This is a genomic window from Candidatus Eisenbacteria bacterium (assembly GCA_016930695.1).
In the GTDB taxonomy this organism is placed as follows: Bacteria; Orphanbacterota; Orphanbacteria; order Orphanbacterales; family Orphanbacteraceae; genus JAFGGD01.
On the sequence record JAFGGD010000034.1, the window covers coordinates 57,672 to 288,357 of the forward strand.

192 protein-coding genes and 2 pseudogenes (2 of these 194 only partly in view) are annotated in these 230,686 nt (G+C 66.7%); 175 read left to right on the forward strand and 19 right to left on the reverse strand.

What is annotated here, in order from left to right:
* Window positions 1-898: the 3' portion of an apolipoprotein N-acyltransferase gene (lnt, locus tag JW958_07780; protein ID MBN1826149.1), read on the forward strand. 683 nt of this gene lie to the left of the window's left edge; 898 of the gene's 1,581 nt are visible here — the last part of the coding sequence; its start codon lies beyond the left edge, outside the window; its stop codon occupies window positions 896-898.
* Between the two features lie 64 nt (window positions 899-962).
* On the opposite strand, the gene JW958_07785 is transcribed toward lnt, so the two are convergent.
* Window positions 963-2,921 (reverse strand): TlpA family protein disulfide reductase, encoded by a 1,959-nt coding sequence (locus tag JW958_07785; GenBank protein ID MBN1826150.1) that lies wholly within the window; start codon window positions 2,919-2,921, stop codon window positions 963-965.
* 162 nt (window positions 2,922-3,083) lie between these two features.
* Between JW958_07785 and JW958_07790 the strand changes: the two genes are divergently transcribed.
* The 20 genes from JW958_07790 (at window position 3,084) to JW958_07885 (ending at window position 25,824) form a co-directional block, all read left to right on the forward strand.
* Window positions 3,084-5,429: a Na-K-Cl cotransporter gene (locus JW958_07790; GenBank protein ID MBN1826151.1), complete on the forward strand. Its 2,346-nt coding sequence runs from the start codon at window positions 3,084-3,086 to the stop codon at window positions 5,427-5,429.
* Between the two features lie 107 nt (window positions 5,430-5,536).
* Window positions 5,537-6,298, forward strand: coding sequence for a tRNA pseudouridine(38-40) synthase TruA (truA, locus tag JW958_07795; protein MBN1826152.1), 762 nt, complete (start codon window positions 5,537-5,539; stop codon window positions 6,296-6,298).
* 12 nt (window positions 6,299-6,310) lie between these two features.
* Window positions 6,311-6,964, forward strand: coding sequence for a fructose-6-phosphate aldolase (gene fsa / locus JW958_07800; GenBank protein MBN1826153.1), 654 nt, complete (start codon window positions 6,311-6,313; stop codon window positions 6,962-6,964).
* Window positions 6,957-8,213 (forward strand): trypsin-like peptidase domain-containing protein, encoded by a 1,257-nt coding sequence (locus JW958_07805; GenBank protein MBN1826154.1) that lies wholly within the window; start codon window positions 6,957-6,959, stop codon window positions 8,211-8,213. The genes fsa and JW958_07805 overlap by 8 nt, the downstream gene beginning before the upstream one ends.
* Window positions 8,210-9,508, forward strand: a complete 1,299-nt coding sequence (locus JW958_07810) for an adenylosuccinate lyase (protein MBN1826155.1) — start codon at window positions 8,210-8,212, stop codon at window positions 9,506-9,508. Before JW958_07805 ends, JW958_07810 begins: the two co-directional genes overlap by 4 nt.
* The gene (gene purL / locus JW958_07815) at window positions 9,505-11,811 is read left to right on the forward strand and encodes a phosphoribosylformylglycinamidine synthase subunit PurL (protein MBN1826156.1); all 2,307 of its coding nucleotides are present in this window, start codon (window positions 9,505-9,507) and stop codon (window positions 11,809-11,811) included. The genes JW958_07810 and purL overlap by 4 nt, the downstream gene beginning before the upstream one ends.
* A 2-nt stretch (window positions 11,812-11,813) precedes the next feature.
* Window positions 11,814-12,644, forward strand: a complete 831-nt coding sequence (gene purQ, locus JW958_07820; protein ID MBN1826157.1) for a phosphoribosylformylglycinamidine synthase I — start codon at window positions 11,814-11,816, stop codon at window positions 12,642-12,644.
* Window positions 12,641-13,180, forward strand: a complete 540-nt coding sequence (locus JW958_07825; protein MBN1826158.1) for a hypothetical protein — start codon at window positions 12,641-12,643, stop codon at window positions 13,178-13,180. Before purQ ends, JW958_07825 begins: the two co-directional genes overlap by 4 nt.
* Entirely contained in the window at window positions 13,177-14,571 is a 1,395-nt protein-coding gene (locus JW958_07830; GenBank protein ID MBN1826159.1) for an amidophosphoribosyltransferase, read from the forward strand. Before JW958_07825 ends, JW958_07830 begins: the two co-directional genes overlap by 4 nt.
* 180 nt (window positions 14,572-14,751) lie before the next feature.
* Window positions 14,752-15,723: an HD domain-containing protein gene (locus JW958_07835; protein MBN1826160.1), complete on the forward strand. Its 972-nt coding sequence runs from the start codon at window positions 14,752-14,754 to the stop codon at window positions 15,721-15,723.
* A 137-nt stretch (window positions 15,724-15,860) separates the two neighbouring features.
* Window positions 15,861-16,547, forward strand: coding sequence for a DNA repair protein RadC (gene radC / locus JW958_07840; GenBank protein MBN1826161.1), 687 nt, complete (start codon window positions 15,861-15,863; stop codon window positions 16,545-16,547).
* 20 nt (window positions 16,548-16,567) lie between these two features.
* Complete coding sequence (locus JW958_07845) at window positions 16,568-17,593, forward strand: rod shape-determining protein (GenBank protein ID MBN1826162.1); 1,026 nt, start codon at window positions 16,568-16,570, stop codon at window positions 17,591-17,593.
* A 6-nt stretch (window positions 17,594-17,599) separates the two neighbouring features.
* Window positions 17,600-18,511, forward strand: coding sequence for a rod shape-determining protein MreC (gene mreC / locus JW958_07850; GenBank protein ID MBN1826163.1), 912 nt, complete (start codon window positions 17,600-17,602; stop codon window positions 18,509-18,511).
* The gene (locus tag JW958_07855) at window positions 18,508-18,999 is read left to right on the forward strand and encodes a hypothetical protein (GenBank protein MBN1826164.1); all 492 of its coding nucleotides are present in this window, start codon (window positions 18,508-18,510) and stop codon (window positions 18,997-18,999) included. The genes mreC and JW958_07855 overlap by 4 nt, the downstream gene beginning before the upstream one ends.
* Complete coding sequence (gene mrdA / locus JW958_07860; protein ID MBN1826165.1) at window positions 18,996-20,765, forward strand: penicillin-binding protein 2; 1,770 nt, start codon at window positions 18,996-18,998, stop codon at window positions 20,763-20,765. Before JW958_07855 ends, mrdA begins: the two co-directional genes overlap by 4 nt.
* 1 nt (window position 20,766) lies before the next feature.
* The gene (gene rodA / locus JW958_07865) at window positions 20,767-21,987 is read left to right on the forward strand and encodes a rod shape-determining protein RodA (protein ID MBN1826166.1); all 1,221 of its coding nucleotides are present in this window, start codon (window positions 20,767-20,769) and stop codon (window positions 21,985-21,987) included.
* 18 nt (window positions 21,988-22,005) lie between these two features.
* Window positions 22,006-22,791: a prolipoprotein diacylglyceryl transferase gene (gene lgt, locus JW958_07870; GenBank protein MBN1826167.1), complete on the forward strand. Its 786-nt coding sequence runs from the start codon at window positions 22,006-22,008 to the stop codon at window positions 22,789-22,791.
* Window positions 22,778-23,617: a shikimate dehydrogenase gene (gene aroE, locus JW958_07875; protein ID MBN1826168.1), complete on the forward strand. Its 840-nt coding sequence runs from the start codon at window positions 22,778-22,780 to the stop codon at window positions 23,615-23,617. The genes lgt and aroE overlap by 14 nt, the downstream gene beginning before the upstream one ends.
* Before the next feature lie 33 nt (window positions 23,618-23,650).
* On the forward strand, window positions 23,651-24,457 hold the full coding sequence (locus tag JW958_07880; GenBank protein ID MBN1826169.1) for a ComF family protein: 807 nt from the start codon (window positions 23,651-23,653) through the stop codon (window positions 24,455-24,457).
* Window positions 24,445-25,824, forward strand: a complete 1,380-nt coding sequence (locus JW958_07885; GenBank protein ID MBN1826170.1) for a hypothetical protein — start codon at window positions 24,445-24,447, stop codon at window positions 25,822-25,824. Before JW958_07880 ends, JW958_07885 begins: the two co-directional genes overlap by 13 nt.
* 37 nt (window positions 25,825-25,861) lie before the next feature.
* Here JW958_07885 and JW958_07890 read toward each other — a convergent pair whose 3' ends face one another.
* The 4 genes from JW958_07890 to JW958_07905 form a co-directional block, all read right to left on the reverse strand.
* A complete protein-coding gene (locus JW958_07890; GenBank protein MBN1826171.1) occupies window positions 25,862-27,595 on the reverse strand; it encodes a LysM peptidoglycan-binding domain-containing protein in 1,734 nt (577 codons plus the stop codon).
* 38 nt (window positions 27,596-27,633) lie between these two features.
* Entirely contained in the window at window positions 27,634-29,514 is a 1,881-nt protein-coding gene (locus tag JW958_07895; GenBank protein MBN1826172.1) for a tetratricopeptide repeat protein, read from the reverse strand.
* Between the two features lie 171 nt (window positions 29,515-29,685).
* Entirely contained in the window at window positions 29,686-30,411 is a 726-nt protein-coding gene (locus JW958_07900; GenBank protein ID MBN1826173.1) for a hypothetical protein, read from the reverse strand.
* A gap of 727 nt (window positions 30,412-31,138) precedes the next feature.
* The gene (locus JW958_07905) at window positions 31,139-31,870 is read right to left on the reverse strand and encodes a hypothetical protein (protein ID MBN1826174.1); all 732 of its coding nucleotides are present in this window, start codon (window positions 31,868-31,870) and stop codon (window positions 31,139-31,141) included.
* Between the two features lie 373 nt (window positions 31,871-32,243).
* Between JW958_07905 and JW958_07910 the strand changes: the two genes are divergently transcribed.
* Window positions 32,244-34,247: a tetratricopeptide repeat protein gene (locus tag JW958_07910; protein ID MBN1826175.1), complete on the forward strand. Its 2,004-nt coding sequence runs from the start codon at window positions 32,244-32,246 to the stop codon at window positions 34,245-34,247.
* Between the two features lie 72 nt (window positions 34,248-34,319).
* A complete protein-coding gene (locus tag JW958_07915; protein MBN1826176.1) occupies window positions 34,320-35,288 on the forward strand; it encodes a right-handed parallel beta-helix repeat-containing protein in 969 nt (322 codons plus the stop codon).
* An 88-nt stretch (window positions 35,289-35,376) separates the two neighbouring features.
* Here the strand turns inward: JW958_07915 and JW958_07920 are convergent, their stop codons facing one another.
* On the reverse strand, window positions 35,377-37,866 hold the full coding sequence (locus tag JW958_07920) for a hypothetical protein (GenBank protein ID MBN1826177.1): 2,490 nt from the start codon (window positions 37,864-37,866) through the stop codon (window positions 35,377-35,379).
* A 482-nt stretch (window positions 37,867-38,348) separates the two neighbouring features.
* On the opposite strand from JW958_07920, the gene JW958_07925 reads away from it, so the two are divergent.
* From JW958_07925 to JW958_07935, 3 genes are read left to right on the forward strand one after another with little or no spacing between them, the layout of a single operon-like run.
* Window positions 38,349-39,716, forward strand: a complete 1,368-nt coding sequence (locus JW958_07925) for a sulfatase (protein ID MBN1826178.1) — start codon at window positions 38,349-38,351, stop codon at window positions 39,714-39,716.
* A gap of 1 nt (window position 39,717) precedes the next feature.
* Window positions 39,718-41,049: an alkaline phosphatase family protein gene (locus JW958_07930; GenBank protein ID MBN1826179.1), complete on the forward strand. Its 1,332-nt coding sequence runs from the start codon at window positions 39,718-39,720 to the stop codon at window positions 41,047-41,049.
* Window positions 41,033-43,630 (forward strand): DUF2723 domain-containing protein, encoded by a 2,598-nt coding sequence (locus tag JW958_07935; protein ID MBN1826180.1) that lies wholly within the window; start codon window positions 41,033-41,035, stop codon window positions 43,628-43,630. Before JW958_07930 ends, JW958_07935 begins: the two co-directional genes overlap by 17 nt.
* Before the next feature lie 33 nt (window positions 43,631-43,663).
* On the opposite strand, the gene JW958_07940 is transcribed toward JW958_07935, so the two are convergent.
* On the reverse strand, window positions 43,664-44,983 hold the full coding sequence (locus tag JW958_07940; protein MBN1826181.1) for a sensor domain-containing diguanylate cyclase: 1,320 nt from the start codon (window positions 44,981-44,983) through the stop codon (window positions 43,664-43,666).
* A gap of 107 nt (window positions 44,984-45,090) precedes the next feature.
* Between JW958_07940 and JW958_07945 the strand changes: the two genes are divergently transcribed.
* From JW958_07945 to JW958_07985, 9 genes are all read left to right on the forward strand, one after another.
* Complete coding sequence (locus JW958_07945) at window positions 45,091-46,626, forward strand: hypothetical protein (GenBank protein ID MBN1826182.1); 1,536 nt, start codon at window positions 45,091-45,093, stop codon at window positions 46,624-46,626.
* Complete coding sequence (locus tag JW958_07950) at window positions 46,627-49,011, forward strand: hypothetical protein (protein ID MBN1826183.1); 2,385 nt, start codon at window positions 46,627-46,629, stop codon at window positions 49,009-49,011.
* 224 nt (window positions 49,012-49,235) lie between these two features.
* Window positions 49,236-51,893, forward strand: a complete 2,658-nt coding sequence (locus JW958_07955; protein MBN1826184.1) for a valine--tRNA ligase — start codon at window positions 49,236-49,238, stop codon at window positions 51,891-51,893.
* Window positions 51,894-51,926: 33 nt separating this feature from the next.
* Window positions 51,927-53,294, forward strand: coding sequence for a DUF4139 domain-containing protein (locus JW958_07960; GenBank protein MBN1826185.1), 1,368 nt, complete (start codon window positions 51,927-51,929; stop codon window positions 53,292-53,294).
* 14 nt (window positions 53,295-53,308) lie between these two features.
* Window positions 53,309-53,680, forward strand: coding sequence for a helix-turn-helix domain-containing protein (locus tag JW958_07965; GenBank protein MBN1826186.1), 372 nt, complete (start codon window positions 53,309-53,311; stop codon window positions 53,678-53,680).
* A gap of 1 nt (window position 53,681) precedes the next feature.
* Complete coding sequence (gene uvrB / locus JW958_07970; GenBank protein ID MBN1826187.1) at window positions 53,682-55,664, forward strand: excinuclease ABC subunit UvrB; 1,983 nt, start codon at window positions 53,682-53,684, stop codon at window positions 55,662-55,664.
* Window positions 55,665-55,790: 126 nt separating this feature from the next.
* Window positions 55,791-56,612: a carboxylating nicotinate-nucleotide diphosphorylase gene (gene nadC, locus JW958_07975; GenBank protein MBN1826188.1), complete on the forward strand. Its 822-nt coding sequence runs from the start codon at window positions 55,791-55,793 to the stop codon at window positions 56,610-56,612.
* On the forward strand, window positions 56,609-57,583 hold the full coding sequence (locus JW958_07980) for a biotin--[acetyl-CoA-carboxylase] ligase (protein MBN1826189.1): 975 nt from the start codon (window positions 56,609-56,611) through the stop codon (window positions 57,581-57,583). Before nadC ends, JW958_07980 begins: the two co-directional genes overlap by 4 nt.
* A complete protein-coding gene (locus tag JW958_07985) occupies window positions 57,580-58,356 on the forward strand; it encodes a type III pantothenate kinase (protein ID MBN1826190.1) in 777 nt (258 codons plus the stop codon). The genes JW958_07980 and JW958_07985 overlap by 4 nt, the downstream gene beginning before the upstream one ends.
* Here the strand turns inward: JW958_07985 and JW958_07990 are convergent.
* Complete coding sequence (locus tag JW958_07990; GenBank protein ID MBN1826191.1) at window positions 58,319-58,888, reverse strand: 3D domain-containing protein; 570 nt, start codon at window positions 58,886-58,888, stop codon at window positions 58,319-58,321. The genes JW958_07985 and JW958_07990 overlap by 38 nt on opposite strands.
* 276 nt (window positions 58,889-59,164) lie before the next feature.
* Window positions 59,165-59,701: a bifunctional (p)ppGpp synthetase/guanosine-3',5'-bis(diphosphate) 3'-pyrophosphohydrolase gene (locus JW958_07995; GenBank protein MBN1826192.1), complete on the reverse strand. Its 537-nt coding sequence runs from the start codon at window positions 59,699-59,701 to the stop codon at window positions 59,165-59,167.
* A gap of 185 nt (window positions 59,702-59,886) precedes the next feature.
* On the opposite strand from JW958_07995, the gene JW958_08000 reads away from it, so the two are divergent.
* From JW958_08000 to JW958_08025, 6 genes are all read left to right on the forward strand, one after another.
* Complete coding sequence (locus JW958_08000; protein MBN1826193.1) at window positions 59,887-60,897, forward strand: sodium:calcium antiporter; 1,011 nt, start codon at window positions 59,887-59,889, stop codon at window positions 60,895-60,897.
* Window positions 60,898-60,907: 10 nt separating this feature from the next.
* Window positions 60,908-62,356 (forward strand): sulfatase, encoded by a 1,449-nt coding sequence (locus tag JW958_08005; GenBank protein ID MBN1826194.1) that lies wholly within the window; start codon window positions 60,908-60,910, stop codon window positions 62,354-62,356.
* 157 nt (window positions 62,357-62,513) lie between these two features.
* Complete coding sequence (locus JW958_08010; protein MBN1826195.1) at window positions 62,514-64,508, forward strand: 4Fe-4S binding protein; 1,995 nt, start codon at window positions 62,514-62,516, stop codon at window positions 64,506-64,508.
* A 136-nt stretch (window positions 64,509-64,644) separates the two neighbouring features.
* Window positions 64,645-65,484: an FAD binding domain-containing protein gene (locus JW958_08015; GenBank protein MBN1826196.1), complete on the forward strand. Its 840-nt coding sequence runs from the start codon at window positions 64,645-64,647 to the stop codon at window positions 65,482-65,484.
* Window positions 65,484-65,963, forward strand: coding sequence for a (2Fe-2S)-binding protein (locus tag JW958_08020; GenBank protein ID MBN1826197.1), 480 nt, complete (start codon window positions 65,484-65,486; stop codon window positions 65,961-65,963). Before JW958_08015 ends, JW958_08020 begins: the two co-directional genes overlap by 1 nt.
* The gene (locus JW958_08025; protein MBN1826198.1) at window positions 65,960-68,326 is read left to right on the forward strand and encodes a molybdopterin-dependent oxidoreductase; all 2,367 of its coding nucleotides are present in this window, start codon (window positions 65,960-65,962) and stop codon (window positions 68,324-68,326) included. The genes JW958_08020 and JW958_08025 overlap by 4 nt, the downstream gene beginning before the upstream one ends.
* Before the next feature lie 90 nt (window positions 68,327-68,416).
* Here the strand turns inward: JW958_08025 and JW958_08030 are convergent, their stop codons facing one another.
* Window positions 68,417-68,977, reverse strand: coding sequence for a flavin reductase family protein (locus tag JW958_08030; GenBank protein ID MBN1826199.1), 561 nt, complete (start codon window positions 68,975-68,977; stop codon window positions 68,417-68,419).
* Between the two features lie 224 nt (window positions 68,978-69,201).
* On the opposite strand from JW958_08030, the gene JW958_08035 reads away from it, so the two are divergent.
* The 9 genes from JW958_08035 to tatA are packed head-to-tail and all read left to right on the forward strand — an operon-like array spanning window position 69,202 to window position 75,327.
* Entirely contained in the window at window positions 69,202-70,437 is a 1,236-nt protein-coding gene (locus JW958_08035; protein MBN1826200.1) for an aminotransferase class I/II-fold pyridoxal phosphate-dependent enzyme, read from the forward strand.
* Window positions 70,434-70,931 (forward strand): 2-amino-4-hydroxy-6-hydroxymethyldihydropteridine diphosphokinase, encoded by a 498-nt coding sequence (gene folK / locus JW958_08040; GenBank protein MBN1826201.1) that lies wholly within the window; start codon window positions 70,434-70,436, stop codon window positions 70,929-70,931. Before JW958_08035 ends, folK begins: the two co-directional genes overlap by 4 nt.
* A 7-nt stretch (window positions 70,932-70,938) precedes the next feature.
* The gene (locus tag JW958_08045) at window positions 70,939-71,586 is read left to right on the forward strand and encodes a deoxynucleoside kinase (protein MBN1826202.1); all 648 of its coding nucleotides are present in this window, start codon (window positions 70,939-70,941) and stop codon (window positions 71,584-71,586) included.
* A complete protein-coding gene (panB, locus tag JW958_08050) occupies window positions 71,583-72,419 on the forward strand; it encodes a 3-methyl-2-oxobutanoate hydroxymethyltransferase (protein MBN1826203.1) in 837 nt (278 codons plus the stop codon). Before JW958_08045 ends, panB begins: the two co-directional genes overlap by 4 nt.
* Window positions 72,416-73,300 (forward strand): pantoate--beta-alanine ligase, encoded by an 885-nt coding sequence (locus tag JW958_08055; protein ID MBN1826204.1) that lies wholly within the window; start codon window positions 72,416-72,418, stop codon window positions 73,298-73,300. The genes panB and JW958_08055 overlap by 4 nt, the downstream gene beginning before the upstream one ends.
* Window positions 73,297-74,040: an NTP transferase domain-containing protein gene (locus JW958_08060; protein ID MBN1826205.1), complete on the forward strand. Its 744-nt coding sequence runs from the start codon at window positions 73,297-73,299 to the stop codon at window positions 74,038-74,040. Before JW958_08055 ends, JW958_08060 begins: the two co-directional genes overlap by 4 nt.
* Window positions 74,033-74,557 carry an HIT domain-containing protein gene (locus tag JW958_08065; GenBank protein MBN1826206.1) on the forward strand — a complete coding sequence of 175 codons (525 nt, stop codon included), beginning with the start codon at window positions 74,033-74,035 and terminating at the stop codon, window positions 74,555-74,557. Before JW958_08060 ends, JW958_08065 begins: the two co-directional genes overlap by 8 nt.
* A 10-nt stretch (window positions 74,558-74,567) precedes the next feature.
* A complete protein-coding gene (locus JW958_08070; protein ID MBN1826207.1) occupies window positions 74,568-75,095 on the forward strand; it encodes a LytR C-terminal domain-containing protein in 528 nt (175 codons plus the stop codon).
* A 4-nt stretch (window positions 75,096-75,099) separates the two neighbouring features.
* On the forward strand, window positions 75,100-75,327 hold the full coding sequence (tatA, locus tag JW958_08075) for a twin-arginine translocase TatA/TatE family subunit (GenBank protein MBN1826208.1): 228 nt from the start codon (window positions 75,100-75,102) through the stop codon (window positions 75,325-75,327).
* An 84-nt stretch (window positions 75,328-75,411) separates the two neighbouring features.
* Here tatA and JW958_08080 read toward each other — a convergent pair whose 3' ends face one another.
* Window positions 75,412-77,214: a peptidyl-prolyl cis-trans isomerase gene (locus tag JW958_08080; protein ID MBN1826209.1), complete on the reverse strand. Its 1,803-nt coding sequence runs from the start codon at window positions 77,212-77,214 to the stop codon at window positions 75,412-75,414.
* A 305-nt stretch (window positions 77,215-77,519) separates the two neighbouring features.
* Here JW958_08080 and JW958_08085 point away from each other — a divergent pair, with 305 nt between their 5' ends.
* From JW958_08085 to def, 5 genes are read left to right on the forward strand one after another with little or no spacing between them, the layout of a single operon-like run.
* The gene (locus JW958_08085) at window positions 77,520-79,883 is read left to right on the forward strand and encodes a peptidoglycan DD-metalloendopeptidase family protein (GenBank protein MBN1826210.1); all 2,364 of its coding nucleotides are present in this window, start codon (window positions 77,520-77,522) and stop codon (window positions 79,881-79,883) included.
* Window positions 79,880-83,329, forward strand: coding sequence for a DNA polymerase III subunit alpha (gene dnaE / locus JW958_08090; GenBank protein MBN1826211.1), 3,450 nt, complete (start codon window positions 79,880-79,882; stop codon window positions 83,327-83,329). Before JW958_08085 ends, dnaE begins: the two co-directional genes overlap by 4 nt.
* Window positions 83,326-84,114 carry a methyltransferase domain-containing protein gene (locus JW958_08095; GenBank protein MBN1826212.1) on the forward strand — a complete coding sequence of 263 codons (789 nt, stop codon included), beginning with the start codon at window positions 83,326-83,328 and terminating at the stop codon, window positions 84,112-84,114. Before dnaE ends, JW958_08095 begins: the two co-directional genes overlap by 4 nt.
* Window positions 84,111-85,058, forward strand: coding sequence for a tRNA epoxyqueuosine(34) reductase QueG (queG, locus tag JW958_08100; GenBank protein ID MBN1826213.1), 948 nt, complete (start codon window positions 84,111-84,113; stop codon window positions 85,056-85,058). The genes JW958_08095 and queG overlap by 4 nt, the downstream gene beginning before the upstream one ends.
* Window positions 85,055-85,594, forward strand: a complete 540-nt coding sequence (gene def / locus JW958_08105) for a peptide deformylase (GenBank protein ID MBN1826214.1) — start codon at window positions 85,055-85,057, stop codon at window positions 85,592-85,594. The genes queG and def overlap by 4 nt, the downstream gene beginning before the upstream one ends.
* Window positions 85,595-85,694: 100 nt before the next feature.
* Here def and JW958_08110 read toward each other — a convergent pair whose 3' ends face one another.
* The 3 genes from JW958_08110 to JW958_08120 all read right to left on the reverse strand — a co-directional run bounded on the left by JW958_08110 (window position 85,695) and on the right by JW958_08120 (window position 88,716).
* Window positions 85,695-87,437, reverse strand: coding sequence for a histone deacetylase family protein (locus JW958_08110; protein ID MBN1826215.1), 1,743 nt, complete (start codon window positions 87,435-87,437; stop codon window positions 85,695-85,697).
* 77 nt (window positions 87,438-87,514) lie between these two features.
* A complete protein-coding gene (locus tag JW958_08115; protein ID MBN1826216.1) occupies window positions 87,515-88,069 on the reverse strand; it encodes a hypothetical protein in 555 nt (184 codons plus the stop codon).
* A gap of 143 nt (window positions 88,070-88,212) precedes the next feature.
* Window positions 88,213-88,716, reverse strand: a complete 504-nt coding sequence (locus JW958_08120; GenBank protein ID MBN1826217.1) for a YbjN domain-containing protein — start codon at window positions 88,714-88,716, stop codon at window positions 88,213-88,215.
* A 336-nt stretch (window positions 88,717-89,052) separates the two neighbouring features.
* Here JW958_08120 and JW958_08125 point away from each other — a divergent pair, with 336 nt between their 5' ends.
* The 22 genes from JW958_08125 to JW958_08230 all read left to right on the forward strand — a co-directional run bounded on the left by JW958_08125 (window position 89,053) and on the right by JW958_08230 (window position 112,687).
* Window positions 89,053-90,222 carry an alcohol dehydrogenase catalytic domain-containing protein gene (locus JW958_08125; GenBank protein MBN1826218.1) on the forward strand — a complete coding sequence of 390 codons (1,170 nt, stop codon included), beginning with the start codon at window positions 89,053-89,055 and terminating at the stop codon, window positions 90,220-90,222.
* A gap of 142 nt (window positions 90,223-90,364) precedes the next feature.
* Window positions 90,365-91,396, forward strand: coding sequence for a hypothetical protein (locus tag JW958_08130; GenBank protein MBN1826219.1), 1,032 nt, complete (start codon window positions 90,365-90,367; stop codon window positions 91,394-91,396).
* A gap of 12 nt (window positions 91,397-91,408) precedes the next feature.
* Complete coding sequence (nadA, locus tag JW958_08135) at window positions 91,409-92,476, forward strand: quinolinate synthase NadA (GenBank protein MBN1826220.1); 1,068 nt, start codon at window positions 91,409-91,411, stop codon at window positions 92,474-92,476.
* A 132-nt stretch (window positions 92,477-92,608) separates the two neighbouring features.
* The gene (locus JW958_08140) at window positions 92,609-92,803 is read left to right on the forward strand and encodes a zinc ribbon domain-containing protein (protein ID MBN1826221.1); all 195 of its coding nucleotides are present in this window, start codon (window positions 92,609-92,611) and stop codon (window positions 92,801-92,803) included.
* Complete coding sequence (gene mtaB / locus JW958_08145) at window positions 92,779-94,146, forward strand: tRNA (N(6)-L-threonylcarbamoyladenosine(37)-C(2))-methylthiotransferase MtaB (GenBank protein MBN1826222.1); 1,368 nt, start codon at window positions 92,779-92,781, stop codon at window positions 94,144-94,146. The genes JW958_08140 and mtaB overlap by 25 nt, the downstream gene beginning before the upstream one ends.
* Window positions 94,143-95,453 (forward strand): tRNA (N6-isopentenyl adenosine(37)-C2)-methylthiotransferase MiaB, encoded by a 1,311-nt coding sequence (gene miaB, locus JW958_08150; protein MBN1826223.1) that lies wholly within the window; start codon window positions 94,143-94,145, stop codon window positions 95,451-95,453. The genes mtaB and miaB overlap by 4 nt, the downstream gene beginning before the upstream one ends.
* 168 nt (window positions 95,454-95,621) lie before the next feature.
* On the forward strand, window positions 95,622-95,816 hold the full coding sequence (locus tag JW958_08155; protein MBN1826224.1) for a hypothetical protein: 195 nt from the start codon (window positions 95,622-95,624) through the stop codon (window positions 95,814-95,816).
* A 709-nt stretch (window positions 95,817-96,525) separates the two neighbouring features.
* The gene (locus JW958_08160; protein ID MBN1826225.1) at window positions 96,526-96,879 is read left to right on the forward strand and encodes an NADH-quinone oxidoreductase subunit A; all 354 of its coding nucleotides are present in this window, start codon (window positions 96,526-96,528) and stop codon (window positions 96,877-96,879) included.
* Window positions 96,880-96,884: 5 nt separating this feature from the next.
* Window positions 96,885-97,397 carry an NADH-quinone oxidoreductase subunit NuoB gene (gene nuoB / locus JW958_08165; GenBank protein ID MBN1826226.1) on the forward strand — a complete coding sequence of 171 codons (513 nt, stop codon included), beginning with the start codon at window positions 96,885-96,887 and terminating at the stop codon, window positions 97,395-97,397.
* Between the two features lie 41 nt (window positions 97,398-97,438).
* Entirely contained in the window at window positions 97,439-99,097 is a 1,659-nt protein-coding gene (nuoD, locus tag JW958_08170; GenBank protein ID MBN1826227.1) for an NADH dehydrogenase (quinone) subunit D, read from the forward strand.
* Window positions 99,094-99,594: an NAD(P)H-dependent oxidoreductase subunit E gene (locus tag JW958_08175; GenBank protein MBN1826228.1), complete on the forward strand. Its 501-nt coding sequence runs from the start codon at window positions 99,094-99,096 to the stop codon at window positions 99,592-99,594. Before nuoD ends, JW958_08175 begins: the two co-directional genes overlap by 4 nt.
* A complete protein-coding gene (gene nuoF, locus JW958_08180; GenBank protein ID MBN1826229.1) occupies window positions 99,591-100,862 on the forward strand; it encodes an NADH-quinone oxidoreductase subunit NuoF in 1,272 nt (423 codons plus the stop codon). The genes JW958_08175 and nuoF overlap by 4 nt, the downstream gene beginning before the upstream one ends.
* Window positions 100,859-102,385 carry a (2Fe-2S)-binding protein gene (locus JW958_08185; protein ID MBN1826230.1) on the forward strand — a complete coding sequence of 509 codons (1,527 nt, stop codon included), beginning with the start codon at window positions 100,859-100,861 and terminating at the stop codon, window positions 102,383-102,385. The genes nuoF and JW958_08185 overlap by 4 nt, the downstream gene beginning before the upstream one ends.
* Entirely contained in the window at window positions 102,375-103,646 is a 1,272-nt protein-coding gene (locus JW958_08190) for an NADH-quinone oxidoreductase subunit H (GenBank protein ID MBN1826231.1), read from the forward strand. The genes JW958_08185 and JW958_08190 overlap by 11 nt, the downstream gene beginning before the upstream one ends.
* A gap of 40 nt (window positions 103,647-103,686) precedes the next feature.
* Window positions 103,687-104,130, forward strand: coding sequence for an NADH-quinone oxidoreductase subunit I (locus JW958_08195; protein MBN1826232.1), 444 nt, complete (start codon window positions 103,687-103,689; stop codon window positions 104,128-104,130).
* 10 nt (window positions 104,131-104,140) lie between these two features.
* On the forward strand, window positions 104,141-104,638 hold the full coding sequence (locus JW958_08200) for an NADH-quinone oxidoreductase subunit J (GenBank protein MBN1826233.1): 498 nt from the start codon (window positions 104,141-104,143) through the stop codon (window positions 104,636-104,638).
* Complete coding sequence (gene nuoK, locus JW958_08205; GenBank protein ID MBN1826234.1) at window positions 104,638-104,940, forward strand: NADH-quinone oxidoreductase subunit NuoK; 303 nt, start codon at window positions 104,638-104,640, stop codon at window positions 104,938-104,940. Before JW958_08200 ends, nuoK begins: the two co-directional genes overlap by 1 nt.
* Window positions 104,941-105,006: 66 nt before the next feature.
* Complete coding sequence (gene nuoL / locus JW958_08210; GenBank protein ID MBN1826235.1) at window positions 105,007-106,980, forward strand: NADH-quinone oxidoreductase subunit L; 1,974 nt, start codon at window positions 105,007-105,009, stop codon at window positions 106,978-106,980.
* A gap of 3 nt (window positions 106,981-106,983) precedes the next feature.
* Window positions 106,984-108,567, forward strand: coding sequence for an NADH-quinone oxidoreductase subunit M (locus JW958_08215; protein MBN1826236.1), 1,584 nt, complete (start codon window positions 106,984-106,986; stop codon window positions 108,565-108,567).
* Window positions 108,558-110,042 (forward strand): NADH-quinone oxidoreductase subunit N, encoded by a 1,485-nt coding sequence (locus JW958_08220; protein MBN1826237.1) that lies wholly within the window; start codon window positions 108,558-108,560, stop codon window positions 110,040-110,042. Before JW958_08215 ends, JW958_08220 begins: the two co-directional genes overlap by 10 nt.
* A 457-nt stretch (window positions 110,043-110,499) precedes the next feature.
* On the forward strand, window positions 110,500-111,471 hold the full coding sequence (locus JW958_08225; GenBank protein ID MBN1826238.1) for a hypothetical protein: 972 nt from the start codon (window positions 110,500-110,502) through the stop codon (window positions 111,469-111,471).
* Between the two features lie 253 nt (window positions 111,472-111,724).
* Window positions 111,725-112,687, forward strand: a complete 963-nt coding sequence (locus JW958_08230; protein ID MBN1826239.1) for a hypothetical protein — start codon at window positions 111,725-111,727, stop codon at window positions 112,685-112,687.
* 60 nt (window positions 112,688-112,747) lie between these two features.
* Here the strand turns inward: JW958_08230 and JW958_08235 are convergent, their stop codons facing one another.
* The gene (locus JW958_08235; protein MBN1826240.1) at window positions 112,748-114,439 is read right to left on the reverse strand and encodes a DNA polymerase/3'-5' exonuclease PolX; all 1,692 of its coding nucleotides are present in this window, start codon (window positions 114,437-114,439) and stop codon (window positions 112,748-112,750) included.
* A gap of 103 nt (window positions 114,440-114,542) precedes the next feature.
* Between JW958_08235 and JW958_08240 the strand changes: the two genes are divergently transcribed.
* The 58 genes and pseudogenes from JW958_08240 to JW958_08525 all read left to right on the forward strand — a co-directional run bounded on the left by JW958_08240 (window position 114,543) and on the right by JW958_08525 (window position 189,082).
* Window positions 114,543-115,238 carry a PHP domain-containing protein gene (locus JW958_08240; GenBank protein MBN1826241.1) on the forward strand — a complete coding sequence of 232 codons (696 nt, stop codon included), beginning with the start codon at window positions 114,543-114,545 and terminating at the stop codon, window positions 115,236-115,238.
* A gap of 119 nt (window positions 115,239-115,357) precedes the next feature.
* Window positions 115,358-116,137, forward strand: coding sequence for a hypothetical protein (locus JW958_08245; protein MBN1826242.1), 780 nt, complete (start codon window positions 115,358-115,360; stop codon window positions 116,135-116,137).
* Window positions 116,138-116,173: 36 nt separating this feature from the next.
* Complete coding sequence (locus JW958_08250; GenBank protein MBN1826243.1) at window positions 116,174-117,154, forward strand: acetyl-CoA carboxylase carboxyltransferase subunit alpha; 981 nt, start codon at window positions 116,174-116,176, stop codon at window positions 117,152-117,154.
* Window positions 117,155-117,356: 202 nt separating this feature from the next.
* Window positions 117,357-117,746 (forward strand): hypothetical protein, encoded by a 390-nt coding sequence (locus tag JW958_08255; GenBank protein ID MBN1826244.1) that lies wholly within the window; start codon window positions 117,357-117,359, stop codon window positions 117,744-117,746.
* A 5-nt stretch (window positions 117,747-117,751) separates the two neighbouring features.
* Window positions 117,752-121,945 (forward strand): type IX secretion system sortase PorU, encoded by a 4,194-nt coding sequence (porU, locus tag JW958_08260; GenBank protein MBN1826245.1) that lies wholly within the window; start codon window positions 117,752-117,754, stop codon window positions 121,943-121,945.
* 75 nt (window positions 121,946-122,020) lie between these two features.
* Window positions 122,021-123,004 carry a PorV/PorQ family protein gene (locus JW958_08265; GenBank protein MBN1826246.1) on the forward strand — a complete coding sequence of 328 codons (984 nt, stop codon included), beginning with the start codon at window positions 122,021-122,023 and terminating at the stop codon, window positions 123,002-123,004.
* A gap of 37 nt (window positions 123,005-123,041) precedes the next feature.
* Window positions 123,042-126,233 carry an immune inhibitor A gene (locus JW958_08270; protein ID MBN1826247.1) on the forward strand — a complete coding sequence of 1,064 codons (3,192 nt, stop codon included), beginning with the start codon at window positions 123,042-123,044 and terminating at the stop codon, window positions 126,231-126,233.
* Window positions 126,230-127,099, forward strand: coding sequence for a hypothetical protein (locus JW958_08275; protein ID MBN1826248.1), 870 nt, complete (start codon window positions 126,230-126,232; stop codon window positions 127,097-127,099). Before JW958_08270 ends, JW958_08275 begins: the two co-directional genes overlap by 4 nt.
* Window positions 127,100-127,879: a hypothetical protein gene (locus JW958_08280; protein MBN1826249.1), complete on the forward strand. Its 780-nt coding sequence runs from the start codon at window positions 127,100-127,102 to the stop codon at window positions 127,877-127,879.
* Window positions 127,880-127,901: 22 nt separating this feature from the next.
* A complete protein-coding gene (locus tag JW958_08285; GenBank protein ID MBN1826250.1) occupies window positions 127,902-128,828 on the forward strand; it encodes an NHL repeat-containing protein in 927 nt (308 codons plus the stop codon).
* On the forward strand, window positions 128,818-132,231 hold the full coding sequence (locus JW958_08290) for a hypothetical protein (protein MBN1826251.1): 3,414 nt from the start codon (window positions 128,818-128,820) through the stop codon (window positions 132,229-132,231). Before JW958_08285 ends, JW958_08290 begins: the two co-directional genes overlap by 11 nt.
* A gap of 80 nt (window positions 132,232-132,311) precedes the next feature.
* Window positions 132,312-134,075 (forward strand): BamA/TamA family outer membrane protein, encoded by a 1,764-nt coding sequence (locus JW958_08295; protein ID MBN1826252.1) that lies wholly within the window; start codon window positions 132,312-132,314, stop codon window positions 134,073-134,075.
* A 70-nt stretch (window positions 134,076-134,145) separates the two neighbouring features.
* Window positions 134,146-134,613 carry a hypothetical protein gene (locus JW958_08300; protein MBN1826253.1) on the forward strand — a complete coding sequence of 156 codons (468 nt, stop codon included), beginning with the start codon at window positions 134,146-134,148 and terminating at the stop codon, window positions 134,611-134,613.
* A 103-nt stretch (window positions 134,614-134,716) separates the two neighbouring features.
* Window positions 134,717-135,589, forward strand: a complete 873-nt coding sequence (locus JW958_08305; GenBank protein ID MBN1826254.1) for an SH3 domain-containing protein — start codon at window positions 134,717-134,719, stop codon at window positions 135,587-135,589.
* Window positions 135,586-136,083 carry a GNAT family N-acetyltransferase gene (locus tag JW958_08310; GenBank protein MBN1826255.1) on the forward strand — a complete coding sequence of 166 codons (498 nt, stop codon included), beginning with the start codon at window positions 135,586-135,588 and terminating at the stop codon, window positions 136,081-136,083. The genes JW958_08305 and JW958_08310 overlap by 4 nt, the downstream gene beginning before the upstream one ends.
* A gap of 111 nt (window positions 136,084-136,194) precedes the next feature.
* Entirely contained in the window at window positions 136,195-138,216 is a 2,022-nt protein-coding gene (gene ligA / locus JW958_08315; protein ID MBN1826256.1) for an NAD-dependent DNA ligase LigA, read from the forward strand.
* Window positions 138,213-139,754, forward strand: a complete 1,542-nt coding sequence (gene hutH, locus JW958_08320; GenBank protein ID MBN1826257.1) for a histidine ammonia-lyase — start codon at window positions 138,213-138,215, stop codon at window positions 139,752-139,754. Before ligA ends, hutH begins: the two co-directional genes overlap by 4 nt.
* Before the next feature lie 19 nt (window positions 139,755-139,773).
* Entirely contained in the window at window positions 139,774-141,069 is a 1,296-nt protein-coding gene (locus tag JW958_08325) for an imidazolonepropionase (GenBank protein ID MBN1826258.1), read from the forward strand.
* 75 nt (window positions 141,070-141,144) lie between these two features.
* Window positions 141,145-142,617, forward strand: a complete 1,473-nt coding sequence (locus JW958_08330) for a tetratricopeptide repeat protein (GenBank protein MBN1826259.1) — start codon at window positions 141,145-141,147, stop codon at window positions 142,615-142,617.
* A gap of 15 nt (window positions 142,618-142,632) precedes the next feature.
* Window positions 142,633-143,460: a PHP domain-containing protein gene (locus JW958_08335; protein ID MBN1826260.1), complete on the forward strand. Its 828-nt coding sequence runs from the start codon at window positions 142,633-142,635 to the stop codon at window positions 143,458-143,460.
* Between the two features lie 130 nt (window positions 143,461-143,590).
* Window positions 143,591-145,486 carry a hypothetical protein gene (locus tag JW958_08340; protein MBN1826261.1) on the forward strand — a complete coding sequence of 632 codons (1,896 nt, stop codon included), beginning with the start codon at window positions 143,591-143,593 and terminating at the stop codon, window positions 145,484-145,486.
* Between the two features lie 11 nt (window positions 145,487-145,497).
* Window positions 145,498-146,046, forward strand: coding sequence for a CvpA family protein (locus tag JW958_08345; GenBank protein MBN1826262.1), 549 nt, complete (start codon window positions 145,498-145,500; stop codon window positions 146,044-146,046).
* A 22-nt stretch (window positions 146,047-146,068) separates the two neighbouring features.
* Window positions 146,069-147,445: a phosphomannomutase/phosphoglucomutase gene (locus JW958_08350; GenBank protein ID MBN1826263.1), complete on the forward strand. Its 1,377-nt coding sequence runs from the start codon at window positions 146,069-146,071 to the stop codon at window positions 147,443-147,445.
* Window positions 147,446-148,516, forward strand: a complete 1,071-nt coding sequence (locus JW958_08355; protein ID MBN1826264.1) for a mannose-1-phosphate guanylyltransferase — start codon at window positions 147,446-147,448, stop codon at window positions 148,514-148,516.
* 334 nt (window positions 148,517-148,850) lie between these two features.
* On the forward strand, window positions 148,851-149,300 hold the full coding sequence (locus JW958_08360) for a helix-hairpin-helix domain-containing protein (protein ID MBN1826265.1): 450 nt from the start codon (window positions 148,851-148,853) through the stop codon (window positions 149,298-149,300).
* Window positions 149,301-149,339: 39 nt separating this feature from the next.
* Complete coding sequence (gene pilB, locus JW958_08365) at window positions 149,340-151,028, forward strand: type IV-A pilus assembly ATPase PilB (protein ID MBN1826266.1); 1,689 nt, start codon at window positions 149,340-149,342, stop codon at window positions 151,026-151,028.
* A 28-nt stretch (window positions 151,029-151,056) separates the two neighbouring features.
* Window positions 151,057-152,142 carry a type IV pilus twitching motility protein PilT gene (locus tag JW958_08370; GenBank protein MBN1826267.1) on the forward strand — a complete coding sequence of 362 codons (1,086 nt, stop codon included), beginning with the start codon at window positions 151,057-151,059 and terminating at the stop codon, window positions 152,140-152,142.
* A 15-nt stretch (window positions 152,143-152,157) separates the two neighbouring features.
* Window positions 152,158-153,366 carry a type II secretion system F family protein gene (locus JW958_08375; protein ID MBN1826268.1) on the forward strand — a complete coding sequence of 403 codons (1,209 nt, stop codon included), beginning with the start codon at window positions 152,158-152,160 and terminating at the stop codon, window positions 153,364-153,366.
* Between the two features lie 25 nt (window positions 153,367-153,391).
* A complete protein-coding gene (locus JW958_08380) occupies window positions 153,392-155,095 on the forward strand; it encodes a PAS domain S-box protein (GenBank protein ID MBN1826269.1) in 1,704 nt (567 codons plus the stop codon).
* Window positions 155,096-155,163: 68 nt separating this feature from the next.
* Window positions 155,164-156,516 (forward strand): sigma-54-dependent Fis family transcriptional regulator, encoded by a 1,353-nt coding sequence (locus JW958_08385; GenBank protein ID MBN1826270.1) that lies wholly within the window; start codon window positions 155,164-155,166, stop codon window positions 156,514-156,516.
* A 288-nt stretch (window positions 156,517-156,804) separates the two neighbouring features.
* A pseudogene (locus tag JW958_08390) lies at window positions 156,805-156,924 on the forward strand (prepilin-type N-terminal cleavage/methylation domain-containing protein).
* Window positions 156,925-157,424: 500 nt separating this feature from the next.
* On the forward strand, window positions 157,425-158,348 hold the full coding sequence (locus tag JW958_08395; protein MBN1826271.1) for an ABC transporter ATP-binding protein: 924 nt from the start codon (window positions 157,425-157,427) through the stop codon (window positions 158,346-158,348).
* A gap of 14 nt (window positions 158,349-158,362) precedes the next feature.
* Complete coding sequence (locus JW958_08400) at window positions 158,363-159,127, forward strand: ABC transporter permease subunit (GenBank protein MBN1826272.1); 765 nt, start codon at window positions 158,363-158,365, stop codon at window positions 159,125-159,127.
* On the forward strand, window positions 159,127-160,209 hold the full coding sequence (locus tag JW958_08405; protein MBN1826273.1) for a hypothetical protein: 1,083 nt from the start codon (window positions 159,127-159,129) through the stop codon (window positions 160,207-160,209). The genes JW958_08400 and JW958_08405 overlap by 1 nt, the downstream gene beginning before the upstream one ends.
* An 11-nt stretch (window positions 160,210-160,220) precedes the next feature.
* Window positions 160,221-161,564 carry a PAS domain-containing protein gene (locus JW958_08410; GenBank protein MBN1826274.1) on the forward strand — a complete coding sequence of 448 codons (1,344 nt, stop codon included), beginning with the start codon at window positions 160,221-160,223 and terminating at the stop codon, window positions 161,562-161,564.
* Between the two features lie 79 nt (window positions 161,565-161,643).
* Window positions 161,644-163,032, forward strand: a complete 1,389-nt coding sequence (locus JW958_08415) for a sigma-54-dependent Fis family transcriptional regulator (GenBank protein MBN1826275.1) — start codon at window positions 161,644-161,646, stop codon at window positions 163,030-163,032.
* Window positions 163,029-164,405 carry a VCBS repeat-containing protein gene (locus tag JW958_08420; GenBank protein ID MBN1826276.1) on the forward strand — a complete coding sequence of 459 codons (1,377 nt, stop codon included), beginning with the start codon at window positions 163,029-163,031 and terminating at the stop codon, window positions 164,403-164,405. Before JW958_08415 ends, JW958_08420 begins: the two co-directional genes overlap by 4 nt.
* A gap of 177 nt (window positions 164,406-164,582) precedes the next feature.
* Window positions 164,583-165,038, forward strand: coding sequence for a prepilin-type N-terminal cleavage/methylation domain-containing protein (locus JW958_08425; protein ID MBN1826277.1), 456 nt, complete (start codon window positions 164,583-164,585; stop codon window positions 165,036-165,038).
* A 5-nt stretch (window positions 165,039-165,043) separates the two neighbouring features.
* On the forward strand, window positions 165,044-166,600 hold the full coding sequence (locus JW958_08430; GenBank protein MBN1826278.1) for a hypothetical protein: 1,557 nt from the start codon (window positions 165,044-165,046) through the stop codon (window positions 166,598-166,600).
* A 4-nt stretch (window positions 166,601-166,604) separates the two neighbouring features.
* Window positions 166,605-167,093: a GspH/FimT family pseudopilin gene (locus JW958_08435; GenBank protein ID MBN1826279.1), complete on the forward strand. Its 489-nt coding sequence runs from the start codon at window positions 166,605-166,607 to the stop codon at window positions 167,091-167,093.
* Between the two features lie 3 nt (window positions 167,094-167,096).
* Complete coding sequence (locus JW958_08440) at window positions 167,097-169,964, forward strand: prepilin-type N-terminal cleavage/methylation domain-containing protein (protein MBN1826280.1); 2,868 nt, start codon at window positions 167,097-167,099, stop codon at window positions 169,962-169,964.
* A 110-nt stretch (window positions 169,965-170,074) separates the two neighbouring features.
* Complete coding sequence (gene pilM / locus JW958_08445; GenBank protein MBN1826281.1) at window positions 170,075-171,121, forward strand: type IV pilus assembly protein PilM; 1,047 nt, start codon at window positions 170,075-170,077, stop codon at window positions 171,119-171,121.
* Between the two features lie 13 nt (window positions 171,122-171,134).
* Window positions 171,135-171,752: a PilN domain-containing protein gene (locus tag JW958_08450; GenBank protein MBN1826282.1), complete on the forward strand. Its 618-nt coding sequence runs from the start codon at window positions 171,135-171,137 to the stop codon at window positions 171,750-171,752.
* Window positions 171,753-171,755: 3 nt separating this feature from the next.
* Window positions 171,756-172,433, forward strand: coding sequence for a type 4a pilus biogenesis protein PilO (gene pilO / locus JW958_08455; GenBank protein MBN1826283.1), 678 nt, complete (start codon window positions 171,756-171,758; stop codon window positions 172,431-172,433).
* Entirely contained in the window at window positions 172,393-173,154 is a 762-nt protein-coding gene (locus JW958_08460; protein MBN1826284.1) for a hypothetical protein, read from the forward strand. Before pilO ends, JW958_08460 begins: the two co-directional genes overlap by 41 nt.
* Window positions 173,154-174,497, forward strand: coding sequence for a hypothetical protein (locus JW958_08465; protein MBN1826285.1), 1,344 nt, complete (start codon window positions 173,154-173,156; stop codon window positions 174,495-174,497). Before JW958_08460 ends, JW958_08465 begins: the two co-directional genes overlap by 1 nt.
* Window positions 174,494-177,784, forward strand: coding sequence for an Ig-like domain-containing protein (locus JW958_08470; protein ID MBN1826286.1), 3,291 nt, complete (start codon window positions 174,494-174,496; stop codon window positions 177,782-177,784). Before JW958_08465 ends, JW958_08470 begins: the two co-directional genes overlap by 4 nt.
* A gap of 17 nt (window positions 177,785-177,801) precedes the next feature.
* On the forward strand, window positions 177,802-178,554 hold the full coding sequence (locus JW958_08475; protein ID MBN1826287.1) for a hypothetical protein: 753 nt from the start codon (window positions 177,802-177,804) through the stop codon (window positions 178,552-178,554).
* A gap of 69 nt (window positions 178,555-178,623) precedes the next feature.
* Complete coding sequence (locus JW958_08480) at window positions 178,624-179,163, forward strand: shikimate kinase (GenBank protein MBN1826288.1); 540 nt, start codon at window positions 178,624-178,626, stop codon at window positions 179,161-179,163.
* 81 nt (window positions 179,164-179,244) lie between these two features.
* A complete protein-coding gene (gene rsmD / locus JW958_08485) occupies window positions 179,245-179,814 on the forward strand; it encodes a 16S rRNA (guanine(966)-N(2))-methyltransferase RsmD (GenBank protein ID MBN1826289.1) in 570 nt (189 codons plus the stop codon).
* The gene (gene coaD / locus JW958_08490) at window positions 179,811-180,302 is read left to right on the forward strand and encodes a pantetheine-phosphate adenylyltransferase (protein ID MBN1826290.1); all 492 of its coding nucleotides are present in this window, start codon (window positions 179,811-179,813) and stop codon (window positions 180,300-180,302) included. Before rsmD ends, coaD begins: the two co-directional genes overlap by 4 nt.
* Window positions 180,299-180,859 carry an NUDIX hydrolase gene (locus JW958_08495; GenBank protein ID MBN1826291.1) on the forward strand — a complete coding sequence of 187 codons (561 nt, stop codon included), beginning with the start codon at window positions 180,299-180,301 and terminating at the stop codon, window positions 180,857-180,859. Before coaD ends, JW958_08495 begins: the two co-directional genes overlap by 4 nt.
* Before the next feature lie 7 nt (window positions 180,860-180,866).
* Window positions 180,867-181,166, forward strand: a complete 300-nt coding sequence (locus JW958_08500) for a zinc ribbon domain-containing protein (GenBank protein ID MBN1826292.1) — start codon at window positions 180,867-180,869, stop codon at window positions 181,164-181,166.
* Window positions 181,167-181,305: 139 nt separating this feature from the next.
* Window positions 181,306-182,553 carry an isocitrate dehydrogenase (NADP(+)) gene (gene icd, locus JW958_08505; protein MBN1826293.1) on the forward strand — a complete coding sequence of 416 codons (1,248 nt, stop codon included), beginning with the start codon at window positions 181,306-181,308 and terminating at the stop codon, window positions 182,551-182,553.
* Between the two features lie 995 nt (window positions 182,554-183,548).
* Window positions 183,549-184,634, forward strand: a complete 1,086-nt coding sequence (gene dprA, locus JW958_08510) for a DNA-processing protein DprA (protein ID MBN1826294.1) — start codon at window positions 183,549-183,551, stop codon at window positions 184,632-184,634.
* Complete coding sequence (locus JW958_08515; protein ID MBN1826295.1) at window positions 184,631-185,563, forward strand: lysophospholipid acyltransferase family protein; 933 nt, start codon at window positions 184,631-184,633, stop codon at window positions 185,561-185,563. Before dprA ends, JW958_08515 begins: the two co-directional genes overlap by 4 nt.
* Complete coding sequence (locus tag JW958_08520; protein MBN1826296.1) at window positions 185,560-186,519, forward strand: carbohydrate kinase family protein; 960 nt, start codon at window positions 185,560-185,562, stop codon at window positions 186,517-186,519. The genes JW958_08515 and JW958_08520 overlap by 4 nt, the downstream gene beginning before the upstream one ends.
* A gap of 277 nt (window positions 186,520-186,796) precedes the next feature.
* Complete coding sequence (locus tag JW958_08525) at window positions 186,797-189,082, forward strand: hypothetical protein (protein MBN1826297.1); 2,286 nt, start codon at window positions 186,797-186,799, stop codon at window positions 189,080-189,082.
* A gap of 67 nt (window positions 189,083-189,149) precedes the next feature.
* On the opposite strand, the gene JW958_08530 is transcribed toward JW958_08525, so the two are convergent.
* Together JW958_08530 and JW958_08535 are read right to left on the reverse strand one after the other, a co-directional pair.
* Window positions 189,150-189,452 (reverse strand): DUF3467 domain-containing protein, encoded by a 303-nt coding sequence (locus JW958_08530; protein ID MBN1826298.1) that lies wholly within the window; start codon window positions 189,450-189,452, stop codon window positions 189,150-189,152.
* Window positions 189,453-189,464: 12 nt separating this feature from the next.
* Window positions 189,465-191,366, reverse strand: a complete 1,902-nt coding sequence (locus JW958_08535; protein MBN1826299.1) for a M6 family metalloprotease domain-containing protein — start codon at window positions 191,364-191,366, stop codon at window positions 189,465-189,467.
* 213 nt (window positions 191,367-191,579) lie between these two features.
* Here JW958_08535 and rfaE1 point away from each other — a divergent pair, with 213 nt between their 5' ends.
* The 19 genes and pseudogenes from rfaE1 to JW958_08630 all read left to right on the forward strand — a co-directional run bounded on the left by rfaE1 (window position 191,580) and on the right by JW958_08630 (window position 209,480).
* Entirely contained in the window at window positions 191,580-192,575 is a 996-nt protein-coding gene (rfaE1, locus tag JW958_08540; protein ID MBN1826300.1) for a D-glycero-beta-D-manno-heptose-7-phosphate kinase, read from the forward strand.
* A gap of 17 nt (window positions 192,576-192,592) precedes the next feature.
* Entirely contained in the window at window positions 192,593-193,060 is a 468-nt protein-coding gene (gene rfaE2 / locus JW958_08545; GenBank protein ID MBN1826301.1) for a D-glycero-beta-D-manno-heptose 1-phosphate adenylyltransferase, read from the forward strand.
* 1 nt (window position 193,061) lies between these two features.
* The gene (locus JW958_08550; GenBank protein MBN1826302.1) at window positions 193,062-194,240 is read left to right on the forward strand and encodes a PHP domain-containing protein; all 1,179 of its coding nucleotides are present in this window, start codon (window positions 193,062-193,064) and stop codon (window positions 194,238-194,240) included.
* Between the two features lie 153 nt (window positions 194,241-194,393).
* Window positions 194,394-195,716, forward strand: a pseudogene (locus JW958_08555) (GTPase).
* Window positions 195,717-195,791: 75 nt separating this feature from the next.
* Complete coding sequence (sucC, locus tag JW958_08560; GenBank protein MBN1826303.1) at window positions 195,792-196,937, forward strand: ADP-forming succinate--CoA ligase subunit beta; 1,146 nt, start codon at window positions 195,792-195,794, stop codon at window positions 196,935-196,937.
* On the forward strand, window positions 196,934-197,815 hold the full coding sequence (gene sucD / locus JW958_08565) for a succinate--CoA ligase subunit alpha (GenBank protein ID MBN1826304.1): 882 nt from the start codon (window positions 196,934-196,936) through the stop codon (window positions 197,813-197,815). The genes sucC and sucD overlap by 4 nt, the downstream gene beginning before the upstream one ends.
* The gene (gene ndk, locus JW958_08570) at window positions 197,812-198,228 is read left to right on the forward strand and encodes a nucleoside-diphosphate kinase (protein MBN1826305.1); all 417 of its coding nucleotides are present in this window, start codon (window positions 197,812-197,814) and stop codon (window positions 198,226-198,228) included. Before sucD ends, ndk begins: the two co-directional genes overlap by 4 nt.
* 26 nt (window positions 198,229-198,254) lie before the next feature.
* A complete protein-coding gene (locus JW958_08575; GenBank protein ID MBN1826306.1) occupies window positions 198,255-199,586 on the forward strand; it encodes a glycosyltransferase in 1,332 nt (443 codons plus the stop codon).
* A 322-nt stretch (window positions 199,587-199,908) separates the two neighbouring features.
* Window positions 199,909-200,181 (forward strand): HU family DNA-binding protein, encoded by a 273-nt coding sequence (locus JW958_08580; GenBank protein MBN1826307.1) that lies wholly within the window; start codon window positions 199,909-199,911, stop codon window positions 200,179-200,181.
* Window positions 200,182-200,414: 233 nt separating this feature from the next.
* Window positions 200,415-201,095, forward strand: coding sequence for a MotA/TolQ/ExbB proton channel family protein (locus tag JW958_08585; protein MBN1826308.1), 681 nt, complete (start codon window positions 200,415-200,417; stop codon window positions 201,093-201,095).
* Window positions 201,082-201,495, forward strand: a complete 414-nt coding sequence (locus JW958_08590; protein ID MBN1826309.1) for an ExbD/TolR family protein — start codon at window positions 201,082-201,084, stop codon at window positions 201,493-201,495. The genes JW958_08585 and JW958_08590 overlap by 14 nt, the downstream gene beginning before the upstream one ends.
* Window positions 201,482-202,150 (forward strand): TonB C-terminal domain-containing protein, encoded by a 669-nt coding sequence (locus tag JW958_08595; GenBank protein ID MBN1826310.1) that lies wholly within the window; start codon window positions 201,482-201,484, stop codon window positions 202,148-202,150. Before JW958_08590 ends, JW958_08595 begins: the two co-directional genes overlap by 14 nt.
* A gap of 23 nt (window positions 202,151-202,173) precedes the next feature.
* On the forward strand, window positions 202,174-203,403 hold the full coding sequence (tolB, locus tag JW958_08600; GenBank protein ID MBN1826311.1) for a Tol-Pal system beta propeller repeat protein TolB: 1,230 nt from the start codon (window positions 202,174-202,176) through the stop codon (window positions 203,401-203,403).
* 36 nt (window positions 203,404-203,439) lie between these two features.
* The gene (pal, locus tag JW958_08605) at window positions 203,440-203,976 is read left to right on the forward strand and encodes a peptidoglycan-associated lipoprotein Pal (GenBank protein ID MBN1826312.1); all 537 of its coding nucleotides are present in this window, start codon (window positions 203,440-203,442) and stop codon (window positions 203,974-203,976) included.
* A gap of 4 nt (window positions 203,977-203,980) precedes the next feature.
* Window positions 203,981-204,754 (forward strand): tol-pal system protein YbgF, encoded by a 774-nt coding sequence (gene ybgF, locus JW958_08610; GenBank protein ID MBN1826313.1) that lies wholly within the window; start codon window positions 203,981-203,983, stop codon window positions 204,752-204,754.
* A 56-nt stretch (window positions 204,755-204,810) separates the two neighbouring features.
* Complete coding sequence (locus JW958_08615) at window positions 204,811-205,740, forward strand: ABC transporter ATP-binding protein (GenBank protein ID MBN1826314.1); 930 nt, start codon at window positions 204,811-204,813, stop codon at window positions 205,738-205,740.
* A gap of 1 nt (window position 205,741) precedes the next feature.
* Window positions 205,742-206,512 (forward strand): ABC transporter permease, encoded by a 771-nt coding sequence (locus JW958_08620; protein MBN1826315.1) that lies wholly within the window; start codon window positions 205,742-205,744, stop codon window positions 206,510-206,512.
* A gap of 2 nt (window positions 206,513-206,514) precedes the next feature.
* The gene (locus JW958_08625; protein MBN1826316.1) at window positions 206,515-207,834 is read left to right on the forward strand and encodes a Gldg family protein; all 1,320 of its coding nucleotides are present in this window, start codon (window positions 206,515-206,517) and stop codon (window positions 207,832-207,834) included.
* Window positions 207,831-209,480: a DUF4340 domain-containing protein gene (locus JW958_08630; GenBank protein ID MBN1826317.1), complete on the forward strand. Its 1,650-nt coding sequence runs from the start codon at window positions 207,831-207,833 to the stop codon at window positions 209,478-209,480. Before JW958_08625 ends, JW958_08630 begins: the two co-directional genes overlap by 4 nt.
* Before the next feature lie 66 nt (window positions 209,481-209,546).
* On the opposite strand, the gene JW958_08635 is transcribed toward JW958_08630, so the two are convergent.
* Entirely contained in the window at window positions 209,547-209,816 is a 270-nt protein-coding gene (locus tag JW958_08635) for an HU family DNA-binding protein (GenBank protein ID MBN1826318.1), read from the reverse strand.
* Window positions 209,817-210,037: 221 nt separating this feature from the next.
* A complete protein-coding gene (locus JW958_08640) occupies window positions 210,038-211,045 on the reverse strand; it encodes a tetratricopeptide repeat protein (GenBank protein ID MBN1826319.1) in 1,008 nt (335 codons plus the stop codon).
* Between the two features lie 249 nt (window positions 211,046-211,294).
* On the opposite strand from JW958_08640, the gene JW958_08645 reads away from it, so the two are divergent.
* From JW958_08645 to gcvPA, 21 genes are all read left to right on the forward strand, one after another.
* Complete coding sequence (locus JW958_08645) at window positions 211,295-212,257, forward strand: PorV/PorQ family protein (GenBank protein ID MBN1826320.1); 963 nt, start codon at window positions 211,295-211,297, stop codon at window positions 212,255-212,257.
* A gap of 42 nt (window positions 212,258-212,299) precedes the next feature.
* Window positions 212,300-213,568 (forward strand): phosphoribosylamine--glycine ligase, encoded by a 1,269-nt coding sequence (purD, locus tag JW958_08650; protein ID MBN1826321.1) that lies wholly within the window; start codon window positions 212,300-212,302, stop codon window positions 213,566-213,568.
* Entirely contained in the window at window positions 213,565-214,044 is a 480-nt protein-coding gene (purE, locus tag JW958_08655) for a 5-(carboxyamino)imidazole ribonucleotide mutase (protein ID MBN1826322.1), read from the forward strand. The genes purD and purE overlap by 4 nt, the downstream gene beginning before the upstream one ends.
* Entirely contained in the window at window positions 214,044-214,688 is a 645-nt protein-coding gene (locus JW958_08660) for an L-threonylcarbamoyladenylate synthase (GenBank protein MBN1826323.1), read from the forward strand. Before purE ends, JW958_08660 begins: the two co-directional genes overlap by 1 nt.
* A 120-nt stretch (window positions 214,689-214,808) precedes the next feature.
* Window positions 214,809-215,321, forward strand: a complete 513-nt coding sequence (locus JW958_08665) for a low molecular weight protein arginine phosphatase (GenBank protein MBN1826324.1) — start codon at window positions 214,809-214,811, stop codon at window positions 215,319-215,321.
* 102 nt (window positions 215,322-215,423) lie between these two features.
* Window positions 215,424-217,136, forward strand: coding sequence for a ribose 5-phosphate isomerase B (gene rpiB, locus JW958_08670; protein MBN1826325.1), 1,713 nt, complete (start codon window positions 215,424-215,426; stop codon window positions 217,134-217,136).
* Between the two features lie 12 nt (window positions 217,137-217,148).
* A complete protein-coding gene (nrdR, locus tag JW958_08675; GenBank protein MBN1826326.1) occupies window positions 217,149-217,598 on the forward strand; it encodes a transcriptional repressor NrdR in 450 nt (149 codons plus the stop codon).
* Window positions 217,599-217,656: 58 nt separating this feature from the next.
* A complete protein-coding gene (gene tatC, locus JW958_08680) occupies window positions 217,657-218,406 on the forward strand; it encodes a twin-arginine translocase subunit TatC (protein ID MBN1826327.1) in 750 nt (249 codons plus the stop codon).
* On the forward strand, window positions 218,403-219,209 hold the full coding sequence (locus JW958_08685) for an inositol monophosphatase (protein MBN1826328.1): 807 nt from the start codon (window positions 218,403-218,405) through the stop codon (window positions 219,207-219,209). The genes tatC and JW958_08685 overlap by 4 nt, the downstream gene beginning before the upstream one ends.
* On the forward strand, window positions 219,185-220,498 hold the full coding sequence (locus tag JW958_08690) for a DUF92 domain-containing protein (protein MBN1826329.1): 1,314 nt from the start codon (window positions 219,185-219,187) through the stop codon (window positions 220,496-220,498). The genes JW958_08685 and JW958_08690 overlap by 25 nt, the downstream gene beginning before the upstream one ends.
* Window positions 220,499-220,623: 125 nt before the next feature.
* Window positions 220,624-220,917: an integration host factor subunit beta gene (locus tag JW958_08695; protein ID MBN1826330.1), complete on the forward strand. Its 294-nt coding sequence runs from the start codon at window positions 220,624-220,626 to the stop codon at window positions 220,915-220,917.
* Window positions 220,918-220,999: 82 nt separating this feature from the next.
* Window positions 221,000-221,734, forward strand: a complete 735-nt coding sequence (gene tmk / locus JW958_08700) for a dTMP kinase (protein ID MBN1826331.1) — start codon at window positions 221,000-221,002, stop codon at window positions 221,732-221,734.
* Window positions 221,735-221,980, forward strand: coding sequence for a DNA-directed RNA polymerase subunit omega (locus JW958_08705; GenBank protein MBN1826332.1), 246 nt, complete (start codon window positions 221,735-221,737; stop codon window positions 221,978-221,980).
* Window positions 221,980-222,909, forward strand: a complete 930-nt coding sequence (locus tag JW958_08710; protein MBN1826333.1) for an ROK family protein — start codon at window positions 221,980-221,982, stop codon at window positions 222,907-222,909. The genes JW958_08705 and JW958_08710 overlap by 1 nt, the downstream gene beginning before the upstream one ends.
* Before the next feature lie 129 nt (window positions 222,910-223,038).
* Window positions 223,039-223,527, forward strand: coding sequence for a hypothetical protein (locus tag JW958_08715; GenBank protein MBN1826334.1), 489 nt, complete (start codon window positions 223,039-223,041; stop codon window positions 223,525-223,527).
* A gap of 330 nt (window positions 223,528-223,857) precedes the next feature.
* Entirely contained in the window at window positions 223,858-225,048 is a 1,191-nt protein-coding gene (locus JW958_08720; GenBank protein MBN1826335.1) for an acetyl-CoA C-acyltransferase, read from the forward strand.
* Window positions 225,049-225,062: 14 nt separating this feature from the next.
* Entirely contained in the window at window positions 225,063-225,917 is an 855-nt protein-coding gene (locus JW958_08725; protein MBN1826336.1) for an NAD-binding protein, read from the forward strand.
* A complete protein-coding gene (uvrA, locus tag JW958_08730; GenBank protein MBN1826337.1) occupies window positions 225,907-228,801 on the forward strand; it encodes an excinuclease ABC subunit UvrA in 2,895 nt (964 codons plus the stop codon). The genes JW958_08725 and uvrA overlap by 11 nt, the downstream gene beginning before the upstream one ends.
* Complete coding sequence (gene gcvT, locus JW958_08735) at window positions 228,791-229,921, forward strand: glycine cleavage system aminomethyltransferase GcvT (protein ID MBN1826338.1); 1,131 nt, start codon at window positions 228,791-228,793, stop codon at window positions 229,919-229,921. The genes uvrA and gcvT overlap by 11 nt, the downstream gene beginning before the upstream one ends.
* A complete protein-coding gene (gene gcvH, locus JW958_08740; GenBank protein ID MBN1826339.1) occupies window positions 229,918-230,298 on the forward strand; it encodes a glycine cleavage system protein GcvH in 381 nt (126 codons plus the stop codon). Before gcvT ends, gcvH begins: the two co-directional genes overlap by 4 nt.
* 40 nt (window positions 230,299-230,338) lie before the next feature.
* Window positions 230,339-230,686: the 5' portion of an aminomethyl-transferring glycine dehydrogenase subunit GcvPA gene (gcvPA, locus tag JW958_08745; protein MBN1826340.1), read on the forward strand. 1,035 nt of this gene lie beyond the right edge of the window; 348 of the gene's 1,383 nt are visible here — the first part of the coding sequence; the start codon lies at window positions 230,339-230,341; its stop codon lies beyond the right edge, outside the window.

Here is a 230,686-nt window from a genome sequence, read left to right on the forward strand (position 1 = left end):
AATCCGAGCCGAGGGGCGCCCTCTTCGGATCGCGGTGGTCCAGCCCGACATCTCCGCCGAGAAGAAATGGGACGAGGACTACAAGGAGAAATCGATCGAGATTCTGGGAGGACTCACCCGCGAGGCGGCGGAGAGGGAGGGCCCTCTCGACCTGGCGGTCTGGCCGGAGACGGGCGTGCCCGCTTACGTGCTTCACGAGCACCGCTACCTACGGATGATCCTGGAGGTGGTGGAGGAGACCGGCGTTCCGCTTCTCTTCGGCTTCCCCAACGCCGAGTACCGGGTCGAAACCGGCTACGAGTATTACAACTCGGCGATGCTCCTCGACCGGGAAGGCCGCTCGGTCGGAGAGTACAGGAAGATCCATCTAGTCCCCTTCGGGGAGAGGCTTCCCCTGCACGGGAAGGTGGGTTGGATCACCGATCTGAACTTCGGCGAGGCGGACTTCAATCCCGGTACGTCCTACACGGTCTTCCCCCTGGGCGGGACCTCCTTCTCCGCCAATATCTGTTTCGAGGCGATTTTCCCACCCCTGATCCGCCGTTTCGCGCGGGAGGGTTCCCGTTTTCTGGTGAACCTGACCAACGACGCCTGGTTCGGAACCACCGCCGCGCCGCACCAGCACGCAGCCATGGCCCGGATGCGCTCCGTCGAGACCGGCCTCTTCCTCGCCCGCTCCGCCAACACGGGCATCAGCCTGATCGCCGATCCCCGCGGGCGTGTGCTGAAGAGCATCGGTCTCTTCGAGAGAGGCGCGGTGACGGCGGAGATCCTACCGGTCCGGAGCCGCACCTTTTCGGTCCGGCACGGCGACTGGCTCCCCGCCGTCGAGGCGGCTCTGGCGGCGATTTTTCTGTTGCTCTCCCCGGCGTCTCGGCGGCGGACTCTTCTCTTCTGAACGGTTCGTGGGCGAAAAAAAAGGACCCCCGAGGGGGTCCTTTCCTACGCGTCCGGCGGCACGCTCAGCGGGCGAGGGCGTAATCGATCTTGAGGCGCATCTCCTCGTCCCCTTTCTCTTCGTCGAAACCGACGATCTTGAAGAGGATCGTTCCGTCCCGTCCGATGAGGCAGGTGGTGGGAATCGCCGGAACGGCGAAAAGCTCCGCCGCGGTTTTTACCCCTTCGCCGGGATCCAGGTCGAGGTAGTAGGGCATGGTGAGACCCAACTCCCCCCACTTTTCACGGACGCCGGCCAGGCGCTCTTCGTCGGCGGTTCTCTCCCAGACGTTGATCGGAAGAACAATCAGATCGTCGCCCGCCTCTTTTCTTGTCTCATAAATCGTTTCTACGTGCGGCAGGGAGCGGCGGCAAGGCCCGCACCAGGTGGCCCAGAAATCGATCAACACCGGGCGGCCGAGGAAACCGGCCAGGGTGAGGGTGTCGCCCCCCGTGTCCAGGAAGCGGATCTCCGGAACGGGCCAGCGGAGCGCCCTCCGGTCCAGGCGGGCCATCGCCTCGGCCCGGCCCTCCTCGCGGAGCCGGGCGGCGTGGGCGTCGAAGTCCCCTTCCCCCTCCGCCTCCCAGAGTGCGCGCCACTCTTCCGTCGCTTCCCCGGAGGGTCGGGCGGCGCGGGCGAGAAGGTCGTATGCCTCGAGGGCGCCCTCGGTGTCCCCCGTTCGAGAGCGGATCCGGGCGGCGCGCAGGAGCATGTCGGGCGTCGCCTGCTCCGGGAGATCCCGGAGAGCCCTGCCGAGCGCCTCCGCCGCCCCGGCGTCGTCGCCGCGCGTTTCCCGGACGCGGGCGAGCAGGTGGAGGAGAGAGGCGAGGGTCTCCCTCCGGTTTCTCTCCCACTCCGCGGGGGAAAGCCCCTCGCCGGCGGACGGCGATGCGCCTTCCTCTTCGCGGATCGCGCGGAGAAGCGTCTCCTCCGCTTCGTCCAAAAGCTCCCCTTCATCGAGGAGGGTTTCCGCGTAGAGGGAGAGGACGAAGCGTTCCACGGGCTTCCCCTCATGGATCAACGCTCGCGCGTTCTCTCTCTCGCCCAGGTAGCGCAGGTAGAGATAGATGGCGTAGGTGCGCGCCTCCTCCGCTTCCTTCGCGTCCGGGTGCTCCCGGGCGAAGCGCTCCATCTCCCGGGCGAAGCGCCCGCGGTCTTCCTCCTCCATCACGCGACGGTAGAGCACCGAGGAGGCGAACCGGGTCCGGGGGAAACGGGCGATCAGCGCGTCGGTGAGGCTGTCCCGGAGCGTCTCACCGCCGATCAGGGCGTAGAGGTCGAGCGCTCCCTCCGTTGCGGGCGGGGGCTCGGTCCAGTTCTCTTGATTCATGAAAAATTGGTCCGCCTCGGCGCGCGCCGCCGCGAGCAACGAGTCCGCGCGGGCTTTATCCGGTTCTTCCTTCTCAAGGACGCGGGCCCACCGGACGAAACGCGCCTCGGCCGACTCCGGGCGTTCCTCCACCGACTTCTCCAGTTCCTCGAGCGCCCGCGCGCGGTCCCGGGGGACGCGAACCACGTCGGTGAGCCTCTCCTCGCCGGCGAGGAGGCGGTAGTACTGGTAACGCGCGCCGGCGACGGGCGTCTCCCCTTCATGGAAGAGAAGCACCCACGGGTCTCCCCGGTTGTTGTCCACCACCTCCGGGTCGGTGGGATCGACGAAAGCGCACACCAGAAGGACGGGTTCCTTCGGGGTCAGTTCCACCGGCGCGAGCGCAGCCTCCCAGGCCGGGCCGCGGCGTTCCATCGGGACCTCTCCGGCGAGGAGACCGCCCTCCTTGTCGACCAGCGTGAAGCGGAAGACCGCCGACCCGGAGCGAAGAGGGGACGGGGAGAGGCCGGGGGTATAGCGGACGGTGATCCGGTCCGCCGGGGTCGGTCTCTCCGGCGTGAAAGCCACGGTTTTCTCCTCTCCCTTCCGCGCACAGGACGCGAGAAGAGCGAGGATGAGGATCGGGGGAAGGATGGCGCGCGTGATCCGGTTCATGTTCACCTCCCGTAGTCGAAGATCGCCCGCGAGGTTATCACAGAGGGCGAACGGGGTCGCCGGGAAAGGAGGGAGAGGGGCCGGGCGCGGCGACGATAGACCTTGCTGGGCGCTCGCCGCCGGGAATAGAATCGCCACGATTCAGGGGAGGGAAGAGGAGCGATGGAAAGGACGGAAGGAAAACTGGGGACTTTTCTGGGGGTGTACGCCCCCACGATCTTGACGATCCTCGGGGTGATCCTCTTTCTGCGGGTCGGCTGGCTCGTGGGGAGTCTGGGACCGGCGCGCCTCCTCGCCGTCGTCCTCCTCGCCAATAGCATCACGGCGATTACGGCTTTTTCCTTCTCGTCGGTGGCGACCAACACCCGCGTCGGGACCGGGGGGGCTTACTACATCATCTCCAGGAGCCTCGGCATTGAAGCGGGCGGGGCGATCGGCATTCCCCTCTTTCTCTCGCAGGCTCTATCGGTGACCCTGTACTCCTTCGGTTTGGCCGAGTCGCTCCGCTTTCTCTGGCCGGGCGTTCCCCTGCAAACCGCCGCGGTGATCATCATACTGGCCGTAGCGGGGATCGCCCTGCTCGGCGCGAAGCAGGCGCTCCGGACGCAGATTCCCCTGATGGTGCTCGTGGGCGCCTCGCTGGTCGCCCTCGTCGTGGGGGCGCTTCTCCGGCCCGCGGTCCCCGCCGCGCCGCCCCCCGGTCCGGGCGAGAGCATCGGTTTCTGGATCGGTTTCGCGATCTTCTTTCCGGCGGTGACCGGCGTGATGGCCGGGCTCGGTCTCTCCGGCGATTTGCGGAATCCGGGCCGCGCGATTCCGCTCGGCACTTTGGCGGCCGTCTTCACCGGATGGGTGATCTACCTCATCGTGCCCGTTCTTCTCCACCGGGCCGCCCCGGCGGATGCGCTTCGGAACGATTCCCTCGTCTGGACGCGGATCGCCCTTCTCGGCCCGTGGATCGTTTTCCCCGGCCTTTGGGCGGCGATCTTCTCGTCGGCGGTCGGGTCGATCCTGGGCGCCCCGCGGACGCTGCAGGCCCTCGCCAGGGATGGACTCGCGCCCCGCTTTCTCGGCGGGTCGGGCGAGGGGAGTAAGGCCCTCCTGCCGGGGCTCGCCGTCTCACTCGTCATCGCCCTCTCGGCGACGGCGCTCGGCGGGCTGAACGCGGTGGCCGCGCTGGTGACGATGTTCTTCCTCACCGTGTACGGGACGGCGAACCTGGTCGCCGCCTTCGAAACGCTGAGCGGTGACACCTCCTGGCGGCCCAAAATCCGAGTTCCCTGGCCGGTCGCGCTGGCCGGCGGCTTCGCCTGCGTGGCCGTGATCTTCCTGATCCGACCCCTGATGGGGGCCGTCGCCCTTCTCGCCGAGCTGGCTCTTTGGATAGTACTCTCCCGGCGCGAATACGCCGCCAACTGGGGGGACGTCCGCCGTGGGCTCTATGAGAGCGTGATCCGCTGGGCGTTGGTCCGCCTCGCCGACAGGCCGCCGAGCGCCCGGAACTGGCGCCCCCACGTTCTCGTTTTCACGAGCGATCCGTTGCGGGAACTCGATCTGGTCCGCTTCGGCGACTGGTTCAGCCAGGGGAGGGGAGTGGTCACGGTCTGTCGCCTGGTCGTCGGCGACCTGCTCAAGGACGATCTCGGTCTGGCGGAGAAGCGCCTCGAAATTCAGGAGATTCTGGACGCGGAAAAGCTCACCGCTTTCGCCGAAGTGGACGTGGTGCGGGAACTGGTGGATGGGGTCGTTCAGGTGGCGCAGGCGAACGGCATGGCGGGAATCGCGAGCAACACGGTCCTTCTCGGTTGGCCGGAGGAGGAGTCGCTCCAGGTGCAGTTCCTGAGGAGCATGCGCCGTCTGGAGGTCCTCAATAAGTCGCTGGTGCTGGCGCGGATCCGACCGAGCCGCGCCTACCGCCGCGAGGGGGTGAGGCGGACGATCCATATCTGGTGGGGCGGGCCTGCAGAGGAACGGCGACCTGATGCTCCTCCTGGCGCACCTGCTGGCCCGAAATCCTTCCTGGAGGGACGCGAGGGTCCGCGTGATGAGTGTCGCCTCCACCGAGACGGCCCGATCCCAAACCGAATCGTTTCTCGCCGGGCTGATCGCGGAAATCCGGATCCGGGCGGAGACGGAGGTGATCCTCAAGCCGAAGGATACGACCGTCACGGAATTGATTCAGGAGAGAAGCAAGGACGCCGAGGTCGTCTTCCTCGGGCTCGCCACGCCGGAGCGGGGCGAGGAGGCGGAATACGCCGGGCGTCTCGAAAAGCTCGCCGGGGATCTCCCGATGGTGTTTTTCGTCAAGAACGCGAGCCTCTTCATCGGCGAGTTGATGACCTGATCGGGCGACGCCGCCGGCCCTCGCCCCCCTTCCCGACGGAGGGCCGGTCCCCTTCGCCGGCGCTCCCGCCAGCGCCAAGATACGGTTCAAGGACGCGCCGCCCCTTCCGCCCGTGTCCTTTCTCTTTGACCGGGCTCGGCCGACGTGTTTCAATGCGTTTTTAGGGAGGAAGGCGCCTCCGCGGCGCCGAGAGACCGGCCGAGAACGCGCGCCGGGGAAGGTCGGCCCCCTCCCGGAAGAGCACCCCTTCTCCGATTCGTTCGGTTTACGCATGTATATCTTCGGCATCGAAGTCCGTTTCGAGGGCACCGACTTCGCCGGCTGGCAGGTCCAGCCCGGCCGTCGCACCGTACAGGGGGAGATCGAGTGCGCCCTCGCCCGGCTTTTCGGCGGGCCGGTCCGCCTGCACGGCGCGGGGAGGACCGATGCGGGCGTGCACGCCCTCCGCGCCGTCGCCGCCTTCCACGTCGAGACGGACCTGGACGCCGACACCATCGGCCGCGCCCTCCGCGCGATGCTCCCTCCGGATATCCTCCTCCTCCGGGCCGCCCCGGCGCGGGAGGGGTTCGACCCGAGGCGGCACGCCCTCTCCCGCACCTACCGCTATCGGATCCTCCGGGGCGCGGATCCCTTCCGGCGGCGTTTCGTGTGGGAACGACGGGGGGCGCTCCGGATCGAACCGATGGCCCGCGCCGTCTTCGACCTCCTCGGCGAGAGGGACCACACCTCCTTCGCCGCCTCCACGCGGAAGGGGCGGGAAAACACGGTCCGGGTCGACCATGCTTCTTGGGAAGAAGAGGGAGACGAGATCCGTTTCACCATTACGGCGAACCGCTTCCTTCATCACATGGTTCGTAATATAGTGGGGACTTTCGTGGAGATCGGGAGGGGAACGCGCCTGTCGGACGGCATCGCCGGTCTCCTCGAGGCGCGGGACAGACGCCTCGCGGGACCGACCGCGCCGGCCCGCGGCCTCTGCCTCGTGGAAATCGATTACGGCGAAGGATGGGCCGCCCGCGGACCCACCGCCTGAGGAGGAGATCGGATGAGGTTTTTCCTGGACACGGCCAACCTGGACGAGATCCGCGAGGCGGCTTCCCTCGGTGTTCTGGCCGGGGTGACCACCAACCCGACCCTTCTGGCGCGGGACGGCGGCGACCCGATGGAGAACCTGCGGGCGATCTGCGAGGTCGTGGACGGCCCGGTGAACGCCGAGGTGGTGGGAACCGACGCGGAGACGATCGTGCGGGAGGGGAAGAAGCTCCGTCTTCTCGGCGACAACATCTGCGTCAAGATCCCGATGAACAAGGAGGGGCTGAAGGCGGTGCACGCCCTCGACGCCGAGGGAATCGACACCACCGTCACCCTGATCTTCAATCCCCAGCAGGCGCTTCTGGCGGCGCGCGCCGGCGCCACCTACGTCTGCCCCTTCGTGGGGCGCCTCGACGACGTGGGCTACGACGGCCTCGACGTGATCCGGGACATCGTCGAGATCTTCGAAACCCACGACATCGCGACGGAGGTTCTTGTCGCGAGCGTCCGCAACCCGATCCACGTCCTCGAGGCGGCGATCGCGGGCGCCGGGATCGCCACGGTGCCGCTGAAAGTTCTCGATCAGATGATCCGTCATCCACTGACCGACCGGGGGATCGAGCAATTCCTTCAGGACTGGAGGAAACTGGGGGTGGACATTGCGTAACCGTCTCGCCGATCGAAGCGGATCGATCGCGCGCGCTCTCTTTCTGCTCCTGTTCAGCTTCGGTGTCGGCGCCGCCGTGGTTTTCCTGCTCCTACGGGGAACGGAGCAAGGACCGCCGCGCTCCGGCGATGAGGGGGAGGAGCCGGTCGTCGAAGCGCGGCCCGCTTCGGGGTTCCCCCCGGCCGTCGAAACGGGAGTGACCGACGCGATCGATACCTCCCGGAGAAACGCCATCGTGACCGCCGCCGAGAGGGTGAGCCCGTCGGTGGTGACCGTCTCGGTGAAGAGTTACCGCGTCGTCCGCCAGACTCCCTTCGGCGGCAGCGGCGAACTCTTCTCCCAGTTCTTCCGCGACTTCCTCCCTTACCGGGAATACGTCACGCCGGTGGCGAACATGGGTTCCGGCGTGATCATCAGTCCCCAGGGGTACGTGCTCAGCAACGCCCACGTGCTCGAGGGGGCGGAGCAGATCGAGGTCGTGCTCAGCGACGGCCGCGAGTTCGCGGCGGAACTGATCGGCACCGATCCATCCTACGATCTGTCGGTGATCCGGATCGAGGGAGAGGATCTCCCGGTGGCGCCCCTGGGCGACTCGGACGGCCTGGTGATCGGCGAGTGGGCCCTCGCCATCGGCAACCCTTTCGGTTACCTTCTGAACAACACGCAGCCCTCGGTCACCGTCGGAGTGATCAGCGCCGTGCACCGGGACGTGCGACCCGGCGACACGGGCCGCGGGATCTACAAGGACATGATCCAGACGGACGCCGCCATCAATCCGGGAAACAGCGGCGGACCGCTGGTGAACGCCCGGGGCGAGGTGGTGGGGATCAACACCTTCATCTTCACCAAGAGCGGCGGCTCCCTCGGCGTCGGCTTCGCCATTCCGATCAACACGGCGGGCCGGATCGTGGAGGAATTGATCCGATACGGCCAGGTGCGACAGGTCTGGGTCGGCGTGCGCGTGCAGGAGATCAACGCTCGCGCGGCGCGCATCCTCGGCCTCACGTCTCAGGACGGGGTCCTCGTCAGCTACGTGGACGAGGGGAGCCCGGCGCAGGAGACGGGAATCCAGGTGGGGGACGTGATCATCGCCGTGAACGGCGAGCGGGTCGTGGGGATCGAGGAGGCGCGTCGCGCGCTCTTCGGCGTGCAGGTGGGGGACACCCTCGACCTGGCGGTGGTCCGGAAGGGGGAGATGATGGGTTTCCGTCTCACCATGCGCGAACAGCCGAGGGGGCGGGAGCAGTGATCGCGCGGTACACCCGCCCCGAAATGGCGGCGGTCTGGAGCGACGAAAGGCGCTACGCCCTCTGGTTGCGGATCGAGATCGCCGTCGCCGAAGCGATGGAGAGGCGGGGATCGATCCCGCCGGGCGTGACGGAGGCCGTGCGGGCGCGCTCCCGTGTTTCCGCGGAGCGGATCGCCGAGATCGAGAGGGAGACGCGCCACGACGTGATCGCTTTTCTGGAGTGCGTCGAGGAGTCGGTCGGCGCGGAGGCGCGCTGGCTCCACCTGGGTCTCACTTCGTCGGACCTTCTCGATACCGCACTGGCGCTCCAGATCGCGGACGCGGCCGTCGTCGTCCGCCGGGAGGGCGCGGAACTCGCCGCCGCGCTCCGGGAGCGGGCGGTCCGCCACAAGCGGCTCGTCGCCGTCGGCCGCACCCACGGCATGTACGCCGAGCCGATCACTTATGGTCTAAAGTTCGCCCTCTGGTCCCTCGAGATCGAGCGGGGCATGGAGCGGCTCGAGCGTGCCTTGGAGGAGATTCGCCGCGGCAAGCTTTCCGGTGCCGTGGGGACCCTCGCCCACGTTCCGCCCGAACTGGAGGAGGAGGTGCTGGCGTCGCTCGGCCTTTCCCCCGAGCCGATCGCGAGCCAGGTGGTCCAGAGGGACCGCCACGCGGCGCTCCTCGCGGCGATCGCTCTCCTCGGAGCGTCGATCGAGAAGATGGCCACCGAGATCCGGAGCCTGCAGAAGAGCGACGTGGGGGAGGTGGAGGAGCCTTTTCGGGAGAAGCAGAAGGGTTCCTCGGCGATGCCCCACAAGAGGAACCCGATCCTCTGCGAGAACCTGGTCGGCCTGGCGCGGCTCCTCCGGAGCTACGTCGTTCCGGCGATGGAGAACGTGGCGCTCTGGCATGAACGGGACATCAGCCACAGCGCCGTGGAGAGGGTGATTCTCCCCGACGCCTTCACGCTTCTCGATTTCGCCTTGGCCCGCTTCACCGGCGTCGTTCGGGGCCTCCGGATCCGCGAGGAGCGGGTGCGGCGAAACCTGGAGGCGGCGAAGAGCGGCTGCGCCGCCGGGTCGGTCCTCCTCGCCCTCGCGCGGAAAGGGCTCGCCCGGCGCGACGCCTACCGCTTGGTCCAGAGTCTCGCCCATCGCGCCGAGGAAGAAGAACTCGATCTGGAGAGGCTCCTGTCGGAGGACGCCGAGGTCGCGGCCCGGCTCTCCGAGGAGGAGATCCGGGAAGCTTTTGATTGGAATCATCACGTCCGGCGCGTGGACGATCTCTTCCGGCGCGCGGGGATCGAGGGATGAGCGGGCGGGTTTGGCGGCAGGTCATCGCGCTGACCCCCGATGAGAGGCGGCGGGTTGCGGTACTCCTCGGCCGCGAACCCACGCCGGTCGAGCTGCAGATTTTCGATCTTCTCTGGAGCGAGCACTGTTCCTACAAGTCGAGCCGGAACGCGCTGAAGACGCTCCCCGTCGAGGGGCCCACGGTGCTCCTCGGTCCGGGCGAAGACGCGGGAATCCTCCGGTTCACGGAGTGGGAAGGGCGGCGCTACGGGATCGTGGTGGCCCATGAGAGCCACAACCACCCCTCCCAGGTGGTGCCGATGGAGGGGGCGGCGACGGGGATCGGGGGCGTGGTGCGGGACGTGATCTGCATGGGCGCCGAGGTGATCGGCGTGCTCGACCCGCTCCGTTTCGGCGATCCGGAGGGACGCCATTCCCACAGGAGCCGGGACATCGCCCGCGGCGTGGTGAAAGGGATCGCGGGATACGCCAATCCGCTCGGCGTGCCGAACCTGGGGGGCGATCTCTGCTTCGACGCCTGTTACGACGACAACTGTCTGGTCAACGTGGTCGCCGTGGGTCTCGTCGAGGAGGACCGGGTGCTGCCGAGCGCCGTTCCCGCCGCGGGAAGGAAGGGGGACTATCGATTCGTGCTCGTCGGCAAGCCGACCGACGGAAGCGGGTACGGCGGCGCCACACTCGCCTCGGCGGTCCTGGAGGAGGAGCCCGGCGAGGAGCAGAAGGGGGCGGTGCAGGTACCGGATCCTTTCCTGAAACGTGTGCTGAACGTCGCCCTCGGCGATCTCTTTCGGCGCGCCGCGGAGCGCGGAATCGCTTTAGGATGCAAGGATCTGGGGGCGGGCGGTCTCAGCTGCGTCGCCTCGGAAATGGCGGACAAGAGCGGGATGGGGGTGGAGATCGATCTGGACCGTCTTCCCCTCGCCGAGCCGGTGCCGGATTATGTGGCGGCGGTGGCGGAGACGCAGGAGCGCTACGGCCTCGCCGTCCCCGCCGGTTTCGTGGAGGAGACGCTCCGTCTCTTCAACGAGGAGTACGAGCTCCCGTCGATCTACCGCGGCGCGCGGGCGGCCGAGATCGGAAGGTTCACTGCTGAACGAGCCATGCGGATCCTCCGCGGCGAGAAGACGGTCTGCGACGCGCCGGTGGAGTCGATCACCTGCCCGGTCCTCCTCGACCGGGAGGCGCGCCCCGCGCCGGCGCCGCCGGAGGGTGTTTTCTCCTGGGACGGCGACGCGGCGGAGGCGCTCCTCGCAATGCTCGCCTCGCCGAACGGCGGCTCCGCCGAGCCCCTCTTCCGCTCCTACGACACGGAGGTGCAGGGGAGGGCGGTGATTCGCCCCGGCGAGGCGGACGCGTCGGTGATCCTCCCGATCCCCGGATGCCCCGTCGGGCTCGCCGCGACGGTGGACGGCAATCCGTGGTACGGCCGGCTCGACCCGCGCGCCGCCGGGGCGCTCGCGGTGGCCGAGGGGGCGCGCAATCTCGCCGCGGTCGGCGCCCGCCCTCTCGGCATGACCGACTGCCTCAACTACGGCAACCCCGAGGACCCCGAGGTGTACCACCAGTTCCTCGAGGGGGTGCGGGGGATCCGGGAGGGGGCGGAGGGGATCGGCCTCGCCGAGGATCCCGCCTCCCCCATCCCGATCGTGAGCGGGAACGTCAGCTTCTACAACGAATCGTCCCGGGGGAACGCGGTCGCGCCTTCGCCGATTCTCTGCATTCTCGGGATCGTGCATGACGCATCCCGGGCGGTGACGATGGGGCTGAAGCGCGGGGAGAGCCGCCTGATTCTCTTCGGTGAACGGTACGACGACCTCGGCGGCTCCCTTTTCGCGCGGGTCGTCGCCGGGAGCCTCGGCGGGCGCCCGCCCCTCTTCCGTTCGGACGAGGAGCGGCCGGCGATTCACTTGATGAGCGCCCTCGCCGGCGAGGGGAGGATCCGGGCGGCCCACGACATCGGCCAGGGCGGGTTTCTGGTCGCCCTCGCCGAGATGCTCTCCGCCGCGCGGGATTCCGAGATCGGCGCGCGGATCGACGCGGACCTCTTCGGGAGTGAAGTTTCTCTCGCGGCGCGTCTCTTCGGCGAGTCCGCCGGCTTCCTCCTCGAGGTCGACGCCGCCGAGGCGCCGGCGATCCTTGAGCGGGCGACGCGCGCCGGGATCCCCGCCTTCGGCATCGGCGGGACCGACCGGAGCGGACGGCTCCGGGTGGACCGGGCGGGGGCGGCGGCGGTGGATCTCCGGGCCGGGCGGATCCGCGAAACCCGTCGGGAGGCGCTCGCCTCCCTCTTCCCGGGGGTGTGACCGTGAGGAGAGTCCGGGTCGCCGTCGTCCAGTTCCCCGGCGTCAACTGTGAATTCGAAACGGCCCGCGCCCTGCGCGGCCTGAACGTGGACGCGGAGATTCTTCGATGGAATCGAACCGAAGACCTTACCGATCGCTACGCCGGATTCGTCTTGCCCGGCGGGTTCTCTTATCAGGACCGGGTGCGTGGGGGGGTGATCGCTTCCCGGGAGCCGGTCCTGGAACGTCTCGCCGGAGCGGCGGCGCGCGGACTGCCGATTCTGGGGATCTGCAACGGGGCGCAGATCCTGGTGGAAGCGGGCCTGGTCCCGGGGACGAACGTGGACCGGATTGAGGCGGCGCTCGCGCCGAACCGGATGCCCGGCCGCACCGGCTACCACTGCGACTGGATATTCCTGACCCATGCCGGCGGCCGTTCCTTCCTCTCCCGGGAACTGAAGGAAGGAGAGACGATCCCCCTCCCGATCGCCCACGGGGAGGGAAGGTTTGTGTCTGAAGATGCGGATTTCTTCGGGCGACTCCGCGCGGCGGGACAGATTCCGCTTCTCTATGCCACGCCGGAGGGAGAGCCTACGGGGGAGTTCCCCTTCTGTCCGAACGGATCGGCCGTCGGCGCGGCGGCGGTCTGCAACCCGGCGGGGAACGTGGTCGCCATGATGCCCCATCCGGAACGGGCTGCCTGGCTGCATCAGGTTCCCTCGCATCTCCCCTCCGTCTGGGTGGGGGAGAAGGAAGATCTGCCGGCCAGAGGGCCGGAGGCGCTTTTCACGCCCGGTCCCGGGCTGCGCGTGCTGGCCGCTTTCGCCGCGGCGGCGCGGGAGGTGGTGACGTGAGCGAAGCTCTCTTTCTTCTCGTTCGCCTGCGCGTCCCCGACGTGACGGCGCTCACGGCGGAGGAAACGATCCGTAAGCGCGTCGCCGGCGGCGGGCGCCTCGTCCGGCTCGATCGCCTCGACCTGTGGGAGTTCCGGCACCGGGACGGGGCCGCCTTCCGGGAAAAGCTCGACGCGCTCGTCCGCGACTCCAATCTCTTCGTCAACCCGAACAAGCACGCCTACCGGATCACCGGCGATTACCGGCGCGGTTGGCGGGAGGGGGGCTATCTCGTCCTCGTCCGTGGGCGAGAGGATCTGGAAGGGAAAGTGGCCGAGGAGACCCTGGCCCGGCGCTACGCCATCGACGGGCTCCATGGCGTGCGTTACGGCGTCCTCTGGCGGATGAAGCTGGAAGGGACCGGCGGCGCGGAGGGCTTGGCGCTCGCCGAATCGCTCGCCGTGACCCGCGCCCCCAAGGGGGGACTTCTGGTGAACCCGCACGTGCAGACCTGGTCCGTGGAGGCCGCCGTGGAGAGCGAGGAGGCCGAGGAGTGAACGCCGGCTGGGAAGACAAGTGCGGCGTCATCGGGGTTTCCGGCGTGGAGAAAGCGGCGGAACTCGCCTTCTTCGGTCTTTACGCGCTCCAGCACAGGGGACAGGAGGGAGCGGGGATCGTCAGCTTTCACGAAGAGCGGCATTACTCCGTGCGCGGTATGGGTCTCGTCTCGGACGTCTTTGATCGGGAGAGCCTGGCCGGTCTTCCGGGAAACATGGCGGTCGGCCACAACCGCTACTCCACCACCGGTTCCTGCCGCCCCGAAAACCAGCAGCCTCTGTTGGCGCACTTCCGGGGGGGCGTTCTCGCTCTCGCCCATAACGGCAACCTGGTGAACGCTTGGCAACTGCGTCAATCGCTGGAGGAAGAGGGGGCGATTTTTCAAACCTCAATGGACACCGAGGTGATCGTTCATCTCGTCGCCCGATCTCGGAGCGAGGCGTTCGTGGACCGTGTCCGGGAAGCGCTCCGAAGCGTCCGGGGCGCCTACTCGCTCGTGCTCTCCGATGGTCGCCGCCTGATCGCCGCGCGCGACCCGCACGGGTTCCGCCCCCTCTGTCTCGGCCGTCTCGACGGGGGGCTGGTCGTCGCCTCCGAGTCCTGCGCCCTCGATCTCATCGGCGCCGAATACGACCGGGAGATCGCCCCGGGCGAAATGCTCGTGATCGAGGACGGACGGGTCCGCTCCATCGACCTGAACGGCGATCCCGAGCCGCGGCATTGCATCTTCGAGTACATCTACTTCTCCCGTCCCGACTCGATCATCTTCGGGCACCCCGTCGACCCGGTTCGGCGACGCCTCGGCCATGTGCTCGCCGAAGAGCACCCCGCCGAGGCAGACATCGCGATCGGAGTCCCCGACTCCTCCAACATGGCCGCTCTCGGTTACGCCGAGCGCGCCGGGATCCGCTTCGAGATGGGATTGATCCGAAACCACTACGTGGGACGGACGTTTATCCAACCGACCCAGCATCTCCGGGATCTCCGCGTGCGGGTGAAGTTCAACACCGTGCGGGACGTGCTGGAGGGGAAACGCGTGGCGGTCGTGGACGACTCGATCGTGCGGGGGACCACCATGCGGAAGCTGGTGAAGATGATCCGCCGCGCCGGCGCGGCGGCGGTACATCTCCGGATCAGCTCCCCGCCGATCCGCTTCCCCTGCTTCTACGGCATCGACACCCCGACGCGAGGGGAACTGATCGCCGCCACCCACACGGTGGAGAAGATCGGCCGTTATCTCGCCGTGGACAGCGTCGGCTACCTCTCTCTCGAAGGGTTGCTCCGGGCCGTTCCCGAGGGGCTCGGCTACTGCGCCGCCTGCTTCGACGGCCGCTACCCGATTCCTTTCGACGAAAACCAGCGCAAGGAGATTCTGGAAAAATACTGCTGATCGAGAGGAGACCGGCTCGGCGGATATCGAAACGCGGCGTCGCCGGTTTTCTTTCCGCGGGTAAGCCCAACGCCCGGAAATCCTCCGGAAAAAACCTTGACACACCTTTCGGTCTTCCGTCAGTATGATTCTGCTAACGACTTCCATTCATTCAGATAAGGCGTTTTTCTTCGAAGTTACGTGAAAGGGCCCGTTTTGTCGACGATTCTGGCGGTCGAGTCGATCGGGGAAGTGGCGGACTGGTTGCGCGACCGCGGTGCGAGCCTGGGGCTCGACGTGGAAGTCCGCGGCGATTTGGGAGAGGCGAGGGAACGTCTCGGCACGGGTCCCCGCTATCTCGCCGGATACTTCGGAAGAGAAGTGGAACAGATTCCTCGCGACTCCGGCGGGAAAGGCACGGCGGTGATCCCCTTTACCCAGCTCTGGGGATCGCCGGAGGACCGGATTCGCCGATGGGATCTTTTCCTGCGCGGCGTCCGACGCCGGGTCGCCCCTTTCGGCGACAACATCGACTCCCTCGGCCGTTGGGTGGACGCCCGCTTCGAGGAGGATCTGCACGCCCGCCATCGCGAACTGATCGAAAGACTCGGCCCGGTCTTCTCCGATCTGGAGCGCCGCGACCCGACCGTGCCGGACCACTCTTTCCGAGTCGGCATTTACGCCGCGCGGATCGGCGAATCCCTCGGTCTACCCCCGCTTCAGATCCGCCTGCTCCAGTTGGGCGGATGGGTCCATGACGTGGGGAAGATCCGCATCCGCACCCGAACTCTCCGCAAGAGAGGCGCTCTCGATCCCGATGAAAAACGGTCGATGCGTTTCCATCCGGTCTGGGGATCGGAGATGGTCGAGGAACAGCCGGTGGAACGCGAGGTCTTTTGGATGGTCCGGCATCATCACGAGCGCTACGACGGCGATGGGTACCCCGAGTTTCTCCGGGGGGAGAATATCCCGATCCTGGCGCGGGTGCTCGCCGTCGCGGACAGTTACGACGCGATCACCAGCGACCGCCCCTACAGGTGTGCGTCGGACCACCGCGCCGCGGTGCGCGAAATCCTCTCCTCCGCCGGCGGTCAGTTCGACCCGGCGGTGGTTCAGAGCTTCCTGACCGCCCGCCTCGACCGGGTCCCCTTCCGCTCCACCTCCGCCGCCTGAACCGCTTTCTCCCTTTCCGCGCCCCGGTCCCGCGCCGGGGCCTTGCAGAAAAGCGTTTACAACGGTTTCCGGCATCTGCTAGATTCCAAGCCTGCGGTGGGAGACGTAAGTCTCCGTGGGAAGGGAGGTTCGGGATGATGGGAACACCGCGCACACTCTCCGGGCTGCCCGCGTCGGAGCGGCCGAGGGAGAGATTGATCGCCAAAGGGACCGGGGCGCTGGCCGACCGGGAACTGATCGCGATTCTGCTCGGGTCCGGAAGCCGGGGGAGGAGTTCGCTGGATGTGGCGGCGGAGCTTCTGGGCCGGCTCGGCAATGTGCGGGGACTCGCCGTCTGCTCGGCGGCGCAGCTCCTGGAGCTTGCCGGAGTAGGTCCCGGCAAGGCGGCCCGGTTGCTCGCGGCGGTGGAGCTGGGGCGGCGGGTGGTCCGCTATCAGGGCGAGGAACCCTACCCGATCCGGGCCCCCGGAGACGTGGCCCGGCTCCTCATGGACGATATGCGGAGCCTGGACCGGGAGGAATTCCGGGTCCTCCTCCTGGACGCGAAGAACCGTGTGATCGGCGTCGAGCTGGTATCGGTCGGCACGCTGACCGCCTCGCTGATTCATCCGCGCGAGGGACTCAAGGCGGCGGTGGTTCGAAGCGCCGCTTCCATCATCCTCGTGCATAACCACCCGACGGGGGTGCCCGAGCCGAGCCGGGAGGACATCGAGATGACGGAACGTTTCGCCGAGGCGGGGCGCGTGGTCGGCATCGAGGTCCTCGATCACGTCATCATCGGAGACGGCAGGTATCAGAGCCTGCGGGAGATGGGTTACCTGTAAATCGTCTTTTTGGGGGCGCCATGTTCCTCGATTCCCTGTTGGGCTACTTCACCAACGACATCTCCATCGATCTCGGCACCGCCAACACGCTGATTTACGTGAAGGGGCGGGGGATCGTGCTGAACGAACCCTCCGTGGCGGCGCTGGACCGGGCGACGGGCAAGATCATCGCCGTCGGGGCCGAGGCGAAGAGCATGCTCGGCCGCACCCCCGACGAGATCGTCGCGATCCGCCCGATGAAGGACGGCGTGATCGCCGACTTCGAGACCACCGAGGCGCTCCTCAGGGAGCTGATCAACAAGGTCCAGAAACGAAGACTCTTCATCCGGCCGCGGATCATGGTCTGCGTTCCCTCGGGGATCACCGAGGTGGAGAAGAGAGCGGTGCGCGACTCCGCCGCCGCCGCCGGCGCCCGGGAGGTCTACATGGTGGCGGAGCCGATCGCCGCGGCGATCGGCGTGGGGTTGCCGATCACCAAGCCGGCGGGGAACATGGTCATCGACATCGGCGGAGGGACGACGGAGATCGCCGTAATCGCTCTGTCGGGGATCGTCACGTCCACCTCCATCCGGACCGCCGGCGACAAGATGGACGAAGCGATCATTCAGTTCGTGAAGCGCTCCTACAACCTCCTCATCGGCGAGCAGACCGCCGAACGGGTGAAGATACGGATCGGGTCCGCCTACGACGTGGGAGGGGAAGAGGGGATGGAGATCAAGGGACGGGACCTCGTGTCCGGCGTGCCGAAAACGCTCTTCATCAAGTCGGCGGAGGTTCGCGAGGCGCTCCAGGAGCCGATCACCGCTATCGTGGAGGGGGTGAAACTCTCGCTGGAGAACACCCCTCCCGAGTTGGCGGCGGACATCGTGGACAGGGGAATCGTGATCACCGGCGGCGGCGCGCTGCTCCGCGGCCTGGACATCCTTCTCCGGGAGGAGACCAATCTCCCCATCAACCTGGTGGAAGACCCTCTCACCGCCGTCGTCCTCGGCACCGGTAAAATTCTCGACGAACCGGAGAACTACGAAAAAGTTCTCATGAAGTAAACGTGGATGCGCCTCCGCCCTCGTCATTCCGTTTGGGTCCTCTCGACCCTCGTGGTCCTGCTCGGGCTGCTCGCCGTCGGCCAGCGCTCGGCGGTCGCGCCGATCCGCGATGCCGCGGACCGCGCCCTGTCGCCGCTCGAGAGGGGCACTTCCTATCTCCGCTCTTTCGGGGCGCTGAAGGAGAAGAACGAGGAGCTTCGCTTTCTCGCCACCCAGCTCGCGGTCGAAAATTTCTATCTTAAAGACTACCGTTTCGAAAACCATCGGCTCCGCCGGCTGCTCGGCTTTCTGGAGGAGACGCGGTTCCGCCTGCTCCCGGTGCGCGTGGTGGCCCGGACCGGCGGTCGCGCGGCGGACACCTGGAAGATCAACAAGGGGACGCGGGACGGGATCCGGGCGGACATGGGCGTGGTGAACCACCGCGGCCTGGTGGGACGGATCGAAAGGGCGGAGGAGTCCTCCGCGTCGATCCGAACGCTTCGGAATGAGGACCTTCGCGTGAGCGCGGTGGACCAGAGGAGCCGCGTGGTGGGGATCTTCGCCTACCGTTTTCTCGGCGGATTCCGCCTCCTCGACGTGCCCGCCTCGGCGGATCTCAAGGAAGGGGATCGGATCGTCACCTCCGGACTGGGGGGCGTCTTCCCGCCGCGGATTCCGCTCGGCACGGTGAAGAAGGTGGAGCGGAAGAGAGGGCGCGTGTTTCAGGATGTGGAGGTGGAGCCGGTCGTCGACTTCTCTCTTCTCGAAGAGGTTTACGTGGTGCTTCGCGGCGAGCAGGAGGGGGAGGCGCCCGACTTGATCGATGCGCTTCCGGAGATGCGGGAAAGCGGCGCGCCGGCGGACGAGGGAGCGGTACCGCCGTCCCCCTCGCGGGCGGATGCGCGGGAGGCGGACGCCGCGGAAGGGGGGCGGCGTTGATCGGCTTCTTGCGGATCGCCGTGCCGGTGCTCGCCATTCACCTGTTGGAGACCTCCCTTCTTCACTGCGCCGGATCCATCTTCTCTCGGATCGATTTTCTGCTTCTCTTTCTCGCGTTCACCGCCTTTCCCCGGGGGGCGGCGGGCGGCGCGTTGATCGGCGCGGCGATCGGCGTCTTCCGCGCGTTCGCCTGGTCCGGCGGCTCCGGCGTGGAGCCCCTCGCCTTTCTCGCCGCCGGAGCCTTTGCCGGCTGGGCCTACCGGAAGCTGGTCGGCGAGAGCGGTCCGGGTCTTCTCCTCATCCTTTTCGGAACGGTTCTGGTTCACGACCTGGTCGCCCTCGCCGGTCTTCTCCGGTTCGGTTTCCTCCCCTTCTTTTCCCGCTTCGTGCTGGAGACGATTCCCGCGGGCGTGCTCACGGCGGGCGTCGGGGCGCTTCTCCGCTTGGGGCGGTCCCGGCTACGCCGAAGGGTGGAGGCGGCGGCGTGATCGAGCGGATGGACCCAGGCTCCCGGATCAAATCGGCGGCCCTCGGGCTCATCCTGGGGCTCGGCTTCGCCGTTCTTCTCGGCCGTCTTTTCCAGATGCAGGTGATCGGAACGGAAGAATACCGTACCCGGGCGGAAGAGAACCGGATCCGGCCCGAGAGGATCACCGCGCTCCGGGGGTCGATCTTCGACAGGAGCGGCGCGGTGCTCGCCGACAACCGGCCCTCCTTCTCCGTCTCCGTCATCCCCTACCAGGTGCGGCGGGACCGCCGAGTCCTCGAGGAACTCTCCCGGCTGACCGGCGCGCCGCAGGCGCTTCTCCAGGAGCGACTACAGGAAGGTTTCGCGCGTCCCTACGAGCCGTGGCCGGTGCTCCGGGACGTGGACATCGCCGTCGTCTCGCGCGTGGAGGAGCACCGGCATCTTCTCTCCGGCGTGCTGATCGAGAGCGAACCCGTCAGACGCTACCCCCACGGCGAGTTGGCGGCGCACGTGCTCGGCTATCTGGGCGAGGTGTCGGCCGAGGAACTGCAGGGAGGGAGGAGAAGCGTGTACGGCGCCGGCGGGCGGATCGGCCGAAACGGCGTGGAGAGGATCTTCGACGATCGGCTCCGCGGGAGGGACGGCGTCCGCTACGTGCAGGAGGACGCTCACGGGCGTCCGCTCGGCGTGGTGCGTGAAAACGAACCGACCCCCGGCGAGGATCTGCTTCTCTCGTTGGACGCGGACCTGCAGGCGCGAGCGGAGTCTCTCCTCTCCGCGGGCGGATCGGGGGCGATCGTGGCGCTTGATCCGCGAAGCGGCGACGTGCTCGTCCTCGCCTCCCGCCCCGGCTATGATCCCAATCTCTTCGCCGTCGCCATCCCGCCGGAGGTGTGGGACAGCCTCTCCGGCGATCCCTCTCACCCGCTGCTGAACCGCGCCATCCAATCCACCTATCCGCCCGGATCCACCTTCAAGCCGATCACCGCGATGGAGGGATTGCTCGAGGGGATCGTCGAACCGGAAACGCGCCTGCTCCCCTGCTTCGGGAGCTACCGTTTCGGACGGCGGGTGTTCCATTGTTGGCGGGAGGAAGGGCACGGATCGCTCCCGCTCCGCTTGGCGATCGAGCGGTCCTGCGACGTCTACTTCTACCAGATCGGCGCGGAGATGGACCTCGACCATTTTTCCGAGATCGCAGCCCGCTACGGATTCGGGCGGCGCACCGGAATCGCGCTGCCGGGCGAGCGGGAAGGGCTTCTGCCGACGACGGACTACATGAACAAGCGTTACGGGCGTTCCGGCTGGGGCCCCGGTTTTCTGCTGAACCACTCGATCGGGCAAGGGGAGATCCTGGTGACGCCCCTGCAGATCGCCTGTTTCTACGCCTCCCTCGGCACCGGCCGGTCGGTAAGTCCCCGCCTGCTCCTTCAGTCGGAGGACGTGAACGGGGTGGCCACCGCCTTTCCGCCGGAACCGGGGGAGTCGATCGACATCGCCGAGCGGGTTCTCCGCCCGGTCCTGGATGGGATCGCCTTGGCGGTGGAGGGGGAACACTCCACGGGGGGGGCGGCGCGCGTTCCGGGGATGCGCGTGTCGGGGAAGACGGGGACAGCCGAGAATCCTCACGGCGAAGATCACGCCTGGTTCGCCGCGTGGGCGCCGAGCGACGCGCCGCGGATCGTGGTGGCGGTGATCGTGGAAAACGCCGGACACGGCGGCGATGTGGCGGCGCCGTTGGTGGGCGAGCTGCTCCGTTACTTTTTCTCTCGGGAAGGGGTGTAAGATGCGTTTCGAAAGGCGCCTCTTCCTTCGCTACGTGGACTGGCCGATGCTGGCCGCGGCGCTCCTCATCCTCGGTTTCGGGATTCTGGTGCTGAACAGCACCGGCCAGACCACCGACGTCCGCGCCGACTACGACGCCCGGCAGTCGGTCTGGGCGCTGGTCGGAATCGCCGCGCTCCTCTTCGCCCTTCTCGTTCCTTTCCGTACGCTGGACGCCCTGTCGATCCCGATTTACGGCGCCGTATTCGCTTTCCTCGTCTATTTGGCGGTCACCCCGTCGTCGGGGGCGGGGCGGTGGCTGGGATTCGGCCCGATCCGCATCCAGCCGTCCGAAGCGGCGAAGATCGCTCTGGTTCTCGTGATGGCGCGGGTTCTCTCGGACCGGCCCCTCGGCAAAGCGACCTTGCGGAGTTATCTACTCCCCCTCACTCTGGCCGGCGCCTACTTCCTGCTCGTTCTCCGGCAACCGGATCTCGGAACGAGCCTCGTTTTCGGCGCCATCGTGGTCCCCATGCTCTACTGGGCCGGCCTGCCGGCGCGGGCGATCCTTCTCGCACTCTCGCCCTTGGTCGGCATGGTCGCCTCCACTCATCTCTTCGCCTGGATTCTCTTTCTCTTCCTGCTCTTCCTCGTGCTCCTCTTCCTGCGCGCGTCGCCCCTCTTCCTGGCGGTGGCGCTCGCGGTCAACATGCTCGTGGGGATCGCGGCGCCGATCCTCTGGAACGAACTTCAGGACTATCAGAAGACGCGGATCCTCACCTTCCTCGATCCGAACCACGACCCATTGGGCGCCGGATATCAGATCATCCAATCCGAGGTGGCGATCGGCTCCGGCGGGTTCGCCGGCAAGGGATATCTGCAGGGGACGCAGAAGGGGCTCTCTTTTCTCCCGGAGCAGCACACGGACTTCATCTTCTCCGTGGTGGGGGAGGAGTTCGGTTTCCTCGGTTGCGCTTTCCTGCTCTCCCTCTATCTCTTTCTTTTCTTCCGCATGCTGCTCATCGCGGCGCGGACGCGGAACCGCTTCGCCTCGCTCGTGGTGGTCGGATTTTTCGGCTATCTTTCCTTCCAAGTTGTGGTAAACGTCGGCATGACGCTTGGGCTGGTTCCGGTCACCGGCCTGCCGCTTCCGCTGATGAGCTACGGCGGCTCCTCCCTGATCACCTCGCTCTTCGCCGTCGGGGTGGTGCTCGGCGTGGGGCTGCGCCGCCGGAGATACTGACCGGGGAGGACGCGCGCTTTGCACCCGATCCTTTTCGAAATCGGACCGATCCCCATTCGCTTCTACGGCGTGCTGATCGCCGTCGCCTTCGCCATCGGCATCTGGCTCGCCGTGCGCCGGGCGGAAAGACGCGGTATCGACCCCCTCAAGATGACCGATCTCGGGATCTGGATCATGATCGCTTCGGTGGTCGGGTCCCGGTTGCTTTACGTGATCCCCTACTGGGACTATTTCGCCGCGGAGCCGGCGCGGATCTTCGCCGTCTGGGAGGGGGGGCTCACCATGTACGGCGGTCTCATCGCGGCGGTGGCCGTTTCCGCGGTTTTCACGCGAAGAGCGGGGATCTCTTTCCGGCGGACGGCGGACGTGACCGCCCCCTCCATCGCCCTCGGTCTCGGCATTACACGGATCGGCTGTTTCTTCAACGGTTGCTGTTTCGGCCACCCCACCGCCTGCGCGCTCGGAGTCCGTTTTCCGGCGCATTCCGCCGCCGGCGCCGAATTTCCCGGCGTGCCGATCCACCCGACCCAGCTCTACGCCGCCGCCTTCGGCTTCGCCCTCTTCGGATTTCTCCTTTTCATCGAGAAGAGGATCCGGGGGGACGGGCGGCTCTTCCTCGTCCTGATCGGGCTCTACGGCGCCGCCCGCATCGTGCTGGACCAGTTCCGTTTCTACGAGAACGTCTCTCCCGTCGCTCCGGGCGGCGTCCCTCTCTCGTGGAACACGCTGCTCAGCGCGGCGTTGATTGTCCTTTCTTTGGCGCTCTATCCGTTTCTCGGAGGATCCCGGGATGATCGACGGTGACACCCGCATTCTCGGCGTGATCGGCGACCCCATCGGACAGTCCCTGTCGCCGGCCATACAAAACGCCGCCCTAAAACATTATGGAATGAACTACCTCTACCTCGCCTTTCCCGTTTCCACGGACCAGGTCAAGGGGGTGATCCAATCGGTTCGCCTCTTCCAGATGCCCGGCCTGAACGTGACGGCGCCCCACAAGGAGCGTGTTCTCCCCTTGATGAACGAGCTGTCCGAGACGGCCCGCCGGCTCGGCGCGGTGAACACGGTGGTGCGACGGGAGGGGAAGCTGATCGGCGAGAACACCGATTACGACGGTTTCGCGCACGCCCTGCAGCGGATGCGGAATCGGAAGAGGATGCGCACGGCCATTCTCTTCGGCGCCGGGGGCGCCTCCCGGGCGGTCCTGGCGGTTCTCCTGGATCAGAAATTCGACGAGGTGATTCTCGCCTGCCGGAAACCGGCACGGGGGCGCAAAACGATCGCTCAGCTGAAGGCGGCCTCGGCCGTCCGGGTGGTCCCCTGGGATCAGAGGGAGCGCGTGCAGGCGGACCTGCTCGTCAACGCCACGCCGCTCGGACAGCGCGCGCGTGATCCGCTCCCGGCCACGGCCCGAGTGACGCGCCACGCCAAGGGTGTGATGGACCTGGTGGCGCGGCCGGGAGGGACGAGGTGGACGGCGCTGGCGAGGAGCTACGGCATACCGGCCCAGGAGGGCTCGGAGATGCTGATCGCTCAGGGGCGGGAGTCCTTTCGCCTCTGGTTCGGAAAGACGCCGCCCTTCGGGGTGATGCAGGAAGCGCTGGCGGCGGCCGCCGGCCGGTGCGCGTGAATCCGGCGACGCCGCGCCGGGGAGGGGGGATGTGTGGTGTGGGAGGCGCTTCTCGATTTTCTGTATCCGCCGCTCTGTCTGATCTGCGATCGCCGGCTCGGGGCCGCGGAGCGTCTCGTTTGTGAAAGCTGCTGGGATCGAGCGAGGCGTGAGGAAACCGCTCCTTTCTACGTCGGTCCCGGGGGGATCGGCGGAAGCCCGGGAGAGGGACTGTTCTACGCCAGGAGCGCGAATCGATGGAACGATACTCTGGGGCTGATCCTTCATCGTTTCAAGTACGGCGGATTTCCCTCCCTCGGCGAACGTCTCGCCCGATCGCTCCTGTCCGTGGTGCGGGAGGATCCTTTTCTGGCGGAAGCGGACCTCGTCGTGCCGGTTCCCCTGACGCGGGCGCGCCTCGCCGAGAGGGGCTTCAACCAGTCTCTTCTCCTCGCCCGCAGCCTCTCCGCGAGCTCCGGAGCGCCGATGGCGGAACGCGCGGTCCGAAGGGTCGGCCGCTCGCACTCGCAGACACGCCTGGGTCCGGAGGGACGCCGGCGGAACGTGCGACGCGCTTTCCTTCCCCGCGATCCGGAGGCGGTGCGCGGGGCGAAGGTGCTCGTCGTGGACGACGTGATCACCACCGGGTCGACGGCGTACGCGCTGGCGCGCGTGCTCGCCGGGGCGGGGGCTCGCTCCGTGAGCATCCTCTCGGTCGCCCGGGCCGGTGGCGCTTCTTCCTCGCGGCGGCGGCCTTCGTCGCGCTCCTCCTCCGCGCCGCTCCCGCCTCCGCCCTCGAAGAGGAGGACGTTCCTCTCGATCACTGGCTGGTTCTCTCCGCCGAGCGGTTGGGGTCTCTGACCTCCGGCGGCGCGCTCGATCTCTGGACGCGACCCCTCTCCCGCGGCGGGCTCGCCCGGGAGACGCTCCGCCTCCGACTCGGCTCGGCGTGGAGGAGCGATCCGGTTCTTCTCGGTTTTCTCGAGGAGATGGAGGAGGAACTCGATCCGGAGATCGCAGCGATCCGCCGCGGCGGCGATCCCGGCCGGGCTTGGACCTCACGGACGACCTTCCGCCTGGAGGCGCGGGACAGGGAGCGGGGGGCGGTCCGAGCGGTGTGGATCGGGGACCTGGCGGTTCGCCTGGGAAATCGTCTCGCGTGGCACCAGAGGATGGAAATCGCCTCGCGGGAGGGGGATGACCTTACTTTCGACGGAAAGGTTTGGAAGCGGGGGATCACCGGCCGCTTCACCCACGCCTACGCCGCCTTTCGAATCGACCCGGTGCGCGTGACCGCCGGCCGGCGGTCCGTCGCCTGGGGGAACGGGATCGGCGGGTCGCTTCTTCTGCAGGGGGGGAGCCCGCCCCTCGACGGATTCGGCGTGGAGGGGCGGATCGGTCCGGTCGATTTCAGCGCCTTCACCGCGGAGTTGGACGACCGGCCCGCCGACTCGACGGGTACGCCGGCGCGGCGTTTCCTCTCGGGGCACCGCGTCTCTCTCCGTCTGGGGAATCGCGCGCGGATCGCCCTCTCCGAAACGGTCCTGTACGGAGGGGTGGGGCGGGATCCGGAATGGGACTACGCCAACCCGCTCCTTTCGTATTACGCCGCGCAGTGGAACCGGAACAGGGACGACAACGTCTTCTGGAGCATGGACGGAACCTTCCGCGTGCGGGAGGAACTGGATGTCTACGGGGAGTTCCTGGTCGACGATTTTCAATACGATTTCGAGACCGAGCCGAACCAGATCGCTTTTCTGGCCGGCGCCCGCCTGAAGCGCCTCCCCGGCGCGCCCGGATTCTTTTTTGATCTGGAATATGTCCGGGTGAACAACTGGGTGTATGGTCACGAACACAACTGGAACCGTTACATGAACGGCGACGCGATGCTCGGCCACCCCATCGGGCCCGACGCGGACCGGACCACGGCGCGTCTCGCCTGGAGGAGGGGCGCGTGTTGGGACGTCACCGCGCGGTGGGATTTCCTGCGGGAAGGGGAGGGATCCATCGACGACCCGCGGGATTCGGCGGTCCCCTTCGGATCCACCTTCCTCGGCGGTGACGTGGTCCGCACGACGTTGCCGGCCCTCCGCGTCGACTGGCACCCGGAGGCGGGGCGCCGTTTCTCCATCGGCTGGGAAAGGAACGGCCGGAAACAGTGGGTCGTCTCTCTGGCGGCCGAGATCCGTTTCGCGAGGACCGCGCCGATCACCGACCTCGTGGATTAGTCCGGAGCCTTCGGAAAGCGCGCGTAGGATCCTCGGGCTACGACTCCCCGTCGCCGTAGATCACGAGACGGTCCCCGGGATGGATCGTTCCGCCGAGGGGGATGCCGTTCCAGTCGGCGATCTGCGAGCCGCTCACCCCGAAGCGTTTGCCGATTCCGTGAAGCGTGTCGCCGCGCCGGACGGTGTATGTGTGCATCCCTCCTCCGTCCGCCTCCAGGCCGAAATTCGAGGCGACCTTCTCCGGCAGAAAGAGAACCAGCTTCTCTCCCGCCCGGAGGCGATGGGGGGAGCTCACGTCGTTCCACGCACCGAGCGTTTCCACGCTTGTGCCGAAGCGGTGGGCCAGCGCGCTCAGCGTGTCCCCCGGCCGGAGGACGTAGGCGTATCGTCGGAGAGCGTCGTCCCCGCCGGAGGCGGGTCCGGCGTTTTCGGCGACGCGCATCCGGGTGAGCCGCGGCACGAGAAGCGTCTGTCCCTCCCGGATCCGATGCCTGCTTTGCAGGTTGTTCATCGAAACCAGGACATCCACGCTGGTGTCGAAACGCCGGGCGATTCCGGAGAGGATATCCCCTCGCCGCACCCGATATTGCTCCCAGGTCATCCTCTCCTCCACGGGGATGCGGAGCAGACATTGGCGGATCCGCTCCGCCGCTCCCTCGGGGACGCGGATGTCCACCCGCTCCCGGGTGGGGGGCGTGACGGAGCGACGGATGGCCGGGTTCAGCTCCTCGATCTCCGTGAGGGACGCGCAGGCGCACTGCGCCACCGCGTCGAGGCTGGTCGTCTCGTAAATCGAAAGCGTTTCATAGCGGATCGGTGGATCGGGTAGGACGTCGAATCCGTAGCGGGCCGGGTCCTTGGCGATGCGACGGGCGGCGAGGAACTTGGGGACGTAGTCGCGCGTTTCCCGGGGGAGTCGGCGCAGACTCCAATAGTCGTTGGTTCCGTGATAGCGCATCAGCCGCTGGATGCGCCCCTCGCCGTAGTTGAAGCCGGCGAGCGTCAGATACCAGTCGCCGAGGGATTCGTACATATCCTTGAGGTATCGCGCCGCGGCGCGGCAGGAGTACTCGGGGTCGCGGCGCTCGTCGTACCACCAGTCCGCCTGCAGGTCGTAAAGCCGGGCGGTGCCGGCGATGAACTGCCAGGGACCGACGGCGTGGGCCCGGGAATAGGCGTTCGGGTTCATCCCGCTTTCGATGAGGGCGAGGTAGAAAAGGTCCGGCGGAAGGTTCTCCTCGATCAGGATCGCCTTCATCAACTCCTCGTAGCGTCCCGACCGCTCCAGCCAGCGCGCGAAGGACGTCTTGCCCCGGCCGGTGAAGTAGCGAATCCAACGATCCACTTCGCTGTTGTCCGCGTCGGGGATCGAACCGGTCCCCGCCCGCGCCGTCTCCACCGGAGGGGGCTCGACCGGGGCGGCTTGTTTGCGGGAGCAACGGTCCTTGTAGTAGACCGTTTTCGCGCGGAGGAGAGCCGCCGAGCGCTGGGTCTCCGCTTCGCCGAAGAAACCGGAGTCCTTCTCGTCCAGCAGATCGATCACCTGCGTGAAGGAGCGGGCGCTCGCCTCCCAGCGGCCGGAACGGTAAAGGTCGAGGCCGTAGCGGTAGATCTCTTCGGCGCGCCGGAGAAGGAGCCTCTGCTCCGTCGCCTTGTCCGGCTTCGCCGCCGGGGCCGCGGGCGGCGGAGGGGGAACGCGGCTCGTGCAGGCGAGGGCAAGTCCGAGAAGGAGGGGTAGACCGATGGTGAGACCGAACCGTGATCGTTTCATGTCGTCTTTCCCGCGGGGTGCCGTCCCGGTCTTTTCCGTCAGTATCCTCTGCGGCTCTGCTCGATGGAGCGGAGCCAGATTCGAGCCTCCACGAAGGCGGGGTCGGCGCGGAGGGAGAGACGGAGTTCCCGAATCACCCCTTCCAGGTCGCCCCTTTCGTGGAGGATCATCGCTTTTCCATAGTGCGCCTTCGCTTGGCCGGGATCGACGCGCAGCGCGCGCGTGAAGTCGCGCCAGGCTTGCTCCGCCGCGCCGTCCTGAACGAGCAGAATCCCCCGGTTCACCCAAGCATCGGCAAAAGTGGAATCGATCTGAACGGCACGGTCGTAGCACGCGAGCGCGCCCTCCCGATCCCCGTCCATCTCGGTGAGAATACCCAGATTGTTCCAGGTGATGGCGTGATCCGGATCGATCTCTAGAATTCTCCTGTAGGTCCGCTCCTCGTCTTCCCGCTCTCCCAGCTTGTGGCGGCACTGGGCGAGACGGTTCAGCGCATCCACGTTCTCCGGATCGACCGCGAGCGCTTTCAGGAAGATCTCCGCCGCCTCGGCGGTTCGCTCCTCCATCGCCAGGTTCCTTCCGGCGAGGATCCACTCGTGGGCGAGAAAGCGGTCACGCGGGTCCGGCGCCCCCTCTTCGGCGTTCGCGGTGTGCGCGGGCGTCGTGTATCCCAACGCGAGGAGCGCCGCCTTCTGTTCCTCGGTGAGGGCGGGCTCTTCCCGGTCCTCCTTCGGCGCCGGCTGCGACGCGATCAATCGGTCCAACTCCTCCTCCAGGCGGTGCGCCCGTCCTCTCTCCGCGTCGAAGAGGTCCTCCTCCTCGCGTGGGTCCGGGTCGAGGTGGAAGAGTTCGCTCCGGGCGCCGCGCACCAGTTTCCAGCCCCCCTCACGCACGGCGTAAAGAGGCGACCAGCCGTAACCGATCGCGCCGTAGTAGGTCTCGGCGTAACGGACGCGGGCCGGGTCGCCAGCCCCGTCGCCGCCGGAGAGCGCGCTCCTCCCGGGCCAGGAACGGTCGGCGCGGAAGGAGAACAACTCCGCGAGAGTGGGGAGGAGGTCCGTCGATTCGACGGGAGAAGAGTCGATCTCGCCGATCGGGCCTCCCGGAATCCGCAGGATCCAAGGAACGGCGAGCGTGGTCTCATAGAGGAGAAGGCCGTGCTCCGACTCGTCGTGCTCTCCGAGTCCCTCGCCGTGGTCGGAGAGGGCGATGACGACCGTTTCGTCCAGGATTCCCGCCGACCGGATCGCGTCCATCACGCGTCCCACCTGGTTGTCCACGTAGGCGACCTCGCCGGCGTAGCCGTTCCCACCGGCGGCGAGAGTGAAAGGTTCCGGCGGATCATAGGGGGAGTGGGGATCGTAGTAATGGATCCACGCGAAGAAGGGGCGTTCCGGATCGCGCTTAGCGAACCAGTCGAGGAAGGAGCGGGTCACCCCTTCCGCGCGGCGCTCCCATAGACCGTGGAGCCCCATCTCCGATTCCTCCGTTTCCCACTCGTCCTCATAGACCTCGAACCCGCGCTCGAGTCCGTAAGCGCCGCTCAGCACCTGGCTCGCCAGGAAGGCGGCGGTGACGTAGCCCTTCTCTCCCAGAAGCTCCGCCAGGGTGGGGAAATCCACGCCTACCCGGAGGCCATTGTGCCTGGCGCCGTGGAATGCCGGATAGAGGCCGGTGAAGAGAGAGGCGTGGGAAGGGAGGGTGATCGGCACGGGGACCTGCGCGTCGGCGAAGAGAACTCCTTCCCGGGCGAGACGGTCCAGATTGGGCGTCCGAGCCGCCTCCGCTCCATAACAGCCGATCGCGTCCCGGCGGACCGTGTCGAGCGTGATAATCAGGAGATGGCGATGCCTCCCCTCGCCTCCGCCGCCGCAGGAGAGGAGGAGGAGGAGTCCGAGAATGATCCACCGCCGCAACATGCGGTGATTGTACCCGGTCGTCCCCGGATCGGCAACCGTCCCAAAGGTGCGGACGGGCCGGAACGGCTCACCCCGCGCCGGCGTCGACGGCTCCTCTCCCGCACACCAAAACCCCGGCCGTTCCCGACCGGGGTTCTGGCGCGAGTGGTGTGCCCGCTCAGGAGGCTGTTATTAACGGAACAGATCCTTCACGGCACCCCACGAAGTATTTTCGGTCGCGATGCCCGGCTGGCAATCGAAGCTGGCGTCGACGAAGCCCTCGGACGGGCCGAGACCGTCAGCCAGGTATTGCGGCGGGCAGTACTGGGTCACGGGACCACCCCAGTAGAAGGTGTGGCCCGGAACGGTCGGGACAACGAAGCCGGCGCAGGGATTCGGCGCCGCGATGTTGGCCACGTTGTTGGTCGAGCAGAAGCGCGGCAGGGTACCCTTGACCCAGGTCATGATGAGAGCCACATAGTCGGCGTCCACGCAGCCGAGGCCGTCGTAGTGGTTCCACCGTTCGAGCGGGTCGATCGGGGCCGCGCCGCCGACGTAGCTGGTCTTGCAGTAGGTAGCATCCAGCTCCCAAAGGTCGACCACAACGTAGTATTCGTAGGTCGGGAGCGTGTAGCGCCAGTACCACCAGCTGCCCAGGTTATCGCACCCCTCGCCCGCGAGCTTGCCGCAGTCGACGGGCAGGTCGAAATAGACACCCACCTCATCGCCCGGGCCCCAGCCGGTCCAGGTCCAGAGCCAGCCGGCGCAGAGGTTGTAGTAGATGATCGAGCAGAAACCGGTGGCCGCCCCGTCACCATGGGGGACGATCGCTTCCTGCATGGCTTCCCGCTGGAAGTCGGCGTTCGCCGCCGCGGCAAAGGCCACGGTCAGAAAGGCGATCAAAAGCAGCTTTCTCATGTTTTGAAACCTCCTCACGGTCTTCGGACCGTGCAAGACGGAATGACACGTGTTGTCGCTTATTCCTTTCTCGATCGAGATCGAAAGCGCGGCATCACCTCCTACGGGTCCTCGAGGTACATGTTGGGAAGCTATCGGCAAACAATCCTATAAACGAAACACGCCGACCGTTTCGGGATCGAGAAAGAAGGCATCGATGAAGCAAATTCGACCGGCAGAGCGAGGTGTGAGAGCCCGAACGGCCCTGCTCATCCAAACGCGAAAACGCCGACCGGATCGGGTCCGAAAGGGGGCGTCGATGGTGAAGCGACGAGATGCAGAACGGAGAGGCGCGGACCGTGCGGTCCATATTGCTTAGCGATTGACAGGATAACCGAAAAGGGAGACCGCGGTCAAGCGAGATTTTGAAGTTTCAAGGATGGATCGGATGGCACCTTGTAAATGATTGAAAATCCACGCGGTGTAAAAAAGGCAGGAAATATCATGTGTCTATCGATAATGCCGTTATTCATTAACCCGTGTTAATCAATTACATGGTCCATTGATCGGGAGCGGGGGCTCGGCCATTCATCGCGCTTTTCCCGGGCGCCTTTCCCCATGAGGTCGATCCGTTCTCCGGATGGGGGACGGCTGAATGAAAAGGCGTCTCGGCCGCGCTCATTTTAAGAAAAAAGAAAATCCCGGCCGGAGATCCGGCCGGGATTTTTGGTCGTTGAATCGTCCGGAACTACCGGAACAGACCCTTGACCTCGCCCCAGGAAGCGGGCTCGGTGGCGATGCCGGTCTGGCAATCGAAGCTGGCGTCGATGAAGCCCTCGGACGGTCCGAGGCCATCAGCCAGGTACTGCGGCGGGCAGTACTGGGTCACGGCGCCACCCCAGTAGAAGGTGTGACCCGGAATGGTCGGGACAACGAAGCCGGCGCAGGGATTCGGCGCCGCGATGTTGGCCACGTTGTTGGTCGAAGCGAAGCGCGGCAGGGTGCCGAGAACCCAGGTCATCATCAGACCGCAGTAGTCGCTGGACACGGTGCCGAGACCACCGAAGTTGTTCCAACGCTCGATCGGGTCGATGGTGGCCGAACCGCCGACGTAGCTGGTCTTGCAGAACGAAGCATCGAGCTCCCAAAGGTCGACGTGCACCTCATACCCGTAGGTCGGGAGGGTGTAGCGCCAGTACCACCAGGAACCGAGGTTCTCGCAGCACTCGCCCGCGAGCTTGCCACAGTCGGCCGGCAGATCGAAGTAGACGCCAACCTCATCGCCCGGGGCCCAGCCGGACCAGGTCCACAGCCAGCCAGCGCAGAGGTTGTAGTAAATGATGGAGCAGAAGCCGGTGGCGCCGCCGTCACCATGAGGCGCGATGGCTTCCTGAACGGCCTGGTGCGGACGGTTCACATCACCGAACGCCGTCGCCGCCAGGGCCAGAGCCAGGAAAGCAACCAGGAGTAGCTTCTTCATGAGTATGGAACCTCCTAAGAAATACGTTTGAGACACGACCACTCGCTAGGAATGTTTTGTCTCTCTCAGCCTTCACCTCCTTGGGGTCCTGAGGTTCGTGCCTGGGAAGCTATCAGGTCAAAAATCTGTCGGTCTAATCCAAGTGGACTAATTGTAGCATCCTCGATCTCAAAAAGTCAACCGGGAAATGCGGGGGTGGGGTCACTAACTCTCGTGACGGCAAAACTCTAACACAAGATCTCCCCGGGTGTCTACCCCCCGAACGGGGATTTGGTATCCACCCTCGGTTTTCTCTTGTGCCCCCGCGCCCGGATTGTTACAATCCAGATCGCATATCTATTTTTGTGGCAACAGGTTAAGGGGCTTGAGGCCGATGAAATACCCGTCCAGACGAACCTCGCTCCTGCTGCTCCTCCTCCTTATCGGCAGCGCCCTACGATTCTTTCACATTTTTGACATGCGCGAATCACCGGTTTTCGACCGTCCGGTGATGGATCCCGCCTACCACCATGAATGGGCGCTCTCTCTGGTCGACGGAGACCCGATCACCGATGGGGAGCCCTACTTCCGCGCGCCTCTCTATCCCTATTTTCTCGCCGCCCTCTATCGATCGGGGGGGGATCCTCTGATCCGCGCGCGCGCCGCCCAGGCGATTTTTGGGGTTTTTTCGCTCTATCTTATTTATTTGCTTGGGTTAAGGGTTTTCAGCCCGGCCGTGGCGTTTCTCGCCCTCGGCATGGCGCTTCTCTACCCTCTCTTCCCCTATTTCGAGGGGGAACTGCTGATCACGTCACTCGTGGTCTTCTTGGACCTGCTTCTCTTGTTGCAACTCCTGCGGGCGGAAAAACTCGACCGAAGACGGGAGTGGGTGGTCGCCGGGGCGGTTCTGGGGTTGTCGGCGATCGCCCGCCCCAACGTTCTTCTCTTTGCCCCCGCCATACCGATCTGGTTGGCTTTTCTGCGGCGATGGGGACCCCGGGGAATCGCCGGCAGGACGCTTCTCACGGCGGCCGGCGCCCTGCTCCTGATCCTTCCGATTACGGTCCGAAACGCCCGGCAGGGGGATCCCGTGCTGATCGCCAGCCAGGGGGGGATCAATTTTTACTTGGGAAACCATCCAGGCGCGGACGGTTGGAGCGCGACCGCGCCGGGGATCCGCAAGGACTGGTGGGGGGGAATCGAGGATGCCCGCATCCTCGCCGAAAGAAGCGCCGGGCGGCCGCTCCGCGCCTCGGAGGTATCGGATTATTGGTATGGGCGCGGCCTCTCCTTCTTCCGCGAGCGGCCCGGAGAAGCGTTCCGTCTCCTTTTCCGGAAGACCTATCTGCTGGTTCGAGGCGGGGAACTCTCCAACAACCAGATCATCCCCTTCGCCGCGCGTTACTCCCGGGTGTTTCGCCTTCTCCCTCTCGGTTTCGGCCTGATCGTTCCTCTCGCCCTTCTGGGTATGCTCGGCGGCATCCGGGAGAAGAGAAGACTCCTTCTGGTTCTCTTTCTAGGTTTCTACTCTCTCTCCATCGTGAGCTTCTTCATCTGTTCCCGCTATCGAATGCCGCTTCTGCCGCCCCTTCTCCTCTTCGCGGCCGCCGCGCTCCTCCGCCTCGGCGGGGACCTGAGGAGGCGCCCCGCCCGCGCGGGAGGCGCGTTTCTTTTCTTGGGCGGCGCTCTTTTTCTTCTCAATCACGACTTCGGCGTTCCGGGACCCGTCAATTGGGCGTTGGGGTACCAGGGGGAGGGTCTCTCCCTTATGGAGCGCGGGGACTTGGATGCGGCGGAGGAGCGTTACCGCGCGGCGATCCGGATCGATCCGGGCTCCAGCGTGGCCCATCACGATCTGGGCGTTCTTCTTCGCCGAAGGGGGGACCTGGAGGGGGCGGTCGCCTCGATACGACTTTCCCTGACCCTGGACTCCCTGAATGTCGAGGCGTGGAATAATTTGGGCATCACCCTCGCCGCCGAGGGGAAGGCCTCCGAGGCGATCGATGCCTACAGGCGGGGGATCGCCCTGGACGATCGCAATCCCAATCTTCACGCCAATCTCGCGTTTCTCCTCCAGCAGGAGGGGCGCTACGAGGAGGCGATCGACGAGTACCGGTTCTTTCTCCGATCCGGGATCGCGGATGGGAGGATCCACGCCAATCTGGGTATGGCGCTGATCCGCGCGGGGAAGACGGCCGAAGGGGAGGAGGAACTGCGGCGAGGCGTGCGCGTTTCCCCCGGGCTACCCGGTCCGGTGATTCTGCTCGCCGATCACCTGGCCGCGACGGGGAGGGCCGGTGAGGCGATCGCCCTGCTCCGGGAGGCGGCGGCGCGTATGCCGGGCGACCGAACGATCGAGCGGAGGCTCGTCGCGCTGGAAAACGGAGCGGCGCCGTGATACAAAGAGAGCGGAAAGCGGGGGCCCGACGGCGGGTCATACGGTCGATGTTTCGGAACGAAAGGTGATTCGATGAAAGAACTCGTAGCTGCTGTTTTACTCGCCGCTCTGATGCTCCCCTTCGGAGCGGCGGCGAAAGACATCGCGGTACCCGGTGACGCCGCCACCCTGGAGGATGCCGTTCAATCGCTCGCCGACGGAGACCGGATCGTACTCGGTCCGGGCGAATACGGAGCGGGGTTGGTGATCCCCGAGGGAATCGGTTTCTCGCTTATCGGCCGGGATGGAGCCGAATCGACGGTGATCCGCCCCTCCGATCCGGCCATGAACACGGTGGTCGCCTATGGCGGAGGCGCGGCGCGCATCGAGGGGATCACCTTCGACATGAGCGAGGCAAAAGGTCTGTTCGCCGTTCTGCTGGCCGATCGCGAGGTGGCACTCCGGGATTGCCGCTTTCTCGGCGGCGCCGGCGTACGGATCGATTCCTGCGAGGGGGTTCTGGAAGGGAACAGCTTCGAGGGTTGCTTCGACGGGATCCGGATCGCCAACTCCCCTCTTCGGATCGACGGCAACCACTTCTCCGATTCCGAGCAATATGACATCACCTGCCGCGCATCGACGGCGGAAATCGTTCGAAACCGTTTCGTGAACACGGGGAACGCCTGCATCGTGATCGTGGGGAAACGGTACCATCCGACGGTGGGCGGCGCCCCCGGCAAGGGGAACGTGTTTCTCGGTAGTCAGTACCTGGTCGTCGCGAACCAGTCCCGCAACGAGATCGACGCGCGGTACAATTTCTGGGGACCCGTGCTCACTTCGACCATGAACCGTCTCGGCTACCCGGCCAACCTGGACGAGATCCAGGATTATTGGGACTCGGACAATCTGGCCGCGGGCAAAGTGGATTACCGGAACTGGTTGCAATCGGAGGACGATCGGGGAGGTTTCCCGATCCTTCAGGCGGTCCTCCTGGCGGCGGTGCTCGCGGTGCTGCTCTTCCTGCTCTTCCGCCTGGTTCGGAGACGCCGCGCCGCCGCTTGAGCGGAGCGCTCCGATCGTTCGAATCGTTTCGCGAAAAAGCCCCCGGAGGCACGTGGCCGCCGGGGGCTTCTCTTTACCGTCGTTCGAATCAGGGGAGGAGAACCACCTTGCGGGTCTCCGTCACGTCATCCCCGGTCGACATGCGTACCAGATAGATGCCGGCCGGCAGCCTGCGCCCCGAATCGTCCTCGCCCATCCAGAGGAACTCCCTCGCTTGATCGTCGTAGATCCCCTCGTAAGAGTGGACGGTGGGGAAGTGACGGACCCGCCGCCCTGCGATGTTATAGATGTCCACATGGACGGCGAGTTGGGAGTATTTGCCCGACACCATGCTCCCGGCCGGCGCGTAAGAGGCCGTGGGAGGGGTCCAGATCTCGTTGTCGCCCGGCTTTCCCGACCCGCCGCTGTAACGCGCGTTGAGAGGGCCCTTGGGGACATGGAAGGAGATGATCGCTCCGTCCGGGTGTTTCCGCGGGGAGAAGGGATTGGGGGTGATCCGCGAGAGGTGCTCATTTTTCGCGATCGGCGCGGGAGCGTTCACCCCGGATGTCCAGTTCCAGGAAATCCCGAGCGCCGACCCTTCCAACCGGTAGACGTATCGTTCACCCGGCCGGGTGCCCTCGTCGACGATGGTTTTCCGCGAATCCGACTCGAGGGGGAACTGGTCGATCATCGTTTCGTTCCCCGCGCTGTCCCGCCGGTAGAGCTTCCCCTGGGCGCCGAAGGTTCCCCCGCGGATCCGATAGGAGATGGACACTTTCCCTTCGAAATCGGGTTCGGCGATGAAATCGTGCAGGGCGATCGCCTTGACGAAGATGGAGTCGCGATACTGGGCGCCGCCGATGGAAGGAAGTCCTTGCGAGTTGACCGCTCGGATGGTGAGCGTGTGCATCCCCCCGGTGAGGGAATCGGGGACGAAGTTGAAATGGACCCGCGTCGAATCCCCCCCCCAGCCGCCTTCGGGGTCGGCGTACATCCATAGTTCGTGGTAGACGATGTCGTCGCCGTCCCTCTCGGAGTAGAGCATGTCGTCCACCCGGTAGATGACGTGATGGATCGTGTTGAAGGTGATGTTGTTCCTGCCGAGCGTTTTCCCCAAGTCTCCCATGGGCAGGCCCGAAGCGTTGGCCTGGTTGACGCGCGGCGATACGGCGGCGATGCCGGTGATGTTCGGGAAGACCGTGGTGATCGTGTCCGGAATTCCATCGACGACGATCCGCGGGCGGGTGTCCAGAATATCCCATATCCCGTTGGTGTCCGCGTCCCACACGCCCATCTGGCCGAGTGTGTATTTGCAGGTGGCGTCGGTCGGCACGTTCATGCAGCAGGGGACGGGCGTGATGTTCATGCAGGTGTAATCTCGGTTGAGGCTGTTCAGGTTCATGACGCCGTGATAACCGGAGCGGACGTGGCAGGGGGTGCTCGTCCCGCCGGAGCGGTACTCGTCCAGCGCCCAGAAGGTGTGGGCCGATTCGTGGATGATCAGGTGCGCAAGGGAATAGGGGCGGTTGCTGATCGTCCCGTTGTATCCGGAGGGGACCACCAGGAAGGGACCACCGAGGTGGGCGTAGGCGGTGTAGCCGGGCCCGAGACCGTTCACCTCTTTGACGATGAAGAAGACGACGCCCCACTCGGACTGGAATTTCGTGCGGAGAGAATCGAGGAGTTCATAAACCCCGGCGTTGGGGATCGGAACGTTGAGGAACTTCCCCAACCCCTGGCCCGTATAGCCGAGGGCAAGCATCGCCTCTTCCACCCAGTCTTCTTCTTTGTACATCGGGTGGAGCTGATGGAAGTTCCGGGAAACGGGGACGTTGTTGTAAAACCGGTGGACGAAACGGACGCCGGGACCCGCGTAGGTGTGCGCCCAGAAATCGCAGGCGGCTCGGACGTTTTCATGGATCGGAATGATCTCGCCGTCCGAGAAGCTCCCCCCGTCCGAATCGAGGAGGATGGTGGCGACGGCGACCTTCTCCATCAGAATTTCCGAGGTTTGAAAGATGTTGGCCCCGAAGGCTCTGCCGTATACCTTGTCTCCCTGCACTTTCGACCACGCGGCGTGGGCCTCGGCGGGGATCTCAACCGGCGGAAGCAGGATGTCCTCGAATTCCTCGGCGCCCGCCTTGCCGGCGCCGGGATTCTCCCTCGGGAGAAGTTCCCTGTTCCACGATTCGATCACGTCCGCCCAGCGCCTCGCCTGTTTGCCCGGCGCGGGGCGCGCCGGCTTGCGATGGAGCGCCTCTACGCGCGGGTCGGCGCGCAGGTCGGACTCGATCAAGGCCGGAACGTCGCCGATCAGGAGATCGGGCGGATAGACGTTGGGGAACCAGGCTCCTTCCCGCTCCCACTCCTCCACGAATGACCAGAGTTCATCGATGGAATCGACGCGGAGGAGCAGCAGGGCGTCCCCCGTATCGCGGCCGAAATCGGTGGGGGCGTGTCCTTGCGGACCCTCGGCGTGGAGGGAGGGCGGAACGAGAAGGAGGAACAGCATCGAGAACAGGATCGCGCCGGTTCTCGCCGCGCGGTTCGGTAGCACACCGCCGCGCGCTTCGGGATCCAACCGATGGCGCTTCATGGGTCATCCCCCCTCGTTAGGCAGCGAACAACTGATTGTACACTCTCAATTTACAAACACTGCGCTTGATCGTCAACGCCGTCCGATCCCTTTCGGGATTCCGGGCTCCGATGTTCTCCTGAATAAAAGACGAGTAAATACCCCCGATTTGTTCGGTTCTTTCCTCGGCCCGATCAATCCTTTTTCGCCTTCCGGGGGGTGCGGGCCATATCCGTCATAATTCCAATGTGTTACGAGTTTTGCCGGATGGTCGTCCCTCACTTCCTCTCACTAGGCAGGATAGGGGATGATCGTCTCCCCGCCGTCTCTCGGACCCGAGGCCCGCAGTCTCTTTTACTTTTTCCGAAATCAAGGGGAACGGGCGACCCGCGGCCGGGTTCTTGTCGATAGGGACCGGGATCGGGAGGGGATCCCGCGGAGTAACGCTTTTGGGTGTGCGCCAAGCGGCCCGATCCGATAGTTTAGAGAGAGGGAGGAAACGGATGTCGCGGCGGCTCGGAATCGTTCTTCTTGTGGGGATCGCCCTCGCCTGCGCCGGCAAGCCCGGGGAGAAGGCGCGCGGCGTCCTGCTGGTCACCATCGACACCTGCCGGGCGGATCGGATCGGCGCCTACGGAAACGGCGCCGCCTGCACGCCCACGCTCGACCGGCTCGCCCGGGAGGGAGCGCAGTTCGCCGATTGTTTCGTCCAGGTTCCCACCACTCTTTCCTCACATGCGACGATCCTCACCTCCCTCTACCCGCGCACCCACGGCGTGCCGAGGAACGGTTTCACTCTCGGGGAGGATGTCCGCACGGTGACGCAGGTTTTCGCCGAGAGGGGCTTCCGGACCGCCGCCTTCGTCGGCGCTTTCCCCCTCAGCAGGAGCTTCGGGCTCGATCGGGGATTCGAGGTGTACGACGACGATACCGAGTCGCGGCCGGAGGGGGGGGAGTTGGAGAGGAGCGCGGACCGCGTGACGGAGCGCGCCGTGGAATGGCTCGCCGGAGTGGGGGACGAGCCCTTCTTTCTCTGGGTGCACTATTTCGATCCTCACTGGCCCTACGCGCCGCCCGAACCGTACGGGCGGGTGCGACGCCCGCCGTCCACCCCATACGACCCGGCGGATCTGGACGACGTGATGGCGATCCGCTTCGGCCGCGTCCCCTTCGGCGGTGACGATCTGGAGGCGTTCTTCGCCGCCTATGACGGGGAGATCGCCTTCGTGGACCGGAACCTGGATCGGCTTCTCGATGCGGTGCCGGAGAAGAGGCGGGGGGACCTGCTCACGGTGGTGACCGGCGACCACGGCGAGGGTTTCGGCGAGCATCGGTACTGGTTCGATCACGGCGATTTTCTTTGGGAGAGCTCGATCCACGTCCCGCTCATTTTACACGCGCCCCTGCTGATCGGGGGAGGGCGTCTGGTCGAGGGGCCGGTCCGCCTTCTCGATCTGGCGCCCACGATCCTCGAGGCGGCGGGGATCGGCGCGCCCGGTCATTACGAAGGGGAGAGCCTGATGCCCGCGCTCTCCGGGCGTCTCGATTCGCGGATCGTAATCAGCGAGGCGAGCAAGCCCTGGAACGTGGAGATGCGCGGCGAGTACCGGAACGCCTACAAGTCGAAATCGGTCCGCACGGACCGATGGAAATACATGGTCACCCCCTATCAGGGAAAGACCGAACTCTACGATCTGGAGGAGGATCCTCGGGAAGGCCGCAACCTGATTCACAGGGAGCAGGAGGAGGCGGAGCGGCTCTCGAAAACCCTGCTCGATTGGATCCATCAGAAAGACCCCCGCGTCGAGGCGGAGGACCTGACCGCGGACGACGAGATTCGGGAGAAACTGAAATCGCTCGGGTATTTTTGATATGAAACGAATTCTATCGGCCCTTCCGCTCCTTCTCGCGTTGGCGGGGTGCTCCGGCCGCGAAACGCCGCTGCCGGAACGGATCGTTCTGCTCGGCGTGGACGCCGCCGATCCGCGGATCCTCGAAGCGCTTCGTTCCCGAGGGGAACTTCCCCACTTCGACCGGCTCATGCGGGAAGGGGTGGTCATGGACCTGGCCGTCGATCCCCCCCTCTTCTCGCCCCGGGTATGGACGACCCTCTTGACCGGCTTCCATTCCGACCACCACGGCGTGGAGAGCTTCACCCTACCCGTCGGCGAGGAGGGGAAGCGGATTCCGGTCACCTCCAACCTGGTCCGCCGGCGCCGTGTGTGGGACATTTTCGGCGAGGCGGGGATCGACGTAGGCGTGGTCGGTCACTGGGTCACCTGGCCGGCGGAGCCGGTGAACGGCTTTCTCCTCTCCAACTACACATGGCCCCCGGCGCACGGCTTCGAGAAGGAGTGGGAGCCGGACGCGTCCTGGGACAGCATCGGCGCACGCACATGGCCGGAGGGGCTCGAGGAAACGGTCGGCGACGCGGTCGGGGAGGAACGCTACTTTCGGGAGGCGGACTTCCGGGGCGCGGATCGCCTCGACCCGGCGCTCCGCCACTTTCTCCGCAAGGACCTCGCATTCGCGAACGCCGGTTTCGCGCTCTGGGAAGAGCGACGCCCCCGCTTTTTTACGCTTTATCTGGAAAGCACCGATTTCTTTCCCCATAGACTTTGGATGTTTCACCGGTACTATGAGGCCACGCGCCACGGCGGCTCCATGGAGGGGCTGCCCGTTCCGGACCCGACCCCGCCGGATCGGATGACCGAGACGCTCGGCCCGATGGTGGGGGAGACCTACCGGCTCGCGGACCGGGTGCTCGGCGCCGTGCTGGAGAGGGTGGACCTCTCCCGCGATGTCGTCGTGGTCGTTTCCGATCACGGCTTCCGCACCTACGGTGAGGGGACGGAGGTCCATGTCGGGGACGAGCGGTGGATGGAGATCCCCTTCTGGCACGGCGAAACCGGTTTGCTGATCGCGGCCGGGCCCCCTTTCCGCCGGGGCGCGCGGGGCGGTGCGGTTCGGCCCGAGGATTTGACCCCGCTTCTCCTCGCCGCCGCCGGGCTTCCCGTGGGCAGGGACATGGACGGCCGCGTGCCGGAGGAGGCGCTGGACCGGCGTTTTTTACGGGACCACCCGGTTCTTCGCGTCGCGACCTACGAGAAGGATGAGGGGATGGGGAGCGAGGAGCGGCCGATCGAGTCCCCCTTCGACGACGAGGTGCGGGATAAGTTGAGGGCTCTTGGATACATCGATTGAAACACCCGCCGCGGCGCGGACCGCCCTGGTCGCTTTCCTCGCCGCCCTCGCGCTCTACGCGGCAACCGTCGCCCCGTCGATCGTTCCGGGGGACGGGCCGGAGTTGACCGTGGCGGCTTGGTCGCTCGGCGTGCCTCATCCCTCCGGGTATCCGACCTACACCCTTCTCGGCAGGCTGTTCTGTCTCCTCCCGATCGGGCCGGTCGCTTTGCGTATGAATCTATTCGCCGTCCTGGCCGGCGCCGGCGCCGTCGGGCTTCTCGCCGGGTGGCTTCGCGGGTGCGGCGCGGGGCGGGCGGCTGCCGGGATCGCCGCCGCGGCGGTCGGCACGGGTCTCACCTTCTGGCGGGAGTCGACCTCTGCGGAGGTCTACACCCTCTCCGCCCTCTTCCTCGCCCTTCTTCTGGTGCTGCTCCCCGAGCGCCCGAACGGGCGGCGGTGGCTTCTGGGGGGATACGTCTGGGGGCTGGCGCTCACGAATCACATCGCCCTCGCCCTTCTCGCCCCGGCCTGGCTGATCCAGGCGGCGCGCCGAGGCCGCCCGTCGCGGGGCACGCTCGCGGCGTCGGCGCTGCTCTTCCTCATGGGGCTCACTCCCTATCTCGTCCTCCCGGTTCGCGCGTCTCTCCATCCGCTCTGGAACTGGGGGAATCCCTCCACGGTGGATGGGCTTCTCGCCCACGTCACCGGCCAAGGATACTGGGATTATCTGGGTGGCGGGGGCCTCTCCCGGGTTTGGGCGTGGGCGTCCGGGCTCTCCTGGCAGATGAGCCCTCTCCTGTGGGTCGCTCTCCCTTTGGGGCTACTCCTCCTCCGGCGGGGGCGGCGGGACCTTCTTCTTCTCGTACTCGGCGGTTCCCTTCTCAGCCTCGGTTACACCTTTCACTTCGGAATCCACGATCCCGAGGCGTATTTTCTCCCGGTCTATCTGCTCTTCGCGCTTCCCTTCGCGCTCGCCGTCGACGGGGGGGCGCGGCGTTTCGGGCCGTGGGCGCTCGTCGCCGCCGCGCTGCTGGTCGGCGCGCAGGCGGTCCGGAACGCGCCGCTCGATAACCGCCGCGGGCCTGGGATTCTCGCCCGCTTCGTCGAGGACGCCCTCGCCGCCGTCGAGGAGGGGGGGGGCCTCGTGACCGAGGGGGACGCGGAAACCTTCGGATTAGTTTATAGTACGACGGTTGAGAAAAAAAGAACCGACGTCACCCTTTGGAATCCCGTTCTGGACATCCTGCCCGAGGGGCCTCTCTTTCGGGCGGTTCCCCCGCGGGGGCGCGGGCCCCTCTGGAAGGGGGAGACGCTCCGGCGCGCGATCGCCGGGGGGAGGCCGGTCTACACGATCATCGAGAGCGACCCACTCCGCCCGGCGGGGGCGCGCCTCGAGCCGTGGGGGATCCTCTACCGGTATCTGCCGACCGGGGTCCCGGTGCCGGATAGCCGGGACGCGCTCTGGGCGAGGATCGAGGCGGAAGGGTATCCCCGGATCGGGCGGGGGGACGGCTATCTGTCGAAAATCCTCGCCGCGACCTATCCTCTCCAGAGGGCCAGGCACCTTCTCCTTCGGGGCGCGCGTGAGGAAGCCCTCCTCCTGATCGGGGAGGCCGCGAGGATCGGTGATGGGATCGCGCCGGTTTTAAACAACGCCGCCCTCGCCTACCGCCGCGCCGGCGAGAACGACAGAGCCCGCTCCCTGCTCGCCCGGGCGGAGGAGACCGCCTCGGATCTCCTGCCGACGATCAACCTCGCCCGCATCGACCGGGAGGAGGGACTCGGGGATCGGGCGGAAGAGCGTTACCGGCGCGTCGCCGAAGCGGACCGGCGGCTACGCTACACGGCACTTCTGGAGCTGGGAGAACTGCTCCTCGAAACGGGACGTGCGGAGGAAGCGGATCTCCTCTTCCAGGACGCGGAGGTGGAGCGCCCGGGCGAGACGGCGCCGATCCTCGGCATGGCCCGCGCGCGGATCGAAAGGGGGGATCTGGCGGGGGCGGCCCCCCAGTTGGCCCGCGCCGACCACATCCGCCCCGGCATGATCCGGATCGGTGATTTCCTCGTCGCCGATTGGAGGGAGAGGAGCGGCGACCCGGACGAAGCGGAGAGGATCTACCGCGTCCTCGCCGGCGATCCCCCCCGGGACGCCGAAGCGCTCCGTCTCCTGGCGCTCCTCCGTTCCGAGAGGGGCGCCCCGGAGGAGGCGGACTCTCTCTTCGACGAGGCGCGGCGTCTGGATCCCGCCGATCCGGAGACGGACAACGCCGAGGCGTGGGCGCTCTATCGGAGAGGCGGCGACCCGGAGAGGGCGCTCCTTCTCGTCCGGCGCGCGCGGGAAAAAGACGGTTCGAACGCTTCCTACGCGGACACGGAGGGGGCGATTCTCCTCCGGCTCGGCCGGAACGAGGAGGCGGTCGACGTCCTCCGCGAGGCGTTTCGTCTCGGCCTCCGAAACGCCGCCCTCCGCTACCGACTCGGTGTCGCTCTCGCTCGGAGCGGACGTTCGGGAGAGGCGGCGCCTCACCTCCGCATCGCCCTTTCCCTCGACCCAAAATCGCCGCACGCCGCCGAAGCGCGGAAGATTCTTTCGAAGTAAAAAAAGGAGAAAAGCGGCGGGCGGTCGCGCCGGTCAGGTGCGGGCGTGGCTGTCGTTCCAGAAGACGACCCGGTTCTTGCCTAAGCGTTTCGCCTCATAGAGCGCCTGGTCCGATCTCTGCAGCAACTCGCGGCGAACCGTGTCCGGATCGGCCGTTTCGCCGGCGTGGTCGGGGTAGAGGGAAACGCCGAGGGATGTGGTGAGGCGGAACTCGGCGTGACCCGGTTCGGGGACGGGGAGATCCTCCACCAGGGAGCGGAGTCGTTCGCAGATCACCTTCGCCTGCTCCCGGGACGCGCCGGGGAGGAGAATGGCGAACTCTTCGCCGCCGTAGCGCGTCACCATGTCGATCTTCCGCACGTTTTCCTGAAGGATCCGGGCGACCCGAGTAAGCACCGTGTCCCCCACGAGGTGGCCGTAGCGGTCGTTTACCTGTTTGAAGTTGTCCAGATCCACCATGACCAGCGCCAGGAAGAGGCTCTCCCGGTTCGCCCGTTCCACCTCGCGCAGCACCTGTTGTTCGAAGAAACGGCGGGAGAAAACGCCGGTCAGGATGTCCACGTAGATCAGCTTTTCCAGATCCCGGGCGTTCCGAATCCGTCCGGCGGCGAGCATCGCGAGGAGGGAGAGGACGCCCAATTCCTCCTCGCCGAAGGGATGCACGGCGGCGTGGTGAACCTCGAGGACGCCGAATATCTCCTCGCCGGCGCGGAGCGGCAGGACCGCCGCCGAGCCGAGACCCTCCCGGCGGGCCCACTCGCGGAGGTCTTCGTCGGCGCCGAGATCGGGTATGTAAAGGGGTTCGCCTCCGGCGAGAAGATGATCCCGGAAATGCTCCGTGATCCGGGATGTGCGCCAGGAATCGAAGAGACCGGGTACCGGGTCCTCACCGTCGAGGGTGAGAAAACGAACCCGCTCCGGATCGAGGGCGCGGCGGAGGTACTCGGCGATTTTGCGGAGCGCGTCGCCCAGGTCTTCCTCGGAGGCGCGGGTGGCGACGCCGGTGAGGACCGATTCGAGCGACTCCCCCTTCCCCTCGGCGGCGTAGCTTGCGGTGAGAAGGGGCCGGAAGCGGAAGGCGTAGTCGGGCGCCGTCTTTTCCGGAGGCCGGAGCACGACCTTGAGGAGGCTGCGGCGGTCGTGGTAGACTACGCCATCCGAGTTCTCCCGTCCGCGCACGAAGAACCCCCGCGCCGCGAGTCTCTCGAGCACCAGGTTCGCGGTCTCCCAGAGCCGCCGCGGCGATTCGTCCCCGAGGGACTCCTCCACGAGCCGGCGGGCCCCCTCGCCCAGGAGATGGACGGGGAGAACCTCTTCCAGCAAGCGGCGGTAGTCGGTGTTCTTGTTCTTCATGTGACGCTCCAGCGTACGATATACCATAGCAATTGTATCATTATGTGCATAGAAGAGACAACCATCGGGATCGCGGCGGCCGGTGACGCCCCCTCCGGGACTGTGCTATGCTCGGGCGCGCCCGCGCGCGGAGGAGGTGGGGAACCATCGTAGAACGACGCTCCGAGCTGTTTTTTCTCGCGGTTTTCGCGCTCGCCTTTCTTTTGCACGTCCACCTGTTTCACTACACCGTGGACGACGCCTTCATCTCCTTCCGTTACGCCCGGAACCTGGCGGAGGGGACGGGTCTGGTGTTCAACCCGGGCGAGCGGGTGGAAGGATACACCAACTTCCTGTGGACCGTCCTTCTCGCCGCGGGGATGAAGTCGGGACTCGACCCGCTCCCACTCTCCCGCTGGCTCGGCACCCTTTCCGGGCTCGCCCTTATCGGCGCCGCCTGGCGTTTTCTCCGTCGCCGCCTTCCGGACGGTTCGCTCGCCCTACTCGCCCCCGTCCCCCTCGCGGCGAGCGGCGCTCTCGCCCTCTGGAGCGGCGCAGGCCTGGAAACGGTCCCCTACACGCTTCTGATCTTTACCGGCGCGGCGGCGGCGACCGGATCGGATCGCCGTTCCTGGCTCTTCCCTTCCGCCCTCTTCGCTCTCGCCGCGCTCACCCGACCCGAGGGGGCGCTCATCTACGCCGTGGTGACGGCGGACCGTATGGCGCAAAGGCGCCTCGGGTTCCGGCGCGCCCTCCCGGGCCTTCTCCTCTTCCTCGCCGCGGTGGGGGGGCACGAGGTTTGGAGGATCGCCTACTACGGCGATCCCCTTCCGAACACTTTTTACGCCAAGACCGGGGGGGGCGTCGACGCCGCCGGGCGCGGTCTGCGGTATCTTTGGCGTTACTTTTGCCCCGCCGGGGGATGGGCGCTCCTGGCGCCGCTCCCGCTTCTCCTCATCGGGACGAGGCGTTCCTGGGAGAGAACCTTCGCGGCGGTTCTTCTGTTCCAATTACTTTATGTGATTGCCGTCGGCGGCGACTCGCTCCCCTTCTTTCGTTTTCTCGTGCCGGCGCTCCCTTTCCTGGCGGCGCTCGCCGTGGCCGGGCTGGACCGGCTCTTCTCCTTCCGTGAGGGAAACGTCGGCGCGGTTCGACTGATCGCCCTCGCGGTCCTTCTCGCCCTTCCGCTTCATGCCTCCTTCCGCGGCGAAGCGGTCCGTTTTCTGGGCGAGGACCGGGACCGGGTGGAGCTCCATTGGAAGGTGATCGGCCGCTGGCTCGCCGCGAACGCCGACCCGGAGGCGACCATCGCCGTCACCACCGCCGGAGCGATCCCCTATTCTTCGGGCCTCAAGACCATCGACATGCTGGGGATCACGGACCGGCACATCGCCCGGCGGCGGATGCCGGAGATGGGGAAGGGCTACGCGGGACACGAAAAGCACGACATGGGATACGTTCTGGACCGCCGGCCCGATTACATCCTCCATTACACCTTCCTCCTCCCCGAGCCGGTTTTCACCACCGGGCAGTTTCGCACCCCCTGGAATCGGGGGTTGGAGGAACTCCTGACCGACGAACGGTTCGATCGGGAATACCGGGGGCGATCGGCGCCGATCGGCCGGATGTATTTCGTTTATTTCCAAAGAAAGGAGGAGGGTTAGGTGCGTGTTTCGGGCTCGCTCCGGAAGCCGGCGCTTTGGGCGCTACTTCCGCTCCTCCTGGTGACCGGTTCGCGGATCCTGTCGAGCCCCGATCTGGGGTGGCACATCCGCGCCGGCGAGAGGATCGTTTCGGAGCGCGCGATCCCGAGCACCGACGACTTCTCCTACACGCGGGAGGGGGAACGCTGGTGGGTGAATCAGCCGCTGGCGGAGGTCCTTTTTTACGGCGTCCACGAGCGGTTCGGCCCGGCGGGGCTCGTCGTTTTCCGCGCGGCGGTGATCCTGGCGATTTTCCTCTCGCTTCTCGCGACGGCGGGGACGCGAAACGAGACGGCCGCCGCCGCCGCTCTTCTCTTGGCGCTTCTGGCTTCGGTCTCCCATTTCCTGGTCCGCCCTTTCCTGCTGTCGGCGCTCTTTCTCGCCCTCACCGGCCTCGCGGTGGAGAGGCACCGCCGGCGCGGCGATCGCGGGATTTATCTGCTCGTCCCCCTCTTCGCGCTTTGGGCGCAGGTCCACCCCGGTTTCCTCTACGGCGCGGGTCTTCTCGGCGCCGCCATGACGGGGGAGTGGATCCGCCGCCGCGTCCCCTTCCTTCGCGGGGACCGAAAACCGTTGACGAACGAAGCGATTCGGCGGCTCTGGATCGGCGGCGGAGCGGCGGCCGGCGCGGCGCTCGCCTCGGGCGCGCTCCTGAACCCCTCCGGAGTGTCCGCCGTGATCCTCCCCCTGGGTTTGATGCGGACCGGTTACTTCTTCACCGTGCTGAACGAGTTCCAGCCCGCCGATCTCTGGCGGGACCGTTTCTTCTTCGCCCTCCTCTCGGCGGCGGTCTTGTCGGTGTTCCCCCGGCGTCGAAGGGACGCGACGGAGATTCTTTCGATCGCGATTTTCGCCCTCTTCGCCGTTCGGGCTGTGCGGGTCATCCTCCCCTTCGCGGTGGTGGCGGCGCCGATCGCCGCCCGCAACCTGGCCGGCCCGGCGGACCGCTTTTTCGCCGACCGGCGCGCCATGGGCCGCGTGTTGCGCTACGCCGCCTCCGCCGGGATCCTGATTCTCGCCGCGTGGTGGTGGCGGAGCGATCCGAACCGTTTCCCCCTCGGCGCGTCCGGCCCGGACTCGCTCTGGGCGCGGGTGAACTACCCGATCGAGACCTATCGCTTCCTCCGAGAGGAAGAACTCCCCGGCGAGGTGTTTCACCCGGACCGTTACGGCGGCTCTTTCATCTGGTACTTCTACCCGGAGCGGAAGTGCTTCGTCGACGGGCGTGTGGAGGTGTACGGAGAGGAGTTCTGGCGGGACGAGTATTTCCGCGTTCTCGCCTGCGGCCCCGGTTGGGAGGAGAGGCTCCGGCGTTACGGCGTGAACACGTTGCTGCTGCGAATCGGCACGCCCGCCGGAATGGATCGGATCGGCGCGGCGATCCCGGAGAGTCCCGCGTGGGCGCCGGTCGATTTTGATGATTACGTGATGGTGTATGTGCGAAGGGAATCGATCGATCCGGAACATCTCGCGCGTATCGAAATAGACGCGGTCGACCCGATGCGCGGCCCCCTCCCGCGGAGCGCCGCGGAGGAGCGGGCCGCCGCGGAGGACCTGGAGAGAATGCACCGCCGTTCCGGCGCGGCGAGGCCGCTCTTCTTCCTCGTCCGCCTCTGGGAGAGGCGGGAGGCGTGGGAGAGGATCGCGGACCTCCCCGACGAGGACTGGGAGACGCCGGGAAACCCGGCGATACGCGCGGCGCTCCGGAACGCCCGTGGAGAGGCCCGTTTCCGCCTCGGGAGGTTCGACGAGGCGGAGGCGGACTGGAAACGCGCCGCCGGCGATCCGTGGGCGTCGCGTAACCGGTCGCTTATCGGCGCCCTCCGGAGGGGGTCCCTCGATCGATACGCCGTGGAGACGCCGGGGCGCGCGGCGGAGCTGGGGCGTGCGGCGGGTCTCCTCCTCGACGCGGGGAGCGAGGAAGAGGCGGCGCGCCTCCTTCGCGAAGCGGCTCGTCTCGAACCGCTTTTTTCGGCGCATCGGAACGCCCTCGCCTGGGTACTCCTCGAGAGGGGAGCGGACGAGGCGGAAGCGCTTCGGGAGGCGCGCGAGGCGGTCCGACTCGATCCGCGCGACGGCTACGCTCGGGGGACGCTGGCGCGGGCCCTCGGCGCCGCGGGCGATCGCGCGGGGGCGGAGAGGGAGATGCGCCGGGCGATCGAGCTGCTCCCCCCCGAGGCGTACATCATGGCGGCGCGGGAACGGGGGAGGCTCGCCCTCTTTCTACGGGAGAACGGGGACGAGTCTTCCCTGGCCGAAGCGGCGCTGCTCGCCGCCGAGGCGCTCCGCCTCGATCCGGAGACGAAGGAAAGGGACCAACTGAGCGTTCTCGCCGGCGCCCTCTGACGGCACCCCGGGTCCCCGTCCCCCTGAAAGCAAGGTAGTGCGCGCCGGGAAGAGAAGAAACTCCCTCGGGAGAGGTCTTTCGATTCTCTCGCTGCCGGACACCTCTTCGCGCATTCCCGGCCCGGGAAAAGCCGAGGGGGCGAGCGGTCCGCTCGGAGAGCGCCTGGATCGAAAGCTCCGCTCGTCCTCGCCGTTGCCTCCCCTCCCGCGACTGTGCTAATCTCATGGCCGTTTCAACGGAGAAGGAGCTTATGGCCACGGAACTTCCGAAAATATACGATCCCTCCGCCGTCGAGAAGAGATGGCAGGAGTTTTGGGAGAAGAACGACGTTTTCCGGACCGACGAGGGGAGCGGGAAAGAGCCCTTCGTCATCCTGATCCCCCCGCCGAACGTTACCGGTGTCCTGCACATGGGGCACGTCCTCACCTACACGATCCAGGATATCGTCATCCGTTTCCGGCGCATGCAGGGGCGGGAGGCGCTCTGGCTTCCCGGCATGGACCACGCGGGGATCGCCACGCAGAACGTGGTGGAGAAGATGCTCCGCAAGGAGGGGAAGAGCCGCCACGATCTCGGACGGGACGCTTTCGTGAAGCATGTATGGGATTGGAAGGAACGGCACGGCGGCCGGATCTTCCAACAGTTCCGCCGTCTCGGCGCCTCTTTCGACATGAACCGTTTCGTCTTCACCCTCGACGAATCCTACTCCCGCGCCGTCGTCCGGGTTTTTGTCTCTCTTTATGAGAAGGGTCTCATCTATCGCGGCAACTACATCGCCGGTTGGTGCCCCCGCTGCCACACCGTTCTCTCCGACGAGGAGGTGGATCACCACGAACGGAAGGGGCGGCTCTGGTACGTGCGCTATCCCCTCGAAGGGGGGGGAGGGGACCTGACGGTCGCCACCACGCGACCGGAGACGATGCTCGGCGATTCCGGCATCGCGATTCATCCCGACAGCGAGCGAACCCGGCATCTCAAGGGAAAACGCGCCGTGCTTCCGCTGGTGGGGCGCTCTCTGCCGATCGTCGAGGACGAAAGGGTCGATCCGGAATTCGGCACCGGTTGCGTCAAGGTGACCCCCGCCCACGATCCGCTCGATTTCGAGTTGGGGAAGACCCACGGCCTCGAGGAGATCCGGATCCTAAAGGAGGACGCGACCGTCGTCGAGGGGTACGGGGCATACAGCGGCCTTTCCCGGGAGGAGGCGCGTAAGGCGATCGTCCGGGATCTGGAGGAGCAGGGGTATCTCGTGAAGACGGAGGACCATCGTCACGCCGTCGGCCGCTGTTACCGTTGCGACACCGACGTGGAGCCCTGGCTCTCGACCCAGTGGTTCGTCTCGATGAAGCGGCTCGCCGAGCCGGCGCTCGACGCGGTCCGCGACGGCCGGGTGGAGATCTTCCCCGACCGCTGGCGGAAGGTCTACTTCCATTGGATGGAAAACATTCGGGACTGGTGCGTGAGCCGCCAGCTTTGGTGGGGTCATCGGATCCCGGCGTACCACTGCGTCGACTGCGGACACGTGATGGTGCGGGAGGAGCGGCCGGAGCGCTGCTCCCAGTGCGCGTCGAGCAACCTGAACCAGGATCCGGACGTGCTCGACACCTGGTTCTCCTCCTGGCTTTGGCCCTTCGCCACCCTCGGCTGGCCGGACCGGGAGAAGCGCCTGGAGACCTTCTTCCCGAGCCATCTGATGGTGACCGGGAGCGAAATCCTCTTCTTCTGGGTCGCCAGGATGATCATGTCCTCCATCGAGTTCCTCGGCGAGCCCCCCTTCGCCAAGGTCTACCTGCATGGGATCGTCCGGGATAAGAAAGGGAGAAAACTGTCCAAATCGCTCGGCAACTCGCCCGACCCGATCGACGTGCTCGACCGCGTCGGCGCCGACGCGGTCCGATTCGCCACCATTTTGAACACGCCGCCGGGCCAGGACCAGATCTTCTCCGAAGAGAACCTCGAGACGGGCCGCCGCTTCGCCAACAAGATCTGGAACGCCGCCCGCTTCGCCCTTCCCCACCTGGAGGGGGTGAAGGATGCGAATCGGGATCCCGCCGGACTCGACCTGCCGGAGCGGTGGATTCGGAGCCGCCTGACCGCGGCGCAGCGCGCGGCCACGGAGCATCTCGAGGCGACCCGCCTGAACGAGGCGGCTTACGCCGTATACGATTTCTTCTGGCATGAACTGTGCGACTGGTACCTGGAGATGAGCAAGGGCGCTCTTTTCGGCGAGGGGGAGGATGCGCCGGTCCGCGAGACCCTTCTGCGTGTCCTTCGGGAAGGCGTGCTGCTTCTCGCCCCCTTCCTGCCGCACCTGGCGGAAGAACTGGGCGAGCGGCTCGGGATCGATGCGCCCTGCGTCTCCGTCGCCCGATGGAACGACGGCGCGGAGGGCTTCCGAGACGAAGCGGCGGAGAGGGAGATGGCCGCGGTGGCGGAGTTGGTCACGTCGGTCCGCACCCTCCGATCCGAGTCGAACATCCCGCCGAAGGAAGAGGTTCCCGTAGCGGTCCGCTTTCTGGACGAAAGCGTGCGCGACGCGGTGGAGCGCTACGGCGATCTCGCGCGCGGTCTCGCCCGGATCGGGTCGCTGGAACTGGGCGTGGCGGAGCGTCCCAAGGGATCCGTCGCCCACGTGACCGGCGCGCTGGAGGTCTTCCTCCCCCTCGCCGGCCTGGTGGACATCGACAAGGAGAGGCAGCGCCTCGCCAAAGAGGAGGAGCGCCTCGGCCGCGAGCTGGAAAAGACCGCCCGCAAGTTGATGAACAAAGAGTATCTTTCCAAGGCGCCCCCCGAGGTGGTCGAGAAGGACCGGGACCGGGAGCGCCGCTTCGCCGAGATGCGCGGCCGCGTGCGGGAGAACCTGCGCGGGCTTTCCGAGTAGAACGCAAGGACCCGTCGACGAGAGGAGGGGGTCATGAGGGCGATCCGTCTGTTCCGAGGGGCGGTCTGGGGGATTCTTTTGCTCGTGAACGCCGCGGCGGCTTCCGGCGAGTCGCCCCGCGTCGCCGTCACCGTCTACAATCGGGATTTGGGAGTGGTGCGGGAGAGGCGCGTCATCGAACTTCGCCGGGGGGATGTCCTTTACTCCTTCACCGACGTGGCCGCCGAGATCGATCCCACGTCGGTTCATTTCCGCGCCGTCGACGGCCGGGGCGATCTCGAGGTGCTGGAGCAGAACTACGAATACGACCTCGTCTCCAGCGACAAGCTCTTCGACAAATACGTCGGGAGCCCGGTGGACGTCTTCTTCTCCCGGAGCGGCGACGTTCTCTCCGGCACGCTGCTCGCGCGGCGGGGAGGGCTGATCCTCCAGGACGCCGGAGGAGAGAGGGTCTCGGTCGTGCTCGGCGATCTTCGGAACGTGGAGATCCACGGCGACGCCGCCGACTTCGTCACCAGGCCGACTCTGGTCTGGACCCTTCGAAACGAGAGCGCCGGCGCGAGGACCGTGGAGGTGGAGTACCTCACCGGCGGCATGAACTGGCACGCCGAGTATGTCGCCCTCGCGAACGAAGAAAACACGACGGTCGAATTCGCCGGCTGGGTCTCGGTGGACAACCGTTCCGGCGCGGACTACGAAGAGGCGCGGCTGAAACTGCTCGCCGGCGACGTGGGACGGGCGGATTACGTTCGGGGGGGACGCGCCGAGATGGACGGGGTTCAGTTCATGGCGAAGGCCCCTCAGGTGGAGGAGCGCGCCCTCTTCGAATACCACATCTATGAAGTGCAACGCCCCACCACGCTACGGGACAACCAGGTGAAGCAGATCCTCTTCGTGCCCAACAGCGCCGTGCCGGTGACGAAGGAGTACCTCTACCAGCCCACCTTCGGTCCGGACAAGATCGGCGTCTATCTCGAGTTCGAAAACCGCGAGGAGCGGGGACTCGGTCTGCCGCTCCCCGCCGGCCTGGTCCGCGTTTTTCAGGACGACGGCCGCGGCGGTTCGGAGTTCATCGGCGAGGATCGGATCGACCACACGGCGAGAAACGAGAAGGTTCGCCTACGGGTCGGTTACGCATTCGACCTGGTGGGAGAGCGGAAGGTGCTCGCCGAGCGGCGGATCGCCGATCGCGTGCGGGAGAGGGATGTGGAGATCCGCCTTAGGAACCGGAAAGAGGAACCGGTGGAGATCAAGGTGCGGGAGAGGGTCGAGGCGGAGTGGTCCATGGAGAAGGAGAGCCACCCGCACCGCCGCGAGGACGCCGGCACCGCCGAGTGGGTCGTCGCCGTCGGCGCCGACGAAGAGATGGTTCTTACCTATACCGTTCGGGTGCGCTACTGAGCCGGGGGGCGGCCATGGAATCGATCGGCGAAACGCTGCGCCGGGTGCGTGAGGAACGGGGTATCACGCTGGAACGGCTGGCGGCGGAAACGCGGGTTCGTGTCGAGTTCCTGGCGGCGCTCGAGGAGGACCGGCACGAGGTGTTTCCGGCGCGCACCTACGTGGTCGGTTTTCTACGTTCCCTTGCGCGCGCGCTCGGCATAGACGAGGACGAGCTTCTGCGCCGATATCGCGAAGACCGGGGGGAGGAAAAGGACGCGCCGGTCAGCCTCTGGGAGAATGAATCGGAGGAGCCGGGAGAAGAGAGGAACGCCCGGTGGATCTGGATCGCCGCCGCGGCGTTCATCGCCCTTCTGGCCGCGGCCTGGCTCTGGTTCGAGCGCTGACATGCCCTTCGTCCTGAAAGCCGAATACGAGCCGAGGGGGGATCAACCGGCGGCGATCCGCGAGCTGACCGAGGGAATGATCCGCGGCGAACGGCATCAGACACTGCTCGGCGTGACCGGATCGGGGAAGACCTTCACCATCGCCAACCTGGTCGCCCGGATCGATCGGCCCACGCTGGTCATCTCTCACAACAAGACATTGGCCGCCCAGCTCTACGGCGAGTTCCGCTCCTACTTTCCGGAGAGCGCCGTCGAGTACTTCGTCAGTTACTACGATTACTACCAGCCCGAGGCGTACATCCCCCAGACCGACACCTACATCGAGAAGGACGCCTCCATCAACGACGACATCGACCGGCTCCGGCTGCGCGCCACGGCGAGTCTTCTCGAACGCCGGGACACGCTGATCGTGGCGAGCGTTTCCTGCATCTACGGCCTCGGTTCGCCGGAGGACTTCGCCGCCCTCCTCCTCTATCTGAAACGGGGGGAAGAGGTCGGCCGGGACCGGATGCTCCGCCGGCTCGTGGAGATCCAGTATCGCCGAAACGACGCGGTGCTCGAGCGTGCCGCCTTCCGCGTGCGGGGGGACACGGTGGAGATCTGGCCCGCTTACGAGGAGACCGCTCTCCGGGTCTCCCTCTTCGGCGACGAGATCGAGTCGATTCGGGAGATCGACCCGATGAAAGGGAGCACCATCCGGGAGCTTCCATACGTGCCGGTTTATCCGGCGCGCCACTTCGTCACCACCGCCGACAAGATCGAGCGCGCCGTCGCCGGGATCGAGGAGGAGTTGGAGGCGCGCCTCGCCGAGCTCACGCGGGAGGGGAAGCTGCTCGAGGCGCAGCGGCTCGGCATGCGGACCCGCTTCGACATGGAGATGCTCCGCGAAACCGGCATATGCGCCGGCATCGAGAATTACTCCCGCCACCTCTCCGGGCGGGCGCCCGGAGAACGTCCGGTCTGCCTGCTCGACTACTTCCCCGAGGACTTTCTCCTGGTGATCGACGAGTCTCACGTCACCATCCCCCAGGTTCGGGCGATGTACAACGGCGATCGTTCACGCAAGGAGCGTCTCGTCGAGCACGGTTTCCGCCTCCCCTCGGCGATGGACAACCGCCCTCTTCGCTTCGAGGAGTTCGAGGCGATGATGCCCCGGACCGTGTTCGTCAGCGCCACGCCTGCGGAGTACGAGCTGCGCCTCTCCGGCGGCGCGCCGGTGGAGCAGCTGATTCGCCCCACGGGGCTCGTCGACCCGGAGATCGACGTGCGGCCCGTGGAGGGGCAGGTGGACGATCTCCTCGAGGAGACGCGGCGCGTCGCCGAGGCGGGTGAGAGGGCGCTGGTCACCACGCTCACCAAGAGGATGGCGGAAGACCTCACCGAGTACCTGACCAAGGCGGGGGTGCGGGTCCGTTATCTCCATTCCGACATCGCCGCGTTGGAGAGAGTGGAGATCATTCGCGAGCTGCGCACGGGCGCCTTCGACGTGCTGGTCGGCGTGAACCTCCTCCGGGAGGGGCTCGATCTGCCGGAGGTGAGGCTGGTGGCGATCCTCGACGCGGACCGGGAGGGGTTTCTGCGGAGCGAGACATCCCTGATCCAAACGGCCGGACGGGCGGCGCGGAACGTGAGCGGGAAGGTGATTCTCTACGCCGCCCAAAAGACCCGCTCCATCGAAGCGGCGGTGACGGAGACCGCCCGTCGCCGGGAGCTGCAGAGGCAGTACAACGAGGAACACGGGATCACCCCCCGCTCGATCCGGAAGAGCGTGGATGAGGTGATGCTCGCCACCTCCGTCGCGGACTCGCGCCGCTCCACCCGCAAGGAGGAGCCGGAGCCGCTCCGTATCCGCCCCGGCCTCTCCCGAGAGGAACTTCTCGCCGCGCTGGAGGCGGAGATGCTCGAGGCGGCGGCCGGCCTGGAGTTCGAGCGGGCCGCCTCTCTCCGGGACCGGATCTTCGAGATCCGCTCGGGGAGCGTCTGATCGTATCGGGGGATGGGGCGGGGGGGCGATCCGGAACGGATGGAACGGCGCGGGGGATCCCGCTAGACTGGGAGGATCATGAACGGATTTCCGAACGACGCTTATCGCGCTTGCGTGGAGGAGGGCGTGCGCCGCGCCCTGGAGGAGGACCGCGCGGAGGAGGACGTGACCACCGCTTCCGTGGTCCCACCGGACCGGGCGGCGTCGGGGCGGGTCCTCTTTCGCAAGGAAGGGGTCCTCGCCGGCGTTCTCCCCTTTGATGAGACCTTCCGGATCCTCGGCGGGGGGGTGGAAACCCTTTGGGTGAAAAGAGAGGGGGAGGTCGCGGCGGCGGGTGAAACGGTCTGCCGGTTCAAGGGTCCGGCGGCCGCCGTCCTTCGAGGGGAGAGGGTCGCCCTCAACTTCCTCATGCGCCTCTCCGGCGTCGCCACGCTTACCGCCTCCTTCGTCCGCGCCGTGGCGGGCACGGGGGTCGAGATCCTGGACACGCGCAAAACGACCCCCGGGCTCCGGCTCCTCGAGAAGGGGGCGGTCCGTGCGGGCGGAGGGGTGAACCATCGCATGGATCTCTCCGCTCTCGCCCTCATCAAAGAGAATCACATCCGGATCGCCGGCGGGATCGATGCGGCGGTGGAGCGCGTGCGCCGGAACGCCCCCGGCGTCGGGATAGAAGTCGAGGTGACGAACGAAAAGGAGCTCGAAGAGGCGCTCGCCCTCTCCGTCGATCGGGTGATGCTCGACAACTTCGACCTCGCCGACGTCGAGAAGTCGGTGAAGCGCGCGCGGCGGGAGAAAAACCCTCCCTACGTGGAGCTGTCTGGAGGGATGACCGTGGAGAAGGCGGCGAAGGCCGCGCTTCTCGGCGTGAACGGAATCAGCGTGGGCGCCCTCACCCACTCGGCGCCGGCGGCGGACCTTAGCCTTCTCTTCGAGGCGGAGGGGGGATGAGCGAAAAGGAGAGGATCGACGAGTCGGTGCTCGCCCTTTTCGACGGAGGGGAGTACCGGACCGCCGGCGAACTGGCGCGCGCGGCGGGGATCGGCCCGGGGGAGGTGAACGAATCGCTCCGCCGGCTCGAGGAGGCGGGCTATGTTTGGGAGAGACATCCGGTCCGCGGGATCGCTCTGCGGGAGCGCCCGGACCATCTGGTCCACTCCGAGGTGGCGCCGTACCTTTCCACCCGCTCCCTCGGGCGGTCGATCCGTTTCTTCCGGAGCGTGGAGTCGACCAACGACAGTCTCCTCTCCCCGCTCTTCTCCGGCGCGGAGCCGGGAACGGTGCTCGTCTCGGAGGAACAGACCCGCGGAAGGGGGAGGCTGGACCGCCGTTGGGAGACGCCCCCCTTCCGGGCGCTTCTCTTCTCGGTGCTGCTCGGCGCGGAGGGGGGACCGACCGCCGCCGGAAGGCTCACCCTCGTCTCAGGCGTCGCCGCGGCGGAAGCGGTGCGCGCCGCCGGCGGGCCATCCCTCGCGATCCGTTGGCCGAACGACCTTGTCGCCGAGAGGCGGAAGGTGTGCGGGATCCTCTGCGAGTACAAGCCCGAGAGCGCCCGTCTCGTGCTCGGCGTCGGCATGAACGTGAACCAGACGGTAGAGGAACTCCCCGCCGGCGCCGCCTCGCTTCGCACACTCTCCGGACGGACTTTCCGGCGCGGTCCCCTCTTGGCGGCTATTCTGAACCGGCTGGAGGTCTGGGTCGATCGGGCGGAGGCGGAGGGATTCGAGACGGTGCGCGCCGAAGCGGAGCGCCAAAGCGCCCTCGTCGGCCGTTCCGTCACCCTCGAAAGGGGGGAGGGGCGGGTCGAGGGGATCGCCGTGGGGATCGGTAGGGGCGGTGGTCTTCTGGTCCGGACGGAGGAGGGGACACGGGAGTACCGGAGCGGCGAGGTGATCCGCGTCCGTCCGGTGGGAGAGGAGTGAGAGGAACGATGCATCTCGCCGTGGACATGGGGAACTCGGAGGCGAAGATCGCCTTGTTCGACGACGACTCCCTCCGCCGGATCGCCGCGATCTCCACGGATCGTTTCCGGGACGCGGAATCGGCGGAGAGGGCGCTTCGGGGCGCGCTTTCCCAGGCCGGTGTTGCGGCGGAGTCGCTTCTGGGTTCCGCCGCCGCCGTGGTGGTGCCCGAGCGGGCCGCTCCTCTCCGCGAGGCGCTCGCCGCGATTCATGTCGGCCGTGATCCTCTCTTCGTCGACCGGACGATCCGCATGAACATCCGTCTCGGCTACGAGAGGCCCGAGGAACTGGGGGCGGACCGGATCGCCGACGCGGCGGCCGGCTACGATCGGGTGGGTGGGGCGGTGGTAGTGGTCGACCTCGGGACGGCGACCACCTTCAACGCGGTGGACGCGCGCGGGGTTTTCCTCGGCGGGGCGATCGCCGCGGGGGTCCGCACCGCGGTGGAACGGCTCGCCCGTCGGGCGGCGCGACTCTTCGAAGCGGAGCTGCGCTTTCCGGAGAGGGCGATCGGAAGGAGCACCGAAGAGGCGCTTCGCTCCGGCGCTCTCTACGGGGCGGCGGCGATGGTGGACGGCATGGTCGAGAGGATTCTGGAAGAGCTGGGCGGGGGCGCCGCCGTCGGAACCGGCGGGTTCGCGGCGATGATCTGCCCGCGCACGCGGCTCGTTCGGGAATGGGACGAGGATCTGACTCTTAAAGGGCTGAGGCTTCTCTCGCGACTGAACCGCTGATGTCGGCGATCCGCTTCTCCCGAGCGGGAGAGAGGGAAACGACCTTCTTCCCCCAACGGCGCGCCTCGTCCGTGCTGGAGAACCAAATGTCCGCCCGCCTCCGGTAGCGTTTGTTCATGGTGTCCTCCACCACGAACTCCCCGATCCCTTCCAAAATCACGCGGTCGCCGAAATCGAACGGTGCGGAAGGATTGTAGGTCCGGATCAGATCCCGGGAGAGGGCGATCACGCCGGGGCGGACGGAGGTCATCGACGCGGTCAGATAGGGGGTCGAATCGGTCTGGTCCGGCGTCGAGGAGTATCCGGTCACGATGACGTCGAGGGGAGGGAGGAGGGTGAATCGGCGCTCCCGGCCGAGGACGTAGTCTCCCGCGTCCGGGGAGTCGAAGCAGGTCGTTTTCACGGGTTCGCCGCCGGTCCGGGGGCTGGGGGCGTCCGCGGAAGCGAACACCAGAGGGGCGAGAAGGCACGCCAGAAGCGTCCCCGTCCCTCTCCGGTTCCCCATCTTTTGTATTTTCAACCAAATCCGCATCTTTCACCCTAAAACGCACGAAAACCAACCGATGGGTTGGTTTGTAGAAGTTACACGAAAGATTTTTCAAAACTAGTTGATATTAATGGACTTGCCCGGTCAAGGCCGGACCGTTCCTCCTTTGTCGTCTCCCGACGCTCCGTGAAAGATAGCCGTTCCTCGCGAGGTTGTCAAGCCGAAAAACCGCGTCCATTCAACCTCCGTGCCCTCTCTCTCCCCTGGTCGTTTTATATAAAAACCATTCGATTCCGGACGGAACGGATGGAAAGAAACGGCTCATTCCTTTCCGAAGACTCGGTCCACCTGGCGGGCGAGCGCCGCGAGGAGGGGGTGGCCGTCGCCCAGAATCCTGGAAGCCTCCCGGTGGTACCAAGCCTGTTTCTCCCTCCCCCGGTGGAAGCGATCCCAGACCTCCTCGCCGAGGCGCTCGCGATCCGACTCGATGGAGCGAAGGTTGTCCAGTTTGTCCGCCGCGAAGACCAGGCGGACCTCCTCTGAAGCGCCGGGGAGGGCTCGGAGGGTCCCCTCTTTCCTCTCCTCCCATGGGAGGCTCTTGTCCGGTTCGGAGGCTCCGGCCACGATCCGCGCGACCGTTTCGCCGAAGTGTTCCCGTAGGTGATCGACCGTCGCCGCCGTGTCCTCCAGCACGTCGTGCAGGATCCCCGCCGCGACCGTCTGCTCGCCGCACCCCTCCTCCGCCAGAAGGCGGCCGACGCCGAGGGGATGCCAGTAATAAGGGGTGGAGGAGCCTTTCCGGATCTGGCCCCCGTGCGCCTCGATCGCGAAGTGTATCGCCCGTTCGATCCCGTCCATGATTTCACTCCTTGCGCCCCGGGGTCGCGCCGGCGGCGCGCGCCGGTCATTCTACCAGCCGCGGGGGGTGCGCCGGAAGGCCGCCGGTCGCGGGCGCCTCGGGGGAATCGGCGTGCGGGCCGTGCTCTTTTCCGCTATACTCTCCGCCTATGGAATGGTTGATACCGGAGGCTTGGTTTACCGGTTTGGGAACCGGTCTCCTTCTTTTCTTGTCGGCCGGAGCGATCGCGGTGCTCGTCCGGGGGGCGGGCTGGGTCGTGGACGCCGCTTCCGTCCTCGCCCGCCGTCTGGGCGTCTCCGAGGTGGTGATCGGCGCCACGGTGGTCTCTCTCGGCACCACGAGCCCGGAGGCGGCCGTCTCGGTGATGGCCGCCTGGTCCGGCGAGCCGGGGCTCGCCCTCGGCAACGCCGTCGGTTCGGTGATCGCCGACACGGGGCTCATCTTCGGCCTCGGCTGCCTGCTCGCTTTTGTCCCCGCGGACCGCTTCATCCTCCGGCGCCAGGGATGGGTCCAGTTCGGTTCCGGGATTCTTCTCGCCGTCATCTGTTACGGCGCCCTCGCCCTTCGGGGGGACGAGGCGGCGATCGTCCGCCCGGTAGGGGTGTTCCTGCTGGCGCTTCTCGTCGTGTACATGATCGCGAGCGTCCGCTGGAGCCGTCGCCACCCGCTGACCGGGACCTTGGGCGACGCTTTACCGGATGGGGAAAGACTCCTCCGGATCCTCCCCCTCGGCGTTCTCGGCCTGCTCTTGGTGCTGCTGGCGAGCCGGTTGCTGATCTGCACCGTCAGCGAAGTCGCCGTTCGCTGGGGGGTCCCGCAGGTCGTGATCGCCGCCACCCTCGTCGCGATCGGCACCTCCCTTCCGGAACTGACCGTCGGCTTGACCAGCGTGGTGAAGGGGAGGACGGAGCTTCTCATCGGCAACGTGATCGGCGCGGACGTGTTGAATATCCTCTTCGTGATCGGTGCATCCGCCGTCGCGGCGCCGCTCCGCGTGGTCGACCCGACCGCGTCGATCCCGCGGATCTTCCTCTATCTGCATCTTCCGGCGATGATTCTGATCCTCGCCCTTTTCCGGGTCTTCATCCATACCGCCGTGCCGCGGGGACGGTTCCGCCGATGGAACGGGTTGCCCCTCGTCATTTTCTACGCGGTTTATGTGATCGCCCAGTACGCCCTTTCGGCGGGGCGGTGAGGAGGGGCTCTTGTTCGGCAGAAGGACCATCGGACGGACGAGAGGAATCGTGGCCGCCTCGCTTGCCCTCCCCCTGCTCGCCGGGTGCGGATCCGGCGACGAGAGGCCGCACGTGATCCTCGTCACCCTCGACACCACCCGAAAGGACCATCTCTCCCCCTACGGGAACGGATGGATCGCCACGCCGACCCTGGAGGCGGTCGCCGCGGAAGGGGCGCTCTTCGAGAACGCCTTCGCCCCGATCCCCATGACCCGCCCCTCCCACGCCTCGATGTTCACCGGGCTCTATCCCCGCTCCCACGGTGTGCGGAACAACACCCGGACCTTGTACGGGGACCGGCCCATGCTCGCCCCCCTCTTCTCCGGAGCCGGTTACGCGACCTATGGAGTGGTGAGCACCGGTCTCTTTCGGGAAGAATCCGGTTTCACCCGCGGCTTCGAGAATTTCACGGAGAAGTCGGATCCTCTGCAAGGGGCGGCGACCACCGTGGACCGCGCGATCGAGTTCCTGCGGGAAGGGGCGGAGGGGGGACGCCCCTTCTTCCTCTGGGTGCACCTCTTCGATCCCCATTTTCCGTACGGCCCGCCGGGAGGGTGGGCGGACCGCTACGGCCGGGACGCCTACCCGGGGATGATCGCGGCGACCCTGGAGGAGTTGGCGCGCGGCACCGCCGAGACGGGCGGGGACGTGACCGGGCCGATGCTCGAGAGGATCCGAGGCCTCTACGCCGGCGAGGTCTCCTATATGGACGAGGAACTGGGGCGGCTGATTCGGGAGATCGATCGCCTCGGCGTTCGGGAGAGAACCCTTCTCGCGATCCTCTCCGACCACGGCGAAGCCTTCGACCACGATTTTTACTTCAATCACGATCGCACCCTTTATGAGTCGACCGTTTCGATCGCCTGGATGCTGCGCTGGCCGGGGAGGATCCGGCCGGGGCGGATCACGGCGCCCGTGGAGGCGGTCGATCTCGCGCCGACCCTTCTCGAACTCGCCGGGCTCTCCGCGCCGGAGGCGATGCAGGGCCGCAGCCTCGTTCCTCTTCTCTCCGGCGGCTCCCTTCCGGAGAGACCGGTGATCCTCGCCACTCCCGATGAAGTGGACGACGCCTTCCTCGAGAAACCGCGCCGCCTTCGCCACCAGGAGGATCGGGATGCGGCCTACCGAACCGTGCTCGGCCGCGTTCCCCTCGACCGCCTTCCCTTCCCGCGCCGCGAGGCGATCGTCCTGGACGGTTGGAAGCTCATTCTCGACGGCGACGAACCGGTGGAGCTGTACCATCTCCCGGAAGACCCGGGGGAGGAGAGGAACCGGATCGCGGAGGAAGGGGGGCGTGTCCGGGATCTCCTGGATGAGTACGCGCGGCGGATCGCCGAAATCCCCCTGGAGGGGGGCGAGACGGAAGCTCCCTCGGAGGAGACCGTGGAGCGCCTGCGCGCCCTCGGATATGTCGACTGAGTAACCCTCTCCCCGCTTTTTCGTCTTACCCCCACCGATCGCTCCGCCGCCGCCGCGACCCGTTTCGGTCGGCTATCCCCTTCCGCCGCCGCGCCCTCCCGTGTTACGTTATGCGGATCGCGCCCCGCGACGGGGCGCCGCGGAGGTATACCGACCGATGAGTGTTTTCCATCCCATCCCCCCGTCGGTGCTGCTCCGACGGGCGGTTCTTCAGCACGCGCGCGAGAAGGCGGTTTTCGACCTGCCGGCGCGCCGTTTCTACACAGGCGCGGGCGACGCCGATTTTTCGGTCCGCTTTCACGGCGGCCGGGCGTCGACTCCGGTCGGTCCCGCCGCCGGCCCGCACACCCAACTGGCGCAGAACATCCTGCTCGCCTGGCTCGCGGGCTCGCGGATCCTCGAGCTGAAAACGGTGCAGGTGAACGACCGTATCCACGTCGCCCGCCCCTGCATCGACATGGAGACGATCGGATTCAACGTGGAGTGGTCGCAGGAGCTGCCGCTCCACCTTTCCCTGGCGGAGTACGTCAAGGCCTGGGTGTTGATCCACGCATTTCCCGAGGCGGGTATCCCCGAGTCGCTGCCGGAGGGGGAGCGGGAAACCGTGTTCGACGCCAGCGTCGGTTACGATCTGGCGGGGATTCGTTCCGCCAAGATGACCCGTTTTCTCGCGGGGCTCCGGGACGCCGGCGCGGAGATCGACGCGGTTCGGGCGGAGCTGCGCCGCGGTCTTCCCGGCGGGCTTCGCCGCCTCGCCGACGTGGACGTGCCCGCCCGGGTCGTCCGCACGGCGACGCTCTCCACGTTCCACGGCTGCCCGCCGGAGGAGATCGAGGCGATCGGCGCCCACCTGATGGAGCGTTTCGGATTTCATTTGGTCATCAAGATGAACCCGACGCTCTTGGGGCGGGAGAGGGTGAACGAGATTCTCGCCGGACGGCTCGGTTACGACGATCTCACCGTGCCGCGCTCCGCGTTCCAAGGCGATCCCGGTTTCGACGAGGCGGTGGGGATGCTCCGCCGCCTGCGGGAGCTGGGGAAGAAGACGGGGTGCGACGTGGGCGCCAAGTTCACCAACACGCTCGTGACGGAGAACCACAAGTCGGTGTTCGCGGATGACGTGATGTACCTCTCCGGACCGCCCCTCTTCCCGCTCGCCCTCGAGGCGGCTCTTCGGGTGCGCCGGGCGATCGAGGGGGACCTGCCGGTCTCCTTCTCCGGGGGGGTCACCGCCAAGAATTACGCGGACACGCTTGCCGCCGGCTTCACGCCGGTCACGGTCTGCACCGACCTCCTGAAGCCGGGGGGATACATGCGGCTCTTCGCCTACCACGACGCCCTCGCCTCCCGGATGCACGAGCTGGGCGCGAAGGACGTGGATTCCCTGATCGTCCTCGCGGCGGGAGGGGGCTCCGACGTCGGCGCGTCCTCTCTCCGGAACCACGCGTCTCTCCTGGAGCGGGCGCTCGGCGATCCCGCTTACGGGCGGGAGAAGAACCAGAATCCTCCGCGCAAGATCGGCGCCCGGCTCGCTCTTTTCGATTGCACCGGCTGCGAAACCTGCGTCCATGTCTGCCCGAACAACGCCCTCTTCTCCTACACCCTTCCCCGGCGATCGATCCTCTACCGCGATCTGAGGGTGAAAGGCGGTTCGTTGGTCCCGGACGGCGAGGAGAAAACCCACGAGACGGGGAGGGGGAAGCGGCCCGAATACCAGATCGCCGTCACGGCGGAGCTGTGCAACGACTGCGGCAACTGCGGCGTGTTCTGTCCCGAGGATGGGGGGCCGAACCGCGCGAAACCGCGCCTCTTCCTCCGGGAGGGCGCCTTCGAATCGGATCCCGGACCGGCTTTCCTCGTCGTTCGGGAGGGGACGACCACGACGCTCCGCGCCCGTTCGGGCGAGGAGCGCGCGGAGCTGCTTCTGCAGGGGGACGCCGCCGTCTATCGGGACCGTTTCGTGGAACTTGTCTTCCTCGGAGGGAAAGACGAACCGGCGGAGGCGCGGATCCTCGGCTCGCCCGCGGAAGGGGAGAGGATCCCCCTCGCCACCGCGCACACGCTCCGCCGTCTGGCGGAGGGGTGGCTCTCGCCGGAAGGCGCGTCCTATCTGTCGGCCTTGATGGAGGTTCCCCCGGAACCCTTAACGTGATACGCTGAACAACCCTTTCTTCCGGCCCGGCGTCCGGGCCCGAGGCGGATCGGAGTCGCCGGTGGAAGAAGGGTTCCTTTGAACGGAAAAGAATCCCCCAAGTCCCCGTTATGGGCGGACGAGCAAGGAGGGGCGGATGGCGATCGAGACATACCTGCGAGTCGATTCGGCGGAAGAAGCGATCCGCCGCATGACCGAGCACGCCGGGAGGGCCCGTTTCCTCGCCGGCGGAACCGACCTGCTCACCGGAAAGCCGCCGGACGTGGTTATCGATATACGCGGCCTATTGAGCGGCGTGCGGCGCGACGGAGAGGACATGGTGATCGGGGCGACCGCCACGATCACCGAGATCGGCGAGAGCGAGGAACTCGCCCGGGCGGACGGCGGTCTTCTCCGCTCCTGCACCCGGGTCTTCGCCCACTGGCAGATCCGGAACGCCGCCACCTTGGGCGGCAACATCGTGAACGCCGTGCCCTGCGCCGACCTGGTGCCGCCCCTTCTCGTCCTCGACGCACGCTGCGTTCTCGTCGGCCCCGAGGGTTCCCGCGAGGAGCCGCTCCGCAGCCTCTTTCTCGGGCCGAAGGAGAGCGCGGTCGGCGACCGCCTCCTGACGGAGGTTCGTTTTCGCGTCCCCTCGCCGGGAACGCGGAGCGCCTTCCTGAAGGTGGGCGTAAACGACGAGGGGCTCGCGGTGGTCAACGCCGCCGTTCTCCTGGAGATGGACGGTAAGACGTGCCGGCGCGCCCGGCTCTCCCTCAATTCCGTGGCTCCCACGCCGATCCGGGTCGACGAGGCGGAGAAGGAACTGGAGGGGGGACCGATCACCGAGGAACGGATCGAGCGGGCGGCGGAGATCGCCCGCGGCGTGGTTCGTCCGATCAGCGACCAGCGCGCCGGCGCGGAGTACCGGACCCACATGAGCGCGGTGTTGACGCGCCGCGTGATCCGGATGGCGCTGGAAGGAGGGGAGGCGTGATGAGCGGCATGGACCTGCACCTGACCGTGAACGGCGACCCCGTGGTCTTCCGGATCGAACCGGGCGACCGTCTCGCCGGCGTGCTCCGCCGCGAGGGATATTTGGGCGTCAAGATCGGCTGCGGCACCGGCGATTGCGGAAGCTGCACCGTTCTTCTGAACGGCGATCCGGTGGTGAGCTGCCTGTTCCTCGCCGCGCAGGCGGAAGGGGCGGAGGTGACCACCGTGGAGGGGCTCGCCCGGGACGGAGATCTGCACCCGCTCCAGGAGGCGTTCCTCAACGAAGGGGCGGCGCAGTGCGGTTTCTGCACCCCCGGGATCCTTCTCACCGCCAAGGCGCTTCTCGACCGGAACCCGGATCCCACCGAAGCGGAGGTCCGGGGGGCTCTCTCCGGCAACCTCTGTCGGTGCACCGGTTACGTGAACATCGTCCGCGCCGTGCTCGTGGCCGCGGAGAGGATGAGAGGGGGGACGGCATGAGCGACCGGAAAAACAGCGTGGTCGGCCGGAACCTGTGGAAGGTGGACGGCATCGACCTGGTCACCGGCGCGCCGGTGTACACGGACGATTTCTTCGAGGAGGGGATGCTCTACGGCAAGATCCTCCGCAGTCCCCACGCCCACGCGCGGATCCGTAGCATCGACGTAAGCGCCGCGCGGGAGATGGAGGGGGTCCACGCCGTTCTCTGCCACGAGAACGTGGTGGCGAATCCCGACCCGGACCGCCCGGACCTGTTCGAGAGGATCCCCTACACGTCGGCGGGGCAGGATTTCCCGGAGCCCTCGCCGCTGGACATCTTCCTCTTCGACCGAAAGGTGCGTTACGTGGGGGACCGCGTGGCCGCCGTGGCGGCCGAGAGCGAGGAGATCGCCGCCGAGGCGCTTCGCCGGATCCGGGTCGACTACGAGGTGCTCCCGCCGGTGTTCACCGTGGAGGACGCCCTCCGCGAGGGGGCGCCGGTGATCCACGACGAGAAAGATTCGACCGGCGCGGAGGACGCCTCCCGCAATCGAATCGGCAGCATCGACGTGCAACTCGGCGACACCGAGGCGGGCTTCGCCGAAGCGGACCTGGTCGTCGAGGGAACGTATCAGACCCAAAGGATGCAGCACGCCCAGATGGAGCTGCACGTGGCCATCGCCACTTTCGACGGCGACGGGCGGCTCGTGCTCATCAGCTCCAACCAGGTCCCCTTCCACGTGCGCCGTCATCTCGCCCGCGTGCTCGGCCTTTCCATCGGCCGGGTTCGGGTGATCAAGCCGCGGATCGGCGGCGGCTTCGGCGGCAAGCAGGGGATGATGGTCGAGGAGGTGGCGGGCGCCCTCGCCCTCGCCTCCGGCCAGCCGGTGCGGGTCATCACGAACCGGTTCGAGGACCTGAACATGGTCCGCGTGCGGCACCCGATGACGGTCACCGCCAAGGTGGGGATTCGGGGAAAGGAACGGATCACCGCCATGGAGATCGACGCCAAGGTGGACGGCGGGGCCTACGGCGCGCACAGCACCACCGTGCCGACCAACACCGGGAATAAGAACCTGCCCCGTTACCGCTGCGCGAACGTGCGATTCCGTTACGTCTCGGCCTACACGAACCTGGTGCCCGGCGGCGCGATGCGCGGCTACGGCACCACCCAGGGGGCTTTCGCCCTGGAGAGCGAGATGGACGAGGCGGCGGAGAAGCTGGGCATCGATCCGGTCGAGCTGCGTCTCCGCACCACCGTGCGGGAGGGGGACACCGACGAGGTCTCCCCGCACATGTACGAGGCGAAAATCGAAGCCGCCGAGCCGAAGGGATGGCCGATCCACAGCTGCGGGCTTCCGCAGTGCCTCGAGCGGGGCGCCGAACAGTTCCGCTGGAAAGAGCGGCGCGAGGCCTACGCGAAGCACAACGCCGCGAATCCCGTGGTGCGCAAGGGCGTGGGGATGTGCTGCCTCTCCCAAGGGAGCGGCGTGGCGAGCATCGACTCGGCGAACGCCACGGTGAAGATGAACGAGGACGGCTCGGTCACCCTCTTCACGGGCGCGGCGGACCTCGGCACCGGCGCCGACACGGTGATCGCCCAGATCGTGGCGGAAACCCTCGGCATCGACCTGGACGAGGTCACGGTTTACTCGGGCGACACGGACCTAGTTCCCTTCGATTCCGGCGCCTACGCCTCCAGCACGAGCTATATCAGCGGCGGCGCGGCGCTCAAGGCGGCCCAAATGGTGCGGGACGACCTGCTCGCCCTGTCGGCGGATCTGATCGGCGAGCCCGCTGAAGATTTGGAATTGAAGGACCACAAGATGGTTTCCCGCAAGACCGGCCGTTCCGTTCCCATCCGGGACGCGGCGACCCACGTGGTGTACAAGAAGAAGGTGATGATCAGCCGGACCGCGTCGCACACGTCGCCGGTCAGCCCGCCCCCCTTCGCCGCGGTCTTCGCCGATGTGGAGGTGGACACCGAGACCGGCGAGGTCCGCGTGAAGGAAATCCTCTCCGCGGTCGACGCGGGGACCATCCTGAACCCCAACCTGGCCCTCGGCCAGGTGCACGGCGCGATCCACATGGGGCTCGGCCTGACGATGAGCGAGGAGAATCTCTTCGACGCCGAGGGGAGACCGACGAAGAAGGGCCTGATGGATTACAAGACCTTCCGGGCGGGGAACATGCCGAAGCTGGAGACGATCCTGATCGAGACCTACGAGCCGACGGGACCCTACGGGGCGAAGGCGATCGCCGAGATCCCCGTGAACGGCCCGGCGCCGGCGATCGGCAACGCGCTCAAGTTCGCCCTGGGCGTCCGGATCCGGCGTATTCCCTTTACGCCCGAAAGGATCCTCCACGCCCTCGGCAAGATCTGATCGAGGAAATCCGGCCGTTCCCGGAGGAGCGGCGCGAGGAGAACGCAAGGGCCCCGGATCCGTTCCGGGGCCCTCTTTTTTCGCGGAGATTCAGCCCGCGTCGGGGCGGTCCATGAAGAAGAGGTCCCGGGTGCGGCAGTAACCGGCGCCGCCCATCCTCCCGATCGCCCGGAGCCGCTCCTGGTCGACGGCGCCCCGCCGCCACAGATCATCCCGCACGTGGAAGAGGAGGATCACGCCGAGGACGATCCCCACCGGTATCCGCGGGTCGCCCGCGCGGATCACCCGGTCGAGGCGGCACTCCATCCGGATCGGCGCTTCGGCGACGCCCGGCGGCTGCACCCTCTCCGAGGGGACCGGCGTCAGACCGGCCGCCTCGAACTCATCCACCTCGGGCGGAAAATCGCCGGAGGCGAGGTTCATCGCCTCGGCGATCGCTTCATCCACCGTGTTCACCACGAAGGCGCCCGTTTCTTCGATGTTCCGGAGCGTGTCCTTCGGGCCGCCGGGGCGGGAGGCGATGGAGACGGCCACCGTCGGCGGCGTGGCGGAGACGCCGCTGAAGAAGCTGAAGGGGGCGAGATTGCGGGCGCCGCCGGCGTCCACGGTGGAGAGAAACCCGATCGGCCGCGGCACGATACAACCGGTCATCAGACGGTAGCGCTCGTTTCTCCTCAGCGGTTCCGGATCGATGATCACGACGTTCTCCCCGGCGGCGGGCGCACCGCCTTTTCGACGTCAGCATAGCCGATCGGCACCCCTCGCCCAAGCCTTTCCGGCCCCTTTCCCTTGACACCGGAGCGAGCCGGTGGATACGCTGATCTTCGCCTCGAAACCGGATCGAACTCGCCCTCCCTTCGACAGAGGATGGACTGTTGTCCCGTTCCTCCGACAAGCCCGAGCGACCCCGACCCCTCCGTCGCCCCATGCTGATCGAAAAGGCGGATCGGATCCACAGGCTCGCCGTGGATCCGATGGAAGAGCTGGAAAGGGCGAGGCGGCGAGCCGAGCGGCGGGGCTTCACGGTGATCGACTTCACCGGCGCCGATCCGGACGTTCTCCTTCCGGAGGGAGCGCCGGAACCGGAAGGGGGAGGGACGCTCTCCTCCTCCGCGATCCGGCGGGCCGTGGCGGAACGCTTCCGGGCGGAGCGCGGGGTCCGTCTCGACCCGGAGAGGGAGATCCTACTCCTCCCGCACGCGCGGGACGCCTTCCGTCTTTTCGCCCTCGGTTTCGTCGATCACGGCGAGGTCGCGCTTCTTCCCGATCCCGGCGATCCGGCCTACCGGGCCGCCACGACGCTGGCCGGCGGGTGGCCGATCGGTTTCCCCCTTCACGAGAGCAGGCGCCACCTTCCCGGCCTGGACCGGATCGAGCCGGAGGCGGCGCGCCGCGCCCGGCTCCTCTTCATCGGCTACCCCGCACGCCCCCTCGGCGCCGCGCCGGAGCGCCCCTTCTACGACGAACTGGTCCGCTTCGCCCGCAGGAACAACATCGTGGTGGTTCAGGACGCCACCCTCGCCGGAGCGGTGGCGCCCGGGGAAACGCCGGCCGGCCTCCTCGATCATCCCGAGGGGCGCGAGCTCGGGGTGGAGGTGCACGACCTCGCCCCCCTCTTCGACTGCGGCGGCTGGCGGCCCGGTTTCGCCGCCGGCAACAGGGAGATGCTCTTCGCGGCGCGCACCCTTCTCGATCGTTTTCCCCACCCGCCCCTCCGCACGTCGCTTCCCCTTTTCCGCCGCGTTCTCGATCTGCCCGAGGAGGAACGGCGACGCGTGGAGGCGCTCTTCCGGTCCCGCGTCGACCGGGTGACGGAGGGGCTCGCCTCTCTCTCCTGGGAGGTGGAGCGGCCGAGGGCCGGGCATGACCTATGGGTGCGCGTCCCCCAGGGCACGCACTCGATGCGTTTCGCCTCGCTTCTCCTCCGGCGCGCCGGCGTGGCGGTGCTCCCCGGCGCCCTCTTCGGCGAGTTCGGACACGGCCACGTCTTGATCCGTCCCAACCGGGACGAGGCGTCGATCGATGAGGCGCTCGACCGCTTGCGCCGGATGCTCCCCGCGCGCCGACGCGTCTCGGAGTGGTTCCGCCGGAGGAGGGAGCTGCTCGGGTGAGCGTCGTCCACCTCGGCCTCGGCTCGAACCTCGGGGACCGCGCCGACCGCCTCCGCCGCGCCCTCGGCGAACTCGCCGCGGAGGGGTTCCGCCCCGACCGTCTCTCCTCTCTTTACGAAACGGAGCCGCGAGGGCCGGTGACGGACCAGCCCCTCTTCCTGAACGGCGCGGCGAGGGGCCTTTTCGACGGGGAGCCGAGGGAGCTGCTGGAGGCGGTCCGGCGCGTGGAGTCCCGTCTCGGCCGCCGCCGCCTCGTCGATCAGGGGCCTCGCGCCATCGACGTGGACATCCTCTACTTCGGGAACCGCGTGATCGACGAGCCGCCGGACCTGGTCGTTCCTCACCCGGAGATCGCGAATCGCCGATTCGTGCTCGTTCCCCTTGCGGAAATCGACCCGAACCTGTTACACCCGGTCTTGAAAAGGAGTCAGAGGGAGTTGCTCGCCTCCACCGAGGATCGCGGCGGCGTGCGCATGCTTCGAGGGGAGTGGTAGAACGACGATGGAGCACCGTTACATCGCGGTGGAGGGGCTGATCGGGGTCGGCAAGACCACGCTCGCCCGCTCGATCGCGGGAAGGCTGGGCGCCACCCTGAACCTGGAGGTCGTGGAGGAGAATCCTTTCCTTAAAAAGTTTTACGACGACATACGGTCCTACGCCTTCCAGACGCAGGTCTTTTTCCTCCTCTCCCGGTTCCGGCAGCAGCAGCAGCTTGCGCAGATGTCGTTGTTCTCGGAGCGCGTGGTGGGCGACTACATCTTCGCCAAGGACCGGATCTTCGCGAGCATCAATCTGACCGACGACGAGATGGTGCTCTACGAACGTCTGATGGAGGTGATGGAGAAGGAGATCCCCAAGCCGGACGTCGTGATCTATCTGCGGGCGGGCGTGCCGCTCCTGATGGAGCGGATCCGGAAGCGCGGGCGCGCCTTCGAATCGAGCCTGACACCGGACTATCTTCAGGTTCTCCAGGAGGCGTACAACTACTTCTTCAGCCATTACACGAGCACACCCTTGCTCACGGTCGACGCGAATCGAACCGATTTCCTCGGCGATCCTCGGTTGCTGGACGAGCTTCTCGACCAGCTCGCCCGGTTGAAGAGCGGGGTGGCCCATTTCGTACCCCGGCGGGAGGGCAAAGGGAGATGAGCGAAGCGGAACGAAAGAAGGTGACCGTCCGGACGTTGGCGCGCTTGAAGCGGCAGGGCCGGAAAATCACCATGCTCACCGCCTACGACTATCCGACCGCCGGCATCCTCGACCGGACGGGGGTGGACGTGATCCTGGTGGGGGACACCGTCGGCATGGTGGTGCTCGGCATGGAGACCACTCTGCCGGTCACCATGGACGAGATGATCCATCATTGCGCCGCCGTGGCCCGCGCGCGTCCCCGAGCGCTTCTCGTCGGGGACATGCCCTTCCTCTCTTTCACGGTGAGCGTGCGCGACACGGTCCGGAACGCCGGACGCATGGTGAAGGAGGGAGGCGTGGAGGCGGTCAAGTTGGAGGGAGGGCGGGCGATGATCCCGATGGTGCGCGCCATCGCCCGCGCCTCGATCCCGGTGATGGGGCACCTCGGCCTCACCCCCCAATCGATCCTCCGTTTCGGCGGCTATAAGGTGCAGGGAAAGCGGCGGGAGGAGGCGGAACGCCTGGTCGACGCGGCGCGCGGCCTGGAGGACGCGGGCTGTTTCGCCATCGTCCTCGAGGCGATCCCCGCCGACGTGGCCGCGCGGGTGACGGAGCGCGTTTCCGTTCCGACCATCGGCATCGGCGCCGGACCGCACTGCGACGGCCAGGTCTTGGTGACCCACGACCTGCTCGGCGTCTATGAGGAAAGACCACCCCGGTTCGTCAAACGCTACGCCGATCTGCGGGGCGAGATGACGCGCGCCTTCACGGAGTACGTCCGGGAGGTGCGGGAGGGTGTTTTCCCCGCGGCGGAGCACTGCTACGAATCGGAGGAGGAGAAGGAAGGTTGAGAGGCGAAGCGACTGCGGCGCGGACAGCGCGCGAGCTGCGGACTCTCCTCGATCCGATGCGCTCGCGGGGTGAGCGGATCGGTTTCGTTCCCACCATGGGCGCGCTCCACGAGGGGCATATGAGTCTGGTGCGGGGGTCGATGGAGGAGTGCGACCGGACGGTGGCGAGCATTTTCGTCAACCCCGCCCAGTTCGGCCCCGGCGAGGATTTCGATCGCTACCCGCGCGACGAGGAAACGGACCTGGAGAAGCTCCGCGGCGCCGGCGTCGACCTGGTCTTTCTTCCGTCGGAGGAGGAGATCTACGGCTGCGGTTTCCGCACCTTCATCGAGGTGGAGGGGATTTCGGAGCGGCTCTGCGGCGCGGTTCGGAAGGGTCATTTCCGGGGGGTGGCGACCGTGGTGTGGAAGCTGCTCGCCCTGACGAATCCGGAGCGGGTCTACTTCGGCGCCAAGGACGCGCAGCAGCTGGTGGTGATCCGGCGGATGGTCCAGGACCTGGGCGGGCCCTGGACCGTGCGCTCCCTGCCGACGGCGCGCGAGCCGGACGGCCTAGCGCTCAGCTCCCGCAATCGGTACCTCGGCGCCGCGGAGCGAGCCGCCGCGCCGGCGCTTCACCGCGCCCTCGCCGAGGCGAAGTGGCGGATCGAGGGAGGGGAGAGGGAGACGGCGGCGGTGGTCGCCGCGGCGACGGAGACGCTGGCGGCGGAGCCCCTCGTCCGAGTCGAGTACGTGGAGGCGGTCCGCCTCGCCGACCTCGAGCCGCCGGACCGGTTGGAGGGGGACCTGCTGCTCGCCGGCGCGATCCGGATCGGGAAGACGCGGCTCATCGACAATCTCTGCCTGCGCGTCGGGGAGAGCGTGGAGGAGATCCTGCCGTGACGGAACGCGCGGCGGTGGTCCTCGCCGCGGGCGAGGGGACCCGCATGAAGTCCAGCCTCCCCAAGGTGCTTCACGACCTGGAGGGGAAGCCCCTTCTGGCCTGGGTGCTCGACGCCGTCGTCGACGCCGGCTTCGAGAGGACGATCGTCGTGGTCGGCCACGGCGGTGATCGGGTGCGCGAGGAGATGGCGGGCCGGGATGTGGAGTTCGTCTGGCAGAGGGAGAGGAAGGGGACCGGCCACGCCGTGATGCAGGCAATGCCGTCGCTCGAGGGTTTCGAGGGAACGGTGGCGGTTCTCTCCGGCGACGTGCCTCTCGTGCGCGCGGCGACGATGCGGGCGATGGCGGAGCGGCACGAGGGGGAGGGGGCGGCGGCGACGCTGGTCACGGTCCGCGTGGAGGACCCGACCGGATACGGACGGATCGTCCGGGACGGGGCGGGGCGGGTGGCGCGGATCGTGGAACAGAAGGACGCCGACGAGGGGGAGCGGCGGATCGACGAGATCAACGCCGGAACCTACTGTTTTCGGGCCGCCCCTCTGTTCGAGACGCTCCCGAAACTCGGCGCCGACAACGCCGGCGGCGAGTACTACCTCACCGACACGATCGGCGCGTTCGTGGAGCGCGGCCTTCCGGTCCTCCCGTTTCCGGTGGAGGACGGTTGGGAATTTTTTGGAATCAACACGCGGGAACACCTTCGCCTGGCCGCCCTGCGGCTCCGGGAGAGTTCCGATGGATAGACTGTGGGCGACCTGGCGCATGCCTTACATCGACACGCTCAAGGAGGAGGAGAAACAGAAGAAGTGCGGCTGTTTTCTCTGCGAGAAGCCGAAGGAGAATAAGGACGAAGAGACCTGCATTCTTCTGCGGGGCGTGAAAACCTTTGTGATCCTCAATATGTTTCCCTATAATCCGGGCCACCTTTTGATCGCCCCTTATCGGCATGTCGGCACCTTCCATGGTCTGGATGATGAGGAGCGCCGGGAGATTCTGGAGCAGCTCGCGCTGATCGAGAGGGCGATGGGAGAGGTGTTCGCGCCCGACGGCATCAACATGGGCGTCAACATCGGTCGCGCCGCGGGCGCCGGCGTCCCCGGGCACATCCATTTTCACATGGTCCCCCGCTGGCAGGGAGACTGCAATTTCATGCCCGTGCTTTGCGACACGAAGGTGATCCCCCAGGGGATCCACGATGTCTGGCGCCGTCTCCGTGAGGCGCTGGTCCGGATGGGCGAAGAGGCGGAAAAGGAACGTTAGGGGGGAGAGGATGGCGCGCGGCGGTCGAAAGAAAAAGAAAGCGCCCCGGCGGAAAGCGAGCCCCGCGGAGCGGTTCGGAAGGGCGGCACAGCGGTTCTTCATCGCCGTAACCGCCCTCGGCATCGCCGTGTATCTGCTCCCTCTTTCGAGCAGGATGGTGGAGGAGAACGCCGACGATACCGCTTCCTCCGCTCCCGTTGCCGGCGAGATCAAGGTGCAGGTGCTGAACGGCTGCGGCGAGCCGGACATGGCGCTCCAGGTCGCCCGCTATCTGCGGACCAGGGGCTGCGATGTCGTGGAGATGGGGAACGCGAACCACTTTCACTACCGGAACACCCGGGTGGTGGCCAAGTCGGGCGTTCCGGAGATGGCGCGCCGGGTCCGGGACGCCCTCGGCGTGGGAGAGCTCGCGTCGGATCCGGACAGCACACTCCTGCTGGACGTGACGGTTTTAATCGGTGCGGACTGCGTCCCCTTCCCGCCGCTCGGCGCCGAGCGGGAAGAGGATCCCGAAAGCGACGACGGCGACCGGAGGTGAGGACATGGGTTTGGGCGGAATCGGATTCCAAGAACTCCTGATCATCTTTCTTCTGGTGCTCCTGCTTTTCGGCGCCAAACGGATTCCCGAAGTGGGGAAGGCGCTCGGCAAGGGGATCCGGGAGTTCAAGCGCGCCTCCAAGGAGATCCGGGCGGACGTGGAGGTGGAGTCCCGTGAGGAGGAGGACGGCGACGACCGTACGCCTCCCGATCGGGAGGCGCCCAAAGGCTGAGGAGGGGGCGTGAACCGGTGAGAAGGAAAAGGCCGTCCGCGTCGCCGCGGACGGCCTTTTCCTTCGTGATCGGAATCCGCGGGGCTAGCCCTGGTCCGACTCCTCCTTCGGTCGAAAGTCCTCCACCTTCGCCTGCTCGCGCTGCTTCGCCAGCCAGTCGTTGAAGACGGCTTCCTGGCGCTGCGCCAGCAGCGAGTGGAGGAGCATCGGCCGCTCCGCCTGGTACCGTTCCTCGTCCACGGGGTGGATTTCTTTTTGCTTCAGATAGAAACTGCCCGACTCGGTGTCGACCGGGCCGATCGTTTCCCCCGCCGGTCCGGCGAAGGCGGCGAGGATCAGTTTGAGGTCCGCGCCCACGCCGGGAACGGAGCCGGCGCGGGAGATCAGGCTCGCCTCGCGCACCTCCCGCCCGGCGCGCCGCGCGATGGTCTCCAAAGTGGCGCCGCGGCCAGGATCGCCGGCGTAGCGGGACGCTTCCTCCCGGGCGATCTTGAGTCGCTCGTTTCGTTTCACGGACTGGACCACCAGGTCCCTCGCCTCCTCGAAGTCGGGGACTCGCGAGGAATCGCGCCGGGCGAGTTCGAGCACGTAATAGGTCTCGTCATGGAAGAGGGGCTCGCTCACGTCGCCCGGCTCGCCCATGAAGGCGAACACGTTCCCCGCCTGGAAGACGCCGATGCCGGGGACGACGGTCCCCTCCTGGAAGAGGCCGGTCCTTTCCACCGGGAGATCCCGTTTGGAGGCGGCCTCGGCGATGCCGGTATCCTTCGCTTCATCATAGAGCGCCTGCGCGGTGGTGCGGATCGACTCCAGCGTCTCGCCTCCCGCCTCGAGGTTCAGGAAGATCTGCCGCAGGTGAACCTCCTCGTTCCGGCCCGAGCCGGTCCGTTCCACCAGCTGGACGATCTGATACCCCGCCTCGCCGGGGATCACGTCGCTCACGCCGCCCACCTCGAGACCGAAGGCCTGCTCCTCGAGTTCCGGCGTCATCTGCCCGCGGGAAAAGGAGCCGATGTCTCCCCCCTGTTTCGCCGTGGGTCCCTCGGAGTAGTAGCGCGCCAGGTCCTCGAAGGGCGTTCCCTCCCGGTGGCGTTCCAGGACCTCCTCCATCCGGCGCCGGAGAAACTCGCGGTCCGACTCGGTGGGAACGACTTCCAGCGCGACATAGGCGAGTTCCGCCCGCTCCGGCATGCGGTATTCGCTCTTGTGTTCGTCGTACCAGGCCCGGAGCGCGCCGTCGTCGATCTTCGGTTCCCGGTCCTCGTACTCCCCGGGGAGGAAGGCGACGAAGGAGAAGTCGACCGTTTCGCTGCTTCGCACATAAAGATCCCGAAGCTCGCCTTCGGTGACCCGCGCCGCCGCGGCGACGCGGGCTCGCAGGTGTTCCATCGGCAGCTGTTCCCGGAAATATTGCTCCAGCCCGCGCCAGTCCATGGTCGGATCGTCGATGGCTTCGCGGTATTTCTGGTAGTCGAAGCGCCCGTCGGTGAGGAAAGCGTCCGCCCGCCTCAGGAACTCGGGCGGGTTTGTGCGGATCGCGTACACGATTTCCTCGTCGGAGACCTGGTAGTTCTCTTTCTCCAGGCGCTCGTCGAGAATCGCCTGGTTCACGAGGCGATCCCAGGCCCTCTCCTCCAGGAGGCGGGACACGGCCGGCAACACCGGGATGTCGCTCTCCCCGCGGAAGGCGTTCATCTCCTCGGTGAAGACCTGCTGGTAGAGCCGGGCCGAAAGCTTGCGACCGTTCACCTTGCCGATCACTCCGGATTGCGCGCCCTTCTGGGGGGATTGCAGGTCCATTCCCCAGACGGCGAAGATCAGGCCGACGAAGGCGGCGATCACGATCCAGAGAACGATCTTCGTGTTCTCCCGCATCTGTTTAAGCATAAAAATCCCACTCCTTGTTTCCGAATCCCCGCGCCCGATTCGGGGCGGGCGAGACGTCTCGGGGTCCAAAAGAGAAACGATAGCACGGATCGGAACGGTCGACAACAGGGACGGTCCGATCCGCCGGTGGGACCCGCGCCGCCGGATGGGGGGAGGGATTCCATTCGGGTGGGCGACGGAACTCCCCGTCTCGTTTTCTGTTAGGCCGGGACGCCTCCCGCTTGACAGCCCGGAAAAGAGGGTGCTACTTTGCGAATGGGGTAGAAGGCCCCGGACAAGGACCTTTTGCGGGAGAGGCGGGCCGAATGCGTAGGGGAAGGAATGGAATGGGCGGATCGGGCGGCGCGGTCGGCCGGGCGCGTCTCCTCCTGCTTCTGGCGCTGATTCCCGCCTCCCTAGGCGCCGAGGAGAACCGCGAGAGGGAATACGTCTGGCCCCTCGCCTACCGCGGCTGCCTCACCTCCTCCTTCGCCGAGTACCGGCAGGGACATTTCCACGCCGGCATCGATCTCTCCACCAACGGGAAGACCGGATACAAGGTGCGGGCCGTCGCCGACGGCGAGGTGTACCGGATCCGCACCTCTCCCTACGGGTACGGCAAGTCGATATACCTCGCCTTTCCCGACGGCCGTATCGCGGTGTATGCGCACCTCTCCGACTTCGCCCCGCACCTGCGGGAGATGGTGGAGAGGGAGCAGGAGAGGATCGGTCGATACGAGGTCGAAATCCGTCTCCCCGCCGGGTCGGCGCCGGTCAGCGCCGGGGAAGTGATCGGTTACAGCGGGCAGACGGGGATCGGCGCCCCCCATCTTCATTTCGAGCTGAGGGACGGCGAGAACGTCCCGCTGAATCCGGTGCTCCACGGGTTCCCGATCAGCGACGAGGAGCCCCCCGTCATCCGATCAGTGCTTCTCTCTCCTCTCGAGAACGACGCACGCGTGGAGGGTTCGATCCGGCCGCTTCCGCTCGACATGGTTTGGTCCGACACGGAAGGATGCTACCGGACCGAGAGGGTCGTCCGGGTCGAGGGGCCCGTCGGCGTGATGATCAGCTGCGATGACGGACAGAGCGGTTGTTCGCGCCGGAAGCTCGGCGTCTACAGCTTCGACCTCCGCGTGGACGACGAACTCACCTACCGCTCCCGTTTCGACAGCTTCACCTACGACGTGGCCTCCCTGGTCGGCATCGAGTTCGATTTGGGGATGATCGAGCGGGGAGGCGGCCGTTTTCACAGGCTTTACTCGACGGCGCCCAACCTGCTCCCCTTCACGCTGATCGACCGGACCCACACGGGTGTGATCGTCGGCGCCGGCCGTAACGAATACGGCGACGGCGTCGTCCTCGCCGAGGGGCTCCACCACCTGGAGGCGTCCGTGGGGGACGCCAACGGCAACTACTCCCGCGCCGTGATCGCCGTGGTGGTGGGCGGGCCGCCGGAGATCCGCCGCGCCAGTTTCGCCGGCGACGACGAGGTGACCGTTTTCGTGGAGGGATCGCCGTCGCGGATCGGCGACTTCGTCGTTTCCCGTTCTCTGAACGGCGGGCGGCACTGGGAGAGCCGCCCCGCGACCTACGCGGCCGGCAAGGACGCCTGGGTGACGGAGGGCTTTACCCGCCTGCAGGAGGAGAGGAAACCGCTCCTCTACCGGATCGAGCTTTCCACGGTGGAGGGCGTGCAGCGCCGCCCGTATTTCGTCTTCCGCAACTACGAGGGGCTCCCGACGCCGGAGCCGGCGATGACCCTCGACATCGAGTACCACGCCGGCACGGCCCTCCTCAATCTCGGGGTGGATCGCGTCTTCCCCTACGAGGTGGAGGCACGGGTGATCCGCGACGGGAAGAGCCCCCTCCGCCCGCCGATGGTGCAGGCCGGGCCGAATCACTACGAAGGGATCCTTCCCCTCGACCAGCTCGATTCCGAGCCGGCTTGGGTGGAGGTGACCCTCTCGGGACGCGACGGGATGGAGTGGTCCACCCTGAAGGAGATCCGCACGATGCGGGTGTCCGCCGCCCGGGGAGGAGAGGTGACCGACAAGAGCGGCCGCGCCTCGATCCGCTTCGACCGGAGCGGGCTGGTGCGCGACACGCATTTCCGGATCGAAGAGGAGGAAGGACCGCCCCTGGAGCGGGGGCTCTCCTACGCCAGCCCCGTCTACCGCTTCGAGCCGGCCGACGCGCTTCTGCGCGGCGACGCGGTCATCTCGATCAAACCCTCCGCCGGCGCCGACGCGGGGAAGCGGGTCGCGCTCTACCGGCTCGATACGCACGGTCGCTGGCAGTTCGTCACCCGTCGTGTCGATCCGGCCGCGCCCACCGTCGACGTCTCCACTCATTCCCTCTCCCGGTACGCGCTGATCCGGGACGAAGCGGTCCCCGCCATCTTCGGCGTCTATCCGGCCGACGGCGCGACGGTGCGTACCCTCCGCCCCCGCCTGCAGGCGAAGGTGACCGACGTGGGCGCCGGCTTCGAGAGCGAAGACCTGCAGATTCACCTGGACGGAAAACGGATGATCGCCGAGTGGGATCCGGAGAGGGAGATCCTCACCTACTCGCTCCGCGCGCCGCTCCGTCCCGGTTCGCACAAGATGATCGTGTACGCCGTCGACCGAGCCGGAAACAGCGCCAAGAGCGAATCCGTCTTCTACGTCTCCGGCGAGGCGGGTCGATGACCGGAGCGCCCCCTTTCGTCCATCTCCACAATCACAGCGATCTCAGCCTGCTGGACGGCGCGCTGCGCGTCGAGGACCTGGTGCGCCGCGCCGTCGAGGAGGGGATGCCGGCGGTGGCGCTCACCGACCACGGCAACATGTTCGCGGCGATCCGTTTCTACGAAGAGGGATTGCGCGCGGGGGTGAAGCCGATCATCGGCTCGGAAATGTACCTCACCCTCGGGAGCCGTTTCGACCGGAAGAGCGCCCGCGCCGGCGGCGACCGCACCTACCACATGGTCCTTCTTGCCGAGAACGAGATCGGTTTTCGAAACCTGATCAAGCTCTCCACCGCTTCCTACCTGGAGGGTTTCTACTACAAGCCGCGGATCGATATGGAGCTGCTCCGGGAGAGGAGCGAGGGTCTGATCGCCCTCACCGCCTGCATGAGGGGACCGGTCACGGTGCCGGTGATCGCCGGCGACATGGAGAGGGCGGAGGAGAGGGCGCGCATGCTCCTCGACATCTTCGGGCCGGACCGTCTCTTTCTCGAGGTGCAAAACCACGGGATCGAAGAGGAGAGGATCGCCCTGGAGGGGCTTCGGAAACTGGGCCGGAAGATGGGGCTGGGGCTGGTGGCGACCAACGACTGCCACTATCTGACTCCGGATCACGCCGATTCGCATGACATCCTCCTCTGCATCGGCACCGGCAAGGACCTGAACGATCCGAACCGTCTTCGCTATACGACGAGCCGGAATCACTTCGCCTCCGCCGAGGAGATGGCGCGCCTCTTCCCCGACGACCCGGAGGCGCTCGCGAACACGGTCCGGATCGCGGACCGGATCGACCTCGCCATCGACCTGGAGACCCCCCACCTCCCCGAAGCGCCGATCCCGGAGGGTTTCGCGGACGCCGACGCCTACCTCGCCCATCTGGTCCGCGAGGCGATTCCGAAGCGCTACCCCGGCGCGGACGGAGGGATCGAAGAACGAGTCACATACGAGCTGGACGTGATCCGCAAGGTGGGCTACGCGGGGTACTTCATCATCGTCCGCGACTTCATCCGAGCGGCGCGGGAGAGGGGGATCCCGGTCGGGCCGGGCCGGGGCTCCGCGGCGGGGAGCATCGTCGCGTACCTCCTGCGGATCACCGACGTGGACCCGATGCGCTTCTCCCTTCTCTTCGAGCGCTTCCTCAACCCGGAGCGGGTCAGCTTCCCCGACATCGATATCGACTTCTGCTACAACCGCCGCGGCGAGGTGATCGAATACGTGATCGAGAAGTACGGCGAGAGGAGCGTCGCCCAGATCATCACCTTCGGCACGATGGCCGCCCGGGCGGTGATCCGGGACGTGGGCCGGGTGCTGCAGGTTCCCTACGCCGAGGTGGACAAGATCGCCAAACAGGTGCCGGCGGACGTGGGCATGACCCTCGCCCGAGCCGAGGAGCGCGTGCCGGAGTTGAAGGAGATCGCCGACGGCGAGGGAAGCTACGCCGATCTGTGGCGCCACGCCCGCAACCTGGAGGGTTTCGCCCGTCACGCCTCGACCCACGCGGCGGGTGTGCTGATCGCGCCCGGCGACATCACCGATTACGTCCCCCTCTATCGAGCGAGCACAGGCGACACCACGACGCAGTGGGACATGAAGGCGTGCGAGAAGGTGGGCCTCCTCAAGATGGACTTTCTCGGGCTCCGCACGCTGACCGTTCTGCACGACGCGGTCGCCCTGATTCGGGAGACGAGCGGCGTGGACGTGGACCTCTCCGCGCTGCCGCTCGACGACCCCGACACATTCCGGCTCCTCTCGGCGGGAGAGACGGTGGGCGTCTTCCAGCTCGAGTCCTCCGGAATGCGGGATCTCCTGGTCCGCCTCCAGCCGGGAGGCTTCGACGACATCATCGCCGTGAACGCCCTCTTCCGCCCCGGCCCGCTCGGCAGCGGCATGGTGGAGGACTTCATCGAACGGCGTCACGGCCGCAAGAAGATCCGTTACCTCGACCCCTGCCTGGAGCCGATCTTGAAGGACACCTACGGGGTGATCCTCTACCAGGAGCAGGTGATGCAGATCGCCAACTGCATGGGCGGTTTCACCTACGGAGAGGCGGACATCCTCCGCCGGGCGATGGGGAAGAAGAAGAAGGAGGAGATGGCGGAGCAGCGCGCCGTCTTCGTGGATCGCGCCGTCGGGAAGGGATTCGCGCGGGCGAAGGCGGAGAAGATGTTCGACCTGATGGCCTTTTTCGCCGGTTATGGGTTCAACAAGTCCCACTCCACCGCCTACGCGCTCCTCTCCTATCACACCGCCTGGTTGAAGGCGCACTACCCGAGGGAGTTCCTCGCCGCCACCCTCACCAGCGAGATGAGCGACACGGACCGGGTGGTGACGCTGATCGGCGAGCTGAACCGCCTCGGCATCCCTCTGCTGCCGCCGGACGTGAACCACTCCGGAGCGGTCTTTACGTGCGAGGGGGAAGGCGTGCGCTTCGGCCTCGCGGCGGTGAAGAACGTGGGGCGCTCGGCGGTGGAATCGGTTCTCCTCGCCCGAGAGGAGCACGGCCCCTTCCACAGCCTCTTCCATCTTTGCGAACAGCTCGACCTTCATCTCTTCAATAAAAGAACGCTCGAGTCGCTGATCCAGGCGGGGGCGCTCGACCGCTTCTCGCCGAACCGCGCCGCTCTTCTCGCCGCCGCGGAGACGGCGCTGGAACGGGCGAACCGGATACGGGTCGACCGGGACCGCGGCCAAACCCTCCTCTTCGACGGCGCCGGCGACGGCGCGGCGATCCCCGAGCCGCCCCTCCCCGACGCGCCCCCCTGGGCCCGCCGGGACACGCTGGAGAGGGAGAAGGCGGTGCTCGGTTTCTACGTGAGCGGCCACCCCCTCGCCGATTTCGCCGACGAACTCCGTTTCACCAACACCGATTCCGCCGGCCTGGAGAGGCTCGCCGACGGCGACCGGGTCGCCCTCGCCGGCATGGTGCTCGGCAGCCGCCGGATCCTCGACCGGAAAGGTGAGCCGATGGCTTTCGTGCAGGTGGAGGACTTCAAGGGAACCACCGAAGTGGTGCTCTTCTCCCGCGCGTTCAAGCCGGCGGAGCCCCTCCTGGGAGAAGGGGAGCCTCTCCTTTTCCGGGGGACGATCAGCGCCCGCCGCGACGAGGCTCCCAAGCTCCTCGTGGAGGACGTGACCCGTCTTGCCGAGGCGCGCGTCCGATTCGCCCGCCTTCTCCGCATCCGCGCCCCGCTGGATCGGCTCGGCGAGGACTCGCTCGCCGAGATGCGCTCCCTCTTCGAGGCGCACCCCGGCCCTTGCCCCGTGCAGATCCTGGTGGACACGGGGGAGGGGGACGTGGAGATCCGTTCGCGCCGCTTCCGCGTGGAGCCGGCGAAGGAACTTGTGGAGCGCCTCCGCCGGACCGTGGGAAAAGAAGCGGTTCAGCTGGTGGGCGACGCGGCGGGATGAGCGCGCCGGTGATCGATCTCCCGGAAGGCTCCTACGAGGCTTTCGCCCGGGTCTACGACGCCGCCGGTTTCGACCGCTTCGCCCTCTCCCTCGCCGGCCGCGTCGAAGAGATGATTCGCCGTACGGGCGCGCGCCGCCTCGTCGATCTCGCCTGCGGCACGGGGAGCCTCCTCATCCGCCTCGCCCCGCGGGTCCTCTTCGCCGCCGGCCTCGACCGCTCCCCCGCCATGATCGCCCGCGCCCGCGCCAAGGGAGCGGCGCGGACGGCGGTCGGTTCCATGGAGCGCGCTCCCTTCCGCCCGCGCCTCGACCTGGCGCTCTGCCTCTACGACAGCCTGAACTACTGCGCCGGGGAGGAGGATCTGCGGCGCGCTCTCGGTGGGATCCGCCGCGCGGTCCGCCCCGGCGGGTGTCTCCTCTTCGACCTGAACACCGAAGAGGCCTACCGCGCCGTGTGGGGGGGAGGCGATGCTTTCCGCGCGCGGACGCCTGAAGGGAATCTGGTGATCCGCTCTTCCTATGACCGTTTTGCCGGCATCGCCCGCGCGGAGGTGGACGTGGATACGCGGGATGGGGGAAAGAGGTCGATTCTCCGTTCGGTTCATCGACAGTATTTCCATCCCGAGGGGCGCGTGGAAGAAGCGCTCCGCCGGGCGGGATGGGAGGAGGAAGCGCGCGAGACGATCGATCCCTTCCCGGGGGGCGACGCGAGCCTTCCCGGCGGCAAGACGCTCTGGACGGCGCGCGCCGCCGCGCCGCCGGAGGGGGAAAGGGAAGAGGCGTGACGCCGGACGAGGAAAAGGCGCGGTTGCTGGCCGAGGCGCGGCGGATCGGCTTCGACGCCGCCGGCGTGGCTCCCGCCGAGCTTCCGGCGGTGGAGAACACAAGGCTTCTCCGGTGGATCGCCGAGGGGCGGCACGGGACGATGGCGTGGATGGCGCGCCTCGCCGAGGCGCGCGTCGACCCCGGCTTTCTCCTCCCCGGGGCCCGCTCGATGCTGATGGTCGCTCTCGGCTACTGGCCGGGGGAGCGGCCGGCCGCCCCGGCGGACGGTCTCGTTTCGGTCTACGCTCGAGGGCGAGACTACCACCGTGTGATGCGCCCGATGCTTCGCCGCCTCCTCGTGTCGGCGGAGAAGATCCTTCCGGGCGCGCGCGGGAGGCCTTTCGTCGATTCGGCGCCCGTCCTGGAGCGCGCCTACGCCGAAAGGGCGGGGCTCGGCTGGCGAGGGCGGAGCGCCAACCTGATCATTCCGGGAGCCGGTTCCTGGTTCTTTCTCGGCGGCCTGATCCTGGACCGGGATCTTCCGCCGGATGAGCCGGCCGAAAACCGGTGCGGGAGCTGCACCGCCTGCGTCGACGCCTGCCCGACCGGCGCCATCGGAAACGATTATCAGGTCGACGGATCGCGCTGTATTTCCTATCTTACAATCGAACATAAGGGCCCCGTGGCCGAAGAGAAGGAGGAAGGGTGCGGCGGATGGGTCTTCGGCTGCGACGTCTGCCAGAGCGTCTGCCCCTGGAACCGTTTCGCCCGCAAGACGGGCGCGGCGGACCTTCTCCCGCGCGGGGAGATCGAAGGGCTCGACCTGGATGAAGCGCTCCGCCTCGATGAGGAGCGTTACGAACGCCTTTTCGAGGGGACGGCGGTGCGGCGCGCCGGATGGGCGCGCTTCCGGGAAGGCGTGCTCCGGGCGGCCCGCAACAGAGAACGGGGAAGAGGACGATGAACCTTCCGATTCGCTGGTATGGAGACCCGGTCCTTCGCCGGAAGGCGGAGGAAGTGGATCCTTCGGACGGACGGCTGGACGGGCTGATCCGCGACATGATCGAGACGATGCACGAGGGGGACGGCATCGGCCTGGCGGCTCCGCAGGTCGGGCGCTCGGAGAGGCTGATCGTCATCGACGGAAGCGCTTTCGACGGCGATGAGCCCCGCGCTTTTCTGAACCCGAGAATCCTCGAGTCGTCGAAGGGCCGCGTGCTATACGAAGAGGGTTGCCTCTCGCTACCCGACCTCCGTGCGGACGTGGAGCGTCCCGAGGCGGTGCGGGTCCGCTACCGCACCGAGAGCGGGGAGGAGGTGGAGGAGGAGGCGGAGGGTCTCTACGCCCGCGTCCTCCAGCACGAGATCGACCACCTCGACGGTGTGCTCTTCGTCGACCGCCTCGGCGCGGCGCGGCGCGCCCTTCTCGCCAAACGCCTCCGCGAGATCCAGAGAAAAACGGAGATGCGCGTGCTGGAGGAGCCGCCGGACGGGCGGTGAAGATCTCCCCGCTTCGTGGAAGCTTCCCAGAAGAAAAACCCGCCCGGAGACTCTGAGTGGGCCGAGGGCGCGGTCTCTTTTCGCCGCCGGCTCACCCGCGTCACATCGTGAAGGATTCTTCCCAAACGCCGCGAAAGAAGGACCGGGCGTTCTTGCCGATCGTCCTCGTCTTGTATCCCCCTTCCTGCACGAAAAGGGTGGAGTAGGGGAGTTCGCCGATCATCCCGCCGATGGTGTGGAAATCCTCGGCGTCCAGCGACAACGATCCGGTGGGGTCACCGCGGGCGGTGTCGAGACCGAGGGCGACGACAAGAAATCCCGGCTCGAACCTGCGAATCACCTGGAGCGCTTTTTTCAGCATGGCGACGTACTTCTCGTTCGACAGATTCTCGGGGAGGGGGTAGTTCACGTTGAATCCTTCGCCCCCGCCCTCTCCTTTTTCCTCCTCGAATCCGCTGAAGAACGGATAGGCGTGCCGCGGATGTCCGTGCAAGGAGACCGTCAACACGTCGCTCCGGTTGTAGAAGATGCTCTGTTGGCCGTTGCCGTGGTGATAATCGATGTCGAGAATGGCGACTTTACCGTGACGGCTCAGGTAGTCGGCGGCGATCGCGGTGGAATTGAAATAGCAGAACCCGCCGAACACGTCGCGTTCCGCGTGATGGCCCGGCGGCCGCACCAGGGCGTAGGCGAGGTACGAACCGTCGAGGACCGCCTTGGCCGCCGTGAGGGCGCAGTCCACCGCCGCGCGCGCCGCGAGATAGGCGTTCTTGTTGAGCGGCGTGAAGGTGTCGATGCAGTAGTAGCCCGCACGCATGGGAAGCTCCTTGGGCGGACGGGTATTGTTTCGAATCGGAAACACGTAGGGGTAAACCGACTCTTTCTCCGGGATGGAGGCGCACACTTTTCGCAGATAGTCGTAGAACCCGCGGTCGTGCACGGCGGTGATGTTGTGCTCGGCGAAACGCCTGGGCGGAACGCTCCGGAAGAGACCGGTCTTGTCGAGGGACGACAGAATGGCGCGCACGCGGACGGGCGATTCCACGTAGCCCCTCTCCTGCACGTGATGGATGGCGTGCTGGTGATTGAACACCAGCACGATGAGCCTGTCGGCGGGGAGGGGCGGCTTCGCTTTCTCGGCGAGGGCGGGCGGGGCGTATTTCGACGGCCGGAAACGGACGGGGTCGTCGGTGATCGAACCGAGAACCATGCCGACATATTCCTCGTCGCAGACGTCGCGATACTTCCGCTCCAGAACGGCTTCGACGATCCGCCGCATCTCGTCTCTTTTGAATTTTCTCTCCTTGCCGAGACCGTCCACGACGAGATAGGGGGGGCCGTCATCCCCCTCGCCGATCGGGGTTTCGTACCGGGTGCCGATCATCGGCGTGGCGCCGTATTTCTCGTAGAACCTCAGCCGGGCCCGGTTCTGCTTCAACAGCACGGGGTCCTTGCAGAGAAGGGGATCGTCCGGAAGACATTCGAAGAAGAGACCCTTCGCTTTCAGAAGGACGGCTTCTTCGCGGACGCGCTCGTAGAGAGCGCCCCCGACCCCCCGGCCGGTCAGGTGCTTGGCGGCGGAAATGTAGTCGAGGAAACAGAAGTCCAGATCGGGCGCGTGCAGGAGAAGGGCGAAGCCGGTGATCTCCCCTTTACCGCTGTCCGCGATGAAGAGGATGGATCGGAAACGGTATTTCATGGGGTTCTTCAGCTGCTCGGGGAGCTTGTCCACGTCGTCGGGATGCAGCGTCGGAAATTGGTCGCGGAGGATCTGCTGGACCCGGTCGACCGCCTTCGCGTTCGTCGGGTTGTTGGCGTCGTAGATCCGTCGTATGCGGAACATGTAGTGTCCCTCGTGAGGAGATTACGCCATCGGGGCCCGGCGACTTCGCATCTCTCGGTGTTTTCCGGAACCGCCGCTCACTCCGGGCGGCCCCTCGCGGGTTTCAGCAGCCCGGCCACGGCGAGCCCGGCGACCGCCCAAGCGGCGATGTCGTGGATCGTGAGCGCCGCCGCGTCCCCGAAGGAGTAACCGCCTATGCCGAACCTCGCTTGGAAACCGATCAGGCCGATCACGACTCCGATGGTCGCGAAGAAGAGGAACCTGCTCCCGAAGCGCGCGAGAACCCCGTCGGACGCCCGGGAGAGCAGCCACGCGCCGAGGATCGGGGCGAGAAGGAAGACCGCCAGACCGACGAGACTCTCCCGCCCGGCGTCATCGTGGCCCAGCCCGCTGTAATGGACGCCGAACACCGGAGCATCCCCGATGAACCTCCGGTCTCCGGTAAGCTCGGGGTTGCAGGCGTACTTCCCCGGTTCCGGCACGTTTTCCCTCAGCACCTCATAGACCAGGCGTTCGTCGGGAAGGGGTTTCATGTCGATGCGGCCCTTGAATCCCAAGAGACCGTTGACGACGACGAACCACACAAGAAGAACCACTCCGCCCGCAAGCCCCGCGCTCAGCACCCTCTTCATTTTCGCATCCTCCGATTCCGTAACGGGAGGTTTGTTTCTGTCCGTCCCCCCGAGTGGCCGCTTGGATTCATGCCGTCCGCAAACGTCGGGTTTCGGACCGTGCCCGAAGGGAGGGCCGCAAGTGAAAGGGGAATAGCCCCGTCTCAGTCCGATCCGACGATGTTGTCCGTGTCCTTGGTGATGATGGCCCCCTTGACGACCTTCGCGAAAAGCCGGTAGTTGCTGATGATCGTGTAAGGCGTGATGCCCCCGTCGTAGAGCAGCTGATAATCGCACCAGAGAGTCGTCGATCGGGGCATGCAGAAGCGGGCCAGGACCAGGCCGTCATTCAGATCGTTGATGAACTCCAGTTTCTTGAGATCCGGGATGCTGGCCTTCATCGCCCACGGAGAAAAATAGGTGATCAGTTTCTTCTCCGCGTCGATCTTGATGTAAGAGATCAATCCCTCGTCATCGATCTTCAGATCTCCGTCCGAGTCGAACTCCGCCTTCAAGAACGCCGCGTCGAAAAACGTCTTGATCTTGTCCAGGGTGACCTCCTCCTCGCTCAAGGGGACGGAGGGATCCGAGGCTTCCGCCGCGTGGGCGGCCATGACGAGAAACGGCACGACGAGGAGCAGGCTCTTCGGGAAACTTCTTTTCCGCACGGTGGTCCCCTTTCCTGAAGAGAGGTTGCGGGCGGAGGACGGATTGTCGCTCGCGCGGACTATCCGCCGCGTCTCATACACGATTTCGCGCGCCGCGATCGGCCACAGGCGCCTTCCGCGAGTCACTCTTTTACAGCGTATCATAGGAAGGGGCGGACCTGTTTCGACTTTCCGGGAAGGGGGGGCGGTGGGGAAGGGGGAATCCGATTTCGATACCGATAAAGGCACCCTCACCCTCTCCCGCCATCCTCACCGCCGCCCCCCTTTCCCCCCGTCTTGACGCCGTCCGCGCGCGGGTCTACCATCAATTCCCAACCGAACCGGGGGAACGAATCGATGAAAAAGACCATGCGCGCTTTGGTTTTCGACAATGAGAGGGACGACTGGGAAGGATCCAAAGGGCTGCGTCTGGAAGACGTTCCCCGTCCCGTTTTACAAGAGCGAGAAGATCCCGCCGACGCCGAACAGGTCGTCGTTCGACCCATCTTCGCCGGTTTCTGCGGCTCCGACAGGAGCATCTGGCACCGCCGCGCCTTCGGCGAAAGCATCCTGCATTCCCTCGAAGCCGAGGGAAAGACCAAGCGCGTCATCGGCCACGAGATGCTCGGCGAGATCGTCGACGTCGGCACCCTGGCGGCCCGCAAATACGGTTACCGTCCCCGCGACATCGTCTCCACCGAATCCCACATCATCTGCGGCAAGTGCTTCCATTGCCGCACCGGCGAGACCCACATCTGCTCCGACGACATCATCATCGGCATCAGCCGCGACGGCTGCTTCGCCGAGCAGATCAAGCTCCCCGCCCAGACCCTCTGGCCCACGGACACCCGGCGTATCCGCCCCGAGGTGGGAGCCCTCCAGGAACCTTTCGGCAACGCCGTGCACGTCTCCACCAAGACCGACCTCAACGGCAAATCCGTCGCCGTCTTCGGCTGCGGCACCATCGGCCTCTTCACCATACTGATCGCCCACGCCCTCGGCGCGAGCCGCGTCATCGGCGTCGAGCCGGACAAGACCCACCGCGAGATGGCCCTCACGCTCGGCGCCGACGACGTCCTCTCCTTCGAGCCCGCCTCCGGGCCCGACTCCTGGAAGGCGGATCCGGAGGTGGTCGCCGAACTGAAAAGGATGTGTCCCCCCGAGGGCCCCGACGTCTGCATCGAGATGGCCGGCCCCAACGGTTCGGTGAACAACGCCCTCCGCTCCGTCCGGCGGGGCGGCGAAGTGATCCTCTTCGGCCTCAAGGCGGGTGACTTCACCATTCAGCGCCTCGACCGCACCATCATGGACGGCGTGACCATCCACACCGTCATCGGACGGCGCATCTTTCAGACCTGGTACATCACCAAGGGGCTCCTGGAGTCCAAGAACAACCGGATCCAGGAGAGGATCTGGGAGATCATCCTCCGCGAGGGGGACGGAACCGTCGTGGATCTGGCCGGCTTCGAGCCGGACGCCTTCGAGAAGAAGATCGACGGTAACCCGAAAATCTTACTTAAAATCTGAAGCGTCCGCCGCTCCGGGCGGCGAACCCCGCGTTCGTCGCGCGCCTTGACACGCCGGAGGCGCGCTTTGGTAGAATACCGGTCCATCCTTCGCCCCCCGGCGGAGCAGGATCGCCCCCGTACCGAACGGAAAGGAGCGCGTCGTGACGGAGTCGGCCCGCACACCCCGCGTAAACATCTGGTGGATGGCCTTCGGCTACTTCGCCTGTTACTGGCCGTACAGCGCCCTGGTCAAGGCGCTATCCAACGGGCTCCTCCCCGGCATGGACGGAGGCGTGGCCGGTCTCACTCTGCAGCCGCTCCAGGTGGCTTCGTCCCTGGTCGCCATGTTCATCTTCATCACCGCCATCGGATGGTGGAAATACCCGCACAAAAAAGAGGTTTTCGGCGGCGTTCGTATCCCCTTCCCGACGCTCTGGACCGCCCTCTCGGGAATCTGCACCGCCACGGTGATCGTCACCACCAACTTGGCTTACACCTTCAGCGGCGTCTCCATCGTCTTCGTCATGCTGCTCATGCGGGGCGGCGTGCTGATCCTCGGCCCCATCGTGGACACCATCACCGGCCGGAAGGTGCGTTGGTTTTCCGCCACCGGCATGCTGCTCAGCCTCGCGGCGCTGGTGGTCGCCTTCGCCGAGAAGGGGGGCTACGCGATCAGCGTTCTCTGCGCGATCGACATCGCCGCCTACCTGGCCGCCTATTTCGTCCGCTTCCAGTTCATGAGCCGGATCGCCAAGTCGGCGGACACCGCCACCAACATCCGCTACTTCGTGGAGGAGCAGATGGTGGCCACTCCCTTCCTAATGGTGGTCCTCACGCTCCTGGCGCTGGTCGGCCGCGGGGAGATGATGGATCTGATTCGGCAGGGCTTCCACAACGTCCCGAAGGGGATCGTCGGATGGGTGATCCTCGCCGGCGTCTTCTCCCAGGGTACAGGTATCTTCGGCACGCTGATCTACCTGGATCGCCGGGAGAACACCTTCTGCATTCCCGTGAACCGTTCCTCGAGCATCCTGGCCGGCGTGCTCGCCTCCTTCACGCTGGCGATCCTCTTCGGGCAGTCGCCGCCGAGCGCGTTCAAGCTGATCGGCGCGGGGCTGATCATCGTGGCGATTCTCGTTCTCAGCCTTCCGCCCCTCCTCGCAAGGGGCCGGAGGAGTGGGGCCAACGTCTGACGGAGGGGGAGGATGAGCGGGTCCGACCGAGAGACCTCCGCGGAGACGCTGGAGAGGATCGCCCGCGCCCGTGAGAGGCTCGGCGACCGGGTTCTCGTCTTGGGGCACCACTACGAACGGGATGACGTGCTCCGCTTCGCCGACCGGACCGGCGACAGCTTTCAGCTCGCCCGGGAGGCGGCCGAGGAGAAGGACCGCCCCTTCATCGTCTTCTGCGGCGTTCATTTCATGGCCGAGACGGCGGACATACTGACCGATGACGACCAGGCGGTGCTCCTCCCCGATTTGGAGGCGGGCTGTTCCCTCGCCGATTTCGCCGACGCGGAGCAGGTGGCTCTCTGTTGGGACGCGTTCGAGTCGGTCCGGCCGGCGCGCACCGTGCCGATCACCTACGTCAACTCCACCGCGGCGATCAAGGCGTTCTGCGGCGAGAGAGGCGGTCTCGCGTGCACCAGCGCCAACGCCCTCTCCGCCTTCCGTTGGGCGCTGGGGCGGGGGGAGAGGATCCTCTTCGTACCCGACGAGCACCTCGGCCGGAACACCGCCCGCTCCCTCGGAATCGGCGAAGAGGAGACGGCGGTATGGGATCCGGCGCGCACGGGGGGAGGGGTCGCCCCGGACCGCTTGGCCGGCGCGCGGGTGATCCTCTGGAAGGGGCGTTGCGACGTCCACACGCACTTCCGGCCGGAGCACGTCGACGCGGTTCGTCTCGCCCACCCCGGAATCCGTGTGATGGTCCATCCCGAATGCCCCGCCGAGGTGGTGGAGAGGGCGGACGCCTCCGGCTCGACGGGACAGATCATCCGCGCCGTTCGCGAAGGGGGGGCGGGGTTGACTTGGGCGATCGGAACGGAATGGCACCTGGTGAACCGCCTCGCCCACGCCTACGAGGACCGGAAGGTGATCAATCTCACGACGGAGCCCTCCGTCTGCCCCACCATGAACCGGATCACGCCGAAAAAACTGCTCCATGTTTTGGAGCGCCTCCTGGAGGGGGAGGCGGTGAACCGCATCGTCGTCCCGGCGGAAATCGCCCTCCCCGCCCGGAAGGCGCTGGACCGGATGCTCACCCTCGCCTGACGCCCGCCGGCCCACCATTCCGGCGGGATCCCGTTGCCCCTTCGCCGATCGCGCATTACAATAAAGGGTCGACGGCGGCGTGGACCGCGCCGTTTTTTTCGGTGCCGGCGATCGGCCGGACAGGGAGGAAGGATGCCCATCTTCGAGTACCAATGCGACGACTGCGGGCACGTTTTCGACGCCCTCGTTTGGAAAGATGAAGAGGTGCGCTGCGAGAAGTGCGACGGCGCGCGCGTGCACCGTCGGATCACAGGCTTTTCCGTCAGCGGGGGCGGCGGGCGGCGCTCCGGCGGCGACGGCGGTTGCGCCCCCTCCGGCGGCGGGTGAGGCTCCCCGATCCGATGACCGGAGTTTCCGGTCCCGGCGAGGCGGGGGGAGCCCGCGTATCGCTACACACCATCGGGTGCCGTCTCAACCAGGCGGAGACGGCCCTTCTCGCCGACCGTTTCCGCGCGCGCGGTTGGCGCGTCGTCGGCCGGAACGATCCGGCCGACCTTTTCGTGGTGAACACCTGCTCGGTCACCCTCGGCAGCGAGGGGAAGTGCCGCCGCCTGATCCGTTTTCTCCGGAAGCGGTGCCCGGAGGCGCGGGTCGCCGCCACCGGCTGTTACGCCGAACTCGATCCGGAAGCCCTTCTGGCGATCGACGGCGTGGTGGTGGCGGTGGGGACGGCGGATAAGGCGCGCCTCCCGGAGCTGGCCGAGCGCGCTCTCGCCGGCGCCCCGCCCGCGGCCGTGCGCTCCCCCATCGAACGGGAACCCTTCACCGAAGAGGGGGCCGGCCTCTCCCTCTCCACGAGGGCGAACCTGAAGATCCAGGACGGCTGCGACGTCTTCTGCTCCTTCTGCGTCATCCCCTACGCCCGCGGGCGCTCGCGCAGCCGCCGCGCCGGGGACTGCCTGCGCGAGGCGCGGGATCTCGCCGCGCGGGGGCACCGCGAGATCGTCCTCTCCGGCGTCAACCTGGGTCTCTACCGGGACGACGGCGCCGACCTCGCCGGTTTGATCGAACGCCTCGAGGAGATCCCGGGGCTGGAGAGGATCCGGATCAGCTCCATCGAACCGATGAGCGTCAGCCCCGCGCTGGTGGCGCGCATGTCGTGCTCCGAAAAGCTCTGCCCCTACGTGCATGTGGTTCTCCAGAGCGGCGACGACGGCGTGCTCCGCGCCATGAACCGCCCCTACGGCGCGGGCGACTTCCGGCGCCTCCTCGAGACCTTTCTCGCCCGCGTGCCGGACCTGGGAATCGGCACCGACGTGCTGGTCGGTTTCCCCGGCGAGACGGACGCCGCTTTCCGCCGGACCCTGGCGATTCTGGAGGACTACCCCTTCGTCAACGTACATGTCTTCGCCTACTCCGAGCACGCCCGCACGCGCTCGGCGCGGCTCGACGAAAAGGTTCATCCCGAAACGATTCGGCGGCGGAGCGAGGATGCGCGCGCTCTCGGGCGGGCGAAGCGGCGCGCCTTTCACGGACGCTACCGGGGGGAGAGGCTGGAGACGCTCTTCGAGACGCGGGACCGCGCCGGGCGGTGGATCGGCCACGCGCCCAACTACGCACGCGTCGCCGCCCGGGACGACCGGGACCTCGCGAACCGGATCGTCGCGGTGCGGATCGACTCCTCGGAGAGAGACGGCGCGATCGGAACGGCGGAGGGGGACCTTCGTTGAAGGTTTATATAGAAACCTACGGTTGCCAGATGAACGAGGCGGACTCGGAGGTGGTGGCCCGTATACTGGCGGAGGAGGGGATCGGCGCGGCATCTTCCGCGGAGGAAGCGGACGCGGTTCTGGTGAACACGTGCGCCGTCCGCGCCGGCGCCGAGAACCGGGTGCTCCAAAGGGTCGAGGACCTGAAGGCGATCCGCGCGCGGCGCCCCGGTTTCCTGGTCGGTGTTCTCGGCTGCGTCGCCCAGATTCGCAAGGACGCGCTCCTCCGCCCGCCTTGGGACGCGGACCTGGCCGCCGGGCCGGACGCCTACCGCTCCATCCCCCGTCTCCTCGCCGAGGCGCGCGGGGGGAGGCGGGTCCGGGAGACCCGCCTTCTCCGGGTCGACGACTACGACCGGATCGATCCGGTCCGCCGCCCCGGCGCGAACGCCTGGGTGACGGTGACCCGCGGGTGCGACAACTTCTGCGCCTACTGCGTCGTCCCATTCGCGCGCGGCCGGGAGAGAAGCCGCTCCCCCGAATCGATCCTTCGCGAGGTGCGCCGCGCCGCCGCGGAGGGATTTCGCCAGGTCACCCTCCTCGGACAGAACGTCAATTCCTACCGGAGCGGCGACGCCGACTTCGCCGCCGTTCTCCGCGCCGCCTGCCGCGTGCCGGGCATTCTACGGGTTCGTTTCACGTCGCCCCACCCGAAGGATTTCCCGGACGAGCTCCTCGCCGCCATCGCCGGGGAGCCGGCCGCATCTCCCCATGTCCACCTCCCCCTCCAATCGGGGAGCGATCCCGTGCTGGAGAGGATGGGCCGCGGCTACGGCCGCCGGGATTACCTGGCGCTGGTGGGGCGTATTCGGGCCGCCGTGCCGGAAGCGGCGCTCACCACCGACGTCATCGCCGGATTCCCGGGCGAGAGGGAGGAAGACTTCCAAGCCACTCTCGACGTGATGGAGGAGGTGCGCTTCCACTCCGCATTCACCTTCGCCTACTCCGTGCGCCGCCCCTCCATCGCCGCCCGCCGCTACGCAGACGACGTGCCGGAACCGGTCAAGAGGGAGAGGGTGGAACGTCTGGTGGAGGTGGAGCGCCGCATCTCCCGGGAGAGACTGGAGGAAGAGGTGGGGAACAGGGTAGAGGTGCTGGTGGAGAGGCGGAGCCGGAAATCGGCGCGGGACGCCTTCGGGCGCACGCCCGGCGGGAGCGGCGTCGTCTTCCCCGCCCCGGAGGCCGCTCCCGGGGACCTTGTCCGGGTACTCGTGGAGAGGGCCACCACGCACACTCTGATCGGTAAAATCGCCCCCGCCGACGGATAAGGTTGATTCCACGCTCCGATTGTGTTATGGTACATCAGATTGCGTCGAGGCCGCTCGACCCCGGCCCGGGCAGCGCTTTTCCCTCCCACGGGGCGGCCCCAGCGCGTTCGCACAATCCATCCCCTTGCGCGATCATTCTCCCCGTCGGAAAGTCGAGGAAGTGGAGAAGTGATTCAAAAAAATCATCCAGACGAGACCGTCATCAATCCGTCGCGGATTGAGGAGAAGTCGACGCCCAGCGGCGAATACCGCTGCGTCGTCTGCGGAATGCGCTATTCCGTGGAGGACTACGCCGACCTCTGCTGCAAGCCGATCGCCGGGATCGAAAACCTCGGTGGTCGGCGCCAGCATCGGTGGCGCTAGAGAAAGCGCCGCCCCAAGCCTCGCGCCCGCGGGGGAGGAGATCACGCCCGATCCCCTTCCCCGCTTTTTTTCTCGAGAATCGTCTTCCGAAGCTTCTTGATCGACGTACTCCGAATCTCTCACCTGCTTTTTCGAGGCCGCGGACCACCAAGCGCAACGCTCCCTCTCGATACCGGATTCTTTTCGAACACGGCAAGGAGGTATCGGGTACGAATAGTCATTTGACATCAAAACATTCGCTGTTTATATTCCTCAGGAAGTCCACCGCTGGATCGGGGATTCTGCCGCGCAGGATCTCTCGGGACACAAGGAGGTGAAGACCACCGCCGTTCTGTGCGTTTTCGCAATCGTGTTTTACAGCTTCCTTTGATCTGCATGGACATGGCGATTAACGGGCAGAATTCCCCGTCGGGCAAGTTGGTCGCGATCACCGTTCGGACGAAATCCGGTAAGACCGGGTTTGGGCCATCCGGTATGCATCGGGAGGGGTGCGTAGGCGTAGACAGAGGTACTCTTTCCTGTGCGGTCGTGGAAGAGGACGCGCCCCCCTTCCCCAGAATCCCCTAACCCCGGATCCCCGCCCCCTTTCCGCTTGACCCTTCGCGCGCCCCTCCCTATAGTCCAATCCGATCGGCGGGCATCGAATCGGAGGGTGCGGCGCGCCCCGGCGGCCGCGGTTCCGTCAAGTCGTGCGGGGAAACCTTTCTCAATGAATCCCTATATTCCCCTTCTCATCGTCGTCGCGCTGGCACTCGCCATACCGGCCGCGCTCCTGTTCGTCTCCTTCCTCGTCGGACCCCGGCGCCGGGAGAGGGAGAAGGCGGAGCCCTATGAATGCGGCATCCCCCAAACCGCACCGCCGCGCGATCCCGTTCCGGTCAAATACTACTTGGTCGCGGTGCTCTTCCTCCTCTTCGACGTGGAGGCGGTCTTCCTCTTCCCGTGGGCGGCGATCTACCGCCGGCTCGGCCTCTTCGGCCTGATCGAGATGTCGATCTTCCTGGGGATGCTCGTCCTCGGCCTGATCTACGTGTGGAAACGGGGGGCGCTCGAGTGGGACTGAACGGAATCGAGAAGGTCGCCGCCGGCGGAGCGCTGACCACCCGCGTCGACGCGCTCCTCGCCTGGGGGCGGAAGAACTCCCTCTGGCCGCTCCCCTACGGCACCGCCTGCTGCGCCATCGAGTTCATGGCGGTGGTCGCCTCCCCATTCGACCTCTCCCGCTACGGCGCCGAGGTGGTCCGCTTCTCTCCTCGTCAGAGCGATCTCCTGATCGTCTCCGGCACCATCGTGCACAAGCAGGCGGTGATTCTCCGCCGCATCTACCATCAGATGGCGGAGCCGAAGTGGGTGATCGCCATGGGGGCGTGCGCCAGCGCCGGCGCCTTCTACGACAACTATTGCACCCTGCAGGGGATCGACTCGGTGGTCCCCGTGGACCTGTACATACCCGGCTGTCCGCCCCGCCCCGAAGCGGTGATGCACGCCCTGGTGGAACTGCAGCGCCGAATCACCGAGGGGATCCCGAGCAAGGCGCAGGTGATCCGGATGGAGGAGGAAAAGAAGGGGGAGGGGGCGTGAAGGACCCGGGGAAAGGCTGGGAAGAACGCTTTCTCGCCTCGATGGAAGGGAAGGTTCGCGTCGAGGGAAACCCCTTCGGCGACTTGGTCTTCCGGACCGAGAGGGAACACCTTCCCGCCGCGCTCCGCGCCCTCCGGGACGATCACGGCTTCGACATGCTCCTGGACACGACCGTGGTGGACCGCCTCGAACTCCCCGACCGGGAGCCGCGCTTCGACCTCGTCTACAACATGCGGCCCTCGCTGGGGGGGCTGCGCGTCCGGGTCCAGGCGCGGATTCCCGCGGAGGACCCGGTCGCCGAGTCGGCGAGCGGGATTTGGCGGGCCGCCGAATGGGGGGAGAGGGAGGTCTTCGACCAGTACGGTGTCCGCTTCCGCGGCCACCCCAACTGCAAAAGGATCTTGAACCACAAAGATTTCGTCGGCCACCCGCTCCGGCGCGACTACGACATCAAGAAGCAGCAGTGGCTCTCCGAGCCGGACGACCTCCTGGACGAGATGGAGAAGAAGCGCGCCGCCGATCCGGAGCCCGGCGAGCGGGAGTCGATGCTGATCAACCTCGGCCCCTCCCATCCGGCGATGCACGGCGCGCTCCGCGTGCTCCTCGACCTGGACGGGGAGACGATCCGTCACGCCGTCCCCGAGATCGGCTACCTGCACCGGGGTTTCGAGAAGAGCGCCGAGAAGGGGAACTACACCCAGGTGATCCCCTACACGGACCGTCTGAACTACTGCAGTTCGGTGATGAACAACGTGGGCTATTGCCGGACGGTGGAGAAGATGCTCGGCGTGGAGATCACGCCGCGGGGCGCGGCGATTCGCGTGATCCTGCTCGAGCTGGGCCGGATCATGGACCACTGCGTGCAGCTCGCCGCCAACCTGGTCGACCTGGGCGCGCTCACCAACTACTGGTATCTCTTCAACGAGCGGGAGAAGATCTACAACGTGATCGAGGCGCTCTGCGGCGCCCGGCTCACCCACTGCTATTTCCGGATCGGCGGCTCCTCCCACGACCTGCACGAGGGATTCGCCGAGGGGGTGCGGGAAGTGCTCCGCTCGGTGCCGCGGGCTCTCGCCGACGTGGAAAAGATGGTGGCGCGCAACCGGATCTTCCTCGACCGGACCGTCGGCGTCGGGGCGATTTCCGCGGCCGACGCGATCTCTCACGGCTTCACAGGGCCCTGCCTCCGCGCCGCCGGCGTGCAGAACGATCTCCGCAAGGACGAGCCCTATTACGGGTATGAAACGTATGACTGGGACGTGGTGGTCGGCGAGAAGGGCGACACCTACGACCGGATCTGGGTCCGTTTCGAGGAGGTCCGCCAATCTCTCCGGATCGTGGAGCAGGCGCTCACGCGCCTCCCCGGAGGCCCGGCGAACATCGACGACCCCCGTGTGGTCCTGCCGCCGAAGCGGGAGGTTTACGAGAACATCGAAGCGCTGATGAACCACTTCATGCTCACCATGTACGGGATCCGGCCCCCCGCCGGCGAGTGCTACGGGGCGATCGAGGCGGCGAACGGCGAGCTGGGCTTTTTCACGGTGAGCGACGGGACGGGCCGCCCCTATAAGGTCAAGGTGCGCCCTCCCTGCTTCTATGTCTTCTCCGCCTTCGAGCGCCTCGTCGAGGGGGGGATGATCCAGGACGCCATCGCCGTGCTGGGGAGCCTGAACATCATCGCCGGGGAGTTGGACCGATGAGCGCCGCGGAGAAAAGCGCGCGGCCCGCGTGGAAGGAAGAGACGCGGCGGGAGATCGAGGAGCTGCGCGGGCGTTACCCGCACCCCCACGGGATGCTCCTGCCGGTCCTCTGGCTCGCCCAGAGGGACTTCGGCTGGATCTCGCCGGAGGCGATGGAACTGGTGGCGGAAACCTGCGGCGCCACGCCGGCCCACGTCTACTCTCTGGTCACCTTCTACACCATGTTCGAGACGGAGCGGCCGATCCGCTATCACATCCAGGTGTGCCAAGGGCTCTCCTGCACGCTCCGCGGCGCGGAGGAGATTCGCGCCCACATCGAGAAGAGGCTCGGGATACGCGCCGGGATGCGCACCGAAGACGGCCGTTTCCGGCTGAGCGTGGTGGAGTGCCTCGCTTCCTGCGCCACCGCGCCGGTGATGCAGGTGAACCGCACCTATTACGAGAACCTGACCGTCGAGAAGGTGGACGCCCTTCTCGAGGAGTGGATGAAGGAATGATCGCGGAGACCCGGGTGATCACCGCCCGGATGAACGACACCGACTCGCACACCCTGGAGGGGGCCCGCGCCGCCGGCGGGTACGACGCGGCGCGGAAGGCTTTCGCCATGGAGCCGGAGGCGGTGACGGCGCTCGTCAAGGAATCGGGCCTCCGCGGGCGGGGGGGCGCCGGTTTTCCTTGCGGTCTCAAGTGGAGCTTCCTCCGGAAGGAAAGGGACGTCACCTATCTCTGCGTGAACGCCGACGAGAGCGAGCCGGGCACCTTCAAGGACCGTCTGATCCTCGAGAGGGATCCGCACCTTCTCATCGAGGGGATCCTGATCGCCTGCCGCGCGATCCGGTGCGCCCACGCCTATCTGTACATCCGGGGGGAGTTCGATCTTCCCTACCGGCGGATCCGGGACGCGGCGGCGGAGGCGTATCGCGCGGGACTTCTCGGCCCCGACGCGGCGGGTTCGGGGCATCCGATCGACCTCACCATCCACCGCGGCGCCGGCGCCTACATCTGCGGCGAGGAGACGGGGCTTCTGAACTCGTTGGAGGGGCGAAAGGGACAGCCGCGGATCAAGCCCCCCTTCCCGACCGACGCGGGACTCTTCGGAAAGCCGACGGTGATCAACAACGTGGAGACCCTCGCCAACCTCCCCTTCATCCTGACGAGCGGCGCCGAGGCGTATCGCGCCCACGGCACGGAGAAGAGCCCCGGGACGCGGCTCTTCGGCGTATCCGGCCACGTGGAGCGTCCCGGTCTCTTCGAACTCGCCATGGGCGTTCCGATGCGCGCGTTGATCGAGGATCTCTGCGGCGGCGTGCGCGGGGGGAAACGGCTGAAGGCGGTGATCCCGGGCGGGTCGAGCACGCCGGTGCTGACCGCCGAAGAGGCGATGGCGGTCACTCTCGATTTTGAATCGGTCCAGGAGGCGGGCTCCATGCTCGGCAGCGCCGGCGTGATCGTGATGGACGAGACGACGGATATGGTGAAGGCGCTGGACGTGCTGATCCGCTTCTATGCCCACGAGTCGTGCGGGCAGTGCACCCCCTGCCGGGAGGGGGTCATCTGGATCGCGCGCACGCTCCATAAGATCGCCGAGGGGAGGGGCGGACGGGCGGACCTGGAAAAGCTGGAGGACCTGGCGCACGGAATCACGGGGAACACGATCTGCGTCTTCTCCGACGCCGCGGCGATGCCGGTGCTCAGCTTCCTCTCGAAGTTCCGCGGCGAGTTCGAGGCGCGTGTTTCCGGCGCGGGAAGGGAGGGGGCGGCGTGAGCGGCGGCGTGGAGACGGTCCGATTCACGTTGAACGGCGTGGAGCGAGAAGCGCCCAAAGGGATGCTGCTCATCGACGCGGCGCGTCTCCACGGCGTCGACATCCCCCGTTACTGTTCCCATCCGGGGTTGAAGCCGGAGGGGAACTGCCGCATGTGCGTGGTGGAGATCGAGAAGATGCCCAAGCTGCAAACCTCCTGCACCACGCCCGTCCAGGAGGGGATGGTGGTCCACACCGAGTCGGAGAGGGTCCTCGAGGAGAGACGCCGGGTGATGGAGTTTCTCCTCGTGAACCATCCCATCGATTGCCCCATCTGCGACCAGGCCGGCGAGTGCATGCTCCAGGAGTACTACATGCGCCACGACCTGCAACCCTCGCGCGTCGAGCTCGAGGAGAAGATCCACAAGCCGAAGAGGGTGGACCTGGGGCCGCTCGTGGTTCTCGACGCGGAGCGCTGCGTCCTCTGCTCCCGCTGCGTCCGCTTCTGCCGGGACGTGGCCGGCGTGGAGGAACTGGCGATCAAAAACCGGGGCGGTCACGCGGAGATCACCGCCTTTCCGGGACGGCGCCTCGAGAACCCCTATTCGGGGAACGTGATCGACATCTGCCCCGTCGGCGCCCTCACCAGCAGGGATTTCCGTTTCAAGGTGCGGGTCTGGTTCCTGAAGACCGCCGAGTCGGTCTGCCCGGGCTGCGAGCGGGGATGCTCGATCCATATCGAGCAGTACCAAAACGAAGTGCAGAGGATCCGCCCGCGGGAGAACCTCCGGGTCAACCGGTATTGGATCTGCGATTTCGGCCGGCTTGATTATCGATGGATCAATGAAAATCGTCTCCTTTCCGCCGAGGGTCCGTCGGGCCGGCTCCGTCCGGAGGAGGCGGACCGGGAGGCGGCGCGCCTGCTGCGGGAGGCGAAGGCGCCCCTTCTGGTCGCGTCGCCGCGCATGTCGAACGAGAGTCTCTTCGCGCTCCGTCTCTTTCGGGAGAAGGCGCTTCCCGAGGCGCGGATCGCCGGCGGCTCCTTCCGGGAGCCGTGGGAGGGGGACGCGATCCTGAAGCGGCCCGACCGGAATCCGAACCGGCGCGGCATGGAGACGCTCGGCCTCGCCGGCGGACCGGAGGAGGCGCTCCGCGCCGGGCCGGATCTGGTGCTCGTGATCGAGAACGATCTCCTGGGCGACCGGCCGGAGGCGAAGGAGCTTCTTACGGGGAAGAAAGTGATCGTGCTCGCGTCGAACCGGGACGCCACCGCCTCGGCGGCGGGACTCCGCGTTCCGGTGGCGACCTACGCGGAGACGGAGGGGAGCTGGACCAACTTCGAGGGGATCACCCAGACCTTCCATCCGGTGCTGCGGCCGGTGGGGGATTCCCGGAGCGTGGCCGAGGCGCTCGCGGGGATCGCCGCCGCGCTCGGCGCCGACCTCGGCCCGGTGGACGCGGGGACACTCCGCGCCGCGGTTCTTCGCGAGGCGCCGCAGCTCGATCCGGCCCGCGGAAGGGAGGAGGACGGCCGTGTGGGTTGACGTGACCGTCGTCGCCGCGCTCGCCTTCGCCGCCGCCCTGGCGCCGCTCATGTCGATTCCCCTCCTCGTCTGGGCGGAGAGGAAGATGAGCGCTTTCATCCAGGACCGGACGGGACCGAACCGCGCGGAGATCCTCGGCCTCCGGCTCGGCGGGCTGGTCCACCCCTTCGCGGACGTGGTGAAGCTGATCACCAAGGAGGACCTGACGCCGGAGAGGGCGGACCGCTTCTATTACACGCTCGCCCCCTTCCTGGCGCTCTTCGTCTCCCTGCTCGCCTTCGCCATTCTTCCGCTGGCGGACACGCTCCACTTCGGCGGCCGCGCTCTGCCGATGCGGGCGCTGACGCTGAACGCGGGAATCCTCTACATCCTGGCGGTGACCGGGTTCCACGTGTACGCGGTGGTGATCGCCGGCTGGGCATCCCACAACGGCTACGCGCTCCTCGGCGGCCTCCGATCGGCGGCGCAGATGGTGAGCTACGAGCTGGCGCTCGGCCTCTCGCTGGTCGGCGTGGTCCTCGTGGCCGGCACGCTCGACCCGGGCGAAATCGTCGCCGGTCAGAGCGGCGTTCTCTTCGGTTTCCTCCCCCGCTGGAACGTGTTCCTCCAGCCCGTCGGCTTCGTCCTCTTCCTGATCGCCCTCTTCGCCGAAACGAACCGAAACCCCTTCGACCTGCCGGAGGGGGAGTCCGAGATTATCGGTTTTCACGTCGAATATTCGAGCATGCGTTTCGCGTCCTTTTTCATGGCCGAGTACGCGTCCATGTTCACCGGAAGCGCCGTGGCGGCCTCGCTCTTCTTCGGCGGTTGGCAGGTCCCCTGGATCGGCACCGAGGCGCTCCGGGCGAACGCGCCCCTCGTAGCGCGGGTCGCCTTCGGGGCGCTGGCGGCGTTTTGCATCGTCGCGGCTCTCATCGCGCAGGGATACAAGGGGAGGCTCGCCCGCCTCTACCGGGACCGGCGGAGCCGCGAGGCGACGGTGCTGCAGATGATCTTTCTCTTTACCGCCGCCGTCTCGCTGATCCTGCTCGCCTTTCTCTCGACTCTCCCCCCTTGGGGGGCGCAGGTGCTGATCGCCTTGGTGCAGGGGGCTTTCCTTCTCGGGAAGACCCTCGCCTTTACGTTCCTGTTCATTTGGGTCCGTTGGACCCTTCCCCGGTTCCGCTACGACCAGCTGATGGGTCTCGGGTGGAAGAGCCTGGTCCCTCTGGCTCTGCTCAACCTGGCGGTGACGGGGATCGTGCTTCTCTGGTTCGATTAGGGGTGCGGTGATGATCGGAATCCGAAAAGTGGGCCGTCCGATGAACGCGCCGGAGCGCTGGTATCTGATCGAGGTGCTCCGGGGGATGGGGGTTTCCCTCCGCCACCTGGTGAGGAACATCTTTCATCAGGACGAGATGCCCACCCTTCAGTACCCGGAGGAAAAGCGGATCCTCCCGGAGCGTTTCCGCGGGAGGCACCGGCTGATGAAGCGGGAAGACGGGACGCCGCGCTGCACCGCCTGTTTCTGCTGTCAGACCGCATGCCCCGCCGACTGCATCAGCATCGAGGCGGGGGAGAGGGAGGACGGCGGGGAGAAGGTGGCGGTCCGGTTTGACATCAATATCCTGCGTTGCGTATTCTGCGGTTTCTGCGTGGAGGCGTGCCCCTGCGACGCGATCCGGATGGACACGGGCAAGTACGAGCTGGCCGACGACCGGCGGGAGAAGTTGATCTACGACATCGACTTCCTCCTAAACCGTTGACGGGAGAACGATGCTGATCGTCCTTTTCTGGATCCTCTCCGGACTCGCCGTCCTCGCGGCGATAGGGACCGTGACCCGGCGGAACCCGCTCTCGGCGGCGCTCTCGCTGGTGATCTGCCTGACGGCGGTGGCGGGACTCTTCGCCGTGCTGGAGGCGCACTTCCTCTTCGCGATCCAACTGCTCGTTTACGCCGGCGCGATCATGGTCCTCGTTCTTTACGTCATCATGCTCCTGAACCTGAAGGAGCGGGAGACCCGTCCCCTCGGCGTTTCCCGGCCCCGCGCCGCCTTCGCCGGGATCGCCGCGGCGCTCGTTCTCGCCGTGCTCGCCCGTGTGTGGGGTTCCCTCGCCGCCTCGCCGCCCGCGCCGCCGGAGAAGGGATTCGGAACGGTCGAGTCGATGGCGGGAGTTCTGTTTACGAAATATCCGTTTCCGTTTGAAGTGATATCGATTCTCCTGCTGGCGGCCGTGGTCGGCGCGGTCGTTTTGGCGATGAGGAAGTTCTGATGCCGCCGGAAACACACCTGCTCGCGGTCAGTACGGTTCTCTTCCTGATCGGATGCGTGGGCGTTCTCGCCCGCAGGAATCTGCTGGTGGTCCTGATGGCGGTGGAGATCATGCTGAACGCGGCGAACCTGGCTTTCGCCGCCTTCGCGCGCGCCCGAGGGGCCATGGACGGACAGGTGGTCGTCTTTTTCGTGATCGCCGTCGCCGCCGCCGAGGCGGCGGTGGGACTGGCGATCGTCGTGGCGCTGTACCGAAAACGCGGAACGGTGAACATCGATCGGTTCACCTCTCTGCACCAATAGCCGGGATCTTGCGCGGTTTTCGTCGGTAGAAGGATCGCGCGACATCCAGGCGAGGAGGGGGGAAGAGTGGAGAGCGCTCTTCTCTGGATTCTGGTCCTGCCGCTCTTGGGGGCGGCGGTGAACGGCGTCGCGGCGACCGCCTCGGCCCGCCTAGGCCGACCCTTGCCGCGGGCCTTCTCGGCGGCGGTGGGCTGCGCCGGACCGACGATCAGTTTCCTCCTCGTCCTCCTCCTCTTCCGGCGGATGCTCGGTCTTCCCGAGGGGGAACGCCTCCTCGAGCGGGAGGTGTTCCGCTGGATCGACGCCGGTTCGCTCACGATCCATCTCCGCCTTCTCGCCGATCCGCTCGGTACGGTGATGGCCCTGGTGGTCACCGGCGTGGGCGGCTTGATTCACTATTACTCCATCGGCTACATGGCGGAGGATCGCGGCCACGCCCGCTATTTCTCCTTTCTGAATCTGTTCCTCTTCTTCATGCTCCTCCTGATCCTCGGCGACTCCCTGGCGACCCTCTTCGTCGGTTGGGAAGGAGTGGGGCTCTGCTCCTATCTGCTCATCGGTTTCTGGTTCGAAGACCGGGCGAAGGCGACGGCGGGGAAGAAGGCGTTCCTGGTGAACCGGATCGGCGACTTCGGCTTCCTCCTCGGCATGCTCCTTCTGGCGGTCGGTTTCGGCGGGAACGGCGGCGTCGCCACCCTGAAGATCTCCGAGATCGCGGCGCGCCTCCACGAGCTGCCGCCGGGAGTGATCGAGGGGGCGGCGCTCCTGCTCTTCCTCGGCGCCACCGGAAAGTCGGCGCAGATCCCGCTTTACGTCTGGCTCCCCGACGCCATGGCGGGACCCACGCCGGTTTCGGCGCTGATCCACGCCGCCACCATGGTGACCGCCGGCGTCTATATGATCGCGCGCATGGAGGCGCTCTACGCGGCGGCGCCGATCGCCTCGGCCGTCGTGCTCGTCGTCGGCGCGGCGACGGCGCTCTTCGCGGCGGTGATCGGGATCGCTCAGACGGACATCAAGAAGGTGCTCGCCTACTCCACGGTGAGCCAGCTCGGTTACATGATGATCGGGGTCGGCGCCGGCGCCTTCGCGGCGGGGATCTTTCACGTATTCACCCACGCCTTCTTCAAGGCCTGTCTCTTTCTGGGCGCCGGGTCCGTGATCCATGCCCTCCATCACGAGCAGGACATCCGAAGGATGGGCGGGCTCCTGAAGCGGATGCCCCTCACCGGCTGGACTTTTCTCGTCTCCGCGGCGGCGATCGCCGGGTTCCCGCCCCTGTCGGGGTTTTTCTCCAAGGACGAGATCCTCTTCCGCGCCTTCACGGGCGCCAACGAGGCGGTTCCCTGGGCGCCGCGTTTCGCCTGGATCCTCGGCACGCTGGCGGCGGTGCTCACCGCCTTTTACATGTTCCGTCTCTTCTTTCTGGTCTTCGCAGGCGACGCGCGGGGGGAAGGGGCGAAGCACGCCCGCGAATCGAACGGGTGGTTCACCGTCCCCCTCGTGATCCTGGCGGCGGGCGCGGCGCTCGCGGGTTTTCTCGGCGTGCCGGCCGCCCTCGGCGGCGCGAACCGTTTCGAGGCGTTTCTCGCCTCGGGCGGCGGTTCCGCCGCGCACGGCCACGGGCATTTCCCGGCCCATCCCGCCTCCCACGGCGCGGAGCTGGGGCTGATGGGGCTCGCGGCGATCATCGCCCTCGCCGGCACCCTCCTCGCCTGGTGGCTTTACAGGCGGGATCCGGAGCGGCCGGCGCGGATCGCGGCGCGCTTTCCCGCGGCGTACCGGACGATTCGGGACAAATTCTACGTGGACGAGGTCTACTACCTGCTCGTCGTGCTGCCGCTGACGGGGATCTCCCGGCGGCTCCTCTGGCGGGTGGTGGACGTGCGGTTCGTGGACGGTCTGGTGAACCTGACCGGACACCTGACCCGGGGCGCGAGCTTTCTGGTCCGCTTCGCCCAGACCGGACACGCGCAGACTTACGGCTTCGTGATCCTGGCGGCGGTGGCGGCGCTGCTCTGGAAGGTGTTTTCGGGGTAAAGAATGAACGGCGTGCTTTCCATCCTGGTGTTCCTCCCGCTCGCCGGCGCGGCGGCGGTCGCCCTCGTGCCCGGCCGGCGCCAAGGGACGATCCGCGCCGTCGCCTTCGCCGTCACCCTTCTCCTCTTTCTCTCCTCGCTCCCCCTCGCCTTCCGCTTCCAGGGGACCGGCGGGTTCGAGTTCGAGGAGTGCGTCCCCTGGATCCCGGGGATCGGGGTCGACTATCACGTCGGCGTGGACGGGATCAGCGTCTTTTTGGTTCTCCTCACCACCTTCCTGGCGCCTCTCGTCTATCTCTCCACCTGGAGCGGCATCCGGGAGAAGGTGAAGGAGTTCTCCATCCTTTACCTGTTGCTTCACACCGGCATGATCGGCGCCTTCGTCGCGGTGGATCTCTTCCTCTTTTACGTTTTCTGGGAGCTGATGCTGATCCCCATGGTCTTCCTGATCGGCGTGTGGGGGGGCGAGCGCCGGATCTACGCGGCGGTCAAGTTTCTCCTCTACACGGTGGTCGGTTCGCTTTTGATGCTCGTGGCGATTCTGGTGCTCGCGCGGGAGGCGCACAGCTTTGATTATCTGCGCATCCTGAACACGCCCGTCCCACACGGCATGCAGGCGTTCCTATTCGCCGCATTCGCCCTCGCCTTCGCGATCAAGGTCCCGATCTTCCCGCTTCACACCTGGCTGCCGGACGCGCACGTGGAGGCGCCCGCCGCGGGGAGCGCCCTCCTCGCCGGCGTCCTCCTGAAGATGGGGACCTACGGTTTTCTCCGCTTCGCGATCCCCCTCTTCCCGGAGACGGCGCGCGCCGCCGCGCCCCTCTTCACCGTGCTCGCGCTCGTGGGGATCGTCTACGGCGCGCTGGTCGCGATGGTGCAGGAGGACATCAAGAAGCTGGTCGCCTACTCGTCGGTGAGCCATCTCGGATTCGTCGTTCTCGGCCTCTTCGCGTTCAACGACGCCGGAGTCCGGGGGGCGATCTTCGTGATGCTCGCCCACGGCCTCTCCACGGGCGCCCTCTTCCTCCTGGTGGGACAGGTGTACGAGAGAAGGCACAGCCGGAGGATCGACGACTTCGGCGGGATCGCGAGGTCCATGCCGCTCTTCAGCACCCTCTTCCTGATCGTCACCCTCGCCTCGATCGGGCTTCCGGGGCTTTCCGGGTTCGTCGGCGAGTTCCTGGTCCTCTTGGGGGCCTTCCAAGCCGGGCCCGCCCGCGCGGCGGTGGGCGCCCTCGGCGTGGTGCTCGGCGCGGTCTACATGCTCTGGATGGTTCGCCGCGTCTTCTTCGGCCCCCTCGATCGGGAGGAGAACCGGGCGCTCCCCGATCTTTCCCTGCGCGATTTTCTGGTGATCCTTCCGTTGATCGCCGGGATGGTATTTCTCGGCGTGCGTCCCGCGCCCCTCCTCGACCGTATGGAGACCTCGGTTCGGCGGCATTTGGAGATCATCGGCGTGGAGGAACGGGTCGAGACGACGGACAGACACGCCGCGGGCGAGAGGACCGTTTTCCGTTTCCTCGCTCCCCCCGACGGGGAGGAGCCGGAGCGGGAAGGGGAGGGTGAGGAGGTGTCGCCGTGCCGTTGACGATTCCCGATATCCCGCGTGAGGCGCTCCTCGCGTCGCTCCCCTTCGCGCTCCTCGCCCTGGGAGGGACCGTCGTCGCGCTCCTCGGGGCGTGGCGGAGCCGGTGGGGCGTGTGGGCGGCGTTTATCGCGCTTCTCGCCGCTGGCGCGTCGCTCTCGCCTCATCTCGGCGCGCCCTCTTCTCTCCATTTCTGGGACGGGGCGCTTCTGGCGGACCGTTTCGGGGCGTTCCTCACGCTGCTCCTCCTCGCCGCGGGGATCCACACCCTCTTCCTCTCCGAAACGGTGCTCCGGAGGGAGGGGAAGGTGCGCGCGGAGTATTACGCGCTTCTCCTCTACGCACTCTCGGGGATGGTGCTTCTGGTATCGACCACCAACCTGCTCCTCCTCTTCTTGGCCTTGGAGCTGACGTCGATTCCGCTTTACGTGCTCTGCGGCTTCCACCGGGGGGACTCCAAAGGGGGGGAGGCGGCGCTCAAGTACTTCCTCCTCGGTTCCTTCTCCTCGGCGATTCTTCTCTTCGGCGCCGCGCTCCTCTACGGGGCGACGGGCGAACTGGACCTCGCGGCGATGCGCGGTGGGGGGGCGCTCGGCGCGGCGGGTCTCCTCCTCGTCCTCACCGGTCTTTTCTTCAAGGCGGCGGTCGTCCCCTTCCACATGTGGGCGCCGGACGCCTATGACGGCGCGCCGACGCCGATCACCAGCTTCATGGCCACGGCGGTGAAGGTCGCCTCCTTCGGCGTGCTGATCCGTGTTTTCTCTTCCGCGGGGGGCGTCGGTCCGGCGGCGGGGCTGATGGGGCGCCCCGCGTCGGAGGGGATGCTCTTCTGGCTCGCCGTCCTCACGATGACCGTGGGAAACCTGTGCGCGCTCACCCAGAACAACATCAAGAGGATGCTCGCCTACTCCTCCATCGCCCACGCCGGTTACGCGCTGATCGGGCTCGTCCCCGGCTCGGGAGGGCCGGACGCCGCCGGTGTTCTCTATTATCTGACCGCCTACCTGCTCATGACCGGGGGCGCCTTCGCCGTCGTGACCGTCCTCTCCCGGCGGGACCGCTGGGGGGAGACCGTCCAGATCGACCGCTTCGCCGGTGTCGGATACCGCGCCCCCTTCCTCGGCGCGGCGATGACCGTCTTCCTCGTATCCCTCGGCGGCATACCGCCCACGGCCGGTTTCTTCGGGAAGTACCTGATCTTCCGAGGCGCCCTCGACCGGGGGCTCACGGCTCTTGTGGTGATCGCCGTCCTGAACAGCGCCGCCTCGCTCTACTATTACCTGCGGGTGGTCGTCTTCTTCTATATGCGGAGCACCGACAGGCCCGCGGAGATCGACCCGAGCCGCGCGCTCCGGTTCATCGCGGTTGTGGGGCTTGTCCTGGTGCTTTGGTTCGGGTTCGGGCCGGATCTGGGAGGGGTTCCCGGCGTCCCCTCTCTCCTGGGATGGATCGAGTCGGCCGCCGCCTCTCTCCCCTGAGTTTCGGCATTCTTCGATTGACCGCCTCCGAAACCCGTGCTACTGTAGTCAAAGAGAAGACGCCTTCGGCGGCTTGTGACTCGGAATCCTCCCTGGGCGGGACCACCTCTTTGCATACGTGGAGAGGGCTTCGGGGCGGATTCGGGGGCCACTATCATGATTCGCGGCGGCTTTCGTGGCTAACCTCCTCCTTCGCCGGGATCGCTCAGGGTGGTCAGCCGTCCGAAGGTATGGATTTCGACCGGCCCAAATTCGACCATCTCCTCTTGACCCGCGTCAACTTTAGGTTTCTCTTGCGTTTGTGCTTTTTATCTGATAGAATCAGCACGATTATTTTTAGTCGGACCCGTATATCCTCGGCTCCCCCAACTTGTTTGAAAACAAACGGGTTCCAGTGGTAGGAAAGTAAGCGGCATTCGCCTCACCGCCGGGTGCGGGAGGCGAGAGGAGGAAAGTGATGCGGAAATTGTTCCTGTGCTTCCTGGCGTTGTCGGTGGCGGGATTCGCCTTCGCGAGCGACCTGGAGAAGAAGGATCTGGATATCTCGGCGGGGAGCCCTCTCTCCCGCGGGCTGCTGGATTGCGCGAACGCGATCGGCATCTGCTGCGGCCAGACGCTGCAGGGGGACAACACCGGGATGCCGAACAATGTGATCAATTACGGCACCAGCACGCTGAGCGAGAACGGCGGCGAAGTGGTCTACTGCTTCGGCCTTCCGACCGTGAGCCAGCAGGTGACCATCACTCTCGTGCCGAGCGGCTGCGACCTGGACCTCTGGGTCCTCGGCTCCTGCGATGAGGCGGACGAGCTCGCCCATTCCGCCGGAACGGGCACGGAAGTGGTCACATTCAGCTGCCTCGATCCCGGCTTCTACTACATCGTGGTGGACGGCTATGGCTCCACCTATCCGGGCGCGGAGTGCCCCTTCGAGATCTCCATCGACTGTGAGGACTGCCCGGTGGTTCCGGAGAACGACACGTGCGAAGGCGCCTTCGACCTCTGCGCCCTCGCCGACGGCGGCGTGTTCAACGAGAGCTACAACACCATCCTGGCGAACAACGACTACACCCTCGCCTACGGCGGTTGCACCGGCTATGCCACCGACGGTCCGGACGTGGTGTATGAGATCTGCCTCGAGCCGGGCGGTTCCATCGACGTGACCCAGACGGGCACCAACGACATGGCGCTCTACCTGATCACAGACTGCGCCGACCCGCTCGGCAGCTGCGTGATCGGCTCGGACAACTGCTGCACCGGCGTGGACGAGTACTTCGTCTACACCAGCGTCGCGGGCGGCACCTACTACCTGATCGTGGACGCCTACAGCTCGACCGGCGGCACGGGGACCATCTACGGCACCCTGACCGGCTGCTGCACCAGCGCCACCGAATCGGGGAGCTGGGGCAGCGTGAAGCAACTCTTCCGTTAGTTTCCCTTCCGACCCCCCCCTGCGGGGCGCCTTTCGGGGCGCCCCGCTTTTTTTATTTCCTCGCGCGCCCCCGTCTCATTATTCCCTTTCCGCGCCTTCGTCCTTCCCGTTCTTTCTCCAGCCACGGTTCCTTCCGGCCGATTCTCGGAAAGAAGGATCCCCCACCCCGGGCGGGCTTGCCGCCGCCCATCCGGGACGCGCCGCCCCAACGCATCGCGGGACCGCTCGGCAAGGGCGGGAAAGGAATGGATTCATGCGACCGTGCCGGAAAAACATCGTTCTCCTCCCGGTTCTCCTCAGTCTCATTCTGGGCGCCGCCTCGGCGGGAGAGATGGAAAAGAAGGTGGAGGGGATGGGATTCGCCTTCCTGACGAGGGAGCGTCTCGACTGCTCGTCGGCGATCCCCATCGCGACGGACACGGTGCTCATGCAGGAGAACCGGACCGCGCCGAACAACGTGACCAATTACTCCTGTTCGCCCGGCCTCGACCAATCAGGCGGAGAGAGAGTGTACCGTGTCGATCTCGTCGCGGAGACCCGCGTGACGGTGACGCTCGACCCGGCGGATTGCGATCTCGATCTCTGGCTCGTTCGTTACTGCGATGAAGCGTACTGCTCGGAGTATTCCGCCGGCGTGGATCAGGAGAGGCTCGATCTCTGCCTCGACGATGGGGAGTGGTATTTCGTGGTGGACGGGTACGGGGGCGCTTCGGGCGATTACACCGTTTCCTTCACCTTCGGCGACTGCGGCGCGCCGCAGGAGGGGGAAACCTGCGCGTTCCCCCTGGATCTCTGCGCCTACGCGGGGGGGGACTTCGAGATCCCCTACTCGACCCTTCTCGCCGAAGACGACTACTCCACCGACTTCGGCGGCTGCACCGGCTACACCGCCCACGGCGGAGACATCGTGTACTCCGTCACCCTCGATCCGGGCGGCCTCATCGACGTCACCCAGACCGGCGACTACGACATGGTGCTCTACCTGGTCACCGACTGCGAGGACGTGGTCGGGAGCTGTGTCGCCGGATCGGACAATTGCTGCTCCGGCATCATCGAGACGGTGACCTACACGAGCGAATTCGGTGGGACCTACTACCTGATCGTGGACGGCTACACCGGCGAGGGGAGCGGATCCTTGGTCGGCACCGTCACCGGTTGCGCCGGCGTCGCCTCGGAGAACGAGAGCTGGGGCGGTGTGAAGAACCGTTTCCGGTAGCGAGCGATGAAAAAAGATTGATCCTATAGAGCGCGGTGGTCTCTCCGGTGATTGCCCCCTCTATCGACGGGCAATCCACTCCGCGAAGGCTTCCACTCCCAGCGTGTTGGGGACCTCCTCCGGGCGGAGCCCTCCCTTGCGGGCGATACGGATGGCGATCTCCGGTACGGCGAGTCCTTCCGGGTCGTGGGCGTCCACGGCGATCGGCACCGGAACGCCGAGGGCGCGCAATCCGGGGATCACCCGCCAGTCCACGTCGAGCCGGGAGGGGTGGCCGTTCAATTCCACACCTTTCCGCGCCTCCCCCGCCGCCCGCCACACCCGTTCCGCGTCGAAGTCGTACGCCTCCCTTTCCAGGAGGAGTCTTCCCGAGGAGTGGCCGAGCCAGGTCGTTTGTGGGTGAAGGATCGCACGGAGGATCCTCTCGGTTTGTTCCTCCCGGTCCAGGCCGAAACGGGAGTGCACCGAGGCGACGACGAAGTCGAGACGCGCCAGGGCGCCGTCGTCGTAATCGAGTCGACCGTCGGCGAGGATGTCCGACTCGATGCCGCGGAAGACGCGGAAGGGGGCGAGCAGCGTGTTGACGCGGTCCACCTCCTCCGCCTGTTCCAGGAGACGTTCCGCCGAGAGTCCTCCCGCGTAGCCGGCGCTCCGGCTGTGGTCGGAGAGGGCGAGATAGGCGTAGCCCATCTCCGCCGCTCTTTCCGCCATGGCGCGGATCGACGCGGTCCCGTCGCTCCAATCGGAATGCACGTGGAGCGCCCCCTTCAAGTCCTCCCGCACGACAAGCCGTGGGAATCGCCCGGCGGCGGCGTCTTCCACGACATCCGCCCTCTCGCGGATCTCGGGCGGGAGAAAGGGGAGACCGAGGAGCGAGAAGAATGTCTCCTCGTCCGGCGTTTCCACCGGCGTTCCATTTCGGGACAGCCCTTTCGGGTCGAAGAGGAAGCCCCTCTCCCGCGCCGCGGCGACGAGGGCCGTCCGGTGCGCGTCGGCGCCCGTCTCCCAGACGAGAACGGCGCCGAACCGTTCCGGCGCGACCGCCCGCGCCTCGCCCGGCAGGCCGGCGGCGCTCCGGAAGAGAACGCGGTCTCCCTCCAAGGCCGTGTCCGCCTCGATCGCGAGGGCGTGGAGCGCGGCCTCCGGCGACATGGCCGCGACGACTCGGATCACGCCGGCGATCTCCCGGTAGAGGCCGACCTCGCCCGCCGGCGCCGTGCGGGACGCGCCGCGCCCCCTGAGGATCTCGCCGATCCGCGCCGCCTCCTTCGCCGCGTCGTGATAAAGACGGAAGTCGCGGAAGCGCCTCCAGTCCGCCAGCGCGCGCGTGAGATCCTCGATTCTCTTCGGACCAAAACCTTTCACCTGCGCGATGCGCCCGTCGGCGACCGCCTTCTCCAACTCTTCCGGAGAGGAGACGCCGATTTCCTCGCGAAGCGCGCGCGCCCTCCCCGCGCCGAGGCCGGGGATGCCGGTCAGTTCCACCATTCCGGGGGGCACTTCGCGGCGCAGATCCGCGAGCATCGGGATCGATCCGGTGGCGAAAAAATAGGCGATCTTGTCGGCCAAGCCCTTTCCCACGCCGGGAAGATCCGTGAGCCGCCCTTCCCGCGCCAGATCGGCCAGATCCTCCGCGCGGTCGATCCCGTCCGCCGCGCGGCGATAGGCCCGCGCTTGGAACGAGGATTCCCCCTTCAGTTCCAGGAGGAGGGCGATTTCACGAAAAGCGGCTGAGACGCTCTCGTTCCGCATCGATTCCTCCGAAAAGCGGTGTAAGATACGGTCCGTCTCTCGGTAAGGGTACGGGCCCAGTATACACGCCCCCCGCGGAGGGGGGAACCACGGGGAGATCGCGATGGGGGAGAGGCAGGAGAGGATCCGAGTCGAGATCCACGTGCACACCGCCTTCTCTTTCGATTCGAAAGCCGCGCCGGAAGAGGTGGAGGAGGCGGCGCTCCGCGCGGGCGTCGATCGGATCGCCGTGACCGATCACGACACGATCGAGGGCGCCCTCCGTCTCCGCGGCCGCGGCCGGATCGAAACCATCATCGGCGAAGAGGTCACCACCTCGCTCGGCGACGTGATCGGCCTGTTCCTGGAGAGCCCCCTTCCGCCCGGCGTCGAACCGGAGAGAACGATGGACGCGATCCACGAACAGGGGGGTCTGGTCGTCATCCCCCACCCCTTCGACGCGCGGCGAGGGACCACCCTTTTCCCCGAAGCGTTGGAGCGATGCGTCGACCGGATCGACGCGATCGAGGGGTGGAACGGACGGATCCGGCGTCCCGCCGACAACGAGCGCGCCCTCCTCTTCGCCCGGGATCACGGCCTTCCCGTCCTGGTCGGCTCCGACGCCCATCGGACGGACGAGATCGGCCGCTGGATGATGCGCATCGAGTCCTTCGACTCACCGGGCCGATTCCTCGCCGCCCTTCCGAGGGCGGAGCCGCTCTTCCCGGAGTCCTCACGCAAGCCGGAGCGCCGGCGCTGGTTGGACCGCGTTCTCCGTAATGGCGCGCCCACCGCGCGTCCCGAACCGGATCGAGGCTAACGCCTTTATTCTTGACGCCTTCCGTGGCATCTGCTACATTCCGCCGTTGGTCCGGGGCCGCCCGTTGCCCCCCGGTCCCTGTTTCCGGTTACCGCCCCTACGAACTGGAGGACGTTCCGGTGAAGCGTGTGTCTCGTCTTACGGCGATTCCGCTCCTTCTCATTCTCGCCGCCCCGGCCCTCCTCTCCGCGCAGGAGGAGGATCCCGTCGATCTGATCCGTATCCCCACCGCCGGGATGCTCCCCCGCGCCGCCTACGACACGGGGCTCCGCATGTACGCCGACGGCGGCGTCCTCGGTCGGATACGGGTGGGGCTCCGCGAGTCGGTCCTCTTCGGGTTCACCTTCGGCGGGTCCCAGGTCCTCGGCGCCGGCGAACCGGACTGGAATCCCCGGGTGGAGTTCCTGATCCGAGGGCGCCTCTTCGGCGAATCCTACCTGGGACCGGCCCTGGCGATCGGCTACGATTCCCAGGGCTACGGGCCCTACGACGACGAGTTGGATCGCTATCAGAACAAATCGCGCGGTTTCTACGCGGTGGCGAGCAAACACTTCCTCTTCCTCGGCGAGCTGGGGTTGCACGGCGGCGTGAACTACAGCCTGGAGAGGGACGACGACGACGACGAGCTGAACCCCTTCTTCGGCGTGGAGAAATCGATCCACCGCGCGTTGGATCTGTTGGTCGAATACGATCTGGCGACCAACGACAACGAGGAGAACGAGGGCTTCGGCGAGGGGAAGGGATTTCTGAGCGCCGCCCTTCTCTGGCGGATGACCGAGACGCTCCACTTCCAGGTGGATTTTCACAACCTCCTCGAGAACGGGGAACGGGGAGGATTGGAGCGGGACCCGGGCGAGTGGAGCCGGGAGATACAGATCGTGTATCGGGACTATTTCTAGCCCGGTCGCCCCATCCCGCGAAGGAGTCGCATCGACATGGCCGAGGCCTTTCTCGAATTCGAAAAACCGATCGCCGAGCTGGAGGCGAGGATCGAGGACCTGCGCCGCCTCGCCGACCAGGAGGGGCTCGAGGTCGCCGACGAGCTGCACAAGCTCGAAAAGAAGGCGGACAAACTCCGCCGGGACGTGTTCAGCAAACTCACCCGGTGGCAGAGGGTGCAGCTCGCCCGCCATCCCCTGCGCCCCTACAGCCTGGATTACGTCTCCCGCATGATGGACGACTTCATCGAGCTGCACGGCGATCGGCTCTTCGCGGACGACGGCGCGATCGTCGCCGGCCTCGCCACGTTCGAGGGACGGCGGATCGTTTTGATCGGCCAGCAGAAGGGGCGGGACACCAAGGAGAAGCTGAAGAGAAACTTCGGCTCCGCCCACCCGGAGGGGTATCGGAAGGCGCTCCGCATGATGCACATGGGCGCCAAGTTTCGTCTTCCCGTCGTCTGTTTCGTCGACACGCAGGGGGCTTTCCCCGGAATAGGCGCCGAGGAGAGGGGACAGGCGCGGGCGATCGCCGAGAACATCCTGGTGATGACCCGTCTCCCCACGCCGATCGTGATCGTCATCATCGGCGAAGGGGGGAGCGGGGGCGCGCTCGCCGTCGCCGTCGGAGACCGGGTCCTGATGCAGGAGAACGCGGTCTACTCCGTGATCTCGCCGGAGGGATGCGCCGCCATTCTTTGGAAAGACCGCGCCATGGCGGAGCGCGCGGCGGATGCGCTCCGAATCTCCGCGCCGGACATGATCGAGCAAGGCGTGGTCGATGTGTTGGTGGAGGAGCCGCTCGGCGGGGCGCACAGGGACGTGGAGGCGGCCACCGGTTTTCTCCGCGCGGCGCTCCGCGATGTCCTCGCCGACCTGGACGGCATCCCCATCGACCGGCTCCTCGAGGAGCGGGCCCAGAAGTATCTGCGGATCGGACCCTTTCACGAGGAGGGGGGCGGCGTCTCCAAGGGATGACAGGGTGTTCCCGCCAGGAGACATTCCCCCGGAGGGGGACGGGGACGGGGATCTTGAAATCCATTGATTTATCGTTAGTTCCCGTTTTCCAAACCGGAGCGTCCGGGGTACGTTTCTTGCGTTTCTTCTACCGGAATGTCCCCCCCCGCGTGGGGGGCGGTCGGGGGCGCGGCGCCGAGCGGTCGGCCCGGAGCTTCCGGCGATGACCGCGGTGACGCACGCGGCGGTCGGAGGGGCGATCGGGGCCCTCGGCATCGGAGGATCCCCCGGATCGTTTCTCCTCGGATTCGCCGCCCACGCGCCGCTCGATCTGGTTCCCCATTGGGACATACGGAATCGATGGATCGACACGGCGCTTACTGTCGGTGGGCTCGGCGCGCTGCTCCTCTGGACCGGACCCTCGCCGGTATTCTGGGGAGCGTGTGGAGGCGCGCTTCCGGACCTGGAGCATCTTCTCCCGCTCCGCCGCAAGTTGCTCCCGTTCCACGGCGAACGGCACGGTCGGGCCTTGGGGCGACTTCATGCGGCGACGCAGGGGTTCTTGCTGATCGCCTGCGTATTGTGTATCGCTTGGGTATCGGGGAAAGGATGATGTCGATGCGAGCGGAAAGGCTGCGCGAGGGGATCCGAGCGGTGGCGGCCGCGGCCGTCCTTCTCGGCGCGACCCTCCCGGCGGCGGCCGGCGACGCGGTCCGGATCGTCGAACAGAACGAGAGCGGGCTGATTCTCCATTTCGTTCTGCCCGAGCTGCGTGAAACCGCCCGGGGCGAGGAGACGATCGCTCTGGACGCGGAGGGATTCTCCCGAGTCGCCCTTCCGGGAATGCCCTCCGTGCCGATCCGGGACTTCGTGATCGCCCTTCCGCCCGGCGCCTCCGCCGTTTTGGAGGTGACGGCGGAGCGCGTGGAGAGAACGGATCGTTATCGAATCGCCCCGGTGCCCCTTCTCACCCGGGACGAAGAGCCGATCGTTCCCGACGATCCCGATTTTCTGCGGCCGCTCGGTGCGAGCGGCTGGGCGCGCCTCTCGGAGCCGACCCGTCTACGGGATCAGCGGGTGGCGACCCTCTCCCTCTTGCCGGTCCTGCACGACTGGGAGAGCGGGGAGACGGCGATTTTGCGCGAGGGGACGATCCGAGTCCGTTTCCGTGGAGGGGAACGCTCCGGTTCGCCGCGCGTCTCCGGCCGGGAGGACCGCTTCGAGCCGGTCTACCGGGGCGTTCTCTTGAACTATGAAAGTTCCCGGGAATGGCGGTCCGCACCCGAGGCGCCGGCGGGGAAGCGTCTCGAGGAGACGGACAGCTTCTCCTCCGCCGCCGAGTGGATCCGGATCGAGGTGGATTCTCTCGGGCTCTACCGCGTCACCTACGAAGATCTCGTCGCGGCCGGGTTGACGGACCCGCGGGGCTCCATCGGCAACGCCCGCAAAATCCGGATGTACACCGGGACGGGCCTCCCTCTTCCGGAGATGGAGACGCTCCCCCGGCCCGCCTGGATGGAACAGGCGGCGATCCGCGTGGTCGGCGAGGAGGACGGCTCCTTCGACCCGGGGGACCGGATCGAGTTCTACGGCGTTCCCTTGAGCGCCTGGCTCGGCGAGCTGGTGCCGGACACCACGCTCTTCTGGGAGCACGTGGAGCATCCCTGGGCGAATCGGAACGTCTATTGGCTCGCCTGGGGGGAGGGCTTCTCCGAGCCGGTGAAGGCGCGTATCTCCGAGGCGGCCGCCGGCTCCGGCGTCGCCGGCGCGGCGACGGCGCTTCCCAAGAGCACCTTCATGGATCGGATCCATCTGGAGGAGAACAAGGTCCAAGACCTCACCCGTTACGGCGACGACGGTTGGTTTTTCGAGGAGTACACGCCGACGCAGAGCAGTCGATTCCACGATCCTTATCTCACGGACGCCGATATCACCCGGGAGGCGAACCTGCGGATCCAGTTCTACCACCGTTCTCTGGAGACTCAGCAGCAGTACTGCGGCAACGAGGTCGCTTGGATCAAACTGAACGCGGACCCCGACTCCGCCCGCTTCCCCTGGGACAGCTGCCGGAAGCAGGTGGACACCACCGTCGTATTCCACGGCGGCGTCGGCGAGCCGGACACCATCGTGACGAGCCACATCATGCCCGCCCGCTTCGACAGCACGGGCTACACCATTCGGAACGGCTACAACCGGGTCGTCATCACCGCCCGGGGACGGCAGCAATTCTATCTCTCCTGGATCGAAGTGGGATACGAGCGTTTCCTTCGCGCGAGGAACGAGAAGCTGCACTTCCGTTTCGAGGACGAAGGGATGCTTCGCGTCCCGATCCAGGGGATGAACGCCGCCGACGCGCGGGTTTTCGACGTCAGCGATCCCGGGAACATCGTGGAGATGACCGGGTTCGCCTCCTCCGGAGACAGCATCGTTCTCTGGCTTTCGCCGAACGGCGGGGCGAGCTATCACGCCGCGAACGACGCGGCCTGGAGGACGCCGCCGCTGGTGGAGAGGATCGTTCCGGCGGGTCTCCGCAACACCTCTTCCGGCGCCGAATACCTGGTGATCTGCTATGACGATTTTCTTGCGCCGATACGGGATCTGATCAACCATCGCTCCGCCGAGTACTCCACCCGTCTGGTGAAGCTCTCGGACGTGTACAACGAGTTCTCCTGGGGAGTGCCCGATCCGGCGGCGGTGAGGGACTTCGTCTCCTTCGCCTACCACAACTGGCCGGAAGGAGAGCGTCCTCTTTTCCTCCTCCTCGTCGGGGATGCCACCTCCGAGTTCAAGGACTACACCCTTTCCACATTCGAGACATTGCTCCCCACGCGCTTCCGGATCGATCCGGCCGGCAGCTCGGTGATGACCTACGCCGCCGACGACTACTTCACCTACGTGGATCCGATCGAGGGGGGAAGGGACTGGGCGCCGGACCTGGCGATCGGCCGATTCCCGGTGAATTCCGCGGGGGAGGCGGAGATTCTCGTTCAAAAGGTGATCGAGTACGAGACCGATCCCGACCTGGGATCCTGGAAGAACCGGTTCCTCTTCCTCGCCGACGACGAGATCAAAGCGGGGACGACGAGCGGGTACGATTGCGGGTTCCTTCTCACGCACACGGAGGATTGCGACGCCGCGGCGAAGGCGATCCCCTCCTCCTACGACCGGGACAAGTTATACATGGTCGAGTACCCGCTCAGCTCGGCCGGCCTCAAGCCGCTCGCCAAGGAGGACTACATCGGCTGGATCCGGGACGGCTTCCTCCTCTCCAACTACCTGGGGCACGGCGGCACGGACAAGATGGCCGACGAGGACCTCTTCTCCACGCCGGACGTGGCGCCGGAAATTCTCATCAACGGCGGGCGGCTCCATATCTTCTGCGCCTATTCCTGCTCCATCGGGAGCTTCGACCTGCTCGACAAGAACTCGATCGCCGAAATCCTTCTGAAGATGCGGGGGGCGGGCGCGATCGGCTCCTTCTCCTCCAACGCGCCCGCGTTCGGCAACGCCAGTAACCAGCTGAATGTCCGCTTCATCCGGAGCCTTCTGCCCGAGCAGAACCGGACCGTGCCGATCGGTTTCGCCGCCCAAACGGCGAAGGCGCTCAGCGGAGATTTCTTCTACGCGCAGAAACAGAACGACGAGAAATACACCCTTCTGGCGGATCCCGCCCTCCGGATCGCGGTCCCGCGTTACGACGTGCGTCTCCAGGGGGGCGGCGGGATCGAGTTCCAGAAAGGGACCGTCGACACCCTATTCGGCGAGGTGGTCGATTCCCTCGGCGCCCGGATCGCCGGTTTCAACGGGCTGGCGGACATCGAGATCAAGGGAATGGCGGACACGTCCGGGTACTCCTTCCTCGATATGTGGTGCACCGGCACCTCATCGAACCCGCGGGAGCTTTCGGTCGATTACAGCCTCTACGGCCCCACCTTCTTCCGCGGCACCGTGGAGGTGGCGGGCGGGGTCTTCGCCGCCCCCTACTTCGTCCCCCTGGACACCCGGACCGGCGACCTCGGCAGGGCGCGGGCCTATGTGTACGACGCCTCCGGCGGTCGGGACGGCGCGGGCGGCACGGATTCCGTAAGCATCATCCCGGAGCCGCCGGGCGCGGTTTTCGAGGACCAGGAGGGACCGTCGGTGGAGATCACCGTCGACGGCGCCCCCTTCCGGGACGGCATCAGCTTCACCCGGAACGCGCTCTTCCGGCTTCGCCTCGAGGACCAAAGCGGCATCAACCTGCAGGAGATCGACAATTACTTCACGGTTCACATGGTGATCGATCGCGGCCAGCCGGTGGTGCTCTCTTCCTATTTCGCCTATGATACAGGCAGTTACCGGAAGGGAGATCTGTCGGTCCGCTTCTCCGAAATCGCCGGCACCTTCCTCTCGGAGGGGGTGCATGAGCTGTCGATCCGGGCGGCCGACAACCTGAACAACCGGACCGAACTGGACTATCAGATCTTTCTCGTCGGCGAGGACGAACAACTCGCGTTCCGCTCTCCCGTGCTCAATTATCCGAATCCCTTCGATCCGGAGCGGCACGGGAAAACGGATATCGTCGTGGACCTCTCCCGGAGCGCGGGCGTGACGGTGCAGGTCTTGACGACCACGGGAAAAAGAATAAAGGAATTAAGAGGAAACACGGCTTCCGGCGGGCTGCGTCTGCAGATCGGCTGGGACGGAACGGACCAGGACGGGGACAGGGTCGCGAACGGCGTGTACCTGGTTCGCGTGGTGGCCGTGACGGATGACGGCTCCCAAAAGGCCGAAGAGATCGGCAAGGCCGTCGTGCTCCGCGGGGCGCGCTAGGCGGGCCCCCGCTTCCAAAGAACGGGAAACGTGTCCCCCGGGGGCACGAGAGTAAATCGGAGAGGAGAGAACAAGATGAACCGAGCGTACCGTACCGGAACCCTGTTGGCGGCGGCGGCCCTGGCCGTTTCGCTCGCGGCGCCGGCCTTCGCCGTCTCCGACGGGGCTCCTCAGTCGATCGCCCCGCTCATGACGCCCAACGCGCGCGCCGCGGGGATGGGACAGTGTTTCGTGTCCATCGCCGACGACGCCACCGCCGGATTCTGGAACCCCGCCGGTCTCGCCTGGCAGACCGGGCCGGACGTGGTGCTGATGTACTCCAAACTCGCCGAGGGCTTGGCGGACGACATCTCCTACAACTACCTGGCCTACTCGCGGCCGATGTGGGGGGGCGGACTCGGCGTCTCCATGATCTTCCTGAACCTGGGGATGTCGGACATCATCTCCGAAGACGGCGCCCTGCTCGGGGACTTCAACTCCTTCGACTTCATCCCCATGGTTTCCTACGGCGCCACGCTGACGCCGGACCTCGCCTACGGCGCGACCTTCAAGTTCATCTATTCGCGTCTCTCGCCGGACATCAAGGAACTGGGGATCGACGACGGCACGGGGGTCTCCATCGCCGGCGACCTCGCCATGCTCTACCGGATCCCGGGGCTCGGCGTTCAGGCCGGCGTGCTCGTCCAGAACATGGGGCTGGACATCACCTACAACGACCAGAACCAGCCGGAGGACCTGCCGCGGAACGTGAAGGCGGGAGTCACCTGGTACGTGCTGGACAATCAGCTCAACAAGCTCCTCCTGACCGCCGAGGTGACCAAGAACCTCGTCTATTGGGAAGGGGAAGCGATCGACAAGTTCGGCGCCGAGTACGTGTATTACGACATGGCCGCCGGCCGGATCGGCTATATCTACGATTGGGAAGGGAAGATCACCGACATCACCTTCGGCCTCGGTTTCAAGATCAAGTCGATCGGTCTTCGTTTCGATTGGGCCAGCGTCCCCCAGGCGGAGGATCTTCCGAGGGTGAACCGTTTCGCGCTCGGTTTCAATTACTAGAGCATCAGGAGCAGCGGCCCCCCGAGAAGGTCTACGGATGAAACGAAACATCGTCGCGGGATTGGCGCTCTTTCTCTCCGCGCTCCCGTTCTGCGTGAATCCCGCGTCGGGTGGGGAAAGGGAGGTCCGCCTGCGCGGGCTCTCCGCCGTCTCGTCGGCCGGCGCGCGCGCCGAGTCGCCCCGCCTCCGCCGATTTCCGGACGTGATCGGATCGGGTCCTCTCCGCCCGATCCTTCCCGGTTCGGGGCGGACCTACGAAGACATTCTCGCCGGCAAGGCGCTCGCCCCGGAGGCCACGCTCCGGATCGCCCTCTTCCGGATCGAGTTCGAGAACGACTCGGCGGGGGACCTCACCACCGGCGACGGCCGTTTCGATCTCTCCGACGGCCGGGACACGTGGCTCATCGACGCGCCCCCGCACGATTCGACCTACATGGACACGCACATGCAGGTCCTCGGTCGCTTTCTGTACGCTCAGTCCTACGGCAGGGTGAACCTGGAGTGGCGCATTTTCCCGGACGATCCGCGCGCCGCCTACCGCCTGGACGACACGGCGGACTATCTCCCCGCCGGGAGCCCGGGCTCGTGGACGATGCAGGATCAGACCGACCACTTGATCCAGTTCTGCGTCGACGCGATCCGCCTCGTGGACGACACGGACTCGAACGTGGTCTTCGCCGACTACGACGGCTTCATGCTGGTTCACGCCGGTCCGGATCTGCAGACCGACGTGAACGGCGACTCGCCCGGCGACATCCCCAGCTTTTTCCTCTCCTTCGGCGACGAGGACGAGATCTTCGTGGACAAGAGGTCGGAGGGGGACAGCCTGCGGGTGAACGGCGTGACGGTGGTTCCCGAGTACGCGAGCCAGGACGGTTTCTGGTTCGGTCTGAACGGCGTGATCGCCCACGAGATGGGGCACCAGCTCGGCCTGCCGGACCTGTACAACACCGCCTACAGCTGGCCCGCCATCGGTTATTGGGGGCTGATGGACAGCGGCGGCCTTCTCTCCATCGACGCGGGGGACGTGTATCTCGGCAGCGTGATCCCCGCGTCCTTCTGCGCCTGGTCGAAGGCCTATCTCGGATGGGTGCGACCGGAGGTGATCACCTCCTCCCGGGCGCTCCGCCTCGCCTGCGCCACCGATCTCGAGCCGGTAGAGGATCTCCCCCGCTACGCCGTCGTGCCGGTGAACGACAAGGAATACTACCTTCTCGAGAACCGGTGCGGTCTCGCCGAGGGCGCATTCGCCGCCAAGCTGGACACGGTGAACAACGTGATCCTCGGACCGGTCAGCGACGACGAGGAGGAACGCTTCACCTACGATTACGACTACGCCCTCCCCGGGTGGGGGCTGCTCGTTTGGCACATCAACGAAAGAAAGCTCGATCCGGAAAGCCTCTTCTGGACGAACGACGTGAACGTGGACTACTTCGACCGCGGCGTGGAGCTGGAAGAAGCGGACGGCATCAAGGATCTGGGGAATCCCTACTCCGCCTACTGGGAGGGGAGCGCCTACGATCCCTACTACGAGGGAAACGCGGTCCGCTTCGGGCCGGACACGGCCCCCAACTCGAACCTGACCGACGGCGCCCCTTCGCTGGTGACCATCGACGGCGTCGGCCCGCCGGGACGGATCATCGACCTCACCCTGGAGCTGGGCCGCGCCGTGCCCGGTTGGCCGGTTCCTCTTCATGAGGACACCCTCGCCGTGATCCCCTCGGGGCTCGTCGCCGCCGCGACCGGAGCGGGGAACGCGATCGCCGCCTTCTGGTCGGTCGTCGACACGGCCGGCGTCGAGCACCCATGGCTCACCGTCGCCTCTCCGGGGGACACGAGCGGGCCGACGCTCCAGCGAGTCGCCGCGCCCGGGCCGCTCCGGGGACGCCCCGTCGCCGGCGATGCCGTGCCGGCGCTCCCCGGCGAGGAGATCCTCGCGATCCTCGGCGGCCGCGCCTATCGGATCGATCCCTCCGCGGAGGAGGTCCTGATCGACCTCGGTTCCTGCGGCGCCGCGGGCGTTCTCGCCGGACCGATTCTGCTGAACGTGACCGAGGACGAAGGGTTGGAGATGGTCCTCGCCGAGGGGGAGAGCCTGTCGGTATACGGCGTGGACGAGAACGCCGTCCGGGTCGTCCTTCGCGAGCACCTCCCTTACGGGATTCTCTCCAACCTGACCGCCCCGCGTATGGAGGACGGCACGCCGGTGGTGGTGTACGTGGCGGGCGATGGTGTGATCGATGTCGATACCTTGAATGGGGCGCCCGCCGCGAAACGTGGTCCCGCCGCCGTCGCGAAGAGGGAGGGGGGCGCGCCGCCGGTGACGGTGTTCGCCGCCGATCTGGACGGCGAGCCGGGGCAGGAGATCGTTTTCGTAACGGACTATGGGACCGTCGGCGCCCTCACCGGCGACGGGAGCGCCTATCTTCCCGGATGGCCCGATTCGGTGGAGGGAGGAACGACCGGGGAGCCCTTCCTCTGCGACCGGAACGGCGACGGGGAACCGGAGATCGCGATTCCCGCCGGGCCGCGGCTGGTCCTTCTCGAGAAGAACGGCGTCCTCGCCGAGGACACCCCCTACGGGATCCCCCCCTACCTCGACTTCGGCTACGATCTCGGCGGGAACGGAATCGCGGGCGCGATCGCCGGCGAGAACATCGTGGCCCCTCTCGTCGGGGACGGCGGCGGCCGGATCTGGCTCTGGGAGAAGAAGGAGAAGGCTTTCGAGGGATGGCCGGTTTCGACGGGGAGCGGCGCGTCGGCGGTGGTCGCGGCGGCGATCCCCGGCGCCGCGGAGACGGCTCTCTTCTCCCTGCCGGACGACGGCTTCCTCTACGCCTTCCCGGCGGCCGAGATCGATCTCGCCCGTCTCCTCTGGGCGGGTCCCGGCGGCGGGGGGGAGGGCCGCTTCTCCGCCCGCGACGAGGCGCTCGCCGAGCCGCATTCCCCGGGCGGCGGCGCGGCGATCGCCCGCGCTTACGTCTATCCCAATCCGGCGCGCGGCGAGGAGGCGACCGTTCGCTATCGCCTCACCGCCCCGGCCGACGTGACGGTACGGCTGCACGACCTGACCGGGGAAAGAGTTTCGGTTGTCCTTTCCGAACCGACCGGGTATTTTGGGGAGAACGAAGTCGTGATTCGCACCGGCGATCTCGCGAGCGGGCTCTACTTCGTCCGCGTCGAGGCCGGCTCGGAGGTGGAACTGGTGAAACTGGCGGTGCTCCGATGACGGGCCGTTTCAATCGTCCGGCGGCAATCGCATGGGCGCTTCTCCCTCTTCTTCTCGCCGCGGTTCCCGCGGCGGCGGCCCTCTCCGTACCGGGTCCCGTGGAGATCGCACTCCGCGCCGAGATCGACCGTCTTCCCGCGCCCGAGGATTGGGACGGCGCGGCGGAGCCGGGCCGGGCGGCCCCCGACCCGCGGCGCGCCTTCCTCTTCTCTCTGGTCGTGCCCGGCTCGGGGCAGCTCTACGCCTCCGGTTGGGACCTCACCTCCTGGTCCGCCGCCCGCGCGGCGGTTTACGTCTCCTTCGAGACGGTCGCCTGGGTGCAGCAGCAGAAATACAGAAACAGGGGGTGGGACAAGCAGGCGGAGTACCGCGCCTACGCGGACAAGAACTGGCACTGGCGCGCCGACTGCGCCGACTGGAACGGCGGCGACGGCGCGATCGACAACGATCCCTTCGTGTATGAACCGAACATTACGGGCGATTGGTACATCGATACCGACCCGGAGTATCTCGAGTTCTACGAGGATATCCACAAGCTGCAGAAGTGGATCTGCGGCTGGGACGACTACGGTCATGTGGGGCAGGACGACGGGGAGAAGTTCGAGATCGTGGAAGGAAGCGGGATCTACCGGACCCCCCTCTCCGTGGAATACACCGAAATGCGCCGCGAGCAGAACGAACTGATGACCAACGCCGATCATTGGCAGAGGGGGATCGTGGCGAACCACATCCTCTCCGCTTTCGACGCCTTTTTCACCGCCCGGCGAATCGCCCGCGGCGAGGGTGAGGGGAACGGCCCCCTCCTCCGCTTCGGCGCGCCGGCGGGCGGCCCCGGCGCCTCGCTGGGACTGGCCTGGAGGTTTTAATTGCGAAGCGTCCGCGTCCTTCTCGTTCTTTTCCTCGCCCTCGCCGTCGCGTCCCCGCCGGCGCTCGGCTCCGGCCTGGATCGGGCGCTGCGGGCGGCCATCGACGAGGAAACGGCCCATCGGGACCCCGCCGCCGGCGGCGACGACGGCGGCGCGCCGGGTCGGGAGGACCACTCCAAGCGAAAGGCGTTTCTCCTCTCCCTGCTTCTCCCCGGACTCGGGCAGCGCTACAACGAGGACACCCTCCGGAGCAGGGCCTTCTTCGCAGCCGAGGCGGCGGTCTGGACCGCCTTCATCGTCTACAAGCTGCAGGAGAATTGGCGGACCGACGATTTCGAGGAATACGCCCGGGCCTACGCGGGCGTGCCGGCGGGGGAGAAAGACACCGAGTACTATCGCATTCTGACGATTTACGACAACAGCGATGACTACAACATGGCGGTGCGTATCGAGGCGCGGCAGATCTATCCGACGGATCCGGCGGCGCAGGATGCGTACTACGCCGCCAATGCCTACGGTGACGACCGGGAGTTCCGGTGGCGCACCAACAGCAACCGCCTCGACTACCGGGTGATCCGCAACGACGCGATCGACTCGGGGAAGAGGGCGGATTACGCACTCACGGCCGCGCTGATCAACCGGGCGATCAGCGCCGTCGAAGCCTCCCGAGGCGCGGGGCGCTGGAGCCCGGTGCGCCGGGCCGCGTCCCACATCCGCCTCGACACGACCCCCGAGGGGGATCCGACGGGGCTTCGCGTGGGGTGGACCACCCGCTTCTGACGTCCCGGAGGGAGGTCCGCCCGTGACTCCTCGCCTCCCCTTGATTCTCGGCGCTCTTCTCCTCTGCTTCGCTCTTCCCGCGAGGTCCGATATCGTTTATGTTCGTAGCTTTGGCGGCGGTTCGACCTCGGAGAACCGCCTCTCCGCACCCGCGGGTCTTTCCGTCGGTTTCGAGGGGATGCTTTGGGTCGCCGACGCCGCCGAAAACCGGGTGCTCGCTTTTGATTCCACCGGCGCGGAGAGGATGAGGATCGGTTACGCCGGCTCCGGGGAGGGACGCTTCCTGGAGCCCACCGACGTGGCCGCCGGAGAGGGACTCCACCTCTACGTGTTGGACGCGGGAAACGAACGGGTTCAGGTTTTCGACCGTTACGGCCAGTTCAACGAGGTGATCCTCTCCCGGGAGGCGGGGACGATCGGCGTTCCCGTCGGGATCGAGGCGGATCCTTTCGGCCGCCTCTACGTGACCGACGCCGAGGAGGATCTCGTCAGGGTCTTCCGTTCCTACACCGGCGAGGAGGAGTTCACCCTCGGCGGATTCGGCGCCGAGGAGGGGCGGTTCCGCCTCCCCGCCGACGTGGCGGCGGACCGGGCGCGGCGGATCTACGTAGCGGACCGGGAGAACGGGAGGATCCAGGTGTTCGACGCGCTCGGCGCGTTCCTCTACGCCTTCGGCGCCGAGGACGGGCCCGGGCGGCTTGTCGAACCGGCGGCGGTGGCGGTGGACCGTTTCGGGTTCATCTTCGTCGCCGACGCCGGGGAGGGCCGCCTGGCGGTTTACCGGCAGGGGGGCGTCTTCGCGGCGGAGGTTCGGAACCTGCCGGACGGCGCCGCTCTCGGCTCGCCGCGGGGGGTCGCCGTCGGCGAAGGCGGAATCCTTTATGTGTCGGACACGGAGAACGGCCGGATCCATCAGTTCCGCTACGCGTTCCCGGCCCGTGCGCGCTAGCCTGGCGCTGGCGGCGCTCCTCTTGGCGGCGCCGCCCCTCTTCGCCCAAGGCCGGGCGATGCTCGGCGAACGGACCTACCGGATCGGCGCGGTGGAGGAACCCATCACCGGCGCCGACCACACCGGCCCTTATGCCCTTTCCCGAACCCATCTCTACGAAGGGAGCGAAGCCGTTCACTTGCACGGCGCCGACCTCGTCCGGGAGAGGGATTATTGGATCCGCTACGATCGGGGGGAACTGACCTTCGCCGAGCCGCTCTCCCCGGAGGACACGGTCCTCGTCTCCTACCGCTGCCTTCCCATCTCGATCCCGTCGGAACGAGTGCTGCACAAGTTTCGTCTCGCCGAAGGAGGGGAGGAGGCCGTGATGGTCGACGAACGGGAGCCGTCGCCCATGGCGGGCCCCCTCGACACCGGCGCCCTCCGCGTCGGAGGCAGCAAGAGCTTCGCCGTCCTGATCGGTTCGGGGAGGGAGTTGACCCTGGAGCAGTCGCTTCGGATGAGCGTCACGGGAAACCTGACGCCGACGGTGCGTGTCACCGCCCGCCTGACCGACCAGAACCTCCCCTTTCAACCCGAAGGCCGCTCGGAGCGGCTGGAGGAGCTGGACGAAGTCCTGGTGCGCATCGAATCCCCCCGGGCCGAGGCGACCCTCGGCGATTACGCGGTCCGTTACGACGACACCCGCTTCGGCCGCTACGAGCGGGTGCTGAAGGGGGCCCTCGGCGCGGTGCGCGCCGGACCCGCCGAGGCGGAGATATCCGGCGGCGTCTCGCGAGGCGATTTCCGCTCCGTGGAAATTCGGGGCGTGGAGGGGAAGCAGGGTCCCTACCGGATCCTGGAGATCTCCGCCCTCGGGCCGGTGGTGTCGGCGGGGAGCGAGCGCGTTTTCCTGGACGGTGTGATGATGACCCGGGGGGACGACAACGATTACGTGATCGACTACGCCGAAGGGACGATCTCTTTCAACCCGAGCCGTCCCATCGGTTCGGAGAGCCGGATCGCCGTCGATTTTCAGGCGAGCGGCGACCGGTATCGCCGGGTCTTTCTCACGGGCCGGCTCCGCGCCCACACGGAGGACGACCGTTACGGCTTCGGCCTGACGGTGCTTTCCGAGAGCGACGACGCGGACGAGCCGGAGGCGGTCGTTCTCGGCGAAGCGGAGAAGGACTCGCTCCGCGCGTCCGGGGATAGGCAGCCTCTCGGGACGTCCGCCCGTTATCTCGAGGAGGGCGGGGATTACGACACCACCGGCGGATATTTCGTTTATGCGGGAAGAGATTCGGGCGATTTCGCCGTTTCCTTCCGGCAGGTGGCGTCCGGCGAGGGAGCATACGTCGACTCGATCTCCGAGGAGTGGGGGCGGAGAATCTTCATTCACGTCGGCGAGGGGCGGGGGAACTACACTCCTCTGGTCCCCCTGCCGCTTCCCGAAAGCCACAGCCTGATCGGTTTCTCCGGGAAGGCGCGCCCCTTCCATGCGCTCTCCCTGGAGGCGGAGGCGGCGTGGAGCGACCGGGACCGGAACACCCTCTCTCCTCTGGACGACGGCGACAACACCGGCTCCGGCGCCCGCGTCGAGGCGCGCCTCGATCCCGTTCCCGTCGGCCCCGAGAAGGCCCGTTTGGGCGAGGTCGGCGTGCGCGGGTCCTGGCGGAGCGTGTCGGAGAACTTCGAGCCTCTCGGCCGCTACCGGGGACCGCAATGGGACGAGCGCTGGATGACCGGCGATCTCGCGCGGGCTATCGGTCCCGGCCGGAGAGAGGATGATTTCCTGGGCGCCGGCGACGCTTTCGCCTCCCGGGGGCGCGAGAACGAAGCGGAGGGGGAGGGGACTTTCCGGCGAGCGACGCCGCTGGGGACTTTGCGTTTCTCCGGCGAAGGGGGAAGGCTCGAGCGGGACGAATTCCACGCCCGGCGATGGTCCTGGAAGAGCTCCATCGAGAGAGAGAGGCGTTTCGCCGTCGACTTTACGGGCGAGAGGATCACGAGTGAAGAAGCGGACACTCTGGAGGGGGAAACCTTCCGTCGGGCCGGCGGCGCGTCGGTTCGGATCGGTCCGGTCCGGCCTTTTCTCCGTCTCGGCCGGGAGAGGCGTGAGTTCCTTCACGCGGGAGGGGAGCGAAGGGGGGACAGGGGGATTGAGAAGCGCGCCGGTTTCGCCTGGGGAGATGCCGCCGCTTTCACCGGGGAAACATCCGTGACGTTCGAGACTCGGGACTATCTCGATTCGCTTGTCGGCGATTGGGAAGAGTGGTACGAGGCGCGGACCGACGAGGTGTCCGTGGACTGGCGCGGCCCGGTTTCGCTCCACGCCCTTTACCGGGGAAGGGGATTGGACTACGGCGAGCGGGTGACGGAGGGGAACCGCCGGAGCGATCTGGGGCGGATCGAGCTCAGGCACGGCGGATGGGGCGGCCTGGTTCGCGGAAATTGGACCTATGAAGTAACCACCGAGGAGAGCCGTTCCCGCAGGAAGGTTCTTCTCCGCGCGCCGAAGGGGGAAGAGGCGGATTACGACAGCCTGGGCAACTATTTCCCCGGCGAGGGGACCTTCAACCAGGAGATCGTGGAGGGTGGCGCGGAGCCGCTCATCGATCTGGAGGCGGGGGGGACGATACGGATCGAACCGGGGAGGATCGGCGAACCGGGCCGTTTCCGTAAGGGGCTCCGCTCCGAAACCGTGATCCGGGTGAGCGAGAGGACGACCACCGACGATGCGGCTTCCCTCCTGCTCCTCGATCCTTCGGCGTTTCAGAGAAACGACGCCACTCTTCGCGGGAGCGCGTCGATCCGTCAGGAGTTTCGCTGGACCGATCCGCTCTCCGACGCGGGATTCTACCTGCGTTATTACCGGGAGGAGCGCGAGGAGAACGAGTACGAGACGATCCACCGGGACGACAGCGTGCGGGAGATTCTTGGAAGGGCGAAACTGCCCTTCTCGCCGGCGGTCGCGACGGAGTTGGAGTGGACGAGACGGTCGGAGCGGGAGGATTCCAACGACCGCCGCGCCGTCGATCTGACCAGTGACGACTGGGTCGCGGCGGTTCTGGTGCAGACCGGCCCCCGCTGGAGGCTCCGGCTCCCCGGGGCGGTCCGTTCGGACAGGGAGAAGGTCCGTGAGGAGGAGCTTCTCGAGGTGCGCGTCGAGCCGGAGGGAACGCTCCACTTGGCCGCTCGGGGGAGGCTCGACACCCGTTTCGTCTACAGCCGTTTTCTGCGGGAGAATCTGGAGCGCGCCGGATCCTTCCTCAGGAACCGCAAGGAAGGTCTTCGCTGGAGGGTGCAGTTCGTCTACGAGTGGAACACCGTGCTCTCGTCCACCGTCTCCTACAGCGGCGAAAACCTGAAAGGCGAGGATACCGAGCAGAGGTTTCGGGCGGAGATGCGCGCGTATTTCTAGGGGAATGCCGATCCGACGATCGGAATCACCCCGGGGCGCGGGAAGGGCGATGAGGAGTCCGGTGCGGGGAGTCATGAAGTTTGAGAAGTAAAGGTACAATTCGAATTCTCCGGCCGGCGGTCCTTCTTCTCGCCGCGTTCCTTCTCGCCGCGGGCGACGTGTCCGGAGAAAGGATCGGATCGATCCGGATCGAGGGGAACCAGGCCTTTCCCGGGGACCGCGCGCTGGAGGCGCTCGATCTGGCGCCCGGAGGGGAGTGGAGCGCCCGCGAGGAATCGGTCGCCGTTCTTCGCCTTCTGGACCGCTACGCGCGCGCCGGCTACCTGGAGGCGGAGGCGTCGGTCCGCGTCTTCTCCGCGCCCGGGGGTGCCGTCGATCTGGAACTGACGATCCGGGAGGGACCTTTCCTGCCGTTGGTGCGGGTCGATATCGAAGGGACCCGCGCCCTCCCCGTGGAGGAGATCCGGGGGCGGATCGACACGCGACCGGGACGGGTGCTGAACGCCGCCCGTCTGGAGGAAGACCTGGACAGGACGCTGCGGCGCTACGCGTCGTCCGGCTATCCCTTCGCCCGGATCCTGACCAGCCGGGTGGAACGTTCGGGCGACCCCGAGGGGATCGCCCTCCGTTTGCAGGTGGTGGAAGGTCCCTTCCTCACCCTCGGCGACATCCGCGTGACCGGGAACCGGAGCACGCGCGCCTCGGTGATCCGCCGCCTCTCGGGCCTCCGCTTCGGCGAGCCCTACGATCAGGACGCCGTGGAAGCGGGCCGGGATCGACTCCTCCGCTCCGGCCTCTTCCGCACCGTCTCCGACCCGACGACGCGTGTCGAGTGGAAGGAGAAAGAGGCGGTGGTGGAGTACGCCGTCGAGGAGGGACGGCACAACCGGATCACCGGGGTCGTCGGATACGCCCCCGGCCCGAACGGGGGGGACGCGGTGATCAGCGGTTTCGTCGATCTCTCCTTCCGGAACATACTGGGCACCGCCCGGAGCGCGGAGATCCGCTGGGAGAGGGTGACGCCCGAGACGCGGCACGCCCGGATCGCCTACCGCGAGCCGTGGGTCCTCGGCACCCCCTTCTCCCTCGGAGGAGAGATGGCGCAGGTGCTGCGCGATTCCACCTACTCCCGTTTCACCGGCGACCTCACCTCCGACGTGGAACTCTCCCGAAGAGTGCGCGCCGATTTCCGTTTCGGCGGCGAGACGATGCGTCCGAGGCGGGAGGCGGCGCCGGTGCCGCGGAGCCGCCGTGCGTGGGGGGGGATCGGTTTCTCTTATGAGGGGAGGGACTATCCGGCCAATCCGACCGGTGGTTGGAAGGCGCGCCTCGGCGGGGAGTACGCGGAGCGGCGGATCGACGAGGAGCCGGAGCGCGGGTTCGAGGGGAAGAGGGTGCGGCAGGCGACATTGGATGCGGCGGTCGGCCTCTACCATCGCGTGGGCCGAAGGGGGGTGCTCGCCTGGGAGGGAGAGGGGATCGGCCGCTATACGAACGCGTCCTACGTTCCCGCCTACGACCAGTTCTACCTGGGGGGCGCCACCACGCTTCGGGGATACGACGAGGACCGCTTCCTCGGCGAGAGGATCGCCTGGTCCCGCCTGGAGGCGCGGGTTCTGCTCGGTCCCCTTTCCCGCGCCTTCCTCTTCTTCGACAGCGGTTGGGTCTTCCGGCGCTTCGAGGAAGGGGATAGCATCGCCCATTCCACGATCGTCCGGCACGGCTACGGTTTCGGTATCCGCGTCGACTCGGCGATCGGCCTGCTGGGCGTCGACTTCGGCATCGGCCAGGGGGACGGCTTCTCGGACGCCAAGATCCATGTGAGCGCCGAGGGGACCTTCTGAGGCGCACCGCGCTCCCCGCCGCTCGCGTTTTATCCTTGTTCTGATTTCTTTTTCCCTATAGTATGCGGCCATGATGAGTCGAAGCCGGCGCCTAAAAAAGGAGCCGCGTTTTTCCCGCCTGCCGCGGCGGGGGCGGGAGGCGCTCTGCCTTCTCTCGGCACTCCTCATCGCCGTTCCGGGGTGCGGCGTCCGGAACCTGAAGAGGATCCAAGCCGCGCCGGATCAGCACGGGATCCTGGACGCCCGATCTCCCTATCTAAAGGTTTATCTGAAAAACGGCGAACTCTGTCTTCTCCGCGACTGGAGCGTGAACGAAGAGGCGGGCGTGGTGGCCGGAACCGGGGAGCGCCTCGGCCCCGACCGGGAACTGATCGACTCCGGGGAGTACGCGGTTCCCGCCGATTCGGTGGTTCTCCTCGAGACCAACCGCGCTCCGGTCTCGGGGAATCTGATCCCTCTCGTTCTCGTCACTATCGTCTCCCTCGTCACCACGGTGGTCGTCATCCACGATCCTCCGTCCTTTGAGATCGGGGATTGATGAAGAGGAGAGAGCCGGTGTCGAGCCGCGGGAAGGGGAGAGAGGGGGGCGCGGGACGATCTTCTCGCCCCGGAGTGCGCCGAATGAAGAACGGGGAGCATCGATGAGACGCCTGAACCGAGGGATCGTTCCGCCGCTCATCGGCATCCTTCTCGCCGGCTGCGGCGGGCCGCCGTCGAAACCGCCGCGGGGATGGCTCCCCTCCGCCAAGGAGGGGGAGCGTTCCGTCTGCGGCGGCTGGGTCGACATCCGTCTCCGCGAGCCTCTTCCCCGCGAATCCTGGCCGGAGCCTTGGGACGGCGAGGTGACCGTTTCCTTTGCGAACCTACACGACGGGCCTCGCGCCGGTTTCGGGAGCGATGTAGTCGGCGCGGTGAAACGGGGGGATTGTTATCGCCTCATCGAGGAGAAGGAGTTTTGGCTCCGGATCCGTCTGGACGACGGGGCGGAGGGATGGGTCTCCCGCCAGTATGTGAGCCGCAAACCGCTCAGTCCCCGGTCTCTCCGGGGGGAGCTGATCGCCGTGGAGGAGGACTCCCTCTTCCTCCTGCAGAGAGGCCGTCTGATCGGCGTTCCTCTGGAGAACGTGCGGGACGGTGTTCTCCGGCGCTTCGACAGCTCCGTGGATCATATTAAAATGTGGACCGCGCTCGGCGCGGTCAGCACCGTCACGCACAGCTTCCTATTGATCTTCTCGCTCCCGCTCTGGCTTGTGGTGGGATTGCCGACGAGCCACGGAATCGGGAGGCTGGGCCGTGTCCGCTTCGACCGGGAAAAGACCGACCGCATCGCCCCCGGCGCGCGTTTCCCCGGCGGTTTCCCGGAGGGGATCGATCGGGACGCCATCCTCCCCGGCGAGGGGCGCGGCCCCTGTTCGGAGGATCGCGGCCGCGGGTCTCTCCCGATGAGGAAGGAGAGGGGGGGAGAATCGGCCGAAGACGCGGACCCGCTCGGCGCGGCAGGAGGTGCTCATTGAAATCGTTCACGATTCGCCCGATCGCTGAGGGGGACCGGGACTGGGTCCGCGATCTCTTCGCCGAGCACTGGGGATCCTCCCTGGTGATCACCAGGGGGACGGCGCACCAAGCGGACGCGCTCCCCGGATTCATCGCCGCCGAGAAAGGAGGGGGCGTGCGCATCGGTCTTCTCACCTACCGGATCGACGGGGACGAGTGCGAGATCGTCTCCCTGAACAGTCTGCGCGAAGGGATCGGCGTGGGCGGGGCGCTCCTCGGCGCGGCGACGGAGGAGGCGAGGCGCGCCGGATGCCTCCGGGCCCTGCTGATCACCACCAACGACAACCTCCCCGCCGTCCGTTTCTATCAAAAGCGCGGATGGCGTCTCCGCGCGGTCTACCCCGGCGCGATCCGCGAATCCCGCCGGCGGAAGCCGGCGATCCCGGAGACCGGCGTGGACGGGATCCCGATCCGGGACGAGATCGAGCTGGAACTCCCCCTCGACGGGCGCTGACCCGCGCCTCGCGAAGCCCTTCCCCGCTGCGCCTCTCTTCGTTACACTCGATCCGTCGCGGGGCGGCGGCACGCCGATCCGCCCCGGAACCGCGGCGAGAGGAATCGCAAGATGGCCGAAAAGGCGCCCCAAAAGATCCGCCGGGAGGCGGAGAAGCTCCGGCGGGAGATCGTCCGCCACGACCGTCTCTATTATGAAGAGGCGGCGCCGGTCCTCTCCGACCACGACTACGACCTCCTCCTCGCCCGTCTCGTTGAAATCGAAGAGCGCTACCCCTGTCTCCGCGTCCCCGATTCACCCACGCGGAGGGTGGGGGGCGCGCCTTCGGACCGCTTCGAGACGGTGGAGCACGCCGTCCCCATGCTCTCCCTGGACAACACCTACTCGGCGGAGGAGCTGGGAGAGTTCGACCGGCGGATTCGCAAGCTCCTCGGCCGGGAGAGCCTCGACTACGCGGTGGAGTACAAGCTGGACGGCGTGGCGGTCACTCTTCTCTATCGCGACGGCGCGTTCGTCCGCGGCGCCACGCGAGGCGACGGCCGCCGCGGCGACGACATCACCGAAAACCTGAAAACCATACGCTCCATCCCGCTCAAACTGGAGGGGGGCGCGTCCTCGGGGGAGGTGGAGGTCCGCGGGGAGGCGTACATCGCTTTCCAAGATCTGGAGAAGATCAACCGCCGCCGGGAGGAGGCGGGGGAGGCGCTCTTCGCCAACCCGCGCAACCTGGCCGCCGGCACGCTCAAGCTGCTCGACCCGCGCCAGGTGGCGAAGCGTCCTCTTCGTTTCCGCGCCTACCGGATCGTGGACCCCGAAGGGATCGGCATCGGTACGCAGATGGAGACCCTGGAGCGTCTCGGCGCCTTCGGTTTCTCCGTCGACGGCGAGGCGCGCCTGTGCGAAGGGATCGACGGGGCGACGGCCCGTTGCCTGGAGATGCAGGAAGCCCGCTACCGGCTCCCCTTCGGCGTGGACGGCGCGGTTCTCAAGGTGAACGACTTCTCTCTCTACGGACGGCTCGGCGCGACCTCCAAGAGCCCCCGCTGGGGGATCGCCTACAAGTTCCCGGCGGAGAGGAAGACCACCACGGTCCGCGCCATCGACCTGCAAGTGGGGCGAACCGGCGCGGTGACGCCGGTGGCGAACGTCGCCCCCGTTCCTCTCGCGGGGACGATCGTGCGGCGCGCCACTCTCCACAACGAGGAAGAGATCCGCCGTCTCGACGTGCGCGTCGGAGACACGGTATGGATCGAGAAGAGCGGCGACATCATCCCCCGGATCCTCGGCGTGGAGGCGTCCGCCCGCCCGCCCGGCGCCGCGCCCTTCCGTTTCCCGGAGGAATGTCCCGTTTGCGGCGAGCCGCTGATCCGGACCGAGGGGGAGGTAGTGGTCCGCTGCGAGAACCCGGCGTGCCCGGCGCTGGCGCGCGCCCGGATCGTTCACTACGCCTCGCGAAACGCCATGGACATCGAAGGATTGGGTGTGAAGGTCGTGGACCAGCTCGTCGGCGCGGCACTGGTTGCCGAGATCCCGGACCTCTATCGCCTCGAAAAAGAGAGGCTCGCCGCGCTGGAGCGTTTCGGCGAGAAGTCGGCGGAGAACCTGATCGCCGCCCTGGAGGAGAGCAGGACGAGGTCCCTGGATCGCTTCCTCTTCGCCCTCGGCGTTCGCCACGTGGGACGGACCACCGCGCGCGCCTTGGCGGAACATTTCGGCGAACTGGACCGCGTGCTCGCCGCCTCGGAGGAGGAACTCGCCTCGGTGGACGCCGTCGGCCCCGTCATCGCCTCGTCGGCGGCGCAGTTCTTCCGGAGCGCCGCCGGCGCGCGTCTGATCCGCCGCCTTCACGAAGAGGGGGTCCGACCGCCTCCGATGGAGATGGGCGACGCCGGAGAGGCGCCCCTCCGCGGGAAGAGGGTGGTCCTCACCGGAACGCTGGAGTCCCTCACCCGGGAGGAGGCGCGCCGAAGAATCGAAGAGGCGGGGGGTCGTGTCGTCTCCTCGGTGAGCGCCAAGACCGATCTGGTCGTCGCCGGCGCGTCCCCGGGATCGAAGCTGCGGAAGGCGGAGGAACTGGGCGTCGCCGTGGTCGACGAGGCGGGATTTCTCGCGATGTGGGGAGGAAGGGAATGAAACCGATCGTGATCGACGGCGCGTCCCTCAGCGTACGGGAAGTGGGAGAGGCGGCGCGGCGCGGGCGCTCGGTTCGGATCGATCCCGGCGCGAGGAGGGCGGTGGAGGCGGGCCGGCGGCTCGTGGACCGCGCCATCGCGGAACAGAGGATCGTGTACGGCGTGGACACCGGCTTCGGCGACCTGGCGCAGGTTTCCATCCCGCGGGAGGATCTGGCGGCGCTGCAGCTCAACCTTATCCGGAGCCACGCCACCGGGACCGGCGATCCGCTTGACCTCCCCGCGGTGCGCGCGATCCTTCTCGTTAAGGCGAACGCGCTCCTCAAGGGGCACGGCGGTGTCCGCTGGGAGGTGCCGGAGCGCCTGATCGATCTGTTGGAGAGGGAGATCCTGCCGGTGGTCCCCTCCATCGGTTCGGTCGGGGCGAGCGGCGATCTCGCCCCCCTCGCCCATCTCTCCCTGCCGCTGGTCGGCGAGGGAGAAGTGTGGTGGAAGGGGGAGAGGCGCGCGGCCGGCGAGGCGCTCCGCGAGGCGGGACTCGATCCGCTCTGTTTGGAGCCGAAGGAGGGGCTCGGGCTCATCAACGGCACGCAGGGGATCACGGCGCTTCTCACCCTCGCGTTGGATGGGATGGACCGAACGGCGGCGCACGCCGAGATCGCCGCCGCCCTTTCGGTGGACGCGTTGCGGGGAACCGACGCCGCCTACCACCCCGCCCTCTACCGCGCCCGGCCCCACCCCGGGGGGGTCGCCGCGGCGGAGCGTCTCCGTGGGCTTCTCGCCGGGAGCGGGATCCGCGGCTCCCATCGTTTCATTCGTAAAACGCAGGACGCCTACTCGATCCGCTGCGCCCCCACGGTGATCGGCGCCGCGCGGGACGTGATGGAGCGCGTGCGGGAGACGACGGAGATCGAGCTGAATAGCGCCACGGGAAACCCGCTCTGCTTCCCCGAGGAAGATCGAATCCTTTCAGGTGGAAACTTTCACGGCGAGCCGGTCGCGCTGGCCGCCGACTTCCTCGCCATCGCCGCCGCCGAGGTGGGGAGCATCGCCGAGAGGCGAGTCGCCCGTATGGTGGATCCCAGACTCTCCGGTCTCCCTCCTTATTTGGCGGAGGAACCGGGGCTCCACTCCGGCTACATGGTCGCGCAGTACACCGCCGCCGCCCTCGTGTCGGAGAACAAGGTCTGGTGCCATCCCGCGTCGGTCGATTCGATCCCCACCTCCGGCAATCAGGAGGATCACGTCAGCATGGGGTTCCACGGGGCGCGCAAGGCGCGGACGGTCGCGGAGAACGTGAAACGCGTCGTCGCCATCGAGCTGATTCTCGCCGCCCAGGGGGTGGAGTTTCTGAGGCCTCTCCGGACGAGTCCGCGGCTCGAAGCGGCGATCGAGGCGATCCGCGCCGAGGTGCCCCGCCTCATGAAAGACCGCCCCTTCACACCGGACCTGGAGAGAGTGTTGGAGATGATGAACCGCGGGACGATTCTGGAGGCGGCGGGCGTCTCGATCGGAACCGCGGAAAATGATCGGGTTTGAAAGGAAAGGAACGACTCCCATGGAACGGTGCGACCTGCTGATCCGGAACGTGAGCTGCCTCGCCACCCTGGCGGGCGGGGAGCCGGGGCCGGTCTCCGCGCCGGGTTGGGAGCACCTGGGCCTCATCGAGGGGGGCGCCCTGGCGGCGCGAGACGGTTGGATCGTCGCCGTGGGCTCCGACGCGGACGTGGCGGCCCGCGTGTCGCCGTCGCCGGACGCGATCGTGCTCGACGGCGCGGACCGTCTCCTCATGCCCGGTTTCATCGATCCCCACACCCACTTTCTCTTCGCCGGGACCCGCGAGGACGAGTACGCCCTCCGCGTGGAGGGAGTGGACTATTTGGAGATTCGGCGGCGCGGCGGCGGCATACGCCGGACGGTGCGGCGCTTCCGGGATTCGTCGGACGAGGAACTGCTCCGGTGGGGCCGGGAGCGTTTGAACGCCCTCTTCTCCTTCGGGACCACCACGGTGGAGGGGAAGAGCGGTTACGGTCTGAACACGGAACAGGAGCTTCGCGCGCTTCGCTTGATGGGTGAATTGGACCGAACCCATCCGATCGGCGTGGAGCGAACCTTCCTCGGCGCCCACGAAATCCCCGAGGAGTACGAGGGGCGGCGGGAAGCCTACGTGGATCTGGTGGCGGAGGAGATGATCCCCTCGGTCGGCGGCGAGGCCCGCTTCTGCGACGTTTTCTGCGAGAAGGGGGTGTTTTCGGTGGAGGACTCGCGGCGCGTTCTGGAGGCGGGGAAGCGCCACGGCCTTCTTCCCAAGCTCCACGCCGAAGAGTTCGCCTCCATCGGCGGGGGCGAACTGGCCGCCGAAGTGGGTGCCGTCTCGGCGGACCATCTGCTGGCGGTGACCGACTCGGGGTGCGCCGCCATGGCCGCCGCGGGCGTCGTGGCGATCATCCTGCCGGGCACCTCGGTCGGTCTGGCGGGGCGCCACTTTATCGACATCGAAAAATTCCGCCGGCACCGCCTTCCCGTCGCCATAGGGACCGACTGCAATCCCGGAAGCAGCTTCACCGAATCGATGCCGGCCGTGATCAGTCTCGCCTGTTCCTTGGAGGGGCTCACCGTTCCCGAGGGGATTCTGGGGGCTACACGGAACGCCGCGGCGGCGCTCCGACGGCTGGATCGGGTCGGTACCCTGGAGGTGGGGAAGGGGGCTGATTTGATTCTTCTGCGCGCAACCCACCCGGCCGCAATACCTTACCGGTTCGGATCCAACCTGGTCGAGATGGTGATTCGGGAGGGAAAGGTCTATCGAACCCCCGGTCAAGGTTTCGTCCCCGTCGGCCGAAACTCCCTGTAGATACACGGAATAGTAGAGAACCCGTGTTCTCGGGCGGGATGGGACCGTCGCGGGGAGCTGAGTGGGGGGAAGCCCTTGTCATCGGTATCGGAAATTCTGAAAAGGGCGAAGGATTGCGAGCGGAAAGGCGACTGGGACGGCGCCATCGCCGAGTTCCGCAAAATGGTGAACGCGGAACCGTGCCCGCCGATCGCCTGCAATCTGATGGGCGATCTGTACCACAAGAAGGGGGACGCCGCGGAAGCCTACGAGTGGTACCGGAAAGCGATCGATAACTACGCTCGGGAGGACCTCTACGCCAACGCCATCGGCATCTGCCGGAAGGTTCTCCGGCAGGAATCCGGGCGTGAGGAGATGCTGGAGCGTCTCGGCGGACTCTTCTTCTCTCAAGGTTTTGTCCGGGAGGCGGTGAAGCACTATCTCGATTACGCCGCGCGTATGGCCGAGCGGGGCGACTCGGAATCGGTAATCGAGACGGCGACGCGCGTGAGGGAGATCCTGGCCGACGATCCGGCGGTTCGGGAGCGTCTCGGCGACGTGCTCGCCATGGTTTCCCGCCCCGCGGAAGCGGCGGGAGAGTACAGGGCCGCGCTGGACGGGTTCCGCCGCTGCGAAAAAGAGCCCGAGTCGAGTCGCGTCGCCGAGAAGCTGGAGAAGGCGAAAGGGGAGTCGGGGCCGGCCGCGCCGGAGCCGGAGGGGATCGCCGAGGACGCCGGCGCCGAAGCGCCCGCCTGGGATTGCGGGTCCGTCGGTGAAATCGACTCGGTGGACGGGATCCCGCCGGAGGGCTTGATCGATCCCGCCGGAGAAGAGCCGGAGGGGGAGAGCCCGGCCGCCGAGCCGGTGGAGCCGCACGAATTCGAGATCCCCGGCGCTACCTTCGAAAACGACTCCCGCCTGGTCTCCTTCCATCCTCCGGAAGAGCCGGGGGGGGACGAGCCCGAGAAGCCCGGCTCCGAGGCGCGGGACGCCTTGGACGGGCTGATAGGCGCGTTTCCGGAGGAACCGTCCTCCGCGGAGGAGATCGAGATTCTCTCGTCCGAGTCGGAATCGTTTCAAGAAGGGGAGATCGAGACGGAAGAAACGACCGCCGACCCGGTACTCGATCAATCTCCGAAGCCTCAGGAGGACTTCGTTCCCGTCGAGGAGATCCTAAGGGAGTTTCAGAACGGTGTCGGGAAAATACTCGACGAAGAAGACTACCAGTCTCACTATGACATGGGAATGTCCTACAAGGAGATGGGTCTGTTCGAGGAGGCGCTCGCCGAATTCGAGCAGGCCGCCGTTTCTCCCGAATTCAGCCCCTCCTGCGGCGAGATGATGGGTGCGGTGCTCTTGGAAATCCACCGGTCCGAGGACGCGATCCAAATCCTCCGGCCACTGGTCGACGGCGGCGAGAACGATTCCCTAGGCGTCCACTACCTTCTCGGTAAGGCTTACGAGCGGTTGGGACAGAGAGATCGGGCGCTCCTGGAGTATCGTTTCGTGGAGGAACACGATCCGAATTTCCGCGACGTGCGGGATCGGATCGAGCGCGTTCATCGCTGAAGACCGGGGGATCCGTTGCCGCAGATCTACGCCGACATGCACGTCCACTCTCTCTACTCCGACGGACGGGTCTCGCCGGAGGATCTCCTCCTGAGCGCCGCCTATGCGGGGCTCTCCGTGCTGGCGCTCACCGATCACGACACGGTGGACGGCATCGAACCGATGCGCGTCGCCTTGTCCGGCGACGCTCCTCGGATCGTCCCCGGGGTGGAACTCTCCTGCACGGAGGGCGACCGGGAAATCCATCTCCTCGGTTACTGGATCGATCCGGAACACCGACCCCTCCGGCGCGAGTTACGAAGAATCCGCGACGCCAGGATCGACCGCGCCCAGAACATAGTTGACCGCTTGCGAGAGCATCAGATAGCGTTGGAGTTCGACGATGTGATGGCGCTCACCCGGAACGGTCTGGTCGGGCGCCTCCACATCGCCGAGGTGATGCGCCGGTCCGGCCATGTCCCGGACCTGCAGGCCGCGTTCCGTGACTATCTCGGCGACGGACGGCCCGCCGTGGTGCCCAAACGGTTCCTGACTCCCGAGGAGGGGATCCGGATCATTCGGGACGCCGGGGGCGTCGCCGTGCTGGCCCACCCCGGGATCGGTGGGGTGGCCGGAATGGCGGGGCGGCTGAAGGAACAGGGGCTTCACGGCCTGGAGGTTTGGCACCCCAAGCACACGCACCGGGAGAACGAACGGTTTGCCGAGCTTTGTACCACTCTCGGCCTCGTCCCGACCGGAGGATCCGATTACCACGGTAGCCACACCGGCACCGGCACCCTCGGTTACTTCGGGCTCACCCTGGAGGGATACGAGCGTCTCGCCGGTTCGGCGTCCATCTCCTAGCGCGCTCTTTCCTCTTCTCCTCATACTCGGTGTTTCGTTTGTTCTCGCGGCCCGTCCCTCTCATGCAGGGACCGGCCAATCCGACGACGGCGCGCCCGTCCCCCGGGACACATCCGCCGCGCCCTCCCCGGTGGTCGCCGACTCCGCCGCGCCCATCGACACCGCCGACTCCGCCCTTTTTCCCGCCGTGGAGGAAGAACCCGGCCCGCCGGAAGCCGCCCCACCGGGCGACTCCTCCTTTGCGGGAGGCCCGGGATCTCCCGACGCGATCGTCGGGGGAGAGGAACGGGGAGGGGGGGAAGAAGAGGGAGCGCGCGCGCTTCCCCAGCCGGTGTCGATCCCCCTCGTGCGCGTTGCCACGCCGCCGGACCCTGCCGGGACGTGGCGTCGCACCGCCGTGGAGACCCGCGCCTACGCGCCGCGCACCTGGGCGGACGTGGCCGCCGCGCTTCCTCTCACCGTCGCGGACCGCTTCGGCCCTCCCGGCTATTTCGAGACGATCCGACTCGGCGGTTCCGGTTCCCCTCTCGTGCTGATCGACGGAATCCCCTGGCCGCGCGAAGCGGGTGGGCTGGTAAACGGCAACGCTCTACCGAGGGCGGGGGTCGCCTCCCTTTCGGTCGTCACCCCGCGCCTTCTCCCCGAAGCGGCGGCGGTGGCGCCCGACGGCGCGATTCTCCTGGAGACCGAGCCGTGGCGGGGCGGTGACCCCGTCAGCTACGTCGACGCCGAACAGGGATCGGGGGGCTATCGGGATTACCGGTTCGGGATCTCCCGCGACGTGACCGCCCGACTCTCCGTCCAACTGAACGGGAGTTTCCGGAAGGCGGACCAATACGTCATCGACAGCTACCGTTCCTCGTCGAGCGACATCCGGGTCGGTTTTCCCCTGCGGGAGGACATCCTCCTCCGGGCGGGACTTCGCACCTATAAAGATGAACAGATCCTGATCAACCCGACGCTGCAGGAGGCGATCTTCTCCCACGACGGCAGGGACGAGAGACGCCTCCTCTTCCTGGAGGCTTCCTTTCGAGGAATGGTTGGACAAGCGTATCGGTCAAAGATACACTCCGTCCTGGAGCCTCGGAGCGCCGCCTTCGACCGCGTCCGGGTCGTGGAGGAGCGTGACGGGCTGCTCCTGTCGCACAGGCGGTTCGTTTCCGGAACGGACCTCTCTTTCGGTCTGCGTGTGGAACGAAAAAAGGCCGAAACGGAGGATCTCTCCCGCGAAGAGTGGGGGGCCGTCGCGGCCGCCGGCGCCGAAGCGCCTCTCTCCGGCGGGTTCCGTCTCCGGATCGCCGCCGCGGAGGAGTTCGCCGACGGCGCGTCTTACACGGACGCCGAAGGGGCGATCCTTCGCGAGGGGCGCGTTCCGATCCTCCTCCGCCTCGCCCGATTGTGGGAGCGCCCCACCGCGCGGGACTGGGTCCCGGCGGTGAAAGAGAGGGACGTGCTCCGCTCCGGTGAGATCGGGTGCTCGTTCCCCTTCCTCCCCGCCCGTCCCGGAATCCGTTTCTTCCGGCGCGAAGGGGACGCCGTGCGGCGCCTTCTCTCGGTGGACGCCTTCCGGCAGGAGGGGGAGAGGATCGACGAGCGGACCCTCGGTTGGGAGATTCACTCCACCATCGAAAGGGGCCGCCTGAGCGTCGAGGCCGCCTACGCCCGTTTCCGCGCGCGCGAAGACGGCTCGGACGAACGTCCCGCCTATCACGGCGATCACCTGGTGCGCGGCCGGGTCTCCTTCACCCACCCGATCCCTTGGTTCGAGTGGGAGCCGCGCTGGGACGTGCTCGGCGAATGGCGCTCGGACCGGAACGCCCCGGATCGGGAGACGCCGATGAGCGGCTACGCCTACTTGCGCGGAAGAGTCACGATCAGCCCCCGCGGCGGCGTGCTCCTCTTCGGCCAGATGGAACAGGCGACGGGGCACGCGCTCGAGTATTTCGACGGCGCCGGCGGCGAGGACGGTGTCCTCTCCGGGACGCAGCAGATCGTTTTAGGCGTGATCTGGCCTTTTCGGGATTGAAGGGGAATCGGATGGACGCGCATTGGGCGGACTTGGTGATCGGGGCGGTGCTTCTCGTCCTCTTTTTGCGGGGGCTTTTCCGCGGTCTGGTGAAGGAGCTGTTCGCGCTGGCTGCGATTCTCGCCGGCTGGCTGGTCGCGACGCGATACCACCTCGCCGTCGGTTCGCTCGTCGGCGTTCGCTCAGACGGCGAAGCGCTCTTGGCGCGGGCGATCCTCTTCGCTCTCGTCTTTCTCGTGACGGCGGTTCTGGTCCGGCTGATCGGCCACGCGGTGCACAAGGTGCTGAGCGATTCCCCGCTCGGCTGGTTGAATCGGCTCCTCGGCGGGGCGGTGGGGGTCGCCTTCGGCGTGATCCTGATCGGCGTGATCCTCTTGGTGATCGTCACCTATCTTCCCGCCGGGGGACGGGTTCTGGAGGGCTCCTCCTTGGTCGGCCCGATCACCCGTGTGACCCGGGTGCTCGCCAAGACGCTCCCCGACGAGGCGAGCGAACTTTTCGATCGAAACTTCCGGGGGAAACACCCGTCGATCCCGGAGGATGTAGAAGGTTTCGTGTAATGATCCGGAGGCGAATGACGAGATGAATCCTTTGATCTTTCGTGAGTACGACATCCGCGGCGTGGTGGAGAATGAACTCACGCCGGAAGTGGTGGAACGGATCGCCAAGGCGATCGGCACGTATGTCCGCAGGCGCTACACCGGCGAGGTGGTGGTGGGACGGGACGTGCGGCTCAGCTCTCCCCGCCTCGCCTCGGAGATCCTCGCGGGGCTGCGCGCGGTGGGCCTCGACTGCGTGGACATCGGAACGGTCCCCACGCCTCTCCTTTATTACGCCGTGACGCGCGGCGGCGAGGATTCCTACGCCGCGGGCGTGATGATCACCGGCAGCCACAACCCGCCCGAATTCAACGGAATCAAGATCTGCCACGGCACGACGCCCATCTTCGGCCCCGCGATCCAGGAGATCCGGAAGCTGGCGGAGGCGGAGGATTTCGAGAGCGGTGAAGGCGCCCTACGCACCGACGACGTGGTTCCCGACTACATCGACGAGGTGGCGGCGGGCCTCCGCCTCGCGCGTCCGGTGCGTGTCGCCGTGGACTGCGGCAACGGGACGGCGGGGCCGGTGGCGATCCCCCTCCTCCGCAAGATCGGCTGCGACGTGATCCCTCTCTTCGAGGAGCCGGACGGCCGTTTCCCCAACCATCACCCGGACCCCACGGTGCCCAAGTACATCCGGGCGCTGATCGAGGAAGTCAAGAAAAGCGGTTGCGAGCTGGGCGTCGGTTACGACGGCGACTCGGACCGGATCGGCGCGGTGGACGAGAAGGGGGACATCCTCTTCGGCGACACGCTGGCGGGCGTCTTCGCCCGTTCCGTGCTGGCGAAGAAACCGGGGACGATCGTTTTTGACGTAAAATGCAGCGTCGGGCTCGTCGAGGCGATCCGTGACGCGGGGGGCACTCCTCTGATGTGGAAGACGGGCCACAGCCATCTGAAGCAGAAGATGAAGGACGAGCGGGCTCCCTTCGCCGGAGAGATGAGCGGTCATGTGTTTTTCGCCGACCGTTACTACGGCTACGACGACGCCATCTACGCCTCCGCCCGGCTGATCGAGATCGTGGCCGCGGGTGGGAGGCCCCTCTCGGCGATCGCCGCCGAGATTCCCCGCTACCACTCCACGCCGGAGATCCGGATCGACTGTCCCGACAGCCGGAAGTTCACCGTGGTGGAGGCGATTCAGAAGAAGTTCCGCGCCACCCATGACGTCGTCGACATCGACGGCGCCCGGGTGAATTTCGACGAAGGATGGGGGCTCGTGCGCGCCTCCAACACACAGCCCGTCTTGGTTCTTCGCTTCGAGGCGAAGACGACGGATGCCCTCGCCGAGATCCGGGATACTCTGGTCGGCGCGATCCGCGAACAAGGGGTGGAGGTTCCGGAGGAGGCGCTCGAATAGATGATCGTCGTCGTGATGGCCGGAGGGAGCGGGACCCGTTTCTGGCCCCGTAGCCGTGAATCGGAGCCGAAGCAGTTTCTCCCGCTCCTCGGCCCGGAGTCGATGCTCGCGCGGACCGTGGCGCGCGTCGCGCCTCTCGCGTCGCCGGAGAGGGTGCTTGTGGTTACCGGCGCCCCCTTCGTCGACCGGACGCGGCGGGAGCTGCCGGATCTCCCGCCGGAAAACGTCATCGGCGAGCCGGTGGGACGGAACACCGCGCCCTGCGTCGCCCTCGCCGCGGCGCGCGCCGCCGCGCGCTATGGGAACGAAGAGGTGATGGCGATGCTCCCGGCGGATCACCACATCGAGGGGGAAGAGCGCTTTCGCGAACTGCTCTCGGCCGGAGCCGATTTCTGCCGCGGCGAGGGGGAGACGTTACTCACGCTCGGCGTCCGCCCGGACCGCCCCGAAACCGGCTACGGATATCTCGAAATGGGGGAGGAGATCCGCGGCGGCGGCGTCCCGGTCCGCCGGGTGAACCGCTTCATCGAGAAGCCCGATCGGAAGAGGGCGGAGGAATACGTGCGCTCCGGCCGCCATCTCTGGAACAGCGGCATGTTCCTTTGGCGGGTGGACGCGATCACGAACGCGATCCTCCGCCACATGCCGGAGCTCGAGGAGCCGATGCGGCTTTTCCGAGGCGCCGCGGAGAAAGATCTCTCCTCGGTTCTCGAATCCGTGTACGAAGATCTCCCCGACCTCTCGATCGATTACGGCGTCATGGAGAAGGCGGAGCGCGTCGCCGCCATCGCCGCCGATTTCAGGTGGAACGACGTGGGGAGCTGGAGCGCCCTCGGCGATTTGATCGATGCGGACGCCGAGGGGAACGCGGCGGTGGGCGGGCACCTGGGAATCGACTCGCGCCGCTGCGTCGTCTACTCCTCCGGCCGGTTGATCGCCACCGTCGGCGTCGACGACCTGATCGTCGTGGAGACGGACGGCGCGGTCCTCGTCTGTCCCCGCGACCGTGCGCAGGACGTGCGCCTCGTCGTGGAGCGCCTCCGTCGCGAAGGACGCCGGGATCTCCTCTAAACCGGCCGCTCCGCCTCCTTCGCCCCCATCCCGCTCCACCCGAGCGAACATTCGCCCGAATCGACCCGATTCGGGCGGAGTTGGTCCGATTCGCACCGGGCCGAGCGGATCCAGGTTACTCCCCTTTTCCCCGCCACGGATTTTACTTCCCCGAGGAAAGTTTTTCCCTTTTCCATCAATTTGAATCATCTGGGTCGAATCGTCCTAACAGATTGTAATTATTTCAGATCCGCCTTCCGGACTCCCTTAAGAAAACGGCCGGGGTGCCGATTCGTAAGGAAACGATTGCACCCATTCGACTCCGGTCCGGATCGCGGCTCCAGGGAGGTGCGCGATGACGCGTGAGGAGCGTTGGGTGATCGTGGGTCTGGCGTGGTTGATCCTCTTCGGTTGTGTCGCGGAGAGGTGGCGTCGCGGGGCGGGAGCGGCGGGTCCGCCGGTGGATCTCCCCACGACGCAAGCGGAGCCGGTCGGACTCGGAGAGGAAGAGAGAGCGCCGGGCCCCCCACCGCCGATTGAACTGAATCGTTGCGACGCCGCGGAGCTGGAGAGACTCCCCGGCATCGGTCCGGTCCGGGCGAACCGGATCGTGGAGTGGCGGGAACGGCACGGCCCCTTTCGAAGTGTTCGGGATCTTCTCCGGGTGCCCGGACTGGGACCGAAGACCTTGGCGCGGATCGATTCCCTTCTCGTCGTCGTCGGTGGGGAGGGAGGAGCCGGAGCGGAAGAAGGATCGAAGGGGGCCGCTCCTGAAGAAGCGGATGGATCGCAATCCCCGCGTTGATCCGAATCGTCCCTCGGGGGGGGCGGCGACGGGAGGCGCATGAGCTACGATCTGACGGACATGCTGGTTCAGGCGGAAGTGATCTCGCCCGAACAACAGCAGCGCGTTCTCAAACAGATGGAGTCGACCCACCAGCCGAGCGATCGCTGCCTGGTCGAACTCGGCTACGTCGAGGAGACGGAACTCGTCCAGTTCCTCAGCCGGGTGTTCAAGGTGCCGGGCGCGGAACTGGACGAGAGCCGGATCGATCGGACCGTGCTCGATCTCGTTTCGAGCGACATCTGCTCCAAGTTCAGCGTTCTTCCGCTCCGCCGCGAGGGACGTATTCTTCATCTCGCCATGGCCGATCCGAGCAACATCTACGCGGTGGAGGACATCAAGTTCCTGACCGGTCTCGAGGTGCGCCCCCTGGTCGCCACCGAGTCCCGCCTCCGCGCGGCGATCGGCAACGCCTACGACAACTCCTCCGAAGCGCTCGAGAACCTGATGAAGGATTTCGAGGAGGACGAGGTGGAGGTGGTGGATACCGACGAGGAGTCGGAGGGCGCCTCCGAGTACGCCTCCGACGCGCCGGTGGTCAAGCTGGTCAATTCGATCATCGCCGAGGCGGTGCAGCGAAAGGCGAGCGACATCCATATCGAGCCCTTCGAAAAGCTCCTTCGGGTCCGTTTCCGCATCGACGGCACGCTGTACACGGTGATGACCCCGCCGATCCGCATGAAAAACTCGATCACCTCCCGCATGAAGATCATGGCCAGCCTGGACATCGCCGAGAAGCGGGTCCCCCAGGACGGCAACATCAAGATCCGGATCCAGAACCGCACCATCGACCTCCGCGTCTCCTCGCTCCCCACTCTCTTCGGGGAAAAGATCGTTCTCCGGGTGCTGGACCAGTCGAACCTGAACATCGATCTCACCAAGCTCGGGTTCGATCCTTTGGCTCTGAATAACTTCGAAAGGGCGATTCGCTCTCCGTGGGGCATGGTGCTTGTGACCGGACCGACGGGAAGCGGAAAGACGACCACCCTTTATTCGGCTCTCTCCACCATCAACGACCCGACCACCAACATCATGACCGCCGAGGATCCGGTGGAGTACAACCTGGAGGGAATCAACCAGGTCGCGATCCGCGAGCAGGCGGGGCTCACCTTCGATTCGGCGCTCCGGGCGTTTTTGCGGCAGGACCCGAACATCATCATGGTCGGCGAGATCCGCGACTACAAGACCGCCGAGATCGCCGTCAAGGCGGCGCTGACCGGCCACCTGGTGCTCTCCACCCTTCACACCAACGACGCGCCGAGCACCATCAACCGTTTGGTCGACATGGGGGTGGAGCCTTTCCTGGTTTCCTCCTCGGTGCGTCTGATCCTCGCCCAGAGGCTCGTGCGGAAGGTGTGTTCGAAGTGCGCCGCCGAGGTCACCCCACACCCGGAAGCGTTGGCCGAGCTGGGCGTCACACCGGAATGGGCGAAGGACATCGTTTTCCGGCAGGGAGCGGGCTGCGAGGTGTGCAATCAATCCGGTTACTCCGGCCGGCTCGGCCTCTACGAGGTGATGCCGATCTCGCCGGCCATCTCGCAGCTCATCCTGGACCGGAAATCGGCGGAAGAGATCCGAAAGAAGGCGCAAGAGGAGGGGATGCTCACGCTGCGCCAAGACGGCATTACCAAGATCGAAAAGGGAATCACCACGATCGAGGAGATCATTCGGGAAACGGCGGCAGTCTGACGATCCGCCGCGCGAATCGGGGTAAGGAATGGCATCGCTACGCACGTTGTTGGAAGAGATGATGGAGCGGGGGGCGTCGGATCTCCACCTTTCGGCGGGCCACCCGGCCCAACTCCGGGTCGACGGGAATCTGACCTCCAGCCGGACCGGCGAGTCGCTCACGCCGGAGACGACCCTGCAGCTTGCCTATTCGATCCTCACCGAGGATCAGAGGAAGCGCTTCGAGAACGAGAAGGAACTGGATCTTTCTTTCGGGATCAAGGGGCTTTCCCGCTATCGGGCGAACGTGTTCCTTCAACGGGGCGTCGTTTCGGTGGCGATCCGGTCGATCCCCTTCGAGATCCTCAGCTTCGAGGAACTCGGCCTGCCGCCGGTGGTGCAGGAACTCGCGGAGAAGCAGAAGGGCTTGATTCTGGTGACCGGGCCGACCGGAAGCGGCAAGTCGACCACGCTCGCGTCGATCATCGACAAGATCAACGAGGAGCAAAAATCCCACATCATCACGATCGAGGATCCGATCGAATACGTCTACAAGCATAAAAACTCCACCGTGGACCAGCGGGAGGTGGGGACCGACACGAATTCCTTCCCCAGCGCGCTCAAATACGTGCTGCGGCAGGACCCGGACGTGATTCTGATCGGCGAGATGCGCGACTTGGAAACGATCGCGGCCGCCCTGACCATCGCCGAGACGGGGCATCTGGCGCTCGCCACGCTCCACACCAACTCCGCTTCCGAGTCGATCACGCGCATCGTGGACGTTTTCCCTTCGTCCCAGAAGAACCAGGTGCAGGCGCAGCTCGCCTTCGTGCTTCAGGGGGTGGTGTGTCAGCAGCTTGTTCCCAAGAGCTACGGGCCCGGGCGGGTGATGGTCGCGGAGGTGCTCGTCTGCACCCCGGCGATCCGCGCCGTGATCCGAGAAGGGAAGATTCATCAGATTTACGGCCTCATGCAGGCCGGAACGAAATACGGCATGCAGACCATGAACCAATCGCTCTTTCACGCCGTCCGCCGGAAACATCTTTCCCGGGAGGCGGCTATGGAGCGGAGTCCGGACACGAACGAGTTGGAGCAGATGTTCGGACGGACCATGGCGCCCGCCGGACGCCGCTAGAAGGGAGGGTGACCGGTGCCGGTTACCTATGAATGGAAAGGGAAGACCGCGGCGGGGGAGAGGCTTTCGGGCGAACTCACCGTCGACAACCGGAGGGAGCTGAATAACGTCCTCCGGAAACGCCACGTGATCCCCACGCAGGTGAAGGAGAAGCGGACCAAGCAGGATGGAGGAAGGCGTGGGAGGGTGAACACGGGAGACCTGTCGGTCTTCACCCGGCAGTTCGCCACCATGATCAACGCCGGCCTGCCCATCGTGCAGTGTCTGGAGACCCTCTCCCGGCAGGTGACCAAGGATCGTCTGCGCGGCGTGGTCGGCGCGGTGATGCACGACGTCGAGTCCGGCTCCACCCTCGCCGAGTCGATGGGGAAACACCGAGACGTCTTCACGGAACTGTACATTTCCATGGTCGAGGCGGGCGAGGCGGGCGGTATCCTGGACGTGATCCTGCAGCGTCTCTCCACCTTCCTGGAGAAATTGGACGCCCTGAAGCGGAAGGTGAAGACCGCCATGGTCTATCCGGCGGTCGTGCTCAGCGTGGCGGTGCTCGCCACCGTGTTCCTTCTCATCTTCGTCATTCCGACCTTCGCGAAGATGTTCTCCGACTTCGGCGGAACCCTCCCCCTTCCCACGCGGATCGTGATGGGGCTCTCCGGATTTCTGCGAACGAAATGGTATCTGCTCCTCGGGGTCACCGCGGGGTCTTTTTATATGTTCAAGCGCTACAACGCCACCGAGAAGGGGAAACGGAAGGTCGACGCGGGCCTCCTCAAGATTCCGGTGATCGGCGACATTCTCCGCAAGAGCGCGGTGGCGCGCTTCACCCGCACGCTGGGAACGCTCATCTCCAGCGGTGTTCCGATTCTGGACGGCCTCCATATCACCGCCCGCACCTCCGGGAACATGATCGTGCATGACGCGATCATGGACACCCGCGCGAGCATCCGGGAGGGGCAGACCATCGCGGAGCCGCTCCGGGCGAGCGAGGTTTTCCCGCCCATGGTGGTGCAGATGATCTCCATCGGAGAGGACACGGGCGCCCTGGACGAGATGCTCGGGAAGATCGCCGATTTCTACGAAGAAGAGGTGGATACCGCCGTGGACGGCCTGACCTCCATCATCGAGCCGCTCATGATCGTGATGATGGGCGGAGTGGTCGGCGGCATGGTGGTCGCCATGTATCTGCCCATCTTCAAGATGGTGAACGTGATTATGGCCCAGTAGGGCGGAAGAGGAGCGAATCGAAAGGATGCGGGGAAACGAGGCGACGACGCGCAAGGGGTTTCTGACCCTGATCTATCTCCGGCTCCTGGTGGTGCTGGCGATCTCCGGCACGGGCGTGCTGATCCTGCACGGTCACACGGATCAGCCGCTCCGGCCCTTCTACGCCCTTATGGGGATCACCACCATTCTCTCCGCCGTCTACTGGCTCGCGGCGCGGAAGGGGAAGAGCCTGGTTTTCCAGGCCTGGGTGCAGCTCCTGGCGGACGTGGGTCTCGCGACGGGGATCATCCACTACACCGGAGGCGCCGCGTCTCCCTTCGCTCTCCTTTATATCCTGATCATTACTTCCGGCTCCGCCTTCCTCCTCCTTCGCGGAACCGCCTTTCTGGCGTCGCTCTCCGCCGCCGCCTACGGAATGCTCCTCGCCTGGGAGAAGGGGGCGCTTTTCGCGACGTCCGGCTCCTCCTTCGCCTTCGATAGCGAGGCGGGACGTTACCTCACCCTGCAGGTCGGCCTTTACGCGATCACCTTCCTTCTGGTGGCGCTTCTCTCCGGCTACCTCTCCTTTCGGGTGCGCCGGGGAGGCGAGGCGCTGGCCGCGGTTCGTTCCCGGCTCCGCCAAGTCCATCTGGACACGGACCAGATCCTGCGCTCCCTCTCGAGCGGTCTTCTCACGGTGGACCGGGAGGGTCGCGTGGTTCACTTCAACCGCGCGGCGGAACAGATCGCGGGGCTCTCCGCCTGCGCCGTTTCCGCCCGTCCCTGCCGCGCGGTTTTCGAGAATCTGTCGCCCGCCCTGGCGGAGATGGTGGAGGGAATCCGGGATGGAGGCGCCGCGGTGGCCCGGCGGGAGACGGACCTGATCACTCCTTTCGGGGATGTGGTCCCCATCGGGGTGAGCGCCTCGGCGCTGCACGATGAAAAAGGAGGGACCGCCGGGGTGGTCGCCATCTTCCAGGATCTGACGGATGTGCGGAAGATGGAGGAGCAGATCCGACACGCCGACCGGCTCGCCGCGGTGGGCGAACTCTCCGCCGGGATCGCCCACGAGATCCGCAACCCCCTCGCTACGATCAGCGGATCGATTCAGGTGCTCCAGGGGGAACTGGACGTGACCGGAGAGAACCGCAGACTCCTCGAACTGATCGTGCGGGAGTCGGACCGCCTGCACCGCATCGTCGAGGAGTTTCTCGACTTCGCCCGCAATCGCCCCCTGGGACGGGCGCGCATCGATCTGACGGCGTTTCTCGAGGACCTGGTGGAGAACCTCCGCGCCCATCCGAAAGTGGGTCCGGGTGTGCGGGTTCTTCTCCGTTCGGAAAGGCCGGGCGCGGAGCTGGCAGCCGACGAGGAACTGCTCCGCTCCATTTTCTTGAACCTGACGGTGAACGGCGCGGAGGCGATGGGTGGAAAAGGCGAACTCGTCGTCGAAGTCGGCGAGGTCGAGGACTTCCGGAGCGCGCCGGACAGCGGGCCCGACCGGGCGATCGCCGTCCGCGTCACGGACAAGGGACCCGGCGTTTCCGAGGAGGTTCGGCGGAACCTGTTCCGCCCCTTCTTCACGACCAAGAAAGGCGGCGTCGGTCTCGGCCTGGCGATGGCCCAAAAAGCGGCGCTCAGTCACAACGGGAAGATCGAATGCACGAGCGGTCCGGAGGGAACGACCTTCACGGTCTATCTCCCCTGGGACGGCGCGCGGGTCCGCGAAAGCTGCGCCGCCGGCGCCTAGAGGCGATCCGGACGTTTAAAGAGTTCGAAGGCGGGAAGTGTAGGCGAAAAAGAACAGAGGGTTGCGGGATGGCTCAGGTAAAAATTTTGATCGTGGACGACGAGGAGAGCATGTGCCAGTTCCTTTCGATCATGTTGCGAAAGGAGGGGTACGACGTTCGGTCGACGGAGAGCGGAAAGGAGGCGATTCGTCTCGCGTCGGAGGAAGAGTACGGCGCGGTGATCACCGATATCCGCATGGCCGGCATGGACGGACTGGACGTCCTCGCCGGCGTCCACAACGTGGACCCCACCCTCCCCGTCATCATCCTCACCGCCTACGCTTCCCAGGAAACCGCCATCGAGGCCGTGAACCGCGGCGCTTTTTATTACCTGACCAAGCAGGCCAAGAACGAAGAGATCAAGCTGGTGATCCGCAAGGCGCTGGAGCACCGCAAGCTCCGCCGCGAGAACTGTATGCTGAAGAGGGAACTCCGCATGCGGCACGACAGCCGCAAGATGATCGGCAGCAGCGAGAAGATGGAGGAGGTCTTCCGTCTCGTCTGCCGCGTCGCCGTCTCGGACTCGACCATCCTGGTTCAGGGGGAGAGCGGCACGGGCAAGGAACTGATCGCCCGGGAAATTCATTACGCCTCCCCCCGCGCCGAGGAATCCTTCGTCTCCATCAATTGCGGCGCTCTTCCGGAGAACCTTCTCGAGAGCGAACTCTTCGGACACGTGAAGGGATCCTTCACCGGCGCCGTCCGCGACAAGGAGGGGCTCTTCGCCGTCGCCGAGGGGGGGACCTTCCTTCTCGACGAAGTGGGGGAGACGAGCCCGGCGATCCAGGTGAAACTGCTCCGGGTCCTGCAGGAGAGGGAGATCATCCCCGTCGGCGGCACCCGCCCCCTCAGCGTGAACGTCCGGCTCGTGGCGGCCACCAACGCCGACCTGGAGCAGAGGGTGAAGGAGGGGACTTTCCGGGCGGACCTTTATTACCGGCTGAACGTGATCCCCATTCATATTCCGCCGCTCCGCGAGCGGATGGAGGACATCCCCCTTCTGGTGGACCACTTCCTCAAGCGCTGCGACCCGACCGGCGCCAAGCGAATCGACAAGGAGGCGATGGATCTCCTGATGCGTTACGAATGGCCGGGGAACGTGCGGGAGCTGGAGAACATCGTGGAGAGGATGGTCATTCTCCAGGAGGAGGACCGGATCACGCCCGAGGACGTGCCGCCCCGGATCCGCAACCACTACGAGGGATCGCACCTGGACGAGAACGTGGACGTGATCAACATGACCCTGCACGATCTGGAGAAGAGGCATCTCCTCCGGGTCCTGGACGAGACGAACTGGCAGAAACGAAAGGCTTCATCCATTCTGGGTATAAATACTTCTACTCTATACCGGAAGTTGCAGCGATACGGGATCGAACGGTAGGAGGCCCGTTGCACACTTCTCCCCGTTTCTCGCATTCTGCGACGACCGGTAGATCTTCCCGAGAGAGGGGCCGAAAGGCCCCTCTCTAACGTAAGCCCCCGTCGGCGGTTCCAAGACCGTTTTCCCAAGACCTCCTTGGCACACCCCTTGCTCATTACTTCGATTGGATGAGAAAAGAAAACGGGGTTGGATCCCGGGCTTCCAGAGGAAAAATTCACCTTGGGAAGAGCAGCCGAGGGGTCCGGGATTCACCCTACTGTTCGGGTAAGTTCAGATGGGAGGAACATCATGAGAGGACAACGAGGATTCACCCTGATCGAGCTCATGATCGTGGTCGTCATCATCGGTATCCTGGCCGCGATCGCCATTCCGAACTTCGTTTCCATGCAGAGCCGTGCCAAGGAAGCGGGCGTCAAGGGGAACATGCACATGATTCAGCTCGGGTTCGAGGACTACAGCGTCCTGACCGACGGCGTGTACCCGACCGCGGCCGCCGACGCGACCCCGGGCGGCGACACCCTGGTCGACCTGCTTCCGGGCGGCGCGTACCCGAGCAACCCCTTCTCGGGCGTCGCGACGGTCTTCAACTGGAACGCGGCCCCCGCCGGCAACGCGGGCGCCATCGCCGCGACCACCGCGGGCGTGACCGGCTATGTGATCGAAGGCCGGGGCGAGGATCCGGCCGGATTCCTCAGCCTCCAGCTGACCAACGGCTAGTAGCCGACGGCGGAGGGGCCCCGCGGCCCCTCCGCCGGTTTTTCGACCCCGACGGACCGCCGATCCCGCAACCGAGACTCCGCATCAGGCCCGTTCGGGGTCTTTTTCTTTTCTCCGGAAATGCCGATGGTGAGGAAGAGGAGAGCGTTCGGCGGCGGTGCGCCCCGGACGCCCGTGTCAGGGGGGAGAACGTGATCCGACTGGACCGAATCGAGAAGACCTTCCGAACCGATTTTCTCCGGAGGCGCCGGCCCGCGCTCCGGGGCCTTTCGTTGCATGTCCGCCGCGGGGAGACCTACGCGCTTCTGGGGGCGAACGGGGCCGGCAAAACGACCACCATGAAGATCCTCCTGGATCTCATACGGCCGGACCGGGGGACGGCGGAGGTGAACGGCGTCTCCACCCGCGACCCGCGCTCCCGGGCGCGCCTCGGCTATCTTCCCGAGCACCCTTACTTCTTCCCCCATCTGACCGGCGGCGAGCTGGTGCGTTACTACGGCCGCCTCTCCGGCCTGGACCGGGGGGAGGCGGAGAGGAGCGCGCGCCGGTGGATCGAACGGATGGGCCTGTCGAAGGCGGAGCACCGGCGGGTCCTTACCTATTCGAAGGGGATGCTGCAGAGGATCGGCTTCGCCCAGGCGCTGGTCGCCGGCCCGGAGATCCTCGTGTTGGACGAGCCCCTCTCCGGCCTCGACCCGATCGGGCGGAAGGAACTCCGGGAGCTGATGCAGGAGCTGAAAGGGGAGGGGGTCACGATGCTCCTCTCCTCGCACATCCTCGAAGACGTGGAGCGGATCTGCGACCGCGCCGGTTTTCTCGTGGACGGGCGGATCGTGCGTGAGGTGGAGGGGAGCGAGGCGCGCTGGATCGAGGTGAGCGCCGAGGGGTTCGATCCGGAGGCGCTTCGGGCGGGGGACACGGCGGCGGAGAGGATCGTGCGGGTCGGCGAGGCGGTCCGGATCGCCCTCCGGCGGGAGGAAGATCTGCCGCGGCTCCGGGAGCGCGTCGCCGTCGCCGGCGGCCGGATCACGGCCGTGGAGACCCGGCGCGAGTCCTTGGAGCAACTTTATGTGGAAAACGTTCAGGCGCGCGTCACCGCGGTGGACCGGGCTTAGGGGGGGAAGAAGAGATGCGAATCGCCGAGGTCGCGCTGCACACGCTCCGGGAAACGGTTCGGGACCGGGTCTTTCTGGTTTCTCTCTTTTTCGCCGCCGCCCTGATCGGAAGTTCTCTCGTGGTGAGCGCCCTCGCGGCGGGCCAGCAGGACAAGGTGATCAAGGACGTGGGGCTCGCGGCGATCTCCGCCATCGGCATCCTGCTTTCGGCTTTCGTCGGCGCCAGCCTGGTCCATCGGGAGGTCCAACGCCGCACCATCTATACCCTGCTCGCCCGCCCGGTCGGACGGACCGAGTACGTGGTGGGGAAGTACCTCGGCATGGTGCTCACGCTGGCGCTGAACGTGGCGATCATGGCGGTCTTCTTCGGGCTGCTGGTCCATTTCCACCTCCACTCGCTCCGGTGGGCTCATCTCGCCGCGATCTACATGATCGGGCTGGAGCTGTTTCTGGTGGCCGCCTTCTCGATTCTCTTCTCCACCATCGCGTCGCCCGTGGTCAGCGCCTGCTTCACTCTTTCCGTGTACTTCGTCGGACATCTGGTTTCGGACATCCGCGGTTTCGCGGAGATGCTCCCCTCCGACGCCGCGGCGTGGCTCACCCGGGCTGTCTGCCTGCTTCTACCCAATCTGGAGTATTTTGACGTAAAAGGAATGGCGGTGTACGGGAAGACGATCGAACCGGCGCTCGTGGGGAACGCCACTCTCTACGGCCTCGTGTACACCGCCGGCGTGGTGCTGGTCGCCGCCGTGCTCTTCCGGAGGAAGGACCTGCAGTGATGGGCGTGCGTTTTCCGAAGACCGTCGAGCTGCCGGCGGCGCTGCTTACGCTCGCCTGTCTCTCTCTCCTGGTGAACGCGACGCTCGGGCAGCGGATCGAGGCGGCCCGGATCGGGACGGACATCGAGGAGGAACTGGCGCTCTACCCCTCCGGGCGCTTTCTGCGGCAGGCCGTCGCCGGCTTTCGCCACGTCACCGCCGATCTGCTCTGGCTGAAAGCGATCCAGTACTACGGCAAGCACAAGCAGACGGATATGGTCTTCGACAAGGCGGCGCATGTGTTCGATGTACTCACCGATCTGGATCCGCAATTCCTCGAGGCGTACCGCTTCGGCGCCCTGGTGGTGGTGGAGGACGCCAAGGAACCGGGCCGCGGATATGATCTTCTCCGCAAGGGGATCCGGGAGAATCCGGAGAACTGGGAGCTGCACTTCGATCTCGGTTTCCACTACTACCTGAACGAAGACTACGACCTCGCCGCCGCCGCTTTCCGTCAGGCGGCGCGCCTTCCCGGGGACCGGAAGAGGGCCGCGCGCTTCGCCGCCATGGCGGAGAAAAAGACCGGAAGGCTGGACGCGGCGCGGGCGCTCTGGGAAGAGATGCTCGCCACCACCGAAAACGACCGTTACCGGGAAGCGGCGCGGTTCGCCCTCTCCGCCATCACCGTCGCGGAGGACACCACCCGGATCGCGAAGTTCGCCCGCGTTTTCCGCGATCGCCGGGGCCGATTTCCGCGGAGCATGGAGGAACTGGCGGCGGAGGGATTCGTCACCGAGGCGCCCGTCGACCCCTTCGGCGTTCCCTATCTGATCCGCCCCGCCACGGGCGAGGTGCGGTCGGCCCATCTGCTCGCCATGCGGGTTCGTCACGACAAACAGATCCTCCAGGGGGCGGCGGACCGTTTCCGCTCCCTCCACGGCCGGTCGCCTCGGGACCTGGAGGAGGTCGTGGCCGCGGGTCTGCTCGACCGCGTCCCGGACGATTTCGGCGCCCGCTATTCCATCGATCCGCGGGACGGCGCGGTGCGGGTCCGTTTCGATTTTCTCCGCATGTCCGATCCGTCGGACGATCGGACCGGATAGGGGGGCGGACGGTGGAAGCGTTGGTTCGGATCCTGCCGCTGCTTCTCTTCATCGGGGCTTTTCTGCTTTTCTTCTTCCCCTGGGCGATCGGTCGGATCGCCCGGGCGCTTCACGGGCGCGAGCCGCGGCCGGACCCGTCCACGTTCCTGCTCGGCACGGTGAACGACGTGGTCCGGGGGATCCGGGAGAGCGAGAGCGATCTTCGGGATCTCTACTCCCGCGCGGAGCGCCGCGCGTCGTTCCTCGACCGCTATCACCAGAGCATTCTGGAGTCGATGAGCACAGGCGTGATGGCGTGCAACCGCCGCGGCGAGATCACGGCGCTGAACGGCGCGGCGGCGGCGATTCTGGGGCTTCCGGCCGAGGCGGGCCGCGGAAAGCGGCTCGGCGAGCTGCTCGGCCCCAAGCACCCCCTTCACCGGATCCACTTCGCCGTGGCGGCGGGCGAGCCCGCGAGCGGAAGGAGGGAGTTGAAGATCCGGCGCGCCGGCGAGGAGGCGCGCTGGGTGGAACTCCGCGTCTCCGCCCTGCCCGGGAGAAGCGGGCAGGCGGTGGGCGTCATCTTCGTCGTCGACGATGTTACGGAGACGAAGCGGCTCCACGCCCAGGTGGAGATGAAGGAGCGCCTCGCGGCGATGGGGGAGATCTCCGCCGGGATCACCCACGAGTTCCGCAACGCCCTCCAGGCCCTCTCGGGTCTCGCCAAACTGATCGCCCGTCGCGCCGCGGGGAACGAGCGCATCGAGCCGTTGGCGCTGGAGATCCGCGGCGAAACGGATCGGATGGCGCGGATCCTGAACGAGATGAGAACATACTTAAAACCACAAGAAATCCGGATGGAACCGATCCGGGCCGACGAACTGGTCCGCACGGTACTCATTCCTTTCCTCGAACAGCGCGGGGAGCGTCCGATCCGGATTCGCCTCGACGTCCCCTCCGATCTGCTGCCGATTCGCGGCGACCGGGCGCTCCTGGCCCAGGCGCTCCGGAACATCGCCCGGAACGCCTGGGAGGCGATGTCCGGTGGAGGCGAGCTGGTCGTGCGCGGCCGCGCCCTTGCGCCGGACCTCGGCCCCGAGGCGGCCCGCGGCGCCCGGGTCCTTTTGGAGGTGGCCGATACCGGCCCCGGCATCCCGGAGGAAATTCGGGACAAAATCTTTCATCCCTTCTTCACGACCCGGACCGAAGGGACCGGCCTCGGTCTCCCCTTCGTGCAGAAGGTGATCGCCGCCCACGGGGGAACGGTGGACGTGGATTCCCGTCTCGGCGAGGGGACCTGTTTCGCCCTCTGTCTCCCCGCGGTCGCGCCGGAGAGGGAGGAGGCGGTCACGCCCGTCCCGGACGGATCCTTCTGAGTCTCCGCCCTCTCCCGATAGTCGCTCATCCCCCGCTCCCCTCGGGCCGATCCTCGGAAGAGGAGAGGAGGACCGCCCTATGGCGGACCGAAAGCTATTGGTCGTCGAAGACCGGCCGGGGACGCTCCATATGTTGGAGGAGACCCTCGCCGACGAAGGGTACCGCGCCGTCGGCGTCCCCACGGCCGAGCTGGCGATGGAACGCCTCCGTGATGAGAGCTTCGAGCTGGTCCTGACGGACCTGAACCTTCCCGGCAAGGACGGCCTGCAGGTGCTCGCCGCGGCGCGCGAGAACGATCCTCTGGCGCCGGTGATCGTCATGACCGCCTACGGCACGGTGGAAAACGCCGTACGGGCGATGAAGGACGGCGCCTACGATTTCGTCACCAAACCGGTCGACACCGACCGCCTGCTTCTTCTCGTGAAGCGCGCCCTGGAGAAGAGAACTCTCGAGGTGCGAAACCGGGGCCTTCGGGCCGGCGTCGAGGCGCCGGTGATCGTCGGCGCCGGACCGGCGATCCGGGACACGCTTCGCCTCGCCGAGAAGGTCGCCCGCAGCGACGCGGCGGTCCTTCTCCTCGGCGAGAGCGGCACCGGCAAGGAACTCTTCGCCCGCGCGATCCACGGATGGAGCGCACGGGCGGCCCATCCGATGGTGGCGGTCAACTGCGCCGCCATGCCCCGGGATCTGATCGAGGCGGAGCTGTTCGGCGCGGAAAAGGGCGCCTACACCGGCGCCGATCGCCTGCGGGTGGGAAAATTCGAACTCGCCGACGGCGGCACTCTCTTTTTCGACGAGATCGGGGAGCTGCGAACGGACCTGCAGTCCAAGCTCCTCCGCGTGCTGGAGGAACATTCGGTGGAGCGGCTCGGCGGTTCCCGGAGCATCCCCGTGGACGTTCGCCTGATCACCGCCACCAACAGGAATCTGGAAGAGGACGTGGCGGAGGGCCGTTTTCGCGAGGACCTCTACTATCGTCTCAACGTGTTTCCCATCCGTCTTCCCTCGCTCCGGGAGCGCCGCGAGGACATTCCCGTCCTGGCGGAGCATTTCCTCGCCGCCTACTCCCGCGAGCTGCGGCGCGATCCGGTCCGCCTCTCGCCGGAGGCGACCGAGGCGATCCTCGCCTATGACTGGCCGGGAAATATCCGGGAGCTGCGCAACGTTCTCGAGAGGGCGGTGATCCTCGCCGAGGGGGAGACGATCACGGGGGCGCTGGTCCGCCCGGCGGCGGCGGGCGCCGCCACGACCGCGGGCGTGGTTCCCCTCCCGCGGGAGCGTTTCGATTTCGGACCGGGCGCCGCCGACCTGCACGCGGCGGTCCGTAATGTCACTCGGCGGGTGGAGGCGGACATCATCGGCCGCGTGCTTCGCGAGTGCGGCGGCAACAAGAGCGAGGCGGCGCGGCGGATGAAGATCAGCTATCGCTCCCTCTGGACCAAGGTGAAGGAGTACGGGTTGGAATGAAGGGGAATGGACACCTGCCGGTCCTGCTGATGCTGCTCGTCGCGGTGGTGGGGGGCGCGCCGGCCGAGGAGCGCCTTCTTCACGCCCCGCGGGTTCCCGCCGGCGCCTGGCGCGTCCCCTTCTTCCTGCACACCGGCCGCCCCCCCGCCGAGGCGCCCGTCCTCACCGCCCGCGCGGGTGGGGAGAGCCTCGCCGTCTCCTTCCGTCCGCTCGGCGAAGGGGCCTGGTCGCTCTTCTTGGAGCACCCCCTTTTCTTTCTCGTCCCGGAGGAGACCCTTCTGGTGCGGGTCCTCATCGACGGGGAGGATCCTTTCGGACTGCGCTCGATTCCCATCGTGGTTCGGGATGACCGTTGGAACGTCCTGAGCGCCGACGAGGAGGGCTATCTCGTTCTCTGGGAGCCCGACGGCGGAGGCGGGATGACCGCCATCGATTCCATCGACATCGGGGACCGGGCGGACGCGATCGCTCTCCTGCGCGGAGGGCCGGGCGAAGGAGCGCGCGCGGTCGTCTTCAACGAGAACGGGGATCTCGTTCTCCGTGGCGGCGCCACAGGATTCCGGGAGCTGCAACGCGTTCCTTTCGGCGGCCGCGCCTCCTGCGTTGGATCCGGGGGCGATCCCGGATCCTGCTTGATCGGGTTGCTGGACGGACGGATCGTCCGGGTCGGCGGGCGCGGGAGGGGAGAGGTCGAGGTGATCGCCTCGGTCCGCGGCATACCGGTGTCGGTGGCGGTCGGTTTCGTCGATGGGGACGACGTGCCGGACTTGATGGCGACGGTTTTGGAGATGGAACGCTCCACGCTGGTTTGGTGGCCCGGCCGCCGAGGAGCGGGCTTCGACCGTGACCGGGAGAGAACGATCCCCCTTCCCGGGTCCGGCAGGATGGTCCTCTTCGTTCCTCTCCCGGGAGAGGAACGCCCCGTCCCCTTGATCCTTCTCCACGGAGGAGCGGCGGCGATCAGCGGCGTCTTCCGGATCGAAGTGCCGCAGGAGGAACCCCTCGGCGAGCGTCTCGAGCCGATCGATCTCCCCGGTCTGCCGGAGAGGAACGTCCACCGTCTTCTCGCCGGCGACTGGAATGGGGACGGGCTCACCGACCTGGCGGTCCTCGCCGGCGGGGGACAATCCTCTTTGGAGGTTTTCCTTCTCGATCCGGGAGGGGAGAAGGGGCGGCTGGTCGAACGGCTCCCCGTCGACGGGCCGGAGGTGGATCTTCTGGTGGGAGACTGGGACGGCAACGGAGTGGATGATCTCATGGCCGTGGAGGGACGGTTCCGGATCTGGCTCGCAGACGGATCGGGGAAGATGTACGAACTCCCCCATCCGCCGTCGGGCCGGCCCGCCCGCGCCGATCTCCTCTCCGGCCCCTAAACCGGAAAGGGGTTGCCGCGAAGGTCGGCAAATCGTTGCCGGAAAGAGGTGTTCCGCCCCAAGAATATGGTCGAGGATAATATCGCAACAAACCAGGATATATGCGGTTAGGTCCGACATGACGATTGGGAGCGTAATGGGAATGAACCTTGCGACTCCTCATGGCGGGAGGAAAAGATGGACGCGCGACAGAACAAGGAAAAGGGCTTTTCCCTGGTGGAGTTGGTATTCGCCGTCGGGATTCTCGCTCTCGCGTTTCTGGCCATGGGGAGGCTGTTCGTGACCAGCATCGAGCACTCCCGCCAGGGGCGGCACGACATGATCGCCCTGAACAGCGCCAACGAGATTCTCGAGCGGATGCGCTCCATCGATTTCGACGATGTGCCCGACAAGTTCGACGGCCTCGACACGGCGGACAGCGCCAGCGTGCCGAATGAGGTGCGCGTCTGGTTCCGTCATATGCGTGAGAATCTTGGGCCGACCGCCCGCTGCGAAATCAACGTATTCGACGAAAACGAGAAGGCGCAGCTGACCAACGGGCTGATCGAGGTGGAGATCCTCACAAGCTGGACCGAAAGGGGCCGGGAAAGAACGATGCGGACCGGCACCTATCTGGTCCGCATGGGGAGCTGACGGCGATGTGGACTAAGCGATCCATTCTCGGAAATGAGAGGGGCTCCGGCCTTTTTCTCTCTTTGCTTTTGCTTACCGCTCTTTCTCTCTTCGGGATTTCCCTGGCGCTTCTCTCGGCGACGGACAGACGGGTCGCCGCATACGAGAGGGAAGGGTCCCGGGCGCTGAACGCCGCCGAGGCGGGACTGGCGATGGCGAAGCGGGGAATCCAAGATCGAATCCTCGAGTTCGACGACGAGAACGGGAACGGCTATCCCGATTTCCGGATCGCGGACACCCTCGATTGGGGGGGGAGCTATGACGTCTTCGGTGAATCGGACGTTCCTCTCGCCGGGTCCGCCTCCCCTTACGCGGGAGACGTGTTCAACCTGACCGCCGTCGGACGGGTGGGGGACGCCCTCCGTCAGGTCCGCGCGGAGATCCAGCACGACAGCTTCCTGAAATACGCCCGCTTCGTCGAGGACGCGGGCACCTCCTATGGCTGCGGCGCCGTGCTGACCGGCGAGGTCTACGTGGGGGGCACGCTCGGCCTTCCCTCCGGCTGCGCGGACGGAACGGACGTGGAGTTCCTGGAGATGGTCGCCGCCACGCGCGGCATCACCAACAAGGACGAGGCGATCTTCCACAAGGGGTACACCGATTCGGCGACGACCATCGACCTGCAAAGTTCGGTCGACCTGCCGCTCATGCGGAACAAGGCGAAGGGCGCCGGCGGCGAGTGCGACTGCGAGGGGATCGGCCACGTCGGTCTCTACATGGGCTGGAATCCTCTCGGCGTCGGCGTGAACGGAACCATCGACCTCGGCCTCTTCGACTTCGAGGTGATCGATGCCGGCACCGGCGACACGTTGGTCGCCTACAACGGCGCGACTCTGAACGACCCGACCACGGGCGGTTCGCTCCGCTCCGCCGATTTCAACGGCGTGATTTTCTACGAGGGAGACGGATACGTCCGGGGGCGCCTGGACGGAGTGAGCGCGCGCAGTCTGATCATCTTCGCCACCGACGACATCTTCGTGGAGGGGGACATCCTCACCGGACACACCGGATACGACGAGGTCACCCGCCTCCCCAACGGCTCGGGAGAACCGGTCAACATCGGGCTCGTCGCGGCGGACTACATCTACCTCGGCAACGTCAATCGCGTGGTCTTCATCGACGCGGCGCTGATGGCCGTGGGCGCCAACTGGCGGGCCTATAACACCAACACTTCCGCTCATCCCGCCGTCGCGCCGGGCAACTACGACCTGGACCAGGACGGGATCGTGGGAGAGACGCCCTACAACAATGACGGGGGCGCCGGCACCGGCTGGGACGAGGTGATCACCGCCGCGAACCAGGACATCACCTGGGTACTGAACATCAACGGGCCGATCATCACCCACGACGGCGGTTCCGCGGCCCCCTGGAACGCGAGCACCGTGCTCGCGGCCGCCACGGGCCCGACGCGTCGTTATAACTACGACATGGACATCACCGACTTTCCGCCTCCCTGCTTCCCGGTTCCCTTGAATCTGTGGAAGGACAAGGCCTGGGCGGAGATGTACGCGGCGGGGGAGTAGGACCATGAGGGGGAATCGAAAACGAGTGCGCGGATTCACGCTGACCGAGCTGATGGTGGTTCTCTCCGTCATCGGGATCGTCGCCGTGGCGACCGCCCCCACGGTGATCCGTGCGTGGAAGCGGCCCGCTCTGGAGCGGGAGGCGAACGATCTCGCCTCCACCATGCGCCTTTGCCGCCAGAAGGCGGTTTGGCGGCGGATTCCCTACCGCCTCACCATCGATCCCGCGCGGCGCTGTTATTGGACCGAGCGGCAGGATACGACCGGCACCTGGGTGCTCGACCCGGTCGACTCGGTCCGTGTGGACGGAACCGTGCAGTTCTCCGTTCGCGCCGGCGGGAGCGGCTCGAACAACGACATCCTTTTCCTGGGTAGGGGAAGCGTGGACAGGAACGATGCGCCCGCGACCGTGGAATTCTGGGACGCCCGGGAGGAGACCCTCTCGGTGCAGCTGATTCGGACCGGTCGCGTCCGAATGTCGAGAAGGGGCTGACCGATGAAAGGCAAGGCAGGATTCACGCTGGTCGAGGTCACCGTGGCTCTCGTCATTCTCGCGGCGGTCTCGGCGCTCTCTTACCAGATGTTGATCCGCGCGCAGAGCGCCTTCCAGTCTCAACGGGACCTCGTGGAGACGCAGCAGAACGCCCGCATGGCGATGGAGTCGATCACCGGCGATCTCCGGCAGATCAGTTACGGCAAGGATCCGACCCAGCCCTCGGTGGTGTTCGCCAGCCTCGATTCGATCGTGTTCGTCGCCGATCTCTTCGATTCCGTCCCCGGCGCCGAGATGGTGGCGATCTATCTGACGTCCACCCCCGACTCGGGTACGTTGAATCCGTCGGACCGGATCGTCTTTCGCACCGTCTGGGACACCGCCGGCGCGGAGGTGATCACCGGGCCGATCGCCTACGGCGTGGCGGACAGCGGTCTCACCTTCACCTACTTCGATCGGGAGGGAGACCACATGTCCTTCCCCATCGTGCAGCCGGAGCATGTCAGCGAGGTGGAAGTGGCGATCACCGCGCAAACCGCCCACGCCGTCGCCGCCGGGAACTATCTGGACGTGACATCGACGACCACCGTGTTCCCCCGGAACCTCCCCTTCACGCCGCCCATGCCCCGGCCGGAGTCGCCCGGATGCGGGAACTTGTCGAGCCCGAACTGCGAGTCCCTCACGCTCACCTGGACGCGGCCGACGACGAACACCGACGGGAGCGAGCTGTTGTTCAACGACATCTCCCACTACTCGGTCTACTACGGGACGCGGACGGATTCGATGAAGCTGGACACGCGGCTCGCCCGAAATCTGGATACTTGGACGGTGAAGAATCTGACCGGCGGGCTCTCTTACTACGTGGACGTGACCGTCACCAGTCTCGCGGGCGTGGAGAGTTACCCCTGCCGGCGGAACGGTACGGTGGGCTCCTCGGCGCCCCCCAAGTCGCCGGCGAATTTCCAGGTCGGCGGCGGGATCGGCGCCATCTCCCTCAACTGGTCGCCGGTGACGGAGGATACGCTGGACGCCCAGATCACGGCCGAAGTGAGTTACCGGGTCTACCGGGAGGAAACCGCCGGCTTCACCCCATCCATATCGAACCTGGTCGTCGCCGAACTGATCGATACCTCCTACACCGATTTCCTGAGCGATTCCTGCGCGCACTTCTTCTATCTGGTCACCGCCGAGGCGTGCGGCATGGAGGGGGGACGCTCGAGTGAACAGGCGATCAGCCTTCCCGCGGCCGCATCCTGTCCGCCCACCGTACTCGCCTACGAGGGATCGAACCCGGGCGAAGTGGGCGTCATCTGGAGCCCGCCGACCACGCGCACAGACGCCACTTCGCTTTCGTCGGGGGACATCAGCGGCTACCGTCTCTTTTGGGGGCTCGCCACCGGCTACTACACCGATTCCATGGACGTGGGGACTACGCCGCTGGACCAGATCATCTCCGGCCTGCAGGACTGTTCCACCTACTACGTCAATCTGGCCGCCATCGACGCCTGCGGCACCCGGGGTGTCGTCTGTCCCGGACGGGAGAGCGCGGCGCGGACCTCCGCCCCCTGCAACGAATATGTCCCCGAGCCGGTGGCGTCTCTCGCCTTGACCGCGGGGGACCAGAGGATGGATCTGGCCTGGCCCGCGAACCTGACCGACTGCGACCTGGCCGGATACAACGTCTACTACGGGAGCTCTCCCGGTTTGTACGATGGGACCGGGGCGACGCAGGGGCCGTCACCGGTCTTCGTGGACGCCTCGGTGGCCCACCAGGATACGGTGCACGCCGTCTATACGTTGAGCGGTCTGGACGCCTGCACGGAGTACTCGATCATGGTGCAGTGCGTGGACGTCTGCGATCCGCCGCACCTGAGCGAGGGGAACGCGACGGCCACGGACATGACCTACTGCGGCACCTGCGACATCGTCAAGGCCTGCGTCACCGAGATCGCCGAGGGGAGCGGACAACGGCGCATCCGTTATCAGATCGCCAACGACGGCGAAGTGGATCTGGACGTGGATCAAATGGATCTGGTCTGGGGCAGCGCGGCCGGCCTGACGGAAATCCTGGTGGGCGGCTCGTCGGTTTGGAAGGAGGACGGATCCGCAGGCGAGGATCCGACCGGGACGCAAGGATCGCCCGCCGAGATCGACATCGACGATTTCACTCTCGGTGAGGACGAGGATTTCGGGCATCCTCGGGAACTGACCCTCGTTTTTAACGGTTCCATGACCGGTGACGTGGTGGACGTGACCTATCACACCCAGGAGGGGACCTGCACCAACACCCTCTCCCCCTGCGGGATCCTGCTCGATGATGACTTCACGCAGGCCAACGGTTCGCCCATCGGTTGGACCCCCCGGACCGGCACGACCTGGCGCGTGACGAGCAACGTCCTGCAGACGACCAGCAGCAGCCGGATCACGCCCGACGCGATCGGCTTCTCCATGAGCGACTACACCGTCACCGCGCGCATGCGTGTCGAGAGCGGCAGCAGCACCCGCCGGGTCGGCGTCTACGTCCGCTACCGGGATACCGGAACCTATTATCTCCTGAGGTATTACCCGGGTTACGATCTCCTCGAGTTCCGGAAGAAGGTGAACTTCGGCGGGCTCGATCTTCTCGGCTATACCTACGACTTCGACTTGGACAACGGCGTCTGGTACACGCTGACCGTCGCCGCCTACGGGAACTCCTTCCGCTGCTGGGTCGACGGCGTGCCGATCGAGTGGGAGGGGATCGGCCCCACGATCCACGACGGGTCCATCGCGACCGGCAATGTCTGTCTGTACGCCTGGGACATCTATACCGCCTACTTCGACGACGTGGTCGTCGAGCCCACCTGCGGATGCGGGGGCATGGTCCCCTAATCCGCCCTTTGGCGGGGGAATTCGAAGCCGAATTGCCTATTCAGGTTTCGAGTTCCCCTGCCGATCTATAGATAGAACCGGAGGACTCTACCTGATACGGGAGAACGACCATGGGTTTCTTTGACGCCTTTTTACGGGCCGACTCCGGCACGGTGGGGATCGACATCGGCAGCCACACGATCAAAGCGGTCGAAATCTCACGCAAGGGAGGTCGGCTCGGCCTCGTCCACTACGGCTTGGGGCAGCTCCCCCAGGACGCGATCGTCGACGGCGAAGTGATGGACCGCGACGTGGTGGTGGAATGCCTCCAGGAGACTCTCCGGGAGAGCGGCATCACGGTACGGAACGCCGTTTCCGCCATCTCCGGACGCTCGGTGATCGTGAAACGGATCACCATGGATACCATGACCGAGCAGGAGGCGGAAGAGGCGATCTATTGGGAGGCGGAGCAGCACGTCCCCTATGGGATCGACGAGGTCTCCCTCGACTTCCAGGTCCTCGGCGACATCGGCGACGGGAAGATGGACGTCCTTTTGGTGGCCGCCAAGCGGGACACGGTGGAGATGCACACCTCGCTGCTCCGCGACGCCGGGCTCGTCCCCTTCGTGGTGGACGTGGATTCCCTGGCGGTTCAGAACTCTTTCGAGATGAATTATGAGATCGAGCCGGAAGAGAAGATCCTGCTCCTCAACGTGGGCGCGAGCGTGACCAACCTGAGCCTCCTTTCCCGGGGCGCGCCCCTTTTCACGCGGGACCTCTCGGTGGCGGGGAACGCCTTCATCGAGGAGATCCAGCGCGTGATGAACGTGGATCGGAGCGAAGCGGAGCGGATCGCCGCGTCCGTCGACGACGAGGATGCGGGCGCGGTGGGGCCGATCCTGAACACGGTCGGCCAGGATCTGCTTCTCGGCGTAGAGCGCTCTCTCTCGTACCTGAAGGGAAACACCGGGTCCTCCGATGTCTCCCGCGCTTATCTCTCCGGCGGCGGTGCGCTGCTTCCGGGCCTGCATTCGTTCCTCTCGGAGCGGCTCGGCGTGCCCGTGGAGATCGCCAACCCGTTGCGCAACCTGCTGCACGATCCGTCCCTGTTCGGGGACGCCGACCCGGAGCTGACCGGTCCCGCCTTGGCGGTGGCCGTCGGCCTGGCGTTGCGGTGAGGGGAGGGGAACGATGATCCGAATCAACCTGATCCCGCGGGAAGAGCGGATCACCACCAAGTCGGCGGCGCCGAACTGGATGATGATCGCCGCCGCGGTGGCGCCCGTGATCTATCTGCTCGTCCTGCTGAGCGTCGCCATGGTCCAGGAGCACCGGGTCACGGTGCTGGACGTGACGGTCCAGGAAGAGGAATCCACCCTCGCCCACTACGCCCCGGCGCTGGAGAAAATCCAGCGACTCACCAAGGAGAAGGAAGAGGTGCGGGACCGTCTGGACGCGCTCGCCGCCCTCGACCGGGATCGCCGTCTGGCGGTGCGCCTCCTGGAAGCGGTGAACCGGAGCGTGCCCAGCTATCTCTGGATCGAGAAGCTTGAGGAAACCCGCGAGGAAGGCGGAGAGCTGCTGCTCACCGGGAACACCTTCTCGAACCTGACCGTGTCCGACTTCCTCGATCGTCTCGCCGAGAGCGAGTTGTTCGAGGAGGTGGATCTGACCATCACCCAGGAAAAGCGAATCGGCGAGCACAAGGTCGTGGAGTTCTCCGTCACCGGGCGGGGGATCCGGTCCGGTTCCGTCGAGCCGGGAGAGGCGACGCTGGCGTCGCTCTTTCCGCCGGTGGAGGGGGGATAAACGATGCGCGCTCCCGAAATCGATTTTCGGAGCCCGAAAGTACAGAAGATCCTCTTCGCGGTGATGATCTTCGCGGGCGTGAACTACGTATATTTTTTCACCGATTATTTCTCCTTCAACTTTCCGGTGCGCAAGGCGCAGATCGAAGAGCGGCAGGAGAAGGTGAACCGGCTCGCCGCCAAGGTGGAGCAGGCGAAGCGGGCTTCCCAGAACCTCCCCAAGCTGGAGGCGGATCTCGCTACGATGCACGCCGACTGGGAACTCGCCATGAGCCATCTGCCGGAGAAGAAGGAAATCGCTTCGCTGCTCCGGCGGGTCACTCTGGCGGGCGAGAAATCGGGAGTCCGATTCCTGCTTTTCGAGCCGGACGGAGTGGTGCATCAGGGCATCTACGACGAGCATCCCGTGAACGTGAAGATCCAGGGCGCCTATCACGACATCGGCGCTTTTCTGGGCAGGCTCATGAACCTGGACCGGATCGTTCACGTGTCGGAAATGAACTTTCATTCGACCAGGGGCGACGAGGATGAACCGCTGGTGACCGGCGAGATGGTGGTTTCCGCTTATACGGTGCCGCTCGAGCCTTTTGATCCGGTCGCCGAGAACCCGCCAGCCGCCGGCAAAAGGACGAAGAATAATCATGCGCGTTCCCACTCTGCTCCGGAACCTTCGAACGAGTAGGAAGCACGCGGTCGTCGCCGCCGGCGCGACCGCGGCGCTCCTGGTGATGGCGCTCGTCCTGTGGGGCGGCTCGGTGTTCGGCGTCGCCGGGAAAGGCGTCGGTTGGGTCGTGGACCGCACGGTGCGCGTCGTGGCCTACCGGAACACCGCGCCGGAATCGGAAACCACCGAGGCGCGGGCCCGCGTCGCCGTCGCCCGCTCTCCGCTGGAACGGGTGAAGGGGACCGAGGCTCCCGCGGCGCCCGCGGCGGAGGAACCCGGTCCGCCCGCGCTGCAAGGGGGCGAAGCCGAACCGGACGCTTCGGTGGAGGAGGCGACCCTTGTCGCCGTGCCCGCGCCGGACGTGCTCACCGATTCGGGATTGCCTTCCTCGCTGGACGAGGAGCGCTTCGGCGATCGGTCGGGGGAACTTCCCTATCGGAGCTTCGGGATGCGGGACCCGATGACGCCGCTCGTCGTCCCCGGCAAGATGGACGACGCGGGCGGGCGGTTCAGCATCTACGGGCTCGTCCTCGTCGGACTGGCCTGGAAGAACAGCGAAGCGCTGGCGCTCTGCGAAGACAAGTATCACAAGACCTGGCTCTTCCGCGAAGGGGACTGGACCAAGGACGGAGCGCGGGTCGTGGATATCGCCGACAATTCGATCACCTTTGCGCAGCTGAGGTATGGGGAGACGAGCCGCCATACGATCCGCCTCGCCGCGCGGGAAGGGGAAAACTGATGAGCCTGGATGCGGGCATCGCGCGCGGAATCGGCGCGGCGGCCGGGAATGGGAGAGGACGAGCCGGCGCGGGGGCGACGGTGATTCTCCTGCTCCTCCTGTCGGTCCTCGCCGCGACACCCACCCTCGCCGGGGGAGACCGAATCTCCCTGGACGTGCAGAAGGCGGACATGGAAACCGTCCTTCGCATGCTCTCCGACTTCAGCGGGCGGAACATCGTCGCCGGCCCGGAAGTAAAGGGAGAGGTCAGCGTCCGCCTCGAGGAAGTTCCCTGGCAGAGCGCCCTGGACGTCGTGCTTCGGGCGAACGGCTACTCCTGGAAGGAAGACGCCTCCGGCATCATCCGGGTCGCCACGATCAAGGACATGCAGAACGAGGACGTGGAGCGCGAGGCGGCGGCCCGGAAGCGGGAGGATCTGCTCCCTCTGGAAACCCGGATCTTCCCGGTCAACTTCTCCAAGGCGGAGGAACTTCTTGGGGCGATCGAGACGACGGTCTCCAAGCGCGGCCTGGCCCACGTGGACACGCGCACCAACACGATCCTGGTGAAGGACATCGGAAGCAATCTGGATCGGGTGGGCGATCTGATCGCCGAATTGGACAAGGAGACCATGCAGGTCGAGATCGTGGCGAAGCTGATCGACATCGACGCCAAGATCTCCCGCGAGCTGGGCATCCAGTGGAACGCGAAGAACCTGAACAATCCGAATATCGACGCGACGGGCAACGCCTCGGTGAGCGCCGAGATCGCGCAGCCTTCGGGTGAGTTCTCCGTCGGTACCGTCGGGCCGGGCGGGTCGCTGGACGCGACGCTGCAGGCCCTCGCCGCGGAGAACAAGGCGCGGATCATCTCCAACCCGAGGATCACCACGCTGGACAATCAGCGCGCCTGGATCCTGGTGGGGAAGAAGATCCCCCTCATCGTTTCCGATCCCTCGGGGAACCCGATCACCGAGCTGACCACCATCGGGATCCAGCTCACCGTGACTCCCCACATCCACGCGAACGGGAACGTCACTCTCGATCTGCATCCCGAGGTGAGCGACCTCTCCTCCCAGGCCACGGTGCAGGGCGGGATCATCATCGTAACCAGCGAAGCCTCCACACGGGTGATGGTGGAGAGCGGCCAGACCGCGGTGATCGGCGGCCTGATCCGGAGCAACACGTCCAACACGGATTCGGGCGTTCCCTTCCTCCGCTCCGTGCCGCTTCTCGGCCATTTCTTCAGCGCCAGCACCCATGTTAAGGAGGACCGGGAGCTGCTGATCTTCGTGACCCCGACCGTCCTCGAAGCCGCCGACCTGGCCCAAAAGGCCGTAGACGCGGAGGCGATGGAACGATGAAGACGATAACGACGAAACGACGCAACCTTTTCGAAGCGCTCCTTCTCTCGACGCTGATTCTTCTCTGGATCGGATGCCGGGACGAGGGGTCGATCCAACCCTTCGAACCCACGGCGCTTCCGACCGCCTTTCTCCACAGCCTCTTCTCCGACCCCGGACTGCTTCCCATGGGCGGGCGGGAGTCGCAGCTCACCGCCTACGTGGTCGATACCGACGGCGTCCCGGTGGAGGGGGTGGAGGTCTCCTTCAGCTCCGACCTGGGATCGGTGGTCGAATCGGCGGTGACCGACGAAAACGGCGTGGCCCGGGCGGTCTACACCAGCGGTTCCGAGAAGGGGACCGCCACGGTGATCGCCTCCATCGGATCCTTCCAGCTGAGCACCACCATTCTGGTCGGCGCCAACGAGCTGATCGTCGGCTCCACGTCGGTGGTGGCGGACGGCCGGAGTAAAACCACCGTCTCGGCGCGTGTCTTCCGCAAGGACGGTGAGCCGGCGAAGACCATCAACGTGACCTTCACCTCCACCGCGGGGTCCATCCCCTCGGTCGCGGTCACCGACTCCTCCGGCTACGTGGCGGTTCAGCTGACCGCCCCGGCGAGCCGAACCGATCTGCAGGGGGAGATCACCGCCATGGTGGACGCCGCCGACCTGGGCATCGTCGACGAGGGGGGTCTGGGAGAGTCCGAGGTGATCGGCGTGGCGTCGATCATGTTCCGGGGAATCACCCTCTCGTTGGAGACGGCGGAGACCGAGCTGGAGGCGTCCGGACGAGACACCACCGTGGTGCGTTGCCTCGTGGCGGAGACGGTCCGGCGGGTACCGGTGAAGGAGCTGGAGGTGAGCTTCGGCTCCAGCCTCGGGTCCATCACCTCCTCGGTGCTCACCGACGAGAGCGGCATCGCCGTCGCCACGCTCCGGAGCGGGGTCGTCGCCGGGATCTGCGCGGTGAGCGCCCTGGTGGACACGATCCAAGCGGAAGCGGACGTGGAGTTCACGCCGCTCCAGATGCTCCCCCTTACGGCGACGCCGCGGAACATCCTGACCGGGGGCAAGAAGTCGGAGATCTCGACGTCGCTCCTGAACCAGAGCAACAACCCGGTGCCGGGGATGGAGGTTCGTTTCCGCACCGACCTGGGAGTCATCCTCGCCAGCGCCTACACCGACAGCATGGGCCGCGTGGCGGTGAACTTGGTGAGCGGCGACTCGACGGGCGTCGCCACCGTGAGCGCCCGCTTCGGATCGCTCAGCGTGTCCACCGAGGTCACCATCGGCGAGGTCGTCTCCGAGCCCCTCAAGCTGACGCCCCTCGATTTCAATCCGGAGGAGCTGACCGCCGACGGCGTGAGCAAGAGCCGGGTGATCACGAAACTCTTGAACGGATCCAACAACCCGGTGGTGGCCGAGCCCGTGGAGTTCGCCACCACACTGGGCGTGATCAACGCGTCGGTGCTCACCGATTCCCAGGGGGTGGCCGAGGCGTGGCTGACCAGCGAGGAGTCTCTCGATACGGCCGTGGCCTATGTCTCCGCTTCCTATGGGAGCGTTTCCGTGCACAGCGAGATCCTCTTCCTCCCGACGGTGAACAAGGTACCCGTGTCGATGACCGTCACGCCGTCGAGGCCGACCATTCAGGTGGCCGGTCTGGACGACCTGGAGAGCGCCGTGCTCACGGCGGTCGCCTATGACGAGCGGGGCGATCCGATCGAACAGGGTTGGGACATCACCTTCCGGATCGATTCCGGGCCGGGGATGGGGGAGTACATCACCTATCCGGACTCCGGATCGGGCACGCAGGTGACCGTGCCGATCATCGGCGGCGAGGCGCGGACCACGCTGGTGGCGGGAACGCGGACCGGCATCATCAGCGTCACCGCCCGAACGGCGGGGGACGTGGACGCCAGCGCCTCCGTGGGGGTCAGCGCGGGCGATCCCGCTCACGCGGTGATCGGCATCGACTCTCTCGCGGGCATCAACATGGAGGGCGGTCTCTGGAACTGGAAGGTGACGATGGCGATCACCGACGCCCACGGCAACCCGGTGTCGGCCTTCACGCCGGTCTACGTCACTTTGCATGACGGGTACTGCGGGTCCGGCGTTCTCCCGGCGGGGATGCAGATCACCGGCAACGTGACGACGGAGAACGTGCCGGACTGCAACACCGGCACGCCGCTCCCGGGCGTCGCGCGGGCGTGCCTCCACTCCCCGTACCGGTGGTTCGAGGACATGCCCAGCTTCGCCATCGAGGTGCGGGCGTCGGCGGACACCACCCTGGACTGCCTCTTCATCGACCACAGCTCCGCCAACGCCGACCCGGCGAGCATCGTCCTCTACTCGGTGGAGGACAGCTCCCTGGCGGTCTCGGGCGTGGGCGCCGACGAGACCTCGCGGATCATCTTCGAGGTACGGGACGACATGGGCCAGCCCATGCGCGCGGGGAACAGGGTGCCGGTGGACTTCACCATCCAAAGCGCGCCCGCCGGCGTGACCCTGTCGCGCTACACGGACACCACCAACGCGGAAGGCCAGGTTTCCACCACCGTCCGGAGCGGCACCGCCGCCGGCGTGGTGAAGCTGAAAGCGGTCAGCGGCGGGGTGCAGTCCAACGTGGTCAATCTCGCGGTCCACGGCGGACCGCCCGATCCGGAACACTTCAGCATCGCCGCTTCGAGGGTCAACATCGAGGGGCTGCTCCGGTACGGACTGTCGGACACGATCACCGCCTATGTATTCGACCGGTATTCCAATCCGGTTCCGGCGGGGATGGCGGTCTACTTCACCACCGATTTCGGCGGCATCATCGGATCGGGCGTGACCAACTCGATCGGCCAGGCGACGGCGATCCTCTACTCGGCGGCGCCGGTCCCCACCTGCGAGGACGACGGGCTGGTGCACGTCACCGCCACCACCGTGGACGAGTTGGACGAGGAGATCACCGCCGAGATCGACGTGCTCTTCACCGGAACCACCACAATCTCCGTCGAGCCGGTGAGCTTCGCCGTCGAAAACGGCGGCTATACGGACCTGCTCTTCACGGTGGACGATCCCTGCGGGAATCCGCTCGTGATGGGAACCAACATCATGATCAGCTCCAGCGCGGGCAGCCTGGTGGGGAACATCAACGTGGATCTGCCGGACACGAAGTCCCAGGGGTACACCACGTTCTGGGTGCGACTCTCCGACGACGACGCGGAGGACACCGATCCGCCCGAGGGTTGCTCGATCAATGTCGAGGTCACCAGCCGGAACGGAAACGCCGCCCTGGTGGTCTTCGGGACCATCGACTAGATGAGGAAGGTTGACGAATGAAAAGCCGGTTGCTCGCGACATTCGTAACGGTTATCCTCCTCGGGGCGGCGGGCGCCGCCGCCGGGTCGGTCGGGGTTCCGGTCCCGCCGGACGGCGGCACGCTGCTGGTCGGTTTCGAGGAGGAAGGAACGCGACAGGAGGTGGACGGGGAGATCCTCGGGTCCACCGCCTATCTGGGGCGGGTCGCCTGGAGAGTACGGGCGCCCCTTACGTTCGCCCTCCTGGTCGGCGGGTCGGAGGTGGACGTGGAGTCCGCCGTACACGGCAAAACGACCGATTTCGAGGGACGGGCCAAACTCGCCGTCGGGGCGGGCGCTTCCTGGATCGGGCCGGCCCTGGGGAAGGGGCTTCACCTCTTCGCCGACATGAGCGCGCTCCATGTTCTTTCCGAGGGAGAAACGAATTTCCAGACCACCATCCAATCGAGCGTCTTCCGGGAGGAGTACTACAACCGGTACTCCTGGACCGATTTCCGGATCGGCGGGGGCGTTCGATGGGAGGCGGGCCCCCTGATTCCCTACGCGGGATTCCTCGGGCGCGCCCTCGATGGAAACGTGAGCCGTGAAACGTATCAGACCGGACAACTCGTGGTGGACGAAACGGAGGACTTCTCGCGGGGCTTCCTGTTCTACGCCCTCGGCGGCGTCGAATACTGGCTCTCCGAAAGCTTCCTGGTGCGCGTCACCGCGAGCGCGCGCGGTTCCGACGACTATGCTTGGACGGTGGGAATCGCCGAATTGGGATTTTGATCCGGCCGGGTTCGTGAACGAAAGAAAACGAAGAGTCCCCTCTTCCGGCACGGGAAGGGGGGACTTTTCATGAGCCGACGCGTCGCGCTCGTCGGGATGATGGGCGCGGGGAAGAGCACGGCCGGTCCCCTCCTCGCCGTGCGGCTCGGCGTCCCCTTCTTCGATCTGGACCGGAGGATCGCCGAAGAGTGCGGGCGGAGCGTGACCGCGATCATCCGCGACGACGGCGAGGAGCGGTTTCGGGAGAGGGAAGCCTCCCTCCTCGCGGAACTCCTGCGCCGGCCCGCCGGGGTGATCGCCGCGGGCGGAGGCGCGGTTCTGGGAGAGGAGAACCGGCGCGCGCTCCGCGACTGGGGGCGCGTGGTTTATTTACGAGCCGCGCCGGAGACGCTCGCGGCGCGGCTCACGCTCGCGGGGATCACCGAGAGACCCCTCCTCGACGGGGGCGCTCCTCTGGAGGCACTCCGGAAAATTCTGGAAACGCGAGCCCCTCTCTATGAAGAGGCGGATCGGATCATCGATACGGATCGCCTCACGCCGGAGGAAACCGCCGCGGCGGTTCTTCGGGAGTTAAACGGGGACGGCCACCTATTACCGGATAATGGGTGACTGTCCCTAATGAACTCCCCGCCGGGAACCTCTTGACCCTGAATCGCAATCCTCTTAATATCAATCGGTTGAGGTGAGCCCATGCGTATCGTCGCCGGATCGAAACGGGGCGCGCGGCTCTACACGGGCCGTGCCGAGCGTTTCCGCCCCACCTCGGATCGGGTGCGGGAGGCGATTTTCGCGATCCTGGGCGGCCGCGTGGAGGAGAGGCGCGTGCTCGACCTGTGCGCCGGATCGGGGGCGCTCGGTTTCGAAGCGCTCTCGCGAGGCGCCCGGGAGGCGCTCTTCGTCGAGAAGAACCGGCGGGTCGCCGCGTGGATCGAGAGGAACGCCCGGGATCTCCGCCTGGAGGACCGGACGGAGACGGTGGTCGCCGACGCGCTCCGTTTCCTGGAGAGGGACGGGCGCGCATCCCGTTTCGATCTGGTCTTCGCCGACCCGCCCTACGGCGCGGGCCTCGTCGACCCGATCCTGGAGAGGCTCGCGAATCTGCCGGGGGAGAGAATCGCGGTGATCGAGCGGGAGAAGCGGGAGGTTCCGGCGGATCCGCCGGAGCGCCTGCGGGAGCCGGCGGTCTACGGCGACACGGTTGTGGAGTTCTTCCAATTCGGCCCGGCCGGTCCGGACCCGTCGGAAGGGGGAGAGGATTGAACAAAGTCCTTTATCCGGGAACGTTCGACCCGGTTACGAACGGGCACATGGATCTGATCGAACGGGGGCGGCGCCTCTTCGACGGCGTGATCGTCGGCGTGGCGGCGGCCCACCACAAGGACGGCCCGCTCTTCTCCCTGGAGGAGAGAACCGAGATGGTCCGTATCGCCGTGCGGGGGATGGAGGGGGTGGAGGTTCTCCCCTTCGAGGGGCTCCTCGTCGACTTCGCCCGCGCCCTCGGCGTTCACGCCGTGCTGCGCGGCCTGCGCGCGATCAGCGATTTCGAATTCGAGACGCAGATGGCCTTCATGAATCGCCGCCTCGCCCCGGACGTGGAGTTCCTCTTCCTGCCGGCGGACGAGAAGGTCACTTACCTCAACTCGTCGGTGGTGAAGGAGATCGCCCGGCTCGGCGGGGACGTCTCCTCCTTCGTGCCGCCGCCGGTGCGGGAACGCCTCGCCGCGCGGTTCGGCGGAGGGGCCGGATGAGGCGTTGGACCCGTCTCTCCCGGGAGACGCTCTTCACAACCCCCTGGTGCCGATTCGAGCACGACCGTTTCCGGCTCCCCGACGGCGCCGAGGGCGATTATTATTATGTGAACAGCCCGGGCGCGGTCATGGTGGTCGCCCTGGATGACCGGGACCAAGCGGTACTGGTGCGGCAATACCGGTACCTCTTGGATCGGGACTCCGTCGAGTTCCCCGCGGGGGGACTCCGGGAGGGAGTGGAACCTCTGGAGCAGGCGCGCAGGGAGTTGGAGGAAGAGGCGGGCTACCGGGCGGGCCGCTGGGAGGAGTTGGGGAGTTTCGCCTCCTGGAACGGCGTGACCAATGAGGTTTGCCGCGTCTTTCTCGCCCGGGATCTCTCCCCTTCGGAGGGGACGCCGGACCCGACCGAGGAGTTCGAGGTGTTCCACCTCGCCTGGAGGGAGGTGCTCGCTCGGGCGGCGCGGGGGGAGATCGACGACGGGATGACCCTGGCCTCCATCGCCCTGGCACGTGACAGGATCGAGGGGGCGGGCGGGGCGCGGAAGGCGGAGGAGTGATCGGGCGATGCCGACCTATGAATATGAATGCACCAAGTGTGGACACCGCTTCGAGCGGTTTCAATCGATGAACGACGAGCCGGTCAAGCGTTGCCCCAAGTGTCGCTGCAAGGTGCGGCGGATCCTTTCGGGCGGCGCCGGCATCCTCTTCAAGGGGAGCGGCTTTTACCAGACCGACTACCGGAGCGCCGAGTACAAGAAGAGGGAGCGCGAGGAGAAGAAGACGCCTGTGAAGCCGGCGGAGAAGAAAGAGGGATCCGGCTCCGCGTCCGAGCCGAAGCCGAAGAAAACGGGGGGCGGGGCGTAGAGGGTTCCGGCTCCTGTCCCCCCGACTCCGCCGTGTCCCGACCCCGTTGACAGCGAAGGGGCGCGGCGATACCATCCGGTCTCCCGGGGGGACGCCCCGCCCCCGCGACGGGATTCCCACTCGCGGAGGAAAAATAACGATGACGGATTTCCGCCTGCTCGCGGTTCCCCGGGATGGGGAGCCGATCACCCTCGCAGAGGACGGCTCCCGGATCGTTCCGGACCGCCCCATCCTTCCACTGATTCCCGGAGACGGAGTGGGTCCCGAGGTGACCGCCGCGGTCGTCCCGGTGTTGGACGCCGCGGTGGAGCGGGCCTACGGGGGCGCGCGCCGCCTCGTTTGGATGGAGGTCCCCTGCGGCGAGGCGGCGATCCGCCTCTGGAAGGAGCCTCTTCCCGAGGAGGCGGTGCGGGCGATACGGACCTTCCGGGTCGCGCTCAAGGGCCCGCTCACCACGCCGGTCGGCGGCGGGTACCGCTCGCTGAACGTCACTCTCCGCCAGGTGCTCGACCTCTACGCCTGCGTCCGTCCGGTTCGCTGGTTTCCCGGCGTCCCCTCGCCGGTGCGTGATCCCGGCGCGATGGACGTGGTGATCTTTCGCGAGAACACCGAGGACGTCTACGCCGGCATCGAGTGGCCCTCCGGAAGCGAGGAGGCGGCGCGCCTGATCCGTTTTCTCGCCGAGGAGATGGGGAAGAGGATTCCGCCGGACGCGGGGGTGGGGGTGAAGCCGATCAGCCCCGCCGCCACGCGGCGGCTGGTGCGCGCCGCGATCCGCTACGCCCTCGAGAACGGCCGCCGGAGCGTCACATTGGTTCACAAGGGAAACATCATGAAGTACACCGAGGGGGCGTTCCGTAACTGGGGGTACCAGACGGCGCGGGAGGAGTTCGGAGACCGGACCGTCACCGAGGAAGAGGCCGCGGCGCTCCCCGGCGGCGCGCCGCCGGAGGGGAAGATCGTCATCAAGGACCGGATCGCGGACAGCATGTTCCAGCAGATCCTGACCCGGACCGCCGAGTACGACGTGATCGCCGCGCCGAACCTGAACGGCGACTACCTCTCCGACGCCTGCGCCGCCCAGGTGGGAGGGCTGGGCCTCGCACCCGGCGCCAACATCGGCGACGAGGCGGCGGTCTTCGAGGCGACCCACGGCTCGGCGCCGCGCCACGCCGGGCTGGACCGGGTGAATCCCGGTTCGCTCCTCCTCTCCGGCGCGATGCTCCTCCGTCATATCGGCTGGACGGAGGCGGCGGACCGGATCGAGGCGGCGCTCGGCGCGACCATCGCCGCCGGGACGGTCACCTACGACCTGGCGCGGCAGATGGAGGGGGCCCGCGCGGTCTCCACCTCCGCCTTCGGCCGGGCCGTGGCGGAACGTCTCTAAACGAGCCTTCGGGAGGTGGGTCATCCGTTTCGTCGATCGGGCCGTCATCACCGTCGAATCGGGCGCCGGCGGCGACGGCTGCATCGCCTTCCGGCGGGAAAAGTTCATTCCGCGAGGCGGGCCGAGCGGCGGCGACGGCGGCCGGGGGGGCGACGTGATCCTCGAGGCGGATCCGGGGAAGAGGACCCTTCTCGATTTCCACTACAAAAGCCGGTTCCGCGCCGGGCGGGGGGTTCACGGAAGCGGCCGGGACAGGCACGGCCGGGACGGCGGCGACGTGGTGATCCGCGTTCCCCAGGGAACGCTCATCGTCGACGCCGAGACGAACGAGACTCTCGCCGACCTGGTCGAGCCGGGCGAGAAAGTCGTCGTCGCGCGCGGCGGGCGCGGCGGCCGCGGGAACGCCCGCTTCGCCACCCCCACCGACCGGGCGCCGCGGCGCGCCGAACCGGGAGGCCGGGGGTCGGCCCGCACGATCGCTTTGGAGCTGAAACTCCTCGCCGACGCCGGGCTCGTCGGCCTGCCGAACGCGGGCAAGTCGACTCTCCTGGCGCGTGTCTCCGCGGCCCGTCCCAAGATCGCCGACTACCCCTTCACCACGCTGGCGCCCAACCTGGGGCTCGTGCGCGTCGGCGCCTCCGATTCGTTCCTCCTCGCCGATATCCCCGGCCTGATCGAGGGGGCGAGCGAGGGGAAGGGGCTGGGTCTTGATTTCCTGCGCCACGTGGAACGCTGCCGCGTTCTCCTCGTTCTGATCGACGCCACCTCCGAGACGCCGGAAAACGATTATCGGGTGCTGCTCGGCGAGCTGGGGCGTTACCGCTCCGACCTGCTCGCGAGGCCCCGCCTGCTGGTTTGGAACAAAATGGACGCGGCCGCCGGCCCCGAAGGGCTCCCGCGTCTCGCGCCGGAGGAGTGGCGGATCTCCGCCGCCACCGGCGAGGGGATCGAGGAGCTTCTCTGGGCGGTGGTCGAAAAGATCCGGGAGGAGAGGGATGGGGACGAAGACGAGGGATTGGGTGATCCTCCACGGGGCGAAGGGGATCGGGGAGAGGAAGAAACGGATTCTGGTGGAGAGGTGCGGCGGCGCGGCGGAGGCGCTCCGCCTCTCGGCGAGGGAGGTGGAGGCTGAGACCCGCTGCGCGACTGACGCGGCGGAGTGTTTCGTCGCCGAGAGGGAGGACCCGGACCGGATCCTCCGCGCGCTGGAGCGGTGCGGCGCCGGGGCGATCCCTTGGGACGACCCCCGCTATCCGCCCCTTCTGAAGGAGATCTACGACCCGCCGATCCTCCTTTTCTACAAGGGAGAGAGGGGGCTTCTCGATCGCCCGGCGGTGGCGATGGTCGGGGCGCGGCGGGCGCTTCGCGAAGCCGAAGCGTGGACGGAGTCGATGGCGGCGGTGATCGCCCGTTCCGGCTTTCTCGTGGCGAGCGGCTTCGCCCGGGGCGTGGACGGCGCCGCGCACCGGGGCGCGTTGGACGCGGGGGGCGGAACGGCGGCGGTGTTCGGCACCGGGCCGGACGTGGTTTATCCGCGGGAGCACCGGCGTCTCGCCGAGAGGATCGCCGCGGGCGGAGTGATCCTCACGGAACGCCCCCCTGGTTCGGGTCCGAGCCGTTCGGTCTTTCCCAGGAGGAACCGGATCCTTGCCGGAATCTCCGTCGCGACGGTGGTGATTCAGGCTTCGGAGAGGAGCGGCGCGCGGATCACGGCGCGCCTCGCCCTGGAGGCCGGGAGGGAGGTCTTCTCACTCGCCGCTCCTCCCTGGGACGGGCGCTTCGCCGGGAACCGGATCCTCGCCCGGGACGGCGCGCCGGTGGTGCAGGACGGCGAGGAGGTGGTGCTGCGCCTCGGCGGGACGCCGCCGTCGCCGGAACCGGAGGAGAGGGCGCGGCGGCTGGAGGGCGCCCGGTTTCTCGTGGCGCGCGCCCTTCTCGACGGGCCGCGGGACGTCGACGCGATCGCCCGCGCCTCCGGTCTTCCGAGCGGCGAGGCGCTCGGGGTCCTTCTGACGCTCGAGCTCGAGGGGATCGTGGAGGAACGGCCCGGGAAGGTGTACGCCGTGAAGGTACGGACATGAAAGATGCGGAGGGGCCCATTCCGATTCGCCATCGGATCGAGGAGACCGCTCTCCGGCTGATCGTCCTCCCCCTCGGACCGCTCGGTTGGCGCGGCGCGGGGGCGATCGGCGCTGCGCTCGGCGCCTTCGCCTGGCGCTTCGTCCGGATCCGGCGGCGCGTCGCCCGGGAGAACCTCGCCCGCGCCTTCCCGGATCTGCCGGCGCGGGAGATCGAACGAATCGGTCTCGCCGCTTACCGAAACCTGGGGAGAACCTTCTTCGAGTTCGCCCGCTTCGGGTCGGCGACGCAGGAGGAGGTGCGGCGCATCGTCCGTTTCGAGAGGACCGATCTTTTGGACGACGCGCTTGCGGAGGGAAGGGGGGCGATCCTCTCCACGGGGCACTTCGGCAATTTCGACCTTTTCGGCGCGGCGGTCGCGGCGGCCGGCTATCCCATCGACGTGCTGGTGCAGCGCCAGAGCAATCGGGCCGTGGACGAACGGGTGAGCCGCTGGCGCGCGAGGATGGGCGCCCGCGTGATCGTGCGGGGCCCGGGATCGCGAGCCCTTCTGCGCTCTTTACGTCAAAACCGATTCGTGGCGATCGTGGCGGATCAGGACGCCCGGGAGTCGGGGGTCTTCGTCGACTTTCTGGGAACGCCCGCCTCGACGCCGAGGGGACCGGCGGTTCTCGCGCACAGGACCGGCGCGCCGATCCTTTTCGGCACGCTGAAACGGCTCCCCGGCGGGACGCACCTCGCGCGCTTCGAGGGCCCGATCCGCGCCGACCGGGAGCGCGGGGAGGAGGAGGAGGTCCGGCGGATCACCGCGCTCCTGGCGGAGAAGCTGGGGGACGCGATCCGGGATGCTCCGGAACAGTACTTCTGGCCGCACCGCCGCTGGAAGACGCCTCCGCCGCAGGAGGAAGAGGACGGGGGGGAGGGAAATTGAGCGCGTGCGTGGCGATGATCGGCACCGTGAACCGGGACAGGATCATCACCCACGGCGGCGCGGTCCGTGAGGGACTCGGCGGCATCCTCTACAATGTCCTCTCCCTCGCCCCCTACCTCTCGGCGAAGGACCTCGTCCTTCCCATCGCCCGCCTCGGCGCGGAAGACCGGGAACGAGCGGTGCAGCTTTTCCGCCCCTACCCCTGGATCGATCCGTCGGGGCTTCTCGCCGATCCCGCCGGCACCAACGAGACGGTTCTCCGATACAGGACGCCGGACGAGAGGGAAGAGACGCTCGTCGAGAAGATCGCGCCCCTCGGTTGGGAGGAGATCCGCCCCGCCGCGGCGTGCGACCTCGTTTTGGTGAATTTGATCTGGGGGAAGGAGATCACGCCGGCGCTTCTCCGGCGCCTCGCCGGGGCGGGACGCGCGCGGATCGTTTTAGATGTGCAGAGTTTGACGCTCACCTTTCGGGCCGGGCCGGACCGCGGCTACAGGAACATTCCGGAGTGGAAGGAGTGGGCGGCTCCGGCGCACACCGTGAAGGGGAACGAGGAGGAGATCCGCTGGCTGATCGGCGAGGGGGACTCCCCTTTCGGCGGCGACATCGAGGAGGCGCTCCACCGGTTGCTCGACGCGGGGCCGCGGGTGGCGATCGCCACGAGGGGGACGCGCGGATTCACCATCGCTTGGGATGGGGAAGGGGCGCGGCGAACGGCGTCCTTGCCGGCGATTCCCGTGCCGCCCGAGGAGTGCGACGACACCACAGGTTGCGGCGACACATTCTCCTCCGGTTATCTCCTCGGGATGATCCTCGGCGAGAAACCGCTCCGCGCGGCGCTCCTCGGCTCCTCCCTCGCCGCCCTCTCCTGCCGCACCCGTGGTCTCCGCGCCCTCGCCCGCCTCGGCGACCCCGCCGCCCTCCGCGCCGAGGCGTACCGCGACTTCGAGGGATAGGGAACTTCGGTGTCCGGAGGTTTCCCGCGTCGAGGAGGGCCGACAAAGGGGAACGCCCCCCTCATTTTCATTCCATAACGGGATCCTCACGGTAACCAAACGCCGCCATCAGGCCGTATCCGTCTCCCTTCGCTACAGTGCACGGTGGTGGATCGGACGGGATTCCGTCCGGGGGAGGAACCGCGAGCCTGTCGGATCCTCCGATGGAACATCCGGAATGAAGAGAAAGGCCGGGGGGCCTCATCGGGCGCGCTCCCTCGAGAAAGGTGTTCGGCTCATGCGCAATCCATGGTTCTTGATCCCGTGCGGTGTTTTTCTTTCGCTCTCCTGGGAGGGCCTTGCCGGAGCGGATGTTCGGGACTTTGCCGTGGAGGTGAGCGCCGTCGTTCAGGAATCGCCCCCACGGATCGATTTCTCCTGGCGGGCGGACCCCGGCGCCGATTCAATCTACGTTTTCCGTAAAGAGGTGAGCGACACGGCCTGGGGGGATCCGATCGCCGTCCTGGGGGGAGGCGACAGTGCCTTCACCGACACGGAGGTCGCCGTCGGTGAGGCGCGGGAGTACTCCTTCCGAAAGACGCTCGGCTTCTACGCCGACACGGTCGAGGTGGAGGCGGGCCATTCGCTGCTCTTCCGGATCTACGACAGCTGGAGCGACGGGTGTTGCTGCCATCACGGCCTCGGCTCCTATACGGTGAAAGGCTGCGACAGCGTCTACGCGACCGGGGGAAGCTTCGGCGCCTCCACCGGCGCGGCCTTCACGGCCGGGTGCGACACCATCCTCGTCTCCGGGGTGCTCGACGCGTTTCCCGCGGAGACGACCTGGAACCTGACCGATCAGACGACCGGAGACACGCTGGCTCGAGGGGGGCCCTACGAGCCGGCTCGTTTCGGCCACATCTTCGCCGGGATCGGCTGTCCGGCGATCGAGGATCGGGGGTCCTTGCTCCTTCTCGCCGAAGCCGGTGTCGCCGATTCCCTCCCCGCGGAGATCGCCCGGCTCGAAACGGACCTGATCGCCGACGGCTTTCGCGTGCGAAAGCACGTCATCGACGCCTCCTACGACGTGCCGGACGTCAAGGATTTGATCGTCGCCGAGCATGCCCTCGATCCCACCATCGAAACGGTCTTTCTGCTCGGTCATCTCCCGGTCCCCTACTCCGGCAACGAGAAAGGGGTCCACACCGACCATCAAGGCGCCTGGCCGGCGGATCTCTTCTACGGAGAGTTGGACGGAGAATGGACCGACTCCTATGTGTACAACACGAGCGCTTCCCGGGCCGCCAACCACAACATCCCCGGTGACGGCAAGTACGACCAGACCTTTCTCCCCTCCGACGTCGATCTGATGGTGGGGCGCGTGGATCTCAGCGACCTGCCCGCCTTCGCCGAGAATGAATACGCGCTGATGCGGCGTTACCTCGACAAGAACCACGACTACCGGACCGGCGCGTTCGACGTGGAGAGGCGCGGGATCGTGGACGACAATGTGGGCGTATCGGGCGGGCTCGCCTTCGCGGCAATCGGCTGGCGCAACATCGCCGCCCAGGTCGGCACGGAGAGCGTCGTCGCCGCCCCCTATTTCGCGACCCTCGGCGGCGGCAGCTATCAATGGTCCTATGGCTGCGGGGGTTCCCAGTACACGAGCGTCGGCGGAATCGGAACCACCTGGGATTTCGCCGCCAACCCCGTATACAGCGTCTTCACGATGCTTTATGGGAGCTACTTCGGCGATTGGGACAACCGAAACAACGTCCTCCGCGCCCCGTTGGCCTCGGAGGGACACGTGCTGACGAACGGGTACGCCGGACGACCGGGGTGGCACCTGCACCACATGGCGCTCGGATACACCATCGGATACGCCGCACGTCTCAGCCAGAACAACAACGATCTCTACACGGTGAGCGACGGCACGCGACAGATCCACACCGCCCTGATGGGGGATCCCACGCTGAAGGCGCACATCGTGAATCCCCCACGGAATCTGGGCGTCGCCCCGACCGGCGACTGCGGCATGCGGCTCGCCTGGTCCTCCTCCGGAGAAGCCGTGGAGGGCTACCACGTCTACCGCGCCCCGACCCTGCACGGCGCCTTCGAAAGACTCGACGTCTCTCTCGTCACCGATACGGTCTTCGTCGACGACGACCCCTTGGAGGAGAACAACGTCTACATGGTGCGGGCGCTGAAGGAGGAAACCTCCGCCGGCGGAACCTACGACAATCTGAGCGCGGGGATCATCGATTCATCGTCGATGGCGACTTCCATCGACGGGGGGGAGGTTCCCCGGGAGACGCGCCTCGGCGCCAACATTCCCAATCCCTTCAACCCGGTGACGACGATCCCGTTCACCCTCGCCGGGCGATCCCGGGTGCGCCTCGAGGTGTTCGATCCGCGCGGGCGGCGGGTGCGCCTCATCGCCGATGGAGTTTTCCCCCCGGGCGAGCACGGTGTTCTCTGGAATGGAAGGGACGCCGCCGGCAGGGCCGTCCCCTCCGGCGTCTATCTTTACCGCCTCGTATCCGAAGGCCGAATCCAAACGAGGAAGATGACGCTTTTGCGATGATCGAAAACGGCGCGGCGTTCCGTACCGGATTCACTTCCTTGGCTCGTGAAAGGAAAATCCGGTACCTCTAGAATCCCAGCTTGTTCGCGTCGTCTTTCCCCTGGGTCTTGATCTTGCCGTGCTTCTCCTCGTAGGACTTGATGTTCCGTTCGAGGGTTTCGAGGAGCATCTTGGCGTTGGGTGGGGTCATGACGATGCGGGAAAAGACCTTCGCCTTTCGGAGGCCGGGGAGCATGCGGGCGAAGTCGAGGATCACTTCCGACGGCCCGTGGGAGAGGAGGACGAAGTTGGAGTAGATCCCCTCCGCCTCTTTATCGCCCAGCTCGACGTTCAACTGCTGCTTTTGCTGCTGCGGTCCTTGCGATTCCATGGTTCCTCTTTTCTATCGGATGACGGCGATCTTGCCGGTGCGCGTCTCGCCGCCGGCGTGGAGCACGTAAAGATAAAGCCCGGATGCCGCTTCCTCGCCGGAGTCGTTCCTCCCGTCCCATTCTGCGTAAAGCGTGCCGTCCGTCTCGATGACGATCTCCCCCTCGGACGGATCGAGGACGCGGACGCGCGATCCGAGGATGTCGAATATTCTAACCCGGACCGTCGAGGGATCGGGGGAGGAACCGCCGCCGCGGAAGGCGACCGTCACCGTCCCCGTCTCGCCGGGACGGAAGGGGTTGGGATAGACGATCGGCTCGCCGGATTGAATCGTCGGCGGTTCGATATCGAAGGTGACCACCGTGCCGCTCTTCACGATGTCCGTGACCGACACACCGCTGTAGGCGCCGCCGTAGAGCGCCGTGTTCGGGTCCGTCTCCGGCGTCCAATCCCGCCCGCCGCCGACAGGCCAGAAGTCCTCCTCCTCGCCCAGGTTCTCCGTGCCGATCTCGCCGGTGTACCCGCCGTCCGCCTCCACCACGTTCACCAGCCGCTGCCGGTAATCGTCGGGGTCGTTGCCGCTCCGCCTCTCGTCCACGTGCCAGACGAGAAGTCCGCCGCCGGGAAGATTCCTGTCGAAGCCGACGGCGCTTCGGTTCTCGAGGAGGAAGTACTCCCCCTCGGCGCCCGGGATCTTCCACTCCGTCCCGTTCGGGTTGGCGAGAAGGCGGATGAGCGAGCCGCCGCGCGCGATCGCATCCAAGCGGATCGACTCGACCTCCGCCGGCCCGCCCCGGTCGTAACCATCCTCTTCGATCCAGCCGAGCCATACCTTGAAGAAGGGGCAGATGTGGGCGGGCGTGGAGCCGCGCGGCTCGCCGCCGGATGCGTTCGCCGGGAGGAGGGAGCCGGCGTCCATCAGGCAGTAGTAGCCGACGCTCGACTCCTGCACCGTGCCGCTCGATCCCGAATAGGTCCGGTAGAGGTCGGGGAGCCCGAGGATGTGGCCGTACTCGTGGGCGTAGACGCCGATCTGCCCGATCTCCGGATCCAGGTTGTAGGGGCCGATCCAGACTCCGTCCGCCTCGGTGGCGCCGATCCGTGAGAGGAGATAGGGATCGCTCATGTCCGATTTGTGCGACCAGATCGCGTCCGCGCCGAGGAGCGGGTCGAACGATCCCTCTGCGCCCGTGCCGGCGTGGATCACCACGAGGGCGTCCACGATGCCGTCGTCGTCCCCCGAAGAAGGAATCCCGTCCGGGCCGTCGTTGTCGAAGAGGGAGAAGTCCACGCCCGCCGCGTCCGCCAGCTCCACCGCCTCCCGCACGATCCCCCAGACGTTGGTCGGGTAGGGCTCGGCGTCGAAAGCCTCGGCGTTCGTGTCGAAGCCGTGGTCGTCCGCGGTTCCCGGAGTCAAGTCGCCGTTCACGTAGTAATGGTACGAGCGCGAAGAACGGAGCCACACCGTCACGTCGCCGCGCGGCGCGAACCGTCCGCCCGAGACTTCCGCGTAGTAATCGGCCATCGTTTCGTCGCCGTTCGCCGTGGTTTGGAAGAAGGTCTTTCGATAGGAGGCGGGGGTGTGCACGTTCCGGAAAGCCTGCTGGTCCTCCCAGTCCAGGAGAATCACCAGCGTGGCGAGTGAGTCGGGCGCCTCTTCCACCGGCCTCTCGGCGAGGGCGGGTGCGAAACCGGCCGCGCCGACCTCCGCCCGTCCCGCCCGCTTCCCCGCCGAAGGATCCGCCTCCATCACCGCTTCGTGCAGGTAGAGACAGGAGACCGGAATGGGGCGAGGAATTGCCGGATCCCCGGAAGAGCCCGCGGGGGAGGCGGCGAGAAGGATGGGAATGAGCGCGGCGAAGCAGGCCCGCGCGGGGGCGGCGAATGGGGCGCCTCGTCTTTTCCTTGTCGTCATGATCCTCCCAACCTTCCGCGGGGTTCGGCCCAGGATACTCCGGCGGAGCGGCCCGGCGCAAGCCGCCGCCGGCCCGCGCGGCCCGGCCGGGTCACGCCCCCGCCGCTCTCTTCTTACTATATATAACCAAGAAAGGGCGTCCGTCCGCCGTTGACCCCCTTTTCCGGCGCGTGCTAACTTCACGGGGGTTCGATCGACGAAAATGGAGGAACGATGACCGAAGCGATCCGGAACGTGGAGAGGATCCGGGAGAGGATCCGCCGTTTCCAAGGAAAACGCTTTCTGGTGGTCGGCGACGTGATGCTCGACCGCTACGTCTACGGCGACGTCTCCCGCATCTCCCCCGAGGCGCCGGTTCCGGTGGTGCGGGTCCTCCGCCAGGAGGAGCGGCTCGGCGGCGCGGCGAACGTGGCGAACAACCTCCTCGCCCTCGGCGCCGAGGCGACCATCTGCGGCGTCACGGGCGACGACGAGGACGGCGAGGTGCTTCGCTGGGCTTTCAGCGAAAACGGCCTCGACCCGTCGGCGCTCGTCACGGCGGCGGGACGCCCCACCACGCGCAAGACGCGCATCATCGGCAACCACCAGCAGGTGGTCCGGATCGACACCGAGACGGACGAGCCGGTGGAGGACGCCGCCGGCGAGGGGGTCGCCGCCGCGATTCGCGAGAGGATCGACGGTGTGGACGGCGTGATCCTCTCCGACTACGGCAAGGGGGTGGTGACGGAGAAGATCATCCGTCTCGTCGTCGGCCTCTCCGGCGCGCGCGGGAACATCTTCGTCGACCCCAAGGTGAAGCACTTCTCCAACTATCGGGGCGTCTCACTCGTCACGCCGAACGCGTCGGAGGCGGGGATGGCGGCGGGGGAGAAGATCGTCGACGAGGCGAGCCTCCTTCGAGTGGGAAAGCGTCTCTTGAACATGCTCCCCGGGACGTCGCTCCTCATTACCCGCGGCGAAAAGGGAATGAGCCTCTTCGAACCGGCGGGGCGGATCACCCACATCCCCACGGTGGCGCGCGCGGTCTACGACGTGACCGGCGCCGGCGACACGGTGATCTCCGTCTTCGCCGTGGCCGTCGCGGCCGGCGCGGACAAAAGGGAGGCGGCGATCATCGCCAACCACGCCGCCGGCGAGGTGATCATGCAGCCCGGCGCGGCGGTGATCACCGCGGAGCGTCTTCTGGAGTTGTTCGAGGAGGAGGAGTGACGGCCGTGGGGCGCGTGATCGGCGAAGAGGAACTGCTCCGGGAGCGGGAAGAGCTCCGGTGCCGCGGCGAGAAGGTCGTCTTCACCAACGGCTGCTTCGACGTTCTCCACGCGGGGCATCTGGATGTGCTCCGGAGCGCCCGCGCCGAGGGGGACTTCCTGGTGGTCGGCCTGAACGGCGATGATTCGGTCCGCCGCCTGAAAGGGGAGGGGAGGCCGCTCGTCGGTCAGGAAGAGCGCGCGGAGCTTCTCGCCGCCCTGGAACCGGTCGATCGCGTGGTCCTTTTCCACGAGGAGACTCCCGCCCGGATCATCGAAAAACTGCTCCCCGACGTGCTCGTGAAAGGGGGCGATTACGGCCCCGATACGATCGTCGGCGCCGAGACGGTCCGCCACTCGGGCGGGCGCGTGGTGATCGTCCCCCTCCGGGAAGGGCTCTCCACTCGCGGCCTCATCGCTCTCATCCTGGAGCGCTACGGAGATTGACATGCCCGTTTTCCATCGCGGTGCGCGCCGCCGCCTCATTCCGCGGGCGCTCCTTCTCCTCGCGCTGATCCTCTGGGGGATCAACCTCGGCGTCGTGGCCGGCGACCGGCCCAGGCGCCCTGCCGCGGGCGGCCCGCTCGGCCCGGAACGGGAGTGGGTGGGGGCGGTGCACGTGCACACCCGTCACTCCGACGGCGGAGGGACGGTGGACGAAGTGGCCCGCGCCGCCGCCGCCGCGGGGCTCGACTTCGTTCTCGTCAGCGACCACAACACGCTCGACGGGATGGAGGAGGCGGGCTACCGCCACGGCGTGCTCGTGGTGGTCGCCACGGAGCAGTCCCTTCCGGAGGGACATCTTGTTGTGGCCGGCGTGAAGGAGGCGCTTCGCGACCCGGCGGAGAGAACCGCCGCCGCCGCGCGCGCCGCCGGCGGTTTCAGCTGGATCGCGCATCCCTTCGGAAGACCCTCCTGGAAGGGGCCGGTCCCGGAAGCGGTTTCCGGCATCGAGATCGTGAACGCCGACTCGGAGTGGCGGGACGAGTCCCCGCTCAAGCTCCTCTCCTCGCTCGTCGCGCTTCCCGTTTTTCCCCAAGCCCCCTGGAACCGTCTCGTGGATCGGCCCGACAAGAACCTCGCCCTCTTCGACAGCCTCTCCCTGGAGCGGCCGGCCTTCTTCGTCGGCGCCGTGGACGCCCACGCCCGCATCCGTCTGGACAAGAAAGGGCGTTTCGCGATCCCCTTCCCTTCCTACGAGACCCTCTTCCGGGGGATTCGCACCCACGCCCTCCTGACCGCCGTCCCCCAGGGGGACGGTCCGGGAGACACGCGGCTGCTTCTGTACGCGATCCTTAATGGACGAAGCTTCGTCGGCTACGACGGGTTCGGCGAAAGCAGGGGCTTCCGTTTCGCCGCCCGCCGCGGCGACTACGCCGTCGGCCCGGGGGAGCGTCTCGTCGCCTCGAACCACGCCCGCCTCGAAGTGGAACTCCCCCTTCCCGGGCGCGCGCGGATCCGGATCTACAAGAACGGCGCGCTCTGGAAAGAGGGGGAGGGACCGGGAATGGACGTCGAGGCTGGTCCGGGGATCTACCGCGTCGAGGTGGACCAACTCCGCCGCTCCGCCCGCCCCTGGATCCTCACCAACCCGATCCGCATCGAGTCTCCCGTCGCCGCCGGCTGATCCGGCCGCGTCCGCGCGCCTCCCCTTTCCGGCTTGAGCGTACGCCCGCGAATCCCTACAATAGAGAGTCTTCCTGAAAGGGGCCCAGGCCTCATCGGTTCGGCCTCAGCCGGTCCCAGGTGGAAACAGAACCGAACAAGGATGGGAACGCTGATGAAGAAGAAGCGCGTATTGATCATGGGCGCGGCGGGACGTGATTTTCACGTGTTCAACACGCTGTTCCGGAACGACGAAAGCACCGAGGTGGTCGCCTTCACCGCCACCCAAATCCCCGACATCCACGGCCGCGCCTATCCTCTGGAGCTCGCCGGACCGCTCTACGAGAAGCCGATCCCGATCTTTCCGGAGGAGCAGGCCCTCGAGCTGATCCACGAGCTGAAGGTGGACGAGGTGATCTTCGCGTACAGCGACGTCCCCTACGATTACGTGATGAGCCACGCCGCGGCGGTGCTCGCCGCCGGTCCCGATTTCCGCCTGGTGGGAGTGAAGGAGACGGCGCTGAAGAGTTCCAAGCCGGTGGTGTCGATCTGCGCCGGCCGAACCGGTTCCGGGAAGAGCCAGACGACGCGCCGGGTGGTGGAGATCCTCCAGTCCTTGGGCGCCAAGGTGGCGGTGGCGCGCCACCCCATGCCCTACGGCGACCTGGCGAAGCAGGCGGTGCAACGCTTCCGCACCTTCAAGGACCTGGAGAAGCATCAGTGCACCATCGAGGAGCGCGAGGAGTACGAGCCGCACATCCAGCGGAAGACGACCCTCTTCGCCGGCGTCGACTACGAGGCGATCCTTCGGGAGATGGAGAAGGAAGCGGACGTCGTGGTCTGGGACGGCGGCAACAACGATCTCCCCTTCTTCCGGCCGGACCTGGCGATCACCGTGGTCGACCCGCACCGCCCCGGCGACGAGATGAGCTACCACCCCGGCGAGGCGAACGTGCGCATGTCCGACGTTGTGGTGATCAACAAGATCGACACCGCCGAGTCGGACGACATCGAGGAGGTCCGCCAGAACGTGTTCGGCGCGAACCCGGACGCGATCATCGTCGACGCCGCTTCGCCGATCTCGGTGGACAAACCGGAGCTGATCCGGGGCAAGCAGGTCCTGGTGATCGAGGACGGCCCGACCCTCACGCACGGCGAGATGGAGTACGGCGCAGGAATGGTGGCCGCGGTGAAGTACGGCGCCGACGGCGTCATCGATCCGCGCCCCTTCGCCAAGGGGACCATCGCGCAGACCTTCGACAAATACCCGGACACCGGTCCGGTCCTTCCCGCCATGGGCTACGGTGATAAACAGATCAAGGATCTGGAGAAGACGGTGAAGGCTTCCAAGGCGGAGCTGGTGGTGATCGGCACCCCCATCGATCTTCGCCGCGTGATCGACTTCCCCATGCCGGCGGTGCGGGTCAGCTACGATCTTCAGGAGATCGGCCACCCGACCCTGCAGGAGATCCTCGAGAAGTTCTGGAAGAAGCACGGCAGGAAGGGGAAGGGCGCCGGTAGGTCATCCAAGTCCAAAGCGAAGACCAAGACCAAAGCCCGGAAGTAGGCGCCGATGAAGATTCACGAGTATCAGGCGCAGGAAATCTTTCGAACCCACGGGATCCCCGTGCCGGGGGGGCGGGTCGCCGCCTCCCCGGCCGAAGCCCGGGCGATCGCCGAAGAGGTGGGCGTCCCGGTGATGATCAAGGCGCAGGTGCACGTGGGCGGCCGCGGCAAGGCGGGGGGCATTCGGCGCGCCGACTCCATCGAGGACGCGGAGCGCGTCGCCGGCGAGATCCTCGGAATGGAGATCAAGGGGCTCACGGTCCGGAAGGTGTTCGTCACCCGCGCGGTGAGGATCGCCTCCGAGGCGTACGTGGGCGTTCTCCTGGACCGGGAGAAGAAGCGGCTCACTTTCCTGGTGAGCCGGGCCGGCGGCGTCGACATCGAGGAGACCGCGCGGACCGACCCGGACAAAATCGCGCGGCTCACGGTGGACCCCACGGTGGGGCTCCGGAGCTATCACGCGAGGACCCTCGCGTCGGCGCTCTACGACGACCCGGCGAAAATCAAAGCGGCGGCGGCGGTGATTCGCAACCTCTACGCCGCCTTCCACGCCGTGGACGCGTCCCTCGCCGAGATCAATCCCCTCATCACCACCGAGGAGGGGGAGGTTCTCGCGCTGGACGCCAAGATCAACATCGACGACAGCGCGCTCTTCCGCCGGAAGGAGATCGAGGCGCTCCGGGATCCCGAGGCGGACCCGCCCGCCGAGATCGCCGCCCGCGAGGCGGGCCTCTCCTACGTGGCGTTGGAGGGGACGATCGGCTGTTTGGTGAACGGCGCGGGTCTCGCCATGGCGACCATGGACGTGATCCAGCACTACGGCGGCGAGCCGGCCAACTTCCTCGATATCGGCGGCAGCTCGAACCCCGGGAAGGTCGAGGCCGCGCTCCGCATCCTCACCGCCGACGACAAGGTGAAGGCGATCCTCTTCAATATTTTCGGCGGGATCACGCGGTGCGACGACGTGGCGCTCGGACTGAAAAGCGCCTTCGAGAAGCGGCCCGTGAACGTGCCGGTGGTGATCCGCCTGACCGGAACCAACGAGGATCGGGCGAAGGAGATCCTCCGGGAGGCGGGGTACGACACCCTCACCTCCATGGACGAAGCGGTGCGGGCGGTGGTGGCGGCCGCGAAGGGGGGGGAGGGACGATGAGCATCCTGATCGATGAGAAAACCCGGCTGGTGGTTCAGGGGATCACCGGGCGGGACGGTTCGTTCCACACCCGGCAGATGATCGACTACGGCACCCGCGTCGTCGCCGGCGTCACCCCCGGCAAAGGGGGAACGGAGTCGGACGGCGTCCCGGTCTTCGACTCTGTGCGCGGAGCGGTGGAAAAAACCGGCGCGAACGTGTCGGTCATTTTCGTCCCCCCGGCCTTCGCCACGGATGCGCTCTACGAGGCGATCGAGAGCGGCGTCGCCCTGGTGGTCTGCATCACCGAGGGGGTGCCGGCGCTCGACATGATCGGCGTTTACGACGCGGCGCGGCGGAGCGGCGTCCGCCTGATCGGACCGAACTGCCCCGGCCTCATCTCGCCCGGCAAGGCGAAGGTGGGGATCCTCCCCGGCTCGATCCATAAAAAGGGGACGGTGGGGGTGGTCTCCCGGAGCGGCACGCTGACCTACGAGATCGTGGCGAACCTGACCGCCCACGATGTCGGCCAGTCCACCTGCATCGGCATCGGCGGCGACCCGGTCGTGGGCTCCAACTACATGGACCTGCTCCCCCTCTTCAACGAGGACCCCGGGACGGAGGGGATCGTGCTGATCGGCGAGATCGGCGGGACCGAGGAGGAGCGGGCGGCGGAGTACATCGCTTCGGAGGTGAAGAAACCGGTGGCGGCCTTCATCGCCGGGCGGACCGCACCGCCGGGGAAGCGGATGGGGCACGCGGGGGCGATCATCAGCGGCGGCACCGGTACGGCGGAGGAGAAGACCGCCGCGCTGGAGAAGGCGGGAATTCCGGTGGCGCGCGTCCCCTCCGAGATCGGCGGGCTGATGGCGGAGGCGCTGAAAGGGGGCGGGCGTTGAGCGACCGAACCCTTCTCATGGTGAAACCGGACGCGACGGAGAGAAACCTGGCCGGAGAGATCCTCCGGCGCGTCACCGAAGCGGGTTTTCGGCTCGTGGCGGTCCGTTCGCTCCGTCTCCGACGCGAGGAGGCGGAGGCGTTCTACGCGGTCCATCGAGGGAAGCCGTTCTACGAGGGGCTCGTTCAATACATCGTCTCCGGCGACGTGATGCCGGCGGTGTTGGAGAAGGAGAACGCCGTCGCGGCGCTCCGCGAGTTCATCGGCCCCACCGACCCGTCCGCCGCCGAGGACGGAACGATCCGCGCCGACTTCGGTCTCGACGTGCGCCGGAACGCGGTGCACGCCTCGGACGCGCCGGAGACGGCGGCCAGGGAGATCGGCTTCTTTTTCGCCGCCCGGGAGTTGGTCTGAGCGGCCGCGTCCCGAAGGGGGGAGGGATGGAGGAGCGGGAGCGACGCATTCTTCTCGTGTCCTACTATTTCCCCCCGCTCGGCGGCGTGGGCGCCTTCCGGGCGGTCAAGCTCGCCGGTTGGCTCCCCCGATTCGGATGGCGGCCGTCGGTCCTCACCGTGCGCGCCGGCGCCTACTATTGCATCGATCCCACCTTGGAGCGGCAGATCCCGCCGGAGACGGCGGTGGTCCACGCCGAGAGCCTCGACCCCTTCCGTCTTTTCGGGAGGCTCCGCCGTCCCGCCGCTTCCTCCGCGCCGCCGCGCGCCGCCGCCGCCGCGAGGGAGCCGCTCTTCGGAAGGCTCGCGCGGCGGCTGAAGGCGGTCAATCCGTGGCTCTCCCTGCCGGACAACAAGGCGGGCTGGTACCCCTTCGCCGTGCGGGAGGGGAAACGGTTCGTCCGCCGCGAATCGATCGACCTGATCTACACGATCAACGTTCCCCACACCTCCCACCTCATCGGGCGGGCGATCCACCGCGCCACCGGCGTCCCCTGGGTGGCGGACTTCCGCGATTCCTGGAGCGATAATTACGACCTTCTCCCGCCGACCGCCTTCCACCGCGCCTGGAACCGGCGAATGGAGGCGTCCGTCTTGGATGAGGCGAACGGCGTGACGGCGGTGAACGACCGCATACGGGAGCTTCTTCTCCGGGGCCGCCCGGAGAGGGCGGACCGCTTCGTCGTCGTCCATAACGGCTACGACCCGGAGGATTTCGCCCCCGGGCCGCCGCCGCCGCGTTCGGGCGCGGACAGGTTCACGATGGTTTTTGTGGGAACCTTTCACCGAAGAACCGATCCCGGGCTTCTGCTCGAGCCCTACCGGGATTGTCTCAGGAGCGGGCGGATCCCCGCCGGCGCGTCCCGGATCGTGATCGTCGGCGCGCAAACCGGGAGAACCGCCGAAACGGTGCGTCGTCTCGGACTCGAGGGGGAGGTCGAGCTGACCGGTTTCCTCCCTCACCGGGAGAGCGTCGCCCGCATGGCGGCGGCGGACCTGCTTCTCCAGGTGATCGCCGACGGACCCGGCGCGGACCAGATCGTCTCCGGAAAACTTTATGAGTATATGGCCGCCGGCCGTCCCGTGCTCGGCATCGGTCCGGAGGGAGAGGCGCGCGCGATGGTCCGCCGCCTCCGCCTCGGTTCGTGGGCGGATGTGAATCGGCCGGACCATGTGGCGGCCGCCATCGCCGGCGCCTACGAGGCGCACCGGAGCGGCGGCGTTCCCTACGATCCGGATCGCGAGGGGATCGAAGAGATGAGCTTCCCCCGCCAGACCGGGAAGCTGGACCGCTTCCTCCGTTCCATTCTCGACTCCTGAATCGTTTGCGTCCTTCCCTTATCCCGCCCTCTCTCTATTCGAAGCGGCAAAAAAACAGGCAATTTTCTTCGTTCGTGTGGTAGATTTTTGGACGCTCCGGAGAAGAAAAGATCCTCTCTCCTGCCGAAATTGTAACACACCAAGCCATAACGAGTTATCCGGTCGGTTCGGGCCGTTTCTTTCGCCGATCTGGCATCCCGCTTGCTGTATTGGCATAAGGCCGAGGTATAGCCGTCTCCGGCAATCGAGGGGAAGGAACGCCTTCCGGCGGTTCGTGGCATCCCCCCAGTCACGGGGAGACGGGAAAAGGAGAGAGGAAGAGATGAACAAGACCGAATTGGTGAAGTATGTGTCCCGCAAGACCAAGCTACCGGAGAAGGAAGCCTGGACCGCCGTCGACTGGACGCTCGACGGGATCAAGCGTTACACCCGCACCCGCCAGGGAGTCCGTCTGAGCGGCTTCGGGAACTTCACCTGCTCCGCGCAGAAGAAGGAGCGGAAATACAACCCCCGCACCAAACGCTACAGCTGGACCAAGCCGCAGAAGCAGGTCAGCTTCACCCCCACCAAAGCCTATCGGGAGTGGGTGAAGTAAGAGACGGATAGACGTCTTTCGGAGGGCGCCCGCCGCGGAGTGGGCGCCCTCTTTCGTTTTTTCGCCGCGTTGACACACCCATCGGCCTCCCCTATACTCCCCCCCGACGCGACGCGAGCATTCTATCTTGTTGTTATTGCGTCGAATCGGAGTCGTGCCCCTCAAGGAGGATCCCCGCCGTGCCTTTCGCGAATCTCCTTCTTTCGGGGGAGGCGGAGCGGAGCATTCACGCCATGATCCTGCATGCGGGACCGGTGGCGAAGATTGTGCTGCTCGTTCTCTTCCTCTTCTCGGTCGTTTCCTGGGCGATCATTCTGCAGAAGTCCTTCCGCTTCCGTGTCCTCGCCCGCGAGTCGGCCCGTTTCTGGCGCCGCTACGAGGAGTCGGATCTCCGTTCCGCCGCGGAGCGCTGCCTCGCGCCGAACGGGAAGGGTCTTCCTCTGCGCACCCTCTTCCGCGCCGGTCTCCGGGAGGCTTTCGGCGGGGACGGCCGCGGGGGGGTCCCCATCGACCGGGTTCGAGGCGGGTCGCTCCCGCGCGAACGGGTGGAGAGGATCGAGAGGGCGATGGAACGCGCGTCCCTTCTGGAGATGGAGCAGCTGGAGCGCCATCTTCCCTTCCTCGCGACGACGGCGAACGTCTCCCCCTTCTTCGGCCTTTTCGGGACCGTTTGGGGGGTGATGAGTTCCTTCCTCGCCATGGGCGTCAAGGGATCGGCGAGCCTCGCCGTGGTCGGGCCCGGGATCGCCGAGGCGCTGATCACCACCGTGGCCGGCCTGGCCGCGGCGATTCCCGCGGTGATCGCCTACAACCATTTCCTCGGGCGGCTACGCTCGCTTTCCATCGACCTGGATCGTTTCCGGTCCTCTCTGACGGACCGGCTCACCGAGGGAGGGGACGATGCCGTCGCATGATTACCGTCCCCTCTCCCAGGTGAACGTGACCAGCCTGGTGGACGTCACCCTCGTGTTGCTCATCGTCTTCATGCTCGCCGCGCCTCTCCTGCAGGAGGGGGTCGAGGTGGAGCTTCCCCGCGCCGAGGTGAAGGGGATCGAGATGAGCGACGCCTGGATCCTGAGCGTCGACCGGGAGGGGAACGTCTTCCTGAATGAGAGGAAAATCCCCATGGACCGGCTCTCCGCCGAGATCGAGGGGCGGATCGTCGCTTCCGGCGCCCGGGAAGTGTACGTACGCGGCGACGCCCGCGTCCCCTATGGCTCGGTGGTCCGTCTGATCGGCATGCTGAAGGGGGCCGGTATCGAGCACGTGGGCTTGGTTTCCCAACCGGAGGAGCCCGCCGGTGCGTTTCCGTAAAGGACTCGGTCCCTTTCTCGTCGCCAGCCTCGTGCTGCACGCGGCGCTCTCCGTCCTCTATGTCCGGGCGGTGAGCGGCGCGCGCGTCCCCTTTCCGCGGACGCCGGTCTACCGGGTCAGCCTGGTGGAACTTCCCCGTCCCGAACCGGAGCCCGTGCCGGAACCGCCCAAAGAAGAGAGGGTGCAACCGGAGGTGAAGTCGGTTCAGCCGATCAAACCGGAGAAGGTTCCCGAGAAACCTCGGCCCCGGAAGGAGACGAAGGAGGAGAAGCCGAAGCCGAAAGAGGAAGCGAAGCCGCCGGCCGAGGAGCAACGCGTCCAGACGAAACCCGCCTCGGGCGGGCCGGTGACGGTGGAGGCGGAGGATTTTCTCTTTTCCTATTATCTGGCGTTGATCGAGAACCGGGTCGGCGGACGCTGGAATCCTCCCCGCGGGATGGTCACGGGTGGACGGAAACCCGTCGCCACGGTCCGTTTCGAGATCCTGCGGGACGGACACGTGCGGGACGCCCGCATCCAGGAATCTTCGGGGATCGACTTTTTCGACGGCGCCGCGCTTCGGGCGGTGCTCGACGCGGACCCCTTCCCGGCCCTTCCGGAAGGTTTCACCGGTGACCGTTTGGGTGTGAATTTCGTTTTCCGCCTCGAAGAATGAGTCGCCGGCGGAGCGGGGGCATCATGCGACGCGCGCTCATCGTTACCATTCTCGCGCTCCTGGCCGCGGCGCCCGCCGCCGCCCAAACCGAGGTCTGGCTCGGCGTCACCAAATACCGCACGTTCCGCGTTCCCCTGGTGATTCGCCCCTTTCAGGGGGAGGGAACCCTTCCCGCCGTGTTGGAGGAAACGGTCCGGCGGGACCTCTCCCTCTCCGGCTTCTTCGAGATTCTCGCCGCCGGGTCGGCGGACACGATCCGGGCACGCTCCGCCGTGGGGGGCGCGGTCGAGTTCCGCGAAGGGACGTTGGAGGGATGGATCCATCGGATGCCGGGGGGGCAGAAGATCGTCACGAGGCGCTACGAAATGAGCGAGGGAGGGCCGCGGGACGCGGCGCACCGTTTCGCCGACGACGTGATCTACAACCTGACCGGCGAGCGGGGGATCTCCCGCACCCGGATCGCTTTCGTCCGCTCCTTCGGAAGGCATTCCGACCTGTACAAGGTGGACTGGGACGGTTCCAACCTGAGCCTGATCCTGACCAACGATTCCAACAACCTGACGCCGGAGTGGGCGCCGGACGGGAGAAAGCTGCTTTACACCTCCTACACCGGCGGCGACGCCGATCTCTACTGGCTCGATCTGATCGACGGCGCCGGCGGATCGGTGCTCACCGGGCCGGGGGTGGACAGCGCCCCCGCCTGGTCGCCGGACGGGAAGAGGATCGCCTTCATGATGACCCGGGGGGTGAACGGCGATATCTATATCATGAACCGGGATGGAAGCGGCCTCCGGCGGCTCACGTATGACGGGGCGATCGACACCGAACCGACCTGGGCGCCGAGCGGGAGGCAGATCGCCTTCGTTTCGGATCGCTCCGGTTCGCCGCAGGTCTACCGGATGAACGACGACGGTTCCGACGTGACGAGGATCACCTTCGAGGGGACGTACAACGCCTCCCCCAAATGGTCTCCCCAGGGGGACCGGATCGCCTACGTTTCTCGCGAGGAAGGGGGGTTCCAGATCCGCGTCCTTGACCTGCAGGACGGAGAATCGTATCTTTTGACGTTTCAGAGCGGGAACAACGAGGATCCGGAGTGGTCCCCCGATGGCCGCCACCTCGTGTTCAGTTCCACGCGGACCGGGAGAAGAAGGTTGTACGTGATGCTGGCGGACGGCAGCGGCGTGCGCCTCCTCGTGCCGGGCGAGGGGGAGGATTATTCGCCGTCCTGGTCTCCCCGACCGGACCGCTGAAACGGCGGGCGGAGGGAGACGGAGGAAAGAATCGCCATGTTCCGAAACACTTCCTTTCTGAAGATCATTTTCGCACTCACGATCCTCCTGTTGATCGCCTCCTGCGGATCGAAGAAGGAACTGGTTCCGCCGGAGCCGGTGGAGAAGGAGCAGACCGCGCCGGTTTCGCAGCCGGATGAACGCGATCGCCAGGGCGTTCCGGCCGAGAAGCCCGATGTCGATCCGGACGCGCCCTATGTTTTTCAGAACGTCCACTTCGAGTTCGATAAGTACCGTTTGACGACGGACGCGACCCGGATTCTGAACGCCCACGCCGAAGTGCTGATGCGCCATCCCGCCTGGACGGTTCGCATCGAGGGGCACTGCGACGAGCGGGGGACGGTCGAGTATAACCTCGCCCTCGGCGAGAAGCGCGCGAACGCGGCGAAGGACTTCCTGGTCGGCTACGGCGTGGCCGCTTCCCGCGTCCGCACCGTGAGCTACGGAAAGGAACGGCCGATCGACGCCGGGCACGGCGAAGCGGCCTGGGCGAAGAACCGGAGAGGCGAGTTCCACGTTACCCGAACGGAGTAGAGCGATGCGGAGGCGGAGCGGCGCGGCGGCGCTCGCGGTTTTTCTCCCCTGGCTCCTGGCCGGTTGCTACGGCCGCCAGTTGGTGAGGGGGCCGATCACGACCGAGGAGAACGCGGAAGCGCTCGCCGAGATTCAAGCGGAGCAGGCGCGCCAAGAAGAGAGAATCGAGGGTCTCGAGGAGCTGCTGGAGGAGCAGAACGGGCTTCTCCGTTCGATCCGAGCCGAGGACGCCGTCGGCAGGGAGCAGATCTTCGCCCGCCTGGACGAACTGGAGACCCGCTTCGGCGAGAACGAGAACCGACTCGATCGGGTGGCGGGGAAGGTGGACCGGGTCACCTACCAATTGTCGCGGGGGGGAGCCCCCGCCGCCGACGGGGAGGCGCCGGACGGCGACGCCGCGATGATCGACCCGAAGGCGCTTTACGACGCCGCCTATCTCGACCTGGTGCGCGGCAACTACGCCGCCGCCGTCTCCGGTTTCGAAGCGTACCTGCAGGCCTACCCACGGTCGGTGCTTTCCGACGACGCGCGCTACTGGATCGGCGAGTGCCGCCTCGCCGAGGGGATGCCCGAGGAGGCGGCGGAGCATTTCCTTCTCGTGGAAAGGGATTTTCCCGATTCGGAACGGGTCCCCGCCGCGCTACTCCGCCTCGCCGCCTGCCGGATCGAACTGGGAGACCGGGACGAGGCGCGTAAAACGCTGACGCGCATCCTGGACCGTTTCCCGCGATCCGTCGAGGCTCCCCTCGCCCGAGAGCGGTTGGGGGAGATCGAATAGGGCAAAGGGGACGGGCGGGCCGCACCCGCGCGGCGCACCCGAGCCGAGGACGAGCCGTGATCGTTGTGGAGGATCTTTCCAAGCGCTTCGGCGCCTTTCACGCCCTCCGGGGCGTTTCTTTTCGCGTCCGTGCCGGTGAGGTGGTCGGATTCCTCGGTCCCAACGGCGCGGGAAAGACCACCACGCTCCGGATCCTGACCGGTTGGCTCCGTCCCACCGCGGGACGGGTTCGCGTGGCGGGTCATGATCCGGGGGACGAGGGTGGGGAGGCGCGCCGCCGCATCGGCTACCTTCCCGAACGGGTTCCCCTCTACCCCGACATGCGCGTTCGCGGCTACCTGCGCTTCGTGGCGGAGATGAAGGGTTTCTCCGGACGGGAGGGGGAGCGCCTCGCGTCGGAGGCGCTGGAGAGATGCGGCGCGGACCCAGTGGCGGACCGCAGAACCGCGGCGATCTCCCACGGTTTCCGGCAGCGGGTCGGTCTCGCCCAGGCGCTTCTCGGCGACCCCGACGTGCTTCTCTTGGATGAGCCGACGATCGGTCTCGATCCGGAGCAGGCCGCCTCCTTCCGCGCCCTCATCCGCGAGCTGGCGGGGGAGAGGACGATCCTGCTCTCCACGCACATCCTCACCGAGGCGGCGCGGCTCTGCGGTCGCGTGATGATTCTGGACGAGGGGGAATTGTTGGCGGTCGACACGCCGGAGAACCTGGAGCGGGCGCTCCGGGGGAAAGGGAGGACGCGGGTTCTTTTCGCGGGGCCGATGGAGGATGTCCGCGGCGCTCTCGGACGGGTCCCCGGCGTGGTCGCAGTCGAGGAGGGGGGGCGCGAAGGAGAATACCATCGCGTTCTACTCGAGACGGACGGATCGGAAAAACCGGGCGCCTTCGCGCGGGCCGTCTTGGGCGCCGGCGGGGAGCCGGTCGAGCTGTTCCGGGAGCGGATGTCCCTGGAGGAGATCTACCTCCGGCTCACCAAGGAGGATTGAGGTGTCACGGGTCCGCGCATTGGCGAGGAAAGAGTCGGGGGACGCCTTCCGCTCGCCCGTAGCCTATGCGGTGGCCGCCTTTTTCCTGCTCCTCTCGGGTTTCTTCTTCCGGAATCACGCCACCTTCTACCACCTGCTCTCGATCCGGCGGGGCGCCGCCGGCGCCGCGCCGGTGGATCTCCGGATCACGCCGGGAATCCTTCAGCCCCTTTACGAGAGCATCAGTTTCCTTTTGATCTTAATCGTTCCGCTCCTGACCATGCGTCTCTTGGCGGAGGAGAAGAGAAACCGTTCCTTCGAGCTGCTGCTCGCCTATCCGGTGAAGATCGGCGAGGCGGTGGTGGGAAAGTTTCTCGGCGCCTTTTTCTTTTACGTGTTGCTCCTCCTGCCGACGCTCGCCTATCCCGTCTTTCTCGCCCGGGTGGCGGAAGTGGACCCGGGCGCCGTCGCCGGCGCGTATCTGGGGCTCCTGCTTCTGGGGGGCGCCTATCTCGCGCTGGGTCTCTTCGTCTCCTCGTTGACCGAGAGCCCCATCGTCGCCGCGGCGGGGACCTACGGCGCGCTCCTTCTTGCCTGGACCGTCGGCTACGCCGCGACGCTGGCTTCCCCTCCTGTGTCGCAGGTCATGGAACGGCTCTCCTTCCTGCACCGTTTCGGGCGGTTCACCGTCGGCCTGGTCGACACGGGGGACGTGGTCTTTTTCATCGCCTGGATCGTGATCGCCTTGGCCGGAACCGATCGGGTCCTCCGGTCACGCCGGTGGAGGGGATAGGGATGCGCGGATCTCTCGGTCTCCTTCCGCTCGCTCTCCTTCTCGCCGTATTGGTGACGGCTGCGGACCGTTTCGGGCCTCGTTTCGATTGGACCGCCGAGTCCGAGCACACCCTCGCGCCCCGAACGGTCGAGGTACTCCGTTCCCTGCCGGAGCCCGTGGAGGCGACCGCCTTCTATCGCCCCGAGGACCCGCGCACCGAGCCGATCCGCCGTCTCCTGGACCGGTGCGCCGCGTCGTCTCCCCGGTTCACTTTCCGCGTACTCGACCCGGACCGGAATCCGGGAGAGACGAAAAGCCTGGGCGTGAACGTCTACGGCGCCACGGTGCTCCGGATGGGGGAGCGCCGGGAGACGATCTACAACCACGGCGAAAAGCAACTCACCGCGGCGCTTCTCCGCCTCACCGGCGGAGAGAGTACGATCCGCTTTCTCGTCGGTCAGGGGGAGAAGGAGCCGGGGGAGAGGAGCGATGGTGGACTCGGAGGCGTCTCCGCGGTTCTGGAGGCGGAGGGATTCCGCGTGGAGAGTCTTCTCCTCACCGCCGAGGAAGCGGTGCCGGGGGGAACCGACGAGGTGATCGCCGCCGGCCCGCTTCGTGATCCGCTTCCCGGAGTGTCGGACCGGCTCGAGGCGTACGTGCGCGGCGGCGGAGGCCTCTTCCTCCTTCTCGACCCGGAGAGCGGCGCGGGATGGAACGAATTCCTGGGGCGCTTCGGTCTCGCGGCGGGATCCTCGGTTGTGGTGGACAGAGGAAGCCGCCTCTACGGCGTGGACATGCAGATGCCGGCGGCGAAGGACTACGACCGTCACGACGCGACCCGCGGGCTCCGGGGGGCGAGCTTCTTTCCCCGCGCGCGGCCGGTGGGAAGCGTTCGGAGCGACGACCCGAGCGAGGTTTTCCAATCCTTGGTGCGGAGCGGCGACGAGTCGTGGGCGGAAACGGACTCGGCGCTTCTCACCCGGGGGAAGGCGGTCTTCGACGAGGGAGTGGACGAGCCGGGACCGGTGACGATCGGCGGCGTCTTCTACGAGAAGGGAACAACCGATGGGGGAGTGATCGTCCTCTTCGGCGATTCCGACTTCGCCTCCAACCGCTTCCGCTCCCTCGGCGCCAACGGCGATCTCTTCCTCGCCGCGGCGCGTTGGATCGCCCGGCGGGGCGGGCCCCTCGGCGCCGACGCCGGCGGCGGGGAGGACCAACCCCTTCTCCTCACGCCGCGCCGGGCCGCGGCGCTCCTCTGGCTCTGTCTGATCCTGCCGCCGGCGCTTTTCGCGGCGATCGGCGTGGTGGTCGTTTTACGGTGGAGGCTGCGGGGATGAAAGCGCGCTCCGCCGCGACCGCCGCCGCGACCATCCTTCTCCTCTTCCTGCTCATTTGGCTCGCCGCGCCGATTCTGCGCGTCCCCCGTCCGGGGGAGGAGATCGACCGGCTTCTCCCCGGTTTTCCCGCCGAGCCCGAGAGCCTCGCGCTTTCCAATGATTCCCTCGACGCGGTGCTCGTTCCGCGTGACGGATCATGGATGATCATCCGCCCCATAAAGGATTGGGCCGACTCGGGGGAGGCGCACCGGATCCTTTCCCTTCTCGAGAAAGCCCCTGTGGTGCGTGTCGTCGACCCGGAACCCGAGTCCGGGGTCCCCTACGGCCTGGAACCTCCCCGCGCGACGGTGCGCGCCGGCGGCCGGATCCTCCGGATCGGCGACGGGAACCCGACCGGTGACGGCGTGTACGCCGCCGCTGCGCCGAGCCCGGCGGTTCTTCTGGCGGGGAAGCCCTTCGCCGAGTTCCCCCGGATCCGCCTGCATCACTTGCGGGATCGGCGGCCGCTCCACTACCCCTACCGGCTCGTCGAATCCCTCGCCTTCACCCGCCGCGGAAAGACCACGACGCTGCTTCGGGTCGGGAAGGAGAGCTGGACGGTGGAGGAGGCGGGGCTTCGGGCGAACGAGCGGGCGGCGTGGCGCATTCTGGCCCATCTGAAGGACGGCCGGGTTCACGATTGGGACCGGCGCGGGGCGTACCGGGCGGGTGACGATCCCTTCACCTTCCAAGTTCGTTGGGCGGAGGGGGAAGCGTCTCTGACCGTCGGGGCGGCCGTGCCGGAGACGGCGCTCCGGACCGCTCTCGCATCGGATCGAGAGGGGACGATCCTCCTCCCCCGCCGCCTGATCGACTCTCTGGAGACATGGTCCGGCTCGTTCCTCGACCCCCTGCTTTTCCGCGGGGATCTCACCGGGGAGGAGACCGTCGAAGTCGAGGGACCGGAGGGGGAATTCGTCATCGTTCGGGAGGAGAAGGGGTGGCGTCTCGGCGGCGAGGGCGGGCGCAAAGCGGACCCTTCGCGAACCCGCGCATTCCTGATCGCTCTCGGGCGGCTCAAGGCGCTTCGTTTCCTCGATCCGGCGGACGCCGTCGCGGAAGGGGACCGGGTCCTTCGCGTCAAAACGAAATCGGAGGAAGTCACCGTGGAGAGGGGCGTCGCCGGTATCCTCGTCGGTCGCCGCGCCGGCGAGCGGGGCGCGCTGATCCTGGAGCCGAACGCGGCGGGGGTGATCGGCGTCGGCGCGGAGGACCTCGTGAGCCGACTACTCTTCCCGGAGAAGATCCGCGGCGCCGACAAGGTGCGGATCCTGTTCGAGGGATTCACCGTCGAGGCGACTCGCGAGGAAGGAGGATGGAGGCTACGGGAACCTTTCCCGTCCGCGGCGCGGCCCGAGGCGTTCGAGACGCTTCTTTCCCGGCTCGCCGCGCTCCGTTGGGTCGGGCGCGCGCCGGGCGAACGGCTCGACGAACCCCTCGTCCGTATCGAAGCGGAAGGAGGGGGCGAGAAATGGACGCTCCGTCTCGGCGGGCGACCGCTGCTGAACCTCGCCGAAACGGATGGAACCGCGGGTCTCCTCGAACTCCCCGCGGACGCTTCCGCCTGGGTTCCCGCCCGGCTCGATCATTGGCGGGTTTCCCCCTAATCCCGTTCGAAAAAAGAAAACCGGCCGGAGCGGATCCGCCCCGGCCGGTTCATCTCTTCCCGAATCCTACAGAGAGGACTTGTAGGCCTTGCCGGCCTTGAACTTCACGTTCTTGCTGGCGTTGATCTTGATCGATTCGCCGGTCTGCGGGTTCCGGCCCATGCGCGCTTTCCGCTTGCTGACGGAGAAGGTGCCGAAGCCGGCCAGCTGGACGCCGCCTTTCTTCTTCGTGTTCTTCTTGATGGTATCGAAGGTGGCGTCGAGCACTTCGCGGGTCTGGCGCTTGGACAGGTTGGTCATCTGGGCGATGCGATCGATCAGTTCTCCCTTGTTCACGGTTCTCTCTCCCCTAGGTTAAAGGATCATTTATTGGAACCGGCCGGAATGTATTCCGCCAGGGAAAAGCTGTCAACGAAAAAAACGCGGAAACCCGCGTTTTTTTCACGTTTTTTTAACCTCCCGGCCCGGTGCGCCGATCCGGAGGCGGGTTTCAGCGATGGGCCCCCTCTCGGGGTCAACGCCGGAGCGCCCGATCGGCCCGGCCGGGGAGGACGTTTCTACTGGGTTCCTTCCGCCTCCTTCACCTTCTGCAGATAGGTCTCGATCTGCTGCGCCTTCTCCCGCGCCGTCGACCGTTTGCTGAAATTGCGGTCCGCCGCGGCTGCCTTGTACTGCTCGATCGCTTCTTCATCCCGGTACTGCATCTGATAGATCGTGGCGAGTTGGAAGTGGGCGTCGCCGTAGCCGGGCTTCTTCTCCAGGCAGGACTTGAACTCCTCCTCCGCCTTGGCGAGGTTCTGGGTCTGCGCGTAGATCACGCCCCGGAAGAAGTCGTTGGTGTAATCCGTCGGATCGAGTTTTTTCGCCTCGCCGAAGTGGGTCATCGCTTTTTGATATTGCTTCGTGTAGTAATGGATGAGACCAAGACGGTTGTGGGCGATCGCCAGGTCTTCCTTCTCCTTTCCGCGCTCGAGGAAACGAGTGAGATAGTCCGTCGCCTTGTCGAATTTCTTGGTCTTCCTGTTGTTGTTGTATTCGTTCACGCCGACACGGAGGAGGGCGGTCGGATAGGCGCCGGGGTCGAGGGAGATCGCCTTCTCATACTCCGCGGAAGCCTGGTCGTACCGCTTCATTTTGTAGTACATGTTTCCCAGGCCGTAGCGGGCGGCGCCGTTCTCCCCCTCCATCTCGATCACTTTCTCGAGACGGGCCTTCGCTTCTTCGAAGTCCGACGCTTTCACGAAATAGAGGCCGCTCCCGAGGATCGCCTCCACGTTCTCCTCGTCATACGTGAGAACGGTCAGGTACTGAGTTTTCACGGTCACCCAGTCCGGAGGATCTTCCATCTCCGCGGCGCGGGCGGCGTTGATGCGGGCTTCCGAGAAGAAGCCGTCCGTTTCGACCGCCTCCAGGAATTTGGCTTTTGCTTCGGCGTATTTCCCCTGCTCCATCAGGGCGCGGCCCTCCTCGTTCAGACCGAAGGCGACTTCGTCCACGGCCAGGAGGGGGGCGGCGACGAGCATCGGCAGGAGCAGCAAGAGAAAGCGAGAATATCTGTGGAACATAAGGGATCACCTCCATCGGGAAGGACGAACGATCGTTTCTCGGAATCGGAAAGACCCTAACAACCCCTTCCGGGAGCTGTCAAGAGACCACCACCCGGTCGACGCAGGACGATGCGCCCCCACCGATTCCCGGGGCGTCCTTCCCGCATTGCACACCCCCCCTTCGGGAGGAGTTCCGGACCTTCCGGGGGCGCACGGCCCGGTTGACACCGTAACCGGGGAATGATATAGGGTTAGCGGGGAAAGGAGTTGCCTACTTTGAAGTTCCACTCCTTCCGCCGGACCGCCGCGCTGATCGCCCTTTTCGGGTTCGCGGCGGCGGCGGGCGCGAATGATCAAGCGGGGACCCGGGGATTCTCGTTCCTCAGGATCGGGCTCGGCGCGCGCGCCGCCGGCATGGGGGAGGCGTACACCGCGGTCGCCGACGGAGCGGAGGGACTCTTCTGGAATCCCGCCGGCGCCGGGCAGATCAACCATCCACAGATCGCGACCAACTACATCCACTACGTCGCCGACATGCACGCCGGGTCGATCGGGTTCGCCCAACCGGCGGGGCGCTTCGCCACGTGGAATCTCTCCCTTCGCTTTCTCTCCGCCGGAGACATCCCCCGGACCACGGTCGCCGATCCCACCGGCGCGGGGTCGGGTGAGTTTTCCGCTACCGATCTCGCCTTCGGCGCCGGACTCGCCGTCCGTGTCGGCGACCGATTTTTCCTCGGGGCGAACGGCGCCGTGATCAGCGGAGGCATAGACGGCGAGAGCGCCCTCGGATTCAGCGGCGACTTCGGCCTGCTCGTTCGGAACGCCTACCGCCGGCTTCGCCTGGGCGCGGCGGTCCGCAACGCGGGGACCATGACCTCCGGGTACCTGAACGAGAGTGATCCGCTCCCCACCGTCGTCTCCGCCGGCACGGCCTATCCCTTTTTCGACCGCCGTTTTCTCCTGTCGGCCGATTGGAGTTGGGCGGTGGATTGGGATTCGCGCTTCGCCGTCGGCGCGGAGTGGGAATTGGTGAACGACTTCTTCCTTCGAGGCGGATACCGGACTCACCTCGACGACCTACGTGACGATTCCACCGGCGGAGATGGAACCGGCGCCAGTTTCGGCCTCGGATTCCGCCGCGTCCGGGAATACCAGATCGACTACGCCTACGCCTCGATGGGCGATCTCGGGGGAACCCACCGGTTCTCCATCGCCTGGGTCTTCCGGTAGGCCCTTTCTGAACGGGCTTCCGTTTTCGAGGAGGGAATTCCCTTGCGTGTTCTGGTGGTCGGCAGCGGCGGCAGGGAGCACGCGCTGCTCCACGCGCTTTCCTCTTCTCCCGATTGTTCCGATCTGATGGTTTTCCCCGGGCGCGACGGATTTGTTCCGCCGGCGCGGATCGTCCCGGGCGAGGGGTGGCGACCGGACCATCTGTTGGCGATGGCGAAAGACGAATCGGTCGATCTCACCCTGATCGGTCCCGAGGCGCCCCTCGTCGCCGGCGCGGCGGACCGCTTCTGCGGAACCAGGCACCTGCTTTTCGGTCCGAGCCGGGACGCGGCGCGTCTCGAGGGGAGCAAGGTTTTCACCAAGCGCGTGCTCGAGGAGGCCGGTGTACCGACGGCGAAAAGCCGGGCGATCCGGTGCGTCGCCGAGGTGCCCCACGCCCTCAAAGCGGTCGGCCTTCCGGTGGTGGTGAAGGCGGACGGGCTGGCCGCGGGGAAGGGGGTCTCCATTCGTGAGACCGCCCAGGCGGCGCTCGCCGAGGCGGAGCGCCTTCTGGAACGCCGGGAACTGGGCGAAGCGGGTGAGACGATTCTCTTCGAGGAGTGTCTCCGGGGGGACGAGCTTTCCGTGCTCGCGCTGGTGCGCGGCGAGGACCTGGTTCTCCTTCCCTCCTCGCGGGACTACAAGCGGATAGGCGAAAACGGAACCGGGCCGAACACGGGCGGTATGGGTGCGATCGCGCCCGCTCCCGGCGTGGACGAAACGGTCATGGAGATGGTGCGGGAAAAGATTTTCCGTCCCGTGCTTCATGTGATGGCGGAGAAGGGGAGCCCCTACCGGGGCATTCTCTACGCCGGGCTGATGCTGACCGATGAGGGGCCGAAGGTGCTCGAGTTCAACTGCCGCTTCGGCGATCCGGAGACGCAGGCCGTGTTGGAACTGGTGGAAGAGGACCTTCTCCCCCGGATGGCCGCGATCGCCCGCGGAGACTGGATCGATGGGCCGATTCGTTTCCGGCCCGGCGCCGCGGCCTGCCTGGTGCTCGCCGCCGAGGGATACCCGGGGAAGCCTCGCTTCGGCGATCCGATCGAAGGGCTGGATCGGGAGCCGCCCGAAGGGGTGCGCGTGTACCACGCCGGCACCGTTCGGCGGGGAAAGGATTGGACCGTCGCCGGCGGTCGTGTGGTGAACGTGGTCGCCCGCGGCTCGACTTTGGAGGAAGCGCTCGCCGCCGCCTACGCCTTCGCCGGCGGGATCCGCTTTCCGGGGATGCAGATGCGTCCCGACATCGGCCGGCCGGGGGTGCGCGGATGAGCGCCCCGCGGGTCGGCGTCATCATGGGGAGCCGGAGCGACGAGGCGATCGCCGCCGCGGCGGTTCGGGTGCTCGACCGGCTCGGCGTCCCATCGGAATGCGTGGTCGCCTCCGCCCACCGGGATCCGGAGGAGGTGCGGCGCTACGCGGGGAGCGCCGAGAGGCGCGGTCTCGAGGCGATCATCGCCGTGGCGGGTCTCGCCGCGGCGCTCCCCGGCGTGCTGGCGAGCTACACGCTTTTGCCGGTGATCGGCGTGCCCGCGCCGGCGGGGCCTCTCCGCGGGATGGACGCCCTTCTCTCCATGGTGCAAATGCCTCCCGGCGTTCCCGTCGGCACCGTCGGCATCGGCGAGGCGGGGGGGAAGAACGGCGCGCTGCTCGCCGCCCGCATGCTCGCCCGCCGGGATCCCGCCCTCCGGCGGCGCCTTCGACGATATCAGAACTTGATACGATCCGAGAGAGACAAGGACGAATAATGTATAGAGCGAAAGTTGTTTCGCTCGATCTCTGCCGGGAAGGCGTGGGCGCCGCGGAGGTGGCGAGCGCCATCCGGGAGGGCGCCCTCATCGTCTACCCGGCGGAGACCATGTACGGTCTGGGCGGCGACGGGCTCGACCCGGCCGTATGGAGGAAGATCCGGGCCGTGAAAGGGCGCGGGGCCGACAAGCCGTTCCTCCTCCTTCTCGACGAGCCGGAGCGCTGGCGTCTGGTCGCCTCCCGGTTCCCCGCCGCCGCCCGGAGGCTGGCGGACCGCTACTGGCCCGGCCCGCTCACCCTCGTCCTCCCCGCGATCTCCGGCTCCCCCGCCGCGGGACCGAGGGGAGGAGTGGCGGTAAGGGTGCCGGACCGGGACTGGCTCCGCGGCTGGGTTCGCCTCGCGGACCGCCCCCTCATCTCCACCTCCGCGAACCGGGATGGGGGGGAGCCGGAGGGTGACCCGGACCGCCTAACGATACTCTTCGGGGAGGAAGCGGACCTGATCGTCGCCGGGCCGCGATTCGACCCGGTCGGTCCCCCCTCGGCGCTTGTGGACGCCACCTTCGACCCGCCACGGCTTTTGCGAGCGGGCCCCTTCCCGATCGAGGGATTCGAGGAAGGGGTGGAGGGGGGCTCTCCTTGACGGCCCCCGGGGCGATCCGTTAGCCTGGGTTGCGCGCGAAATTCCGCGACAGGAAATCCGTGGATCCATCAGGCTCGTCGGAGTCTTCGGCGGAACGCTCCGCCTCCGCCGGGAGACGGAATGAAACGGTTGGTCCTCTTCGTTTGCTCCGGAAACACCTGCCGCAGCCCGATGGCGGAGGGATTGTTCCGTTCCCTCCTCCCCGAATCGTGGAAGGACCGCGTGGAGGCGGTCTCCGCCGGCACGGGGGCGCTCCCGGGCGAACCTCCGAGCCCGGAGGCGCGACGAGCGGCGGAAGAGGGCGGGGTCGACATCGACGGGACCCGTTCCCGCCGGCTCACCGCGGACCTGGTGCGGCGGGCGGACCTGATCGTAGTGATGGCCCGCCATCACCGCAGGACGGTTCTGGATCTCGACCCGGAAGCGGACGTCAAAACGGTGCTCCTCCACGACCTGGACGCGGAGGGGGGGAAGCGCTCCTTACGGGATGTGAGCGATCCCTTCGGATCCACGCTGGATGTGTACCGGGGGACTTTCGAGGAGATCCGCCGGGCGCTCCGGCGGGGATGGAAACAAATCGGGGAACGCCTTTTCGGGAGCGACGGCGGTCCGGAGGGGCGCTGGAAAGAATGAAGGCCGGACCCGGCGGAGGGTTCGGTTCGAGAACGGGGAGCCCGTCCGATTCGGGGCGGGAGCGAACCGGCCCGACGGCCGGTGGGCGCATAAGGTGACGGAATGAAAATCGCAATTAGTTCGGATCACGCTGGTTTTGAACTCAAGAAAAAAATACTGGGCTGGTTGGTCGAGCTCGGCCACGAAGGGATCGACGCGGGCCCCGACACGGGGGAATCCGCCGACTATCCGGGATACGCCTACCGCGTGGCGCGGATGGTGCGCCACCGCGTCGCGGAGAGGGGCGTCCTGATCTGCGGCACCGGCGTGGGAATGTCGATCACCGCCAACCGGCTACAGGGAGTGCGCGCCGCCCTCTGCATGGACGAGGAGACGGCCCGGCTCTCCCGCGCCCACAACGACGCGAACGTCCTCTGCCTGGCGGGCCGCTCCTTGAAGGACGCGGATGCGCGGGCGATTCTCGGGACCTGGCTCGACGAGGCATTCGAGGGTGGGCGCCACGAGCGGCGGGTCGTCGCGGTGGACGAGCCCTTCGAGGAACCGGACGATCGCCCCGCCCCTCCCGGCGGCGGCCGCTTTCACTATCTCTTCCGAGACGATCCGGAAATCGCCCATGCCGTGCTGAACGAACGCCGGCGACAGGAGACCAAGCTCGAGTTGATCGCATCCGAGAACTTCGCCAGCGAGGCGGTTTTGGAAGCCCTCGCGTCGACGATGAACAACAAGTACGCCGAGGGGTACCCGGGCAAGCGGTACTACGGCGGGTGCGAGTACGTGGACGTGGCGGAGGAACTCGCCCGGGAGCGATTGAAGGCGCTCTATGGGGCGGACCACGCCAACGTGCAGCCCCACTCCGGCGCCTCGGCGAACATCGCCGCCTACTTCGCGCTCCTCGAATACGGCGATACCATTTTGGGAATGAACCTTTCTCATGGCGGTCATCTCACCCACGGCCACCCGGTCAACTTCTCGGGGCGCTTTTTCAAGGTCGCCCAGTACGAGGTGAACCGGGAGACGGAAACGCTGAACTTCGACGAGATCCGGGCCGTCGCCCGTGAGGCGAAGCCGAAGATGATCGTCGCCGGCTACTCCGCCTACTCAAGGACCATCGACTTCGCCGCCTTCCGGGAGATCGCCGACGAGGTGGGCGCCTACCTGATGGTGGACATGGCCCACATCGCCGGACTGATCGCCGCCGGCGTCCACCCGAACCCGGTCCCCTACGCGGACATCGTCACCAGCACCACCCACAAGACACTGCGTGGACCCCGGGGCGGGCTGATCCTCTGCAAGGAGGAACACGCCGCCGCCATCGACAAGACCGTTTTCCCCGGCATGCAGGGAGGGCCGTTGGAGCACTGTATCGCCGCCAAGGCGGTCTGTTTCCGCGAGGCGGCCACCGAAGGATTCCGGGACTATCAGAAGCGAGTGGTGGCCAACGCCGCGGCGCTGGCCGGCGCGCTCCTGCAAAAGGGTTTCCGGCTCGTATCGGGGGGCACGGACAACCACCTGCTCATGATCAACCTCCGGGAGAGCGAGATCTCCGGCAAGAAGGCGGAAAGGGCGCTCGACACGGCGGGAATCACGGCGAACAAGAACACCGTTCCCTTCGACGAACGATCCCCCTTCATCACCAGCGGCGTGCGGATCGGCACGCCCGCCGTGACCACCCGGGGGATGGGCCTGCCGGAGATGGAGCAAATCGCCGGTTTCATCGCCCGGGTTCTCGAGGATCCGAAGAACGAGGAGAACCTGGACGCGGTCCGCGCCGACGTGGAGACGCTCTGCCGGGAGTTCCCCCTTTACGGTCTATAGAAAGGCGCGCCGATGCGGTGTCCATCCTGCGGGGTCGACGAGGACAAGGTGGTGGATTCCCGTTCCGTACGGGAGGGGCGGGCGGTCCGCCGCCGGCGCCTTTGCTCCGCCTGCGGCCACCGGTTCACGACATACGAATACGTGGAACCCTCGCACTTCCTGGTGGTGAAGAAGGACGGCCGGCGGGAGCCTTACCGGCGGGAGAAACTGGTCGGCGGTATCCTGACCGCCTGCGAGAAGCGTCCCGTGTCGCGGGAGGCGATCGACGCGCTGGTGGACCGTGTGGAGACGGCGATCGCCGAAGCGGGGGATCGGGAGGTGTCGAGCCGGACCATCGGCGAGGCGGTGATGGCGGATCTGCGCGGCCTGGACGAAGTGGCCTACGTGCGGTTCGCCTCGGTCTACCGGCGCTTCAAGGACGCCGGCGAGTTCCTCGAGGAAATCCGTTCACTCTTAAAATGAACGGGGGCGAGGGCCGGCCATGGCTTCTGGGGAGCGACACCGGGACCGGGAGAGACGGATGTCCCTCCTGGAGCACCTGGAGGAGCTGCGGGGGGTACTGATTCACTCCGGTCTCGCGGTGATTCTCCTCGCCGTCGGCGGCTGGTTCGTTTCGGAGCGGGCGGTGGACCTGCTCATTCGGCCGGCGGGAAAGCTCGTCTTCCTCGGTCCCGCCGAGGCGTTCACGCTCCGGCTCAAGACGGCGCTCCTGATCGGTCTTTTCGCCGCGCTCCCCTTCGTGCTCTATAAAGTCTGGGGCTTCGTGGCGCCCGGTCTCTTCACGCGGGAGAGGCGCGTTCTCACCGGCCTGGCATTTTCCTCGACGGTCCTCTTCTTCCTGGGCGCCCTATTCGGGTTTTTCGTTCTCGTGCCGATCGCCTTCGCTTTTCTCCTCGGCTTCGGCACCGAGAATCTGACCCCCATGATCTCGGCGGGGAATTACTTCGGTTTCGTCTCCAAGCTGGTGATCGCCTTCGGCGTCGTCTTTCAGCTGCCGCTTGTGGTTTCCCTGCTCACCTGGGCGGGTGTGGTCGAGCCGCGCGGTCTGCTCCGGAGCTGGCGGCTCGCGGTGGTGGTGATCGCCGTCGCCTCCGCGGCGCTTACGCCGCCGGACGTGGCCTCCCAGATTCTCATGGGAGTGCCCGTTCTCGCCCTCTACTTCCTCTCCGTTCTTCTCTCCGCGGCGATCCACCGCCGTCGCCGGCGGGAAGACGAGGAGGGCGAGAGAGAAGAAGAGAAGGAGAAAGAAAAAGAAGGAGGGACCCCGTGATCCGATTCGCCGAGGAGGCGGCCCGCGAGGCGGGGCGACTTCTTCTTCGACACTTCCGCGCCTTGGACCGCTCCACCGTGGTCTACAAGGGAGAGAAGGACATGGTGACCGTCGCGGATCGTGAGGCGCAGGAACTCCTGATCCGGAGGATCCGTGAGCGATTTCCCGACGACCGGATCCGGGCGGAAGAGGAGGGGGGGGAGATCGGGGGGACCGGCGGTGTTTGGTACGTGGACCCGCTCGACGGCACGACCAATTTCCTTCATGGGTTTCCTTTCTTTTCCGTTTCCGTCGCCCGCGCCGAGAAGGGGCGGTTTCTCGCCGGCGTGGTGCACGCGCCGTCTCTACGCGAAACTTTCGCCGCCGAGGCGGAAGGAGGGGCGCGCTTGAACGGTGAACCGATTCGGGTGAGCGCGGTCGACGATCCCCTCCGGGCGCTGGTGGCCACCGGCTTCGCGTGCGTCCGCTCCAACAGAATCCCGGACGGTGTTCCCGTGTTCGACAGGGTGGTGCATCGCGTCGAGGGGGTGAGGCGGGCCGGCTCGGCCGCGCTCGATCTCGCCTCCGTCGCCGCCGGGCGATTCGACGGTTTTTGGGAAATGAACCTGAATGTCTGGGACGTGGCGGCGGGGATCCTGCTGGTGCGCGAGTCGGGGGGCGTAGTGACGGATTTTCTCGGCGGCGATGCAATGGTGGAGCGTAAGGAACTGGTCGCCGGCAACCCGGCGATTCACGCTTTCCTCCTCGATCAAATCGCTGAAACGGCGGAGGCGAAGGGTTGGGCGCTGCGGGACGAAGCGTAGGGGAGCCGCTGCGCAAGGCGGTTCATCTGGGTACCCTCCTCGGGCTTCCGGTTCTGCGGGCGCTTCCGCCGGACCGGGCCGCCGCGGCCGCCTTTCTCTTCACTCTCGCGCTCCTCCCCCTCGGCCCCACGCTCTTCCGCCGGATCGCGAGACTGGGGGAGAGCTGGTTTCGTTTCACCGCGGCGGTCGCCGCGTTCCCGGCGGGGACCGCACTCTTCCTTTTTCTCTTTCCCGAGAGGCCGGAGATCGCCGCGGGGGCTTGGGCGATTCTGGCGGCGGGGGACTCCGCGGCCTGGTTGGCCGGGCGGTTCCTCCCGCGCCCCGCCCTCCCCTGGAACCGGCGAAAGAGCGTGGCCGGGACGGCCGCCTTCCTCCTCGCCGCGCTCCCCGCGGGCGCGCTCGCCGCCGCGTGGATCGGCGATCTTCCACTCTCGAACGCCTTCGCGCTCCTCGCCGGGCCGGCGCTTCTCGGCGCGCTCGTCGAGAGCCTGCCGGTTCGAGGGGGAGACAACCTTACCGTTATCCTCTCCTCCGGGGCGCTTCTCGGAGTTCTCGCGCCGGGTTCGGTTATCGGCCCGGGCGAGATCGGCGCGCGCGTTCCGGCGGCGGCGGCCGTTCTCTTCCTGTCGTCGTTGGTGGGCTTACGCGCCCGCGCTTTCGACCGCGCCGGCGCGATCGCCGGATCGGGGCTCGCCATCGTCCCATGGCTTTTCCTCGGCTGGCGCGGTTTTCTCCCGTTCCTTCTCTTCATCGTTCTCGGTTCCGCGGCGGGCTTGATCCGCCGCGCCGGACCCCCGGAGCGCTCCGCCCGCCACGCCGCGGCAAACCTGGGACCCGCTTCCCTTCTCGCGCTTCTCGCCGGCCTCTCCGGATCGGCCACGCTCCGGGCCGCCTTTCTCGCCGCCGTCGCCGCGCCGCTTGCGGACACTCTGGAGAGCGAGATCGGCCTTCTCTCCCGGCGGCCGCCCCGCCTGATCACCGGCGGCCGCCCGGTCGCACCGGGAACGAACGGCGCCGTCACCCCGCTCGGGAGCATTGCCGGCGCCGCCGGAGCGCTTCTGATCGCCGCCGTCGGCTCGGCCGTCGGATTGGTCGATCCCTCCGTCGCCGCGATCGCCGCCGCGGCCGGCTTCGCGGGCTCCCTCGGGGACAGCGTTCTCGGCGCGACGGCGGAGCGCGCGGGCCGCCTCACCAACGGCGAGGTGAACTTCTTCGCCGCTCTCGCGGCGGCGCTCATCGTTCTTCTCGTTCTTTCCGTGACGGGCGCCGGAAGAACGCCTCCGACCTGATCGTGGAACCGGTTGAAAAACCAAGCGGTTTGGCTTGACAGGGTGGAATCCCTGCTGTATCAATTCTACAGGCGCGGTCCAAGTCCCCGCCGGACGGGCCGCGCGTGGAAGAAAGGAGGGAAGATATGACGAAGGCGGACCTGGTCGAACAGATCGCAGGCAATACCGGCCTGACAAAAAAGGACACGGCGGAAGCCGTCGACGAGTTCCTCCGCGCGATCAAGGACGCGCTCCGCAGCGGCAACCACATCGAGATTCGCGGGTTCGGCACGTTCAAGGTCAAGGAGCGCAAGGCGCGGACGGCGCGGAATCCGCGGACCGGCGATCCCGTGCCTCTTCCCGCCCGCCGGGTGCCGGTGTTCAAGGTCTCGAAGGAGCTGAAAAACCGGATCAACCAGAGGAACGAAAGCGGATCGTAGTTACTCCCCGGAGGGCGGGCGGCCCCGGGAATCGGTCCACGCCGATCGGGGCGGCAAGACGCGCCGCGGGAAGGAGGTGTGGATGGGTCTCTTCATCGCCTTCGAGGGATTGGACGGGGCGGGAACGACGACACAGGCGCGGCTCCTGGCCGACCGGCTGGATGAAGAGGGACTGCCCGTTCACCTGACGAAAGAACCCTCCGAGGGACCGGTGGGGAACCTGATTTCCCTGGTCCTCAAGAGGCGTCTCGTTTCTCCCCGCGCGGGGCGTCCCCTCGATCCGTTTCCCGACGATCTTCTGGCGCTCCTCTTCGCCGCGGACCGGATCGATCACCTGCACGCCGAGATCCTGCCCAAACTGCGGGAGGGGGTAACGGTCATTACCGACCGCTACCTGCTCTCCTCTTACGCCTACCAATCCCTCGGCTGCGATCTTCGCTGGGTACGCGAGGTGAACGTCCAAGCGATCCTTCCGGACGTCACCTTTCTAATCGACGTCCCCGCTCCGGTCTGCCTGAGGCGGATCGAGCGGGAGCGATGGGAGACGGAACTGTTCGAGGGGCTGGATAAACTGGCCGTGGTGCGGAAGAACTACCTGCGCCTCGCCGCCAGCTCCATCGGCGAGGCGATGAACATGCACCGGCTCGACGGCGAAAAAGAGATCCGTTCCCTTCACAGGGAGATCTGGAATCTGCTCCGTGACCAGGAGGAGATTCGCCGGCGGGAGGGAGGCGCGGCCCCGGAGGATCGTTCCCAACTCCGGTTGACTCTGGGCGGTGCGGAGGAGGGCCCGCTTTCCGAATGGGGAGAGGAGTAGATGGAGAAAAAAACGGAATCCACCTTCACCCGATCCGTACCCAAAGTGGACAACATTTATGAAATGGTCGTTGTCGCCGCTCTGCGCGCCCGCCAGTTGAACGACGTGCAGCGGTTTCGCGACCCGGATCAGTCCCGGAAGATCATCGACCGCGCCCTGAACGAAGCCTTCGACGACGCCATCGAGTACGACGGCTCCAAGCCCCCGGACGGTGATGAATCGGCGGAGGAACCGAAGGGAGAGTGATGCTGTCCGGACGGTTTTCCCGATTCGTCGTCGGTGTCGACCTCGGCGCCACGCATTGCCGCGCCGCCCTCTTCTCTCCCCGGGGGGAGATGGGGAACCGGCTGGAAAAGCAGCTTCCCCACGGCGACGCGGACGAGCAGGTCCGCTTCTTTCTCGTCCTTCTGGAGGATCTCCTCGCCGGCGAGGAACTCTCCGGCCTTCTCGGAATCGGTATCGGATCCTGCGGTCCCATCGACCGGGAGAGAGAAACCGTATTGGAGGCGCCCAACCGGCCGGGGTGGAACAACGTGCCCCTCCGCCGGCGCGTAGAGGAACGTTTCTCCGTCCCCGTCTCTCTCGAGAACGACGCCAACGTCGCCGCCTTCGGTGAGCACCGCCGGGGGGCGGGCCGTGGCGTGCGGAGCCTCCTCGGTCTCACCCTCGGCACCGGCGTGGGGGGAGGGTTCATACAGGACGGCCGCATCCTGGTCGGCGCCGGCGGCATGGCAGGCGAGGTGGGCCATATCTATATCGGCGGCGAGGGGATCCGATGCCGCTGCGGCGCCGTCGACTGTCTCGAGGTCTACGCATCCGCCGAGGGGATCAAAAGGACCTACCAGAGACGGCTTGGCGAACCGAAGGAGATCTCCTGCCACGCCATCTTCCACCTCGCCCGGGAGGGGGACCGCCTCGCATCGGAGGTGATCCGTGAAGCCTCCGTTCTTCTGGGTCGCGGAATCGCTTCACTGCAAAAGGTTCTCGATCCGGACCGGATCGTAATCGGCGGCGGTCTCGCCCGCGAATGGGACCTTCTCGTGGAGCCGGCGATTCGCGAAGCCCGTGACTCCATCTTCGTCTCGCAGAGGGATCGATTCGAGGTGCTCCCCGCGTCGCTCGGCACCGATGCCGGATTGGTGGGCGCCGCCGAACTGGTGATCTCCCGACTCTGACATCCCGTCCCCCCTTTCCAAGAAACGACCTACTTTGTTCTCTTTGTCCCACCGGGGGGCGTCCCTTTCGGCACGCGGATCTCACGGTTCGAGGGGTTCCGGCCGATCATTGGTATGGAAAGGAACGCTATGGCCGGGAAGATGGAAAACCTGCTTCTGCTGGAAGCCCGTTTCTCGCACCTGGAGAAGCGGGAGGCGGGCCGATCCCGCTCATTCCGCCGGGACGGCCGCGAGCTTTTCCGCGTCGAGGACTCGGAGAGGGTGAGGCTCCCCCTGCGGGGCGGCGACGGAAAAGAGCTGCTCGGCGGCTTTCCCTACCGCGTCGAAACGGAAGCGGACGGACTGGTGGTCTCTCTCGCCGAAGTGAAGGAGATGGACCGGGTCTACGCGCTCATCGAATCGGTCGCGGCCCGGGTTCGGGAGGAGAGCGACGCCGGCGTCGCTTTTCGCGCCCCGAAACGGCGGCTCCGTTTTCCCTCGTCCCGTTTCCTGAAAGCGGTCCTCTTCCTCTCCGCGCTCCTGCTCGTCGCTTCCTTCCTGATCCTATCCTACGCGCTCTCCCGAGAGGCGATCCTGAGCGACCGAGAACTCTCCGTCGAGACGCTGCTGAACCGCTGATTCTCCCCGCGCGCTTCCCCGCCGCCGGTTGACACCCCGGTGACGAGACACTATTCTCCAAGCGAACTTCGCGAATCGCAGCCGGTTATCCTTTCGCGTCCGGATGGGCGGCGGTCCGTTTCGGGGGCGGGCGCCGTGGGCTCGTTCCTCCGAAATGACGGGAGATTCCCCTCTCTCGTACGGAGGAGTGCGTGCGGGTAGACGTTCCTCGGCGGCCTCGACGGCGGGGTCCGGTGCGCCCGGCGCTGATCCGGCTGGGCGATCGTTCCGGATCGACGGACCCGGTCGACGGTCCGCCCCGTCCGGAACGAATGATGATGAGGAGGAGTCGTGGCGGAGAGGCGGGAGGTCTGGATAGCCGGCGCGGCGCGCACCGCGATCGGTCGATACCTAAAGGGACTCGCCGGCGTCTCCGTTGTCGAACTGGGCGCCGCCGCGGTCCGGGAAGCGGTCGGGCGTTCCGGGATTCCACCGGAGTCGATCGATGAGGTCGTCTTGGGAAACGTGCTCGGCGCGGGCGCGGGCCAGGGACCGGCGCGGGCGGCGGCGCTCCGGGCGGGGCTCCCGGCGGAGACGGACGCGTATCTGGTGAACCAGGTGTGCGGCTCCGGGTTGCGCGCGGTGATGCTCGGCGCGGGACGGATCGCCCTCGGCGAGGCGGATGCCGTCGTCGCGGGCGGGATGGAGAGCCTCTCACGGGCGCCCCACTATCTCGAGGGGGCGCGCTCCGGCGTCCGGTCCGGGGACCTGCATCTCGCCGACGCCGTGAACCGGGACGGTCTTTTCTGCGCTTTCAGCGGCGAAGCGATGGGGCGGATCATGGATCGCGTCGCCGCGGAGGCGGGGATCGGCCGAGAGGAGCAGGAGAAGCTCGCTCTGGAGAGCCACCGGCGGGCGGCGGCGGCCCGAGAGGGGGGGCGATTCCGCGCGGAGATCGTCCCGGTGGACACCCCCCTCCCGAACGGAGGATCCCGCGTCTTCGACGCCGACGAGGGACCGCGTGCCGGCATGACGGCGGAGGGGCTCGCCAAGATGGAGCCCTGCTTCACGGAGGGGGGAACGGTGACCGCCGGGACCTCCTCGGGTCTGGCGGACGGCGCGGCGGCGGTGGTTCTCGTCGGCGCCGGCGCGGCCGAGCGGGCGGGGATCGAGCCGCTCGCCCGGATCGAGGGTTACGCCTCGGCGGCGGCCGAGCCGAGCAGGGTTTTCGAGACGCCGGTTCGGGCGATCCATCGCCTGATGGAGAGAACCGGCCGTTCGATCGGCGATTATGATTGGATCGAGATGAGCGAGGCTTTCGCCGCGCAGATGATCCTGGACGGGCGGACGCTCCGCTGGGATCCGGAGCGGGTGAACCCCGAGGGGGGCGCCGTCGCCCTCGGCCATCCGCTCGGAGCGAGCGGCGCGCGAATCCTGGTCACGCTCCTTCACACGCTCGGCATACGGGGCGGCCGGCGGGGTCTCGCGTCGATCTGCCTCGGCGGAGGCGTCGGCCTGGCGCTCTCCGTGGAAAAGGCCTAGGAGGGAGGGGGAAGTTGGAACAGGATCACGTCACCGTCGTCGGCGCCGGCACCATGGGAGCAGGTATCGCCCAGGTTTTCGCGCAGGTCGGCTACCGGGTCGACCTGGTGGACCTGGATGACGAGATCCTCGCCGGTTCCCGGGACCGGATCGAGAGAAGCGTGAAGAAGCTCGCCTCCCGCGGGGCGATCGATCCCTCCCGCATGGACGGCATCCTGGAGAGGATTCACACGGTTCGGGGCCTGCCGAACATTCTCCCCTCTTTTCTCGTCGTCGAAGCGGTGACGGAAAGTTTTGACGTCAAGAGCGACGTCTTCCGCCGGCTCGACCTCGCCGCGCCCCGCGAGGCGATTCTCACCACCAACACGTCGTCCCTCTCGGTGACCGGCCTCGCCTCCCTCACCGGCCGGCCGGAGCGGGTGATGGGGACGCATTTCATGAACCCGCCGCCGCTGATCGATCTCGTGGAGCTGGTGCGGGGAGACATGACCGGCGACGATATCTACGCCCGGATGGACGTGCTCGTCCGGCGGCTCGGCAAGCAACCGGTGGAGGTACAGGATTTTCCCGGCCTCGTCTCCAACCGGATTCTGATGCCGATGATCAACGAGGCGATCTACGCGGTCATGGAGGGCGTGGCGAGCGCCGAGGCGATCGACATGGTCATGCGCGCTGGCCTGAACCATCTCATGGGCCCGCTCCACCTCGCCGATTTCATCGGCCTGGACGTGACGCTTCAGGTGTTGGAGAACCTGTACGACGGTTTCTCCGACCCCAAGTACCGTCCCTGTCCGCTGCTCCGGAGGATGGTGGAGGCGGGCTACCTGGGCCGCAAGAGCGGGCGGGGATTCTTCGAGTATGAAGACTGAGCGCGGGGGCCCGCGCCGCCGAAAGGCCGCGGGCGGGGAGAGGAAAACGGTGATCCGCGTACGCGGCGCTTCGGAGCACAACCTCAAGTCGATCGACGTCGACCTTCCCCGGGACCGCCTGGTGGTGATCACCGGCCTCTCCGGGAGCGGCAAGTCGTCGCTCGCGTTCGACACGATCTACGCCGAAGGGCAGCGGCGGTACGTGGAGTCCCTTTCCGCCTACGCCCGTCAGTTCCTCGGCCAGATGGACAAGCCGGAGGTGGAGTCCATCGAGGGGCTCTCACCGGCCATCGCCATCGAGCAGAGGAGCGCCTCCCGGAACCCGCGTTCCACCGTGGGCACGGTGACCGAGATCTATGACCACCTGCGTCTTCTTTTCGCGCGGGTCGGCGTCCCCCATTGCCCCGACTGCGGGGTGCCGATCGAGAATCAAACGGTGCAACAGATGGTGGACCGGATCGAGCGATTCCCCGCCGGCGAGCGGCTGCGGATCCTGGCGCCGGTGGTGCGCGGCAAGAAAGGGGAGCACCGGGAGATCTTCCGGCGCCTCCGCGGCGAGGGCTTCGCCCGGGTGATGGTGGACGGCGCGGAGAGAGAGCTGGAGGAGGAGATCCGCCTCGTGAAGACGAAGAAACACGACATCTCCGTCGTGGTGGATCGGATCCGCGTGAAGCCGGAGGTGCTCGGCCGCCTCGCCGACAGCCTAGCCACGGCGCTCGCCGCCGGTGAAGGTCTGGTGGAGGTGCTCCGCGAGAACGGCCGGACGGAGGTCTTCTCCGAGAAACTCGCCTGCGCGCGCTGCGGCTTCTCTTTCTCCGAGATCAGCCCGCGTCTCTTCTCCTTTAACTCCCCCTACGGCGCCTGTCCCGCCTGCGGCGGCCTCGGCACGCATCGGGAGATCGACCAAGCGCTGGTGGTCCCCGATCCGGACGTCTCCGTCGCCGAGGGAGGGGTCGTCCCCTGGGGACCGACGCGCGGGAAATGGAACCAGGCGATCCTGGAAGCCCTCGCCCGCTCCCTCGGTTTCTCGCTGGACGCGCCCTTCCGCCGGCTGCCGAAGCCGGCGCGGGAGACGCTTCTGCGCGGGCGCGGCGAGGAGCGCGTCACCGTCGACTGGAGCAGGCCGAGCGGAACCGGACGGCTGAAGGTCCCCTTCGAGGGAGTGATCCCCTGGCTCGAACGGCGTTACCGGGAGACCGGATCGGAGCATGTCCGGCGCTGGATCGAGGGGTTCATGACCGCCGGTTCCTGCCGCGTGTGCGGCGGAGCCCGGCTTCGGCCCGAGGCGCTCGCCATCCGGATCCACGGCCGCCGCATCGACGAGCTGACCGCTCTTTCGATCCGCGATCTCGGCGACGCGATCGACGGCGTCCCCTGGACCGAGCGGGAGGGGACCATCGCCCGGCAGGTGCTCAAGGAGATACGAGAACGGCTCCGCTTCTTGAACGACGTGGGACTCTCCTATCTCACCCTCGCCCGGAGCTCGGGAACGCTCAGCGGCGGCGAGGCGCAGAGAATCCGTCTCGCCACCCAGATCGGATCGGGGCTGACCGGAGTCCTTTATGTGTTGGACGAGCCCTCCATCGGTCTGCACGCGCGGGACAACAAGAGGCTCCTCGAAACGCTTTTCCGGCTCCGCGACCTGGGGAACACGGTGCTCGTGGTGGAGCACGACCGGGAGACGATCGAGGCGGCGGACTGGGTGGTCGATCTCGGCCCCGGCGCCGGCATCCACGGCGGCGAGGTGATCGCGGAAGGGACGCCGGCGGAGGTGGCCGCGAATGAGCGCTCCCTCACCGGCGCCTATCTGCGCGGCGACCGCGCCGTTCCGATTCCCGCCCGCCGCCGGCCCGGCAACGGCGGGACCGTCGAGATCGTCGGCGCCCGCGAGAACAACCTGAAGAAAATCCGGGTTCGTTTTCCCCTCGGCAAGCTGATCTGCGTCACCGGCGTCTCCGGTTCGGGGAAGAGCACCCTCGTCACCGAGATCCTATACAAGGGGCTCGCGCGGAAGCTCTACGGCGCCCGCGCCGTCCCCGGCGCCCACACACGGATCAACGGGCTCCGGCACATCGACAAGGTGGTCGAGATCGATCAATCGCCGATCGGGAGGACCCCGCGTTCCAACCCGGCCACCTACACGGGCGCCTTCACGCCGATCCGCGAGGTCTTCTCGCTCCTCCCGGAGTCGCGGATGCGCGGCTACGCGCCGGGGCGCTTCAGCTTCAACGTGAGGGGGGGGCGGTGCGAGGCGTGCCGGGGGGACGGCACGATCAAGATCGAGATGCACTTCCTGCCGGACGTGTACGTCAAGTGCGACGTCTGCAAGGGGAAGCGCTACAACAGAGAAACCTTGGAGATTCGCTACAAGGGGTATACCATTGCGGACGTGCTCGACCTGACGGTGGACGAAGCGGCGGAGTTGATGGAGAATATTCCCGCGGTCCGCCGCAAACTGGAACTCCTCTCCCAGGTGGGACTCGGCTACATCCATCTCGGACAGCCGGCGCCCACCCTCTCCGGCGGAGAGGCGCAGCGCATCAAGCTCTCGACCGAGCTTTCCAAGCGCGCCACCGGACGAACGGTGTACATCCTCGACGAGCCCACCACGGGTCTCCACTTCGAGGACGTGCGCCTGCTTCTGGACGTGCTGGGGCGTTTGGCGGACGCGGGAAACACGGTGATCGTGATCGAGCACAATCTGGACGTCGTCAAAACCGCCGACGAGGTGATCGACCTCGGCCCGGAAGGGGGAGACGACGGCGGCCGCATCATCGCCCGCGGCACCCCCGAGGAGGTGGCCCGGGTGGAGGGATCTTTCACGGGCCGGGAACTCCGGTCCCTGTTCGAACGGGAAGGGAGGCGCAAGGCCGGTGTCGCTTGATTCCGAACAGCAGATGTATCGTACCGCCCTTTACGATAGGCACGCGGCGGCGGGGGCGAAGATGGTCCCCTTCGCCGGTTGGGAAATGCCGATCCAGTACGCCTCCATCCTGGAGGAGCACACGGCGGTGCGCGAGAAGGCGGGCCTCTTCGACGTGAGCCACATGGGAGAGGTCATCCTCTCCGGCCCGGACCGGGAGCGCGTCGCCGACCGGATCACGACGGCGCGGATCGAGGGGACCGAGAAGGGGGAGGTACAGTACGCACTGCTCATGAACGAGCAGGGGGGCATCGTGGACGATATCCTCGTCTACAACCTCCCCGAGGCGGTGCTCCTTGTGGTGAACGGCGCCAACTGGAAGAAGGACCTGGATTGGATCCGCCGGCAGGCGGGCAACGACGCCGAGGTGCGGGACGACAGCCTCGCCACCAGCCAGGTCGCCCTGCAGGGGCCGCGGTCGACGGAGATCCTCGGGAAGGTGGCGGACCGTTCCCTTTTCCGGCTTCCCTACTACCGCGCGGCGCGCGGGAAGGTGGCGGGGGTGGACGCGCTCGTGTCGCGCACCGGTTACACCGGCGAGCGGGGCTACGAGGTGTACGTCAAATGGGACGACGGCCCGGCGGTGTGGGACGCCCTCCTGGAGGCCGGGCGGGACGCCGGCATCCGGCCGATCGGCCTCGGCGCCCGGGATTCGCTTCGAATGGAAATGCGATACTGTTTATACGGAAACGATATTTCCGACACCACCAGTCCCCTCGACGCCGGGCTCCGCTGGGTGGTCCGCGCGAAAGAGGGGGATTGGATCGGCCGGCGGGCTTGGGAGGCGGCGCTCGCCGCCGGGCCGAAGCGGAAGCTGCTCGCCTTCCGCCTCGGGCCGCGGGACCTCCCGCGCCACGGCTACCCCATCCTGCGGGAGGGGAAAACGGTGGGGACCGTCACCAGCGGCGGTTTCTCCCCCACACTGAAAACCGGCATCGCCCTCGGCTACGTGGACGCCGCGGCGGCCAAGGCGAAGGACGGCTTCACCATCGAAATACGGAACCGGGAGGCGGAAGCGATCCCGGTCAAGGGTTCGTTCGTTCCGTCGTCGGTGAAGGACGACGAGGAGGAGGGGCAGTGAACATTCCAGAAGATCTCCGCTATTCCCATGAGCACGAGTGGGTCCGCGTCGAGGGGGATACCGCGACTGTGGGGATCACCGATTACGCTCAGAACGAGCTGGGGGACATCGTCTTCGTCGAGTTTCCCGACGTGGGCGACGACGTGGAGACCGGCGGACCCGCCGGGACCATCGAGGCGGTGAAGACGGTGGCGGACCTGTTCGCTCCGGTGAGCGGCCGCATCGTCGCCGTCAACGAAGATCTGGCGGACAACCCGGACCGGGTCAACAAGGACCCGTACGGCGAGGGCTGGATGATCCGGATCAGCCTCTCCAAACCGGTCGAGCTGGAGGACCTCCTGAACGCGGAGGACTACGGCAAGCTGCTCGAGGAATAAAGAAGAAAGGGGGCGCGTGCGGCCTGCGCGCGGAGCCGTCATGAGCTATCTACCGCACACCGATCGGGACCGGAGGGAGATGCTCGCGGCGATCGGAGCCGAGAGTTTCGAGGATCTCCTCGCCGAGATCCCGGAGTCGATCCGTTTCCGGGGCGACCTGCACCTCCCGCCCCCCCTCTCCCAGCAGGAGGTGGAGGAGGAGTTCGACCGTCTCGCCGCGGAGAACCGGCGGGCGGCGGAGAAGGACGCCTTTCTCGGCGGGGGCGTGTACGATCACTACGTCCCGTCCATCGTGGGCGCCACCCTCGCCCGCCCCGAGTTCTATTCCGCCTACACGCCCTATCAGGCGGAGGTGAGCCAGGGGACTCTCCAGACCGTGTTCGAGTTC

Coding starts and splice junctions, on each gene's coding strand:
- tolB (MBN1826311.1), top strand. CDS start 202,174: ATGCGACGCGCGCTCATCGTTACCATTCTCGCGCTCCTGGCCGCGGCG.
- nadA (MBN1826220.1), top strand. CDS start 91,409: ATGAGCGGGTCCGACCGAGAGACCTCCGCGGAGACGCTGGAGAGGATC.
- JW958_08575 (MBN1826306.1), top strand. CDS start 198,255: ATGGAGGAGCGGGAGCGACGCATTCTTCTCGTGTCCTACTATTTCCCC.
- JW958_08230 (MBN1826239.1), top strand. CDS start 111,725: ATGCGACCGTGCCGGAAAAACATCGTTCTCCTCCCGGTTCTCCTCAGT.
- JW958_08415 (MBN1826275.1), top strand. CDS start 161,644: ATGGCGGACCGAAAGCTATTGGTCGTCGAAGACCGGCCGGGGACGCTC.
- JW958_07790 (MBN1826151.1), top strand. CDS start 3,084: ATGGAAAGGACGGAAGGAAAACTGGGGACTTTTCTGGGGGTGTACGCC.
- JW958_08195 (MBN1826232.1), top strand. CDS start 103,687: ATGAACGCGCCGGAGCGCTGGTATCTGATCGAGGTGCTCCGGGGGATG.
- JW958_08495 (MBN1826291.1), top strand. CDS start 180,299: ATGAGGCGTTGGACCCGTCTCTCCCGGGAGACGCTCTTCACAACCCCC.
- JW958_08160 (MBN1826225.1), top strand. CDS start 96,526: ATGAATCCCTATATTCCCCTTCTCATCGTCGTCGCGCTGGCACTCGCC.
- JW958_07980 (MBN1826189.1), top strand. CDS start 56,609: ATGAGCGAAAAGGAGAGGATCGACGAGTCGGTGCTCGCCCTTTTCGAC.
- JW958_08665 (MBN1826324.1), top strand. CDS start 214,809: ATGAAACGGTTGGTCCTCTTCGTTTGCTCCGGAAACACCTGCCGCAGC.
- JW958_08025 (MBN1826198.1), top strand. CDS start 65,960: ATGAGCGACCGGAAAAACAGCGTGGTCGGCCGGAACCTGTGGAAGGTG.
- hutH (MBN1826257.1), top strand. CDS start 138,213: ATGAAACCGATCGTGATCGACGGCGCGTCCCTCAGCGTACGGGAAGTG.
- pilO (MBN1826283.1), top strand. CDS start 171,756: ATGCGCGCTCCCGAAATCGATTTTCGGAGCCCGAAAGTACAGAAGATC.
- purL (MBN1826156.1), top strand. CDS start 9,505: ATGAGCGGGCGGGTTTGGCGGCAGGTCATCGCGCTGACCCCCGATGAG.
- ligA (MBN1826256.1), top strand. CDS start 136,195: ATGGCCGAAAAGGCGCCCCAAAAGATCCGCCGGGAGGCGGAGAAGCTC.
- pilB (MBN1826266.1), top strand. CDS start 149,340: ATGAGCTACGATCTGACGGACATGCTGGTTCAGGCGGAAGTGATCTCG.
- JW958_08705 (MBN1826332.1), top strand. CDS start 221,735: ATGGAGAAAAAAACGGAATCCACCTTCACCCGATCCGTACCCAAAGTG.
- JW958_07845 (MBN1826162.1), top strand. CDS start 16,568: ATGTTCCTCGATTCCCTGTTGGGCTACTTCACCAACGACATCTCCATC.
- JW958_08250 (MBN1826243.1), top strand. CDS start 116,174: ATGGCCGAGGCCTTTCTCGAATTCGAAAAACCGATCGCCGAGCTGGAG.
- JW958_08515 (MBN1826295.1), top strand. CDS start 184,631: ATGAAAGATGCGGAGGGGCCCATTCCGATTCGCCATCGGATCGAGGAG.
- JW958_08585 (MBN1826308.1), top strand. CDS start 200,415: ATGATCCTGCATGCGGGACCGGTGGCGAAGATTGTGCTGCTCGTTCTC.
- JW958_07965 (MBN1826186.1), top strand. CDS start 53,309: ATGGAATCGATCGGCGAAACGCTGCGCCGGGTGCGTGAGGAACGGGGT.
- JW958_08695 (MBN1826330.1), top strand. CDS start 220,624: ATGACGAAGGCGGACCTGGTCGAACAGATCGCAGGCAATACCGGCCTG.
- def (MBN1826214.1), top strand. CDS start 85,055: ATGAACCTTCCGATTCGCTGGTATGGAGACCCGGTCCTTCGCCGGAAG.
- nuoF (MBN1826229.1), top strand. CDS start 99,591: ATGATCGCGGAGACCCGGGTGATCACCGCCCGGATGAACGACACCGAC.
- JW958_08590 (MBN1826309.1), top strand. CDS start 201,082: ATGCCGTCGCATGATTACCGTCCCCTCTCCCAGGTGAACGTGACCAGC.
- JW958_08380 (MBN1826269.1), top strand. CDS start 153,392: ATGCGGGGAAACGAGGCGACGACGCGCAAGGGGTTTCTGACCCTGATC.
- uvrB (MBN1826187.1), top strand. CDS start 53,682: ATGCCCTTCGTCCTGAAAGCCGAATACGAGCCGAGGGGGGATCAACCG.
- JW958_08235 (MBN1826240.1), bottom strand. CDS start 114,439: ATGCGGAACGAGAGCGTCTCAGCCGCTTTTCGTGAAATCGCCCTCCTC.
- panB (MBN1826203.1), top strand. CDS start 71,583: ATGAGCGAAGCGGAACGAAAGAAGGTGACCGTCCGGACGTTGGCGCGC.
- JW958_07960 (MBN1826185.1), top strand. CDS start 51,927: ATGAGGGCGATCCGTCTGTTCCGAGGGGCGGTCTGGGGGATTCTTTTG.
- rodA (MBN1826166.1), top strand. CDS start 20,767: ATGCGTTTCGAAAGGCGCCTCTTCCTTCGCTACGTGGACTGGCCGATG.
- nuoD (MBN1826227.1), top strand. CDS start 97,439: ATGGAAGGGAAGGTTCGCGTCGAGGGAAACCCCTTCGGCGACTTGGTC.
- JW958_08630 (MBN1826317.1), top strand. CDS start 207,831: ATGAAAGCGCGCTCCGCCGCGACCGCCGCCGCGACCATCCTTCTCCTC.
- sucD (MBN1826304.1), top strand. CDS start 196,934: ATGAGCATCCTGATCGATGAGAAAACCCGGCTGGTGGTTCAGGGGATC.
- ybgF (MBN1826313.1), top strand. CDS start 203,981: ATGCGGAGGCGGAGCGGCGCGGCGGCGCTCGCGGTTTTTCTCCCCTGG.
- JW958_08530 (MBN1826298.1), bottom strand. CDS start 189,452: ATGGAATCGCAAGGACCGCAGCAGCAAAAGCAGCAGTTGAACGTCGAG.
- JW958_08640 (MBN1826319.1), bottom strand. CDS start 211,045: ATGTTCCACAGATATTCTCGCTTTCTCTTGCTGCTCCTGCCGATGCTC.
- JW958_08660 (MBN1826323.1), top strand. CDS start 214,044: ATGTATAGAGCGAAAGTTGTTTCGCTCGATCTCTGCCGGGAAGGCGTG.
- JW958_08110 (MBN1826215.1), bottom strand. CDS start 87,437: ATGTTCCGCATACGACGGATCTACGACGCCAACAACCCGACGAACGCG.
- JW958_08045 (MBN1826202.1), top strand. CDS start 70,939: ATGGAGCACCGTTACATCGCGGTGGAGGGGCTGATCGGGGTCGGCAAG.
- JW958_08325 (MBN1826258.1), top strand. CDS start 139,774: ATGGAACGGTGCGACCTGCTGATCCGGAACGTGAGCTGCCTCGCCACC.
- JW958_08265 (MBN1826246.1), top strand. CDS start 122,021: ATGAACCGAGCGTACCGTACCGGAACCCTGTTGGCGGCGGCGGCCCTG.
- JW958_07990 (MBN1826191.1), bottom strand. CDS start 58,888: ATGCGGATTTGGTTGAAAATACAAAAGATGGGGAACCGGAGAGGGACG.
- dprA (MBN1826294.1), top strand. CDS start 183,549: ATGGGGACGAAGACGAGGGATTGGGTGATCCTCCACGGGGCGAAGGGG.
- JW958_08450 (MBN1826282.1), top strand. CDS start 171,135: ATGATCCGAATCAACCTGATCCCGCGGGAAGAGCGGATCACCACCAAG.
- JW958_07900 (MBN1826173.1), bottom strand. CDS start 30,411: ATGAGAAAGCTGCTTTTGATCGCCTTTCTGACCGTGGCCTTTGCCGCG.
- JW958_08370 (MBN1826267.1), top strand. CDS start 151,057: ATGGCATCGCTACGCACGTTGTTGGAAGAGATGATGGAGCGGGGGGCG.
- rpiB (MBN1826325.1), top strand. CDS start 215,424: ATGAAAATCGCAATTAGTTCGGATCACGCTGGTTTTGAACTCAAGAAA.
- JW958_08255 (MBN1826244.1), top strand. CDS start 117,357: ATGACCGCGGTGACGCACGCGGCGGTCGGAGGGGCGATCGGGGCCCTC.
- nrdR (MBN1826326.1), top strand. CDS start 217,149: ATGCGGTGTCCATCCTGCGGGGTCGACGAGGACAAGGTGGTGGATTCC.
- JW958_07995 (MBN1826192.1), bottom strand. CDS start 59,701: ATGGACGGGATCGAACGGGCGATACACTTCGCGATCGAGGCGCACGGG.
- JW958_08420 (MBN1826276.1), top strand. CDS start 163,029: ATGAAGGGGAATGGACACCTGCCGGTCCTGCTGATGCTGCTCGTCGCG.
- JW958_08360 (MBN1826265.1), top strand. CDS start 148,851: ATGACGCGTGAGGAGCGTTGGGTGATCGTGGGTCTGGCGTGGTTGATC.
- JW958_07915 (MBN1826176.1), top strand. CDS start 34,320: ATGAAAGAACTCGTAGCTGCTGTTTTACTCGCCGCTCTGATGCTCCCC.
- JW958_08625 (MBN1826316.1), top strand. CDS start 206,515: ATGCGCGGATCTCTCGGTCTCCTTCCGCTCGCTCTCCTTCTCGCCGTA.
- JW958_08095 (MBN1826212.1), top strand. CDS start 83,326: ATGAGCGCGCCGGTGATCGATCTCCCGGAAGGCTCCTACGAGGCTTTC.
- truA (MBN1826152.1), top strand. CDS start 5,537: ATGTATATCTTCGGCATCGAAGTCCGTTTCGAGGGCACCGACTTCGCC.
- JW958_08240 (MBN1826241.1), top strand. CDS start 114,543: ATGGGGGAGAGGCAGGAGAGGATCCGAGTCGAGATCCACGTGCACACC.
- JW958_08470 (MBN1826286.1), top strand. CDS start 174,494: ATGAAGACGATAACGACGAAACGACGCAACCTTTTCGAAGCGCTCCTT.
- JW958_08425 (MBN1826277.1), top strand. CDS start 164,583: ATGGACGCGCGACAGAACAAGGAAAAGGGCTTTTCCCTGGTGGAGTTG.
- JW958_07785 (MBN1826150.1), bottom strand. CDS start 2,921: ATGAACCGGATCACGCGCGCCATCCTTCCCCCGATCCTCATCCTCGCT.
- JW958_08270 (MBN1826247.1), top strand. CDS start 123,042: ATGAAACGAAACATCGTCGCGGGATTGGCGCTCTTTCTCTCCGCGCTC.
- JW958_08080 (MBN1826209.1), bottom strand. CDS start 77,214: ATGCTTAAACAGATGCGGGAGAACACGAAGATCGTTCTCTGGATCGTG.
- JW958_08175 (MBN1826228.1), top strand. CDS start 99,094: ATGAGCGCCGCGGAGAAAAGCGCGCGGCCCGCGTGGAAGGAAGAGACG.
- JW958_07920 (MBN1826177.1), bottom strand. CDS start 37,866: ATGAAGCGCCATCGGTTGGATCCCGAAGCGCGCGGCGGTGTGCTACCG.
- purE (MBN1826322.1), top strand. CDS start 213,565: ATGAGCGCCCCGCGGGTCGGCGTCATCATGGGGAGCCGGAGCGACGAG.
- tatA (MBN1826208.1), top strand. CDS start 75,100: ATGGGTTTGGGCGGAATCGGATTCCAAGAACTCCTGATCATCTTTCTT.
- JW958_08710 (MBN1826333.1), top strand. CDS start 221,980: ATGCTGTCCGGACGGTTTTCCCGATTCGTCGTCGGTGTCGACCTCGGC.
- JW958_08430 (MBN1826278.1), top strand. CDS start 165,044: ATGTGGACTAAGCGATCCATTCTCGGAAATGAGAGGGGCTCCGGCCTT.
- JW958_07890 (MBN1826171.1), bottom strand. CDS start 27,595: ATGAAACGATCACGGTTCGGTCTCACCATCGGTCTACCCCTCCTTCTC.
- JW958_08350 (MBN1826263.1), top strand. CDS start 146,069: ATGAATCCTTTGATCTTTCGTGAGTACGACATCCGCGGCGTGGTGGAG.
- JW958_08480 (MBN1826288.1), top strand. CDS start 178,624: ATGAGCCGACGCGTCGCGCTCGTCGGGATGATGGGCGCGGGGAAGAGC.
- JW958_08125 (MBN1826218.1), top strand. CDS start 89,053: ATGAAAAAGACCATGCGCGCTTTGGTTTTCGACAATGAGAGGGACGAC.
- JW958_08015 (MBN1826196.1), top strand. CDS start 64,645: ATGGCGATCGAGACATACCTGCGAGTCGATTCGGCGGAAGAAGCGATC.
- JW958_08385 (MBN1826270.1), top strand. CDS start 155,164: ATGGCTCAGGTAAAAATTTTGATCGTGGACGACGAGGAGAGCATGTGC.
- JW958_07930 (MBN1826179.1), top strand. CDS start 39,718: ATGAAACGAATTCTATCGGCCCTTCCGCTCCTTCTCGCGTTGGCGGGG.
- JW958_08140 (MBN1826221.1), top strand. CDS start 92,609: ATGCCCATCTTCGAGTACCAATGCGACGACTGCGGGCACGTTTTCGAC.
- mreC (MBN1826163.1), top strand. CDS start 17,600: ATGCGCCTCCGCCCTCGTCATTCCGTTTGGGTCCTCTCGACCCTCGTG.
- JW958_08715 (MBN1826334.1), top strand. CDS start 223,039: ATGGCCGGGAAGATGGAAAACCTGCTTCTGCTGGAAGCCCGTTTCTCG.
- rfaE1 (MBN1826300.1), top strand. CDS start 191,580: ATGACCGAAGCGATCCGGAACGTGGAGAGGATCCGGGAGAGGATCCGC.
- aroE (MBN1826168.1), top strand. CDS start 22,778: ATGATCGACGGTGACACCCGCATTCTCGGCGTGATCGGCGACCCCATC.
- icd (MBN1826293.1), top strand. CDS start 181,306: ATGACGGATTTCCGCCTGCTCGCGGTTCCCCGGGATGGGGAGCCGATC.
- nuoK (MBN1826234.1), top strand. CDS start 104,638: ATGCCGCCGGAAACACACCTGCTCGCGGTCAGTACGGTTCTCTTCCTG.
- JW958_08085 (MBN1826210.1), top strand. CDS start 77,520: ATGCGTAGGGGAAGGAATGGAATGGGCGGATCGGGCGGCGCGGTCGGC.
- JW958_08405 (MBN1826273.1), top strand. CDS start 159,127: ATGGGCGTGCGTTTTCCGAAGACCGTCGAGCTGCCGGCGGCGCTGCTT.
- JW958_08345 (MBN1826262.1), top strand. CDS start 145,498: ATGGACGCGCATTGGGCGGACTTGGTGATCGGGGCGGTGCTTCTCGTC.
- JW958_07905 (MBN1826174.1), bottom strand. CDS start 31,870: ATGAAGAAGCTACTCCTGGTTGCTTTCCTGGCTCTGGCCCTGGCGGCG.
- JW958_08020 (MBN1826197.1), top strand. CDS start 65,484: ATGAGCGGCATGGACCTGCACCTGACCGTGAACGGCGACCCCGTGGTC.
- JW958_07895 (MBN1826172.1), bottom strand. CDS start 29,514: ATGTTGCGGCGGTGGATCATTCTCGGACTCCTCCTCCTCCTCTCCTGC.
- tatC (MBN1826327.1), top strand. CDS start 217,657: ATGTCCCTCCTGGAGCACCTGGAGGAGCTGCGGGGGGTACTGATTCAC.
- JW958_08475 (MBN1826287.1), top strand. CDS start 177,802: ATGAAAAGCCGGTTGCTCGCGACATTCGTAACGGTTATCCTCCTCGGG.
- JW958_07940 (MBN1826181.1), bottom strand. CDS start 44,983: ATGAAGAACAAGAACACCGACTACCGCCGCTTGCTGGAAGAGGTTCTC.
- rsmD (MBN1826289.1), top strand. CDS start 179,245: ATGCGTATCGTCGCCGGATCGAAACGGGGCGCGCGGCTCTACACGGGC.
- JW958_08300 (MBN1826253.1), top strand. CDS start 134,146: ATGATGAGTCGAAGCCGGCGCCTAAAAAAGGAGCCGCGTTTTTCCCGC.
- JW958_08535 (MBN1826299.1), bottom strand. CDS start 191,366: ATGACGACAAGGAAAAGACGAGGCGCCCCATTCGCCGCCCCCGCGCGG.
- JW958_08465 (MBN1826285.1), top strand. CDS start 173,154: ATGAGCCTGGATGCGGGCATCGCGCGCGGAATCGGCGCGGCGGCCGGG.
- JW958_08580 (MBN1826307.1), top strand. CDS start 199,909: ATGAACAAGACCGAATTGGTGAAGTATGTGTCCCGCAAGACCAAGCTA.
- fsa (MBN1826153.1), top strand. CDS start 6,311: ATGAGGTTTTTCCTGGACACGGCCAACCTGGACGAGATCCGCGAGGCG.
- pal (MBN1826312.1), top strand. CDS start 203,440: ATGTTCCGAAACACTTCCTTTCTGAAGATCATTTTCGCACTCACGATC.
- JW958_08030 (MBN1826199.1), bottom strand. CDS start 68,977: ATGACCGGTTGTATCGTGCCGCGGCCGATCGGGTTTCTCTCCACCGTG.
- JW958_07910 (MBN1826175.1), top strand. CDS start 32,244: ATGAAATACCCGTCCAGACGAACCTCGCTCCTGCTGCTCCTCCTCCTT.
- JW958_08460 (MBN1826284.1), top strand. CDS start 172,393: ATGCGCGTTCCCACTCTGCTCCGGAACCTTCGAACGAGTAGGAAGCAC.
- JW958_07925 (MBN1826178.1), top strand. CDS start 38,349: ATGTCGCGGCGGCTCGGAATCGTTCTTCTTGTGGGGATCGCCCTCGCC.
- JW958_08225 (MBN1826238.1), top strand. CDS start 110,500: ATGCGGAAATTGTTCCTGTGCTTCCTGGCGTTGTCGGTGGCGGGATTC.
- dnaE (MBN1826211.1), top strand. CDS start 79,880: ATGACCGGAGCGCCCCCTTTCGTCCATCTCCACAATCACAGCGATCTC.
- JW958_08440 (MBN1826280.1), top strand. CDS start 167,097: ATGAAAGGCAAGGCAGGATTCACGCTGGTCGAGGTCACCGTGGCTCTC.
- JW958_08115 (MBN1826216.1), bottom strand. CDS start 88,069: ATGAAGAGGGTGCTGAGCGCGGGGCTTGCGGGCGGAGTGGTTCTTCTT.
- JW958_08200 (MBN1826233.1), top strand. CDS start 104,141: ATGCTGATCGTCCTTTTCTGGATCCTCTCCGGACTCGCCGTCCTCGCG.
- pilM (MBN1826281.1), top strand. CDS start 170,075: ATGGGTTTCTTTGACGCCTTTTTACGGGCCGACTCCGGCACGGTGGGG.
- porU (MBN1826245.1), top strand. CDS start 117,752: ATGCGAGCGGAAAGGCTGCGCGAGGGGATCCGAGCGGTGGCGGCCGCG.
- JW958_07955 (MBN1826184.1), top strand. CDS start 49,236: ATGGCCGTTTCAACGGAGAAGGAGCTTATGGCCACGGAACTTCCGAAA.
- JW958_08435 (MBN1826279.1), top strand. CDS start 166,605: ATGAGGGGGAATCGAAAACGAGTGCGCGGATTCACGCTGACCGAGCTG.
- JW958_08400 (MBN1826272.1), top strand. CDS start 158,363: ATGCGAATCGCCGAGGTCGCGCTGCACACGCTCCGGGAAACGGTTCGG.
- JW958_07945 (MBN1826182.1), top strand. CDS start 45,091: ATGCTCGGGCGCGCCCGCGCGCGGAGGAGGTGGGGAACCATCGTAGAA.
- JW958_08065 (MBN1826206.1), top strand. CDS start 74,033: ATGGATAGACTGTGGGCGACCTGGCGCATGCCTTACATCGACACGCTC.
- JW958_08550 (MBN1826302.1), top strand. CDS start 193,062: ATGCCCGTTTTCCATCGCGGTGCGCGCCGCCGCCTCATTCCGCGGGCG.
- JW958_08500 (MBN1826292.1), top strand. CDS start 180,867: ATGCCGACCTATGAATATGAATGCACCAAGTGTGGACACCGCTTCGAG.
- uvrA (MBN1826337.1), top strand. CDS start 225,907: ATGAAGACTGAGCGCGGGGGCCCGCGCCGCCGAAAGGCCGCGGGCGGG.
- radC (MBN1826161.1), top strand. CDS start 15,861: ATGGGAACACCGCGCACACTCTCCGGGCTGCCCGCGTCGGAGCGGCCG.
- JW958_08305 (MBN1826254.1), top strand. CDS start 134,717: ATGAGACGCCTGAACCGAGGGATCGTTCCGCCGCTCATCGGCATCCTT.
- JW958_08275 (MBN1826248.1), top strand. CDS start 126,230: ATGACGGGCCGTTTCAATCGTCCGGCGGCAATCGCATGGGCGCTTCTC.
- JW958_08525 (MBN1826297.1), top strand. CDS start 186,797: ATGCGCAATCCATGGTTCTTGATCCCGTGCGGTGTTTTTCTTTCGCTC.
- JW958_08070 (MBN1826207.1), top strand. CDS start 74,568: ATGGCGCGCGGCGGTCGAAAGAAAAAGAAAGCGCCCCGGCGGAAAGCG.
- JW958_08215 (MBN1826236.1), top strand. CDS start 106,984: ATGAACGGCGTGCTTTCCATCCTGGTGTTCCTCCCGCTCGCCGGCGCG.
- JW958_08355 (MBN1826264.1), top strand. CDS start 147,446: ATGATCGTCGTCGTGATGGCCGGAGGGAGCGGGACCCGTTTCTGGCCC.
- JW958_08010 (MBN1826195.1), top strand. CDS start 62,514: ATGAGTGTTTTCCATCCCATCCCCCCGTCGGTGCTGCTCCGACGGGCG.
- sucC (MBN1826303.1), top strand. CDS start 195,792: ATGAAGATTCACGAGTATCAGGCGCAGGAAATCTTTCGAACCCACGGG.
- tmk (MBN1826331.1), top strand. CDS start 221,000: ATGGGTCTCTTCATCGCCTTCGAGGGATTGGACGGGGCGGGAACGACG.